Origin of the sequence: Nonomuraea sp. NPDC050547, from assembly GCF_044457345.1 — a bacterium.
In the GTDB taxonomy this organism is placed as follows: Bacteria; Actinomycetota; Actinomycetes; order Streptosporangiales; family Streptosporangiaceae; genus Nonomuraea.
In genome coordinates, this window is sequence record NZ_JBITGW010000002.1 from 296,402 (window position 1) to 527,087 (window position 230,686).

At 71.6% G+C, this 230,686-nt stretch carries 191 protein-coding genes, 6 pseudogenes and 1 riboswitch (1 of these 198 only partly in view); of the genes and pseudogenes, 109 read left to right on the forward strand and 88 right to left on the reverse strand.

The genetic code is table 11. The features are described 5' to 3' along the window. Window positions 1-142: 142 nt before the first annotated feature. The 10 genes from ACIBHY_RS05815 to ACIBHY_RS05860 are packed head-to-tail and all read left to right on the forward strand — an operon-like array spanning window position 143 to window position 8,941. Window positions 143-661 carry a MaoC family dehydratase gene (locus ACIBHY_RS05815; RefSeq protein ID WP_397256298.1) on the forward strand — a complete coding sequence of 173 codons (519 nt, stop codon included), beginning with the start codon at window positions 143-145 and terminating at the stop codon, window positions 659-661. After that, window positions 658-1,872: an LLM class flavin-dependent oxidoreductase gene (locus ACIBHY_RS05820; protein ID WP_397306063.1), complete on the forward strand. Its 1,215-nt coding sequence runs from the start codon at window positions 658-660 to the stop codon at window positions 1,870-1,872. Before ACIBHY_RS05815 ends, ACIBHY_RS05820 begins: the two co-directional genes overlap by 4 nt. Beyond that, complete coding sequence (locus ACIBHY_RS05825) at window positions 1,869-3,068, forward strand: CaiB/BaiF CoA transferase family protein (protein WP_397306064.1); 1,200 nt, start codon at window positions 1,869-1,871, stop codon at window positions 3,066-3,068. Before ACIBHY_RS05820 ends, ACIBHY_RS05825 begins: the two co-directional genes overlap by 4 nt. After that, window positions 3,065-4,477 (forward strand): MmgE/PrpD family protein, encoded by a 1,413-nt coding sequence (locus tag ACIBHY_RS05830; RefSeq protein WP_397306065.1) that lies wholly within the window; start codon window positions 3,065-3,067, stop codon window positions 4,475-4,477. Before ACIBHY_RS05825 ends, ACIBHY_RS05830 begins: the two co-directional genes overlap by 4 nt. After that, window positions 4,474-5,478: a RidA family protein gene (locus tag ACIBHY_RS05835; protein ID WP_397306066.1), complete on the forward strand. Its 1,005-nt coding sequence runs from the start codon at window positions 4,474-4,476 to the stop codon at window positions 5,476-5,478. Before ACIBHY_RS05830 ends, ACIBHY_RS05835 begins: the two co-directional genes overlap by 4 nt. Continuing rightward, the gene (locus ACIBHY_RS05840) at window positions 5,475-5,921 is read left to right on the forward strand and encodes a MaoC family dehydratase N-terminal domain-containing protein (protein ID WP_397306067.1); all 447 of its coding nucleotides are present in this window, start codon (window positions 5,475-5,477) and stop codon (window positions 5,919-5,921) included. Before ACIBHY_RS05835 ends, ACIBHY_RS05840 begins: the two co-directional genes overlap by 4 nt. Next, complete coding sequence (locus ACIBHY_RS05845; protein WP_397256309.1) at window positions 5,918-6,325, forward strand: MaoC/PaaZ C-terminal domain-containing protein; 408 nt, start codon at window positions 5,918-5,920, stop codon at window positions 6,323-6,325. The genes ACIBHY_RS05840 and ACIBHY_RS05845 overlap by 4 nt, the downstream gene beginning before the upstream one ends. Continuing rightward, a complete protein-coding gene (locus ACIBHY_RS05850) occupies window positions 6,322-7,464 on the forward strand; it encodes an acetyl-CoA acetyltransferase (protein WP_397256310.1) in 1,143 nt (380 codons plus the stop codon). Before ACIBHY_RS05845 ends, ACIBHY_RS05850 begins: the two co-directional genes overlap by 4 nt. Beyond that, window positions 7,457-7,771 carry a Zn-ribbon domain-containing OB-fold protein gene (locus ACIBHY_RS05855; RefSeq protein ID WP_397256312.1) on the forward strand — a complete coding sequence of 105 codons (315 nt, stop codon included), beginning with the start codon at window positions 7,457-7,459 and terminating at the stop codon, window positions 7,769-7,771. The genes ACIBHY_RS05850 and ACIBHY_RS05855 overlap by 8 nt, the downstream gene beginning before the upstream one ends. A 6-nt stretch (window positions 7,772-7,777) precedes the next feature. Beyond that, entirely contained in the window at window positions 7,778-8,941 is a 1,164-nt protein-coding gene (locus tag ACIBHY_RS05860; RefSeq protein WP_397306068.1) for an acyl-CoA dehydrogenase family protein, read from the forward strand. Window positions 8,942-8,950: 9 nt separating this feature from the next. Here the strand turns inward: ACIBHY_RS05860 and ACIBHY_RS05865 are convergent, their stop codons facing one another. Beyond that, window positions 8,951-9,976 carry an FAD-dependent oxidoreductase gene (locus tag ACIBHY_RS05865; protein ID WP_397306069.1) on the reverse strand — a complete coding sequence of 342 codons (1,026 nt, stop codon included), beginning with the start codon at window positions 9,974-9,976 and terminating at the stop codon, window positions 8,951-8,953. 82 nt (window positions 9,977-10,058) lie between these two features. Here ACIBHY_RS05865 and ACIBHY_RS05870 point away from each other — a divergent pair, with 82 nt between their 5' ends. Further along, on the forward strand, window positions 10,059-10,637 hold the full coding sequence (locus tag ACIBHY_RS05870; RefSeq protein ID WP_397306070.1) for a TetR/AcrR family transcriptional regulator: 579 nt from the start codon (window positions 10,059-10,061) through the stop codon (window positions 10,635-10,637). A gap of 24 nt (window positions 10,638-10,661) precedes the next feature. After that, on the forward strand, window positions 10,662-11,135 hold the full coding sequence (locus ACIBHY_RS05875; RefSeq protein ID WP_397306071.1) for an NUDIX hydrolase: 474 nt from the start codon (window positions 10,662-10,664) through the stop codon (window positions 11,133-11,135). Window positions 11,136-11,146: 11 nt separating this feature from the next. On the opposite strand, the gene ACIBHY_RS05880 is transcribed toward ACIBHY_RS05875, so the two are convergent. Beyond that, window positions 11,147-12,544 carry an MmgE/PrpD family protein gene (locus ACIBHY_RS05880; RefSeq protein WP_397256321.1) on the reverse strand — a complete coding sequence of 466 codons (1,398 nt, stop codon included), beginning with the start codon at window positions 12,542-12,544 and terminating at the stop codon, window positions 11,147-11,149. Continuing rightward, window positions 12,541-13,335, reverse strand: coding sequence for a cyclase family protein (locus ACIBHY_RS05885; RefSeq protein WP_397256323.1), 795 nt, complete (start codon window positions 13,333-13,335; stop codon window positions 12,541-12,543). The genes ACIBHY_RS05880 and ACIBHY_RS05885 overlap by 4 nt, the downstream gene beginning before the upstream one ends. A gap of 51 nt (window positions 13,336-13,386) precedes the next feature. On the opposite strand from ACIBHY_RS05885, the gene ACIBHY_RS05890 reads away from it, so the two are divergent. From ACIBHY_RS05890 to ACIBHY_RS05900, 3 genes are all read left to right on the forward strand, one after another. Beyond that, the gene (locus ACIBHY_RS05890; protein ID WP_379626548.1) at window positions 13,387-13,731 is read left to right on the forward strand and encodes a hypothetical protein; all 345 of its coding nucleotides are present in this window, start codon (window positions 13,387-13,389) and stop codon (window positions 13,729-13,731) included. 11 nt (window positions 13,732-13,742) lie between these two features. Beyond that, window positions 13,743-14,504, forward strand: coding sequence for an IclR family transcriptional regulator (locus ACIBHY_RS05895; protein WP_379626546.1), 762 nt, complete (start codon window positions 13,743-13,745; stop codon window positions 14,502-14,504). Window positions 14,505-14,756: 252 nt separating this feature from the next. Beyond that, window positions 14,757-15,464: a FadR/GntR family transcriptional regulator gene (locus tag ACIBHY_RS05900; protein ID WP_397256327.1), complete on the forward strand. Its 708-nt coding sequence runs from the start codon at window positions 14,757-14,759 to the stop codon at window positions 15,462-15,464. 12 nt (window positions 15,465-15,476) lie between these two features. Here ACIBHY_RS05900 and ACIBHY_RS05905 read toward each other — a convergent pair whose 3' ends face one another. Then, on the reverse strand, window positions 15,477-16,760 hold the full coding sequence (locus tag ACIBHY_RS05905) for an ABC transporter ATP-binding protein (RefSeq protein ID WP_397256329.1): 1,284 nt from the start codon (window positions 16,758-16,760) through the stop codon (window positions 15,477-15,479). Between the two features lie 299 nt (window positions 16,761-17,059). Here ACIBHY_RS05905 and ACIBHY_RS05910 point away from each other — a divergent pair, with 299 nt between their 5' ends. The 3 genes from ACIBHY_RS05910 to ACIBHY_RS05920 are packed head-to-tail and all read left to right on the forward strand — an operon-like array spanning window position 17,060 to window position 20,417. Beyond that, entirely contained in the window at window positions 17,060-18,523 is a 1,464-nt protein-coding gene (locus tag ACIBHY_RS05910) for an alpha-amylase family glycosyl hydrolase (protein ID WP_397306072.1), read from the forward strand. 5 nt (window positions 18,524-18,528) lie between these two features. Next, window positions 18,529-19,554 carry a LacI family DNA-binding transcriptional regulator gene (locus ACIBHY_RS05915; RefSeq protein WP_397256333.1) on the forward strand — a complete coding sequence of 342 codons (1,026 nt, stop codon included), beginning with the start codon at window positions 18,529-18,531 and terminating at the stop codon, window positions 19,552-19,554. Continuing rightward, the gene (locus ACIBHY_RS05920) at window positions 19,551-20,417 is read left to right on the forward strand and encodes a carbohydrate kinase family protein (RefSeq protein WP_397306073.1); all 867 of its coding nucleotides are present in this window, start codon (window positions 19,551-19,553) and stop codon (window positions 20,415-20,417) included. The genes ACIBHY_RS05915 and ACIBHY_RS05920 overlap by 4 nt, the downstream gene beginning before the upstream one ends. Window positions 20,418-20,431: 14 nt before the next feature. On the opposite strand, the gene ACIBHY_RS05925 is transcribed toward ACIBHY_RS05920, so the two are convergent. Beyond that, the gene (locus ACIBHY_RS05925; RefSeq protein ID WP_397306074.1) at window positions 20,432-21,517 is read right to left on the reverse strand and encodes a hypothetical protein; all 1,086 of its coding nucleotides are present in this window, start codon (window positions 21,515-21,517) and stop codon (window positions 20,432-20,434) included. Window positions 21,518-21,646: 129 nt separating this feature from the next. Between ACIBHY_RS05925 and ACIBHY_RS05930 the strand changes: the two genes are divergently transcribed. Continuing rightward, window positions 21,647-22,678, forward strand: coding sequence for a sensor histidine kinase (locus ACIBHY_RS05930; protein WP_397256336.1), 1,032 nt, complete (start codon window positions 21,647-21,649; stop codon window positions 22,676-22,678). Between the two features lie 37 nt (window positions 22,679-22,715). Beyond that, window positions 22,716-23,345 carry a response regulator gene (locus ACIBHY_RS05935; RefSeq protein ID WP_397306075.1) on the forward strand — a complete coding sequence of 210 codons (630 nt, stop codon included), beginning with the start codon at window positions 22,716-22,718 and terminating at the stop codon, window positions 23,343-23,345. A gap of 248 nt (window positions 23,346-23,593) precedes the next feature. Here the strand turns inward: ACIBHY_RS05935 and ACIBHY_RS05940 are convergent, their stop codons facing one another. The 7 genes from ACIBHY_RS05940 to ACIBHY_RS05970 all read right to left on the reverse strand — a co-directional run bounded on the left by ACIBHY_RS05940 (window position 23,594) and on the right by ACIBHY_RS05970 (window position 32,827). Continuing rightward, complete coding sequence (locus ACIBHY_RS05940) at window positions 23,594-25,462, reverse strand: protein kinase (protein ID WP_397306076.1); 1,869 nt, start codon at window positions 25,460-25,462, stop codon at window positions 23,594-23,596. A 444-nt stretch (window positions 25,463-25,906) separates the two neighbouring features. Then, on the reverse strand, window positions 25,907-27,352 hold the full coding sequence (locus ACIBHY_RS05945; RefSeq protein ID WP_397306077.1) for a thiamine pyrophosphate-dependent enzyme: 1,446 nt from the start codon (window positions 27,350-27,352) through the stop codon (window positions 25,907-25,909). Window positions 27,353-27,458: 106 nt separating this feature from the next. Beyond that, window positions 27,459-28,571 (reverse strand): rod shape-determining protein RodA, encoded by a 1,113-nt coding sequence (gene rodA / locus ACIBHY_RS05950; RefSeq protein ID WP_397256343.1) that lies wholly within the window; start codon window positions 28,569-28,571, stop codon window positions 27,459-27,461. Continuing rightward, window positions 28,568-30,439 carry a penicillin-binding protein 2 gene (gene mrdA, locus ACIBHY_RS05955; protein WP_397306246.1) on the reverse strand — a complete coding sequence of 624 codons (1,872 nt, stop codon included), beginning with the start codon at window positions 30,437-30,439 and terminating at the stop codon, window positions 28,568-28,570. Before mrdA ends, rodA begins: the two co-directional genes overlap by 4 nt. Continuing rightward, window positions 30,321-30,950 carry a rod shape-determining protein MreD gene (gene mreD, locus ACIBHY_RS05960; RefSeq protein WP_397306247.1) on the reverse strand — a complete coding sequence of 210 codons (630 nt, stop codon included), beginning with the start codon at window positions 30,948-30,950 and terminating at the stop codon, window positions 30,321-30,323. The genes mrdA and mreD overlap by 119 nt, the downstream gene beginning before the upstream one ends. Beyond that, the gene (gene mreC / locus ACIBHY_RS05965) at window positions 30,950-31,741 is read right to left on the reverse strand and encodes a rod shape-determining protein MreC (RefSeq protein ID WP_397256345.1); all 792 of its coding nucleotides are present in this window, start codon (window positions 31,739-31,741) and stop codon (window positions 30,950-30,952) included. The genes mreD and mreC overlap by 1 nt, the downstream gene beginning before the upstream one ends. 54 nt (window positions 31,742-31,795) lie before the next feature. Next, window positions 31,796-32,827 (reverse strand): rod shape-determining protein, encoded by a 1,032-nt coding sequence (locus ACIBHY_RS05970; protein ID WP_397256347.1) that lies wholly within the window; start codon window positions 32,825-32,827, stop codon window positions 31,796-31,798. A gap of 196 nt (window positions 32,828-33,023) precedes the next feature. On the opposite strand from ACIBHY_RS05970, the gene ACIBHY_RS05975 reads away from it, so the two are divergent. After that, entirely contained in the window at window positions 33,024-33,806 is a 783-nt protein-coding gene (locus ACIBHY_RS05975) for an IclR family transcriptional regulator (protein WP_397306078.1), read from the forward strand. Between the two features lie 4 nt (window positions 33,807-33,810). Here the strand turns inward: ACIBHY_RS05975 and eda are convergent, their stop codons facing one another. From eda to zwf, 4 genes are read right to left on the reverse strand one after another with little or no spacing between them, the layout of a single operon-like run. After that, entirely contained in the window at window positions 33,811-34,425 is a 615-nt protein-coding gene (gene eda, locus ACIBHY_RS05980) for a bifunctional 4-hydroxy-2-oxoglutarate aldolase/2-dehydro-3-deoxy-phosphogluconate aldolase (RefSeq protein ID WP_397256351.1), read from the reverse strand. After that, the gene (gene glk / locus ACIBHY_RS05985) at window positions 34,412-35,383 is read right to left on the reverse strand and encodes a glucokinase (RefSeq protein ID WP_397256353.1); all 972 of its coding nucleotides are present in this window, start codon (window positions 35,381-35,383) and stop codon (window positions 34,412-34,414) included. Before glk ends, eda begins: the two co-directional genes overlap by 14 nt. Then, window positions 35,376-37,337: a phosphogluconate dehydratase gene (gene edd / locus ACIBHY_RS05990; protein WP_397306079.1), complete on the reverse strand. Its 1,962-nt coding sequence runs from the start codon at window positions 37,335-37,337 to the stop codon at window positions 35,376-35,378. Before edd ends, glk begins: the two co-directional genes overlap by 8 nt. Continuing rightward, window positions 37,337-38,824, reverse strand: coding sequence for a glucose-6-phosphate dehydrogenase (zwf, locus tag ACIBHY_RS05995; protein WP_397306080.1), 1,488 nt, complete (start codon window positions 38,822-38,824; stop codon window positions 37,337-37,339). The genes edd and zwf overlap by 1 nt, the downstream gene beginning before the upstream one ends. A gap of 141 nt (window positions 38,825-38,965) precedes the next feature. Here zwf and ACIBHY_RS06000 point away from each other — a divergent pair, with 141 nt between their 5' ends. After that, window positions 38,966-40,135 (forward strand): ROK family transcriptional regulator, encoded by a 1,170-nt coding sequence (locus ACIBHY_RS06000; protein WP_184963984.1) that lies wholly within the window; start codon window positions 38,966-38,968, stop codon window positions 40,133-40,135. Between the two features lie 38 nt (window positions 40,136-40,173). Next, a complete protein-coding gene (locus ACIBHY_RS06005; RefSeq protein WP_397256359.1) occupies window positions 40,174-41,730 on the forward strand; it encodes an OmpA family protein in 1,557 nt (518 codons plus the stop codon). 14 nt (window positions 41,731-41,744) lie between these two features. Here the strand turns inward: ACIBHY_RS06005 and ACIBHY_RS06010 are convergent, their stop codons facing one another. The 8 genes from ACIBHY_RS06010 to ACIBHY_RS06045 all read right to left on the reverse strand — a co-directional run bounded on the left by ACIBHY_RS06010 (window position 41,745) and on the right by ACIBHY_RS06045 (window position 49,323). Beyond that, the gene (locus ACIBHY_RS06010; protein WP_397306081.1) at window positions 41,745-42,128 is read right to left on the reverse strand and encodes an ArsC/Spx/MgsR family protein; all 384 of its coding nucleotides are present in this window, start codon (window positions 42,126-42,128) and stop codon (window positions 41,745-41,747) included. Window positions 42,129-42,189: 61 nt separating this feature from the next. Then, window positions 42,190-43,440, reverse strand: coding sequence for a Dyp-type peroxidase (locus ACIBHY_RS06015; RefSeq protein WP_397306082.1), 1,251 nt, complete (start codon window positions 43,438-43,440; stop codon window positions 42,190-42,192). Next, window positions 43,433-44,002, reverse strand: a complete 570-nt coding sequence (locus ACIBHY_RS06020; RefSeq protein ID WP_397256364.1) for a copper chaperone PCu(A)C — start codon at window positions 44,000-44,002, stop codon at window positions 43,433-43,435. The genes ACIBHY_RS06015 and ACIBHY_RS06020 overlap by 8 nt, the downstream gene beginning before the upstream one ends. Window positions 44,003-44,314: 312 nt before the next feature. After that, a complete protein-coding gene (locus tag ACIBHY_RS06025; protein ID WP_397306083.1) occupies window positions 44,315-44,860 on the reverse strand; it encodes an MFS transporter in 546 nt (181 codons plus the stop codon). Between the two features lie 254 nt (window positions 44,861-45,114). Beyond that, window positions 45,115-45,669, reverse strand: coding sequence for a hypothetical protein (locus ACIBHY_RS06030; RefSeq protein ID WP_397256368.1), 555 nt, complete (start codon window positions 45,667-45,669; stop codon window positions 45,115-45,117). Between the two features lie 354 nt (window positions 45,670-46,023). Beyond that, window positions 46,024-47,433 carry a xylulokinase gene (locus tag ACIBHY_RS06035; protein WP_397306084.1) on the reverse strand — a complete coding sequence of 470 codons (1,410 nt, stop codon included), beginning with the start codon at window positions 47,431-47,433 and terminating at the stop codon, window positions 46,024-46,026. After that, the gene (gene xylA / locus ACIBHY_RS06040) at window positions 47,433-48,581 is read right to left on the reverse strand and encodes a xylose isomerase (RefSeq protein WP_397256372.1); all 1,149 of its coding nucleotides are present in this window, start codon (window positions 48,579-48,581) and stop codon (window positions 47,433-47,435) included. Before xylA ends, ACIBHY_RS06035 begins: the two co-directional genes overlap by 1 nt. Before the next feature lie 40 nt (window positions 48,582-48,621). After that, a complete protein-coding gene (locus tag ACIBHY_RS06045) occupies window positions 48,622-49,323 on the reverse strand; it encodes a DUF2470 domain-containing protein (protein WP_397306085.1) in 702 nt (233 codons plus the stop codon). A gap of 78 nt (window positions 49,324-49,401) precedes the next feature. Between ACIBHY_RS06045 and rpsD the strand changes: the two genes are divergently transcribed. Next, window positions 49,402-50,016: a 30S ribosomal protein S4 gene (gene rpsD, locus ACIBHY_RS06050; protein WP_397256443.1), complete on the forward strand. Its 615-nt coding sequence runs from the start codon at window positions 49,402-49,404 to the stop codon at window positions 50,014-50,016. Window positions 50,017-50,018: 2 nt separating this feature from the next. Then, on the forward strand, window positions 50,019-51,239 hold the full coding sequence (locus ACIBHY_RS06055) for a low temperature requirement protein A (RefSeq protein ID WP_397306086.1): 1,221 nt from the start codon (window positions 50,019-50,021) through the stop codon (window positions 51,237-51,239). 31 nt (window positions 51,240-51,270) lie between these two features. Here ACIBHY_RS06055 and ACIBHY_RS06060 read toward each other — a convergent pair whose 3' ends face one another. After that, window positions 51,271-53,307, reverse strand: coding sequence for a spermidine synthase (locus ACIBHY_RS06060; protein ID WP_397306087.1), 2,037 nt, complete (start codon window positions 53,305-53,307; stop codon window positions 51,271-51,273). Between the two features lie 184 nt (window positions 53,308-53,491). On the opposite strand from ACIBHY_RS06060, the gene ACIBHY_RS06065 reads away from it, so the two are divergent. Together ACIBHY_RS06065 and ACIBHY_RS06070 are read left to right on the forward strand one after the other, a co-directional pair. Then, window positions 53,492-54,850 carry a S8 family serine peptidase gene (locus tag ACIBHY_RS06065; RefSeq protein ID WP_397306088.1) on the forward strand — a complete coding sequence of 453 codons (1,359 nt, stop codon included), beginning with the start codon at window positions 53,492-53,494 and terminating at the stop codon, window positions 54,848-54,850. A 5-nt stretch (window positions 54,851-54,855) separates the two neighbouring features. Then, on the forward strand, window positions 54,856-55,122 hold the full coding sequence (locus tag ACIBHY_RS06070) for a hypothetical protein (RefSeq protein WP_397256380.1): 267 nt from the start codon (window positions 54,856-54,858) through the stop codon (window positions 55,120-55,122). Here the strand turns inward: ACIBHY_RS06070 and ACIBHY_RS06075 are convergent. Next, window positions 55,067-55,804: an ABC transporter permease gene (locus ACIBHY_RS06075; RefSeq protein ID WP_397256382.1), complete on the reverse strand. Its 738-nt coding sequence runs from the start codon at window positions 55,802-55,804 to the stop codon at window positions 55,067-55,069. The genes ACIBHY_RS06070 and ACIBHY_RS06075 overlap by 56 nt on opposite strands. Continuing rightward, window positions 55,801-56,538 carry an ABC transporter ATP-binding protein gene (locus ACIBHY_RS06080; protein WP_397256384.1) on the reverse strand — a complete coding sequence of 246 codons (738 nt, stop codon included), beginning with the start codon at window positions 56,536-56,538 and terminating at the stop codon, window positions 55,801-55,803. Before ACIBHY_RS06080 ends, ACIBHY_RS06075 begins: the two co-directional genes overlap by 4 nt. A 55-nt stretch (window positions 56,539-56,593) precedes the next feature. On the opposite strand from ACIBHY_RS06080, the gene ACIBHY_RS06085 reads away from it, so the two are divergent. Next, window positions 56,594-57,229 (forward strand): TetR/AcrR family transcriptional regulator, encoded by a 636-nt coding sequence (locus tag ACIBHY_RS06085; RefSeq protein WP_397256385.1) that lies wholly within the window; start codon window positions 56,594-56,596, stop codon window positions 57,227-57,229. On the opposite strand, the gene ACIBHY_RS06090 is transcribed toward ACIBHY_RS06085, so the two are convergent. Beyond that, on the reverse strand, window positions 57,219-57,524 hold the full coding sequence (locus ACIBHY_RS06090) for a DUF4190 domain-containing protein (RefSeq protein WP_397256387.1): 306 nt from the start codon (window positions 57,522-57,524) through the stop codon (window positions 57,219-57,221). The genes ACIBHY_RS06085 and ACIBHY_RS06090 overlap by 11 nt on opposite strands. Before the next feature lie 64 nt (window positions 57,525-57,588). On the opposite strand from ACIBHY_RS06090, the gene ACIBHY_RS06095 reads away from it, so the two are divergent. Both ACIBHY_RS06095 and ACIBHY_RS06100 read left to right on the forward strand, forming a co-directional pair. Then, entirely contained in the window at window positions 57,589-58,050 is a 462-nt protein-coding gene (locus tag ACIBHY_RS06095) for a nitroreductase family deazaflavin-dependent oxidoreductase (protein WP_397256389.1), read from the forward strand. 75 nt (window positions 58,051-58,125) lie between these two features. Beyond that, window positions 58,126-58,947, forward strand: coding sequence for an ion transporter (locus ACIBHY_RS06100; protein WP_397256391.1), 822 nt, complete (start codon window positions 58,126-58,128; stop codon window positions 58,945-58,947). A 19-nt stretch (window positions 58,948-58,966) separates the two neighbouring features. Here ACIBHY_RS06100 and ACIBHY_RS06105 read toward each other — a convergent pair whose 3' ends face one another. After that, entirely contained in the window at window positions 58,967-60,520 is a 1,554-nt protein-coding gene (locus ACIBHY_RS06105; protein WP_397256393.1) for an LCP family protein, read from the reverse strand. Window positions 60,521-60,651: 131 nt separating this feature from the next. Then, window positions 60,652-61,644: a neutral zinc metallopeptidase gene (locus ACIBHY_RS06110; protein WP_397306089.1), complete on the reverse strand. Its 993-nt coding sequence runs from the start codon at window positions 61,642-61,644 to the stop codon at window positions 60,652-60,654. A 650-nt stretch (window positions 61,645-62,294) separates the two neighbouring features. Between ACIBHY_RS06110 and ACIBHY_RS06115 the strand changes: the two genes are divergently transcribed. The 3 genes from ACIBHY_RS06115 to ACIBHY_RS06125 all read left to right on the forward strand — a co-directional run bounded on the left by ACIBHY_RS06115 (window position 62,295) and on the right by ACIBHY_RS06125 (window position 67,232). Next, window positions 62,295-63,164, forward strand: coding sequence for a LysR substrate-binding domain-containing protein (locus tag ACIBHY_RS06115; RefSeq protein ID WP_379616385.1), 870 nt, complete (start codon window positions 62,295-62,297; stop codon window positions 63,162-63,164). Between the two features lie 294 nt (window positions 63,165-63,458). Then, window positions 63,459-64,292: a dihydropteroate synthase gene (gene folP / locus ACIBHY_RS06120; protein WP_397306090.1), complete on the forward strand. Its 834-nt coding sequence runs from the start codon at window positions 63,459-63,461 to the stop codon at window positions 64,290-64,292. An 84-nt stretch (window positions 64,293-64,376) separates the two neighbouring features. Continuing rightward, complete coding sequence (locus ACIBHY_RS06125; protein WP_397306091.1) at window positions 64,377-67,232, forward strand: BTAD domain-containing putative transcriptional regulator; 2,856 nt, start codon at window positions 64,377-64,379, stop codon at window positions 67,230-67,232. A gap of 4 nt (window positions 67,233-67,236) precedes the next feature. Here the strand turns inward: ACIBHY_RS06125 and ACIBHY_RS06130 are convergent, their stop codons facing one another. The 3 genes from ACIBHY_RS06130 to ACIBHY_RS06140 form a co-directional block, all read right to left on the reverse strand. Next, window positions 67,237-67,413, reverse strand: coding sequence for a hypothetical protein (locus ACIBHY_RS06130; RefSeq protein WP_397306092.1), 177 nt, complete (start codon window positions 67,411-67,413; stop codon window positions 67,237-67,239). 120 nt (window positions 67,414-67,533) lie between these two features. Further along, window positions 67,534-68,886, reverse strand: coding sequence for a sensor histidine kinase (locus ACIBHY_RS06135; RefSeq protein WP_397256403.1), 1,353 nt, complete (start codon window positions 68,884-68,886; stop codon window positions 67,534-67,536). Beyond that, complete coding sequence (locus ACIBHY_RS06140; RefSeq protein WP_379616375.1) at window positions 68,879-69,553, reverse strand: response regulator transcription factor; 675 nt, start codon at window positions 69,551-69,553, stop codon at window positions 68,879-68,881. Before ACIBHY_RS06140 ends, ACIBHY_RS06135 begins: the two co-directional genes overlap by 8 nt. A gap of 380 nt (window positions 69,554-69,933) precedes the next feature. Between ACIBHY_RS06140 and ACIBHY_RS06145 the strand changes: the two genes are divergently transcribed. From ACIBHY_RS06145 to ACIBHY_RS06155, 3 genes are read left to right on the forward strand one after another with little or no spacing between them, the layout of a single operon-like run. After that, complete coding sequence (locus ACIBHY_RS06145; protein ID WP_397256405.1) at window positions 69,934-71,025, forward strand: outer membrane lipoprotein carrier protein LolA; 1,092 nt, start codon at window positions 69,934-69,936, stop codon at window positions 71,023-71,025. Continuing rightward, entirely contained in the window at window positions 71,022-71,969 is a 948-nt protein-coding gene (locus ACIBHY_RS06150; RefSeq protein ID WP_397306093.1) for an ABC transporter ATP-binding protein, read from the forward strand. The genes ACIBHY_RS06145 and ACIBHY_RS06150 overlap by 4 nt, the downstream gene beginning before the upstream one ends. Further along, window positions 71,956-72,909 (forward strand): ABC transporter permease, encoded by a 954-nt coding sequence (locus ACIBHY_RS06155; RefSeq protein WP_397256409.1) that lies wholly within the window; start codon window positions 71,956-71,958, stop codon window positions 72,907-72,909. The genes ACIBHY_RS06150 and ACIBHY_RS06155 overlap by 14 nt, the downstream gene beginning before the upstream one ends. 375 nt (window positions 72,910-73,284) lie before the next feature. Here ACIBHY_RS06155 and ACIBHY_RS06160 read toward each other — a convergent pair whose 3' ends face one another. Next, window positions 73,285-74,004 carry a YcnI family protein gene (locus tag ACIBHY_RS06160; protein WP_397256410.1) on the reverse strand — a complete coding sequence of 240 codons (720 nt, stop codon included), beginning with the start codon at window positions 74,002-74,004 and terminating at the stop codon, window positions 73,285-73,287. Window positions 74,005-74,058: 54 nt separating this feature from the next. Further along, on the reverse strand, window positions 74,059-74,598 hold the full coding sequence (locus tag ACIBHY_RS06165) for an MFS transporter (RefSeq protein WP_397256412.1): 540 nt from the start codon (window positions 74,596-74,598) through the stop codon (window positions 74,059-74,061). Window positions 74,599-74,713: 115 nt separating this feature from the next. On the opposite strand from ACIBHY_RS06165, the gene ACIBHY_RS06170 reads away from it, so the two are divergent. Then, a complete protein-coding gene (locus tag ACIBHY_RS06170; protein WP_379641208.1) occupies window positions 74,714-75,193 on the forward strand; it encodes a hypothetical protein in 480 nt (159 codons plus the stop codon). Between the two features lie 50 nt (window positions 75,194-75,243). Here ACIBHY_RS06170 and ACIBHY_RS06175 read toward each other — a convergent pair. The 4 genes and pseudogenes from ACIBHY_RS06175 to ACIBHY_RS06190 form a co-directional block, all read right to left on the reverse strand. Continuing rightward, a pseudogene (locus tag ACIBHY_RS06175) lies at window positions 75,244-75,924 on the reverse strand (ATP-binding cassette domain-containing protein); the annotation flags it as partial. A gap of 2 nt (window positions 75,925-75,926) precedes the next feature. Then, entirely contained in the window at window positions 75,927-76,715 is a 789-nt protein-coding gene (locus ACIBHY_RS06180; RefSeq protein WP_397256414.1) for an ABC transporter permease, read from the reverse strand. Continuing rightward, window positions 76,708-77,493 carry an ABC transporter permease gene (locus ACIBHY_RS06185; RefSeq protein ID WP_397256416.1) on the reverse strand — a complete coding sequence of 262 codons (786 nt, stop codon included), beginning with the start codon at window positions 77,491-77,493 and terminating at the stop codon, window positions 76,708-76,710. Before ACIBHY_RS06185 ends, ACIBHY_RS06180 begins: the two co-directional genes overlap by 8 nt. Window positions 77,494-77,564: 71 nt before the next feature. After that, window positions 77,565-77,987 carry a DUF3052 family protein gene (locus ACIBHY_RS06190; RefSeq protein WP_397306094.1) on the reverse strand — a complete coding sequence of 141 codons (423 nt, stop codon included), beginning with the start codon at window positions 77,985-77,987 and terminating at the stop codon, window positions 77,565-77,567. A gap of 108 nt (window positions 77,988-78,095) precedes the next feature. Between ACIBHY_RS06190 and ACIBHY_RS06195 the strand changes: the two genes are divergently transcribed. The 7 genes from ACIBHY_RS06195 (at window position 78,096) to ACIBHY_RS06225 (ending at window position 87,526) form a co-directional block, all read left to right on the forward strand. Beyond that, window positions 78,096-79,064: an alpha/beta hydrolase gene (locus ACIBHY_RS06195; RefSeq protein WP_397306095.1), complete on the forward strand. Its 969-nt coding sequence runs from the start codon at window positions 78,096-78,098 to the stop codon at window positions 79,062-79,064. Between the two features lie 72 nt (window positions 79,065-79,136). Then, window positions 79,137-79,952 carry a siderophore-interacting protein gene (locus tag ACIBHY_RS06200; protein ID WP_397306096.1) on the forward strand — a complete coding sequence of 272 codons (816 nt, stop codon included), beginning with the start codon at window positions 79,137-79,139 and terminating at the stop codon, window positions 79,950-79,952. A gap of 188 nt (window positions 79,953-80,140) precedes the next feature. Beyond that, window positions 80,141-81,613: a protein kinase gene (locus ACIBHY_RS06205; RefSeq protein WP_397306097.1), complete on the forward strand. Its 1,473-nt coding sequence runs from the start codon at window positions 80,141-80,143 to the stop codon at window positions 81,611-81,613. A 221-nt stretch (window positions 81,614-81,834) separates the two neighbouring features. Next, entirely contained in the window at window positions 81,835-82,455 is a 621-nt protein-coding gene (locus ACIBHY_RS06210) for a TetR/AcrR family transcriptional regulator (protein WP_397256426.1), read from the forward strand. A gap of 29 nt (window positions 82,456-82,484) precedes the next feature. Further along, on the forward strand, window positions 82,485-83,675 hold the full coding sequence (locus ACIBHY_RS06215; RefSeq protein WP_397306098.1) for a cytochrome P450: 1,191 nt from the start codon (window positions 82,485-82,487) through the stop codon (window positions 83,673-83,675). Between the two features lie 666 nt (window positions 83,676-84,341). Then, window positions 84,342-86,828 (forward strand): glycoside hydrolase domain-containing protein, encoded by a 2,487-nt coding sequence (locus ACIBHY_RS06220; RefSeq protein ID WP_397256430.1) that lies wholly within the window; start codon window positions 84,342-84,344, stop codon window positions 86,826-86,828. Beyond that, entirely contained in the window at window positions 86,825-87,526 is a 702-nt protein-coding gene (locus ACIBHY_RS06225) for a hypothetical protein (protein WP_397256432.1), read from the forward strand. Before ACIBHY_RS06220 ends, ACIBHY_RS06225 begins: the two co-directional genes overlap by 4 nt. A gap of 691 nt (window positions 87,527-88,217) precedes the next feature. Here the strand turns inward: ACIBHY_RS06225 and ACIBHY_RS06230 are convergent. Continuing rightward, window positions 88,218-89,099, reverse strand: a complete 882-nt coding sequence (locus ACIBHY_RS06230) for an alpha/beta fold hydrolase (RefSeq protein WP_397306099.1) — start codon at window positions 89,097-89,099, stop codon at window positions 88,218-88,220. A gap of 56 nt (window positions 89,100-89,155) precedes the next feature. Here ACIBHY_RS06230 and ACIBHY_RS06235 point away from each other — a divergent pair, with 56 nt between their 5' ends. Beyond that, window positions 89,156-89,743 (forward strand): TetR/AcrR family transcriptional regulator, encoded by a 588-nt coding sequence (locus ACIBHY_RS06235; protein ID WP_397306100.1) that lies wholly within the window; start codon window positions 89,156-89,158, stop codon window positions 89,741-89,743. 183 nt (window positions 89,744-89,926) lie between these two features. Here ACIBHY_RS06235 and ACIBHY_RS06240 read toward each other — a convergent pair whose 3' ends face one another. Further along, entirely contained in the window at window positions 89,927-90,508 is a 582-nt protein-coding gene (locus ACIBHY_RS06240) for an NUDIX hydrolase (RefSeq protein ID WP_397306101.1), read from the reverse strand. 151 nt (window positions 90,509-90,659) lie between these two features. Next, complete coding sequence (locus ACIBHY_RS06245) at window positions 90,660-92,213, reverse strand: tannase/feruloyl esterase family alpha/beta hydrolase (RefSeq protein WP_397306102.1); 1,554 nt, start codon at window positions 92,211-92,213, stop codon at window positions 90,660-90,662. Window positions 92,214-92,300: 87 nt separating this feature from the next. Here ACIBHY_RS06245 and ACIBHY_RS06250 point away from each other — a divergent pair, with 87 nt between their 5' ends. Both ACIBHY_RS06250 and ACIBHY_RS06255 read left to right on the forward strand, forming a co-directional pair. Next, window positions 92,301-92,912 (forward strand): TetR/AcrR family transcriptional regulator, encoded by a 612-nt coding sequence (locus tag ACIBHY_RS06250; protein ID WP_397306103.1) that lies wholly within the window; start codon window positions 92,301-92,303, stop codon window positions 92,910-92,912. A 132-nt stretch (window positions 92,913-93,044) separates the two neighbouring features. Beyond that, window positions 93,045-93,187, forward strand: a riboswitch (cyclic di-AMP (ydaO/yuaA leader). Window positions 93,188-93,199: 12 nt separating this feature from the next. Further along, window positions 93,200-94,114 (forward strand): D-alanyl-D-alanine carboxypeptidase family protein, encoded by a 915-nt coding sequence (locus tag ACIBHY_RS06255; protein ID WP_397306104.1) that lies wholly within the window; start codon window positions 93,200-93,202, stop codon window positions 94,112-94,114. Window positions 94,115-94,484: 370 nt separating this feature from the next. On the opposite strand, the gene ACIBHY_RS06260 is transcribed toward ACIBHY_RS06255, so the two are convergent. The 10 genes from ACIBHY_RS06260 to ACIBHY_RS06305 all read right to left on the reverse strand — a co-directional run bounded on the left by ACIBHY_RS06260 (window position 94,485) and on the right by ACIBHY_RS06305 (window position 102,372). Then, window positions 94,485-96,155 (reverse strand): multicopper oxidase family protein, encoded by a 1,671-nt coding sequence (locus tag ACIBHY_RS06260; RefSeq protein WP_397306105.1) that lies wholly within the window; start codon window positions 96,153-96,155, stop codon window positions 94,485-94,487. 173 nt (window positions 96,156-96,328) lie between these two features. Continuing rightward, window positions 96,329-96,670, reverse strand: a complete 342-nt coding sequence (locus ACIBHY_RS06265) for a hypothetical protein (RefSeq protein ID WP_397306106.1) — start codon at window positions 96,668-96,670, stop codon at window positions 96,329-96,331. Window positions 96,671-96,803: 133 nt separating this feature from the next. Then, entirely contained in the window at window positions 96,804-96,956 is a 153-nt protein-coding gene (locus ACIBHY_RS06270) for a VOC family protein (protein ID WP_397306107.1), read from the reverse strand. Between the two features lie 66 nt (window positions 96,957-97,022). Next, complete coding sequence (locus ACIBHY_RS06275; protein WP_397306108.1) at window positions 97,023-98,594, reverse strand: FAD-dependent monooxygenase; 1,572 nt, start codon at window positions 98,592-98,594, stop codon at window positions 97,023-97,025. Then, window positions 98,591-99,181, reverse strand: coding sequence for a PadR family transcriptional regulator (locus ACIBHY_RS06280; RefSeq protein WP_397306109.1), 591 nt, complete (start codon window positions 99,179-99,181; stop codon window positions 98,591-98,593). The genes ACIBHY_RS06275 and ACIBHY_RS06280 overlap by 4 nt, the downstream gene beginning before the upstream one ends. A gap of 203 nt (window positions 99,182-99,384) precedes the next feature. Then, window positions 99,385-99,537 (reverse strand): hypothetical protein, encoded by a 153-nt coding sequence (locus ACIBHY_RS06285; RefSeq protein ID WP_397306110.1) that lies wholly within the window; start codon window positions 99,535-99,537, stop codon window positions 99,385-99,387. 14 nt (window positions 99,538-99,551) lie between these two features. Next, window positions 99,552-100,340: a M56 family metallopeptidase gene (locus ACIBHY_RS06290; RefSeq protein WP_397306111.1), complete on the reverse strand. Its 789-nt coding sequence runs from the start codon at window positions 100,338-100,340 to the stop codon at window positions 99,552-99,554. Further along, the gene (locus tag ACIBHY_RS06295; RefSeq protein WP_397306112.1) at window positions 100,337-100,711 is read right to left on the reverse strand and encodes a BlaI/MecI/CopY family transcriptional regulator; all 375 of its coding nucleotides are present in this window, start codon (window positions 100,709-100,711) and stop codon (window positions 100,337-100,339) included. The genes ACIBHY_RS06290 and ACIBHY_RS06295 overlap by 4 nt, the downstream gene beginning before the upstream one ends. 105 nt (window positions 100,712-100,816) lie before the next feature. Next, a complete protein-coding gene (locus tag ACIBHY_RS06300) occupies window positions 100,817-101,758 on the reverse strand; it encodes a hypothetical protein (protein ID WP_397306113.1) in 942 nt (313 codons plus the stop codon). A gap of 11 nt (window positions 101,759-101,769) precedes the next feature. Beyond that, window positions 101,770-102,372 carry a GNAT family N-acetyltransferase gene (locus ACIBHY_RS06305; RefSeq protein WP_397306114.1) on the reverse strand — a complete coding sequence of 201 codons (603 nt, stop codon included), beginning with the start codon at window positions 102,370-102,372 and terminating at the stop codon, window positions 101,770-101,772. Window positions 102,373-102,470: 98 nt separating this feature from the next. Here ACIBHY_RS06305 and ACIBHY_RS06310 point away from each other — a divergent pair, with 98 nt between their 5' ends. The 4 genes from ACIBHY_RS06310 (at window position 102,471) to ACIBHY_RS06325 (ending at window position 104,848) form a co-directional block, all read left to right on the forward strand. Further along, window positions 102,471-103,484, forward strand: a complete 1,014-nt coding sequence (locus ACIBHY_RS06310; RefSeq protein ID WP_397306115.1) for an RNA polymerase subunit sigma-70 — start codon at window positions 102,471-102,473, stop codon at window positions 103,482-103,484. Window positions 103,485-103,540: 56 nt separating this feature from the next. Further along, window positions 103,541-104,146, forward strand: coding sequence for a dihydrofolate reductase family protein (locus tag ACIBHY_RS06315; protein WP_397306116.1), 606 nt, complete (start codon window positions 103,541-103,543; stop codon window positions 104,144-104,146). Between the two features lie 240 nt (window positions 104,147-104,386). Continuing rightward, complete coding sequence (locus tag ACIBHY_RS06320; RefSeq protein WP_397306117.1) at window positions 104,387-104,581, forward strand: hypothetical protein; 195 nt, start codon at window positions 104,387-104,389, stop codon at window positions 104,579-104,581. A gap of 45 nt (window positions 104,582-104,626) precedes the next feature. Next, complete coding sequence (locus tag ACIBHY_RS06325) at window positions 104,627-104,848, forward strand: hypothetical protein (RefSeq protein ID WP_397257021.1); 222 nt, start codon at window positions 104,627-104,629, stop codon at window positions 104,846-104,848. Window positions 104,849-104,864: 16 nt separating this feature from the next. Here ACIBHY_RS06325 and ACIBHY_RS06330 read toward each other — a convergent pair whose 3' ends face one another. Next, window positions 104,865-105,473, reverse strand: a complete 609-nt coding sequence (locus ACIBHY_RS06330; RefSeq protein ID WP_397306118.1) for a TetR/AcrR family transcriptional regulator — start codon at window positions 105,471-105,473, stop codon at window positions 104,865-104,867. A gap of 227 nt (window positions 105,474-105,700) precedes the next feature. On the opposite strand from ACIBHY_RS06330, the gene ACIBHY_RS06335 reads away from it, so the two are divergent. Next, a complete protein-coding gene (locus ACIBHY_RS06335; protein WP_397306119.1) occupies window positions 105,701-106,261 on the forward strand; it encodes a hypothetical protein in 561 nt (186 codons plus the stop codon). 330 nt (window positions 106,262-106,591) lie between these two features. Here ACIBHY_RS06335 and ACIBHY_RS06340 read toward each other — a convergent pair whose 3' ends face one another. After that, a complete protein-coding gene (locus ACIBHY_RS06340) occupies window positions 106,592-107,095 on the reverse strand; it encodes an RICIN domain-containing protein (RefSeq protein WP_397306120.1) in 504 nt (167 codons plus the stop codon). Between the two features lie 253 nt (window positions 107,096-107,348). Here ACIBHY_RS06340 and ACIBHY_RS06345 point away from each other — a divergent pair, with 253 nt between their 5' ends. Further along, on the forward strand, window positions 107,349-108,353 hold the full coding sequence (locus tag ACIBHY_RS06345) for a response regulator transcription factor (protein WP_397306121.1): 1,005 nt from the start codon (window positions 107,349-107,351) through the stop codon (window positions 108,351-108,353). Window positions 108,354-108,469: 116 nt separating this feature from the next. Here ACIBHY_RS06345 and ACIBHY_RS06350 read toward each other — a convergent pair whose 3' ends face one another. Continuing rightward, a complete protein-coding gene (locus ACIBHY_RS06350) occupies window positions 108,470-109,111 on the reverse strand; it encodes a histidine phosphatase family protein (protein WP_397257009.1) in 642 nt (213 codons plus the stop codon). A gap of 836 nt (window positions 109,112-109,947) precedes the next feature. Continuing rightward, window positions 109,948-110,744 (reverse strand): IS5 family transposase gene (locus tag ACIBHY_RS06355; protein ID WP_397306248.1). Its coding sequence is split into 2 segments (ribosomal slippage): window positions 109,948-110,402 and window positions 110,402-110,744, totalling 798 coding nucleotides; the frame shifts between segments, so codons are not numbered across the junction. Between the two features lie 412 nt (window positions 110,745-111,156). On the opposite strand from ACIBHY_RS06355, the pseudogene ACIBHY_RS06360 reads away from it, so the two are divergent. Further along, window positions 111,157-111,738: pseudogene (locus tag ACIBHY_RS06360) on the forward strand (ISL3 family transposase); the annotation flags it as partial. Between the two features lie 611 nt (window positions 111,739-112,349). On the opposite strand, the gene ACIBHY_RS06365 reads toward ACIBHY_RS06360, so the two are convergent. Beyond that, the gene (locus ACIBHY_RS06365) at window positions 112,350-112,994 is read right to left on the reverse strand and encodes a TetR/AcrR family transcriptional regulator C-terminal domain-containing protein (protein ID WP_397257003.1); all 645 of its coding nucleotides are present in this window, start codon (window positions 112,992-112,994) and stop codon (window positions 112,350-112,352) included. 70 nt (window positions 112,995-113,064) lie between these two features. Between ACIBHY_RS06365 and ACIBHY_RS06370 the strand changes: the two genes are divergently transcribed. From ACIBHY_RS06370 to ACIBHY_RS06390, 5 genes and pseudogenes are all read left to right on the forward strand, one after another. Next, the gene (locus ACIBHY_RS06370) at window positions 113,065-113,421 is read left to right on the forward strand and encodes a hypothetical protein (RefSeq protein WP_397257001.1); all 357 of its coding nucleotides are present in this window, start codon (window positions 113,065-113,067) and stop codon (window positions 113,419-113,421) included. Then, entirely contained in the window at window positions 113,421-113,570 is a 150-nt protein-coding gene (locus ACIBHY_RS06375; RefSeq protein ID WP_397256999.1) for a hypothetical protein, read from the forward strand. The genes ACIBHY_RS06370 and ACIBHY_RS06375 overlap by 1 nt, the downstream gene beginning before the upstream one ends. A 45-nt stretch (window positions 113,571-113,615) precedes the next feature. Next, window positions 113,616-115,019, forward strand: coding sequence for a hypothetical protein (locus ACIBHY_RS06380; protein WP_397306122.1), 1,404 nt, complete (start codon window positions 113,616-113,618; stop codon window positions 115,017-115,019). 53 nt (window positions 115,020-115,072) lie between these two features. Next, the gene (locus tag ACIBHY_RS06385; RefSeq protein WP_397256995.1) at window positions 115,073-115,495 is read left to right on the forward strand and encodes a spore-associated protein A; all 423 of its coding nucleotides are present in this window, start codon (window positions 115,073-115,075) and stop codon (window positions 115,493-115,495) included. Window positions 115,496-115,560: 65 nt separating this feature from the next. Continuing rightward, a pseudogene (locus tag ACIBHY_RS06390) lies at window positions 115,561-117,006 on the forward strand (ISL3 family transposase). Between the two features lie 340 nt (window positions 117,007-117,346). On the opposite strand, the gene ACIBHY_RS06395 reads toward ACIBHY_RS06390, so the two are convergent. Beyond that, window positions 117,347-118,162, reverse strand: coding sequence for an FHA domain-containing protein (locus ACIBHY_RS06395; protein WP_397256993.1), 816 nt, complete (start codon window positions 118,160-118,162; stop codon window positions 117,347-117,349). A gap of 107 nt (window positions 118,163-118,269) precedes the next feature. Between ACIBHY_RS06395 and ACIBHY_RS06400 the strand changes: the two genes are divergently transcribed. The 6 genes from ACIBHY_RS06400 to ACIBHY_RS06425 all read left to right on the forward strand — a co-directional run bounded on the left by ACIBHY_RS06400 (window position 118,270) and on the right by ACIBHY_RS06425 (window position 129,445). Beyond that, complete coding sequence (locus tag ACIBHY_RS06400; RefSeq protein ID WP_397306123.1) at window positions 118,270-120,222, forward strand: serine/threonine protein kinase; 1,953 nt, start codon at window positions 118,270-118,272, stop codon at window positions 120,220-120,222. A gap of 250 nt (window positions 120,223-120,472) precedes the next feature. Continuing rightward, complete coding sequence (locus ACIBHY_RS06405) at window positions 120,473-120,961, forward strand: hypothetical protein (RefSeq protein ID WP_397256989.1); 489 nt, start codon at window positions 120,473-120,475, stop codon at window positions 120,959-120,961. Further along, a complete protein-coding gene (locus ACIBHY_RS06410) occupies window positions 120,958-123,441 on the forward strand; it encodes an Hsp70 family protein (protein WP_397306124.1) in 2,484 nt (827 codons plus the stop codon). The genes ACIBHY_RS06405 and ACIBHY_RS06410 overlap by 4 nt, the downstream gene beginning before the upstream one ends. An 11-nt stretch (window positions 123,442-123,452) precedes the next feature. After that, on the forward strand, window positions 123,453-124,301 hold the full coding sequence (locus ACIBHY_RS06415; protein WP_397306125.1) for an OmpA family protein: 849 nt from the start codon (window positions 123,453-123,455) through the stop codon (window positions 124,299-124,301). After that, the gene (locus tag ACIBHY_RS06420) at window positions 124,298-125,764 is read left to right on the forward strand and encodes a hypothetical protein (RefSeq protein ID WP_397306126.1); all 1,467 of its coding nucleotides are present in this window, start codon (window positions 124,298-124,300) and stop codon (window positions 125,762-125,764) included. Before ACIBHY_RS06415 ends, ACIBHY_RS06420 begins: the two co-directional genes overlap by 4 nt. 471 nt (window positions 125,765-126,235) lie before the next feature. Next, on the forward strand, window positions 126,236-129,445 hold the full coding sequence (locus ACIBHY_RS06425) for a protein kinase (RefSeq protein ID WP_397306127.1): 3,210 nt from the start codon (window positions 126,236-126,238) through the stop codon (window positions 129,443-129,445). 297 nt (window positions 129,446-129,742) lie between these two features. On the opposite strand, the gene ACIBHY_RS06430 is transcribed toward ACIBHY_RS06425, so the two are convergent. The 3 genes from ACIBHY_RS06430 to ACIBHY_RS06440 form a co-directional block, all read right to left on the reverse strand. After that, window positions 129,743-130,573: a S1 family peptidase gene (locus ACIBHY_RS06430; RefSeq protein WP_397306128.1), complete on the reverse strand. Its 831-nt coding sequence runs from the start codon at window positions 130,571-130,573 to the stop codon at window positions 129,743-129,745. Between the two features lie 325 nt (window positions 130,574-130,898). Continuing rightward, the gene (locus tag ACIBHY_RS06435) at window positions 130,899-131,078 is read right to left on the reverse strand and encodes a hypothetical protein (RefSeq protein WP_397306129.1); all 180 of its coding nucleotides are present in this window, start codon (window positions 131,076-131,078) and stop codon (window positions 130,899-130,901) included. A gap of 14 nt (window positions 131,079-131,092) precedes the next feature. After that, window positions 131,093-131,221, reverse strand: a complete 129-nt coding sequence (locus ACIBHY_RS06440; RefSeq protein ID WP_397306130.1) for a hypothetical protein — start codon at window positions 131,219-131,221, stop codon at window positions 131,093-131,095. A 71-nt stretch (window positions 131,222-131,292) separates the two neighbouring features. On the opposite strand from ACIBHY_RS06440, the gene ACIBHY_RS06445 reads away from it, so the two are divergent. The 3 genes and pseudogenes from ACIBHY_RS06445 to ACIBHY_RS06455 all read left to right on the forward strand — a co-directional run. After that, window positions 131,293-131,913 carry a PASTA domain-containing protein gene (locus tag ACIBHY_RS06445; RefSeq protein ID WP_397256974.1) on the forward strand — a complete coding sequence of 207 codons (621 nt, stop codon included), beginning with the start codon at window positions 131,293-131,295 and terminating at the stop codon, window positions 131,911-131,913. Further along, window positions 131,910-132,260 carry a hypothetical protein gene (locus ACIBHY_RS06450; RefSeq protein ID WP_397256972.1) on the forward strand — a complete coding sequence of 117 codons (351 nt, stop codon included), beginning with the start codon at window positions 131,910-131,912 and terminating at the stop codon, window positions 132,258-132,260. Before ACIBHY_RS06445 ends, ACIBHY_RS06450 begins: the two co-directional genes overlap by 4 nt. Before the next feature lie 392 nt (window positions 132,261-132,652). Further along, window positions 132,653-133,270, forward strand: a pseudogene (locus ACIBHY_RS06455) (IS5 family transposase); the annotation flags it as partial. A 75-nt stretch (window positions 133,271-133,345) separates the two neighbouring features. Here the strand turns inward: ACIBHY_RS06455 and ACIBHY_RS06460 are convergent. The 3 genes from ACIBHY_RS06460 to ACIBHY_RS06470 form a co-directional block, all read right to left on the reverse strand. Then, window positions 133,346-135,055 carry a chondroitinase-B domain-containing protein gene (locus ACIBHY_RS06460; RefSeq protein ID WP_397306131.1) on the reverse strand — a complete coding sequence of 570 codons (1,710 nt, stop codon included), beginning with the start codon at window positions 135,053-135,055 and terminating at the stop codon, window positions 133,346-133,348. Between the two features lie 90 nt (window positions 135,056-135,145). After that, complete coding sequence (locus tag ACIBHY_RS06465) at window positions 135,146-135,385, reverse strand: hypothetical protein (RefSeq protein WP_397306132.1); 240 nt, start codon at window positions 135,383-135,385, stop codon at window positions 135,146-135,148. A 374-nt stretch (window positions 135,386-135,759) separates the two neighbouring features. Beyond that, a complete protein-coding gene (locus ACIBHY_RS06470; RefSeq protein WP_397306133.1) occupies window positions 135,760-136,029 on the reverse strand; it encodes a hypothetical protein in 270 nt (89 codons plus the stop codon). Between the two features lie 806 nt (window positions 136,030-136,835). On the opposite strand from ACIBHY_RS06470, the gene ACIBHY_RS06475 reads away from it, so the two are divergent. The 3 genes and pseudogenes from ACIBHY_RS06475 to ACIBHY_RS06485 all read left to right on the forward strand — a co-directional run bounded on the left by ACIBHY_RS06475 (window position 136,836) and on the right by ACIBHY_RS06485 (window position 141,165). Further along, complete coding sequence (locus tag ACIBHY_RS06475) at window positions 136,836-137,927, forward strand: hypothetical protein (protein WP_397306134.1); 1,092 nt, start codon at window positions 136,836-136,838, stop codon at window positions 137,925-137,927. A 286-nt stretch (window positions 137,928-138,213) separates the two neighbouring features. Next, window positions 138,214-139,257 (forward strand): annotated as a pseudogene (locus tag ACIBHY_RS06480) (IS5 family transposase). A 114-nt stretch (window positions 139,258-139,371) separates the two neighbouring features. Next, entirely contained in the window at window positions 139,372-141,165 is a 1,794-nt protein-coding gene (locus tag ACIBHY_RS06485) for an alpha/beta fold hydrolase (protein ID WP_397306135.1), read from the forward strand. Between the two features lie 599 nt (window positions 141,166-141,764). Here ACIBHY_RS06485 and ACIBHY_RS06490 read toward each other — a convergent pair. After that, complete coding sequence (locus ACIBHY_RS06490; protein ID WP_397256957.1) at window positions 141,765-142,142, reverse strand: response regulator transcription factor; 378 nt, start codon at window positions 142,140-142,142, stop codon at window positions 141,765-141,767. Between the two features lie 481 nt (window positions 142,143-142,623). After that, entirely contained in the window at window positions 142,624-143,913 is a 1,290-nt protein-coding gene (gene aceA, locus ACIBHY_RS06495) for an isocitrate lyase (RefSeq protein ID WP_397306136.1), read from the reverse strand. A 238-nt stretch (window positions 143,914-144,151) separates the two neighbouring features. Between aceA and ACIBHY_RS06500 the strand changes: the two genes are divergently transcribed. The 3 genes from ACIBHY_RS06500 to ACIBHY_RS06510 all read left to right on the forward strand — a co-directional run bounded on the left by ACIBHY_RS06500 (window position 144,152) and on the right by ACIBHY_RS06510 (window position 147,113). Then, window positions 144,152-145,621, forward strand: coding sequence for a helix-turn-helix domain-containing protein (locus ACIBHY_RS06500; protein WP_397256953.1), 1,470 nt, complete (start codon window positions 144,152-144,154; stop codon window positions 145,619-145,621). Window positions 145,622-145,685: 64 nt separating this feature from the next. After that, complete coding sequence (locus ACIBHY_RS06505) at window positions 145,686-146,096, forward strand: hypothetical protein (RefSeq protein WP_397256951.1); 411 nt, start codon at window positions 145,686-145,688, stop codon at window positions 146,094-146,096. 81 nt (window positions 146,097-146,177) lie between these two features. Next, complete coding sequence (locus tag ACIBHY_RS06510) at window positions 146,178-147,113, forward strand: glucosyl-3-phosphoglycerate synthase (RefSeq protein WP_397306137.1); 936 nt, start codon at window positions 146,178-146,180, stop codon at window positions 147,111-147,113. Here the strand turns inward: ACIBHY_RS06510 and ACIBHY_RS06515 are convergent. Beyond that, window positions 147,101-147,694 (reverse strand): TetR/AcrR family transcriptional regulator, encoded by a 594-nt coding sequence (locus tag ACIBHY_RS06515; protein WP_397256947.1) that lies wholly within the window; start codon window positions 147,692-147,694, stop codon window positions 147,101-147,103. The genes ACIBHY_RS06510 and ACIBHY_RS06515 overlap by 13 nt on opposite strands. A gap of 69 nt (window positions 147,695-147,763) precedes the next feature. Between ACIBHY_RS06515 and ACIBHY_RS06520 the strand changes: the two genes are divergently transcribed. Continuing rightward, the gene (locus tag ACIBHY_RS06520; RefSeq protein WP_397306138.1) at window positions 147,764-148,969 is read left to right on the forward strand and encodes an MFS transporter; all 1,206 of its coding nucleotides are present in this window, start codon (window positions 147,764-147,766) and stop codon (window positions 148,967-148,969) included. 155 nt (window positions 148,970-149,124) lie between these two features. Beyond that, complete coding sequence (locus tag ACIBHY_RS06525; RefSeq protein ID WP_397256943.1) at window positions 149,125-149,565, forward strand: DoxX family protein; 441 nt, start codon at window positions 149,125-149,127, stop codon at window positions 149,563-149,565. Here ACIBHY_RS06525 and ACIBHY_RS06530 read toward each other — a convergent pair. After that, complete coding sequence (locus ACIBHY_RS06530) at window positions 149,562-150,692, reverse strand: MCE family protein (protein ID WP_397306139.1); 1,131 nt, start codon at window positions 150,690-150,692, stop codon at window positions 149,562-149,564. The genes ACIBHY_RS06525 and ACIBHY_RS06530 overlap by 4 nt on opposite strands. 229 nt (window positions 150,693-150,921) lie before the next feature. Here ACIBHY_RS06530 and ACIBHY_RS06535 point away from each other — a divergent pair, with 229 nt between their 5' ends. The 6 genes from ACIBHY_RS06535 to ACIBHY_RS06560 all read left to right on the forward strand — a co-directional run bounded on the left by ACIBHY_RS06535 (window position 150,922) and on the right by ACIBHY_RS06560 (window position 154,788). After that, window positions 150,922-152,133, forward strand: a complete 1,212-nt coding sequence (locus tag ACIBHY_RS06535; protein ID WP_397256939.1) for an acyl-CoA dehydrogenase family protein — start codon at window positions 150,922-150,924, stop codon at window positions 152,131-152,133. Between the two features lie 22 nt (window positions 152,134-152,155). Beyond that, entirely contained in the window at window positions 152,156-152,626 is a 471-nt protein-coding gene (locus ACIBHY_RS06540) for a MarR family winged helix-turn-helix transcriptional regulator (protein ID WP_397306140.1), read from the forward strand. Between the two features lie 135 nt (window positions 152,627-152,761). Beyond that, window positions 152,762-153,208: a hypothetical protein gene (locus ACIBHY_RS06545; RefSeq protein WP_397257053.1), complete on the forward strand. Its 447-nt coding sequence runs from the start codon at window positions 152,762-152,764 to the stop codon at window positions 153,206-153,208. A 5-nt stretch (window positions 153,209-153,213) separates the two neighbouring features. Continuing rightward, a complete protein-coding gene (locus tag ACIBHY_RS06550) occupies window positions 153,214-153,480 on the forward strand; it encodes a hypothetical protein (RefSeq protein WP_397306249.1) in 267 nt (88 codons plus the stop codon). Beyond that, a complete protein-coding gene (locus ACIBHY_RS06555; RefSeq protein ID WP_397306141.1) occupies window positions 153,467-154,114 on the forward strand; it encodes an HD domain-containing protein in 648 nt (215 codons plus the stop codon). The genes ACIBHY_RS06550 and ACIBHY_RS06555 overlap by 14 nt, the downstream gene beginning before the upstream one ends. Before the next feature lie 20 nt (window positions 154,115-154,134). Continuing rightward, window positions 154,135-154,788 carry a hypothetical protein gene (locus ACIBHY_RS06560; RefSeq protein ID WP_397306142.1) on the forward strand — a complete coding sequence of 218 codons (654 nt, stop codon included), beginning with the start codon at window positions 154,135-154,137 and terminating at the stop codon, window positions 154,786-154,788. On the opposite strand, the gene ACIBHY_RS06565 is transcribed toward ACIBHY_RS06560, so the two are convergent. Next, the gene (locus ACIBHY_RS06565) at window positions 154,767-155,456 is read right to left on the reverse strand and encodes a TioE family transcriptional regulator (RefSeq protein ID WP_397306143.1); all 690 of its coding nucleotides are present in this window, start codon (window positions 155,454-155,456) and stop codon (window positions 154,767-154,769) included. The two genes, ACIBHY_RS06560 and ACIBHY_RS06565, sit on opposite strands and share 22 nt — an antisense overlap. 78 nt (window positions 155,457-155,534) lie before the next feature. Here ACIBHY_RS06565 and ACIBHY_RS06570 point away from each other — a divergent pair, with 78 nt between their 5' ends. The 4 genes from ACIBHY_RS06570 to ACIBHY_RS06585 all read left to right on the forward strand — a co-directional run bounded on the left by ACIBHY_RS06570 (window position 155,535) and on the right by ACIBHY_RS06585 (window position 160,478). Beyond that, window positions 155,535-156,710, forward strand: a complete 1,176-nt coding sequence (locus ACIBHY_RS06570; protein ID WP_397256929.1) for an erythromycin esterase family protein — start codon at window positions 155,535-155,537, stop codon at window positions 156,708-156,710. Window positions 156,711-156,748: 38 nt separating this feature from the next. Then, the gene (locus tag ACIBHY_RS06575; RefSeq protein WP_397256927.1) at window positions 156,749-157,444 is read left to right on the forward strand and encodes an IclR family transcriptional regulator; all 696 of its coding nucleotides are present in this window, start codon (window positions 156,749-156,751) and stop codon (window positions 157,442-157,444) included. Between the two features lie 74 nt (window positions 157,445-157,518). Beyond that, window positions 157,519-158,955 (forward strand): glycerol kinase GlpK, encoded by a 1,437-nt coding sequence (gene glpK, locus ACIBHY_RS06580; protein ID WP_397256925.1) that lies wholly within the window; start codon window positions 157,519-157,521, stop codon window positions 158,953-158,955. Further along, window positions 158,952-160,478, forward strand: coding sequence for a glycerol-3-phosphate dehydrogenase/oxidase (locus ACIBHY_RS06585; RefSeq protein WP_397306144.1), 1,527 nt, complete (start codon window positions 158,952-158,954; stop codon window positions 160,476-160,478). Before glpK ends, ACIBHY_RS06585 begins: the two co-directional genes overlap by 4 nt. On the opposite strand, the gene ACIBHY_RS06590 is transcribed toward ACIBHY_RS06585, so the two are convergent. Then, a complete protein-coding gene (locus ACIBHY_RS06590; RefSeq protein ID WP_397256921.1) occupies window positions 160,458-162,584 on the reverse strand; it encodes a carbon starvation CstA family protein in 2,127 nt (708 codons plus the stop codon). The two genes, ACIBHY_RS06585 and ACIBHY_RS06590, sit on opposite strands and share 21 nt — an antisense overlap. Further along, entirely contained in the window at window positions 162,581-162,880 is a 300-nt protein-coding gene (locus ACIBHY_RS06595; RefSeq protein ID WP_397256919.1) for a hypothetical protein, read from the reverse strand. The genes ACIBHY_RS06590 and ACIBHY_RS06595 overlap by 4 nt, the downstream gene beginning before the upstream one ends. Window positions 162,881-163,188: 308 nt before the next feature. Between ACIBHY_RS06595 and ACIBHY_RS06600 the strand changes: the two genes are divergently transcribed. Next, window positions 163,189-163,848, forward strand: coding sequence for a phosphotransferase (locus ACIBHY_RS06600; RefSeq protein ID WP_397256917.1), 660 nt, complete (start codon window positions 163,189-163,191; stop codon window positions 163,846-163,848). Window positions 163,849-164,124: 276 nt separating this feature from the next. Next, a complete protein-coding gene (locus ACIBHY_RS06605) occupies window positions 164,125-165,195 on the forward strand; it encodes a polysaccharide deacetylase family protein (RefSeq protein WP_397306145.1) in 1,071 nt (356 codons plus the stop codon). A 433-nt stretch (window positions 165,196-165,628) separates the two neighbouring features. On the opposite strand, the gene ACIBHY_RS06610 is transcribed toward ACIBHY_RS06605, so the two are convergent. Continuing rightward, the gene (locus ACIBHY_RS06610; RefSeq protein ID WP_397306146.1) at window positions 165,629-166,549 is read right to left on the reverse strand and encodes a helix-turn-helix domain-containing protein; all 921 of its coding nucleotides are present in this window, start codon (window positions 166,547-166,549) and stop codon (window positions 165,629-165,631) included. A gap of 669 nt (window positions 166,550-167,218) precedes the next feature. Here ACIBHY_RS06610 and ACIBHY_RS06615 point away from each other — a divergent pair. From ACIBHY_RS06615 to ACIBHY_RS06625, 3 genes are all read left to right on the forward strand, one after another. Further along, a complete protein-coding gene (locus tag ACIBHY_RS06615; RefSeq protein ID WP_397306147.1) occupies window positions 167,219-168,598 on the forward strand; it encodes a MarR family transcriptional regulator in 1,380 nt (459 codons plus the stop codon). A 263-nt stretch (window positions 168,599-168,861) separates the two neighbouring features. Then, a complete protein-coding gene (locus tag ACIBHY_RS06620) occupies window positions 168,862-169,011 on the forward strand; it encodes a hypothetical protein (RefSeq protein WP_397306148.1) in 150 nt (49 codons plus the stop codon). Window positions 169,012-169,353: 342 nt separating this feature from the next. After that, window positions 169,354-169,494, forward strand: coding sequence for a hypothetical protein (locus ACIBHY_RS06625; RefSeq protein WP_397256909.1), 141 nt, complete (start codon window positions 169,354-169,356; stop codon window positions 169,492-169,494). A 494-nt stretch (window positions 169,495-169,988) separates the two neighbouring features. Here ACIBHY_RS06625 and ACIBHY_RS06630 read toward each other — a convergent pair whose 3' ends face one another. Next, entirely contained in the window at window positions 169,989-172,916 is a 2,928-nt protein-coding gene (locus ACIBHY_RS06630) for a type I polyketide synthase (RefSeq protein ID WP_397306149.1), read from the reverse strand. An 85-nt stretch (window positions 172,917-173,001) separates the two neighbouring features. Here ACIBHY_RS06630 and ACIBHY_RS06635 point away from each other — a divergent pair, with 85 nt between their 5' ends. Next, complete coding sequence (locus ACIBHY_RS06635) at window positions 173,002-176,067, forward strand: amino acid adenylation domain-containing protein (protein WP_397306150.1); 3,066 nt, start codon at window positions 173,002-173,004, stop codon at window positions 176,065-176,067. Window positions 176,068-176,118: 51 nt separating this feature from the next. Here ACIBHY_RS06635 and ACIBHY_RS06640 read toward each other — a convergent pair whose 3' ends face one another. Then, the gene (locus tag ACIBHY_RS06640; RefSeq protein WP_397256903.1) at window positions 176,119-177,330 is read right to left on the reverse strand and encodes a helix-turn-helix domain-containing protein; all 1,212 of its coding nucleotides are present in this window, start codon (window positions 177,328-177,330) and stop codon (window positions 176,119-176,121) included. A 395-nt stretch (window positions 177,331-177,725) separates the two neighbouring features. Here ACIBHY_RS06640 and ACIBHY_RS06645 point away from each other — a divergent pair. Both ACIBHY_RS06645 and ACIBHY_RS06650 read left to right on the forward strand, forming a co-directional pair. Then, window positions 177,726-178,061, forward strand: a pseudogene (locus ACIBHY_RS06645) (HAD-IA family hydrolase); the annotation flags it as partial. Window positions 178,062-178,155: 94 nt separating this feature from the next. Continuing rightward, complete coding sequence (locus ACIBHY_RS06650; RefSeq protein ID WP_397306151.1) at window positions 178,156-178,647, forward strand: hypothetical protein; 492 nt, start codon at window positions 178,156-178,158, stop codon at window positions 178,645-178,647. On the opposite strand, the gene ACIBHY_RS06655 is transcribed toward ACIBHY_RS06650, so the two are convergent. The 5 genes from ACIBHY_RS06655 to ACIBHY_RS06675 are packed head-to-tail and all read right to left on the reverse strand — an operon-like array spanning window position 178,613 to window position 185,679. Further along, window positions 178,613-179,287 carry a TetR/AcrR family transcriptional regulator gene (locus ACIBHY_RS06655; RefSeq protein WP_397306152.1) on the reverse strand — a complete coding sequence of 225 codons (675 nt, stop codon included), beginning with the start codon at window positions 179,285-179,287 and terminating at the stop codon, window positions 178,613-178,615. The two genes, ACIBHY_RS06650 and ACIBHY_RS06655, sit on opposite strands and share 35 nt — an antisense overlap. A 14-nt stretch (window positions 179,288-179,301) precedes the next feature. Next, window positions 179,302-181,014, reverse strand: a complete 1,713-nt coding sequence (locus ACIBHY_RS06660) for an ABC transporter ATP-binding protein (RefSeq protein WP_397256895.1) — start codon at window positions 181,012-181,014, stop codon at window positions 179,302-179,304. Continuing rightward, window positions 181,011-182,771, reverse strand: a complete 1,761-nt coding sequence (locus tag ACIBHY_RS06665; RefSeq protein ID WP_397256893.1) for an ABC transporter ATP-binding protein — start codon at window positions 182,769-182,771, stop codon at window positions 181,011-181,013. Before ACIBHY_RS06665 ends, ACIBHY_RS06660 begins: the two co-directional genes overlap by 4 nt. Then, a complete protein-coding gene (locus ACIBHY_RS06670) occupies window positions 182,768-184,129 on the reverse strand; it encodes an isochorismate synthase MenF (protein ID WP_397256891.1) in 1,362 nt (453 codons plus the stop codon). Before ACIBHY_RS06670 ends, ACIBHY_RS06665 begins: the two co-directional genes overlap by 4 nt. Then, window positions 184,129-185,679 carry a (2,3-dihydroxybenzoyl)adenylate synthase gene (locus ACIBHY_RS06675; protein ID WP_397256889.1) on the reverse strand — a complete coding sequence of 517 codons (1,551 nt, stop codon included), beginning with the start codon at window positions 185,677-185,679 and terminating at the stop codon, window positions 184,129-184,131. Before ACIBHY_RS06675 ends, ACIBHY_RS06670 begins: the two co-directional genes overlap by 1 nt. Before the next feature lie 141 nt (window positions 185,680-185,820). Here ACIBHY_RS06675 and ACIBHY_RS06680 point away from each other — a divergent pair, with 141 nt between their 5' ends. The 12 genes from ACIBHY_RS06680 (at window position 185,821) to ACIBHY_RS06735 (ending at window position 218,030) form a co-directional block, all read left to right on the forward strand. Continuing rightward, window positions 185,821-190,674 carry an amino acid adenylation domain-containing protein gene (locus ACIBHY_RS06680; protein WP_397306153.1) on the forward strand — a complete coding sequence of 1,618 codons (4,854 nt, stop codon included), beginning with the start codon at window positions 185,821-185,823 and terminating at the stop codon, window positions 190,672-190,674. Window positions 190,675-190,724: 50 nt separating this feature from the next. Next, window positions 190,725-196,043: an amino acid adenylation domain-containing protein gene (locus ACIBHY_RS06685; RefSeq protein ID WP_397306154.1), complete on the forward strand. Its 5,319-nt coding sequence runs from the start codon at window positions 190,725-190,727 to the stop codon at window positions 196,041-196,043. After that, entirely contained in the window at window positions 196,040-197,035 is a 996-nt protein-coding gene (locus ACIBHY_RS06690; RefSeq protein WP_397306155.1) for a saccharopine dehydrogenase, read from the forward strand. Before ACIBHY_RS06685 ends, ACIBHY_RS06690 begins: the two co-directional genes overlap by 4 nt. Continuing rightward, window positions 197,032-198,066, forward strand: a complete 1,035-nt coding sequence (locus ACIBHY_RS06695) for a Gfo/Idh/MocA family oxidoreductase (RefSeq protein WP_397306156.1) — start codon at window positions 197,032-197,034, stop codon at window positions 198,064-198,066. Before ACIBHY_RS06690 ends, ACIBHY_RS06695 begins: the two co-directional genes overlap by 4 nt. After that, window positions 198,063-198,794, forward strand: a complete 732-nt coding sequence (locus ACIBHY_RS06700) for a thioesterase II family protein (RefSeq protein ID WP_397306157.1) — start codon at window positions 198,063-198,065, stop codon at window positions 198,792-198,794. Before ACIBHY_RS06695 ends, ACIBHY_RS06700 begins: the two co-directional genes overlap by 4 nt. 11 nt (window positions 198,795-198,805) lie before the next feature. Further along, window positions 198,806-199,783, forward strand: a complete 978-nt coding sequence (locus tag ACIBHY_RS06705) for a methyltransferase (RefSeq protein ID WP_397256877.1) — start codon at window positions 198,806-198,808, stop codon at window positions 199,781-199,783. Continuing rightward, entirely contained in the window at window positions 199,780-201,006 is a 1,227-nt protein-coding gene (locus ACIBHY_RS06710; RefSeq protein ID WP_397306158.1) for a hypothetical protein, read from the forward strand. The genes ACIBHY_RS06705 and ACIBHY_RS06710 overlap by 4 nt, the downstream gene beginning before the upstream one ends. 43 nt (window positions 201,007-201,049) lie before the next feature. After that, the gene (locus tag ACIBHY_RS06715; RefSeq protein ID WP_397306159.1) at window positions 201,050-202,282 is read left to right on the forward strand and encodes an MFS transporter; all 1,233 of its coding nucleotides are present in this window, start codon (window positions 201,050-201,052) and stop codon (window positions 202,280-202,282) included. Window positions 202,283-202,367: 85 nt separating this feature from the next. After that, entirely contained in the window at window positions 202,368-203,732 is a 1,365-nt protein-coding gene (locus ACIBHY_RS06720) for a TrkH family potassium uptake protein (protein WP_397256871.1), read from the forward strand. Continuing rightward, window positions 203,725-204,387, forward strand: a complete 663-nt coding sequence (locus ACIBHY_RS06725) for a potassium channel family protein (protein ID WP_397096177.1) — start codon at window positions 203,725-203,727, stop codon at window positions 204,385-204,387. Before ACIBHY_RS06720 ends, ACIBHY_RS06725 begins: the two co-directional genes overlap by 8 nt. A 76-nt stretch (window positions 204,388-204,463) precedes the next feature. After that, entirely contained in the window at window positions 204,464-217,000 is a 12,537-nt protein-coding gene (locus tag ACIBHY_RS06730; protein ID WP_397306160.1) for a hemopexin repeat-containing protein, read from the forward strand. 31 nt (window positions 217,001-217,031) lie between these two features. Further along, window positions 217,032-218,030: a T3SS effector HopA1 family protein gene (locus tag ACIBHY_RS06735; RefSeq protein ID WP_397256867.1), complete on the forward strand. Its 999-nt coding sequence runs from the start codon at window positions 217,032-217,034 to the stop codon at window positions 218,028-218,030. Here ACIBHY_RS06735 and ACIBHY_RS06740 read toward each other — a convergent pair. The 3 genes from ACIBHY_RS06740 to ACIBHY_RS06750 are packed head-to-tail and all read right to left on the reverse strand — an operon-like array spanning window position 218,027 to window position 220,748. Next, complete coding sequence (locus ACIBHY_RS06740; RefSeq protein ID WP_397256865.1) at window positions 218,027-218,452, reverse strand: hypothetical protein; 426 nt, start codon at window positions 218,450-218,452, stop codon at window positions 218,027-218,029. The two genes, ACIBHY_RS06735 and ACIBHY_RS06740, sit on opposite strands and share 4 nt — an antisense overlap. 5 nt (window positions 218,453-218,457) lie before the next feature. Continuing rightward, on the reverse strand, window positions 218,458-219,309 hold the full coding sequence (locus tag ACIBHY_RS06745) for a PmoA family protein (RefSeq protein WP_397256863.1): 852 nt from the start codon (window positions 219,307-219,309) through the stop codon (window positions 218,458-218,460). Window positions 219,310-219,350: 41 nt separating this feature from the next. Beyond that, window positions 219,351-220,748, reverse strand: a complete 1,398-nt coding sequence (locus ACIBHY_RS06750; RefSeq protein ID WP_397256861.1) for a dihydrolipoyl dehydrogenase family protein — start codon at window positions 220,746-220,748, stop codon at window positions 219,351-219,353. Between the two features lie 47 nt (window positions 220,749-220,795). Between ACIBHY_RS06750 and ACIBHY_RS06755 the strand changes: the two genes are divergently transcribed. After that, window positions 220,796-221,926, forward strand: a complete 1,131-nt coding sequence (locus ACIBHY_RS06755; protein WP_397306161.1) for a methyltransferase — start codon at window positions 220,796-220,798, stop codon at window positions 221,924-221,926. A 112-nt stretch (window positions 221,927-222,038) separates the two neighbouring features. Here ACIBHY_RS06755 and ACIBHY_RS06760 read toward each other — a convergent pair whose 3' ends face one another. The 5 genes from ACIBHY_RS06760 to ACIBHY_RS06780 form a co-directional block, all read right to left on the reverse strand. After that, window positions 222,039-223,760, reverse strand: coding sequence for a cation acetate symporter (locus ACIBHY_RS06760; RefSeq protein ID WP_397257047.1), 1,722 nt, complete (start codon window positions 223,758-223,760; stop codon window positions 222,039-222,041). Then, window positions 223,760-224,212: a DUF485 domain-containing protein gene (locus tag ACIBHY_RS06765; RefSeq protein ID WP_379617889.1), complete on the reverse strand. Its 453-nt coding sequence runs from the start codon at window positions 224,210-224,212 to the stop codon at window positions 223,760-223,762. Before ACIBHY_RS06765 ends, ACIBHY_RS06760 begins: the two co-directional genes overlap by 1 nt. Before the next feature lie 622 nt (window positions 224,213-224,834). Further along, on the reverse strand, window positions 224,835-225,488 hold the full coding sequence (locus tag ACIBHY_RS06770) for a hypothetical protein (protein ID WP_397306162.1): 654 nt from the start codon (window positions 225,486-225,488) through the stop codon (window positions 224,835-224,837). Window positions 225,489-225,680: 192 nt separating this feature from the next. Next, window positions 225,681-226,439 carry an SDR family oxidoreductase gene (locus ACIBHY_RS06775; protein ID WP_397256853.1) on the reverse strand — a complete coding sequence of 253 codons (759 nt, stop codon included), beginning with the start codon at window positions 226,437-226,439 and terminating at the stop codon, window positions 225,681-225,683. Between the two features lie 99 nt (window positions 226,440-226,538). Further along, a complete protein-coding gene (locus ACIBHY_RS06780) occupies window positions 226,539-228,269 on the reverse strand; it encodes an L-aspartate oxidase (RefSeq protein ID WP_397306163.1) in 1,731 nt (576 codons plus the stop codon). Window positions 228,270-228,411: 142 nt separating this feature from the next. On the opposite strand from ACIBHY_RS06780, the gene ACIBHY_RS06785 reads away from it, so the two are divergent. Beyond that, the gene (locus tag ACIBHY_RS06785; protein WP_397256849.1) at window positions 228,412-229,284 is read left to right on the forward strand and encodes an RNA polymerase sigma-70 factor; all 873 of its coding nucleotides are present in this window, start codon (window positions 228,412-228,414) and stop codon (window positions 229,282-229,284) included. Window positions 229,285-229,377: 93 nt separating this feature from the next. After that, on the forward strand, window positions 229,378-230,193 hold the full coding sequence (locus tag ACIBHY_RS06790) for a sugar nucleotide-binding protein (RefSeq protein WP_397256847.1): 816 nt from the start codon (window positions 229,378-229,380) through the stop codon (window positions 230,191-230,193). Window positions 230,194-230,343: 150 nt separating this feature from the next. Here ACIBHY_RS06790 and ACIBHY_RS06795 read toward each other — a convergent pair whose 3' ends face one another. Next, window positions 230,344-230,686: the 3' portion of an RNA 2'-phosphotransferase gene (locus ACIBHY_RS06795; RefSeq protein WP_397256845.1), read on the reverse strand. 200 nt of this gene lie beyond the right edge of the window; 343 of the gene's 543 nt are visible here — the last part of the coding sequence; its start codon lies off the right edge, out of view — the gene reads right to left on this strand; its stop codon occupies window positions 230,344-230,346.

Sequence of the window (230,686 nt, forward strand, 5' to 3'; positions counted from 1 at the left end):
CGGTGCCCAGTGCCCTGTGGTGCCCGTGCCCGTGCGGGTGCGGCTGGGGTTGGGCTCGGGGGTGGTGGGTTCGGGGGGTGGTGGGGAGGGGGTGGGTGTGGGGCGTTGACCGGGAAAACGTCTGACGATTAACGTGGCGAAGGTGACCGTGCATGAGGCGGCCATCGGCCGCTACTACGAGGACTTCGTGGTCGGCGACGTCTACCAGCACCCGTTGGGGCGCACGATCAGCGAGGCCGACAACACGTGGTTCACGCTGCTCACGATGAACACGAACCAGAACCACTTCAACGCCCACTTCGCCGCCAAAGCCCCGGTCGGGAAGGTCATCGTGAACTCGGGCCTGACGGTGGCGATCGTGCTGGGGCTGTCCGTGATGGACGTCAGCCAGACGGCGATCATGAACCTGGGCTGGGAGGACATCAAGCTCACCCACCCCGTTTTCCTCGGCGACACCGTCTACGCGGAATCGCTGGTCACCGCGAAGCGGGAGTCGCGGTCGCGGCCGTACGCGGGGATCGTCACGGCACGGACGCGCGGACTCAACCAGGACGGCGACGAGATCATGTCCTGGACCAGGACGGTCATGGTGTACAAGCGCGACGCCCCGCATGACAAGGACTATTTCCCCCAGGCCAAGAACGGTCCCATGACCACATGAGGATCACCTACGGCCCGTGGGGCGAGACCCTCGCCGAACTGACCGGGGCGGCGCGGGCCGCCGAGGAGGCCGGGGCCGAGGTGGTGTGGCTGCCCGAGCTGCACCGCAGCGCCACCGTGACCGCGGCCGCCGTCGCGCCGGTGCTGAGCCGGGCGGGCGTCGGCACCGCGGTCGCGCTGGCCTTCACCCGCAGCCCGCTGACCCTGGCTCTGGAGGCGCTCGACCTGGACGAGCTGACCGGCGGGCGGTTCGTGCTCGGCCTCGGCGTGGGGGCACGCCGCCTGAACGAGCGCTGGCACCAGGTCACCGCCGACCGCCCCGTCACCCGATTACGCGAGACCGTCGAGATCATCAGGGCCGTGGTCGCGGGTACGCCGCCGGTCGTCGAGGGTGAGACGCGGCGCGCCGACCTGCGCGGGTTCCGGCGGCCGCACCGGCAGGTCCGTGCCGCCATCCCCATCTACCTCGCCGCCGTGGGTCCCCAGCTCACCCGCCTGGCCGGCCGGATCGCCGACGGGTGGATCTCGCACGAGCTGTGCTCGCCCGCCTACGTCCGCGAGCGCGTCCTGCCCAACCTGCGCCAGGCGAAGGCCCCGGACCACGGCGAAAGCGCAGACTCGGGCGAGGAGCCAGGCGTGCGGGCACGGGCGGGGGCGGGGGCGGACGTGCCGCCCGATGTGCGGGTGGGGGCGGGGGTGTCGCCTGATGTGCGGGCGGATCCAGGAGTGGGTTTCCACACGGGGCCGCCCGATGTGCGGGTGGGGGCGGGGGTGTCGCCCGATGTGCGGGCGGACCCGGGAGTGGGCTTCCACGCCGAACCGGGGGTGGATGTGGTGGTTTCGGGGTGTTGTGCCATCGATGCCGATCCGGCCGAGGCGCGCCGGCAGGCCAAGGGCGTCCTCGGCTTCTACGCCAGCGTCGCCACCTACCGTGACTTCTTCGCCTTCCACGGTCTGGCCGAAGAGCAGGAAGCGGTCATCGAGGCCTTTCGCTCGGGGACGCCGGCCGACGGGCTGGCGGCAGCCGTACCGGATCGGATGGTGGAGCGGCTGGCTCTGGCCGGTACGCCCGCGCAGGTCGCCGCGGGGATCGACGCCTACCGCGGGCTCGCCACCACGATCAAGCTCACCCCGCCCGTGTACGGCCGGCCGCCCGAGGCCGTGCGCGAGTCGCAGGCCCGCATCATCGCGCTCATCAAGGAGCTGACATGAGGCCGCTGGAGGACGTCAGGGTCATCAGCCTGGAGCAGTACGGCGCCGGGCCGTTCGGGAGCGTGCACCTCGCCGATCTCGGCGCGGAGATCATCAAGGTCGAGGACCCCCGGGCCGGAGGCGATGTGGGGCGGTATGTTCCGCCCTACGCGGAGGGCGGGGACTCGCTGTTCTTCGAGACGTTCAACCGCAACAAGAAGTCGATCGCGCTGGATCTGGGGTGCGCGGCGGGGCGGGAGGTTCTCGAGGATCTGGTACGGCACGGCGACGCCGTCTACTCCAACCTGCGCGGCGACGTCCCGGCCAAGATGCGGCTCACCTACGCCGATCTCCGGCATCTCAACCCTCGCGTGGTCTGCTGTTCGCTGACCGGGTTCGGGATGACCGGGCCGCGCACGGCCGAGCCCGGCTACGACTACATCCTCCAGGGCCTGGCCGGGTGGATGACGCTGACCGGCGAACCCGGCGGTCCGCCGGCCAAGTCCGGGCTCTCGCTGGTGGACTACTCCGGCGGGCTGGTGGCGGCGCTCGCGCTGGTGGCCGGGGTGCACGCGGCACGCCGGGACGGGGTGGGCTTGGACTGCGACCTGTCCCTGTACGACACGGCGATCACCATGCTCACCTATGTCGGGGCCTGGGCGTTGAACACGGACTTCGAGCCCGCCCGGACGGCGCGGTCGGCGCATCCGTCGCTGGTGCCGTTCCAGAACTTCGCGGCCGCCGACGGGTGGCTGGTCGTGGGATGCGCCAAGGAGAAGTTCTGGCGGCGGCTGGCCGCGATCCTCGGTGCGCCGTTCGACACCGATCCCGGGTACGCCGACTTCGCCGGCCGGCGGCGCAACGCCGACCGGCTGCTGCCCGCCCTCGCCGGCGTCTTCCTGACCAGGACCGTGGACGAGTGGCTGGCGGTGCTGCGGCCGGCCGGGATCCCGTGCGGGCCGGTCAACTCCGTGCACAAGGCGCTGGCCGAGGAGCACACCACGGCCCGTGGGCTGGTGGTGGAGACCTCCCACCCCCGCTACGGACGGGTGCGACAGCTCCGGTCGCCGGTGCGGGTGGGCGGGGAGCCGGTCGGGCATCGCCGGGCGCCCCGGCTGGGCGAACACGCGGAGGAGGTGCTCCGGGGCCTGCTCGGATACACGGAGGCGCGCGTCAAAGCCCTGGCCGGGGCGGGCGCCTTCGGGGAGCCGGGATGACAGCCGCCGAGACGCTGGTCGAGTGGGGCCTGGGGCTCCGGCTGGACGACGTCCCCGACGAGGCGCGCGCCGCCGCCCTGCGTCACCTGCTCGACGGCCTCGGCTGCGCCGCCGCCGGAAACGGCGCCGGCGCGGCCTCAGGAAAAGGCGCCGCGGCCTCACGAAAGGGCGCCGCGGCCTCAGGGAAGGGGGTACGGCCGGAGGAGGGCGCGTGGGCCGCCGTTCTGGTCGCGGGGGAGATGGGCGGGCCGCCGGAGGCGACGGTGTTCGGGACCGGGCGCCGGGTCGGGGCGGTGGCGGCGGCGCTGGCCAACGGGGCGCTGGTGCACGCACTCGACTTCGACGACACCCACGCCCGGGGGCTGGTTCATGCCACGGCCCCGGTGCTGCCGGTGGCGTTCGCGGTGGGGGAGGAGACCGGGGCGAGCGGGGCCGAGGTGCTCACCGCCGCGCTCGCCGGGTACGAGGCGATCTGCCGGCTCGGCGGCGCCGTACCGCATGGATTTCATGCTCGTGGCCTGCACGCCACGTCGGCCTGCGGCCCTCTGGCCGCCGCGCTCGTCGCCTCCCGGCTGTACGGGCTCGCGCATCGCGAGGCGGTCGCCGCGCTGGGCATCGCGGGCAGCATGTCCGGTGGCCTGCTGGAGTTCCTGAACACCGGGGCCTCCACCAAGCAGCTCCACCCGGGCTTCGCCGCCCAGGCGGGGGTGCTGGCCGCGCGGCTGGCGCGGGCGGGGGCGAGCGGGCCGGCGACGGTGGTGGAGGGCGAGCACGGCCTGTACGGCGCGCTGCTCGGCCGCCCAGGTGTCGACCCGTTCGGCGACCTGGGGCGCGGCTGGGAGGTCGGCCGGATCACGATCAAGCCGTATCCCGCCTGCCAGCTGCTGCACGCCGCCGTCGATGCCGCGAAGGTCCTGCGGGGGCTGGCCGCCGCGGAGGAGGTGGCCGAGATCGAGGCGGAGGTCCACGACGACGCCGCGGCGCTGGTGTGCGGGGCGGGGAAGGAGCGGCCGCGCACGCCGTACGCGGCGAAGTTCAGCCTGGCCTGGTGCGTGGCGGCGATGCTGGCCGACGGCGAGCTGACCGCGCGCACGTTCGCCCGGCCCGGGCGCGCCGACGTGTGTGATCTCGCCGCGAGGGTACGGCACGTGCCATCCGGGCACCGGGGCCCCGCGGCCGACCAGCACGGGCGGCTGCGGGCGCTGCTGACCGACGGACGCAGGGTGGTCGCGGAGGTGGCGCGCAGTTCGGGCGGTCCGGGCGATCCCCGCATCGACCGCCTGGTCACGGACAAGGCTCGGGGAAACGGGCTGAGCGAGCGCGCCGTGGATCTCGCGCTGCGCCTGCACGAACTGCCCGCCCTTGACGACCTGCTGAAGGAGCTGAGCGTGATGGAGGGGCCGATGTGAGGGACAGGACCGTGCGGCTGCCCGCGCTGACCGGCACCGACGCCCGCGACGCCTACGAACGGGCCCGCGTTGCGCTGGGCGCGCTCGGGCTGACGTGGGCGGACGCGGTGCATGTGCGGGAGTACGCGAGCGCCCGGCCGGATCCGGCGGCCAGGCCGGAAGGGGTCACGCTGTCGGCGATCGCGGTCGAGGGCGTGCTGGAGGACGGGCACGAGGTGGCCGTCGAGGTGACGGCCTGCAGGGGCGGCGGCGAACGGTTCGCCACCGGCCGCGGCGTGGTGACCGTGGCGGGGGAGATCGTGTATCTGCCCGCCGTCGTCCCGGCGGACCTGACGGCGGGGTTCGGCGAGCAGTACCGCTCCTGCCTGGAGGTGGCGGCGGAGCTGCTCAAGGTGGCCGGGATCGGGCCGGAGCGGCTCGTGCAGACCACCGACTACACCGCGACCGCCACGCGGGCCGACTACCCGCGCTGCGGCCGTCCCCGCAAGGAACTGCTGGGCGGCGAGGGCAGCGACGGGCGGCCCGTGCATCCGGGCGCGGCCGGGATCCTGGTGGACCGCGCCGCCGTGAAGGGCGCGATGGTCACGCTGGACGCGGTGGGCTCGCGGCTGCCGCTGCGCGCCGTCAACCCCGGCTGGACGCGCTACGACACGCTCACGTACAAGCCGGGGGTGGCGGCGGGCGGCACGCTGTTCATGTCGGGCTTCGGCGCGCTGGAGCCGGCGACCCAGCGGTCGCTGTTCGAGGGGGACCTGGTGGCGCAGGCCGAGTACACCTACACGGCGATCGCCGCCGTGCTGCGTGAGGAGAACCTGACAGGCTCGGACGTGGTCAGACTGGTCGAGTACATCACTCCACCCGCCATCACGAGATATCCGGAACTGGTGGCGGTCAGGGAGCGCCACTTCCCCGGCCGCCCCGCCCTCACCTCGGTCGTCTGCACGGCCCTGCTACGCCCCGAGTTCCTCATCGAGGTCGTCCCCACGGCGGTACTCCGGTGAACGAGGTCACCTACACCGCTCCCGAAGAGCTCGGCCGCGCCGCGATCCGCTACTTCGCCCAGGCCGTGGGCGACGCCAACCCGCTCTACACCGACGACGCCTACGCCCGCGAACACGGCTACGACGGCGTCATCGCCCCGCCCACCCTGATCTTCGAGACGAACCAGTTCACCGGCCTGCCCCGCGACGCCGACGGCTACTGCGGCCACACCTGGGACCTCGGCTTCCCCGGCACCCGCCTCGTGCGCGGCGGCAACACCTACGAGCTCCACCAGCCGGTACGGCCCGCCGACGTCATCACCGTCACCTGGCGCCTGGGCGACGTCGTCCGCAAAGCGGGCAAGATCTTCGTGACGTCCACGGCCATCTACACCAACCAGCACGCCGACCTGCTGGCCGTCAACGAGGAGACGCTGATCTACGTACCGCTGGAGGACCCGTGATCCCCCCTCTGGAGCGCCGGATCGACCGGGCCGCAATGATCGCGTACGCCGGGGCCACCTGGGACTGGCACCGCCTCCACCACGACTCCGCCTACGCGGCGGACAGGGGCCTGCCCGCGCCGGTCGTGGACGGCCAGCTCTTCGGCGCGCTCCTGGCCGAGCAGCTACAGGACTGGCTCGGCCCGAGCGCGCGGATCACCCGCATGAGCTTCCGGTTGCGCTCGACGGTGTTCGCGGGCGAGACCGTGCGCTGCACCGGGCGGGTGGTGGCCGAGCAGGACGGGCTGCTCACGGTGGAACAGCAGGTCGAGGTCGTCGGCGACGACCCCAGAGTCGCCGTGGCCCCCGCGACGTCCGTGGTGAGGGCGACGGCGGCGACCGGTGGCGGCCGGCGGCGGACATGAGCGGCGTGGCCATCGCAGGCGCCGCCGAGTCCGATCTCGGGGTCACCGGCAGGAGCGCACTCGAACTCCAGGCCCAGGCGGCCGGCCGCGCCCTGGCCGACGCCGGTCTCACCCTGCGCGACGTCGACGGCCTGGCCACCGCGGGCGTGGGCAGGTTCGCCGCCACCCAGGTCGCCGAGTACCTGGGCCTGCGCCCGGCCTGGAGCGACTCCACGTTCGCCGGCGGGTCCGCCTTCGAGATGTACGTGGCGCGGGCCGTACAGGCGATCGGGGCCGGGCAGTGCACCACGGTGCTGATCTCCTACGGCTCGAACCAGCGCAGTGCCCGCGCCCGCTCCCTGTCCGGCGTCCACGAGGGCGACGTCCCCCAGACCACGCACGAGGCCCCGTACGGCCCGCTCTACCCGATCTCGTACTACGCGATGGCCGCCCAGCGCTACCTCCACCAGTACGGCAGAAGCCGGGCCGACCTGGCCCAGGTCGCCGTGGCCGCCCGCGAGTGGGCACTGCTGAACCCGCGCGCGTACCGCCACGCCGCCGGTCCGCTGACGGTCGAGCAGGTCCTGGCCACGCCCATGATCTCCACGCCGCTCACCGCCGCGGACTGCTGCCTGGTCACCGACGGCGGCGCCGCGATCGTGCTCACCGCCCTCGACCGCGCCCGCCACCTGCCGAAGCTCCCCGTCACGGTTCTCGGGTACGGCGAGGCCACCACGACGGCGAGTATGTCCCAGGCCCCCGACATCCTGGACACCGGCGCCGCCGAAGCGGGCCGGAGAGCCTTCGCCACGGCCGGGCTCTCGCCGGGCGACGTGGACGTGGCCCAGGTGTACGACTCGTTCACGATCACGGTCCTGCTCACCCTGGAGGCCCTGGGCTTCTGCGAGCCGGGCCGCGCCGGTGACCTCGTGAAGGAGGCTGGACCGGGCGGCGCGTTCCCGCTCAACACCACCGGCGGCGGCCTGTCCCACTGCCATCCGGGCATGTTCGGCCTGTTCCTGCTGGTCGAGGCGGTCCGCCAGCTGCGCGGCGAGTGCGGTCCGCGCCAGGCGCCGGGCGCCGAGGTGGCGCTGGCCCACGGCACCGGCGGCATCCTGTCCACCCACGCGACCGTGCTGCTGGGAGCCGACCGTGGCTGAACGCCTGGAACTGCAGGAGTGCCGGGCCTGCGGCCGCCGCCAGCACTACCCGAGGCCGCTGTGCCTCGGCTGCGGCTCGGCCGACCTGGGCTCGCGCGAGGCGGAGGGAGGCGGCTCGGTGGACACCTTCACCGAGGTCCGCCGGGCCCCGTCAGAGGATTTCCGGTCCCCGTACGTGATCGCCCGAGTCCGCCTGGACGAGGGCCCCGTCCTGCTCACCCGCCTGGTCGGCCCCGGCCCGTGGGCCTGCGACGAGCGGGTACGGCTCACCTGGTGGCAAGGGCTGCCCGTCTTCGAGAAGGAGTAACGCGCCATGGACTTCGAGCTGACCGACGACCAGAGGGCCTTCAGGGAGACGTTGCGCGCCTTCGTCGAGAAGGAGATCGTCCCCGTGGCCACCGAGTGGGAGCACTCCGGAAGGTATCCCACCGAGATCGTGGCGAAGATGAAGGAGATGGGCCTGTTCGGGCTGACCGTCCCCGAGGAGTACGGCGGGCTCGACGCCGACATGGTGACCTTCGCCCTGGTCTTCGAGGAGATCGCCAGAGGCTGGATGGGCGTGGCGGGCACCGTCGGCTCCCACTCGCTGTCGGCCTGGATGATCGCCCGCCACGGCACCGAGGAGCAGAAACGCCACTACCTGCCGGATCTGGCGAGCGGCGCCCGCCGTACCGGACTGGCGCTGACCGAGCCGGGAGCGGGCACGGACCTGCAGGGCATCCAGACGCGCGCGGTGCGCGACGGCGAGCACTACGTCGTCAACGGCGTCAAGACCTGGATCACCAACGCCCGCCACGCCGACCCGCTTCCCGTGCTGGTGAAGACCGCGATCACCGAGCCCGCGCACAAGGGCATGTCGGTGCTGCTCGTCGACGCGGGAACGCCCGGCTTCACGGTCAGCCGCGACCTGCCCAAGCTCGGCTACAAGGGCACGGAGACCTGCGAGGTCGCGCTGCAGGACGTCCGGGTCCCCGTCTCGGCCCTGCTCGGCGGCGAGGAGGGCAGGGGCATGCAGCAGGTGCTGTCCGGCCTGGAGATCGGCCGGGTCAACATCGCCGCCAGGGCCGTCGGGGTGGCCCAGGCCGCCTACGACGCCGCCCTTTCCTACTCCCGCGGGCGCGAGGCGTTCGGGCAGCCGATCGCCGAGTTCCAGGCGGTCCAGCTGAAGCTCGCCGACCTGGCCACGGAGATCCAGGCCGCGCGGCTGCTGACCTACTGGGCCGCCTCGCGGGCCGACGGCGGCAAGCGGGTGGACATGGAGGCCGGGATGGCCAAGTACTTCGCCTCCGAGGTGGCGCTGAAGGCGTCGCTGGAGTCGATGCGCATCCACGGCGGCTACGGCTACAGCCAGGAGTACGTCGTGGAGCGCCTCTACCGCGACGCCCCGCTGATGGCCATCGGCGAGGGCACCAACGACGTGCAGCGCCTGGTGATCGCCAAGGCCCTGATCAGCGGCAAGGGCAAGGTCGGCTGGTGAGCGCCCGCCTCAGGCCGGCAGCAGGCGCAGGAGCGAGTCGCGCAGCCCCGTGCGCCGTACCGTCATGAACCGGTGCAGGCTGCGCGAGCCGAACGCCACCCGCTGCGCGCTGCGCCGCCGCTCGGCGTCGTAGGCCCGCAGCGCCTCCGGCAGCGTGGTGTGCGTGGCGATCGCCCTGGTCAGCGCCTCGGCGTCGAGGATCGCCGTGCACGCCCCCTGCCCCAGGTTGGGCGTCATCGCGTGCGCCGCGTCACCGACGAGCGCCACGTTCGCGCCGCTGGTGAAGGAGGGCAGGGCGGGGTGCAGGTGGCGCATCTCGTAGCGGATCCACTCCGCGGGATCCGTCTCGTGCAGGATGCGGGGGATCGGGTCGTGCCAGCCGCGGAACAGCTCACGCAGTTCCCCGGCGGTGGTGGCCTCCGGCACCGTCGCGTACCAGTTGGTCCTGCCCCGCTCGACCGGTGTCATCCCGAAGAACCGCCCCGCGCCCCACGTCTCGCCATGGACGCCGCTGTCGAATCCGGCGATGCCGATCCACGCCACCGTCCCCACGTGGCGCGGGCCGCTGCGCCCGCCGAAGCGCCCCTCCCGCACCGCGCTGCGGATGCCGTCGGCGCCGACCACCAGGTGGTGACCGGCCGCGAGCTCCTCCACGTCGCGCACCGCGGTGCCGAACTCGATCGGCACGTCCAGCGCCCCGGTCAGCACATCCAGCAGGTACGGCCGCGCGATCAGCAGCTCCGGCCGCCCGGCCCTGCGCTCGATGCGCTCCAGCGGCAGGTTCGCGATCACCGTGCCGTCCGGGGTCCGGACCCGCCCGTCCCGGTACGGCACCGCCCGCTCCCGGAACCCCTGCCCGACGCCCAGCCGCTCCAGCGCGCCCTGGGCGGTCGGGTGGATGCCGAAGGCGGTGCCGTACCTCTCGATCCCGGCCCGCCGCTCCAGCACCCGCACCGACCAGCCCGCGCGCCGCAACCCGATCGCGGTGGCCAGCCCGCCCACGCCCGCCCCGACCACCACGGCCTTTCCGGCCATGTCACACCTCCATTAATCGATTACCACATCTGTGGTACCACGTTTGGGGTAGTATCGGCAAAACGCGAGCGAGAGGCGGAGCATGGCGAACCAGGACCGGCGCGACCTTCTGCGCGACGCGGCCATCCACGTGCTGGCGCGCGAGGGCGGGCGCGGCCTGACGCACCGCGCGGTCGACGCCGAGGCGGGCGTGCCCGGCGGCACGGCGAAGAACTACTTCCCGGCCCGCGAGGCCCTGCTGCGCGCGGTCGCCGAGCGCTGCCTGGAGCTCTACCAGGGCGCCGTCCCGCCCGCGCCGCCCGGCGACGCGACCGGGCTGGCGGCCCTGTTCGAGGCGCTGCTGCGCGACGCGGCGGGGCCCGGCCGCGCCCGCCTGCTCGCCTACCTGGAGCTGCAGGCCGAGTCGGCGCGCCGGCCGTGGCTGGCGGAGATCCTCGACCCGATCGCGGCCGGGGACTTCGCCCGGTTCGAGCGGGCCCAGCGGGCGGCCGGGCTGCCCGTCACCCGCGAGAGCGCCGCGCTGGTCACGCTGACCCTGCACGGGGCGCTGCCGCACCTGCTGTCGGGCGGCGCGGACACCCTGGCGGCGGCGGGGCTGGACGACCCGGCCGCCTTCGTCCGCGGCGTGCTAAGGGCGGCCTACCCGGACGCGGAACTCTAGGACTCCGGGAAGGACAATGCGGGGGTGAAACCACTTCTGGCCGTGAGCGCGGTCGTGCTCGGGGACGGCGAGGTCCTCATGGTCCACCAGCGCAACGCCGGTGACCCGCACCCGATCTGGGGCCTGCCGGGCGGCATGGCCGAGGACGGCGAGCTGTCGGACCGGGCGGCGGCCCGCGAGGTCGCGGAGGAGACCGGGCTGAAGGTGGGCCCGCCCACGCGCCTGCTGGCGGTCGTGCAGTTCCCGGTTCCCGCGACACTGACCGCCCTGTACTTCGCCTTCGAGCGGCCGCGCGGCCAGGACCTCGCGCCCGCCGACCCCGACGGGGACGTGCTGGAGGCGGCCTGGGTACCGGTCGGGCAGGCGCCGGCGCGGATGGCCGGCTTCCCGCTCGCCGTGATGCGCGAGCCGGCGACCGCCTGCCTGCGCGAGCCCGCCGGCCCGGTCCGCTACTGGACCTGGCCGGACGGGCCCGACGGCCGCGCCGTGGTGATCTAGGCCGTGGTGACTTAGGCCACGGTCAGGGGGAGCAGGGCCGAGGCGGGCGCCTCGGAACGGGCCGCCGCCACGAGGGCCTCCATGCGCTCCTCCGGCAGAGCGCGGCGGGCGTTGTCGCGGAACTTGCGGGCCAGTTCCTCCCCGGTCAGCGGGTGCTCGGGACCGCCCCGGGAGGAGTCGACGCGGTGCTCCAGCTCGGTGCCGTCGGCCAGCCGTATCCGCAGGACGGCCGCGAAGGCGCGCGGGAAGATCTCCGTCGCCCGCGCGTCGGCCACGCACCGCACCCGCGCGGCCAGCGCCAGCCGCGCCGGGTGCAGCTCGGCGAAGTCGTCCAGGCAGACGCCGAGCCCGCCGCCCGAGCCGAGCAGCGCCGTGGCGACCGTGTAGGGGCCGGAGAACTTCGCGTGGTAGGGGGAGCGGGGCGCCGCCTTCTCCTCGGCCGGTTCCGCGATCGTGCGCAGGACCGGCGCGGGCACCCCCAGCTCGATCTCCGCCTCCGCCAGCGCCTCAGGGCCGAGGCGCCCGCGCAGGGCGAGCGCGCAGTCGATCGCGGGATGGGTGAAGTGGTTGGTCGGGTACGGCTTGTAGACGGTGCGCAGCAGCTCCCACCGCCCGCCCAGCCCGTCGAGCAGCGCCCCGGCGTCGAAGCGGCCGTCCAGCCAGGCCTGGAAGAAGCCGAACCGCCCCTCCAGCACCGTCGGCGGCCCGGTCACGCCTTCGAGCGCCAGCACCGCGGCCGACACCCCGGCGTGCGCGGCCCAGCCGCAGTGCACCCGCTTGACGGTGCCGCCGGTCCTGTTGGCCTCGATGACCCCGGCGCCCATGCTGGCGGCGATGCCCATGGCGTCGGCCAGCCCTTCGGCGGAGAGCCCGTACAGCATCCCGGCCGCCACCGCGGCGCCGAGCGTGCCGCAGATGGACGTGGCGTGCTGGCCCTTGTCGAAGAAGAGCGAGTTGCCCGCCTCGGGCAGGTAGGAGGCCATGCCAAGGCGGTTGCACACCTCGATCCCGGCGGCGACCGCCGCCGCGAGACCCGCCCCGCCTGCCCCCGTGGCTTCGGCGGCGGCCAGCGCGGCGGGCACCACGGGCGCGCTCGGGTGCAGCACCGAGGGCAGGTGGGTGTCGTCGTAGTCGAGGGAGTGCGCGAGCGTGCCGTTGACCAGGGCGGCCGACGGGGCGGGCAGACGATGGCCGCTGCCGATCGTCGTCGCCTCCCCGGTGCCGTTCCACCGCAGGGCCGCGCGCAGGACCGCGGGCGCGGCGTCGGCGTCCGGCTCGGCGTAGGCGGCCAGGCAGTTGCCGAGCACGTCCAGGATCCGGCCGGCGACGTCCGCGCGGACCTCGCCGGGCAGGCCGTCATCGCGGCAGCCCGCGGCGAAGGCGGCCAGCAGTTGCACGTGTGTGGTCATGCGCGCTCCCCGGGCAGAACGGCCAGCGGCCGGACCGGCGCGCCGGTGGCGCCCACGATCGGCAGCGGATTGAGTACCAGGAGGAACTCGCGCACCCCCGCGTCGAGCAGTTCGTGCAGCCGCATCGTCTCCACGATGTTGATCCCCGACTCCACGAGCATGATCCGGTGCACTGGCAATGCGGCGTGGCCGCGTTCCGGCGCGATGTGCTCGAAGGCGATCGTCTCGCCGCCGACCACGCGCGGGCGCCGTTCGGCGAGCCAGCGCCCGGCCTCGACCCCCGGCCCCGGTACGCCCGCCGTCTGCCCGGTGAACCGCCCGGGATCGTGCCAAACGCGCGACCAGCCGGTGCCGATCAGCACGGCGTCGCCCGCGCGGATCTCCACCCCCTCGGCCGCCGCCTCCAGGTCGGCGACGCTCACCTCGTAGCCCGGGGGCAGGAAGTCGGCGCCGTGGACGCGGGCCACGTCGAGCAGGACGCACCGGCCCACGTACGGGTCGAAGGAGTCGATGCCCAGGGAGCTGAAGCCGTCGTTGGTGGTGAGGTCGGCCGGGTCGGCTCCGCCGTACAGGAGGCCGTCGTGCGAGACGTGGGCCAGCGCGTCCACGTGGGTGCCGACGTGGCCGCCGGTGACGATCAGCTCGTTGGCGGCGGAACCGCCGTCGGCGCGGACCACGTCTCCGTGCCGGCGCTCCAGGAGCATGCGGAAAGGGGGATGATTGGGCGATTGGGGCATACCCCTACGCATCGGCTGCGCCAAGTCGTACACACGCAACCCGTCCTGCCACATGGCTCACTCCCGGTTGTTCCAATTATTGGAATTAGGTTTCAGACTGTACCCATGATCTACCTGGTCTACCGGATGCGGCTCGCCGAACGCGCCCGCAGGGACATGGCGGCCTTCTGGGAGTGGCTGGAGGAGCGCGAGCGCTGGTTCTACCGTGATTTGCCGATGGTGAAGGAGGTGCGCTGGTTCTACAGCGTCGTCGGTGACGTATACATGCTGGAGAACTGGGCGGCCTTCGACGACGAGGCGGCATGGGGCGCCTACAGAAAGGCCCTGGCCACCCTCAAGAGCGACTCTTCCTGGGAGTCGCAGCGCGTGTCACAGGAAGAATGGTGGGACTTCGTGGACACGAGGATCATGACTGACCCACCCGTACCGGTGGGGTTGCATCGCAGGTGAAAGGCTCCAGCATGTCCAGCCAGACCGTCGCGACCGTCGAGCGGGCGGCCGACGTACTCGTCCGCTTCGCCGAGGCGGGCACCAGCACGCTCGGGGTGACCGAGCTCGCCGACAGCCTCGGCATGTCCAAGGCGGCGGTCCACCGGGTGCTGGCCTCCCTGCGCAGCCGCGGCCTGGTCGAACTCGACGAGGACAGCCGCCGCTACTCGCTCGGGCTGACCGCGATGCGGCTGGGGCTGGCCTACCTGGACCGCATCGACATCCGCCGCCTGGCCGCGCCCGAGCTGGCCGGGCTGAGCGCCCGCACGACCGAGACCGCGACGCTGTCGATCAGGACCGGCCTCAGCCGCGTCTACATCGACCAGGTCAAACCGCCGCGCGAGGTCATCATGGCGGTCTCGCTCGGCGTGCCGTACCCGCTGCACGCGGGGGGTTCGTCCAAGGCGTTCCTCGCCTTCCTGCCCGAGGTGGAGATCGACTCCTACCTGTCGGCGCCGCTCGACCCGCTGACCCCGGCCACCGTCACCGACCCGGAGCGGCTGCGCACCGAGCTGGCGCTGATCCGCCGCCGCGGCTACGCCATGTCGATCTCCGAACGGCAGCGCGGCGCCGCCTCGGTGGCCGCGCCCATCCTCGACCACCACAGCCTGCCGGCCGCGGTGATCAGCGTCTGCGGGCCCGCCGAACGCTTCGTCGGCGAGGCCGACGCGTGCGCGGCGGCCCTCCTGGAGGCCACCGACCGACTTTCCGCACGACTCGGTCACCGCGCCTGAACTCTGGTTTTCTCCGGTACGGCGAGGCCGCTCCGGTTCTTGCCATTGACACAGCCGCCTCAGATTGGAACGCTGTTCCCAGAAGTGGAACGGGGCCCCTCGTACGGCGGGGTTCGGAACGGCAGGATCGGCCTCACCGTGGGGGAGGCCGAACCCACCACCCCGGCACCTCGCCGGCCCCGTCCGGCAGGGCCGGGCGGGGCCGAATCCCCGAGCGCCACGGCCCGGACCCGCCGAGTAGGGTCTGACGGTGTGACCAAGAAGCCGCCCGCCTACCAGGCGCTCGCCGCCGAACTGCGGGAGCTCATCGTGGCCGGCCGTTTCCGCCCCGGTGACCGGCTGCCGGTCGAGCCCGAGCTGTCGGCCGCCTACGGCGTGAGCCGGAGCACCGTGCGCGAGGCGCTGCGCCTGCTGGCCAGCCAGAACCTCATCGCCACCGTCAGAGGCGTGGCCGGGGGCAGCTTCGTGGTGACGCCGCGGCCCGAGCAGATCAGCGACTACCTCGCCACCAGCCTCAACCTGCTGGCCGGCGACACCCAGCTCACCGTCGATCAGTTCCTGGAGATCCGGGACCTGCTGGAGGTGCCCGCGGCCGGGTTCGCGGCGCTGCGCCGTACCCCCGAGGACCTGGCGGCGCTGCGGGCCACGCTCTTCGACCCCGGGGCGGCCTCGCCGGAGGAGATGTACGAGCCGAACAAGCGCTTCCACGCGCTGCTGCTCGGCGCCTGCGGCAACCCGCTGCTCGCGGTGGTGGCCAGGCCCGTCTTCCAGGTCCTGGACGAGCGCTTCCTGCGCTCACGCGCCCCCGGCCGCTTCTGGCACGACGTCGACCGCGACCACCGCGAGATCCTCGCCCGGGTGGAGGCGGGCGACGAGCCCGGCGCCCGCGAGGCCCAGCACGCCCACCTGGCCCGCCTGCGCGGCACCTACCTCGCCATCGACCGCAACGCCACGCCGTAGAACGCGCGGACCTCAGGTGGCGCGGCGGGGGGCGTCGATGCGGGCGCCCTCCTGCGTGAAGACCATCAGGCGGGAGACGTCCACGGCCACCTTGGCGGCGTCGTTGACCCGCCAGGCCGGGCGCACGCCCAGCCGGACGATCAGGTCGGTCCTGCGGTGGTGGCCGCTCTCCTCCGCCTGCTCCTGCTCCTGTTCCTCCATCACCGCGCGCGAGGCGAACAGCCGCCGCAGCAGCGTGCCCAGCCCCGCCGACTCCTGGGCGTGGCCGTTGACGCGACGGCGGGGATCCGGCGGCTCGGGTACGGCCACGCCGGGCGCGCCGCACTCCACGTAGGCCAGCCACTCGTGCCCGTGGTACTCCAGCGCCCTGACCCGGCCGAAGAACGCCGGTCCGTCATAGGTCTCCGGCACCGGCGCCAGCCCGTCGGGCCGCATGCCGACCAGCACCTGGCTGCCCGTGTACTGCGAGATCGCGTACGCCCGGGGGTCGCTCCACGGGATCGTCAGCCGGTGCGGGCCGAAGTCCAGCATCACGTACTGGTTCTGCGGGGTGCGCACCGTCGCGGCCAGCAGGTTGAGCTGCTGGGAGTTGAGGAAGGCCGCGACGAACGCGGTCGCCGGGTCGTTGTAGATCTGCGCCGGGGTCCCGACGTCCTGCAGGACGCCGCGGTTCATGATGGCGATCCGGTCGGCCAGCGTGAGCGCTTCGACCTGGTCGTGGGTGACGTAGATCGTGGTGACGCCGAGCGACCTGACCAGGGCGGAGATCTCCATGCGCAGTTCGGTGCGCATGCCGGCGTCGAGGTTCGACAGCGGCTCGTCCATCAGGAAGATCTTGGGCTGGCGGACGATGGCGCGGCCCATGGCCACGCGCTGGCGCTGGCCGCCGGACAGGGTGCCGGGGCGGCGGTCGAGCGTCTCGTCGATGTGCAGCGCCTTGGACAGCTCCAGCACGCGTTCCTTGACCAGCGCGGGGTCGGCCTTGGCGATCTCCAGCGGGAAGGCGATGTTGCCGCGCACCGAGCGGTGGGGGTACAGGGCGCCGCTCTGGAAGACCATGGCCACGTCGCGGTCGCGGGGGGCGAGGTGGTTGGCGAGCTTGCCGTCGAGCCACAGGTCGCCCTCGGTGATCTCCTCCAGCCCGGCGATCATGCGCAGCAGGGTGGACTTCCCGCAGCCGGAGGGGCCCAGCAGGACCAGGAACTCGCCGTCCTCCGCCTTCAAGCTCATGCGATCGACCGCCAGGTGGTCACCCGGGTAAACCTTGGTCACTTTGTCGAGAACGACCGAGCTCATGGGCAGCACCTTGCAGCCAGGTTCCGCTGTGATTGATGAGGTAGTACATCGCGGTTACAGCCTGATGTCCACCCTTGCCATAAAAAATCTCTATGGATCGGGCGCGCAGGGGTTGACACCCGGCCTGACTTCTGTCTTGGGCCCACGCAAAGCTTTCGCGCCGTGAGTCACGTCACATAGGGGGTTTTATCCCACTCTAGGGGTAAGTGTGGCGAAAAATCAGGGGTTGGTGGTGCATGGAAAGCCTTGCGTAAACTTGCGGCAAGAGATTTCATGTACGGGACTATTGGGGGGCTTTGATGACCGACTGGTGGCGCGACGCCGTCATTTATCAGGTGTACGTCCGCAGCTTCGCCGACGGGAACGGCGACGGCGTCGGCGACCTGATCGGTGTGCGCGACCGCCTGCCGTACCTGAAGAGCCTGGGTGTCGACGCCGTCTGGCTCACCCCCTTCTTCACCTCGCCCATGGCCGACTTCGGCTACGACGTGGCCGACTACCGCGACGTGGACCCGCTGTTCGGCACGCTGGCCGACGCCAAGGCGCTCATCGACGAGGCGCACGGTTTCGGCCTGCGGGTCATCGTGGACATCGTGCCGAACCACACCTCCTCGGCCCATCCGTGGTTCCAGGAGGCGCTGCGCGGGCGGCATCGCGAGCGCTACATCTTCCGCGACCGGCCCAACGACTGGGAGTCGATCTTCGGCGGCCCGGCCTGGACGCAGGTCGAGGACGGGCAGTGGTACCTGCACCTGTTCGACAAGGAGCAGCCCGACCTCAACTGGGACAACCCCGAGGTGCGCGCCGAGTTCGACTCGATCCTGCGCTTCTGGCTCGACCTCGGCGTGGACGGCTTCCGCGTCGACGTCGCCCACGGCATGGTCAAACCGCACGACCTCCCCGACATCGGGCACAGCGACCAGATCCGGATGATCGGCTCCGACGTCGTGCCGTACTTCGACAACGAGGGCGTCCACGACATCCACCGCCACTTCCGGCACATCCTCGACTCCTACCCCGGCGAGCGCATCGGCGTCGCCGAGGCCTGGGCGCCCACGCCCGAGCGGCTGGCCCGCTACGTCCGCCCCGACGAGCTCCACCAGGCCTTCAACTTCCACTACCTGAGCACCCCCTGGGACGCGCCCCGCCTGCGCGAGGCCATCGACGCCTCCCTGGCCAGCGCCGCCTCCGTGGGCGCGCCGTCCACCTGGGTGCTGTCCAACCACGACGTCAGGCGGCACGTCACCCGCTACGGCAGCCTCGACCGCGCCCGCGCCGCGATGCTGCTGACGCTCGCGCTGCCCGGCTCCGCCTACGTCTACCAGGGCGAGGAGCTGGGCCTGCCCGAGGTGCTCGACCTGCCGGAGGAGGTCCAGCAGGACCCGCAGCGGCTGCGCGACCCCGAAAGCGGGCGCGACGGCTGCCGCGTGCCGCTGCCCTGGACCCGCGAACTCGGCTGGGAACTGCCCTGGCTGCCGATCCCGGCGAGCTGGTCCGAGCTCAGCGTCGAGGCCCAGGAAGGCGTGCCGGGCTCCACCCTGGAGCTCTACCGCGGCGCGCTGCGGCTGCGCCGCGAGATCACCGGTGAGCTGCGCTGGCTCGACTCGCCGGAAGGCACGCTGATGTTCGCCCGCGGCGACCTCGTCTGCGCCGTCAACCTCACCGCGGAACCCGTCGCCTTCGCCCTGGAGGGCGAGCCCGTGCTGTCGTCGGCCGCCACGCCCGGCGCTCCCGATTCCGCGGTGTGGTGGAAAGTAAAGTAGCGCCCATGAACGGACACGCCCGCCTCGCCGACATCGCAGCCCAGGCGGGGGTGAGCGAGGCCACCGTGAGCAGGGTGCTCAACGGCAAGCCCGGCGTCTCCGCGGCCACCCGCCAGGCCGTCATGACCGCGCTCGACCTCATGGGGTACGAGCGCCCGCCCCGCCTGCGCCAGCGCAGCAACGGCCTGGTCGGGCTGGTCACCCCCGAGCTCGACAACCCGATCTTCCCCGCGTTCGCGCAGGCCATCGAGAAGGCGCTCACTCAGCACGGCTACACGCCCGTGCTGTGCACCCAGATGCCGGGCGGCGCCCCCGAGGACGAGTTCACCGAGCTGCTCGTCGACCGCGGCGTCAACGGGATCGTGTTCGTCTCCGGCCTGCACGCCGACACCACCGCGCGCATGGACCGCTACACCCGCCTGACCGACCGCGGGCTGCCGATCGTGCTGGTCGACGGCTACAGCGAGCACATCGACGCGCCGTTCATCTCCCCGGACGACCGGCTGGCGGCGCGGCTGGCCGTCCAGCATCTCGTGGACCTCGGGCACGAGCGCATCGGCCTCGCGCTCGGCCCGCGCCGCTTCGTGCCGGTCATCCGCAAGATCGACGGCTACCGGCAGGCGATGGCGCAGCTGCTCGGCGCCACCGAGGTGGACGGCCTCATCGCCCACTCGCTGTTCTCCGTCGAAGGCGGTCAGGCCGCCGCCGCCCAACTGCTCGAACGCGGCTGCACCGGCATCGTGTGCGCCAGCGACCTCATGGCGCTCGGCGCGATCCGCGCCTGCCGTGAACGCGGCCTGTCGGTGCCCGGCGAGGTGTCCGTGGTGGGCTTCGACGACTCGCCGCTGATCGCCTTCACCGACCCGCCGCTCACCACCGTCCGCAAGCCCATCGGCGCGATGGCCTCGGCCGCGGTGCAGACGCTCCTGGAGGAGGTGAACGGCGCGCCCGCCCGGCACGTCGAGCTGATCTTCCAGCCGGAGCTCGTCGTGCGCGGCTCCACCGGCTCCGGCCCGCTGGTGAACCGGTGACCCACGACGTCCTCGTGGTCGGCGGGGCCGGCGTCGACACCACCGTCTACGTGCCCGGACTGCCCCTGCCGTACGCCGACACCCACACCGTCCCGCCCGTGATCGACCGGATCGGCAACACCGGCGCCGGTGTGGCGCTCGGCTGCGCGGCGCTCGGCCTGCGCACCAGGTTCGTCGACCTGATCGGCGACGACCCCCAGGGCGAGTTGGTCCGCCGCGCGCTGGGCGGCATCGACTGCGCGTACGGCGCCGCCGTGGCCGGTACCCGCCGCAGCGTCCTGCTCGTCGGCCCCGACGGCCGCCGCACCGCGCTGTTCGACCCCCGTGCCACGCCCGGCGAGACGCTGCCCCCGTCCCTGTACTCCGGCCCGCGTCCCCGCCACGCCCACCTGTCGATCACCGACTTCAGCCGGAAGGTCTTCGCGGACCTGCCCGGCGTCCCCACCTCGACCGACCTGCACGACTGGGACGGCGTCAACCCCTACCACGAGGACTTCGCCTACCAGGCCGACCTCGTCTTCCTCTCGGCCGCCGCCCTGCCCGACCCGCAGGCCGTGATGCGCCGCATCCTCGACAAGGGCCGCGCCCACACGGTCGTGTGCACCCGCGGCGCCGACGGCTGCCTCGTTCTGGAGCGCGGCGCCGGCTCGCGCGCCTTCCCCGCCGCCCCTCTGCCCGGTCCCGCGGTCGACACCAACGGCGCGGGAGACGCCTTCGTCTCCGGCTTCCTGTACGGCCGGCTGCGCGGCCACGACCTGGAGACGGCGGTCCGGCTGGGCTCGCTCACAGGCGCCCACGCCTGCACGGTGGAGGGCACCCACGAGTCCCCTCTCACCGAGACCGCCCTCCTCGCGCGGGCGTAGCCGCCGGGAGGGCGTCATCGGGCGCCGAGGCCGCAGCGAAGGCAGGCCGGGCGGGTGCGGTAGTAGTAGGCCAGGGTGGCCAGGCCGAGCGCCGCGGCCCAGATGGGCCAGTACGCCATCGGGCTCACCAGCCACGACGCCGGGTCCGTCCAGTCGGTGACCCGGATCGCCACCGCCCCGGCCGAGGCCAGGATCGCCGTCACCGCCGCGGCCGCGCCCAGCGGCAGCTTGCGCGGCACCGGCCGGCCGGCGAGCACCGGCACCCAGCGCGGCCAGATCTCCCCCCACGGGCGGACCAGGCCGAGCGTCAGCACGCCGCCCACCGCGCCGAACGCGGCCAGTCCCGCGCCCGCCCACGCCATCCCGGTCTCGTGCAGCCACCTGATCCCCTCCTCCGAGAACAGCAGCGGGATCTTCATCGCCCACGCCCAGCGCACGACCGAGTAGAACAACGGGACGGCGAAGGCCGTGTAGGCGGCCCACCTGCCCCAGCGCGCCGCGCTCGCGGGCGTGCTCCAGTGGGTGGCGTGGACGTCCGCGCGGCCGCAGCTCTGACACGCTCCCGCGCCGCGCCGGGTGGCCGCCAGCGCCGCCCCCGCCCACAGCAGGCCGCCGGCCAGGCAGATCAGCATGTTCACCACCGGCCAGGGGAAGGCCAGCTCGAAGTAGTCGGCGTCGGGCCAGCCGAACGGCAGACCCACCAGGAAGATCGGCGCGTAGCCGACCGCCGTCATGATCCGGGCGTCCGGCACCAGCACCACCAGCAGGAACGCCATCGCCCACGCGGGAGCCAGCATCGCGATCCTGGCCGCCCCGCTCCAGCGCCGTGCCGGGCCGCTCCAGCCGCGGGTCAGGGCCACCGCCAGGAAGGCGCCCGCGAGGCCGAGTCCGGCGATGACCGGGGCGGTCCCCGCGGCGGTGGCCGCGCCCAGGAAGGACTCGGCGCGGGCGTCGGGGACATCGCCTTCGCCGAACGGGAAGCCGGCCCCGCCGTAAGCCCAGAAAAGCCCCAGACCGCCGTACGCCAGCGACCACGCGGCCGCTCCCCACGTCACCCGTCGGGGCCAGCGGGCGGTCTTCGCAACCTGCGTCGTGTTCATGGCTCAAGCCTCACGGCGGGGGCGGCCGCCGCACATCTGCCGTTCGCCGGATCCGATGGCCTTCGCACCGGCCCCGCCTCCGCCGTTCGGCGGATGCCGCCCCTCCGCCGCCCCTCTACCCTCGAACCCATGGACGTGTTCGCGGCCGTCGCCGCCGTCCTGGCGGCGGCGACGGCCCTCCTCCCGCGCCGGGCGCCGAGTTTCGCGTCCCTGACACCCGAGGTCGTGGCCCTGGTGGCCGGCGGCGTCTCGCTGCTGGTCACCGCCGTCACCGTGCTGGCGAGGGCCGGAGCGCAGGCCGGGACCTGGTGGCTGTTCGCCGAGGTGCCCGCGCTGCTGGTGCTCACGCTCCTGGCCGCGCGCCGCCGCCCGGCCGCCGCCCTCGTGCCCGGACCGGCGGTCGCGCTGGTGCTGCTCAGACAGGTGTGGAACGCTCCGCCTCCGCTCGTCCTGGGCGCGTGCGCGGCCTGGGCGCTGCCCGCGGTCGCGGCGGCCGGGGCCGGGCTCTACCTGCGCTGGCTGGACCAGGCCAGGGGGCGGGCGGTGGCGGCGGCCGTACAGGATCAGCGGCTGGCCCTCGCGCGCGACCTGCACGACTTCGTCGCCCACGACGTCAGCGGCATGCTGGTGCAGGCGCAGGCGGCCGGGTTCACGCCCGGACTGCCCGAGCAGGTCGCCGACGCCCTGCGGCGCATCGAGGACGGCGGCCGGCGCGCGCTCGCCTCCCTCGACCGCACCGTCCACATGCTCAACGACCCGGACCGGGCGCCGACCCCCGGGCTCGAACGGGTGGAGGAGCTGGCCGACGGGTTCCCGCCGTCGGTGCGGGTGAGCTTCGACGTCGCGGCCGAGGGGGTCTCGCGTGAGGCGTCGGCGACCGCGTACCGGGTGGTGAGCGAGGCGCTGACCAACGTCCGGCGCCACGCGCCGAGGGCGAGCGCCGTGGAGGTGAGCGTGCGGGCCGGGCGTCTCCGGCTGGAGGTCCGGGTTCAGGACGACGGGGCGGCGGGCCGTACCGACGGCAGAAGGAGCATCGGCCTTTCCAGGAAGGGCGGCTTCGGCCTCGCGGGCCTGTCGGAACTGCTCGCCGCCGCCGGCGGCTCGCTGGAAGCGGGCCCGCACGCCGACGGCTGGCGGCTCACGGCGATGATCCCGGCATGACACGGTACGGCGCCGCCGTCCCACGAAAGCGGAGAAGATGACCACACGGATCGTGATAGCCGACGACCAGGACGACATCAGGATCGGCTTCCGGCTCATCCTCGACTCCCAGCCCGACATGACCGTCGTGGGCGAGGCGGCCGACGGCGCCAAAGCGGTCGAACTGGCCAGGCACCTGCGACCCGACGTCGTGCTGGCCGACATCCGCATGCCCGGCCTCGACGGCCTGGAGGTCACCCGTCAGCTCGCGCAGGAGACGCGGGTGATCGTGGTGACCACGTTCGACCTCGACGACTACGTCCACACCGCCCTGCGCAACGGCGCGGCCGGGTTCCTGCTCAAGCGGTCGGGGCCGGCGCTGCTCATCGAGGCCGTCCGGGCGGCGATGGCGGGCGACACGCTGATCAGCCCGCAGGTCACCGTGCGGCTGCTGCGCCACCTGCGCGCCGAAGCCGGCCAGGCGCCGCCGCCCGACCCGCTCACCGACCGCGAACGCGAGATCGCCGTCCTGGTGGCGCATGGCAGGACCAACGCCGACATCGCCACCCAGCTGTTCATCAGCGCGGGCACCGTCAAGACCCACCTGTCCAACATCCAGCGCAAGGTGGGCGCGGCCAACCGGGTCGGGATCGCCGCCTGGGCCTGGAGCTCCGGAGCCGCCCGCTGAGACCGCGGAACCTTGCCCACGCCATCGAAGGACCGGCATGGGCAACGGCGACCTCACCTCCGCCATGGCCCGGATCGCCCCCGGCGGCTACTCCGTCCCCGGCACCGGCGGGACCACTCCTGCGGCAGCCGGCCGGTCTGTGATGCGCCCGGTGGGGCGCCGCCTGCTGCCGATCCCGCACCTGCGCGGCCACGAGGCGGCGGTCGCCGCCGAGCCCGCCGCGTACCCCACCTCCGTGGTCGGCACAGCTAGCCGAGTTCGACGCGTATGCCGCGGCTCAGGCCGGAGTCGTGCAGTTCGACGCTCTCCGCGCTGGCGGTCTTGGGCAGGTCGAACTCCAGGGCTCCGGTGAACGACTGGCCGGGGTCGATGCGGATCGGGGTGATCTCCTTGCCCGCCTTGTCCAGGAGCCTGGCGGCGCCGTGGAGGACGTCGTCCTGGTCGATCAGCTTCTGCTGGCCGGGGTAGAGGACCCTGGCCTCCTGGCCGATGTTGGACACCCGTACGGACAGGCGGCACTGACGGCGTTCAGCGGTCTTGGCGGGTTTGGGGCACTTGGTGGCGGTCACGGTGAACTTCAGCTTGCCGTCCTGGACCGGCGCGCCCTCACCCGCCGCCGACGGGCCGCGGAACATCCACGCCATCAGCGAGATGAACAGCACGATCACCAGCAGCACGATCACCGCGGCGATCAGGCATCCCGACATCCCCCGGCGCGCCGATCGCTGGGGTACGCCGAAACCACGCGGCGGCAGCGGCCCCTGACCGGTGGCGGAAGGCCGGGGCAGCGGCCCCTGCCCGGTCGTGGAGTGCTGGGCGAGCGGCACCGGCCCGGTCACCCCGGGCCCGGAGCGCCGCGGATCACGCAAGGGCGGCCCGGTACGCGGATCGTGCCCGGGACCCGCCGACCCCGGCAGCGGTCCCTGACCCGTGGTCGAGTGCCCCTGCCTGCCCGGCCCACCAGGGGCGGCGCGGCCGGGGGCCGCGGGGCTGGGGGCGCCGGGGGGACCTGGCTGCGCAGGAGGACCGGGGTGCGGGAGCTTGCCCGGGGCGCCGGGGCGTGAGGGCCGGCCCGAGGGGCCCGGGTGCGGCGGCTGGCCTGAGGTGCCCGGGTGCGGCGGCTGGCCCGGGGCGCCGGGGTGCGGCGGCTGGCCTGTGGCGCCGGGGTGCGGGGGCTGGGCCGGGGTGCCCGGGTGCGGGGGTGGGGTGAAGGGGGCCGGGCGTACCGGCGGGTTCTGGGCCACCGCCGGGTCCCACATGCTGGTCAGGTGGCGGGTGGCGGCCAGCTGGGCGGCGGGCTCGTCGGCCGCGCCCACGAGCTCCAGGAGCAGCTGCCGCGACGCCGGCCGCCGCGCCGGGTCGGGGTGGATGGCCGCCGCCACCAGCCGGTCCAGCGGCGCGGGCAGCCCCCGCAGGTCGGGCGGGGCGGTCCTGGCGCGGGCGGCCATGACGTAGGCGTCGCCCTCGCCGAAGGGGTGCCCGCCCAGCCCCGCGTACGCGATCAGCGAGCCCCACGCGAACACGTCGCCCGCCGGGCTGGTGCGCCCCTCGAAGACCTGCTCGGGCGCGATCCACCCGGGTGTGCCCATGACCATGCCGGCGTTGGTGTGGCGGGAGTTGACGTGCGTGGAACGGGCCAATCCGAAGTCGATCACGCGCGGCCCGGCGAGGGTGAGCATGACGTTGGCCGGCTTCAGGTCGCGGTGGACCAGGCCGACGGCGTGGATGGCGGTCAGCGCGGCCGCCACGCCCACGGCGGCCGCGTGCAGCACCGACGGCTCCAGCGCGCCGTGCTCGATGAGGTGGTCCTCCAGGGAGACGCCGTCGATGTACTCGGTGACGAGGTAGAGCAGGCCGTCGTGCTCGCCGTGGTCGAGTACGCGCGCGGTGCAGAACGAGGCGACCTTGCGCGCGTTGGACACCTCTTCGTGAAAGCGCGCCCGGTAGACCGGGTCGGCGGCGAAGTCGCGGCGGATCGCCTTCAGCGCCACCTTGGACCCGTCGGCGCCCTTGGCCAGGTACACGGTGCCCATGCCGCCCGAGCCGAGGCGCTTGACCAGCTCATACGGGCCGATCTCGGACGGGTCGTCGGGGGTCAGCGGACCGCGCTTTCCCACCCTCGCCGCCCTCTCACCGTCGTCATCCCGCCGTCTCAAACCGACCGATCCTCCGCCCGGCATGCCTTTTCTCCCAAGACTCTAACGGTTGAGAGACGATCAGGCGTCGCACTGGGTTTCATCGCAGGCCGGGGCTCTGAGGCTCCGGAGGGTCCGGCCGCGGCGGGAAGGGTACGGCTCCCGCCCCGGGGATCGGCGCCACCACGGTACGGGGGCCCTCCGGAGGGTGCGTGGACTAGCGGATCCAGCTGACGCCGGAGCCCGTCTTCATGCGATCACCCCCTTTCCCGAAGGCGGGGAGCGGGGCGCCGGCGGCGCCCCGGCTCGGGCATGGAAGCGCGCCTCGGACACGAACCACGTCGACCGGGACGCCGCCGGGCCTCCCGTCGTGCCCGCCGCTCAATAGGGTGCGCGGCGGTGCACACGGGCCTGGATGCGCCCACGCTAAGGCCCGTTCACGGGGACCTCGACGAGCATGGGCAGGTCGGAGGCGGTCGCGACGCGCAGCGCGGCGGTGAGCGCCTCGCCGGACTCCACGTGGCCGGCGGCGACGCCGTACCCCTTGGCGATGGCGCAGAGGTCGGCGCCGGGGCCCGCGCCGTCGAGGCGCGACAGCCAGCGCAGCATCGCCTGCGCGCCGTCGGTGAGGACCACGACGGTCAGCGGCACCCGGTAGGCGGCGGCGCTCCACAGGGCGGCGACGGCGTGCTGCAGCGACCCGTCGCCGACGACGGCCACGACGGGGCGGGACGGTTCGCCGAGCTGGGCGCCGATGGCGGCGGGCAGGCCGTGTCCGGGCTCGCCGCCCGCCGCGCACAGGAACGAGCCGGGCCGGTCGATCCTGATCTGGTCGTGGAAGACGGGGCGGCTGGGCGGGGACTCGCTGACCCAGATCGTCTCGGGGGGCGCGCCCTCGGCCAGCGCGGCCAACGCGGTGGCGAGGCTCATCGGACGGCTGCCGCGGGGCGCGGGGGAGGGCGCCGGCCAGGTGCCGGGCAGGGGCTCCTGCCTGAGCTTGGTGAGTTCGGCGAGGGCGGTCAGCGCCTGCCGTACGTCGCCCACGATGACGTCGCCGAAGGCGGCGCAGGACGGGTCGGAGGTGAGCAGGACGGCGGCGACGCCCTCCGGCGGGGGCACGCCGGCGGCGAGGACCAGGTCGTGGGCGGCGAGCTGGCGGGCGGCGGATCCGGCGTCCGGGAGCAGGGCGCCGCGGTAGTGCGGATGGGACTGCGGGAAGGACACGCGGCCGGACTGCGAGGCCTCCCAGACGGGCAGGGCGCAGCGCTCGGCGAGTTCGACCGCGGCCGCCCAGCCGCCCGAAGCGTCCACGTCGGCGCCGACGACGAGCACGGGCGAGCGTGCGCGGTCGAGCCGCTCGGCCAGGACGGCCAGCGCGATCGGGTCGGGGGCGGCCGCGGCGGCCAGGGGGCGGACCGGGGGCGCCGGGTCCGCCTCGGTCGCGGCCAGGCCGGTGGGCAGCGACAGGAACACGGGGCCACGCGGCGGGGTGAGGGCGACGTGGTAGGCCCACTCCAGGGCGGCGGGCACGTCGCGCGGCGCGGGCGCGCAGGACCACTTGACGGCGGGCCGGACGGGTTCGCGGCCCTCACCGGCCTGCCCCGGCCCGGTCGTGACGATGAGCGGGGTGCGGTTGGCGGCGGCCCCGAGCACGGCGCCCGCCCCGTGGGCCGCGCATCCGAGGTCGACGAGGACGGGCCGGCCGGTGACGGAGGCGTACCCGTCGGCCATCGCGACCACGACGGCCTCCTGGAGGCCGCGGATGCGGCGGACGTCGCCGGGGAAGACGCCGTCGGCTCCCGGGCCGCCGAAGACGGTGGTGAGGTCCCGCAGCCGCATCCAGTCGGCGATGGCCCGGCTTGTGGCGCTCATGATATTGATGGGAATCCCTCGGCATCAATGAGGCAATCATCCGTTTCGGTCGACGGAACGCCGAGTGCGAATTCCGTGGCTCTGTTCCGGCAGGGAAGACCGCAGGTCAGTGGCCTTTGGGCGGATGGCCCCGGTGGATCGACTGCAGGACGCCGACCGCGGCCAAGGCGGCCACCGTGGCCGACCCGCCGTACGAGACGAGGGGGAGCGGGACGCCGATCACGGGGGCCAGCCCGAGCGCCATGCCGATGTTCACGAACGTCTGGAGCGCCAGCCAGCACACGACCGCCGCCGCGGCGACGCAGCCGAACGAGCCCGTGCGGCCCGCGATCCGCAGCCCGCGCCACAGCACCACCGCCAGCAGGGCCACGATCAGCGCCGAGCCCAGGAAGCCGAGTTCCTCGCCGGCCACGGTGAAGACGAAGTCGGTGTGCTGCTCGGGCACGAACCGCCCGGCCGTCTGATCGCCGTTGAACAACCCGCGCCCGTACGCGCCGCCCGAGCCGACCGTGACCAGCGCCTCCTTGGCGGTGTAGCCGGCGCCGAGCGGGTCGGCCCCCGGCTCGGCGAAGGCGATGAGGCGGCTCACCTGGTGCGGCTGGAGCAGTCCCAGGAACCAGGCGGCGGCCCCCGCCGCGACGGCCGACCCGCTCAGCGCGAGCAGCCACCGCAGCGCCACCCCGGCGGCGAACAGCGCGCCCAGCACCACCGCGGCCAGGATCAGGAACGTGCCCATGTCGGGCTGCAGCAGGATGAGCGCGGCGGGCGGCGCGGCCAGGGCCAGCGCCAGCCCGACCTGGGTCCAGCGCGGCCGCCGCTCGCCGTCGTCCCGCTCGGCGAGCACGGCGGCCAGCGCCAGCACGAGCGCCAGCTTCGCCGGCTCCGACGGCTGCACCTGCAGGGGCCCGAGGCCGAGCCATGCCTGCGCCCCGTTCACGGTACGGCCCAGCGGCGTCAGCACCGCCGCCAGGCTGAGCACGGCGCCCAGATAGGCCCACGGCGTGTACGCCCGCAGCACCCGGTGACTCGTGGCGGAGAGCGCGACCATGACCGCGACCCCGACGGCGATGTTGACGAGCTGCCGCTTGAGGTAGGTGAGCGGATCCTGCCCGGCGTCCAGCAGCCGGGGCTCGGTGGCCGACCACACCAGCACCGCGCCCAGCCCGCACAGCGCCACCGCCGCCACGGCCAGCACCCAGTCGGGCCGCCGCGCCCTCACCGCAGGGCCGCCTTCCTGCCCTCAAGCCCGTACATGCCCGACCAGATCTCCCGTACGGCCGGCGCCGCCGTCGACGCGCCCGTCCCGCCCTGCGAGACCACGACCACCACGGCGTAACGCGGCTTGCCGGCCGGCGCGAAGGAGGCGAACCAGGAGGTGTCCTTCTTGCCGTACGCCTCCGCCGTACCCGTCTTGCCGGCCACCGCCAGCCGGTCCAGCGGGAACCCGGCGAACGCCCCGGCCGCCGTCCCGCTCCTGGGCACCTCGGCCAGCGCCTTACGGATGTAGGCGAGCACCTTTCCCGGCACCGGCAGCCGCCCGGCCACCTTCGGCTTGATCCGCCGCACCACGCCGCCGTCGGCCCGCACGACCGCCTTGCCCACGCGCGGGGTGAACAGCCTGCCGCCGTTGGCCAGCGCCGCGTACGCCCTGGCCAGCTGCAACGGCGTCACCAGCACGTCGCCCTGGCCGATGGAGAAGTTGGCCGCGTCGCCCGCCCAGAACCGGTGCCCGTCCACGCAGCTCTCCTTCGCGATCGCCCGGACGTAGGCGGACCTGGCCCGCTTGGCCTCCTTGCACGACTGCTTCCTGGTCTGCGCCCAGAACGCGCGCTTCCACGCCCGCGTCGGCAGCCGCCCGGCCGCCTCGCCGGGCAGGTCGATCCCGGTGCGCTTGCCGAACCCGAAGGCCGCCGCCATCTTCTGCATCGGATCCTTGGGCCGCTTGACCGGCTTCGTACCGCCGTCCCTGAGCCACATCTCGTAGGCGAACCGGTAGAAGATCGTGTCGCACGAGGCGGTCAGCGCCCGGCTCAGCGGCATGCTGCCGAGCGGGATCCCGCGATAGTTCCTGAACGATCTGGCGCCCACCCGGAACGACCCCGGGCAGCCGTAGATCCCGTCGAGCGCGTAGCCCGCCTTCACCGCCGCGGCGGCCGAGGTGATCTTCCAGGTGGAGCCGGGCGCCCACTGGCCCTGGATCGCCTTGGGCTGCAGCCTGCCGCGCAGCTCACGGTAGGCGGGGCCGGAGATGCCGCCCGACCACACGTCGGGGTCGTAGCCCGGGTGGGCGGCCAGCGCCACCACCCGTCCCGTCCGCACGTCCATGACCACCGCCGCGCCGGCGTCCGCGGGCAGCCGCCGCCCGCGCGCCCCCTCCACCGCCCGGCGCAGCGCCCGCTCGGCCACCTCCTGCACCTCGGCGTCGATGCTGGTCACCAGGTCGTGCCCGGCCACCGGCGGCGTCTCGCCGAGCGTCCTGACGACCTGGCCGGTGGTGTCCACGACCACCTCGCGCCGGCCCGGCCGCCCGCTCAGGTCGGCGTCGTAGCGGGCCTCGAGCCCCTCCTGGCCGGACAGGCCGATGCCGCTGGCCGGGTCGCCGCCGCCCGACGGCGCGACGTAGCCGAGCGTGTGCGCCGCAAGCTCGCCGCGCGGGTGCTCGCGCACCGGCACGGGATCGGCGCTCACGCCGGGGAACAGCTCGGGCCGCTCGGCGATCTGCAGCGCCGCCCGCGTGCTCACCTCCCCCGCCACGGGGATCGGCTGGTACGGCGAGCCGGGCCAGCACGGGGGGCGGACGCCGGCCGTACACAGGCGGACCTGCTCGGCCAGGCGCGCGGCCGGGACGCCGAGCACGGCGGCCAGCCGGTCGAGCACCGCGCGCCCGCCGTCGCGGCGGCGGGTCAGCGCCACGTGGTCGACCGTGACCGCCAGCCGGGTGCGGTTGCGCACCAGCGGGCGGCCGCGGTCATCGAGGATCCCGCCCCTGACCTGCGGCACGACCACCTGCCTGACGTGATCTTCCGCCGCGGCCCTGGCGTAGTCGTCGCCGTGGCGCACCTGCACGTCCCACAGCCGGATGAGCAGGATGAGCAGCAAGGAGGCGATCAGCACGTGCAAGACCAGCAGCCGGGAACGCATCGGGCGCCTTCCACCGCATCGGGAACCAGACCAGGGGGCTCGCGGCCACCGTGTACGCGGCGGCCAGGGGGAGGACGTGGACGAGCGCCGGGCCCCCGGCGCGCGGGTCGCCGAGCGCCGCGTGCACGCCCGCGGTGAACAGCAGCCCGGCCAGCACGCCCAGCGGGAACGCGGCGACGGCCGGCAGCCTGAGCAGGTGGCCGGCGACGTACCCGGCCAGGCACAGGGCCAGCGCGTCGCGCCCCACCGGGTGCACGGCCGGCGGGATCAGGTCCAGGACGGCGCCCGCGGCGAACCCGGCCACCGCGCCCGCGACCGGCCCCCGCAGGCGGGCGACGGCCAGGACCGCCAGCAGGGTCAGGTCGGGGGTGACGCCGCCGGGCAGCGACAGCCGGTTGACCAGCACCACCTGGATCAGCGGCGCGAGCGCGACCGCCGCCCAGGCCCGCGCGGGCATCACGGCGCGCTCCCCGGCGGGATCACGACGGCGACCGCGTCGAGGGCGGTGAGGCGGGCCGCCGGACGGACCAGAGCGGTACGGGTGAGGGGATCGGTGGCGGGCGAGACGCTGACGATGGTGCCGATCGGGACTCCCGGGGCGAAGGGCACCATCCGCCGCGAGCCGAACGTCACCACCTTCTGGCCCGCCGAGACCGGGGCCTCGGCGTCGAGCAGGTTCAGGCGCAGCAGGCCGCCGGGCTTGCCGCCGCCGGTGACGGTGCCGACCTCGCCCGGCTTCTCGCCCTGGAGGCGGGCGCCGACGACCGAGGTGGCGTCACTGGCCAGCAGGACGGTGGCGGTGCCGGGACCGGCGGCGACGACCCTGCCCACCAGGCCGTCGCCGTTGAGCACGGTCAGATCGGGACGGACGCCGGAGGTGGTGCCGGCGTCGATGGTGACGGTGGCGGACAGGCCCTGCCGCCCGCCGTAGGCGATGACCTGGGCCGCGACGAAGCGCGGTCCTGGCGTGGCGGGGTCGGGCCGGTGGGGGCGGGTCCAGAGTTCGGCCCGCAGGCGGGCGTTCTCCTGCTCCAGCGCCCGGATCCGGCGGCTGTCTGAGCCGCCGGCTGCCAGGCCGGAGACCGCCCTCTCGACCGGTCCTGCCACCGCGGCGCCCGCGGTGAGCAGCGGTTGCAGCGCGGCCTCCCGGTCGGCGGCGATGAGCAGCGCAGCGGCCAGCACGAGGACGCCCACCACCAGCCTGCCCCGGCCCGGTTTCCCGCCGAGCGCGCCCCGGCCCCGTCTCATGCGTCTTCCTTCTCGGCGGCCCCCGAGCGCATCCGCAGGTCGCCTCCTTCCAGATCAGCGACGGGTCTCCGGTACGAAGACGTCCTTCAGGCGGCCGAACTGCTCCACGCACCGGCCGGAGCCGAGCACCACCGACTGCAGCGGGTTCTCCACCAGCTTGATCGGCATGCCGGTGGCCTCCGACAGCCGCCGGTCGAGTCCGAGCAGCTTCGCTCCGCCGCCGGTGAGGGCGATGCCGCTGTCCATCAGGTCGCCCGACAGCTCGGGCGGGCACTCGTCCAGGGTGGCCTGGACCGCTTCGACGATGGCGTTGACCGGCTCGGCCAGCGCCGCGCGGATCTCCGCCGCGCTCACCGGGACGGTCTTGGGCAGGCCGCTGACCAGGTCGCGGCCGCGGATCTCGGCCATCGGGTCCTCCCCGTCGGGGTAGGCGGAGCCGATGTTCATCTTGAGCTGCTCGGCGGTGCGCTCGCCGAGCATGAGGCCGTGTTCCTTCTTGGTGTGGGCGATGATCGCCTGGTCGAGTTCGTCGCCGCCGACCCGGATGGAGGTGGAGCTGACGATGCCGCCGAGCGAGATGACGGCCACCTCGGTGGTGCCGCCGCCCACGTCGACGACCATGCTGCCGGCCGGCTCGTGCACGGGCAGGCCGGCGCCTATCGCGGCGGCCATCGGCTCCTCGATGAGGTAGACCTGGCGGGCGCCGGCCTCGTAACAGGCTTCTTTGACGGCGCGCTGCTCGACGCCGGTGGTGCCGCTGGGCACGGCGACCACGACGCGGGGGCGGACGATGTAGCGGCGGCGGTGGACCTTCTGGATGAAGGAGCGCAGCATGCGCTCGGCGATCTCCAGGTCGGTGATCACACCGTCCCTGAGCGGGCGGATGGCGACGATGTAGCCGGGGGTGCGGCCGATCATCTGCTTGGCGTCGCCTCCGACGGCGACGATCTTGTCGGTGCGGGTGTTGATCGCCACGACGGACGGCTCGTCGAGCACGATGCCGCGGTCTCGGACGTAGACGAGGGTGTTGGCGGTGCCGAGATCCACCGCCAGGTCACGGCCAAGGAAGGGAAACGGGATGGGCATGGGCGACACCAGCCCTCTGGTGGGGGATAAATCACGCCCTTCCCCACCTATTCCCCGTCAAACGGCCAGGTCAGAAGGTTTCACAATCGTTAGCAAGGACGGTGTGCTTGATCCCTGGTTCGGGTAAACCCGAAACCATGGATCGCACCCCGGGGGAAGCCCTTCCTTCTCCTTGGCGAGGATGAGGATGGTGGACATGCCGGGGAAGTCGATCGTGCAGCACCGGCGCGCACCGGAGGCCGCCCAGCCGGGCAGCCTCGAGAAGGGGATCGACATCCTCTTCTCGCTCAGCGCCGCGGCGCAGCCGATCAGCCTGTCGCAACTGTGCAGGAACACCGGCCTGCCCAAGTCGACCGCCCACCGGATCCTCGCGGTCCTGTGCTCGCGGTCCCTGGCCAAACGGGCCGGCACCGACTACCTCGTCGGCGACCTGCTCGCCCGGCTCGGCCACGCCCGGGGCCGCATACCGGGGACCAGGCGGGCCGTCCTGCCGTACCTGCTGTATCTGTACGAGACCACCCGACAGACGGTCAACCTGGCCGTCCTGTCGGGCCTGGAAGCCGAGTACGTCGAGCGGGTCTACGGCCACAACCGGGTTCCCTCGCCCTCCGACGGCGTGGACCGGGCGCCGCTGCACTGCACGGCCATCGGCAAGACGCTGCTCGCCTACGACTCAGGGCTGCGCCAGTCGTTCGCCGACCAGGGCAGCCCGCCGCGCCTGACCCGCCGCACCATCACCAGCCTGACCGGCCTGGACCGCGAACTCGCCCGCGTGCGCCACTACGGCGTCGCGTACGCCCAGGAGGAGTTCGCCGACGGGGTGGCCTGCGTGGCGGCGCCGGTGTTCGACGCGGCGGGCAAGGTGGCCATGTCGATCTCGGTGGCGGGACCGGCGGTCGCCCTGCCCCTGGCCCGCCTCGGCATCTCCGTCAGAGGCGCCGCCCAGGCCATCTCCGCCGCCCTCGCCCGCCTCGGCTGATCTTTCAGGGACGCAGCGCGGCCGCCTCCGCGGCGAGCTTCTCCACCCGCGCCCAGTCCCCGGCGGCCAGGGCGTCGGCGGGCGTGAGCCACGTGCCGCCCACGCAGCCCACGTTCGGGAGCGCCAGGTAGTCGGGAGCGGTGGCCGGCCTGATCCCGCCGGTCGGGCAGAACCGCACGTCCGGCAGCGGTCCCGCCAGGCTCTTCAGGTACGGCAGGCCGCCCGCCGCCTCGGCCGGGAAGAACTTGAGCTCCTTGACGCCCCGCTCCGCCAGCGCCATGACCTCCGAAGCGGTCGCCGCCCCCGGCAGGAACGGCACGCCGGACCCCAGCAGCGCCTCGGCCAGCGCCGGGGTCGTGCCGGGGGAGACCAGGAACTTCGACCCGGCCCCGGCGGCCGCCGCGATGTCGGCCGCCGACCGGATGGTCCCGGCGCCGATCACCGCGTCCGGAACCTCCGCCGCGATGCGCGCGATCGACTCCAGGGCGGCAGCCGTACGCAGGGTCACCTCGATGACCGGAAGCCCGCCCGCGACGAGCGCCCGCGCGAGCGGGACCGCCGTCTCCACGTCGTCGATCACCACGACGGGCACGACAGGGGCGAGATCAAGCAGGCTCATAGACACTTCTCCTCGAAAGCTGCTGGGTCAGCCAGGCCGCCGCCCCCGTCAGCGCCGGCTGCGGCGCGACGATCAGCGTGGTGGCGATCGACGACAGGTACCCGGACATGCTGGGGCTGGCGGCGAACCGCCGGCGGAAGGCGCTGGCTCGCACGCGCTCCACGATACGGGGGAGCACGCCGCCGCCGATGTAGACGCCTCCCCGGGCGCCCAGGGTGAGCGCGACGTTCCCGGCGAAGGTGCCGAGCATGGCGCAGAAGACGTCCACGGTCTCGGCGCACAGCGGGTCACCGTCGCGGGCCACGATCTCCGAGGCGCTCAGCCCGTCGACGGGGGCGGCGCCGTTGACCAGCGCCAGCGCCCGGTACAGGCGCGCCAGCCCGGGTCCGGACAGCACGTGCTCGGCCTCGACGTGCCGCAACCCCTGCGCACGCAGCGCGGCGACGATCTCCTGCTCGCGCTCGTCGTGCACCGGGACGCTGACGTGGCCGCCCTCGCCCGGCACCGGGATCCAGCCATGGTCGCCCGGCACCAGCCCGGCCACCCCGAGCCCGGTCCCCGGCCCGAGCACCGCCTTGATCCCGTCGCCCGGCGCCGGCCCGCCGAGCCCGGCCAGGTCGCCGTCGCCCAGGTGGGGCAGGGACACGGCCAGCGCCTCGAAGTCGTTGAGCAGCACCGCGTTCGGCACACCCAGGTCCCTGACCGACCCCGACCACGGCAGGTTCGTCAGCCGGTAGGAGTCACCGCCGATCGGCCCCGCGACCGCCACGCACGCCGCCCCCGGCCGCACTCCGCCCGCGTGATCCGCGAGATAGGCGGCTACGGCATCCGGAAGGCTCGCGTGATCGGCCCCGGCCAGCACCGCGACGTGCGAGGGAGCCTCGCCCGGCGCGGTGACGAGCCCGAACCTGGCATTGGTGCCGCCGACGTCGGCGACCAGCCACGGAAGCTCACCCACCGGCGTGCTCCGCGGCGTGGCGGGCGTGCTCTTCCATGACCTTCAGCCGGGACGGCGTGGCCTCCGCGTGCGCGGCCCCGGCCGGCGCGGCGAAGCCCAGGCCCGGCCCGTGCTCGGGCTGCTCGGCCCCGCTCACCCCGAAGACGCCGGCCCCGTACTCGGCCGGCCCGGCCATCCGCCGGAAGGCGGCGAACAGCTCACGTCCCGTCCCCACCCACTCGGCGTCGCTCAGCGCCCGCCCCTGCGGCTCGCGTCCCGACAGGTCCGCCAGCACCTCCAGGGTCCCGGCGGCGGAGTCGAGCCGGATGACGTCGCCCTCGCGCACGAGCGCGATGGCCCCGCCGTCGGCGGCCTCCGGCGACAGGTGGATGGCCGCGGGAACCTTCCCCGACGCGCCGGACATCCGGCCGTCGGTGACGATCGCCACGTTCTGTCCCCGGTCGAGCAGTACGGCCAGCGGCGGCGTCAGCTTGTGCAGCTCGGGCATGCCGTTGGCCGAGGGCCCCTGGTAGCGGATGACCGCCACGAAGTCCTGCCCGTCCAGCGCGCCGGCCTCGAAGGCGGCCAGCAGGTCGAGCTGGTCGTCGAAGACCTTGGCCGGAGCCTCGATGACCAGGTGCTCGGGCTTGACCGCCGACACCTTGCTGACGGCGCAGCCGAGGTTGCCCTCGACCATGTGGATCCCGCCGTCGGCCGCGAACGGCGCCGCGACCGGCGCCAGCACGCCGAGGTCGGAGCTGCCCTTGGTGCGTTCCTCCCAGACCAGCGCGCCGTCCTTCAGCGACGGGGCCGAGCGGTAGTGGTCGAGCCCGCGCCCGGCCACGGTCAGCACGTCGCCGTGCAGCAGCCCGTGGTCGAGCAGGTCGCCGATGAGCACCTGCATGCCGCCGGCGTCGCGGAAGTGGTTCACGTCCGCCTGGCCGTTGGGGTAGATCTTGGTCAGCGACGGCACGACCTTTGACAGGCAGGCCAGGTCGTCCCAGGTCAGCACGATGCCCGCGGCGGCGGCCATGGCCACCAGGTGCAGCGTGTGGTTGGTGGAGCCGCCGGTGGCCAGCAGCGCCACGCAGGCGTTGACGATCGACTTCTCGTCGACGAGCTCGCCGATCGGGGTGTACTCGGAGCCGTGCGCGGTGATCTCCACGGCCCGCCGCCCGGCCGCCTCGGTCAGGGCGTGGCGCAGCTCGGTGTGCGGGTTGACGAACGTGGAGCCGGGCAGGTGCAGGCCCATGACCTCCATGAGCGCCTGGTTGGAGTTGGCGGTGCCGTAGAAGGTGCAGGTGCCGGGGGAGTGGTAGGAGGCGGCCTCGGCCTCCAGCAGCTCCGTGCGGCCGACCTTGCCCTCGGCGAACAGCTGCCGGGTGCGCGCCTTGACCTTGTTCGGCAGCCCGGAGCCCATCGGCCCGGCCGGGACGAAGATCGCCGGCAGGTGCCCGAAGTGCAGCGCGCCGATGAACAGGCCCGGCACGATCTTGTCGCAGACGCCCAGCAGCAGCGACGCGTCGAACATGTCGTGCGACAGCGCGATGGCCGTGGACATGGCGATCACGTCGCGGCTGTAGAGCGACAGCTCCATGCCGGCGCGCCCCTGGGTGATGCCGTCGCACATGGCCGGCACGCCGCCCGCGACCTGCGCCACGCCTCCGGCCGCGCGCACCGCCCTCTTCAGCTCCGGCGGGTAGGTCTCGTACGGCTGGTGGGCGCTGAGCATGTCGTTGTAGCTGGTGACGATGGCGACGCCGGGCTTGGCCGTACCGCGGAGGAGGGGCTTGTCCTCGGCGGAGGCGGCCGCGAATCCGTGCGCGAGGTTCGCGCAGCCGAGGTGCGCGCGGGCGGGGCCCTTGGCGCGGGCGGCCTCGCCGTCGCGGCGGATGCGCGCCAGATAGGCGGTACGGCTGGCGGCGCTGCGCTCGGCGATCCGGTCAGTGATCTCCTGGATCTCCCGGTGGGTCATCACGCCTCCTCGTGCCAGGCCCGGCCGCTGCGGCCGAGCAGTTCGTGGGCGCCCGCGGGGCCGGCGGTGCCCGCGGGGTAGGGCTCGGGCGGTTCGGGAGAGGATTCCCAGGCCGCCAGGATCGGGTCGATCCAGCGCCAGGCGGCCTCGACCTCGTCGCGGCGCATGAACAGCGTCGGGTTGCCGGCCAGCACGTCGGTCAGGAGGCGCTCGTAGGCCTCGGGGACGCGGGCGGTGAAGGTCTGGCCGAAGCTGAGCGACAGCGGCACCGGCTTGAGCGTGGTCTCGCCCGCGCCCGGCTCCTTGGCCATGATGTGCAGCTCGATGCCCTCTTCCGGCTGCAGGCGCAGCACCAGGCGGTTGGGCGAGCCGCCGGGGTAGATGGAGTGCGGCACGTCCTTGAACTGCACCACGATCTCCGAGACGCGGCGCGGCATGCGCTTGCCGGTGCGCAGGTAGAACGGCACGCCCGCCCAGCGCCAGTTCTTGATCTCGGCGCGGATGGCGGTGAACGTCTCGACCCGCTTGGAGTCCTCGGTGGGCGGGGTGGAGGCGGGCTCGTCGAGGTAGCCCACCATCGCGCTCTCAGCGGTGTACTGGCCGCGGACGGTGAAGCGGTCGACCTCGCTGCTCTCCTGGATGGGGCGCAGCGCCTGCAGCACCTTCACCTTCTCGTCGCGGATGGACTCGCGGTCGTTGCGCGCCGGGGGCTCCATCGCGGTGAGCGTGAGCAGTTGCAGCAGGTGGTTCTGGACCATGTCGCGCAGCGCGCCCGCCTGGTCGTAGTAGCCGCGGCGGCCGGGCGTGCCGACGGTCTCGGCGACGGTGATCTGCACGTGGTCGATCCAGAGGGAGTTCCAGATCGGCTCCAGGAAGGCGTTGGCGAAGCGGAGCACGAGCAGGTTCTGCACGGTCTCCTTGCCGAGGTAGTGGTCGATGCGGAAGATCTGGTGCTCGTCGAAGATCGCGCCGACCTCGTCGTTGATGCGCTGGGCGCTGGGCAGGTCGCGGCCGAGCGGCTTCTCCAGCACCACCCGCGACTGCGGGGTGACCAGGCCGGCCTCGTGCAGTTCGCGGCAGAACGGGCCGAACGTCATGGGCGGGCTGGCCAGATAGAAGACGCGGTCGCGCTGCTCGTGCCCGGCGAGCTGCTTCGACAGCTCGGCCCAGCCGGACTTGTCCGGGTTGCCGGAGGGGCCGCCGACGTCCACCGACACGTGGTGCAGGCGGCCCAGGAAGCGCTGCCAGACGGCCGGGTCGTCGACGGGGACCTGGTCGCGTACCTCGGCGTCGACCTTGCCGCGGAAGTCGGCGTCGGTGAGCCCGCCCCGGGACATGGCGATGACGCGGGTCTCTGGCGCCAGGCGGCCGTCCCTGTCGCTGTGGTACAGCGCCGGGATCAGCTTGCGCATGGACAGGTCGCCGGTCCCGCCGAAGACGACGAGATCGGCGGCGTGGACGGCGGCGGGAGACGAGAGGGGGGACACGACACGAGCTCCGATGATCAGCCAAGCAAGGACAGAACGGACATTAGCCAGAGTTTGGGTCGTGCACAACCCGAGTTTTGCTATTTGAGATAAGAAAGTCGGGACTGTTCATGACTTAAGCAGGTGTGATTCACTAAGTCGATGCCTCGACGTACCGCCGCGCCCCTCGCCACCAGTGGCGAATTCCTGCGGCTCATCCGCACCGGAGAGGCCGTGACGCGAGCGGACCTCGGCCGGGTCACGGGACTGTCCCGGCCTGCCGTGCAGCTGCGGGTGGGCGAGCTGATCGAGCGCGGCCTCGTGGTGGAGCGCACCGACGCGCCCTCCACCGGCGGGCGGCCGCCGGTCAGGCTGGAGTTCAACGCCGGGGGCGGCGTGGTGCTGGTGGCCGCGCTCGGCGCCAGCCGTACCCGGGTGGCGGTGTGTGACCTGTCCGGCGCGGAACTGGCCGCGCGGCGCTTCCACATCGACGTCGAGCAGGGGCCCGACGTCGTGCTGCCGCTTCTCATGGACACCTGGGACGAACTCCTCGGCGACACCCCGCGCTCACGGGTCCGCGGCGTGGGCATGGGCGTGCCGGCGACCGTCGAGTTCGCCCAGGGGCGCACCGAGAGCGCCCGGGTGATGGCCTCCTGGACGGGCGTGGTCATCCCGCCGCTGATCAGGGCCCGCTTCGACGTGCCCGTGCTGGTCGACAACGACGTGAACGTCCTGGCCATCGGCGAGCACCGCGGCGCCCACGCGAACGTCACCGACCTCATGTTCGTGAAGATCTCCACCCGGATCGGCGCCGGGATCATCTCCGGCGGCGAGATCCTGCGCGGCGCACTCGGCGCGGCGGGGGAGATCGGCCACATCCCCGTACGCGACGGCGGCGGCGTGCTGTGCCGGTGCGGCAACATCGACTGCGTCGACTCGGTGGCCAGCGGCACCGCGCTGCTGCGCGACCTGCGCGCCGCCGGCAAGGACGTCAAGACCATCGAGGACGTCACCGCGCTCGTGCGGGCCGGCGACGCCCAGACGATGGCGACGGTACGCGAGGCGGGCCGGCGCATCGGCGAGGTGCTGGCCTCCGCGGTCAACATCCTCAACCCGTCGGTGGTCGTGCTGGGCGGCGACGTGGCCGAGACGTTCGGCCCCCTGGTGTCCAGCATCCGCGAGGTCGTCTACCGGCGCTCCACCGCCCTCGCCACCCGCACGCTGCGGATCGAGGCGAGCAGGATGGGCGCGGGGGCGGGCATCACCGGCTGCGCGGTGATGGTCCTGGACCACGTCCTGTCGCCGGACGCCGTGGACGACGCCCTGAGTTGAATGTGGTCGGGCGTTTCGGTCATGGCACAATCTCCGCCATGTCTAACCGGATCCTGGCCCTGGCCGCCGTCCTGACGCTGGCCGCCACCGGCTGCGGGATGCTGCCCCAACCGCAGCAGGCCGCGCCCCCCACGAAGGCCCAAGAGTCGGCCCCCGCCACCACCCCGGCGACGACGACGCCCGCGGCCACCCCCTCCGCCACGAGCGACGACCGCCCCGCCCTCGCCGAGACCCGCAGCACCATGACCCCCGACCTCAAGGTCGAGGTGGTCGGCCTCAACCGGCTCAAGGCCAAGCATCTGGTGGTCCAGATCCGCCTCACGAACACCGGCGCGGACAAGGACCTCACCTGGACCGGCGAGATGGGCGACGAGACCCGCAAGCTCGGCGCGATCAGGTGGGCCTCCGGCATCGGCGTGCTCGACGAGCGGGCCAGGACCTGGATCCTGCCGTACAAGCCCGAGGGCAGCCCCTGCCTCTGCACCGACGAGAAGCGCGACGACATCGGCTACTTCATCAAGCCGGGCGCCTCGATCTCCCTCTACGCCGTCATGCCCGCCCCCAGCGGCGACCAGCAGACCGCGACCGTCGTCACCCCGCTGGCCCCGCCCATGCTCAACGTCCCCGTCGGCGACGACCCGCCGCAGGGCGACTTCCCCGACCCCGACGCCGAGCCCGTCACCCCGCTCGTCCACCGCGTCGTCCTGCCGTCGGAGTCGAACGACAGGACCGAGGAGACCGCGGACGACGGCAAGGACCTCCGGGTGAACCTGTCCTCCGACGTGCTGTTCGCCGTGGACAAGGCCGTGCTCACCTCGCGGGCCAAGGCGGTGCTCGCGCGTACCGCCAAGCTCATCGAGTCCTCGCCCGCCACCGAGGTCACGGTCGAGGGCCACGCCGACTCCTCCGGCAACGACGCCATCAACGACCCGCTGTCCGCGCGTCGCGCCCAGGCCGTGAAGGCCGCGCTCGCGCCGCTGCTGACGCGCGACGGCGTCGCCTTCCAGACCAAGGGGTACGGCTCGCGCCGCCCCCTGTACAGCAACGACACCGATGAGGGCAAGCGGCGCAACCGGCGGGTCACGGTGACCTTCGCCAAGCCGCGGGCCGCCGCGCGGCCGTCCCCCTCCCAGGACGTCGTCTCCACCGTGGGCCCCGGCGACGACCTGACGGGCAGCACCAAGGCCGACGGCCAGCCCATCGCCATGGAGGTCACCGGGCTGCGCCGGCTGCAGGGCGGCCTCGGCCTGCTCACCTACACGATCGCCAACGAGGGCACGGCGGAGGCGTGGTACAACGACCTGCACGACGGCCAGGACTGGCAGTCGTACAAGTACCAGTCCGCCAGCGCCGTCGTCCTCACCGACCAGGAGAACCGCCGCCGGTACCTGCCCGGCCGCATCGAGGTCCAGGCCGGTGACGACCCGGGGTCGTACTGCGCGTGCAGCGGCGTCTCCGGGGTCCGGCTGGGCACCGAGAAGTTCGCGCCGGGGCAGAAGCGGGAGTTCTGGGGGCTGTTCGCGCTGCCGGACGGGGCCTCGGGGCTGAGCGTCAAGATCGCCGGGTTCCGGGAACTGCAGGTCCCGATCCAATAGCGCTCAGGCGGTGATCACCGCGGCGGCTCGCGCGGCGGTGACCATTGTGGCGGGAGGGTGGAGCGGACGGCCTCCTCCGTGCGGCCGATCACCGCGTGGCCGTTGTCAGCGGTGATGATGGGGCGCTGGATGAGGATCGGGTGCTCGGCCAGCGCCCGGATCCACCGGTCGCGGCTGCCCGGATCGCGGGGCCAGGAGGCCATGTCCCCGGCGGCGTCCTCGCCGGTGCGGGTGATGTCCCAGGGTTCCAGGCCGAGGCGGGAGAGCACCTCGCGGATCTCCGCCTGGGTGGGCGGGTCGTCCAGGTAGCGGCGGACGGTGTACTCGGCCTGCTCGGCGTCCAGCAGGGAGATCGCCGAGCGGCACTTCGAGCAGGCGGGGTTGATCCAGATCTCCATGCCGGAAGAATAGGGCTCCTCGCGGTGAGGCGCCCTACTCTTCCGGCCCCTGCGCCCTGCGTCAGCTCAGCAGGCTTTGGCCCACCCAGCCGGACTCCTCGCAGCCCGGCGGGACGTAGAAGACCGCCGACCCGATCGGCGTCGTCCACTCGTTGAGCAGATCGGCCTTGGCCAGGCGGCGCTGCACCGGTGTGAACTGCCGCGCCACGTCCGCCTGGTAGGCGGCGAACAGCAGCCCGGTGTCCCCGTCGTCGTAGTTGTACACGCGGCGGAACATCCGCAGCCCGGGGTCCTGGGTGTGCGCCCGCCGGATGTGCGCGTACTCCGAGATCACCGGGAAGCCGATCGCGTTGAGCTTGGCGAAGTCGGCCTCGTCATGCTCGGCCCGCCCGCTCAGCGGGGCGCCGTTGTCCAGCCGCCGACCCACCGTGAACTCCTTGGCCACCCGGTCCGCGGCGTCCCAGGAGTCCATGAGCATCCGGATCCGCCGCAGAACCAGCATGGTGCCACCGGCCAGCGGCCCGTCCGCGATCCACACGGCCCGCTCGAACTCCGGCGTCCCGGGCTTGGGATTGACCGTCCCGTCGAGCTGGCCCATGAGATTGCGCTGGGTCAGCCCCGGCCGCTGCACCGCCTGCCGGAACCCGCGCTGCACCCACCTGACCTTCGTGAACGACGCGGTGTCCTTCACGATCATGCGCAGCGCGTGGGCCAGCGTGACCGGATCGTCGCAGCAGATCTGCAGCAGCAGATCGCCCTCCGACCACCGGTCCTCCAGCCGATCCACGGAGAACCCCGGCACCTGCTCGGGCCCGCCCTTGACGCCCGCCGCCCGGAACAGCCCCGGCCCGAACCCGAACGTGACCGTCAGCCGCGCGGGCAGCGCCGCCAGCTCGGGTTCGGTGTCGGCCAGCGCCCCGCGGCCCTGGGTGAGCCGCCGGGCGTCGTCGGTGAGCAGCCGCATCAGCCGGCCGAGCGCCTCCCTGCCGACGCCCTTACGCAGATCGAGCCCGACGAAGGCCGCGTGAGCCTGGGGCGTGGTGGCGACACCCGCCTGCCGGACCCCGTGAAACGGCTCCACGGCCGTGCCGCCGACCGCCTGCCCGGCGGGCGGAGCGGGCTGCCCCGTGGCCGCGCCGGCTCCGATCGGCTCCGCGGTTTCACGCCCTGCCACCGCCGCGCCGTCGGCGGTCTGGGCGCCGGCCGGGAGACCCGCGGCGAGCGAACCCGTCGCGACCAGGCCGCCCGCCGCCGCGCCACCGGCGAGCAGGCGGCGGCGGGAGATCCCGGCCGGGCGCTCGCCGTCACTCATGGCCGGGCTGGTACTTCTCGTTGGCACCGGCGAAGTCCTTGCCCACGGCCTTGAACTCCATCGTGCCGCCGTCCTTGAACGTCAGCGTGAAACCCACCTCGGAGCCCGGCTTCACCGGCGTGCTGACGTCCATCAGCATGATGTGGTCACCGCCGGGCTTGAGCTCCAGCTTCCCGCCCGCCGGGATCGTGAAGCCGCCCTCCTTGGGCCGCATGGTCATCTGCGTACCCTCGCCGACCGTCTCGTGAAGCTCCACCGTGGGCGCGCCGGTGGAGGTGGCGGAGACGATCGTGATCGCGGCGGCGGAGGGGTTGGCGATGGTGCCGAAGGCGGCGGTCATGCCGCTCTTCGTGGTCTTGATCCAGGGATCGGCGATGGTCAGCGGGCCCGCGGTGCCGGGTGTGGCCTTTCCGGCCGTACCGGTGGGCGTGTCAGAGGCGGGGGAGGAGGCGGCGCCGGTGGGCGCGGCGCCGGCGGGGGCGGCGGAGGTGGCCTGCTGCCCACCGCAGGCGGCGACCGCGGCGGTGGCCACGACGGCCAGGAGGGCATGACGAATACGCATAATGAGGTCTCTCTTCCAGAGGTCCAGAAATTTCGGGCAATCAACACCCACGCCAGGCCACAGCGGGCCCGGCCCGAACACACCCTCCGCCCGGCGACCAGGGCCACTCAGGGCACGCCGCCACAGCAGCCACACACAGGCGGCGCCCAAGGCTCAGCCCATCTGGTGAGCCGGCGGTCGCCGATGCCGGCACGGTCCCGTTGGCCGGGGCCGCCACGGCCGTGGCACGGACCGGCGTCAGCCCGGCAACGGCGGGCGGGCCCGGCGGCGGGATGCGGGGGAAGGGGTTCTCGGACCAGAGGCCCGGGAGGGTCAGGCGGGGAGGAAGAGAGGCGGGCCCCGGCCTGAGAGGGTGTGTTCCAGAAGGGCGGAGCGGGGAGCGGGGGGCTCCGCGTGCCGTACAGGAGCGGAAGGTCCTTCCATCACCGGTACGGCCGGCAACAGGCCGAGCCGCACCAGCACCCGGCGGAACAGTCCCCACAGCGCGGCCTCGCCCCGCGACAGCCACAGCGCCGTCAGAACGATCGCCCACCCGTGCATCACGAGCATGCCCAGCCCCGGCACCAGCCCGGAGTGCGCGTGCCCGCCCTGGACGGCCACCGGCGCCGTGTCGTGCAGCATCGAGAACATCACGTGCAGAACGGCCTGCACCACGACCAGCAGCGCCAGAATCCCACCGGCCGAACGTTCCCGCCCGGTCAGCGGCAACGCCGCCAGCAGCGACAACGCGATGGCCGCCACAGCGCCGGGCAGCGCCACGGCGGCACCGGCCACGACATGCGCGCCCATGCCCAGCCCCGCGCACACCGCGGCGAACGCCACGGCACGCACCAGACGGAACGGCAGGGAGGCAGGCATAGTGCCCGCCATCATCCCAGAGCCACCCCCCACCCGCGACCCCACCCCCAACCCTCCGCTCCCAGCACCGCCCACCCCGATGCCACGAACCACCCCCAGCGCCCGGGTTGGGCCACGCCGCTCCTCCCGGGCCGCGTTGTGCCGGGTCGTGCCCATGCGGCGCCGCCTCCCCCGGGGCGCTCCGGGTCGGGCTGGGCCGGGTCGCGCGGCGAGTTGCTGTCCTGGGCTGTTGTTGGCTGCGGCTGTAGGGGTGGTCAGCGGTTGCGGGGTTGGTTGCCCGGTTTCTTGCCTGGGGTGCGGGTCTTGGTGGGCCGGGGCTTGGTGGGTTTGGTCTTGGTGGGGGCCGGGGTGGCGGAGGGGTGGGGTTCCGCGGGAGGCAGGGTGACCGGGGGCGGGGCGGCGGTGGTTTGGGCGCTGGGGCCGATGGGGGTGAGGTCGGAAGGGGAGTTCGCGCTGGTGTCGGCCGGGCTCGGGGCCACCAGGGTGGGGCGGCGGGACTCGCGGGCGGCCATGGGCGTGCGGGTCGGGGGATGGCCGACCACCGGGGTCGGGGGGTGGGTGTGGGTCTGGGAGGGGGTGGGGTGCGTGCGGGACGGGCGGGGTGTGGACGAGGGGGTGGCCTCGGCGTGGGCGGTCTTCTGGCCGGGGTCGCCCGGATGGCCGGAGGAGCCGGGCCAGCCCACGGCGTTCAGGGAGGCTCCGCCGAGCGCGCCCCTGGAGAGGATGGCCGCCGTCGCCAGCAGGAGCACCCCAAGGAGTACTCCGGCGATCATCAGGGCCCGGCTCGCGCGAGGACGCGTCTCGTTCACAGCCGCCGATGGTAGTCACTCGCGGAGCGAATGCCCACACAAGGCTCACAGCGGGCCGTGATCGGGGGCTGGCATTCTGATAGATCCGCGCGGGCCGGGCGTGGTGCGGACAGGTCCGGCCCGCGCGCCCACCAGCCCATACCGCTCCGGTCCCCGCCGTTCCCTTCACTCGCGCCGTACGTGGCCGCCCGCGCGGGATCGGGGCCCCAGGGGTGCGGGGGGCGGGTGGGGCGTGAGAAGCTCCACGGGGTACGGCGGGCGGTCAGCCGTGACGCCTGCCGTACCCCCGCACTCCCCGAAGCCCGGTCGCCAAGCCGCCCATGAGCGCCAGGCACAGGGGACCCGGCAGGGCTCCTAGAGGCCGAGGGCGTGCCGGTAGCGGTCGCGGATCGCCGGTTGCGGGGCCGCCTCGTGCGAGGTGGTTCCCGGGGCGGGCCAGTCCGGGGGGCCGGGGGCGCCGGACAGCGCCCAGGCGGCTTGGCGGGCAGCGCCCCTGGCCACGTACTCCTGAGGCGCGGGCACCGCCACCGGCCGGCCGAACACGGCCGGAGCGATCTCCCGCACCGCCCGGGAGCCGGCCCCGCCGCCGATCAGCAGGACGCGTTCGCCCTGAACCGGCAGCGCCTCCAGCGCGTCGGCCAGATGGCAGAGCAGACCCTCGACCGCGGCCCTGGCCAGATGCCCGGGTGTGGCGGTGCGCAGGGTGAGGCCGTGCAGGGAGCCGGTGGCGCCGGGCAGGTTCGGGGTGCGCTCACCCTCCAGGTACGGCACGAGCACCAGCCCATCGGCCCCGCCCGGAGCCGCGAGGGCCAGTGAGTCCAGGCGCGAGAGGCCGGTGCCGAGCATGGCGGCCGCGGCCTCCAGGACGCGGGCGGCGTTGAGCGTGCACACCAGCGGCAGGAAGCGCCCCGTGGCGTCGGCGAACCCGGCCACGACCCCGCTCGGGTCCGCGCCGGGCCGGTCGGCGACGGCGAACGCGGTCCCCGAGGTGCCGATCGACACGACCACGTCACCGGGGCGCAGCCCGAGGCCGAGGGCCGCGGCCATGTTGTCACCGGTCCCCGCCGCGACCAGCAGGCCGCCGGCCTCCCCGGCCGCCTCGGCCGGTCCCAGCACCCGGGGCAACGCCGGCCGGCTCCCCATGGCCAGCTCCAGCAGGTCATACCGGTAGGACCCGGTGAACGGCGACCAGTACCCGGTCCCCGACGCGTCCCCCCGATCGGTGGTCAGCCGCTCCAACGGGAGCGCGTGGGGGCGCTCCGGCGAAAAGCCGGTCCGGGGCGGCTCACCCAGCAACCGCCAGGTCAGCCAGTCGTGCGGCAGGCACACCGCGGCCGTCCGCCGGGCATGGTCCGGTTCGTGCTCGGCCAGCCACCTCACCTTGGACACGGTGAACGAGGCCAGCGGCACGACCCCCACCGCGGATGCCCAGGCCGCGCCCCCGCCCAGCGCGTCGACCAGGTCGCGGGCGGCGTCGGCCGAGCGGGTGTCGTTCCACAACAAGGCGTCCCGCACGACATTTCCGGACTCGTCCAGGCAGACCATCCCATGCTGCTGCCCGGCCACCCCGACGGCGGCCACATCGTCAAGCCCGCCCGCCTCGGCGACGGCCAGAGCCAGCGCCTCCCACCAGGCCGCCGGATCCACCGAAGTCCCCTCCGGATGAGCGGCGCGCCCCTGCCGTACCAGCTGCCCGGAGGCGGCGTCGAGCACCACCACCTTGCAGCTCTGCGTGGAGGAGTCCACGCCCGCCACCAGCGGCATCAGCGCACCCCGAGCAGATGCTCCAGCGCGAGCTGACCAAGGCGCGAGGCGTGCAGCCCGCGCGCCGCGGCGCCGTCGAGGTCGAAGCCCGGATCCTCCAGCGTGGCCAGCGTCTCGCCGGGCGCCAGCGTCGGCTCGGCCAGCCGCCCGACCCGGGAGTCGCGCAGCGCCTCCAGCACCTCGGGGTCGGCGCGGTAACGGCGCGCCTTCTCGCGCAGGATCAGGTACGTGCGCATGTTGGCCGCGGCCGAGACCCACACGTCCTCGGCGTCCTCGGTGCGCGCGGGCTTGTAGTCGAAGTGCCGGGGCCCGGTGTAGCCGCCGTGCTCCAGCAGGTCCACGAGGAAGAAGGCGTTCTTGACGTCGCCGTGGCCGAAGACCAGGTCCTGGTCGTACCGGGGGCCGTGCTGGCCGTTGAGGTCGATGTGGAAGAGCTTGCCGTGCCAGAGGGCCTGCGCGATGCCGTGGGTGAAGCTGAGCCCGGCCATCTGCTCGTGGCCGACCTCGGGGTTGAGGCCGACCATCTCCGGGCGCTCCAGCTCGCCGATGAACGCCAGCGCGTGCCCGATCGTCGGCAGCAGGATGTCGCCACGCGGCTCGTTCGGCTTGGGCTCGATGGCGAAGCGCAGGTCGTAGCCCTGCTCGACGACGTAGGCGCAGAGCAGGTCGAGCGCCTCCTTGTAGCGTGCCAGCGCCGAGCGCACGTCCTTGGCCGCGTCGGACTCCGCGCCCTCGCGCCCGCCCCAGCAGACGTACACGCTCGCGCCGAGCGAGGCGGCCAGGTCGAGGTTGCGCCGGACCTTGCGCAGCGCGTACCGGCGGATGTCGCGGTCGTTGCTGGTGAACGCGCCGTCCTTGAAGACCGGGTGCGTGAACAGGTTCGTCGTGGCCATGGGCACCTTGAGCCCGGTCTCGGCCAGCGCCTTGGTGAACGCGGCCACGGCCCGGTCGCGGTCGGGTTCGACGGCGAGCAGGTCGTCGTCGTGGAAGGTCACGCCATAGGCGCCGAGCTCGGCCAGGCGGTGCAGGCTCTCCACCGGGTCGAGCGGCGCCCGCGTGGCGTCGCCGAACGGGTCGCGGGCCGGCCAGCCCACGGTCCACAGGCCGAAGGTGAAGCGGTCGTCGGGGGTGGGGGTGTAGGCGTCCAAAGCGGCCTCCCGATCATGTGCGCTTCAGCACTTCATATCATCAGCAGGCGCAGATCAGCCCTCTCAGGGCGGTCTCGAGGCAGGTGCCGGTCTGGGCGGGCACGGGCCACGGGAAGCGCACCAGCGTGTCGTCGACGCGCACGGTCGCGCCGTAGCGGTCCAGCTCCCACAGCCACGCCTCGCCGACCGGCGTGCCCAGGTGCGCGGCCACGGCGCCCTGGAGCTGCGCGCGGTGCGACTCGTTCAGGTGGGCGAGCACCCGCTCGGCGGTCTCGGCCAGCGGGTCGGGCTCGGCCTCAAGGTACTCGTCGGCGTCGAGCACGCCGGAGTCCTGGCCGGTCAGGTAGACGACCTGGGCGACGTCCATTCTCATGAGCCGCGGAGCGCCGGGCTCGCCGTACCGCTCGATGGCCTCGAACAGGTCCTCGTCGGCGCACGCGGCGGCGACCGCGACGGCGGCGGCGCGCGTGTCCTCCTCCGGTACGGCCAGCACCCACCCCTGCACCTCGACCAGCCCGCGGGGATGCTCGACGGCGCCCAGCAGCCGGGTGGCGGTGAGGTTGACCGCGATCACCGCGTCGCACTCCAGGCCGTGCAGGCGCTCGCCCGGCTTGACCAGCAGCACGGGACGGCCCTGTTCGTCCACGCCGCCGCGGGCGGGGAAGGGGACGCCGTCGAGGGTGAGCCTGGCGACGCCGGCTCCGGAGGCGAGGGTGCGGATGCGTTCCGCGATCGGCGGCATGCAGGTCTCCTTGAGTTCACACGCTGTAGTAGGTTAGCCTTGCCTAAGTAAGTATTACCTAACCACATTGAGGTGAACATGCGCTACACCGGGCCGAAGGTGCGGCTGTCCCGACGGGCAGGCGTCCCTCTGACCAGGAAAGCCGTGCGGTACTTCGAGGCGCGGCCGTACCCGCCCGGAGAGCACGGCAGGAAGACCAGCCGCCGCAACACCGGCGACTACGGCATGCGGCTCATGGAGAAGCAGAAGCTGCGCTGGTACTACGACGTCTCCGAGCGTCAGCTGCGCCGCTACTGGGACCTCGCGGTCCGCAAGGAAGGCGCTTCGGGCGCCGAGCTGGTGACCCTGCTGGAGACCCGCCTGGCCTCCCTCGTGCTGCGAGCCGGGCTCGCTCCGTCGATCTACGCCGCCCGCCAGTACGTCAACCACGGCCACATCACCGTGGACGGCCGCAAGGTCGACATCCCGAGCTACCTCGTCAAGCCCGGCCAGGTCATCGCCGTGCGCCAGAAGTCGCGCACGATGCAGCCGTTCGTGGCCGCGGCCGAGGGCATCTACGCCGACGACCGTCCCGCCGGATACCTCTCCGTCGAGCTGTCCGACCTGCGCTTCACGCTGGTGAGCAAGCCGCAGCGCGAGCAGATCGCCATCCCCGTCGAGGAGCAGCTCGTGGTGGAGTTCTATTCTCGGTAGGCGTGACTGAAGTAGGCGCGGCTGAAACGGCGGACCGCCACGCGAGCTGGCTGGAGCTCTTCTTCGACCTGGTCGTCGTCGTGGCGGTGGCCCAGCTGGCCCACCGCCTGCTCCATCCGTCCTGGCCGGACGTCGCGCTGTTCGTGATGCTCTACTACGCGATCTGGAGCATCTGGACCTCCTTCACGATCTACGCCAACGTCCGCGCGGACAAGACCCGCACCCGCGCGATGCTGATCGGCATGTCCGGCATCGCGGTGATGGCCGCCGCCGCGCCCGACGTGGCGCACGCCGTGCCCGGCGGCGGCAACCACGACAACTGGTTCGCCGCCGCCTACGTCGTCTGCCGGCTCAGCGGCTCCCGCTCCATCCAGAGCTCGGGCGCGGTCGTGACCTCGTGGCCCGCCGCCCAGCTCGGCGCCGGCCTGGCCCCCTGGATCGTCTCCTTCTGGGCCCCCGCCCCCGTCACCTACTGGCTGTGGGCGCTCGGCATCCTGCTCGACCTGGCCTTCACCCTCCAGAACGCCCGCCACCCCGAACGGCTCCTCCAGGCCCTGAAGACGCAGTCCGACCGGGTCAAGGAGCGCGCCCGGCGGCACGACGGCGACGGCCGCCGCCCCCCGCGCGAGATACCCGCCCCCTTCGAGGCCGTCCTGCACACCGCGCATCTCGGCGAACGGCTCGGCCTGTTCGTGATCATCGTGCTCGGCGAGGCGGTCATGCAGATCGTCGTCGAGGCCGGCGGCCAGGACTGGAGCACCGAGCTCAAGCTAGCGGCCGCGGGCTCGTTCGCGCTGGTCGTGTGCCTGTGGTGGGTGACGCTGCAGCACGGCGTGACCGCCGTGCCCGAGGCGGGCGAGCGGGGACTGCCGCCGTCCGTCGCGCTGCCCGCCCACTTCGTCATGACCGCCGGGCTCGTCGCGGCGGCGGCCGGGCTCGGCGCCGCCGTGGCCCAGCCCGCCGAGCACCCGCACCCCGGGATCCGGTGGGTGCTGTGCGCCGGCCTGGCCGTGTACTTCGCCGCCTCCGCCGTGATCGGCGTCGCCACCGGGGCGCGGCGGCTGTGGATCTGGGCGTGGGCGCTGCCGGCCACCGCGGTCCCGGTGCTCCTGGGGCTGCTGGGCGGACCACTGCCCGCCTGGGCGGTCGTGGCGATCCTGCTCGTGGCCGCGCTGTGGCGGGTCGCCTACCGTCCGCCCGCCACAGCCCCGTCCCCGGCCTGAGCCCCCGCCCGCGCGCGAGGGCGCGCCGCCCTCACACGAGGGCGGCGTTCTTACGCGGCAACAGGGCGAAGGCGCCCAGGTAGATCAGCCCGGCCACGATGAGCAGGCTCTGGTAGCCGATCACCAGCGCCACGTACTCCATGCAGCCGCCGACCATCGCGCCCAGCAGGTTGGCGCCGAAGGACGTCGTGGCGTCGGCGGAGTCGGCGAAGCGCTTGGCGAACACCACGTTCGCCGCGAAGATCGGCAGGAAGGCCACCGTCACCGCCGCCACCGCGCGCAACGGCGTCGGCAACGACAGCAGCCACGCGTTCGGCACCAGCCAGGCCAGGACGAGGCCGGCCAGCAGCACGCCGTACATCACCCTCAGGGGAGGGGTGCGGAAACGGCGGGTCACCTCGACCGCGGCGAGCACGGCGACCAGCACCCCGGCGAAGACGACCGCGTTGACCACCCACGTCGTGCCGAACAGCAGCGCGAAGCCCGTCACGCTCTTGGTCTCCAGGAGCAGGAACCCCACGCCGAGCAGGAAAAGGTCCGCGTAAGGGCGCATTCTCCGGTACGGCCCCGCCACCACCCGCACCGCCAGCAGGCTGACGAGCAGGATGAGGCCCAGCGTGATCAGGTAGATCGCCGGGATCGTCCGGTCCTTCAGATACAGGAACGGCCGGTCGTCGGGCGCCGGGGCGGGTGTCCCGGCGGCCGCGCCCGCCCGTTCGGCGGCGCAGCGCTGGGCCTGCGGCGTGACGCCCGAGGTGATGACGGCCTGGTGCCCGGCGGTGCTGACCACGTCCACGCAGGGTTTGTGGCCGAAGGCGCTCTGCACGGTGGAGGCCAGCCGGTCCACCAGCCAGCTCTCGCGGTAGTAGTTGTACATGGAGAACGCCCCGCCCGGCTTGAGTCGTTCACGGGCGGCCTTGATCGCCTCCTCGGTGAACAGGTAGCTCTCCAGCCGCAGCGAGCTGGCCCCGGGCACCAGCGTGAGCGAGTCGGGCAGCGCGAACAGGATCAGGTCGAACCTGCGGTCGGTCTGCTCCAGGAAGGCCCGCCCGTCGGTGATGTGCGTGGTCACGCGCGGATCGGAGTAGGGCTTGTCCGGATGCAGCTCGCCGCCGAGCTGGCGCAGCTTGGGGTCGATCTCGACCGCGTCGACCGACGTGGCCCCCTTCGACAGCGCGATGGCCACGTCGGTGCCGCTGCCCGCGCCCACGATGAGGACCTCGCGCGGCGGCGCGGCGGCCCGCTCGTACGGCAGCGCGTACTGCCGCTCGATCTGCAGCCGGGTCTCGGCGGGCATGGCCTGCTGATGCGGGATCCCGTTGACCGAGATGTCGTAGACGGGCATCTGGTACGGCATCCGCTTGTAGGTCACCTTGTAGTACGGCGACCACAGGGCTCCCGCCGTGACGCTCTCGGCGGCCAGCAGCCCGGCCACGAGCATGGCGGGCAGCGCCACCAGCCCCCAGTACGGCACCCACGGCTTCGGCGTCAGCAGCAGCAGGAAGCAGACGGCCGCGATCGTCCCCCAGACCACGGGCGGCGCCGACAGGAACGACAGGCCGGTGAAGACGCCGATGCCGGTGAGGCTGCCGATCAGGTCGTAGCGGTAGGCCTCCAGCCGGGGCAGCTCGGGGAAGCAGCGCCCGACCAGCTCGGCCGGCCCCATGAGCGCCAGCGCGGCGGCCACGAACACGATGGGCAGCGTGACCCAGGCCGGCGGCCCCTCCATGGACAGGCTCGTCCAGTACAGGACGCCCTCGGTGTCGCGGTTCACGGTCACGGGGAAGGCCAGCACCACGCTGACCAGCACCGCGAGCACGACCGGCGAATAGTACGGCTGCCGCTTGGTCCGCCCGACCCGCAGGAATCCCAGCCCGATGCCGAGAAAAGAACCGAGCAGGACAAAGTTCGTGAAATAACTCAAATGGACGATATTCGAGCCTGTCCACCGGATCAGCGCGAGTTCGAGGAAAAGCATGAACGCGCTGGCGAGTATGAGGCGCGGTCGCACGGCCAGCCAATGCCCGGAAGCGGACTCCTGAGGGGCGGCCAGCACCTGGGTGGTCATGACGACTCACCGTAGTTGACGGACCGAAACCGGGGAAGGCTGACGCCCCAGAACAAATGTCGTCCTGTTAGCGAGTTATGGGGGTATTTCAGCAGGTCAAACCTGTGACGATGCGCTGGACGCGCCGCGATGGATGAAGGAATGTTGGGAGGTTCGTTCCCTCCAAACGTTCGGTGGTGTCCCCATGCGGGTTCTGATTCAGCTCCGCCCTTCCCCCGATCTGGTCGCGGCGGTAGCCGACCCCGGCCAGACGGCCACCACGGCAGACGTCGCAGACGGACTGCCCGGAGTCGAGCTCGACTCCGCCTTCGTTCCCATCGCCGTGCCACGGCCCGTCCCCCTGCCCGGCGGCGACCCCCTCTCGCTCAACCAGCCGCTCGACTTCTCCCTGGCCGCCGAGGACGCTTCGGTGCTCGTGCGCGGCACGATCTCCGACGACGAACTGGCCACCCGCGTCACCATGCTGCCCACGATCCGCCCCGACGTGGTCGGCGTCTTCGCCGACCCGGTGATCGAGTCCAGCCTGACCTGCGGCGGCGATCCTCCGGTCGGCGACTGGCACGACGTCGAGCGGCTGATCAACGCCGCCGGGCTGGCCGCCGAGGGCCTCGACGGCTCCGGAGTGGCGCTGGCCGTGCTCGACACCGGCATCAACGCCGCGCACGTGGCCAGGCACCTCGGGCGCGGCGTCACCCTCGACGCCGAGCGCAGCTGGAACCCCGCCGGGGTCACCGGGCGGCCGGGCGAGTTCGAGGTCGACCACGGCACGATGTGCGCCTTCGACACGCTCATCGGCGCGCCGCAGGCCAGCCTCATCGACATCCCGGTGCTGCTGTCGACCCGGCCGGGCGGCTCGGCGCTCGACGGGCTGCTGTCGGACGCGGTGGCCGCCTTCGCGCACCTGCGCACCGTCCTGGACGCCCAGCCCGCCGACTCCAGGTCGCTGGTGATCAGCAACTCCTGGGGGTCGTTCTCGCCCTCCTGGGACTTCCCCGTCGGCCATCCCGGCAACTACTCCGACAACGCCGCCCACCCGTTCAACCTGATCGTGGCCAGTCTCGACCGGGCGGGCGCGGACGTGCTGTTCGCCGCGGGCAACTGCGGGCGCGAGTGCAAGGACGGCCGTTGCGCCTACCCCGACCGGCCCATCGTCGGCGCCAACTCCCACCCGAGGGCGCTGTCGATCGGCGGCGTCGACGTCGGCGGCGAGCGGGTCGGCTACTCCTCGCAGGGACCCGGCCGGCTGACCGCCCGCAAGCCGGACGTCTGCGCCTACACCCACTTCTCCGGTTCCAAGGCCTTCGGCGACGCCGAGCCCGACTCCGGCACCTCGGCCGCCTGCCCGGTGGCCGCGGGCCTGGTCGCCGCCGTCCGCACCCGCTGGCCGTCCTCGCGGCTGTCGCCCGCGCAGCTGCGGGCCCTGCTGCGCCGTACGGCCGAGGACCGCAGCGAGGTCGGTTTCGACTACGACTACGGTTACGGCATCGTCGACACCGCGGGCGTCATCGCCGCACTGCAGCGCAGGGCCAAGAGCGTAGCCTGAGGTCTATGGTCCTCATCACCGTACGGCTCCCGCCGGGCGCGACGCTGGAGGACGCGATCAGCAGGCTCGGCCTGGCCGAGGAGGACGTCGACATCGCCTACGGGCTGGTGCTCATCGACCCCGACCTCGGCCTGTACGGCCTGCGGGTGACAGAGGAGGCGGGCCGCAGGGCTGGCCCGCCCTTCTCCGACCCCACGATCGAGCCCTACGGCCCGTCTAGGCGTTCTCGCGATGGAAGACCCGGCCCCCGACCACCAGGCTCACCGCCGTGAACACCACGACGACGACCAGGCCGGTGGCGACCGTCGCGTTCCAGTAGTGCCCGGCGAACAACTCCCGCATGGCCTCCAGCACGTGCCGGAACGGGCTGACGCGCGAGAGCGCCTCCAGCCAGCCCGGCGCCATGGACATGGGCAGGAACGTCCCCGACAGCAGCATCAGCGGCACCACCGCGGTCATCATCACCGGGGCGAACAGGTGCTCGTCGAGCGTGAGCGCGGCCGCGTACGACAGCGCCGCCAGGCTCACCCCGAGCACCACGACCAGCACCATCGCCGCCAGCACCCCGCCGATCGGCGCCCGCAGGCCGAGCGCGTAGGCCGCGGCCACCAGCAGCACGGTCTGGATCACCAGCGTGAAGGCGTTGTTGAGCACCCGGCCCAGCAGCAGGGCCAGCCGCGAGGCCGGGGTGACGCGCTGGCGCTCCAGCACGCCGGAGCGCCAGTCGAAGACGATGCCGAACCCGGCCAGGCCCGCGCTGAGCAGGCCGAGCTGGACGATCAGGCCGGGCACCAGCGTCTCCCAGTCGCCGAACGTGGCGAAGATCGGCCCGAACAGCACCAGGAAGAACAACGGCTGGATGGCGGCGACCAGCAGGCCGACCTTGTGGCGCAGGCTGATGCGCGTCGTGTGGTGGAACAGCAGCCAGGTCTCGCGGATCGCGGCGGCGCTCACGCGGGCACCTCCTCTCGCAGCGAGCGGCCGGTGATGTCGAGGAAGGCCTGGTCGAGGGTACGCCCGCCGCTCTTGAGCTGCGACGGGGTGCCTTCGGCGGCCACCACGCCGTGGTCGATGATGACGATGCGGTCGCACAGGGCGTCGGCCTCGTCGAGGTAGTGGGTCGTCAGGAAGACGGTCGCGCCGCCCTCGCGCAGGGCGCGGACGTGGCTCCACAGGTTGGCCCGGCTCTGCGGGTCCAGGCCGGTGGTGGGCTCGTCGAGGAAGAGCAGGACCGGGTCGTGGACGAGGCCGAAGGCGATGTCGAAGCGGCGTTGCTGGCCGCCGGACAGGGCGGCTCCGGGCATCGACTCCAGGCCGGTCAGCTCCAGGCGGGCCAGCACCTCGGCGGCCCGGGCGCGGGCGGCGGGGCGGGACAGGCCGTACAGCATGGCGTGGAGTTCGAGCTCCTCGCCGGCGGGGCTCGCGGGGCTGAGCCCGCCGTGCTGGGAGACGTAGCCGACGCGGCGGCGTACGGCGCGCGGGTCGGCCAGCAGGTCGTGCCCGGCGACGGTGGCGCTGCCGGCGGTGGGGGTGAGCAGCGTGGTGAGCATGCGCATGGTGGTGGTCTTTCCCGCGCCGTTGGGACCGAGGAAGCCGACGATCTCGCCCTCGTCCACGTGGAGGTCGACGCCGCGCACGGCTTCCACCCCGCTCTTGAACGTCTTGCTGAGGCCCTTTGTGGTCAACATATTTTTAGGGTAACTGAAATTTTGGTGTCACTGCAAACTTGGTAGCATTGGAGGCATGGAAGAGGGGCTGCGCGAGCGCAAGAAGCGGGAGACGAGGCAGCGCATCGCGGACATGGCGATGGGGCTGTTCATGATGCGGGGGTTCGAGGACGTGACGGTGGCGGAGGTCGCGCGGGCCGCCGACGTCTCGGTCAACACGGTCTTCAACTACTTCCGCACGAAGGAAGACCTGTTCATGGACCGCTGGGACGAGGTCGAGGACCTGCCGAGCAAGGTCGTGCGCGAGCGACGGCCCGGCGAGAGCGTGCTGGCCGCCTTCCGGCGCGACTTCCTCGACGCCCTCGACACGGGCGACTGGCGCTATGGGCTCAACGAGGGCGCCGAGGAGTTCGGCAAACTGGTCGGCGACAGCCCGTCGCTGATGGCCAGGATGCGGGAGCTGGAGCACTCCACGGACGTACGGCTGGCGCGCACGGTGGCCGAGGACGTCGAGGCCGACCCCGACGACCTGTCACCCCGGCTCGTGGCCGCGCAGATCCTGTCGGTCACCCGGCTGCTGTCCAGGCTCGCGGTGCGCCGCAAGTGGGCGGGCGAGAGCTGGCGGGAGATCCTGCCCGACGTCAGAAGGCAGGCCGAAGCCGCCTTCGACCTGCTGGAGAACGGGATCGGCCGCTACGGGGTCAGGAGCTGAACGCGCCGGCGAGCAGGGCGAAGCCGAACAGCAGGGCGTACCCGCCGACGATCAGGCCCATGAGGCAGGTGCCGATGATGCCGCAGATGCGGCCGGCGTTCACGTTGCCGCGGTTCTCGTAGTAATAGCCGCTGGAGTCGATCTCGCGCAGCGCCCTGTTGCCCATCGTCCAGGCGACCGGCCCGAGGAACAGGCAGATCACGAGGCTGAGGATGCCCAGGACGAGGATCGTGGTCCCGTTCGGGTGGGTCATCGGCGGCGGGCCGTAGGGGGAGGGGCCGTGGGGATAAGCCATAGGAGCGTTTTCTACCACATGAGCTCCTTGACCGAGCGCTTGCTTGTGTTCTAGCGTGAGCCGGGTGAAGGCGTTCTTCCAGTGGCTGTCGGCGACGTCGTGGTTCCCCAAGGTCGCGCCCGTGGTCGTGCCGCGCATGGACCGCCTCGTGCACCGGCTCACCCGCGGTCGGCTCGCCAGCGACGTGGTCACCCCCGTGCTGCTGCTGGTCACCACCGGCGCCAAGAGCGGCGAGAAGCGCTCGTCGCCGCTGGCCTGCCTTCCCGAGCGGGACGGAGGCATGCTCGTCGTGGGCAGCAATTACGGCCGCCCGCAACACCCCTCCTGGACCGGCAATCTGCTCAAGACCCCCGAGGCCGCCGTGAGCTTCCGCGGCGCCACCTTCCCCGTCATCGCGACCCTGCTGGAGGGCGAGGCGCGGGCCGCCGCCTGGCCGGACCTGCTGGCGATGTGGCCCGTCTACGACCACTACACGCGGGTATCGGGACGGGAGTTACGGGTGTTCCGTCTGACTCCGACGCGTTGATCAACTGTTTATCTACCGTCCATAAGTGTTACGTCATCATGGACGGGTCTTGATCAACCTTTGGGGAGCCTGCACGTGCGTGACCGCATTCGCGCCTGTATCGAACATAAGCGCTTCCAGCGCATCATCATCACCGTCATCCTCGTCAACGCGGCCACGCTCGGCCTCGAGACCTTCCCCTCGGTCGTCGCCGAGTACGGCACGGCCCTGCGCCTCATCGACCACGCCGCCCTCTACGTCTTCGTCGCCGAACTGCTGGCCAAGCTCTATGTGGAGCGTTCCCGGTTCTTCCGCGACCCGTGGAACATCTTCGACGCCCTCATCGTCGGCGTCGCCCTGGCCCCCGCCAGCGGCAACCTGTCCGTGCTGCGGGCCCTGCGGGTCCTGCGGGCGCTGCGCCTCATCTCCGCCGTCCCGAGCCTGCGGCGGGTCGTGTCCGCCTTACTCCGCGCCATGCCGGGGATGAGCTCCATCGTCGTGCTCCTGGCGCTGGTCCTGTACGTGGCCGCGGTCATGAGCACCAAGCTGTACGGCGCCACCGCCCCCGGCTACTTCGGCGACCTGCAGACGTCCCTGTTCACGCTGTTCCAGACCATGACCGGCGAGGCGTGGCCCGACATCGCCCGCGAGGTCATGGCCGTCCACCCGGGCGCTTGGGTGTTCTTCGTGGTCTTCATCCTGCTGTGCTCGTTCGTGGTGCTGAACCTGTTCATGGCGGTGGTCGTCAGCGCCATGGAGGAGGAGTCGGCCGAGGAGCGGGCCGAGCTGGAGAGCCACGCCGAGATGTCCGCCCGGCTGATCCTGGACGAGCTCGCCGCGCTGCGCAGGGAGGTGGCCGAACTGCGCGACTCCAACGGCCTGTGGCCCGACGAGGCCGGCTCACCGGCCGGCCGCTGACCGCCGGCCCTCCGGCCCGCTAGCTCAGGCCGCAGAGCTCCGACAGGCTCTTGGCGGACTTGTTGGTGTTGCGGGTCGGGGTCTCGGTCGGGGCGGCGGCGCCGTTCCGTGTGGGGGTGCCGGAGGCCGAGGGGGCGGCCGAGGCGTTGGCGACCTGCGTCTTGCGGGCCGGCTTGAGCGAGTCGGTGAGCGCCTTGGCCGACGCCTTGCGGATCTTGATCCAGTCGGGGCGGCCCGAGTAGAACTCCGGCGGCACGAACTGCAGGCTGGTGATCCTGGCCCCCTTCACCTTCACGGCCAGGTTGACCAGGTGCTCCAGCAGCTCGTGCGGAATGTTCGTGGAGGCCATGCGCTTGGCGGCGCGGGCGACCTTCTCGAAGTTGGTCAGCACCTTCATGGGCGTGGCCTGCTGGGCGAACGCGCCGATGACGCAGCGCTGGCGGGCCATGCGGGAGAAGTCGTCGCTGCCCACGCGGGAGCGGCCGTACCACAGGGCCTCCTCGCCGGACAGGACGCGGGTGCCGGCCTTGATGGTGCCGGCGGTGCCGTACAGGCCGCCCCAGGGGATGTCCCGCTCGACGCGGATCTTGAGGCCGCCGATGGCGTCGACCAGGTACGCGAAGCCGTACATGTTGACCAGGGCGTAGTAGTCGATCTTGAGGCCGAGGGTCTGGCCGATGGCGTCCATGAGGACGCGGGGGCCCTTGTTCTTGCCGCCGGCGACCTGCGGGTTGTCGTTGGCGAACTTCCAGACCTCGTTGAGCAGGCCGCCGTTGGGCAGTTCCGCCTGGAAGCCGTTGGGGAAGTGCTTGGCCATCGGGGTGCCGGAGGGGAAGCGTACGTGCTGGAGGTTGCGCGGGAGGCTGAACAGCACCGTGTTGCCGGTCTGCACGTGCACGCTGGCCACGGTCATGCTGTCGGTGCGCACCCCGTCGCGGTTGCCCGCGCCGTCGCCGCCGACCAGCAGGAAGTTGACGCGGTCACGGCCGTTCCAGGGGTCCTCCTGCTTGACCGGCGCGATGTCGGGGTCCTTCTGGCCGCTGGGAAAGATCTGCTGGAGCGCGTCCTGGCCGCTCATCACGAGCTGGGCGGTCAGGGCGAAGGGCGACATGACGGCGACGCCGAGGATGCCGACGGCGATGCCGGAGACGATCTGCCCCTGCTGCCCGAGCCTGCTCGGGCCCAGCGCGACGTAGGAGGCGAGCATGAGCGCGAACCACGCCAGCGCGCCCACCGCCGCGATGACCGTGATCGCGGTCGTCCAGCCGAGGAAGATGCCGGGCTGGGTCACGTTGATCAGGACGATGACGAGCGCGGTCAGCAGGATGACGGCGTAGACGCCGATGAGCGTCAGCCCGATACGACGGCGCCCGGCGCGCAGGTGTGCGGCGCCGGGCACGAGGACGGAGAGCATCGTCCAGCCGAGGACGGAGGCGAGCGTGAGTGGCTTGGCGAAGCGGGGGGCGGCGGGCTTGGCCGCGCCCTCCCCGGCCGGCCGGGCGCCGCGGGTGCGGCGTGTTGCCCGCCGTTTCCTGTCCGCGGGCACGGTGCCGACCTCTTCGTCCTTCGTCACACCGGCTCCTTCAAGCATTTACCAGGCAAAACCCATGACTTTGCCCCCGGTTGCACAAGATTGCCAGATTCTAGCCCCCATAAAGGGACATCACAGACAACTGGCCAATCTGAGATGAACGAAGGATGACCTCAGGAGGTCGAGGACGAAGAGGCCATCCAGGTGTTGCACTGGAGAGCCTGGTTGCGATCCCAGCCCTGGCGGAACCAGCGATGGTTGTTGGCCGGAGAGCCGTGGTCGCGGGGGTATCCGGGATGGTCGCCGACCCGGGAGTAGAACCAGAAGAGCTTGGCGCGGTTGCCCGTGCTGATCGGGTAACTGGGCGCCACGGCCTTCATGAACATGCCACCGAAACAGGTGGCCTGGAGCTCCAGCCTCCTGCTCAATGCCAGCTTCCCGCTGCGGCTGGTGGAGTCCAGGGTCCTGGACCACCAGGAGTTCATGACGCCGGTGATGTTCTGCACGTGGTGGCCGTACTCGTGGGCCATCATGCTGATGATCGCCCCGTTCCACGGCACGATCTGGCCGTAGCCGAGGGCGTTGCCGTTCCCCTTGGCCATGGCCGAGGTGGAGGCGTAGATGGTGTTGTTGCGCGGGCAGTAGTAGGGCACGATGCTGCCCGGCGACGGGTAGTCCCCGCAGGCGCCCCGGCCGCGCTTGGCGGCGATCGCGTAGCCCGGCGGGCTCCAGCCGATGCCCTGGCGCTTCAGGATCGGCCCCCACGCCTGGTCCATGCACCGGCCCGTCTTCAGGATCAGCGCCTTGAGCTGGCTGTGGCTGAAGATGCTGGCGTTGCCGGCCCGGCACGTCGTGCGCGGCAGCGCGCCCGCCCGGTACATGGAGTTGGTCTTCAGGCTCGTGTCGAGCTTCACCTGGGCGGGCGGGTTGACCGTCTCGGCGTCGTCGGGCCGCGTCTCGGTGTCCTCCGATCGCGTCTCGGTGGGCGTCGGGCGCCGGGTGGGCCGGATCGGCTCCCTGGTGTGGCTGCGCGTCGGGGGCGTGTAGGTCGGCACCGCGATCGGCGTCGAGGTCTCGGTACGCGACCCGCCGCCCATCAGCAGCGCGGAACCGACCACGAGCAGCACCCCGATCACCGCCACCACGCCGAAGACCGCGCCGAGCACGGCGGCCGTGCTGCCGGACTTCTTGCGCTGCGGCTGCGGCCACTGCCGGAACTGCCCCGGCGGCGGGGGCGGCGGCCACCCGCCCTGCGGGGGCCGGGGCGGCTGCGGGTACGGCTGCTGCCGGTGCGGCGGCTGCTGATAGGGGGGCTGCCCTTGCGGCTGTCCGTAAGGAGGCTGCGGGTAGGGCGGTTGTGCTTGCGGCTGTCCGTAAGGAGGACGGCCCTGGGACGGCGCGGGCGGGCCCTGGGGCGGCGGGCCCTGAGGCGGTGCGGGCCGGCCGTACGGCGGCCGGCCCTGCGGCGGGTACGGCGGGCGCCCCTGCGGCGGAGGCGGCGGGTAGGACGGCCCCTGGGGCGGCGGCGGCTGTTCCTGCGGCTTTCCGTAGCCGGGAGGCGGCCACGGACGCGACGGCGGAATCTGGGGCTGCCCCTGCCCATGGGGTGGCGGTGGGTGTTGCCCGTTCCCCGTCACCGTGAACCCCCTTCACCCCGTTGTCGGCAAGACCGGACCTTTGCCGAATTTGGGGCAGAAGCATACTGATTTATCACCCGTCACGGATGTGGGCGTACTCGGTTACGGTCCGAAATCATTCGAGGTGATCTCCGCTATGTACCGGACCGGGCGGGGGCTGTTGTCCTAGCTTCAGTGGCATGAATCTGCAGCAGCTCCGCTATGTGGTCGCAACTGCGGAGCACCGCACAATGACCGACGCGGCCAGATCGCTCTACATCGCGCAACCTGCGCTTTCGCGGGCGATTCGGGACCTTGAACGCGAGCTGGGCATGACGCTTTTCGCGCGTTCGGGTCGGGGCGTCGTGGTCACGGCGCAGGGCAGGAGAGTCATCAAGCTGGCAAGGGAGGCACTCGATGCCGTAAGCGAGATCGAAGCGCTCGCGAGCCACGGCGGATCCCCTGAGGTGGAGCTGCGGATCGCCGCCACTCCCAGCCTGGAAGCCGGGCTGGCGGGCCGGTTGGTGCCCGCCTACACCGCCGAGCATCCAGGGGTTCGCGTGCAGATCGTGCGATGTGACGGCCGCGACGGAGTCGTCACGGCCATCAGGGAGGCCAGGGCCGACCTCGGCCTGACGGACCTCCCGGTCCCCACGGACCTGATCACCCACCCGCTGGAACGGCAGGAGATCGTGCTGATCTCCCCGCCGGGCCTCGACCTGCCGGATCCGGTCCCCATGGGCCGACTCCACGGCATGCGCCTGGCACTGCCCGCACGAGGATCGCTGCGGCGCAGGGAGCTGGACGCCATGTTCGGCAAGTTCGCGGTCACCCCGGTGGTGGTGCTCGAGACCGACGAGCGCAACGGCTGGCTGAACGCGGTCAGAACGGGACAGGCCTCCCTGCTGTGGTATCGGGGCCTGGCCGAGATGGCCGTCCGCGCGGGCCTGGTCGTGCGCTCCTTGGAACCCGCGGTGCGGCGCGTCATCGCCGTCGTGCACGCCCGCAAGAGACTGCCGTTGAGCGCCCAGGACTTCCTGGCGACAGCGGAGAAGGGAAGTGCCGCCTAACATCCTGTGCATGACCCGACTACCGACTGCCTTCCCGGACGCATGCGCGACCCACGTCCGTGAGGCGGGCCCGCCACCCGGCCAGGGCGGAGGGGATCCGGTATCCGCGACGGGACGGGGCTTCAGGCCCCAGATAGCAAGGTTCCAGTTCGAAACAGCCGGTCTGCGCACCGGACTGGACGACCCGGACGCGGCCCCGCAAGGCCTGCCGGCGCACGTTGCCGGTGAAGGGCTAGGCCTCGCGGGCCGACGCGCCCGTCCCGGTCGCCACTTCGGCGGACGGCGGAACCTCTGATGGCCGGGACGCTGCGCCTGGGAGAGCGCACCTTCGCCCCCGGCGAGTACGCCATCATGGCGGTGGTCAACCGCACGCCGGACTCCTTCTACGACAAAGGCCGCACGTACGGCTTCGCCGCCGCGCTCGACGCCGTGGACCAGGCCGTGGCCGGAGGCGCCGACATCGTCGACATCGGCGGCGTCAAGGCGGGCCCCGGCGACGACGTCGACGCCGCCGAGGAGATCCGCCGCGTGGCCGACCTGGTCGAGGCGGTGCGCGAACGCCACCCCGGCCTCCTGATCAGCGTCGACACCTGGCGCGCCGAAGTGGGCGAGGTGGTCGCCCGCGCCGGAGCCCATCTGCTCAACGACACCTGGGGCGGCGTCGACCCCGGCCTCGCGGAGGTGGCCGCCCGCCACGGCACCGGCCTGGTGTGCGCGCACGCCGGTCGCGTGGAGCCACGCACCCGCCCGCACCGCATCGCCTACGCCGACGTGGTGGACGACGTCATCGGCTACACCGTCGGCCTGGCCGAGCGCGCCGTGGCCGCGGGTGTGGCCCGCGACGCGATCCTCATCGATCCGGCCCACGACTTCGGCAAGAACACCTTCCACTCGCTGGAGGTCAGCAGGCGCCTGGACGAAATGGTGGCCACGCGCTTGCCCGTCCTCGTGGCGGTGTCCAACAAGGACTTCGTCGGCGAGACGCTCGGCGGGCTGCCGGTGGATCGGCGGCACGCGGGGACCATCGCGACACTCGCCGTTTCCGCGCTCCAGGGAGCCCGGGTCTTCCGGGTGCACGACGCCGCCTCCGCCCGGTCCGCACTCGCCGAGATAGCTCGCCTCGCGTAGTATCCCCGTGCCGAGCTGGGTTGCGATCGGAGTGCAGATCTTGTGCAACACCCGCTTGGAAGCATCACCGGCGGAGGAGAGCGGATGCGATTCAAGATTCTCGGACCGCTGCTGGTCGAACACGAGGGACAGGAGCTCCATCTCGGGGGCAGCCTCCAGCGGGTCGTCATGGCCATGTTGCTGCTCGAGGCGAACCGGGTCGTTCCCCTGGAGCGGATGATCGAGGCGGCCTGGGGGGAGAACCCGCCGGGCACGGCGCGCAACCAGGTGCAGATCCGGATCTCGCAGCTGCGCCGCGTGCTTCACGACACGGCGCAGCCGTACCACACACTGATCACGCGCTCGCCCGGCTACGTCGTGAAGGTGGATCCGGCGCGGCTGGACCTGACCGAGTTCGACGACCTGATCACGCGGGCGCGCGGTGAGGAGCCCGAGCGGGCAGCGCGCACGCTGCGCGCGGCGCTGGCGCTGTGGCGCGGGCCCGCGCTGTCCGACGTGGACAGCGACCTGATCCGGCCGATGGTCCATGACCTCGAGGAACGCCGGCTGCTGGCCCACGAGCAGTGCGTCGAGCTGGAACTGGGGCTCGGGCGGCACCTGGAGCTGGTCGGCGAGCTGCGGCGGCTGGTCGAGGCCCACCCGCTGCGCGAGCGGCCGCACAACCACCTGATGCTGGCCCTGTACCGCTCGGGGCGGCAGGCCGAGGCGCTGGACGCCTTCCGCGCCTACCGCGAGATGCTTCTCGACACGCTCGGCCTTGAGCCCAGCGACGAGCTGCGCCGTCTGGAGCTGGCCATCCTCAACCAGGAGGACGAGCTCGACCGGCCCGCGCCGCCCGTCAGGCTCACGCCGGTGCCGCGCCAGCTCCCGCCGATGATCTCCACGCTGTCCGGCCGTTCCGGCGAGCTGGCCAGGCTCACCGGCATGCTGGCCGGTTCGGGCGCGGACGGGCCGCTGCCCATGGCCGCCGTCGTGGGCCGCGCCGGCGTGGGCAAGACCGAACTGGCCGTGCACGCCGCCCACGAGCTGTCCTCCCACTACCCCGACGGCCAGCTCTACGTGGACCTGCGCGACGGGCAGATCGAGGCCACGGACGTGCTCAGCATGTTCCTGCGCGCGCTCGGCGTCAGCGCCATCCCGCGCTCGGCCGAGGAACGCGGCGCGCTGTTCCGCTCCACGGTCGCCGGACGCAGGCTGCTCGTCCTGCTCGACAACGCCGGATCCTTCGAGCAGATCTGGCCCCTGCTGCCCGGCGGCGGGCCCTGCGGCGTGCTGGTGACCGGACGCGAGCGCCCCATCGGGATGGCCGAGCACTGGGTGGTCAGGCTGGAGGTCCTGGACGACGCCGGTTCCGTCCGGCTGCTCATGGGCGACGTCGGCGAACGGCGCGCCGCCGCGGAACCCGACGCGCTCAGAAGGCTCGCGGCCCAGTGCGGCGGCCTGCCGCTGGCACTGCGCATCGCCGGGGCGCGGCTGGCCGTGCGGCCCCAGTGGACGATCGAGACCCTGGTCGGCCTGCTCAGCGACTCGCGGACCATGCTCGACGTGCTCAGCCACGGCGACCTGGAGGTCCGGGCCAGCCTGGAGGTGTCCTACCGGGGCCTGTCGGCGCGGGCGCGTACCCTCTTCCGGCGGATCGGACTGGTCGACAGCCCGCAGACGACCGCCTGGATGGCCGGCGCGCTGCTCGACGGCGACGCCGAGCAGGCGCTCGACGAGCTCGTCGGCGCGTCCCTGCTGACCGTCCGTGGCGGCCACTACGCCATCCACGATCTCGTACGCGCCTTCGCCGGCGAGCGCGCGCAGACCGAGGAACGCCGCGAGCAGCGGCTGGCCACCCTGGAACGCGCCTGCTCCGCCTTCGTCCGCCTCAGCGAGCGCGCCCACGAGCGCTACTACGGCGGCCACTTCACGCTCCTGCGCGGCAAGGCGGGACACGGTCCCTTCGCGCCTACCCTGGCCGACGCGCTCATCGGCGACGACCCGCTGACCTGGCTCGACGGCGAACGCGCCACGCTGCTGGCGCTCGTTCGCCAGGCCGCGGGGCACGGCCTGGACGAGCTGTGCTGGAGCATCGCGATGACCGCGATCACCCTGTTCGAGACCCACGGCTACTTCGACGAGTGGCGCGCGGTCAGCGAACTCGCGCTCAAGGCGTGCCGCGAGGCGGGCAACATCCGCGGCGAGGGCGCGATGGTCTACTCACTGAGCTCACTCGCCGTCTTCCAGCAGAGGTACGGCGAGGCCCACCCCATGCTGACCGAGGCACTCGACCTGTTCGACGAGATCGGCGAGACCCACGGCCGCGCCCTGGCCCTGCGGAACATGGCGATGGTCGAGCGGATGCGCGGCGACGTCGCCGCCGCCAGGGAGCGCTACGAGCAGGCCCTGCCCCTGCTGCGCGCCGTCGGCGACCGGGCCGCCGAGGCCCACGCGCTGGTCAACCTGGCCGTCATCCACCTGGAACGGGGCACACTCGACGAAGGCGGCCCCCTGCTGGAGCAGGCACTGGAGATCTTCCGGGAGGAGGGCGTGCCACGCGGGGAGGCCCAGGCGCTCAACTCCATCGGCCGCCTCGCGCTGCTCAGGGGCGAGGGCCGGCGGGCCCTGGAGGCGTTCGAGGCGGCGGCCGTGATCGTGCGCGACGTACGCGACCGGATCGGCGAGGCCTACGTCATGCAGGGCATCGCCGAGGCCAGGATCGCGCTCGGCCAGCCCGACCAGGCCAAGGGGACGCTGGCGGCGGCGCTGGACCTCGCCGAGCGGCTGGGGGAGCGGCTCATCTCCGGCCGGATCCGGCTGAACCTCGGGCTGCTCATGATGGAGGGCGGCGAACGGGCCGCCGAGTCGCACCTTCAGGAGGCGTACGCGTTGTTCGAGGAGATCGGTGCCGAACCATGGCGGGCGAAGGCCGCCGAGGCCCTCGCCCGCGCGCGCTGACCGGTCAGGTGCCGGGGGTGGTGGGCGAGCCGATCGGGTTGGGCCAGTGCATGTCGTCGTCGTCGCACAGCGGCTTGCCCTCGCAGCCGGTGACCGGCCTGGCGGCCGCTGCCGAGGCGATCGCCGCGGTGCCGCCCGCGAGGGCCACGGCCAGGCCCAGGGCGATAAGGATGTTGCGCATGGTGTTTCCTTCACGTTCGTTGATCGCGGACGGCGCGCGTCCGTCCGGGGGAGCGTAGGGGAAGGCGCTATCGATCCGCTTTATGCGCGTTTGAAGGCTTCTACGTGCTTCGATGTGCTTCTACGTGCTTTTGCGGGCGGCCGGGAGCTCCACCACGACGCGCAGGCCGGGGAACGCGTCCTCCAGGTACACCCGGCCGTCGTGCGCGCGCACCGTCTCCCGCACGATGGCCAGGCCCAGCCCCGCGCCGCCCTCGTCGCGGCCCCGGCCCGAGTCCAGCCGGGTGAAGCGGTCGAAGACGCGCTCGCGGTCCTCCCGCGGGATGCCCGGGCCGTCGTCGGTCACGGTCAGCACGCCGTCGGCCGTCAGCGCCACCTCCACCTTCGAGGCGGCGTGGCGCACGGCGTTGTCCAGCAGGTTCGTCAGCACCCTGGTCAGGTCGAGGGCGTCGCCGGTCACCAGGACCGGGTCGCAGGCCACCAGGTGGGCCTCGCCGTAGCGCTCGACGCAGCGCCGTACCACGTCGTCGAGGTCGACCGGCTCGCGGCGGGCGGGACGGCCGCCGCGCTCGTCGAGACGGGCCAGCGCGAGCAGGTCCTCGGCCAGGCGCGACAGGCGCAACGTGTCCTCCAGCACGCCCTCGGCCGTCTCCTGCCAGTCGGCGCCCTCCGGATGTCCCAGCGCCACCTCCAGCTGCAGGCGGATGCTGGCCAGCGGGCTGCGCAGCTCGTGGGAGGCGTCGGAGACCAGCGAGCGCTGGCGCTTCTCCGCCTCCTCCAGGCGGGCCAGCATGTCGTTGAGCGTGAGCGCCAGCGCGTGCACCTCGTCACGGGCCTGCGGCACCGGCAGGCGGCGCGAGCGGGCGGTGTGGGTGATGTCGGCGGCGCCCCTGCGCAGCGCGGCGATCGGCCGCAGCGTCCTGCCGATGATCAGCCAGCTGGCCGCGGCCAGCAGCACCACCAGCGCGGGCGTGCCCACGAACAGCACCTTCCCGGCCACGCCCAGGCTCCGCACGATCTCGCCGATCGGGCGCGCCGCCAGCACCGTGCGGCCCTGGTCCGCGCTGACCGCCACGACGTGCAGCGGCCCGGGGATCGCGTACGGCCGGCCGTCCAGATAGAGCGCCTCACCCTTGAGCGCCCGCTGCCTGGCCGGGGCGTCCAGCAGCGGGACCAGCCGGTCGGCGCCGTAGGTGACGTTCGAGATCCGGCCGTCGCGCTCCAGAACCTGCACGATCGTCCCGTCATGGGTGACGATCGGGCTGGTCAGCATCTCGTTGTCGGCCTTGACCCGCACCGTCTGCGCCTGCTGGCGCAGCGAGTCGTCCACCGTGCCGAGCAGCGCCCGTTGCAGCACGCTGAGCAGCACCGACGCCGAGATCGCCAGCGCCAGCGCCAGCACCGCGGCGGCCACCATGGTCAGCCGGAACCGCAGCCCCTGCCGCCGCCACCAGGCCAGCGGCGAATCAGCCACCGTCGCCGGCCAGGCGGTAGCCCGCGCCGCGCACGGTCTGCAGCGCGTTCCTGCCGAACGGGGCGTCGATCTTGCGGCGGAGATAGCCGACGTAGACCTCGACGACGTTCGGGTCGGTGTCGAAGGTGTCCCAGACGTGCTCCAGGATCTCCGACTTCGAGACGACCTCGTCCCGCCGCCGCAGCAGGTACTCCAGCAGCGCGAACTCCCGAGGCGTCAGCTCGACCTGCGCCTCCCCGCGCTCCACCCGCCGCCGCGCCGGGTCCAGCGACAGATCCCCGGCGGTCAGCACGGCCGGACGCCGGCCCGCGTCGCGCCTGAGCAGCGCCCTGAGCCGCGCGACCAGCACCACGTAGGAGAACGGCTTGGTCAGATAGTCATCGGCCCCGAGATCGAGACCGTCGGCCATGTCGTACTCGCCGTCCTTGGCCGACAACATCAGGATCGGCACCCAGTTCTCCTCGGCGCGCAGGTGCTTGCAGACGTTGTAGCCGGACAGGCGGGGCAGCATGATGTCCAGGACGACCACGTCGTACTCGCCGTTGCGGGCCAGGTGCAGCCCTTCCTCGCCGTCGTGGGCCAGATCCACGGCGAACCCCTCCGCCTGCAGACCACGCTGCAGCGCCGCCGCCATGCGCCGCTCATCCTCGACGACCAGAACCCTCATGCCCTGGAGTGTAGGCACCCCCGCCTGAGAACCCTCTCAGCCCCCGGACCCCGACACCACGGGCACCCCAACGCTTGCGGAGCGCCGGTGCGGCGAGACGGGGCGCGGTGGAGCCCGGCGCAACGTGCGCGGGGCCCGGCCGGGGCCGGGGTGGGTGGGGAGGGGGGCCGTTGCGGCGGGGAGTGGTCCGACGTGAGAAGCGATCCCGCCGGCCTGCGCCGACGCACGCCGGCGGGTGGCGTGGGCGGCGGCTTCGCCGTAACGGATGGCTGCAAGAGCTGAGAGGGCTCTCAGACGCTCTCAGGATCACCTAAGGACCGATGCACCACGGTGGGAACATCCGCATACCGTGAAGGAGTGAGATGCGTAGAGGAACGATCGTGAGGTGGGGGGTCCCGATCGCGGCCGCCGCCGTGATCGGGGCGGCGGTCGGCGCCGGTCCCGTGATCGCCGCCGTCAGCGGCGAGCCCGTCCTGCCCGAACGTACGGCCGAGCAGTTGCTGGCCGACGCCGCCGCGGCGGTCAAGAAGGCGGGTGGGCCGCCGGCGATGTCGGGCACGGTCCAGCAGACGGCTTCGCTCGGCCTGCCCGCGCTGCCCGGCCAGGGCGGTGGGGCCTCGCCGCTGGCGTTGTTGTCCGGTTCGCACGAGGTCAAGGTCTGGTACGGCGGGCGGGACCGGCTGAGGATCGCCCTGCCCGGCCAGATGAGTGAGACCAACCTGATCGTCAACGGCGACCAGACCTGGTACTGGAACAGCGGCACGAACACCGCGACCAAGGTGAAACTGCCCGCCAAGTCCGAGCGGGAGAAGCCGCCGGCGACGCCGAGCCCGACGGACCTGACGCCGCAGCAGGTCGCCGAGACGTTCCTGGACCGGGTCAACGAGGACACGGGCGTCTCGGTGACGAACACCGCCGAGGTCGCCGGCCGCTCCGTGTACCAGCTGGTGCTGACGCCGAAGGCGCAGAGCTCGCTGGTGAAGGAGGTGCGTCTGGCCCTGGACGGCGAGAACTACCAGCCGCTGCAGGTGCAGGTGTTCGCCAAGGGCTCGGCGGAACCGGCTTTCCAGGTCGGGTTCACGCAGGTGACGTTCAGCCCGCCGGCCGAGGAGAACTTCGCCTTCACCCCGCCCGCGGGCGCCAAGGTGGAGGAGAAGGACTTCGGCCAGCTGGGTGAGCCGGCCGCCGACCACAACCAGGAGGCCGAGAAGGCCGCCGAGCAGCTCAAGGTGATCGGCAAGGGCTGGACGAGCGTGGCGGTGCTGCCGTTCAAGCAGGACGGGCAGGCCGCGAACTCGCGCGAGGCCGAGACCGCGAAGCTCATCCTCGACCAGGCGACCCCGGTGAGCGGCGCATGGGGCTCCGGCAAGATGATCAAGACCAAGCTGGTCACCGCCCTGCTGACCGACGACGGCCGCCTGCTGGCCGGCGCGGTCACCCCTGACGAGCTCGTCAAGGTCGCAGGCCAGTGACATCCGAGGTCATGTTGGAAGCGGGGGCGCCCTCCGGGGCGGCCCCGCCCGCCGCCATCACCACCCGTGGCCTGACCAAGCGCTTTCGCGGCGGCCAGGTCGCGGTGGACGCGCTCGACCTGGACGTGCCGAGCGGGTCCGTCTACGGCTTCCTCGGGCCGAACGGCTCGGGCAAGACGACCACGATCCGCATGCTGCTCGGGCTGATCGCGCCCACGGAGGGCACCTTCACGATGCCGCCCCTGACCACGGTGGGGGCGCTGGTGGAGGGGCCGGCCTTCTATCCGTACCTGTCGGGCGAGGCGAATCTGCTGCGCTTCGACGCCGCCGACCCGAGCGCGCCGCGCAGGACCGCCAGGACGCGGGCCGCGGAGGCCCTGGAGCGGGTCGGTCTCGCCGCGGCCGCGGGCAAGCGCTACCGGGCGTACTCACTGGGCATGCGCCAGCGCCTGGCCATCGCCGCCGCGCTGCTGCGGCCCCGGCGGCTGCTGGTGCTCGACGAGCCCACGAACGGACTCGACCCGCAGGGCACCCGCGAGGTACGCGCCCTGGTCAAGGACGTCGCCGCCGAGGGCACGACCGTGTTCGTCTCCTCGCACCTGCTGGCCGAGGTCGAGCAGATGTGCACCCACGCCGGGATCATGAGCGCCGGGCGGCTCGTCGCCCAGGGCACCATCGCCTCGCTCAGCGGCGGGCGCGCCGCCAGGATCAGGATCGACACGCCGGACCTGGAAACGGCCGCGCAGGTGCTGACCGCGCTCGAACTGCCCGACGTGCGCGTGGGCTCCGACGTGACCGCCGAACTCGGCGGGCAGGCGCCGGAGCGGATCAACGCGGAACTGGTCGTGGCGGGCGTGGCCGTACGCGGGCTGTCGGTGGTGCGCACGAGCCTGGAGGACGTGTTCGTGGGACTGACGGGGGAGGGTTTCGATGTCGACGGCTGACACCCGGACCGGCGCTCGCCGGATGCCGGGACTGGTGCCGGTGAGCGAGACACGGCGCAGCGCGGAACGCGCCGCCGCGCCGCAGGAGCCGTCCGTGCTGTCCGAGCCCGAGCCGTCCGGCGGGGTGGTGGCGTTCTGGCGGTTGCTGCGTTCCGAGCTCGGGCTGACGTTCCGGCGTCCGCGCAACCTCATCATGCTGGGCGTGCTCGCGCTGGTGCCGGTGATCATCGGCGTCGTGCTGAAGAGCATCGGCACCGAGGACGCCGACGGCGGCATGGGCGCGCTGCTGGCGGCCACGGCCGGGAACAGCCTCATGCTGACGTTCGTGGCGCTGTCGGCGCTGGTGCCGTTGCTGATGCCGATCGCGGTCGCGGTCGTGGCCGGTGACTCGATCGCGGGCGAGGCCGGGGCCGGGACCCTGCGCTACCTGCTGGCCGCGCCGGCCGGGCGGGGGCGGCTGCTGGCGGTCAAATACCTCAACGCCGTCATCTTCGCCGTCGCCGTGACCGCCGCTGTGGCGGTGTCGGCGCTGGTGGTGGGGGTGGCGTTGTTCCCCGTCGGGCCGGTGACGCTGCTGTCGGGGACGACCGTGAGCTTCGCGGACGGGCTGCTGCGCATCCTCGTCACCGTCGGGTACGTGAGCGCGGGGATGGCGGCGCTGGCCGCCGTCGCGCTGGCGCTGTCGACGCTGACGGAGGTGTCGATCGGGGCCATCGCGGCCACGCTGGTGCTGATCATCGTCACGCAGGTGCTGCGGGCGTTTCCGCAGCTGGACTGGCTGGCGCCGTATCTGCTGCCGACGCATTGGTCGGGGTTCGACGGGGCGTTGCGCGATCCCGTCGGCGACATGTCGGGCGGGTTGCTGGCGTTCACCGCGTACATCGCCCTGTTCCTGTCCATCGCCTGGGCGAGGTTTTCTGGCAAGGACATCTCTTCCTAGTCTTTTCCGGCTTTTCCTTTACGGCGGGCCTGGTGGGCGCCACCCGCCGACGTGGGCTCGCGCGGGTCGGGGGGATCGCTTCTCACGTCGGACGTGGCACCCCGCCGTCACGGCCCTTCGCTGACCGGGGACCGTGGCGTGGCTGCCCGCCGCACCCACCCTGCGAGTCCGCGCGGGGTGGGCCGGGCTGGGCGCCGTTCGTGTTGCGCCGGGCTCGACCGTGACGCGTCTCGCCGTTGCGGCGCTGACAAGCGTGGGTGGGTGCCCCCGAGCACGGCGAGCGTGGGTGGGGCGGTGGTGCCCTGGTTTTGGTGGGCGGGGTTGGGTTTTCGGTCCTGGGCCCGAGCCTCGGGGGTCGGGCCCAGGGGTGTTGGGTCAGGAGGGGCGGCGGCGGAGGGCCAGGGCGGCTACCACCACGCCGATGACGCCGACTGCCAGGCCGGCGCCGCCCAGCAGGCGGGCGGTGTTGTCGGAGGGGGATGACGAGGCCGCTACCGGGGTCAGGGACGGCTTGGCGGCCGGGGCGGTGGTCGCCGGGGTCGCGGGGGCGCCGTGGGCGTCGGCTGTCGCGGGGGTCAGCTTCAGGACGGGGGCCGGGTGTTCGGCCTCTGTGCCGTCGGACTTGGGGGCGTCGGCCCACTTGACGACCTCGCCGCCCGAGTACGTCTGCGTGGTCGGGAAGACCAACTGGTCCACGTCCTTCGGGAGCTGGCCCATCGAGACCTCGAACTCCTGGAACTCGCCCGGGTTGATCTTGCCGCCGGACCACTCGACCTTGGTGACGGCCTCTTCCAGGTCGCCGAACTCCGTCTTGACCGGCTGGGGCAGCTTGCCCTCCGTGACCTTGACGGTCCAGCCGGGCACGGGCTTGACCTTGACGAAGGCGAGCGGGTGGTCGGTCGGGAAGGCGACCTCGATCTTGGTGGTGCCGGCGTCGTCGCGCTCGTTCGGCACGCGGAAGGCGACCTTGGTGAACCCGCCCTGCTCGGCGGTGCCCGGGTTGATGGTGACGTGGGCCAGGGCCGGGGCGGCCAGGCCGAGGGTGAGGGCTGAGGCGGCGGCGAGCACGGTCGCGGCACGTCGGAGGAAGGACACGCGGAAGTCTCCACTTCGCTGTCGGGTAAGGGGGATGAAAGGGGTGTCAGATGGTCAGGCGGGAAGTGGAGGACCGCGCCTGCTGACGGTGAGCGCGACGGCCGGGCAGACCGGTACGCGGCGGGAGGTGAAGAAGGCGGCCTGCCGTACCCGGGCAGGAACGACGCACCTGAGCAGCAGCACCAGACGGCGGCCCAGGCGGCGCAGCAGCGACCACAGCGCGCCCTCGCCGCGCGCCAGCCACCACCCGGTGAGCAGGGTGGCGATGAGGTGCGTGAGGAGCATGCCGGTGTTCTGGCCGAGGCCGTGCTCGGGGTCGGTCAGCGGTGAGAGGACCGCGGGCCCCGACTCGTAGCCGAAGGCGGTGTGCAGGGCCAGCTGGGTGGCGATCAGCACGGTGTTGATGGTGGCCGGGGTGCGTTCGCGGCCGGACAGGACCGTGCCCAGCGCCATGACCGCCGCGAGGCTCAGGCAGAAGAAACCCGGTGTGGGGGCGGCGCCGCCGGCCATGGTGTGGGCGAGCGCGGCGAGTCCCACGCCGACCGCGGCGAAGGCGGCCGAGCGGGTGAGCCGGAGCGGGAGTTGGGCGCGCATGGGTTGCCTCATGCTCTCATGGGGCAGTGGTTGTGGTAGTCCCAAGGTGACCAATGCCTGGCTGATTTGTGGCTTTTGTCGCTAGGGTCTGTGCCGATCGCGTTGACATGAGGTGATGACGTTGCGGCACTTTGCTGGCTTACTTCTCGGCCTGGTGGTGACAGCCGCCGTGCTCGTAGGCGGAGGATGGGCAGTCCAGCAGGCGTTCGTCGCCGGTATGGGCACGCCCGTGAGCGGGCAGCGGTTGTGGATCGCGCTCGGGGCCATGGCGGCCGTCGGGCTGGTGGTCGGGCTGGTGGTGGCGGGGCGGGTCTCGCCCCTGGCCACGTTCGTCCCGTCGCTGGTGCTTCTGGCGTGGACGGTGGTCTACGCCCTCGACGCGGTACGCGCGCTGTCGCTCATCCCCGACCAGCCGACCATGCACTGGCTGCTCACCGAGGCGGGCGCGGGCAACAAGGCGATGCTGACCTCGGGCTTCTACGCCCTGCTCGGCGTCGCGATGTTCATCCCCGTACTGATCCCCTCCCGCTGGGCCCGCCGCTACGACGACATGGACGAGGAGTACGAGCAGACGCAGGAGAGCTCCTACTACTGAGCGCCCGCGGTGTAGAGGCGGGTGACGACCTCCTCCAGAGAGCTCTCGCCCGCCATCAGCTCATCCAGCGTGCCGTCGAACTGCATCCTGCCGTGGTCGATCACCATGACCCGCCTGCACAGGCGTTCGATGTCGCCGAGGTCGTGGGTGGTGAGCAGCACGGTGGTGCCGCGCTCGGCGTTCACCCGCTGGAGGAAGGCGCGGATGCTGTTCTTGCTGACGACGTCCAGGCCGATCGTGGGCTCGTCGAGCACCAGCACCTCGGGCGCGTGCAGGAGCGCGGCGGTCAGGTCGCCGCGCATGCGCTGGCCCAGGCTGAGCTGGCGCACCGGCGTCTTCATGAACCCGCTGAGGTCGAGGGTCTCGACGAGCTCGTCCAGCCGGACCCGGAAGTCCTTGCGATCTACTTTGTAAAGGAGCCGGATCAGTTCGAAACTGTCCTTGAGCGGCAGGTCCCACCACAGCGTCGTGCGCTGGCCGAAGACCACGCCGATGCGCCGGGCCACGACCGTGCGCCGGCGTGAGGGGTCGAGCCCGGCCACGCGTACCGTGCCCGAGGTGGGGGTGAGGATGCCGCAGAGCATCTTGATGGTGGTGGACTTGCCCGCGCCGTTGGGGCCGAGGTAGCCGACGAACTCTCCCGGCGCCACGGTGAAGGACAGATCGTGTACGGCGTGCACGACGTTCCTCTTCACCTTGAAGGAACGCCCGGCCCGGTCCAGCTCGATCATGGTCAACTCCCGGTGGATCGGTAGCGTCGGATGCCCTGGCGCCAGGCCAGCCCGGCCAGCAGGGCGAGGACGAGGGCCGCGACGGGCCCCAGGAAGCGCATGAACTCCGGCGTGCCGAAGGGATCGGGCAGGCCGAGGACGTACAGGCCGGGCTGCCAGTTGACGAAGGCCAGCGGCAGCACGTACGTCACCCCGCGCACCAGTTCCCTGCCGTAGATCGCGAACGGGTACTGGGTGAGCTGGCCGCTGCCGTAGGTGAACGCGCTGGACACCTCCGGCGCGTCGGTCAGCACGAACTGCAACGCCCCGGCGAGGGTCCAGAGCGCGGAGAAGATGACGAACCCGCAGCCGATCATGATCGGCACCATCCACAGCCGCGACCAGGGCAGGCCGAGCGCGGTCACGGCGTAGCCGAGCACGAGCAGGGCCTGGAGCACCCGGCCGATCCGGGTGATCAGGAAGCGGTCGGTCGCCGTCTGGATCCAGGTGCTGACCGGGCGGATCAGCATGGTGTCGAACGTGCCCGCCTTCACGTGCATGCTGATGCGGTCGAGGTTGCTGACCAGCATGTCGCAGAGCGCGAAGGCCACGTTGGAGGTGCCGTACAGGAAGAGCACCTGGTCGCGGGTGAAGCCGGCCAGCGTGGTGGTGTTGGAGAAGATCACCAGGATGGCGGCCACGTCGAGCCCGGCGACCGCGAAGCCGAGCACCGTCATGATCGTGAACGAGACCGGGTACGCGGCCGCGGCGCGCGTCCAGGTCCAGGCCAGCAGCACGTAGGTTCTAACCACCCTGGATCACCACCCGGTGGCGGATCAGGCGGGTGCCCAGCGCGCCCAGCCCGAGCGTCACCGCCACCCAGAGCAGCTGGACGCCGAGCGCCTGCCAGACGTCGGCCTTGCCCAGGTAGACGTCCATGGGGATCTGGACCATGGCCGCCCACGGCAGCGCCGCGGCCAGGTCGCCGAGGAAGCCGGGGAAGATGCCCAGCGGCAGCATCATGCCGCTGAAGAACGTGGTCAGCACCAGGGAGACCGCCAGGGTGCCGCGGTCGTCGAGCAGCCAGCACACCGACAGCGCCACCAGGTAGCGCCAGCCGAAGCTGACCACCACGCCGAGCGTGAAGCTGACCAGGAAGGCGCCCGCGTTGTCCGGCGCGGTGATGCCGAACAACAGGGCGCCGAGGATCGTCGGCGGCAGGCCCCGCACGATGAACAGGTAGCCCGCCCGCCCGAGGTCCTCCGCCAGCGCGCACAGCTGCAGGGAGGCGGGCCGGACCAGGTCGAGGGCGATGTCGCCGCTGCGGATGCGTTCGGGGATGGTCAGGCCGCCGCCGAACAGCTGCATCGGGCCGATGAAGGCCTGGGTGATGAAGCAGAACGTGACGGCGTCGAGCACGTCGTAGCCGGCCAGGCCGGGCCTGGCCTGCCACAGGGCGATGAGGACGTAGGCGCGCAGGATGCCGAAGACGCTGTTGGTGAAGGCGCCGGCCAGCGCTGCCGCTCCATAGGTGGCGTGTTTGCGGAAGCCGTACCGGACGAGCCGGGCGTAGAGGAGAATGGTGTGCACCTCCGGAGAGTGAGGGCACGACAACAGCCCGTGCGCGGGAGTGCGCACGGGTATGCCGGGCAAGCCACGTATTATGCGCCGCCGGTCCGGGGGTGGCAACGGGTTTTCCAGCGGTCGGCCAGCCGGTGGACGAAGCGCAGGCCGGACCAGGTGGCGTCCACGGCGGCGACCTTGTTGTCGACGAGTCCGCCGGCCAGGCCGTACTCGCGGACGAGGTTCTCGCCGAGGTCGCTCTGGCGGCCACTGGCGCGTTTGGGCCAGCAGACCCACAGCCCGCCGTCGCCGGCCAGCCGTCCCTTCGCGGTCGCGAAGCGCCGCCGCAGGTCGGCGAAGTCGCCGCAGAAGATCAGGATCACGTCGTACGGCTCCCGCCCCGCCCGCGTGTGCACCGGCGCCCCCAGGTCGAGGTCGCCGGGCAGGGCGGTGGCCAGGACGCGGTGGCCCGGCTTGATGCCGAGCTTCTGTGGCAGGGGCGTCCCTGAATATCCGGCCATACCCCCTACCGTCGCATGCCGCCCCGAAATATCCGCGTAAGCGAGTAGATACTTACTGGTGGGTAGAACGATGTTCCAGAAGGGAACGGGATATAGCGGAGGCCTTGTATGCGCATCGACAGGGACGTCTATCCCGACTACCCCATGAGCTGGCAGGCCCGTACGCTCAACGGCCTGCTGCGCGGCACGCTGAAGCCCGCGTCCAGCCTGCTGCTGCGCCATCCGCTCGCGCTCGACGCCGCCGCCCGGCTCGGCACGCTGTCGCGACTGCTGCCGATGACCCCGCCGAGTCACGTCGGCATCGTCCCCGCCCGCTTCAGCGACTGCGGCGGCGAGTGGATCCGCGCCGGTGAGGGCCTGGACGAGCGCAAGGCGCTGCTCTACTTCCACGGCGGCGGCTACTTCTCCTGCTCGCCGCGTACCCACCGGCCCGTCACCTGGCGGCTGTCGGTCGTGGCCCGCCGCCCCGTGCTCGCCCTCGACTACCGCCAGGGGCCGGTGCACCGGCTGGCGGAGTCGCTGGCCGACGCCCTGGACGCGTACTCCTGCCTGCTGGCCCGGGGCCACGCGCCTTCGGACATCCTGCTGGCCGGCGACTCCGCCGGCGGCCACCTCTGCCTGGCCACCCTGCTGGCTCTGCGCGACCGCGGGCTGCCCCTGCCCGAGGCGGCCCTGTGCCTGTCGCCGTGGGCCGACCTGACCGACGCGCCGCGCCGCGCCAACCGCTGGCAGGACCCGATGCTGCCCGCCGGGCGGGTGCGCTGGCTGGCCCGGCACTGGACCTCCGGGCTCGACCCGCGCGACCCGCTCGTCTCGCCGGTGAACGGCGACTACACCGGCCTGCCGCCGCTGATGATCGTCACCGGCTCGACCGAAGTGCTGCGCGACGAGGCCCGCCGGGTCGCGGTCAAGGCCCGCCGGGCCGGCGTTCCGGTGCGCTACGAGGAGTGGCCCCGGATGCCGCACGTCTTCCCCATCCTGGCCGACGTGCTGCCGGAGGCCCGGTTGGCGTTCCGCCACATGGCGGCGTTCCTGGCCGACGTGCGGGGGCGTACTTTCCTCGAAGATGCCGCCTGACGGCCCATCGCTCCTGACGCGGGGTGTAGGTTAGGTATACCTAACTACGCTCCCGAGGGGGATGGGGCCCGGATGTCGAAGAGCGAGCACAAGGCGACCGTGCTGCGGACCGAGCAGCTGACGCCGCACATGATCCGCGTGGTGGTGGGCGGGGAGAGCCTGCGCGGCTTCGCCACCTCCGGGCTGACCGACCACTACGTGAAGCTCGTCTTCCGTCACGAGGGCGTGGAGTATCCGGAGCCGTTCAGCGTGCAGACCTGCCGTGAGGAGATGCCCCGCGAGCACTGGCCGAGGCTGCGCACCTACACCGTGCGCGCCTGGGACCCCGACACGCTGGAGCTGACGATCGACTTCGTGCACCACGGCGACGAGGGCCTGGCCGGTCCCTGGGCGGCCGCCGCCCAGCCCGGCGACACCCTCTACATGCTCGGCCCCGGCGGCGGCTATACCCCCGACCCGGCCGCCGGCTGGCACCTGCTCGCCGGCGACGAGAGCGCGCTGCCCGCGATCGCCGCCGCCCTGGAGGCGCTGCCGGAGGGCGCCGTGGCGCACGTGTTCGTCGAGATCGACGGGCCGGTCGAGGAGCAGAAGCTGGAGCACCCGGTCACCTGGCTCTACCGCGGCGAGCGGCCGGTCGGGCAGCTGCTGGTCGAGGCGGTGCGAGGGCTGGAGTTCCCCGAGGGCGAGGTGCACGCGTTCGTCCACGGGGAGGCCGGTTTCGTCAAGGAGCTCCGGCGCCACCTGCGCGTCGAGCGCGGCGTACCCCTGGAGCGGCTGTCGATCTCCGGCTACTGGCGGCTCGGCGTCGACGACGAGGGCTGGCGGGCGGTCAAGCGAGACTGGAACCAGACGGTCGAGGCCGAGGAGGCCAAGGAGCTGTCGTCGTAAAACGCCACTTCAGGCCGTCCAGTCACACCTCTTACTAACCGAAAGGTAACACCCGCCTTACGCGCGATACCCCTTGGGAAAACCATGCGGAAACCCTCCGCCCGATGGGGCCACAGTGTGCTTGCCAGGTCCCAGACAGGAGAGGCGAGATCCGGATGGCGCGTGGTGCGAGCGACATGCCTCCAGGCGTGCGACCGCTGACGGTGGGCGACCCGGTCATCATCGGCCGATACCTTCTCCTGGGCCGGCTCGGCACGGGCGGCATGGGCGTCGTCTACCTCGCCGAACACCCCCGCGGCGGTCTCGTCGCGCTCAAGACCCCGCACGCGACGCACCTGGGCGACCAGACGCTGCGGGCGCGGTTCGCCGAGGAGGTCGCGTTCTCGCGGCGGGTGGTGCCGTTCTGCACCGCCGCCGTCATCGAGGACGGCACCGACCGCGACCGGCCCTACCTCGTCACCGAGTACATCCCCGGGCCCGCGCTCTCGCAGGTCGTCGTGGCCCGCGGTCCGCTCACCCCCGATCTGGCGTACGGCGTCGCCCTCGGCGTGGCCGCGGCGCTCGTCGCGGTGCACGACGCCGGGCTCGTCCACCGGGACCTGAAGCCGGGCAACGTGCTGCTGTCCACCAAAGGGCCGCGCGTCATCGACTTCGGCATCGCCCGCGACGTCGACACGCTCGCCGCCCACACGCAGGCCGGGCAGGTCATGGGCAGTCCCGGGTGGGTGGCGCCCGAACGGCTGACGGGGGGCGCGGCCGTACCGGCGTCGGACGTCTTCTCGTGGGGCTGCCTGGTCGCCTTCGCCGCGACCGCCCACCACCCGTTCGGACGCGGCGAGACCGACGTGCTCACCCGCCGCATCCTGCTGGAACCACCCCGCCTGGACGCCGTCCCCGCCATGCTGCGGCCCGCGGTCGAGGCGGCCCTGGCCAAGGAACCCGCCGACCGCCCCCGCGCCGCCGACCTGCTGCGCGCGCTGCTCGCCGCGGGCGGCGTCGGCGACCCCTGGGACCTGCGCACCGCCGTCGGCGACGTCCTGGACGAGCTCTGGACGCCCGTGCCCTACCCCCCTGGAGCCGGCCGGGTACGGCTCGCGCCGCCCCCCACCGGCGAGACCCCCAAACGCCGCCGGGCCCGCGCCGGTGCCCATTTATCCCACGCCAGCTTCGCCGCCCTGGCCACGGTCTCCATCGCGGCGATCACGGTCGTGGCCGCCGGGAACCAGGGCGGCCTCGGCTTCTCCGGCAGCTCCGTCATCCCCGACATCCCGATCGTGCAGCCGCACGGGTCGGCGGGCTCGACCGTCCGCCCCACCACCGGTCCGGCCAGCGGAGTCCCGGCCCCGGCCACGACACCCCCGTCCAGCCCGGCCGTCACGCTGACCCGCACCCTCAGCCCCAGCGCCGTCCCGACCCCCTCGTCCCACCGCCACTCCTCGGGCAGCCCGCCTCCGGGAACGTTCCTTCCCGAGCCGCCTGAGGACGACGACTGCGTGAACCCGGCAGGCCGCAAGCGGGGGAACGCGGCCAAGCGGGACTGCCCGGTGCCCTCGACCGGCATCACCACGATCCCCCAGGAGGGGCCGGGCGAGGAATCCCCCAGCCCCACCACCTCCTCAACCCTCACCCCGGCCCCCACGTCCACCCCTACCGCCACCTGATCCCCGGCCCTCTGCTTCGCGTCGATCCCGGCGCCCGGCGCCCGGCGGGCTGCGCGGTCGTCGCGGCGGTGAGCCGGTGAGGTGGACGACCGTGTCCCTGGAATGTCCCCAGCCCCGTACGGCGGATGGGGGTGGGGCGGCTTGCCGTGACGAACAGAAACGAGAAGCCGTGACCAGGTCAGATGTTGCCGGGGGCTGAACGTTTGTTTAACATGCTGTGCATGCGTTCAGAGTCCGATCTCACGGCGCGCGCCCGGATCCGGGACGCCGCACTCGACCTGTTCGGGCGCGAAGGCGTCAACCGGGTCAGCGTGCGCGCCATCGCCGCCCAGGCCGGAGTCTCGCCCGCGCTCGTCCTGCACCACTTCGGATCCAAGGACGGGCTGCGCAAGGCCTGCGACGCGTATCTGGTCGAGATGCTGCGCGGCGACGGCACCACCCCCGACCTGGACGACACCAGCCGGATCGGCTCGATGATCGAGGAGGCCACGCCGATCCGGCGCTACCTCGCCCGCGCCTTCCTCGACGAGTCGCCCGACGCCGCGGCGCTCTTCGACTCGATGGTCGCCGGTTCCGAACGCTGGCTGGAGCAGGGCGTCGCCGAAGGCTGGGTCAGGCCCGCCGCCGACCCGCACGCCCGCGCGGCCATCTACGTCAGCTGGCTGCTGACGCCCGTCGTGCTCCACGCCCACCTGGCGCGCGCACTCGGCGAGGACGATCTCGCCGAGACCGGCGCCACCCTGCGCTTCTCCGGTACGGCGATCGAGATGCTCACCCAGGGCGTGTTCGCCGACGAGCGGCTGCGGAGCGCCTACGACAAGGTCCGAAACGAACGGCCCTGAGCGGGCCTCGCGATCCTGAAAGGACTCGTATGAGCATCGACCTCACCGGCCTGTTCACCACCTCCGACCGCGACGCGTACTTCGCCGGCCTCGCCATGACGGGGCCCGTCGTCCAGGGGCGCTACGTCGACGGCACGCCCATCTGGCTCGTCACCGGCTACGAGGAGAGCCTGACGGTGCTGACCGACCCCCGGTTCAGCAGCGACCTGGCCCGGCAGGGCAAGCTCGACGTGGCCGCCGCGGCCGGACTGCCCGAAGACGTCCTGCCCTACCTGATGCGGACGCTCGGCGCCTACGACCCTCCGGATCACACCCGGCTGCGCGGGCTGGTCTCCCGCGAGTTCACCGCACGGCGCGTCCACGCGCTGCGGCCGCGCATCCAGGAGATCACCGACGAGCTCGTCGACGCCCTCGCCGGCCGGGAGGAGGCCGACCTGATCGAGGCCCTGGCATACCCGTTGCCGATCAGGGTCATCTGCGAGCTGCTCGGGGTACCGCAGGCCGACCAGGACACCTGGCGCGCGTGGTCGGCCGCGCTCCAGGCCGCCGACCTCGACGGGATCGCCGCCGGCGCGCGCGGCCTGGTCGCGTACATGGGCAGGCTGATCGAGGCCAAGCGCGCCGAGCCCGGCGACGACCTGCTGTCGGCGCTGGTCCACGCCAGGGACCGGCTCTCCGACGAGGAGCTCACCTCGGTGGCGATCAGCATTCTGATGGCCGGGCACGAGACCACCGTCAGCCTGATCGGCTCCGGTGCCCTCATCCTGCTCACCGACCCTGCCAGGGCCGACCTTCTGCGCGGTGACGCCGGGGCGATGGCGGTGGCCGTCGAGGAGATGTTGCGCGTCAGCGGCCCCGCGGAGATCTCGCCGATGCGCTTCACCCTCGAAGACGTCGAGATCGGCGGCGTCGCCATCCCCGAGGGCGAGGTGGTGCAGATCGTCAACGCCGCCGCCAACCGCGATCCGCGCCGGTTCGCCGATCCGGACCAGCTGATGCTCGACCGCTCCGACAACGCGCATCTGGGGTTCGGGCACGGCATCCACTACTGTCTCGGCGCCGCTCTGGCCAGGGCCGAGGCCGAGATCGCCCTGCACACTCTGCTGGCACGCCTGCCGGGGCTGCGGCTGGCCGTACCGGCGGAAGAGATCACCTGGAGGCCGGGGCTGGTGCGCGCGCTCACCGCGCTGCCGGTGCGGACCGCGCCGGGCGCGCCGTAACGGTGGGTACAGAGCGTCACCTGACGCCCGCCTGAGCCGCCCGGCAGCCGCCCAGCCGTCGCCGGTGAGTCGAGCTAGGTGCCCGATGTGAGGAGGCGACCACGGCCTGCCGGACGCCTGTCCTCGTAGCTGGCAGCAACTCCGTGTCGGGCCGCTCAGTCATTGACGGCCCATTGGCGCTACCCGTGAGCGACAGCCTGCTGGCCTGCGGTGTCACGCCCTGCTTCAGGCCAGGGTTTCGGCGTCTGTCTACCCATGTGAACCTCGGACCGGAACCACAGGAACCGGAGGCGCATGGCGCCAACCTGCATGGATGCGTGGCGAGAGACGGCACAGAACTTGGGATCTGTCCCGTCTTAGCTTGTCACCGGCCGGTACCGCCCATGGCTGTTCCCGGGTGCCTCGAACCCGTACACGCCATCGGCGACGGCAGCCGCCTGCCATAAAGCGGATCCAAAGCGCGCGTCGGTACCATCCCCGTCATGATCAAGAAGGCCGCAGCAGCCCGCCCCGGGCCCGGTGGCCAGGAGTTGGCCGGCGGACAGCGCGATGAGTCCTGCACGGTGCCGCGGTCGCCGACCTGGTTCGAGGGAGCGTGCTCGTAGGCCTTCGCCCATGGGTCACGCACCCACAACCCTCGGCACTGACGCAGGCGGAAAGGTGGAGATGGCGGACCCCAACGTCCTCGAAGCGCAACGGTGGGTGAACGCCACCTACCTCGGCAAGGCCCCCGGCTACCTCCGATGTATGGAGGACGGCCGCACCGGCTGGGGCGTCGTGTTATCCCTCACTCAGGCACTTCAGCATGAACTGGGCATCTCCCCGACGGTGCAGAACTTCGGGCCCGGCACCTTCGCCAAGGTGGCGAGCACCATCAAGCCGGATCTGACCCAGCAGACGAACACGAACATCCTGCGCATCTACAACTATGCGTTGTGGTGCAAGGGGTACTACGGTTCTTCGAACGCGGGAACCTGGGACCACCGTGCCAAGCTCTCCATCGGCGAACTCCTCGGGGACATGGGCCTGCCCGACACCCAGAACCCGATCGAGCCCCGTATGTGGGCGCACGTCACCAAAGCGCTTCTGCGGATGGACCAGTTCCGGCTCATACCCGGCGGCGACGGCGTCATCCGGGGGTTCCAGCAAACCCTCAACCGTGACTATGTACGGCTGGGCGTGGTACCGGCGATGGGCCTGTCGCCCTGCGACGGCAACTATGACCGCGTCACCCAGCAGTGCCTGATGATGGCCATCCAATACCGCCTCGGCCTCAATCCCGCCGACATCACCGGCTACTTCGGCGACGGCACCACGCGGGAGCTGAAGAAGCACACCCTCACCACCGACAGTGCCGCCTCCGAGCTCACCTACCTGCTGCACGCGGCCTGCTACTTCAACTCTCCCGCCTACAAGGGCGCACCGTACGGGTCCGGCGGCGAGACGTTCGATTTTCCCTGGGACACGATCCGCCTTGTCGACAACGGCCGCAAGTTCACCGCCGACACCGCGGCATGGCTCCGGCACTACCAGGAGTTCATGCTGCTGGCCACCAGCGGCAATGCCACCTTCGACACCTGGGCGCAGCTGCTGATCTCCCGGGGGGACCAGCATCGGGCCGCCACCGGCTCCGACACCTCCGTCACCATCACCCCCGAACGAGCCAAAGCCCTGGTCGCCAAGGGCTACAAGGTCGTCGGCCGATACCTCGATGAGCATCTGCCGCCCGACGACCCCGGCTACATCGGCAAGGCCCTGGTCCCCGGCGAACCCAAAACCATCATCGACGCCGGGCTGCGACTCATGCCGATCTTCCAGTACAACGGCACGGTGCCCGAGAACTTCACCTTCCAGAAGGGCTACGACCAGGCCGGGAAAGCGCACGACAAGATGGTTGAGCACCACATGCTCCAGGGCGCGTGCATCTACTTCGCCGTCGACTACGACGCCCAGGACCATGAGATCAGCCAGTTCGTCATCCCCTACTTCAACGGCGTCCGCAAGGCCCTCGCCGACAAGGGCGGCTGGTATTGGTTCGGGGTGTACGGCACGCGCAACGTGTGCACGCGGGTGTCGGAGGCGACCGGGGCCAGGTGGTCGTTCGTGTCCGGCATGTCGTTCGAATTTTCCGGCAACCTGGGATTCCCGATGCCGCAGAACTGGTCGTTCAGCCAGATCTACGAGTTCAACCCCGCCAACGGGACCGGGTTCACCGACGGGAACATCACACCGATAGGGCTCGACAAGAACGTGTGGCGTGGCGACGGCTACGACCCGGCCGTCAAGTCCCTGCACCTCAAGGATGACCAGTACGCGGAGATCACCGCCTTCATGGGGTATGTCAAAGCCTTGGAGAACGCGTTCGCCCGCTACCGCCGCGACAACGGCGAATCATTGGCGATCGCCGACCAGCGCCAGGACCTGTGCCTGTTCTTCCGGCAGTACAAGTACATCGATCTTCACTGGAACCAACTGCTCGGCGCCCCGGACGCCAAACGCAACAGCTATGCCGCCGGCCAGGCCGGGGCCCTCACCGAGAACAACGCCTGGCCGAGGGATCCGATCCAGGGCATCACCCTGGACATGCAGCATTGCATCTCCAATGCGCAGGGCTACTTGAAGTCCACCAGCGGCGGCGACGAGGTCCGGATGGGGGATGCCACCGGCTGGTTCGGTGACGCGGTCACCCTGTACGTCGAATGGCGCAACACCTACCAGCACCTGTCCGGGGCGGAGATGGTGAACCGCTACCTCGCCAGCACCACCCACTCCAGTTCGTGGGCACTGGACGACTACCTCTCCGACGCCGACGCCCTCAGCCTGAGTCAGTTACTCCTCGGCAACCCGGACGTGCTGTTCTCCGACGTTCTCACCCACTACTACTCGCCCACCAATCCGAGCGTCCACGCCCGCCACCGCTACCGCAACTTCCTCAAGGGCCGGTTCCAAAGCGACCAGGGCACGGCACGCTCCCGCATCACCCGTCAGATGCTGGGGGAGGACATGCTCGGCAACGCCATCGTCTACGCCCTGGCCAGGGAACTGATCTTCAAGGGCGAGATGCCCGACGACCTGCCCCTCGCCGAACTCGAAAGCTTCACCCACGCCATCGCCGACCGGATGTACCGCGACGCCACCGAGGAGCCCACGTGACCACCCCCACCCGCCGGAGCGTCCTCATCGGCGGCACCATCGGCGCCGTGGCGGCACTGATCGGGTCAGTACCCACGGCGCTGGCCGCAGCGGCGCCCGCGAGCGGTGGCGGCCCGGTCGCCCGTACCTGGAACCGCGACACCAGCCGCAACGGATGGCGCATCGACCCGCGCATCGTCCAGCCCTTCTACGTGTCCGGGGCGGCGCGGACGGTCACCCTGCATCCGGCCGCCGCGCAGGTGCTGCTGCACGTGGTGCGCCGCTGGCACTACGAGATCCAGCGGTTCACCGACGGCACCGGAACCACGCTGCACGGGCACACCACCGACCGGACCGTGTACGCCGACTATGAATCCAATCACCTGTCGGGGTCGGCGGTGGCGCTGCATCCGGGGGCGTTCCCGGCAGGCGGCGGGGACGGCCTCTATCCGCATCAGCAGCGCATCGTCGGCGACATTCTCGCCGACTGCGATGGCCTGGTCACCTGGGGCGGGGACCTGAAGCCCGCCAAGTACGGCCACTTCCACATCAACGTGCCCGCGGACAGCCCCCGGCTGAAGGAACTGGCCAGGCGTCTGGGAGACCCTGCCGGTGAACGCCCCTATGACCCCGCCGGAGCGCCCGCCGACCCTGCCGACCCGGCACGCCGCCGGCGGGCCGGACGAGCCCGCAGCCTCGCCCGCCGCAACGAGCGCTAGACGCCCCTCCAGCGAGCAAGCAACTGAGACAGGAATCGACCATGGGCATGAAAACGGCTTTGGCCGTCGGTGCCGCACTGGCGGCGGGTGCCGTGCTCACCGCAGCACCCGCTCAGGCCGCCGGTCCCGCGCTACGGCCGGGAGGAAGGAAGTCCGGGCCGCGAGGGCTTTCGTCGCACTGATATCCCCGGCCGATGGCAGGCCGGCGCGTACGCCTTCGTACCGGGGTGGCGGGCTGAGGGTGCCGAGTGGCTGAGCCGCTCGGCCGCGCAGCGTCACCAGCGCCGGATTCCGTGCGAGGCGCCGGCGCCTGCCCGAAACCTCCGCCGGGCGCTCAACCGCGCACCTTCCCGGCGGCACCACCGTGACCTGCCTACCCCTCGCCTTGTCTCGACAGCTCGTCACCGCGTACTCCCGACGTGAGTCCAAAGGGACGGCGAATGGCAAGAGCCGCCGCGCGAAGATGATCACCGGCCTCGGCAGGAGGGGGTTCGGCTGAGGGCCGGAGTGGGAGATCTTGGCCCGAATCCGGGTTCGGAAGTCTCCGGTAAACCGGGGAGCTCACACTCTTGGACCTGTTCGACCGCGCCGCCGTACCCGACCCGTGATGGTAGGACGATCACCGAGAGCGCCCGGCATGTCCGAGCCCGTGTTATCGGATCGGGCCGGATGGCCCGCCCTGAACCGGTGATCAGTGTTCCTCGACGAAACGCAGGAGCCGGGCGTTCACCTCGTCGGCGCACTGGCCGGTGATGCCGTGGGTGGCCTGCGGCCAGAGTTCGGCCTGGACGTCCGGGATGAGTGCGCGGGCGCGTTCGTAGGCCTTGCGGGGGTCGTGGACGATGCTCCGGCCGGCGATGAGGACGAGCGTGGGGATGGAGACAGCGCGGAGCTGGTCGTCGGTGAATCGGGTGGGTGCGGGGAGGGCGAAGCGATAGTGCAGCAGATTGGAGGTGATCAGCTGGACCTCGGGGTCGTTTTCGTCGTACGGCTCGCCGCGACTCGACCAGCGCATGAACGCGGGCACCGCACGCTTGGCCGTGATCGGGATCGTGGTGGGGATCACGCGGAGAAGCAGGGAAAGCGGCATGTACGCCAACGTGAGAGCGGGGTCGATGAGGGTGAGTGAGACCAGGCGCGCCGGGGCGCGTACGGCATGATTGCAGGCCAGCCAGCCACCGATCGAATGGCCCACGAGATGGGCGGCGTCGACGCCGAGCTCCTCCAGGGTCTCCTCCAGCCATGCGGCCTGGTCGGCGGCATCGCGGATGGGGTGGGTCTGCACGCTGCGCCCTCCCTCGCCGAGCAGGTCCAGGGCATACACTCGGCGCCGCTCGGCCAGGGCCGCGAGGTTGGGCAGCCACATGACGCTGCTGGCGCCCCTGCCGTGCAGCAAGACGATCGGCGGCCGCGTGTCCTGCCCGAAGCCGTAGACACGAACCGGTCCGAAACCGGTCTCCACGTCATGGGTCTGCACGGGGGCCGGGAAGGACTTGACCGCCTCGTCATAGATCGTGTCGTAGGCCCGTTGGGCGGCCGGTGTGACGAACCGGCCGACTTTCGTCGTGGCCATGAACCCACCTCCTTTGCAATATGATCGTATGGCAAAGATGGGGGAGGCGCGCGGAAATGCCCAAGCAGGTCGATCACGAACAACGGCGCCAGCAGATCAGCCAGGCGTTGTGGCGGGTCGCCGCCGAGCGAGGGCTGGAGGCGGTCAGCATGCGAGAGGTGGCGACCTCGGCGGGCATGTCGATCGGGTTGGTGCAGCACTATTTCGCGAGTAAAGAGGACATGCTGCTGCACGCCACCCTGCTGCTGCGCGACCGGCTCGAGGAACGGCTCCGGCGCGCGGTGGCCGCGCTTCCAGAGCCGGTCACGCCCCAAGCCACGCTGCGCGCGATGTTCGCGGCGCTGTTGCCGGACGATCCAGCCAGCCGGTCTGAGACGTTGGTGGCCAACGCGGTGTTCATCAGGGCGCTCAACGACCCGGTCATGGCCGACCGCTACCGTCTGGGCCGAGCCCAGCTCACCGCGAGCGTGGCCGATCTGATCCGGGCGGCGCGCGCGGATGCCGACGATCTCGCCGAACAGGCCGCGGACACCCTCCTCGCCCTGGCGAACGGGCTTTCCTCCGATCTCCTGCTCGGCCACCTGAGCGTTGAAGGAGCCGTGCGCATCCTCAACACGCAACTCGACACCCTCATCGACGACTGAGCCGGCCCCCGTCGTGATGATCAGCGGCCGCAGGGTGTGGGCGCAGTCCGTGTGACCCCATCCGCCCCACCTGCGGGGCGTCCCGCCCAGCCAGACCCCACTCCTTCAAACGGGGAAGATCACAGCTCTCCTCTGAACACTTCGGCGAACCCTGAAACGCCGTCAGACAGGGATCGGCACATGTCACGTCTCTCCGGGTGCTGGGCGTGCATCAGTCGCTGATGGGGTCGATCGCGCGCAGGACCTGGGCGCGCCGGGCGCGCTCCTGGTGCCGGCGAGCCGGCGGGTCGGCAGCCAGGCCAGTGCCTGCGGTCGCGATGGGAGCTCACCGGCCAGCAGCGGTGGCAGCAGCCCGGCCAATCCCTGTGGCGCGATGAGCTCCTCGGTGGAGGCCAAGTCATCCGGCGTCCACCAGCGCTCGCCCCGCAGCAGGCGCGTCTCGTGTTCCTCGGGCTGGGGCTCGACCTTCGCAAGACCTTCGATCCGGACGAAGAAGTAGCTGCTGTGCGACTGTCCCGGTGCTCCGGAGAGCCGAGGGCCCGTCGCGGTGGCGATCACCGGGCCGAGCAGGCCCGGCGGCACCACGAATCCCGTCTCCTCGCGAGCCTCGCGGATCGCGGCTTCCTCAGCAGTCTCGCCCGGTTCGATGCCCCCGCCAGGGGGAATCCAGATGCCGGGCCAGTTCGCCGAGTTCAGCTGCTGCAGGAGCACGCGGCCGTGCGCGTCGAGCATCAGCAGACGCGCGGTCGCGCGGATCTCGCTCATGCCGGGAGTGTACGGAGTGCGGGCTGACGCCGGCCTCACCTGCTCCGACCGCTTCCAGCGCGCCCGAGCTCATGCGGTTGGCCCACAGGCCGTGAGCACGAACGCGGCCAGGCCGACCACGAGGAAACTGCCTCGCGCGCTCGCCTTCTCGCTAGTGCGCGTCATGAGGGGATCCGCAGGTGAAGTTCGCGGCGTCCTCGATGCTGCCCGAGCCCTTGTAGAGCGCGACGGCAGGATACGGGCACAGGGGCCGGCTGCGGCCGCTCGCCGGGTGGGTCGCGAGGATGGAGGCGGGCGCCGTGCCCCGGTTGATCCACTGTTCCATCGCCGTGAGCGCGTCGAACGTGTTCGGCCCTGGCCCGCCCGCGCAATGGCCCATCCCGGGTGCCATGAACAGGCGGAAGAAGCCGGCGGTCCGCGCCGCGCCCATCTCGGCGACGACCTTCCTGTGGTACGCGACCGGGGCCGTACCGCTCAAGGCGGGGTCGGACCAGCCGTGCACCATGAGCAGCTTGCCGCCTCGGGCCCTGTAGGCCGTGAGGTCGGGGTCGGTCGCGTCAAGCAGCGCGCGTATCCGCTCGACGGCCGGCCGATCTTTGGCGAGGTCGAACCTGGTGAGGTCATAGCTCGGATCGCTGAACAGGAAGTACCGCAGGAACTCGTTGGCGAACGTGTACGACAACGGTGCGGCCAGGCTGAAGGGGAAGACGAGCTTGCCGTCGGGTCCCATCTGCGGGGGCGCCGAGCCGGTGATGTAGGACCGCCACAGCTCCTCGTGTCCGGCGGGATGTCCCCGGAGCGGCCCGGGTCCACGATAGATGGTCCGTGCGGCGGCGGCCTGGGCCCGGGTCAGCTTGCCGGGGCCGATGAGCCGGCCGGGGTTGACGGCCGCCTTGCGCGGATCGGCGACCAGGCCGTCGGTCAGCCCGTCCCGGGCGTCGCCCCGCTTCAGCGATTCCGCCGAGAGGATCGGCAGCGTGCTGGGCGACAGCCAGGACCCGGAGGTGGCCAGTTGTGCCTGTGCCTGCGAGATCCAGCGCAGGAACGTGTCGCCTGCGGCGAACGCGGGGCCCTCGGCGATCACTCCGTCATAGTCCGCGGGGTAGCGCTGGACCTCCATGAGGCCCTGCCGTCCCCCGTTGGAGCACCCGTTGAAGATGGCCTTGCGCGTGTCGCGCCCGTAGTGGATCGCGGTGATCGCCTTCGCCGCGACCGTGCTGACGTGGACGCCTCGGTAGGCGTAGTCGATCTGCTTGGGCCGGTTGCCGAGCGCCCACCTGCCGTCGAGTTCGGGGTGGCCTAACGGGCTCGCGCCTTGGTGTCCGGTGTCGGTGGCGGCCGAGGCGTAGCCGCGTCTCAGCCCCTCGTCGAACGGAACGATGTGCCCGGCGAGCCCGCCCACGCCCTGGAAGTAGAAGTCCGAGTTCCACGCGGCCGGCAGGCCCAAGCGGAAGTTCACCCGATTGCTGGGGACGGTCGCGTCGCCCGGCGTGGTGACATAGGCGTCGACCAGGCAGTGCTCCGGTACCGAGGTCGTCGCGGTCACCGTCGTGGCTCGGGTGATCGTCGTGTCGGTCACGGTCGCGTTCATCAGGGCCGCGCATCGGCCGGCGTCCGCCCGTACGGGATCGCCGACCGCGACGAGGGCGGCGGCCAGCGGCAGGCACGAGATGATGCCCACCTTGGTTCGGCTGGGTCGGCGCATTCCGCCTCCAAACACAGGGGGTACTATTTTTGAGTACCTGGTACCCTTCACGGTACCCCGAGAGTCGGCATCCCCGAAAGTGCAGGCATGACCGGATATCCTCGACCGCCCGTCGCCCTCTCGCTCGGGCGTTCCTTCACGAGCCGGCAGGAAAGCGTGCTCGCCGAGCTGGAGGAGATCTTCCTTCGGGAGGGATTTCGCCGGCTGACGATTCAGGAACTCGCCGCCCGGCTGCACTGCTCGCGGCGTACCCTCTATGACCTGGCGCCCAGCAAGGACGAGCTCGTCGCGCTCGTCGTCGACCGGTTCCTGCAGCGCGTCGGCCGGCAGGCGATGGCTCAGGCGAGGGCGCTGGAGGAGCCGCTCGGGCGAGTCCACGCCTACATGTCCGCGGCCAGCGGGGCGCTGACCCGCGCGGCTCGGGCGTTCTCGGTCGATGTCGCCGGGCAGCCGGGAATCCGCCGGCTGTTCCAGGAGCATTACCGGTTCGCCACGTCCGTCGCCGCCGCACTCATCCAGGAGGGCATAGACGGCGGCGCATTCCGCGAAACGGACGCGCGCCTCGTGGCGGAGGTGATCTACGCCGCCCTGGACCGGCTGCAGGATCCGGAGGTGCTCGAGCATCTCGGCCGGACGAACGCGGAGGCGTTCCAGGAGCTGTTCGACCTGATCGTGCTTGGTCTGGCCCGCCCGTCGTAAGAAGGGGGAAAATGTACTGTTTGCACGATATGTACTTTTTGGTAGTGTCTCGGGCATTGCGTGGCGGACCCTAGACGGGTTCGTTGCCTTTTCATTGCCCGGACCGTGCGTCTCCTGGGGAACCCGCAGGACGACGTCCGGCCGCCGAATCCATTTTCACGGAGCCGGGGACCCACTCTTCTTGGGGTGAATCGGACGCTCGCTCGACGGCGACCGTAGGGCACTTCCCAGCCCGAACCCGTCAGCTAACCCGGTAGGCGGCATGGAAGCAAGGAGCAAAGTCCTTCATGCCCACCGATCCCAAGAACCGGCTGAACCGCGCGCTGCTCGGCCTTGCCGTCACCGCGCTCGCCATGACCGCCTGCGCCACCGCTGCGCAGGCCACCCCTCCGGTCGGGCCCGACGACCCGCCGACGTCCCGCTCCCACGTTCAGGAAGCCGCGGCGCACGCCCCCACGGTGCTCGGCCGTGCGGCTCATGTGATCGACACCAAGACCGGCAAGGTCTACTTCAGCAAGAAGGCCGATCTTCGTTTGCCCGTGGCCAGCATCACCAAGGTGATGACCGCCTACACCGTGCTGAAGGAGGCCAGGCCGAGTGACGTCGTCAAGGTCACCTCTGGGGATGTTCGCTACGCCTCGAAGGACGGTGCCTCGGTGGCCGGCCTGCGCGCGGGCGACCGGCTGACCGTAGAGAATCTGCTGTACGCCCTGCTGTTGCCCTCCGGCGCGGATGCCGCCCACGCGCTCGCCCGCGTGTACGGCCCGGGCGTCGACGCGTTCACCGCGAAGATGAACGCCGCCGCTCGCGAGCTCGGCATGCGGGACACGCTCTACGTCAACGCCGACGGGATGCCCGCCAAGGGGGGCGGCTACTCCACCGCACGCGACCAGACGCGGCTGGCCCAGGCCGCCCTGGGCAGCCAGACGCTCAAGAAGGTCGCCTCCAGCCGGTCTCGCTCGGTGTCCGCCACGGCGGAGCACCGCGCCTACTCCTGGCGGAACACGAATCGGCTCCTTGGCAAGCCGGGCGCCGTCGGCCTGAAGACCGGCTACACCCGGGCCGCCGGCTACACGCTCTCCTTCGCCGCCGATCGTGAGGGCCGGCAGCTGGCCGGTGTGATTCTTGGAGAGACCAGCTCCACCCGCCGCTTCCAGACCGCTCAGAGGCTGCTCGACTGGGCGGCCGGCGGGCAACGCTGACCCATGGGGGCGTAGACGCCGACGCTGACCTCCCAGGTGGCGGTCAGGGGACCGGTATCGCGGCTTCCTCGGTGAGTTCGCCGTCGGTCATGGTCAAGGCAAGGTCAAGACCCACCTGGTGCGCATCTACGCCAAACTCGGCGTCGACTCCCGAACCGCCGCCGTCGCCTCCAAGCGAGGCCTCATCCGCCCTCCACAATCACGTTCCCATGATGCCCCCGCCCCCATGAATGGATGTCACTGCCGGCGCTCCCGCGGGACGGCGCCTCTGACGGTGAAGCCGTCCGGGGTGACATTGATCGAGACGGTCCCCGGCGTGGCGGCAAGGGCGGCGCGCAAGCCGGCATCCTTCGCGTCGAAGCCCATGCCGTCAGCGCTCACCGTGAAGAGCAGGCCGTTCGTGCTGGTGGTGACGGCGACGGACACCATCGCGGCCCTGGCTCGCTCCTCGACGACGGCCAAAACCTGGGTGACACACGCGAGCACCGCTTCGGCCACCCGATCGGGTACCTCCTCGGCCGGCAGTGCCCATGTCTCCACCTGGATGCCGGAGCGATTGGACCAGTCGGCCAGTCGCTCCTTGAGCGCCTGGGTCAGGGTCGTGTCCTGCTGTGCGTGTATGCGCATCCATCTCACCTTCATCTACTATGAACAATAGTAGATTCAGGCGACCTTCGAGGGCGTGCTGAGCCGTTTCACACGGGGCGATTCCAGCACCTCCGCACGGTGGCGCTGCTGGTCGGTGGCAGGCTTGATTCTGCGGGCACTCGCCAGGCGGCACGATGACGGTGTCCTTGCGGATGCCGGACGGCAGGGCGAAGGTGTGCCCGTGGAGATGCATGGGGTGCCACATCGTCGTCCGGTTGACGAAGGAATGGCGCACCCTCTCTCCCGAGCGCACCGGCGCGACGGTCTCGGGGTCGTACTTCTTGCCATTGATCGCCCAGTCGTAGGCCGCCATGGCGCCGGTGAGCTCCAGCCTGACGGTGCGGTCGGGCCGCCGTTGCGGCAGCCGTACCTGCTCATGAGGTTGGAGCTTCGCGTAGCGGACGACCTCGCCATCGAGCTCACGCGGACGATGGCCGGGCTTGGGCGCCGCGGCTCGGGTGCTGGTGCGGACCAGCGCGCGAGCCGCGGCGGCCTTGCCTTCGGCGAGCGCGACCAGCGGGAAGACGCCGTCCTTGAGGGTGACCAGCACGTCGTAGCGCTCGCCCATGCCGACGAGCAGCGCGTCGACGTCCTTCGGCTGTACGGCGAAGCCGTCGGTGTGGGTGATGGTCATCCGGTGACCGGCCAGAGCCACGCGGAACGCGGTGTCGCCACCGGCGTTGATCAGCCGGATGCGCAGCCGGGTGCCCGGCTTGGCGCGGTAGGTCTGCGGTTCGGCGGGTACGCGGCCGTTGACCAGGAAGTGCGGGTAGCGGACGTCCCCCGCGTCGCCGCCGAGCAACGGGCTCGTCGCGCCCATCAGCATGTGCTCGCCCATTCCGGTGGATGAGGGGCCTGGCGTCATGTCTCCATGGTCCATGCCCGGCATGCTCATGCCGCGCGACAGTTCGGCGAGGACGTCTTCCGGTGAGCCGGTGACGCCGTCCAGCCAGTCATCCAGGACGACCACCCATTCGTCGTCGTAGCCGAGTGGCTCGTTCGGATCCTCGACGATGAGCGGCGCGTACAGGCCGCGATCCAGCTGGGTGCCGGAATGAGGATGGAACCAGTACGTGCCGGGATGGGCGGCGGTGAACGCGTAGGTGTACTCGGTGGCGGCTTTGACGGGAGCCTGGGTCACCCCTGGCACGCCATCCGCGTCGTTGCGCAGGGCCAGGCCGTGCCAGTGGATGGTCGTGTCGGCCGCCAGCCGGTTGGCCAGGCGCGCGCGGACCACCTCGCCCGCCGTGACGCGCATCGGGTGGCCGGGTACACGTCCGTCGTAAGCCCAGGTGCGGACAACCGTCCCGCCGAGGTCCACCTGGCTTTCGGCGGCGGTCAGCCGGAAGTCACGGATCCTGCCGGGCCGGCGGGCCTGTTCCGCGGCGCGCACCCGCGCGTCCGCCGGTCCGACGAAGGCCGGGGCGGGGGGCGCGCAGGCCGTGAGAGCGGCCCCGCCCAGCAGTCCGATGCCGGTTTTGAGCAGGGTACGTCGATCGATGTTCATGGGGTGTCGCCTCACCTGCGAGATCGTGCTTGAAGGGAATCGTCGGAAGTCCGGACGATCTAGATCAGGAGCACGGCTGTTCGCCGAGGTGAGACGAGAGGCGGCCCACGGAGCCGTCTCGGCCGGATGGTCGTCCATGGGCGCCGCGGGACGAGCGCGCCGGGGGCGGTCCCCAGGGCGGACAGGGTCAGTATCGGGCTTCCGGCCGCGCCGAGAAGCGCCAGGCAGATCCAGCCGTCGTCCGGGGCCGGGTCGGCGGGTGGGGTCTGCGCGGAGGCGTGACTCATGGCCGGTGCCATGTCGTGTCCCCGCGGGTGACCCAGCGAGTGCATCGCCAGGATGCCGAGGGCCAGGACGACGAGCATCATCAGGCGCAGGACCACCGGACGAACTCGCTCCATGACCTCAGGCTACCTGATCAACTACGCATCATAGTAGTTAAGCCGCGAGGCCTTGATCGCTTGGAAGGTAGGGGCGGCGATGCCTGGCGCCGAGATGGCCCGTTTCGAGTCTCTCGACCCCACACGTCTGGAACTATCGCGCCGACTCTTGGGTCAGGTTGACCGTGTTTCGGCCGGGGTCGTGGATGTGGGCCACGCGCCGCCCCCACGGCATGTCGGTCGGCGGGCCGAGTACGCGTCCACCGGCCGCCTCGACTCGCTCCAGCAGGCCATCGACATCCTCCACGGCCACGCTCAATCGAGCCCGCCGAAGACTCGACCGGCGGATACGTCCCGGCTGAGTTCGTGCTCGCTATGACTGGCCGAGGATCGTGGCGAGGGCATCGCGGAGGGCGCCGGCTGGGTCGGTGGTGCCGGGCTCGGCGCGCCAGGCCACGTAGCCGTCCGGCCGAACCAGCACCGCGCCGTCGGTTCCCAGGCCGTACCGGTGGGCGAACTCCGACTCGACGTCCACCAGCTCCACGTTCCCGCCCGCCGCACCGATGCGGTACACCTCGACGTTGTCCGCGGCCTCCAGCCAGGCCTTGCCGCCTGCGCCGGTGAGCAGCACGAACGAGTGGGCGAACAGGTCGTGCACCGCGATGCGCTCGCCGTCCCGCTCCAGCCACAGGTGCGGTGCCCGCGTACCGGGCTGGCCGCGCAGGTCGAGGACGTCGCCGAACACGGCGTCGTACCGCGCGCCGAGCACCGCCGGCGAGGTGTAGCGCTGGCCGAGCGCCCAGTGGAGGTCGTCGATCTCGTCATGCTCCGGGTTATGGCCGGAGCGCCTGGCCTGCCGCAGCTCGGTGAGTTCGGCAAGGGTCTGGGCGATCGGCCGGCGTTCGGGCTCGTAGCTGTCCAGCAGGGCGGGCGCGGCGGAGCCGTTCAGTACCGCGGCGAGCTTCCAGGCGAGGTTGTGGCCATCCTGGACGCCGGTGTTGGCGCCGATGCCGCCGGCAGGCGACCAGGTGTGCGCGGCGTCGCCGGCGAGGAAGACGCGCCCCTGCCGGAACGTCTCGGCGACCGACACTTCCTGCGTCCACGGGGTCACGTCCTCCACGACGACGGGGATGTCATCGCGGCCGAGGGCACCGTGGATGATCTCGGCGCAGCGCTCCGCGGTGAAGTCGTCAGGCGTCTGCGTGGCCGGGTCGTAGCCGATGCTGAGCCCCCAGCGGCCGTGCTGGGCGGTCGTGGCGAGAAGGGTGACGCCGATCTTCTCGTTCACGATGAGCCACAGGATCGCGCGCCGCTCGATGATCTGGTCGAGGTCGGCCTCGAAGATGGCGCTGACGAAGTTCAGCGTCTGCCCTTGGAGAGGTTTGGCGATATCGAGCTGTTCCCGGATCGGGCTCCGCCGCCCGTCGGCTGCCACCATGTAGTCGGCGCGGAGTTTCCTTGTTTCGCTGGCCTTCCGGTCCCGGATCGTGGCGGTGACGCCGTCGTCGTCCTGCTCGAAGGCGGTCAGCTCGGTCTCGAAGCGCTGCTCGGCGCCGTTGTGCTGCGCAGCCTCGATGAGGACCGGCTCGACGGCGTTCTGGTCGGCCAGGTTGAACGTTCCGGCCGTGTGCTGGGGCCATGCGCGCGGCAGCTCCGGCGGGAACAGCCAGTGCCACTCACCGGCCACGGTCTCACAGCGCACGCCGCCGGCATCGTTCGCGAACGGCGTGCCCGCCTCGTTCACGGCGTCGGCGACTCCGAAGGCGCGGTAGATCTCCATCGTGCGTGGGTTGATGCCCCGCGCTCGGCCCTGCAATGTGACCTCGGGGTGCTTGTCGACGAGCAGATGGCGCACGCCGTGCCGGGACAGGAACATCGAGGTGGCCAGGCCGACGAGGCCGCCCCCGACGATGAGAACGGGTACGTGCTCGTGGGTGGTGGTCATGTCTCGGGCCCCTCCCGATCGTCGATCTGGTAGTTGTACTTGGCCGCGATTTCCCTCAGCCACTGGTCGTTCCAGCTGATGCGCCGGGTACGCAGATCGTCGAGCACGGACCCGAGCCAGCCGAGTTCGGTCCTGACGCTCGCGCGGCGGAGCTCCTCCTCGAGCATGAAGACGCGGGGAACGTCGCCGGCCTGCTGGAACGCCGCGTCGAGCGCGTCGAGTTCTGTTCGCAGGCGTTCGGCGCGTCTGGTCAGCTCCAGTTGGACTTCTTCGGGAGTGAGCACGGTGAGGAAGGAGACGCCGACGAGGAATTGCGGGAACTCGTTGCCGGTCTCGGCGAGCATCTCCTTCAGCCAGTGGCCGGCGGTCTCGCGGCCCTGCTCGGTGATCTCGTAGACCCTGCGTTCGGGCCGCTTGTCGACGCTGCCGCTCTCGCGAACGGCGATGAGCCCGAGTCGTTGCAGCCGATCGATGGCCTGGTAGATGCTCGCCCGGCCGCGAACGTTGACGAGCCGATCCTTGCCGCGGGCCTTGATGAGCGCGTGGATGCGGTAGGCGTGCATCGGCTCCTCGAGGAGTGCCGCCAAGACGACCAACCCGAGCGCTGAGCGTCGTTCCGTCGCTTTCATAGTCATGACATTATTAGTTAGATTATGACTAATCAACTCGTCGCGCTCAGCACGCCCGGCCACGAAGGCGAGGCTTACGAGCTGTCCGGCGATGCCGCCTGGTCGTTCGAGGAGTTCATCGCCACCCCCGCTGCCGACGACTTGTCGTTCAAGATCATGGATCAGAGGAGCGAGAGCGTGTGGCAGTGGTGCGCCACGAAGGAACTCAGGCCGGGGACGGCGGCCAGGGCGGTGGGGCCGGCCAGTAAAGCGGCGACGGCGGCCATCCCCGCCAGCTTCTCCCGGCGGTGCAGAGGGACGGCCGGGTGGAGCATGCGGCGTACCCGAGTCAGCGCGGTCTCGCCTCCCGCGCCGAGCGCGAACGCGGGAATGCGGCCGGTGCCAGGCCGACCAGGGCGGCGGCGATGTGAGCGCGGGGGTGGTGGCGCGCCGCCACGTCGTCGGCGAGCAACTCGATCAGCCGGACGACCTCGCTCCTGGCCCTGGCGAACAGCGGCACCCGAGGGCAGGCGCGGGCGAAGGCCTGCGCGACGGTGAGTACCAGGTGGTGCCGCCCTCGCAGGTGGGCCCGCTCGTGGGCGAGGACGGCGGCGACGTGCGCGGGGGCCAGGGATCGGAGCGCGCCGGTCGTGATGACGGTCTTGCCCTGGCGGCCGGGCAGGCAGTAGACCAGCCGTTCGCCGTGGTCGAGGACGATCGCGCCGAGGTCTCCGTCGTGCCGGCCGACGAGGCTCAGCATCGCGGCGTGCCGCGCGCGTTCGCGGCGAGCGGTGAAGAGTACGGCGGACAGGCAGTATGTGGTCCCGGCCACGATCAGCGCGCTGAGGAGAAGGGCCGCGCGGGCTCCCCACGAGGAAGGGGCCGTGTCGAACCCTGTCGCGAGGAGCGCGGCGCACGCTTCGAACAGGCCGGCCAGGCCATGGCCGATGGCGTCGGCGGGTATGGCCGCGGCCAGGCCGCCCATGACGGCGGAGGCGACGACGGAACTGCACGCGGCCAGCCACATGGCGATCGCCAGGCGCGGGGCGCGTTCCGACCAGCGCGCCCGGGTCAGCAGCCGGGGGAGCAGTACGGCGGCGGCGAGGGCGTACACCGCCAGGATGGCGACGACGATCACGAGCGGGGGCTCCCCGGGAGGAACACCTGGAGCGCCGACTCCAGGGCCGTGGCCTCCTGTGGGCTCAGCTGTTCCAGGAAGTGCACCAGGGTGGCGGCGTGGTTGCCGCTGCCCGCCAGCGTCTCGCGCATGAGACCGGCGATGTACGCCTCCTTGGTGGCCACCACGTCGTACAGGTAGGCCTTGCCGGCCGGTTTGCGTTTGAGCAGGCCCTTGGTGTGGAGCTTGTCCATCACCGTCATCACGGTCGTGTAGGCGATCGCCCGCTCGGCGCGGAGGACCTCGAGCACGTCCCGGACCGAGGTGGGCCGGCGAGACGACCACAGGAGATCCATGATCGTGGACTCCAGGTCTCCCAGAGAACGCACCATGCGACCGCCCTTCCTGCTCGCGAACCTTAATACTATCTATAGTCGTAGTTAGGAGGGGAAGACGGTACGGACGGGCGGTCACGCAAGGTGCGTGAGGTGGTCAGGTCATGGGCGCTTGAAGCCGATGTGCAGGTGATCCTGGTGCACCGTGTTGGTGAAGGCTCCGCGGAACGCCCAGGGGCCGCCCACCTCGTCCGCGCCGTATCTGATGGCCGTCTCCATGAGCGTGCGAGCGGGGTTGGGGCCCTTGCCGCGCGCGTGGGCGGCCACGCGCCGGCCGTCGATCGCCCAGATGTCCACGGCCCGGCCGCGGGTGTGGTTGCTCGTCGACATGCTGCCGAACACCTTCGCCGGATGCCCGCTGGCCAGCACCGCCACGGAGATCCGATGCTCACGTGACAGGCGCAGCAACATCCGCAGGACCCGATCGTCGATGCGCCCGGCCTGAACGTCCCAGCGGGCGCTGTCGGGGAGCACGATCCTGCCGCTCGCCAGCACCCTCCTGGCCGGCGTGCCGCTCGTGGCGTCTCTGGGCGCCGTGCCGCCGAGAGACGCCAGGCCGGTGACGGTCCAGCCCTCGGCTCGCTTCGCCAGCCGGACGTCGACGGTCCGCGTCCTGGTGACCAGCTCGGCACCGCGTTGCCGCGACAGCCGTACGACGGCCATGATCGAGGCGCGATCGGCCGTGAGGCCGCCCAGCTGCGGATAGACCACCTGGATCGCGCCCGCCGCGTCGTCGTCGAGCAGGCCGGCGGCACGGGTGACGGGACCGGCGGGCAGCTTCAGCGCGGCCATGCGCTCGCGGCCGGCCGCGAGCGACCCTTCGCCGGCGCCAAAGGTGAACAGCGCCTCAAGGTAGGCGACGGCGGCGCGTTTGACCGGCCGGGCGGGCTCGTCCGCGTTCACCGTGAACGGCATCGAGCGCGGAAGGACGGGAGCCCGCGTCGCCGTCGCGGGGGCGAGCGGGGGAGCCGGCGTCGCGCCCGCCCCTTGCGTGGGTACGGCCGGCCCGCAGCCCGCCAGCGCCATCATGAGGAGCGAGCTCACCAGAACCCTGCTCACAGGTCCAGGGCGAAGGGAGTCCACGCCTTACCTTCCGTGTCCCGCACCGGCGCTCCTCGTTTCCAGCCGAGGTCGGCATAGAGGCGATGGGCGGCCTCGTTGCCCTGCTCCGCCTGCAGAACGAGCTGCTCGACGCCGTGGACCTTGGCGATGTCCACGAAACCGGACACCAGTGCGCTGCCCACGCGGCAGCGGCGCAGCGCCCGGTGGACGGCGATGTGGTTGAGCACGCCCGTGCGGCGGGCCGTCCCCTCGGTGGTGTCTGCCGCACGGATGCCGCGGGCGTAGCGCTGTGCCCGGGTACGCACGAACCTGGCCGTCAGATCCGGTCGCAGCAGCAAGGACGCGGCGCCCGCGCGCGCGAGCCGCCAGCGCTCCAGCTTGACGACATGTCGCCGATGGACGCGGACGTCGGTACAGCCCACCAGGAACCCGGCGAGCTCGTCACCGAGTTCGGCGATCAACGCCACCGCGGCGGGGCTCGTCAGGAAGGTGCGGTAGTAGCGGGTGAGGAACCGCTCGCCCAGCTCCACGAAGAATCCCTGGGACAGGTCGGCTCGGTGCAGGCGCACGATGTCGGGTACGTCACGCAGTTCCATAACGCGCAGCACGGGTGGAGGCATGGCCACAAACTACCTCAACTACGATGATCCATAGTAGTTATGGAACTTGGAAGTCGTGGTTCTAGCCTTTGCGCATGGATGAGGACGTGTTGCTGGAACGGGCCCGTGCGGGTGACGAGAGCGCGTTCGAGCGTCTGGTGCTGGTCTATCGGGGTGAACTGGCCGCGCACTGCTATCGGATGCTCGGCTCGCCGCACGACGCGGAGGACGCGGTGCAGGAGTCGCTGCTCAACGCCTGGCGTGGGCTGGCGGGGTTCGAGGGGCGGAGCTCGTTGCGTACCTGGCTCTATCGGATCAGCACCAACACCTGCCTGCGGTTGAGCGGCAAGCGCGGGCCGCGGGTCACGTCGGCGGATCGGGAGGCGGCGCGCGGCCGTACCGACGATCTCGGGACGTTCGTGGGCGGGCCGGTGTGGATGGAGCCGTGGCCGGACGATCTGGCGTCGGATGAGGCGGGACCGGCCGGCAGCTATCTGCGGCGGGAGGGTGTCGAGCTGGCGTTCGTGGCGGCGTTGCAGCGGTTGCCCGGTACACAGCGGGCGGTGCTCATTCTGCGGGAAGTGCTGGGGTTCTCCGCGGCGGAGGTGGCCGGGCTGCTGGACACGTCGGTGGCCTCGGTCAACAGCGCGCTGCAGCGGGCGGGGCGAACCATGCGCAAGCGGGTGCCCGTGGTCAGCCAGCGTGAGGAACTGGACGCGCTCGGCGCGGGCGGGCGGCGGGAGCTGGTGGCCTCGTTCATGTCCGCGTGGGAGCGAGCGGACGTGGACGGGCTCGTGGCCCTGCTGGCGGAGGACGCGCGGTTCACCATGCCGCCGCTGCCCGCCTGGTTCGACGGGCGGGAGAACGTCCGCCGCTTCCTGGCGGAGCGCGTGTTCGCGTTCGACTGGAGGCTGCGCCCGATCGGGGCCAACGGTCAGCTCGGTTTCGCCTGCTACCAGCGGACCCCTGGCGGTCCCGTGTTCCCGCTGGCCGTGATCATGGTGCTGAGCCTGCGGGAGGGGAGGATCGTCGAGATCGCCGGGTTCCTCGACCCGCTGCTGCACCGCCATTTCAGACTTCCGCCAGAAATTTCGCCCGAGGAGCGATGAGTTAGCGGCGGCTTTCGTCTCTGTACTCCTGACAACCGACACCACGGGAGAGCACCATGCGCAAAGTCATCGTGACCAACATCGTCACCCCGGACGGCTACTTCGAAGGGCCCGGCAAGGACTTCCTGGCGATGCCGGAGGAGGACGCCTTCGACGAGTACAACGCCGAACGGCTGCGGGCCGCCGACACCCTTGTGCTGGGACGCCTCACGTATGAAGGGGCGAACGCCTACTGGCCGGGAGTCGCCGACGATTCCACGGCCCCTGCCGGCCTGCGGGAGATGTCGCGGCTGATCAACGCCATGGACAAGGTCGTCGTCTCCGACAGCCTGACGCCGGAGCGGACCGCGCCCTGGCACGACACGCGCATCGTCAGGCGCGGCGCCGCCCATGAGGCGGTGGCCGGGCTCAGGCGGTCGCCAGGTCGGGACATCCTGATCTTCGGCAGCCACGTGCTCTGGAACGACCTGCTCGCGCACGGCCTCGTCGACGAGCTGCACCTGATGATCGGCCCCAAGGTCCTCGGCGGCGGCACTCCGGCCTTCGAACTGCCCGCGCCGGTGTCCCTGCGCCTCCTGGACGCAAGGCCTCTGCCGTACTCCCAGCTCGTCCTGATCCGGTACGGCGTCGCCAGCAGTGCCCGGCCGATGGGGGCGGGGTGAGGCATGCTCCTCGCGACGTCCTGGGGCTGGCGTTTCATCGGCCGCGTATGGCGCGGATCAGGTCGGCGACGGCGGCGATGATGCGGGCGCGGTGGGTGGCGGGGGTGCGGGTGAGGGCGGTGCGGGTGATGAAGATCGCCGTGATGCCGATGATCGTGGTGACGGCGGTGATCGTGGTGATGGCGGTGAGGGTCGCGGCGGCGGCCGAAGGGCCCGGACCCTGCGCAGCTGGATCCGGCGGTGTTCGACTGGGCCGTGCAGCTGTGGGCCGACACCATCGAGGAGGGCGCCGACGTCCTCGGCGCCCACAGCCCGGCCAGCATCCGGCTCCGGACCGCGAGCCGGTTCTTCCAGCTCCTCAGCTCGGACATGGCCCAGGCGGCCGAACACTACCGGCGAGCCTTCTCCTCCGGCACCGGAGACGCCACGCGCTGACCGCGCCTCGTTCGTGCACGCCCCGCCGAGCCCCTGGCCGCCCGCATGACGGCGCTCGCCGCCGACATCACCGCCGCCACCCAGCCCAAAGACCAGCCCGCCCCGGTCACCCTCGCGCACGCCTGCCGCGGCGTCGTCAGCGGCCTGCTCGACCAATATGCGATCCCCGCCGCGCCGCCTTCGCCGTCACGGTTCGTTAGATGGATCTGCCGGGCGGCGGCCAGCGCGGCGAGTCCTGCCACCTGGCCGGACTCGCTTCATTCCTGAGCGGATGCCCGCGGCTTCAGGCGCCCGCCGATCCGCTGTAATCGGTGGCGGCATACACCTGCAGGAGCCGTTCGACTCCATGCAGGAAGGTCTCGCAGATCAGCGCCGGGTCGAACAGGCAGCCGGCGGCCATGGCGCCGTCGCGCATCATCACGAAGTGGCGGGCGGCCGGCTCGGCGCCGGTCTCCTGGATCTTGGTCAGCAGTTCCGTGACGGTTTCCAGGAACCATTGGCGGTGGGCGAGCACGGCCTGGCGTACCGGGGACTCGGAGTCGGGATACTCGGCGGCCGCGTTGAGGAAGGCGCATCCCCGAAAGCCGGGGGACTGGATGCTGTGGGCGATGGACGTGCTGAGGGCCCGGATGGTGCCGGCGGCCGGTAGCCCGGCGGCCACGGCGTTGTCCGCCTGGCCACGCATGGCCCGGTCGACCTCGTTCAGGTAGGCGAGGACAAGGTCTTCCTTTCCCGGGAAGTGCCGGTAGAGGGTGGCCCGCGTCACCTGCGCTTCGGCGACGATGCGATCGATGCCGACGGCGTGGATGCCCTCCGCGTAGAAGAGCCGGGTGGCCGTGCCGAGCAGCCGGGACCGCGCTTCGGACGGCCGGCCTTCGGATTGGCTGCGCATGGGACCACCCTAGTAGGTAGAACGTTCCGTCTTGACAGTTGCCACAGAAGATTGCAGGCTGTGCGAGATAGAACGTTCTGTCTTGTTTGTTCTGGTGGCTCATCTGGCTCGTCGTCGTCGTTACCTACCCACCGGCCGCGGGTGGTCTCGGACTTTCCGTACTTCGTGAAGTCGGCCCGGATCGAGCGAGGCGATCTCCTCGTCACTCGAACTCTGAAAGGATCGTCATGAGCTCCATCGCTGCTTCGCCCGGCATTTCCGGGACCGCGTCCGTGCTGCGGCGGCTGTACTTCGTCCGGTTCGCGTTCGCCATCGTCTGGGCCCTCGCGATGTTCACGACCGCCGCGAACCTGGGTCCGCTCGCCGTCACTCTGCTCGTGCTCTACCCGCTGTTCGACGTGGCCGCCGCCGTCATCGACGCCCGCGCGTCGCGCACCACCGGATCACCCGCCCTGCTGTACGTGAACGTCGCGGTCAGCCTGATCGCCGCCATCGGCGTGGCCCTCGCCTGCACGTCCGGTATCCCGGCGGTGCTGCGCGTGTGGGGCGCCTGGGCGGTCGTGGCCGGGCTGGTCCAGCTGATCGTGGGGGTCACCCGCCGCAAGATGGGCGGCCAGTGGCCGATGATCATCAGCGGCGGCATCTCCGTCCTCGCCGGCGGATCTTTCATCCTCGGTGCTTCCGCGGCCAACCCGACGCTGATCAACGCGGCCGGCTACGCCATCCCCGGCGGCATCTTCTTTCTCATCTCGGCCTTCCGCCTCGGCCGCGCCGCGAAGGGAAACTGACATGGACGGCAGCACCGACGACGTCGTGATCGGGGGCCGGCCCGATCGGGTGGTGCGGAGTGGGCTGTGCGGCAAGTGGGTCCTGGATGGTTGCGCGCCCGGATCGTCCCGCCCGGCCTGTACGCCGGCTGCCCGAGGGTATCCGATCGCTGGGTCAGCAGGCTCCGCCGGCACCGCGCCGCGGCTACTCGCTACGACCAGCGCGAGCGCATCTACCAGGGCGCCATCGATGTCGCCTGGATCCGCAGCTGGCTGTGCGGCCCAGTCACATGATCACGTGACATGGTCTACGTCCGCCGGGAACGGCGGCTGATAGTCGCGAACGACCCATCACGCGGCGCGCCATTGCTGGTGGGGTGGGAGAGTGTTGTCGCAGTCGCGGATGATGAGTGCGGCTCCCTTGTGGGGGTTGGACTCGACGATGGTCAGGCATCTGCTGGACCTGGGGTTGCGCAGTTGCTTTCCGTTCCATGACCACTGCTGTGGGGCTCCGCCGTGACAGGTCCACATGTTGATGCCGGCGCCGTTGTAGATGTTGCCGTCTTGGACGTCCAGGCATTTGCCGTTGAGGTCGCTCACGAGGGCTTGGCCGACGAACCGCCAGCGTTGGTTGTTGGTGCCAATGCAGTCGGACATGTGTACGGCGGCGCCGTCACCGGTATTGGCGGCACGGATCTCCAGGCAGTAGGTGTTGAGGTTCTCCGTGGTGAGGACGAAGCCGACCGCCCGGCCGGTCTGCTGGTGTCGTGAGTCGGCCGCCGCCCCCGAGGCGGCCAGCGCGCCGGCAGCAGTCAGGGCTGCGGCCAGAATGGTGATGCTTCGTGTTCCGCTCACGGGATTCCTCCGATGTGGGTCGTCGGTGCTTGATACCGGTGCGCCGATCGAGGCTGTCCAGGACTGACCGAGCGAACCGAACGTTCCTGTTCGCTGTGCGCTATGACCATCACCCATGCGCCGGGAGCCGGCTATCCCCGGATCCGGGGATGGCTGGAAAACGCATGGCCGGGCGGAGCGTCAAGGCTCATGCTGAACGCAGTGGCGTCCTCGGGGGTTTGCGATGGCCAAGAGCCGTTCTCCGGCAGGAGAGTTGTTCGCACACGCACGCCGGCACGCCACCGCCGGGGAACTGGGCGAGGCGGTCTCACAGGTGGTGGCGCCCGTCGTCGCCCATGACGCGCTGCGGATGGTGGGCACCAGCCCGACCTCCGACGTGGGTTCGTTCAGCTTCTGGCACGGCGTCGAGCCCGGCCTCGGCCGCCCGTGGCTGCTCGACTATTTCGCCGGCGCGGAGCCCTTCCCGATCGAGGATCTGGCCCGATGGCCGATCCCGGCAGGGGCGATGGGCGGCAGCGATCGGCGCTTCGAGCCGGCCCGGCACCCGTTGGCCGCCCACGGCGTGGGCAGCCAGCTGCGGTTGCTGCTGCGAGACGCGCGTGGCATCTGGGGCACGCTGGACCTCCTGCGCGGCCAGGATCGCCCGCCCTTCGACGACCGGGACGTACAGCGGGCCGCATGCCTGGCCCCAGCCCTGCTGATGGCCATCCGCGGCTATGTCAAGGCAGGGCCGTTGGCCCCGCAGTCCGCGGCGCCGGCACCCGGTGTCTTCATCGTCGGCGGCGACCACACGATCCGTACGGCCACGCCCCCGGCACGCGCCTGGCTGGACATGATCCGGGAACGTCAGCCCAATCCGAGCTGGACCAGCGAGCCGTTCATGGCTGGTATGGCGATCAGAGCGCGCGAACACGCTCGCGACCCTCACAACCCCCGCCCGCTGTGTGTGGGCCCCTCCGCCGGGTACGGCCATTGGATGGTGTGCCAGGCCGCACCGTTGGACGACGGCAGCCAGGACGTGGCGATCATCATTCAAGCGGCTGCGGGCGAGCACCTGCTCACGTGCTTCGGCGACTGGTACGAGCTCACCCGGCGCGAACGCCAGGTGCTGGCGCATCTGCGCGACGGGCTGTCGCGCAAGCAGATCGCACGTCGTCTGGAGTTGTCGACGCACACCGTGAGCGACTTCCTCAAAGCGATTCACCGCAAGACCGGAGCCACCGGCCGCGACGAACTTCTCGCCGCCCTCATCCCCTGACCGACCGCCTCCCACGACAAGGTGACGGTGCTGCTGGAGCGGCGGCGGACGGTCTTGGTGAGGCCCTGTGCCCAGCGGGAGCACCTCACCGGCCGTCGAGGCGGGCCGGGCAGAGGTCAGCCGGCTTTGCCGGAGTCGAGGTGGCGCGTGTCACCGAGGCTGACGACCTGGCGGTTGTGGAAGAAGTCGTCTTCGCGCAGCGTGGTGATGCTGCCGGAAGGCGCACGGAAACTGGCATGGCCGACCGCCCCGATCGGCATCTTGATCCACGACGCCACCACGAACGTCAGGGAGCCACCGTGCGTCACGATGATCTGATGCTCGCAGGGGCGCTGCAAGACCTCGTCCATGGCCGTGTAGATGCGCTGCGCCAACGCCGCCTTGGTCTCGGCGCCCTCCACACCCTCGTCATGTTCCAGCCGCTCGCCGACGGCCGGCGGCGGGACGAATCGCTGATCCAGCCACTCCTGCGGCCTGCCCCCCGCCACTCCGTAGGACTTCTCCCGCAGTCGGTGATCCAGGATGGGTTTCACGCCGAACAGCTCGGCGATCTTCTCGGCCGTTTGCCGGGTGCGCAGCAGGTCCGAGGAGAACAGCTCCACCTCGACGCCGTCCGGAATCTCGGCCCGCAGTGCCTGGGCGATGGAGGCCGCCGCGCGGAGGCCGGCCGGCGTCAGCTGCGAATCGTGCCAGCCGCCGACGACCCTCTCGACGTGGTGCGTCGCCTCCGGATGAGTGACGACGTGAATGGTGCGCATACGAGTGATCTTAAGAGCGATTCACAGGAGCGACGCACATGCCTCATCGGGCTGGGGGTGTCAGCGGCCCTTGGTGGTCAGGTTCAGGAGCCGTTGGCCGCCAAGAGACAAAGGGCCGTGCCCGGTGGCGGCCCGGCACGGCCCTTTGTTCGCCGGTGTACGCGTGTTGCCACGGCGTCCGGCGGGCTGTGCGGTCGTCGCGGCGGTGAGCCGGTGAGGTGGACGACCGTGTCCCTGGAATGTCCCCAGCCCCGTACGGCGGATGGGGGTGGGGCGGCTTGCCGTAACGAAGAGAAACGACAAGCCGTGCGAGGGATCAGTGGGCGGCGGCGAACTCGGCCTCCTGCAGTTCGACGTACGCCGCCATGCCGTCGGCCGCGTAGCCCTGGGCCAGGTTGTACATCGAGTAGAAGTTCCACCAATTCGCTATTTTGCCTGATAAACGCAGAATCGGTTAGATTATCCCCATGAAAAACCCATGATCACGAGCCCGATTTGTAGGGAGAAACCCATGGCCCAAGGAGGCCGAGGCACCATTCGAAAAGTGCAAGCCGACGGCTCGGCATGCCCGCATGGCACCAGCAGCTGTAAATGTTAGTGGCGCCTACAGTACCAGGATGAGCACGGCACACAACGGGAGAGGCGCTTCAAGACCAAGCGAGAGGCGCTTGATCACCAGACCGCCGTTGACGACGCCAAGCGGCGACGCGACGCTGTCCCTGGCTACTTGAAGAAGGGCGGCGTCAGCGTAGCGGAATACGCGCTGGCGTGGCTGGAGAAGCGCATCGAAAATGGCGAGCTCGCGGACAGTACGATAAGAGGTCCTAACACAAAGATCAGCGGACGAGGCGTCGCCAGCAGATGATGGCAGCGGCGAGGGTCATGAACGCCTCGTGGATGTCGTCGCGGATCTCCCAGCGGATGCGCAGACGGCGAAACCAGTGCAGGAGCGCGATCGTCCGTTCGACCACCCACCGGTGAATGCCCAGGCCGGAGCCGTGTGGGGTGCCGCGCCGGGCGATGATGGGCTTGATACCGGTGCGCCAGACCAGGCGGCGGTACTTGTCGTGGTCGTAGCCGCGGTCGGCATACAGGCAGTCGGGTCGCTTGCGGGGTCGGCCGACGCGGCCGCGTATCGCTGGGATGGCCTTGATCAGCGGCAGAAGCTGGGTGACGTCGTTGCGGTTGCCGCCGGTCAAAGAGACGGCGAGGGGGATCCCGTTGCCGTCGGTGATGACGTGGTGTTTCGAGCCCGGCTTGGCGCGGTCGACCGGGCTCGGGCCGATTTTGGGCCGCCCTTGAGCGCCCGGACGTGCGAGCTGTCGATCACCGCCTTGGACCAGTCGAGCTGGCCGGCGGCGTGCAACTCGGCGAGCAAAAGCTGGTGGAGCCGGTCCCAGACACCGGCTGCGTGCCAGTCGCGCAGCCGCCGCCAGCAGGTCATCCCGGAGCCGAAGCCCAGTTCCTGAGGCAGGAACTCCCATGGGATCGCGGTGTAGAGCACGAACAAGATGCCCTGCAACGCCAGTCGGTCATCCAGCCGTTTGCGGCCCGGATGACGCCGGCGCCGTTCCACTTTCGGCAGTAGCGACTCGATCCGCTCCCACAGGCTGTCCGGCACGATCCACGGCAACTGCTCGCCCTTCTTCACACGAAGATCAACGAACAGCAGCCGCACAAGACACGGCCCTAGATCATTTTGTTAGTAGCTCTAAGCGGGTATCGCGGAAAGATAAACAACTGCATCATTCCGCGCTGGGGCAAGCAGCTCGTCAAGATCGTCAACGAATCCGACATGCGCCTGTGGAAACGTGAACTGGAGGACGCCGAGGTCAACACCGGCGATATCGAACAGATCCGCGCTTCAGGCTGGCCGTCTTCCTGATGGCCGGCGTCGGCGCGCGGGAAGGCGAAGCGCTTGCTGGTAGCGGTAGGTGTGCGAGACAAGCACTTCCGGCCGGATCGTCAATGGACACCCCGCTCCAAGTTCGCGCCACTCAAGTACAAGAAGGAGGGAGACTTCCGCGATCTCCCGCTGCCCGATCGTCGCCGATGTCTCGGTGGACGCTCGACCCGTCGTGCTCGTGATGCGGGTGCGTCGGCTGGTGTGCCCGACCCCGGGCTGTCGGCGGACCTTCCGCGAGCAGATTCCCGGGCTGCTGCGGCACTGTCAGCGCCGGACCGTCCGCTTGGCCGCGCAGATCGCAGCGGTGATCAAGGAGTTGGCCGGGCGGGCCGCCGCGCGTACCTTGCAGGTCATGGCCGTCGCGGTCACGCGGTGCACGGCGCTGCGCATGCTACTGGCGCTGCCGTTCCCACTCGCGGGCGTGCCGCGGGTCCTGGGCGTGGATGATTTCTCTCTGCGCAAGGGTGCCTCCTATGCCACGATCTTGATCGACATCGAAACGAATCAGCGTATCGACGTGCTGCCCGGCCGCAAGGCCGAGACCCTGGCCGCCTGGCTGCGTGCTCATCCCGGGGTGGAGCTCGTGTGCCGGGACGGCTCAACCACATACGCCCATGCCATCCGTGATGCCCTGCCGGATGCAGTGCAGGTCAGTGATCGCTGGCATCTGTGGAACGGCCTGGGCGAGGCGGTGCGCAAGGAGGTCGGCGCGCACGATTCATCCCAGGTAGCTGCGTAGGCTACGCCCACAACCTGGCTGTCCGGAAAGAGCTGGGCCCCTCACGGGTCAACTCGTCAAAGCCATCCTCGTTCTTCAGGCCCGCGAAGTCGGATGAAAAACGCTCACTGCCTGCGGCGAGACCGTATGAGCAGATGAAGTGGTACAGAAGGAGCTATCAAGGCGCAGGACGGCGAGGGGCTGAGATGGAGATGGGCACGGGGATGCCCAGCTTCTCAGCTCTGTCCGGACTGATCGTCCGCACCGGCCGCCTCCATATGAACGCCGACCGCTGACCCTCGATTCGCTGCTCTGAACCACCAAGCCAGTCTGGAACGAGTCTCCGGCCCGAGCGGTTGACGGCGCTTCGGGCACCTAGGTCAATCGCCGACAACTGGGAAGTGCCGGTCCAGGATGTCGGCCCACTTCGGCAGGGTGACGAATTCGCCAAGGCCATAGAACCGGCCGCCACCGCACACCAGTGCGGGTTCCGATGGTCTTTGGCTGATCGCGGGTCGCGCATGCGCCGCCGCTGCCCAGCATCGGGCAGTGATCCGCCTGCCGAAAGGCTTGCGGCCCCCGGTGGGGAACGTTGCGCGTGGCGTCGGAGTTCGTCACTTCGGGTGAGCGGCCTCGCGGATCGCGCCGATGATCATGTCCAGTTCCGCGTCGAAGATCTGATCGGGTGTCAGCGAGCGCAGGCTGGGCAGCAGGGCCTTCAGCCGGTTCGCCTCCGGGCTCGCCTCCGCGGCCGCGAACAGCTCGGCGTTGCGTTCGGGCGCGGTCGGGTCGCCGTGGAACTCGCGCCGCACCCGTCCGAACACGAAGTCCACGAAGATCAGGTAGTGGCGGGCTGCGGCCTGGACGTCGAGGCCCGCCGCAAGGAGAACGTCCGCGATCGTGTCGGCGATCCGCAGCCCGCCCGGTCCGGCGTTCGCGCGGCTCATCACGCGGTCGACGAGGCCGGGATGCTCGCTCAGCACGGTACGCATGCTGTGAGCGAGCCGACGCAGCCGCTCCTGCCACGGGCCGCGCAACGCCTCCTCCCGGATCACCTGGGTGGCGACCTCGTCGGCGACCAGGTCGAGCAGCGCGTCCTTGTCCGCCACATGCCGGTAGAGCGCCATCCGGGACGCGCCCACCTCGGCGGCCAGGCGGCGGATGGTGAGCGCCTCCACACCCTCCTCGCGCACGAGCCCGATCGCGGCCTCGACGATCTGTGCCCTCTCCAGGCTGCCCCATGGCCGACGGTCCGTCACATTGCCCATGCTACTTGCGGACAGTGTCCGCAAGTGTTTAAGTAAGGCTAACCTAAATGGAGGTCGCTGCATGGAGAACTGGGATCAATGGCCGCTCCTCGAAGTACGTACCGAGGACCCGGCCTCGCTCACCGCGACACTGCGGTCGGCCACACAGCGGCAGACACCCTTCACCGCCGTGGTGAACATGACCATGGCCGGGCCCGCCCCGCGCGGGCAGGAGGCGCTGACGCGGGTCCGCATGCTCATGCGGATACGGCCGGGTCTACGTCAATGGTGCCGTGGCCTGGCCTTCGTCCTTGACGGCGAATCTCCCGAGAAGGCGCTGCGGTCGGCCGACAGATTGTGGGGCTGCCCGACGTTCGCGACCCGTGACCCGGCCAAGGCGCGGAACTGGGCCCGCCACATGCTCACCGAGGGGGAGTGATGTGGCTGCTCGCCGGGCTCTTCGCGCTGACCCTGTTCCTCCGCCGCAAGTTCATGAAAGGCGATCGCGGGGCAGCGCGGGTCACGCGCCGCCCGCGTCATGAGGCCGCCCGGCAGGGCACTGAGGACACGCCTGCCGGACGAGCGTGACCGCCGCACCAAACGGCCATCAGAGCACGTGAACCGGAGGCTCTCTTGCGTCCATCCCTCCCCCTGCGCTCCGCACTCCTCAGCGCCGCGCTGACCCCTGCGCTCCTGCTCGGCACGCCAGCGGCGGCAGGTGGGCCCGCCCCCGTGGACGTGCTGCCCACGGACCCGTTCGCCGACGATCCCGACCTCACCTTCCAGCAGACCTACGCACTGCGTGAGGCCGAGGCCAGAGCGTTGGGCAACCCCGCCGTCTACGCCCAGCCGTACGTGGACCGAACCGGCGCGCTGTACATCCCCGTCGTCACCGCGCAGGCTCAAGGCGAGGCCGTACAGCCGATCGCGGTGCCACCCGCGAGCCAGGCCCCGGAGGAAGGCACCGACGATCCGTCTGCCGTCCCCCCTCCTCACGCCGAACATCCCAAGGACGGCGCACAGCCGCTCGGCACGACCGTGGACGAGCCGCCGAAGGACCCCGCCCAGCCACGCGCGCTCGTGGCCGAAGGCGCTCTGGAATGGATCCCCAAGACCACGGTGGTCTCCCACACCTGGGCGCGTCTGCAGGACATCTCCGACGAGATCGTCGAGCTCGCACCAGCCGAGTTACCCGACGCCGACAAGATCCACTCCGCCGGACTCGACCCCGAGTCCGGCCGGGTGATCGTGGAGACCACCGCGGCCACCGGCGCCTTACGCACCGCACTCGCCGCCCGCTACGGCAGCGACGTCGTCGCCCTCCTGGTCATCGACGACCCCGGTCCCACCGAGCCCATGGCCCGGCACAACGACACCAGCCCCTTCTTCGGCGGTGCCTCCTTCACCACCCGCGTCGGCGCCTGCACCACGGGTTTCGCCTGGCGCGACGGCAACACCCACGGCATGCTCACCGCCGGGCACTGCACCGTCTGGGATGTACCGGCATTCAGCGGCGGCGGCCAGCGGATCGGCCAGGTGACCTATGACAATTACGACAACGCGAAGGGAAGCATCAAGGTCCGCGGCCGATACCGCGGTGACCTCGCCCTGATCGACGTGATGCGCGGCCTCAGCTCTCTGGCGAGAATCTACGTCGGCAACAGCAACTCCGGGAACTGGCGGGTCGTCGAGTCCATGGTGACTCGGCGGACGAAGAAGAACGACAAGTTCTGCGTCGGCGGCGCATTCGGCGGCGAACTGTGCGGATGGACAGTGAATCGCCTCCGCATGAACGTCAAATACTCCGGCGGCGCGGTCGCCCGGAACGTGCTCCGCGCCGCCAAAACCGGCAAATGCGTCAGAGCCGGCGACTCGGGAGCACCCGTGTACGTCCACAACTCCCGCGGCAACATCATCGCCAAGGGCATCCTGACCGGCGGCGGGGGGAACGGCAACGTCTTCACCCCCTGCAGGGCCTACGTCACCGACATCTGGGACGCCCATGAAGGGATCGCCGGGACCGTGGCCAAAGGGTAGAGCGCACCACCAAGCCATCCCGATCACGACAACGACCTTCGAAAGGACTCCTCGTGAACACACGTAAGCTGGCGGCCCTCCTGGCCGGCACCGCCCTGGCAGCCGCCACCTCACTGGTCGTGAGTACCGCCCCGGCCGGCGCCGCCGGCCCCTGCGGCAGCGGCTACACCAGGGTCGGCGTCTACGGCATCTCCCACGAGGACGGGACCCGTACGGGCACCCTGGAGGTGCACTACAGCTCCAGCGCCGGAAGGAACTGCGCACTGACCTACGGCTACGGTCAGTACGCCAACACCATGAGCTGGAAGCGAGTCTCGATCTCCAGAGGCGACGGCAGCGGGGACCACACCGATGCCGGTTACTACACGCACTACGCCGGCCCGGTGTACGTCTCCGCGCCCGGCCAATGCATCGACGTCGCCGGAACCGTACCGGGCTACACGACCCGCACACTCAACAATGTGCACTGCGGCTGACCACCACGGGGACGGCTCTGTCGCAGAAACGGTGGTGACTGATCGTCTGCACGTGTCACCGTGCGATGATCGATGCCACAGTGCCCGTGAGCACGGTGTTTGCAGGGTTGTCGCCGCTGATCGTCCAGGACGTGGTCGACGAGGGCGACCGGATACGGCGACGGGTACGGACCCCGGATGACCCGAGCTCCTGCCCGGACTGTGGCACTGCAACGAGGAGCGTGCACGGCTACCACCAGCGGATCGTCACCGACGTCTCGGTCGACGCCCGACCTGTCGTGCTCGTGGTGCGCGTGCGCCGGCTGGTGGGCCCAACGCCAGGCTGCCGGCGAACCTTTCGCGAACAGATTCCCGGCCTGCTGCGTCGCTATCAGCGCCGGACCGTCCGCTTGGCCACGCAGATCACAGCTGTGATCAAGGAGTTGGCCGGACGGGCCGCCGCGCGGACCTTGCAGGTCATGGCCATCCCGGTCACGCGGTTCACGGCGCTGCGCATGCTGCCGGCGCTGCCATGTCGAGACGAATCAGCGCATCGACGTGCTGTCGGGTCGCAAGGCCGAGACCCTGGCCGCCTGGCTGCGTGCCCATCGCGGGGTGGAGATCGTGTGCCGGGACGGCTCGACGACCTACGCTCAGGCCATCCGTGACGCGCTTCCGGACGCGGTGCAGGTCAGTGATCGCTGGCACCTGTGGAATGGCCTGGGCGAGGCGGTACGCAAGGAGGTCGGCGCCCACAGCTCGTGCTGGGCCAAGCACGGGCCACCGCTGCAGGCGGGCAGTCGCGCGGCTACCACATTAGAACGGTGGAGGCGGGTCCATGACCTGGTCGATGCCGGGGTCGGCCTGCTGGAGACCGCCCGCCGCCTGCAATGGTCGCTGAACACGGTTAAGCGCTACGCGCGGGCCGGCGAGCCCGAGCGCATGCGGCGCGCCCCGCAGTACCGCCCCACCGTGGTCGGCCCCTACCGCGACCACCTTCGCGCCCGGCGCGAACAGGACCCGGCCGTCCCGGTACAGACGCTCCTGGCCGAGATCAAGGAACTGGGCTGTACCGGCAGCCAGAACCTGCTCCACCGCTACATCAACCAGGGCCGGGCCGAGGCTGATCGGCCCGCGATTTCCGCCCGCCGCGTCACCCGGCTGCTGCTCAGCAACCCCGACCAGCTCCAGAACGCCGACCGTGAGCCGGCTGTGCAACTCAGCGCCGGCTGCACGCAGATGACCACCCTGGCTACTGCCGTGCGAGACTTCGCCGCCCTGCTCAAGCCCGACCCGGAGAACACCGAACTCCTCGACTCACGGATCACCGTGGTCCGCGAGGCGGACCTGCCCCACCTGCACAGCTTCTGCACCGGCCTCGACCAAGACCGCGCCGCCGTTTACGCCGGGCTCACCCTCCCGTATCACCATGGCGGAACGAGGGCGTCAACACGAAAACGAAACTGATCAAGCGCCAGATGTACGGCAGGGCAGGGTTCACTCTGCTCCGTCATCGCATCCTTCTTGGGTGATCACCTTCTGTCACCACCGTTTCTGCGACAGAGCCAAGATCTAGACAGACCCCCACATAGCGACGCTCACAGACCGTCGCGGCCCTCCGCACCGCAGGCTCCGCAGACGGCGCCGAAGTGCTCCGCTGGTCGGCCCGTACGGCTCGCGCCGCGACAACGTCACCGTCTGGTGCTGTGACCGGAAACGATCACCGGGTTGGGCGAGGGGGCGGCCGCCCTTCTCGCTGCGGATCTGGGCGCCTTCGCGGCGTTGGGCGGTCAGCACCAGGTCGAGCGGTGGTTCCTGACCGGGGTTACCCGAACGACGATCGAGGACCATGGACCCTCGGGTTATTGCAGCTCAAGCATCTTCTGACGCGGCACAGGATTCGTCGAGGAGCAGGAGGTCGGATGGGCCGATCGTGCCGGAGACCAGCAGCGTGGTGATCAGGTTGTGGTTGAGGGTGTTGCCCAGAGGCGGAGGGATCTCCTCTTCCAGGAGTCCGGGCACGTTGGCGCTGAGCCGCTGGCGCGTTTGGGAGACGATGTGGGCGGCTCGTTTGGTGGTCCACTGTTCCGCGGGGCGGAGGTGGCTGAGCTCGTCGGCGACCTGGGCCCAGGTCAGTGGCTGCGGCCAGGGCTCAGGCCGGAGGTATCGCTGACCCAGGCAGACCAGGACCAGGCGCTCGACGGGACTCAGGGGCCATCCGCTCGGGCTGCGGGTGTCGGTCTCCTGGCGGACCTGCGGCGCCGGGCTCGATGCCGTCATGACGATGCGCACTTCAAGTAAGTGGTCTTGCCGGGGGGCAACGATGAACAGCGGTGTGTACGCCAGCGGCAGCGGCACGCGGTGCCCGGTGAGCACCAGACGCTCACCTGGAAGGCGGATGGGCAGGTTGCCGACGTTGCACAGGACCCATCGCGCGTTCTCGTAGGTGATGATGCCGTGCTGTCGGCTGACGTAGGGGTCGTCGGGGCCCACGCACACGTGCACGTCCGGCTCACAACGCCCGAACACCACATCGATGCCGGCGTCCGGCGCGACGCGGATCCCGCCTTTGGTTCCCTGGACGTACAGGGTGCCCGGTACGGCGGGAGGCAGCTGGCCGATGAGGTCGCCGGGCTCCGCCGGCAGAAGTTCCACCTTGCTGAGGGGGCCGCGTTTCATCGACGCCATGCCCCGATCTTTCCACGAGCCCGGCATCGCTGACAGAGGGAAGTTCGAGGGCAGTCGCCGCTCAGTAAGGTTGCGGTAGATCCGCTCCTTGGCAACACAATGACCGCATGGCTAATTTCACGCCGTTGGCACCCGGCGACCCTGAGAAATTGGGTGGCCTGAAACTCCTCGGCAGGTTAGGCCAAGGCGGGCAGGGCGTCGTCTTTCTTGCCAGGACGCCCATGGGCGCGCACGTGGCCATCAAATGGCTGCACCGGTTGGACGAGGAGAGCGTGGCCCGCTTCATGCAGGAGGCGGCGCTCTCCCAGCGGGTGGCGACGTTCTGTACCGCGGCCGTGCTCAGCACGGGTGTCGAGGACGGCCGGCCGTACATCACCAGCGAGTATGTCGAGGGCCGGTCGCTGGAACAGACCGTCAGGGAGGACGGCCCGCTCACCAGCGGCGACCTGGAGCGGCTGGCCATCGGCACCGCCACCGCGCTCGCCGCGATCCACGAAGCCGGCGTGGTGCACCGGGACTTCAAACCCGGCAACGTCATCATGGGCGCCGGCGGCCCGCGCGTGATCGACTTCGGCATCGCGCGCACGCTCGGCCCGGCCACCATGACAAGCAGTACGCAGATCGGGACACCCGCGTATATGGCGCCCGAGCAGATCATGGGGCTCGGGCTCGGATCGTCGGCCGACCTGTTCTCCTGGGCCGGCACGATGGTCTTCGCCTCCTGCGGGCAGGCGCCGTTCGGCAATGACGGAACACCTGCCGTGATGCACCGGATCCTCAGCGATCGGCCCGAGCTGGGCTCGCTCGACGGACGGCTGGCCGAACTGGTGCAGCAGTGCCTGGCCAGGGAGCCGGGAAGCCGGCCAACGGCCATGGACGTCATAACGCACCTGCTCCGGAATCCGGAGCCCGGCACCGACCCGCTCGTGGCGGGAACCAGGCAGGCCGCGCGGGACCCCGCCCCGCCCGCCGGCCGTGGCAGGACCGCACGCGGGCCGCTCCTCGCCGCCGCGGCCCTGATCGCCACGGCCGCTGTGGTGACCGCGATAGCGCTGCCCGGCCGGCCGCGGACGAGTACGCCCGCAGCCTCGCCGACCGCCGCAAGGTCCGCGACCGCGTCGCAGCAGGCGACACCCTCGCCGACCACGTTGCCCGGCGGGCCGATCACGCTCCAGGAGAGCCCATCCGACCCCATCGCACTGACCGCATACGACGTCTACGACAAGAAGCTCGACAAGGACGTCAACTATGCCAGGCAGTCGCTGCGGGGGAAGTTCGACAGGTACGCGGGCAACATGGAGTCGCTGGTGTCCCCCAACGGCCGCTATCTCGCGGGAAGGCCGGACGACTACACCGCGGACGGCTACGACTCGATCCTTCTCACCGACCGGCGGACAGACTCGAGTTTCCGGATCAAAACCCTGCCCAAACCGCAGGACACCAGCATCCGCGCCTGGTCGAAGGACGGCTCGAAGATCCTCCTGAACCTCAACAAGAAGATCACCGACAAGCGGGACAAGGAGCGCTGGGTCACCTTGGGGTTCGCCATCGTCGACGTGGACAGGAACGACGTGTTCCAGAGCAAGGTCCGGGTGGTCAGGGTGGCGGACGCCTCGCTCGGCGACAACAACTTCGGCTGGGACGGCGCCGAACAGGGCGTCGTCATCGTCGATGGCAAGAACAAGGGGCTGCGCTTCTTCGACGCCGCCGGCAAACACACACGTGACCTGCCTGGAGTGGGGCCGCTGGCGTCCGGCACCGTCGACCTCTTCTCACCCTCGGGCAAGACCTTCGTGACCGCCTGCCCGGGTGACGACGACAGCGATCACTGTCTCTGGGACGCCAGCACCGGCAAGCAGGTACGCAGGTTCTCCTCCGACTGCGACAAGGTGCTCGGCTGGTTCGACGAGTCGCATCTGTACTGCTGGGAGAACGACAACGGCGCCCACGACGAAGTTCGCGTGGTGGCGTTCGACGGCAGGCTGATGCGAAGGCTGCTGGAATCTCCGGACGAGCTCGACCTCGCGCCGTACTTCACCGCTACCCCCACCAGGTCGTGAAGCGGCAACTCGATCACTCCTGAAGGTCCTGGCGCAGCCCGCGGACGACCAGCAGCCGATTCGTTGAGCCGGGCCACAGGGCTCCGTCACCCTGTGAAGCGGATTGTTGCCGCACGATGGGTGATCGAGATCACGCGGAATCGGTTCGCTACGCGTCCGTTGTGGGGGAGGGCAGGCCGGGACCCCTCCCGAGCGAGTGGCGCTACTTTGTGCCGATCGGTGGCGATCCAACGGGAAGGAACGCGCGGACGTGGCACTGCTGAGTTCCATAGCGGCGCAAGTACGGCAGTTACGTCATCCGAGGGAATTCCGCATCCATGCCGCGGCCTGGCCCGACGACGCCCTGGTGGCGTTCGAGCGTCTGGGGACGGATCGGACCACGGAGACTCCTGACGACGCCCTTTCCGGGCACTCGGTGGCCGAGGTGGTGACGAGTATCTGGCGGCTCGATCGCCGGGTACGGCGGCTTCCGGGGGAGACGCGGGCCGTGACCCGCTACCTGGAGATGGCCTGGGATTCCTTCACCCAGGCCGGCATCAAGGTCCAGGAGCACGTGAACGACCCATTCGACCCGGGGCTCGCGATCGAGGTGCTGTCCTACCAGCCCGCGCCCGGCCTCGACCGTGACCGGGTGGTGGAGACCATCCGGCCGAGCGTTTACCTGAACGATCATGTGATCCAGAGAGGAGAGGTGATCGTGGGTACCCCCGACGCCGTCGCGAAGGAGGTCACCCCGTGACCAGGACCACGATCGGCTACGGGATCGACCTCGGCACCACCAACAGCTCGATCGCCGTGCTGAACGGCGTGGGCGTCGAGGTGGTCAAGAACAACCGCCAATCAGAGATCACCCCTTCGGCCATCTGGATCGACCGCGCGGAACGGCTCCACGTCGGCGACGTCGCCAGGAAGCGCAGCGAGCTGGATCACGAGAACACCTGCATCGAGTTCAAGGCCAGGATGGGCATGACCGACCAGCCCAAGGTCTTCGCCGACGGCGGCCGGTCGATGACGCCGGAGGAGATGTCCGCTGAAGTACTGAAGTCGCTCAAGGGCGACGTAGCGCAGCGGACCGGCGAGGATCTGCGGGCGGCGGTCATCACGGTGCCGGCGGCCTTCCAGCTCAGTGCTTGCGAGGCGACCAAGCAGGCCGCCAGGCTCGCCGGGCTGGAGCACGCGCCGTTGCTGCAGGAGCCCACCGCGGCCGCGCTGGCGTACGGGTTCCAGAGTACGGCTGACAATGCCTTCTGGCTGGTGTACGACCTGGGAGGCGGCACGTTCGACGCGGCCGTGGTCAACCTCAGGGACGGCGAGTTGACCGTCGTCAACCACCGGGGCGACAACACCCTCGGCGGGAAGCTGATCGACTGGAAGATCGTCGAGGAGCTGTTCATCCCGGCCCTGACGAGGGAGTACCGGTTCGCCGATCTCAGCCGGGGCAACCCGAGGTCGCTCGCGACCATCAGTCAGCTCAAGCGGGCCGCGGAAGAGGCCAAGATCGAGGTGTCGCGCAGCGAGTCCGCGTCGATCTCCCTCTTGCTGAAGGACGACCGTGGCGATGACGTCGACTTCTTCTACGACCTGGAGCGGGCGGAACTGGTGCGGCTCACCGAGCCGCTCATCGTGCGCTCGGTGAATCTGTGCAAGAAGGCCCTGGAGGAGCGCGGGCTCGGCACGGCTGACATCGAGAAGGTCCTGCTGGTGGGTGGTCCCACACTGTCGCCGTATCTCAGGGAACGGCTTGCCGACCCCCGGCAGGGGCTTGGGATCCCGCTCGACCACAGCAGGGATCCCATCACGGCCGTGGCCACGGGCGCCGCCATCTTCGCCGGAACCCAACGCCTGGACGCCGTGGCGGCACTGGCCGTCCCGCCCGCCGGGGAGTACGTGGTGGCTCTGGCCTACGAGCCGGTGGGGGCGGACACCGAGCCGCTCATCGGAGGCCGGGTGTCAGGGGCGGACACGGCGGGGTTCGCGATCGAACTGGTCAACGCGGAGGCCCGGCCGGAGTGGCGGAGCGGCAAGATCGCGCTGGACGCCGACGGGACCTTCACCGCCACGCTGTGGGCAGAGCGCGGGCGGGCCAACACGTTCCGCGTCGAGCTCACCGACGGCTCGGGAACCCGGCGCGAGGTGAGCCCCGACGAGCTGACGTACACGGTCGGAGCCGTCGACTCCCAGCCCACGCTCACCAACGCGATCGGCGTATGGCTGGAGGACCACGATGTGGCCTGGCTGCTCCCGAGGGGGACGCCGCTCCCGGCGCGGCGCAGGCACACGCTGCGTACCACGATCGCACTCAGCAACAGCCGGCTCGAAGGCTACATCCGCATCCCGATCGTGGAGGGCGAGTATTCGCGCGCCGACCGCAACCGGCGGGTCGGCCGGTTGGAGATCGATCCTGGGCAGGTCACCCGTGACGTGCCGGCGGGCAGCGAGGTGGAGTTCTCCGTGGTGGTCGACGAGTCCCGGCTGGTCGTCGCGCGTGCGTACATTCCGCTCCTTGATGAGGAGTTCGAGCACGTCGTCAACCTGCGAACCGAGACGACTCCCACGCACGACGAGCTGAACAAGAAAGTGCGTGCGGAAAGGCACCGGCTGCACGAACTGCGCACGGAAGCCAGGGACCTCGGCGACGTCAGGGCCGGGACACTGGTCGCCAGGATCGACGCGGAGGGGACCGCCAAGGACCTCGACCGGCTGGTCGATGCGGCCCGCGCCGATCCGGACGCCGCCACGGAGTGCGGCAGGCGTCTGCTCGATCTCCAGGTGGCCATCGACGAGGTAGAGGAGATGGTGGAGTGGCCCAAGCTGGTCCAGGAGGCGAAGGAGACGATGGCCGGCGTCCGGGACATCGTGCTGGGCATGGGCGACATGAGCGACCAGCGGACCCTGACCACGCTCGAGTCCGCGACGCGGGAGGCGATCAACGCCCATGACGCCGACCTGGTCAGGAGATGTGTCGCCGACGCCTACGGGCTGGCGGCGGAAGTGCTGGAGAGGACGGACGAGCTCCCCCGCATCCGGTTCGAGCATCTCAGGGGCCTGCTGCCGGACATGCGGGACAAGCAGGAGGCCACTCAGCTCATCGACACCGGTAGGAAGGCGATGGAGCGAGGCGACATGAGGACGGTGCGCGACGTGAACCGCGAACTGGAGAACATGCTGCCGGCGCCGCCACCGCTCGATCTGTCCAGCACCGTCGTACGTGGGTCATGAAGCAGGTGACCATGGCCCTATCCGTCACCCGCGAGCTGGTCCTGGCCCAGGCCAGGGCCCTGGCGCGGAGCGGCCGCCGCGCAGAGGCCGCGGAACTGCTGGAAGATCTCCAGGGGGAGCCCAGCGTGACCGTGCTGGACCTGCTGGCTCGCATCTACGCTCAGCAGGGCGACCTCGACCGGGCGGACCAGTGCTGGGCAGAGGCGGAGCGGCTGGCTCCTGGCGGGGCGGAGATCGCCGCCGGACGCCGGCGGATCGCGGCCATGCGTCCCGCCGCGCGGCGGCGCAGGCTCGGCAAGGGCCTGCTCGCCACATGCGCGGTGCTGGTCACAGGCGCGGTGCTCGTCCTGCTCGTCGATATCCGCCGGGAAACCGCCGCGCCTGCGATGCCCCGGCAGCTCACGGCCCCGCTGACGGTCGTGACGACCTCGCCGCCGGAGAAGCCCGACGTGCTGGCCCGCATGAGACTCGACGTTCCGGGGATCCGGGTGAGGCGGTCACCGGGGGAGATCTCCATCGTCTTCAAAGGCGCCCTGTTCAGCCAGGGCACCGAGCTGACTCGCCGCGGCCAGGCCGTGCTCGGCGACCTGGGCAGGCGTCTGCGCCCGTACGCCACCGAGATAGAGGTGGCCGTCGTCGGCCACACGGACCGCGACGCGCTCCTGCCGGGCGGCGAGCACGTCAGCAACGCCGACCTCGGCCTGGCCAGGGCTACCTACGTGCGCGAGATCCTCCGCGCCACGTCGCGGATCCCCACGACAAGGTTCGCGCTGTCGTCCCTGGGCGGGGTCATGCCGCCGTACCGCGACGGCGCGCGAAACCGTACAGTCACCCTGCGCATCTCCGGAGCCGCCGGATGACGCTGCTGGGACTGCGGCCGGACCTGTACCGGGAGAACGCCTTCCGGATCACCGGGCTGCCGGTGCGCGCGACGACACGCGACATCCGGAGGCAGACAGAGAAGATGCGCCTCATGGAGCGTCTCGGCAGGTCAGGCGCGAGCGAGGGGATACTGCCGCCCGCCCGGCCCCCTGACGAGGACACGCGGCAACGAGCCGCACAGCGGCTGAAGGATCCGGTGTCCCGGCTGGTGGACGAGCTCTTCTGGCTGTGGCCGATGCCCGATGGCGAGGTCGACGACGCCATGACCGCCCTGCTCAAGGGCGAGCCGCACGACGCGCTCCGCGTGTGGGAGCGCACGACGAAGCAGCCGGCCAGGACCGTCGCGGTGCACAACATCGCGGTGTTGTCACACGTCTGGGCACTCGACACGGACAGTCTGGACACCGACGCCATCCGGCTGTGGACGCGAGCGTACAAGTGCTGGGGCGAGGTGATCGCCGACGACTCCTTCTGGGAGCTGATGCGGGTACGCGCCAACGAGCTCGACGATCCACGACTGACGGCGGGCGTCGTCCGCCGGATGCGCGAGGACCTTCCTGCTGCCCTGCTGGCCATCAACGCCCAACTGGCGGTCGCGGCCGCACAGGACGGGCGGCTCAAGGACTCACGCGGGCACATCACCGGCATGAGAGCGTCCGGATTCTCGACCGGGCTGGTCGACGAGGCCTTGCACGGCGCGGTGGGGCACGAGACGTCCAGGATCAAGACGCTGTGCAAGAACTTGGGGCAGGCGGTCAGAGCGACCCCTGAACGTGGGGACGAGCTGGCCGAGCAGTTCCTCGACGAGGCCAAGTCCCTTCTCAGAGTGGTGGCAAGCGTACTGCCCGACGATCACCGGGGGGTGCGGGAGGCCGGTGACGACATGGCCCTGACGGTTCTCGGCTGCGTCGTCGCCTACGTGAACACGGCCAAGGACTACCGGCGATCTTTGGACCTCCTCCAGCACGCCCTCACCTTGGCGGACTCGGAGTCGGTCCGTGATCGCGTGCAGGAGAACGTCGACATCATCGCGGACAACCTCTCCTACGCCTCCTGCTTCTTCTGCGGACAGGACGCCGACGAGCCATGCGCGCTGCACCTGCCCATGCACGGTGACGTCAACCGCGCGACCGACTATTACCAGACCCGGATAACCTGGCGGACGATCACTGTCCAGGTGCCGCGCTGCCGTCGGTGCAGGAGGAAGCGCGGCTGGAGAATCGCCTGCGGCGCGCTGATCGGCCCCTTGGCCGCGGTAGCGGTTGCCGCGTTCTTGATGGACGCCGTCGGCCTGGGCGCCGTCCTGACCGTGATCGGATTCTTCGTGGCGAGCCGGCTGATCGCGGGTCCGCGCCGCGACCCCACCGAGTTCGGACCCGTCACGGAGTTGTACGCCCTGGGTTGGCGGCCCGGTAACCGCCCGCCGGAGGCCGGACGCTAGACCCTGATGGTTGACCCGGGGCCAGAGTCCGTCGCTGGTGCGGGCGGTGTGGCGTTCGAGGCCGAGCTGGTTCTTCGGGGTTCAGACCAGATAGCTGCGCTCGGCGTCGGGTTGAACGCCATAACCTGGTGGAATTCGCTCTATATCGGCGCGGCATCAAGGCGGGCTTTGTCGCCAGACTTCCCAAGGCCGGCTCGACCTGGAACGACACGGTGGCCGAACCATCGCCGGACTCACCGTCCGTGTTCTGACCCGGATCCTCGCCTTGACCGCTGCGATCTGGCAGAACGACAAGACCGGACAGCCGATCCTGCGCTCCCTGATCGCCTACGACCATTGAACGATGCCCCGCGACCACCAGGAATCAATCATCTAGCGGGACGACCCGTTGATTTGCTTCAGGACGGCGGTGGCGGTGCGCGATGATGTCAGGAGGCCGCAGTCTGCGCGGAGTGGCGGAAAGGAGCATGCGTGCCGGAGCCCCGTCCGTTACGACCAGGGGAGCCTGCCCAACTGGGCGATTACCAGCTGATCGGCTGTATCGGTGAAGGTGGGCAGGGCATCGTCTATCTGGCCCGGGCTCCCACGGGCGTACGCGTCGCCATCAAGGTCTTACAGGGCCAGCACGCCGATGACGAGGAAGCCCGCCGCCGCTTTCTGCGGGAGATCGAAGCGGCGAGTACGGTCGCCCCTTTCTGCACCGCTCGCGTCCTGCACTACACCATGGCCGACGGCCGTCCCTACGTGGTCAGCGAGTTCATCGACGGGCCGTCGCTCCAGCAGCGGGTCGCGTCCGCGGGCCCGCTCGAACCTGGAGAACTGGAACGCCTGGCCATCGGTACGGCGGCGGCCCTCGTGGCGATTCACCGGGCCGGAATCATCCACCGCGATTTCAAGCCCGCCAACGTCCTGCTGGGGCCGGACGGACCGCGCGTCGTCGACTTCGGCATCGCACGGATACTGGACACGACCACCACCTCCGTGGCGGGCATCGTCGGCACGCCGTCCTATATGTCGCCCGAGCAGGCCTCCGACGCGCGCGTCGGGACGGCGTCGGACCTGTTCGCCTGGGCAGGCACAATGATCTTTGCGGCGACGGGGAATCCACCGTTCGGACGGTCCAACCTCGCCGCGACGGTGCATCGGATCCTGAACCACCCTGGCGACGTCTCCGGCCTGCCGAAGCAGATGCAGGCACTGGTCGGACGGTGTCTCGACAAGACGCCTGAGCAACGGCCGAGCGCCCGCGAAGTGTTGCTGGCGTTGGTCGGGGAGCCGAGCGGTTCGGCCGGCGCATCCATGTCCCTCAACGGAGAGGACCCCGAAGAGCTCGTCGCCGCCGCTGCTCGGATGCTCGCCTCACCGCCTTCGCCACAGGCCCTTGCGAGCCGGACTCCGGGTCCTGCGTCAGCCCTGGCCGGAGCACGTCCCGCCGCACGGCGGATCGTTTCGGTCGTGATGTCACTTGTCGTCCTGGGTGCGATCCTGGTCGGGGTGCGGCTGTTCGGCTCTGATGCGGATCCGTCTTTGCCCGCCGGTACGGCCGTCCTGGCGGACCGGATGTTCGCCGCCCCGCCGGACAGGAGCGGGAAGCAGGTTCTGAACGCCGTGGCCGCTTCGGGAGATGTGGTCGTGGCGGCCGGCAGCGACACGACCGGCGCGGTTCCTCGGCCGCTGTTCCTGTCCTCCCGCGACGACGGCAGGACGTGGCAGCTGGGCGACGTCGCCGGGCAAGGGGGACCTGAACGGGGACCGGCCACGGTAAACAGCGTGGTCAGGGGCGACGGCCGCTGGCTGGCGGTGGGGGACGACGACGGCCCGGCCGGCAAAGGCATGTGGACCAGCGCCGACGGCCATACCTGGACGGCCGTGGCGGCCGGCGGGCTGACCGTGTTCCGGGACGAAGACCGGATCATGGCCATCTCCAGGACCTCGTCCGGTTTCGTGGCTGTCGGTTCCACCGTCCTGGACGACGATACGGAGCGACCCGCCGCCTGGACGTCCGCCGACGGTGTGAGCTGGGCCAGAACGGAGAGCACGAGCATCGGCAAGCTGGATGCCGTGCGCAGGCTCACCGGTGTGATCGCCAAGGGGAGCACCGTCCTGGCCGTGGGCGAGCCCCCACTGGGGGCCCTCGGCGCGGTCGCTTTACGCTCGCGTGACGCCGGGCGTACCTGGCTTCCCAGCACACCGCCCTTCGCCAACGATTACTTGCTGTCCGTGGCGTCCGACGCCTTTGTCCTGGTCCCGGCCAGTGAGACCACACCCAAGGGAGTGGAGGTCTCCTGCTCGTCGGAGGGAGTCGAGTGGTCCCCGTGCGGCTGGATCGGGACGGACGACGCCGACCTCGGCGTGGCGCGGCTGCTGAGTTTCTCGTCGAAGGGCGTCGCCGCCCTCATGGGTGATATGAACGGTCCGGACCAGTACGCCGTTTACACCAGTGCGGACGGACGTGTCTGGAACAAGAGCGTCACCACGGGTGCCACCTCTGGTGACATGCGGGCATTGGCTGTGACGGATTCCGGCACGTTCGTGCTCAGCGGTGACCGGCCGTCCACAAGCACAGGCGGCGAGCCGGTGCTGATGACGGCGCGACCAGGCGAGGCCGCCGCGCGGGTGGCGCTGCAGAAGGTGGCGGGCTGGACCAGACTCCCGGCCGAGGTCACCCGGCTGGCTGCCGCCGGCGGCCGGTATCTCGCTGTGGGCGCCGCCGCCGCGGATGCTGGGATCTGGACCAGCGCCGACGGCAGAACCTGGTCGCGTGTCGAAGGCCCCGAGATCGACGGGGCGCACCTGCAGCGGTTGAGCGATGTGGCATACGGTGGCGCGGGCTGGCTGACCGCGGGCCTCACCATGGACAAGCGGCTCTCCACGCGACCGCTTCTGCTGGCCTCGGCCGACGGTCGCTCCTGGCGCCGGATCGAGATCACCGATTCGGCTTCAGCCGGTTCCGAGCATCCCGTCCAGGCTCTTCACGCGCTCGCCGCAGGCAGGTCGGGCTATGTGATCGCCGGCAGCACCGCAGCCGGGCCAGTTCTGTTGTTCACCACCGACCTGCGTAAGCTCACCCGTTCGGTCGAACTTCCGGCAAGCGAATCCAGCGTACGGATCCACGACGTGGCGCCGACCGTGAGCGGCTACGCGGCCGTCGGCGGATCCGGAAGCGCGGGTCACGAGAACGCCGTGGTGTGGGTGTCGATGGACGGCCGCGCGTGGACGGCCCGCCCCTGGTCCCGGCCACCAGGCCTCGAATCAGCGGAACTGGAGCATGTCGTGGCCGTCGGCGACCAGATCACAGCCGTCGGATCCGGCCGGGCGAAGGCCGGTGAGCAGCGGCCCTTCGCCGTCGTCTCCGCCGACGACGGGAGAACCTGGAAGTTCACCTGGCTCCCCGCGGAGCGGGAGGCAGTGGTACAGGATGTCGTGGCGACGGCGAAAGGGCTCGTCGCGGTTGGCCTGCAGGGAACGAACGGCGAGAGCGACAGCATCGTCTGGACATCGCAGGACGGTCTGGACTGGCGGGACCAACCGCTCAGCCAACCCGATCTGAGCGGGGCCGGCGCGCAATGGCTGAACACGATCGCGATCTCCGGCGCCGACGTCGTGGCCATCGGCCGATCCAGCAGCTACCGCACCGACCACCTGACTCTCTGGCGCACGGTGCTCGGCAAGGAAGGATGAAGATCTCCATCGCACCTCTGGCGGGGGACCCGCGCGGCGCCAGCATGGATCTCAGCACTGCGCCTGTCGAAACCCGTACCTCTTCGAACTCGCCCACGCGGCCGGAACTGGTCTTTCATCGAGCCGGACGCGTCCGCGTATGTTTGAGCTCGGCGGTTCGGGTCCGGGACGGCACGCACCGAAGCCGCTTGGGGAAGGGCTTGATGAGCCGCGATGCTGGTTGTAAGGCGCCAAGAACTACTGCGTCAGTCGCACCTTCCAGCACGCCTGCACCACGCTGGGCCGCCCGGCAGATGATCAGGAGGCGCTGTGTGCCCTGATGGTGTCGGTGATCCAGGAACGGTAGTGGGTCACGTCGGTCCAGATGCCGACTCCTGGCCCGCCCCTGGGGTTGGTGGAGCAGCCGGCGTCGCCGTTCGCGGCGTCCGTCATGTCGTCGCCGTCGCGCGAGGTGGCTCCGACCAGCTCCCACCGGCCGCCGGCCCCGCGGATCTGTGGACCACCCGAGTCGCCGTTGCAGGCGCTGGCAGCACGCCCGTTGAGCTCACCGGTGCACAGCTCCTCGCCGCGGTTGAGGGAAGAGCACCGGGTGTCGGGTACGCGTACGGTGTCGAGTTCCTGCAGTTGCCGTGAACCGTTCGAGCAGGCCGGATCGTCGAGGTCGTCACAGGTCATGCCCCAGCCGATGACGCGGCTCGGCTCGCCTACCCGGCCTGGGCCGTCCGCGATGCGGATGGGTTCGAGGTCCACCGGCCGATCCAGCTGGACCAGCAGGATGTCGTCCTTGGGTTCCCCGCGCATACCGGGCTTGTCCTGGTTGGGATGGGTGACGACGCGCTTGACGCCGGTGAGAGCTCCGCCCGTGTCACGCTCAAGTGAGCCGACCCGCACCTGCGTCTTGCCGGGCTTCATGAGTCCCTTGCAGTGGGCGGCGGTGACGACCCAGTCCGGGGCGATGAGGGAGCCGCCGCAGTGGTGCTCGGGCAGTTTCCGCAGCTGGAAGGAGACCATGAACGAGTAGGTCTCGGTCGCGGCCTTTCCACCGATGATCGCGGGACGGCCGGTGCCCGCCGCGGCCGTGGTCGCGGTGGTCAGTGCGAGCCCGGTGGCCATGAGGGTGGCGAGCACCACTGATCGTCTGCCGGTTGCCTTGAACACAGGTCTCCAGTCGGTCGGAAGGTGCGGGGAGGGGGAGCCTGACGCCTCGCGCGGCGTTCTGCCAGGTCAACATGCCCGCCACGCCAGGCTACCTGCGATTTCCGTTGGAACCGACGCAAGCGATCATGCTTGCGAGGATGAGTGGCGCACGTCCCTCATCGAGACTCGTGACCAGCTCGTACGGCCCCAGCGGCAGTGCCAGTTCACCTTCTCGGTGGCGATGAGCGCGCACGCGAAGACCTGTCACCGCCGGCCATGCGGCTACCACCATGAAGAACCGGTGCGGACGGCTCCGCTATGAGCCGGGCCTTGTGGTGCTTCGGGGGCGGCGCAGCGAGATGGGCAGGTGGAGGCGCCGGGCGATCCAGATGATGGCCAGGTCGCACACGGCGAGTCCGGCCGCGGCCGGGAGCAGGACCGCCCAGCCGCTGTCGCCTCCCTCGCTGATGCTCCAGACGACCTTGAGGAGGGCCATGAGGTTAATGATGATCAAGCCCCGGCCCGGGGAATGGCGCCAGAACGCCAGGCAGAGGGGCTGCCGGCGACGGCCAGCACGCTCAGCACGTACGGCGGGGACAGCCCACCGATGCCGAGGATGAGCTCGTTACGTTCCGCCACTTGGAACGGAACGGAACGTGAACTGGAACGAAATGTCCCGCCTTAGGAGTAACCGACCAAAGGAGAAGTGGATGTCTCGTTCATGGTGGACGACCCTGCTCGGGATCGTCGCGATCATGCTGACCCTCGGCCTGGCCGGGCCAGCCGGCGCCCTCCCACCGGACAAGGATCCGGACAACCCCGGCCCCGACCCCATCAGCTGCATCGACTCGATCGTTCTCAACTCCTTCTCCGTCTCGCCGACAACCGTCGCCGCCGGCCAGAGCGTCACGGTCAGCTGGAACGTCTCGGTGACCACGGAGAATCCGCTGTGCACCCTGAGCAACTACAAGGTGACGCTTGACGGATCCCCGGTGGGCAAGGTCGGCAGCAAGACCGTCCAGGTCTTCGCCACCAGGGCCTTCTTCCTGCGCGGCGCCTACGGCACGGCCACGAAGTTCAACGTGTTCCGTGAGGTGACCGTCCCGCCGCAACAGGTCACTGTGCCGAACGTGGTGGGGCTCGACACGGCCGCCGCGCGGCAGGCCATCACCTCCAGGGGACTGACCCTGACCGCCTCCATCAAGATCGACCCGTTCTGCAACGCGACTCCGGGCACGGTACTCAGCCAGACCCCCGTCGGCGGGACGCAGGTTTCGCCGGGGTCCCTCGTGCGGATCTTCATCGCGGATTGGCCGGACACATGCCCATGACCTGGCTGCTCGCCCTAAGCCTGATGGCCCCGGCAGGGCCGGCGACGATCCCGTCCGACGTCTTCTGCGTGCTGCGCACCACCGGCTCGGTCACCGCGGCGCCAACCCCCGCGCTGAACCAGTGGCGGATCACCTGGAAGGTGGTCGTGCCGGCCGACTGCGAAGGCCGTGTGAGCCAGCAGCTGGACGACGTGGTGGTCTTCCGGTCGGGCTCGGCGTTGTTCAACGTCCTGACGCCGAGCCGTACCTGGACGCTTGAAGCCTTCAACTCCGCACGGGTGAAGTTCCTCGACTCGGTGACCGTCCTCGGGACACCGCCCTCCTCCAGGCCCGACTCGTCCGGCTGAGGCTGCTTCTTGGCGGCATTGACGGGTCTCGGGTTCGGCCTGGTGAAGCTTGCCGAAGGGCGATAAGCCGCTCGAGATTGCTCGTAGCCATCTGGCAGGGCTGTCCGGCACGGGTATCCGTGCCGGACAGCCCTGACCACGCTGCGCCAGGTGGACGCTGCAACTGGTGATCCGTGACCCTTTCGCGCGCGAAGTAGCTGAGTTGTCCGTGCGGGCCACTCATCGATCAGCGTCTACCTGATGAGGAGATCAGATGCGACCACGACTAAGGCGTGTTTCAAAGGGGTTTGGGGTTTGCGGCGTGGCGGTGATCGCTAAACGACGAGGTCTTCGGTAGTTGGTTCTACGACCAAGAAGAAGCAAGTACCGGAGACCTCGTGGCCAGCGTAGCGGTGACGAGGCGGCACGACCTGACCGATGGGCAGTGGGCAGCGCTGCAGCTGCTGTTACCCACCAGCTCAGGTCGGGGTCGTCCGCCGAAATGGAGCAGACGGCAACTGATCGATGGGATTCGATGGCGGATCCGGACCGGGGCTCCGTGGCGGGACGTGCCCGAGGCCTACGCTCCCTGGGCAACGGTCTATGGCAGATTCCGCCGCTGGCAGCGTGACGGGACCTGGGCACACATCCTTTCCGCGCTGCAAGCGCAGGCGGACGCTGCGGGAAGGGTCGGCTGGTCGGTGAGTGTGGACTCCACCACCAGCCGTGCTCACCAGCACGCCGTCGGCGCTCGCCGAGACGGGCCGACGCAGAAGCAATCGCCCGGTGGCGTGCAGGTCGAACCGGCCGATCACGCCCTGGGCCGCTCCCGCGACGGGCTGACCACCAAGACCCATCTGGCCTGTGAGCAGGGCCGTAAGGTACTGGCTCTGGTGGTGACCGCTGGGCATCGCGGCGACAGCCCGCAGTTCATCCCGGTGCTGGGCAGAATCCGTACCGCCCGGCTCGGCGGCGGGCGACCCCGCACGCGCCCCGATCGTGTCCTGGCCGACCGGGCCTACACCAGCGAGGCCAACCGCGACCACGAGGTTGTCATACCGGACCTTGCCGGTGGGCACCTCGCCGACCAGGCTGAGGGCGGCTTGCTAGCCCGCCGTGGGGCCCACCTGGGCGGCGGTCAGCGGGCCGGGGCCGATCTCCGGCGCGTACTCGTCGGAACCCACGTCGGCGACGCCCTGGCGGGTCTGGCCGTCCAGGTCGTGCGAGACGGCCGGGTAGCCGCCCTTGGCCGCGTTGACGGCCGGGCTGCCGGAGCTGAGACGAAGGATCCCGTTGGCGTCCTGGACCAGCTTGGGGTTGGTGCCCGAGACGGTGTCCCACGACAGGTTGCCGCGCACGGTGGGGGTGACGGCGTTGCCGAGCGAGATCAGCGTGCCCTGAGAGGCGCGGGCGAACAGGTTGTCGGCGACCAGCGGGGAGGTAGCGGGGTTGGAGCCGCCCTGCGCGGAGATGGCCGCGCCACCGGCGTTCACGACGGTGTTGAGCAGCACCTTGACTCTGACGGCCGCGTCGTGGATGGCGTCGTAACCGGCTCCGAGGTAGACACCGTCCCGCCGTACGCCCTGGATGTGGTTGTTGACGATGGTGTGCTCGGCGCCGTAGACGCGCATCCCCCTGTCGCCGCCGATGATGTGGTTGCCCTCGACGGTGTTGCGCGAGCCGAAGCGCAGCGTCAGCACACCCTTGACACCACCTCGGATGGTGTTGTGCCGTACGACGGAGTCCGAAGCCTTCACCGAGATCACCTCGTCGTCGCCCACGACGTTCTCGAACAGGTTGTGCTCCACCACCGCGCGCGCCGAGACCTGCCCGAGGGCGCTGAGGCCGAGCCTGATGCCCTCGCTGCCGTTGACGGTGGAGGTGTTGTCGCGGAAGTGGTTGCGCCTGATCGCCACGTGCAGCGGCATCGTCGCGCCGCCGACCTGCAGGAAAACGCCGTGCTCTGTCTTGCCCGCGAAGAGATTGTTGGCCACCTCCGCGTCGTCTCCCTGGACGTCCAGGAAGTGAGTCTCGGCGCCGTCGACCTCGGCGAGCTGGAACGTGTTCCTGGCGATGCGGATGCCGGTGGAGTTCGACGGGACGATGATGCCGGTCCGCTGTTTGAAGACGAAGCCCTCGATGGCCACGTTCGCGGAGCTGTCGAAGGTGAAGGTTCTGGACCCGGTGAGGGTGACGCCGCCGACGGACTGGGCGGCGATGGTGACGCCGCTCCTGCCGGCGATCGGGATGGCGGCGTTGACGGCGTAGGTTCCGTTGGCCAGCACGATGCGCTGTCCGGGCTGCGCGATCCTGATGGCCTCGGTGAGGGCGGCGATCGAGGTGACCACGGTTCCGCCCGGCTCCTCGCCCACCGGGCGCACTGTCACCTTGTCGAGGTTGGGCCCGTTCGCGATGGTGGTGGTCAGGCGTACGGTGTTGGCGCCGGCCTTCAGGGTGGCGCGCACGGTCGTGGAGCGCCAGGTGGCCCAGTCGGTGGAGGGCGAGAAGGGCCGGGTGGCGATCTTGACGCCGTTCACCGCGACGTCCAGCGGGCGATCGACGGTGCTGCCGTTGGAAAACCTGAAGATCAGGTCGACCTCGGCAGGCGCGTCGGCGGGGACGACGAACTCGACGTAGGCGCCCGTCGCGGAGTCGTAGTCGGCGAAGCCCGAGCCGCTGTAGCCGGGCGACCTGTTGGAGACGACCGCCTTGACCAGCGTCGCGTCCTCTGCCTCGTACAGCGTCTGCGCCTCCGCGTGGGCCGGGGCCGCCACGATCATGGTGGACAGGACGCACAAAGCCAGCAAACGTCGCACACGCACTCCCTAGACATAGGAGGATTACGCAATCCGCCCGACGATCACGGAGGTTAGAGGTAAACGCCTGTGAGGGCAAGGGCTCATGCGCTAGGAAATGTTCTGGAGAAGTGCCAGGAAAATGGCGTCGGCGTTGTGCCGGTGGGGCCAGAACTGCACCTTAGGACCGATGCCCAGTCCTCCGACCTCTGGCACGTACGCGCGGGCGCCGAGGGGCTCGAAGTCGTCCCGGCCTTTGAGCACGTCGGCGACTACGACGCTGGTCTCGGTCAGGTGCGGCGAGTAGGTCGGCAGGCGACGACACCGCCTGGCCGGAAGACGTCGAGCCACGGGACGGCATCACCATGACAACCGCCTCATCAGTCATGATCACCCGCGCTTGGGGCTTGGTGACACGTTCGTTAACGGCACGTCCGCAGTGAGTTCAGCCGGACTGAAGGACTCTCATCGGGAACACACGCGAGTTCGGTTGGTGAGATCTGAAACGCGGAGAGTTCGTCGGGGTCATGGCGTCATGGCCCAGGGGATCACGATTGGGACTCTGATCGAGTTCGTCGGCGAGCAGGTGCTCGGCGACGGCGGAGCATCTGGCGGCGGAAGATATTTGTGGGTACCGTCAACGGCTGTCCGCAGGTTTCCTCAACCCCCGGGAAGTCCCAGAGTTCGCGCGAACTGAAGGGTCCTCAGGATGAACCCAAGGGCCTTCACGCTTCATGGACCGTACTGACCCTTGGGTTCGCGGGAACTGGCGGGATCTTGCTTCTCAGCAGCGGTCGCCAGAAGCACTCGGCGTTTTCGGCGTAATGGATCGCGGTCTCGGGGTCGAGGCCGAACACCGATGCCAGGTGCAGCGGGGCGGCTCCGTGGGCCAGGGCCTCTTCGAGTTGCCGGTCCACGCGAAGCCGTTCCAGGGTCGCGGCCCGGCCGCGGAGTTCCTTGTCGCCCCACAGGGTGCTGACGAAATGAGCGCCCATCGCACTCTTCTGATTGATGGTCAGATGCGGTTCGCCGTGTCTGACCAGCGGCTATGCCCACGGGGGAGCCAGTCGAGCGGGACCTGGTGCATGAGCGCATCGATCGGGCGGGCCTTCCAGCGATGGGAAGCCGCCGGTTCCCGGTCGACGCCGTCCAGTCGCAGCTCGCGGATCGCTCTGGTGGGGGCGTAGACGACGGCCAGGACGACAACGAGGCGAGCGGCCGGGGTGGTGGCGCTTTCGACCGCTTTGCCCCTACTGGCCGCGGCATTGGATCTTGGGCGTGCGTGGGGCTGCGTACGCTGTCGAGGAGCCGCGCAGGATATGGAAGGGTCGTGAAGATGCCCGAGCTGAAGATCGTCGCCGATGCTGCCGCGATCGTCTCACGGAAAGTCCGTGAACGAGGCCTTCGCCCGTCTCGCGCATCTCGTGTCATGAGTGCCAAGGGCCTGGCCATGTTATGCGCGGCTGCCGTCCTGGCCGCGGGGTGCGCGGCCGTGCCCCCGCGGCCAGGTGCGTCCGCGCCGACCCCCACCTCTACCAGCGTCGCCGCGGCGAGCCCAAAACCCGCTCCAGTCCGTGCGGCCCGGGGCCGCGGGTGGCGGCTTGAGCACGTCGGCGACCAGCGCGGAACCCGGCTGAAAGCGGTCGCGGCCAGCGGTGCGCGCGACGTGTGGGTGCTCGGCAGCCCGAACGAAGGCACTGGTCGGCTGCTGCTCCTGCACTTCGACGGTCAGCGGTGGCGTGAGCGCCGCGCACCTGAGGTGACGTGGGACTCCAAAGACGACGAGAGGTTTCCTGCGCTGGTGGCGACCGGACCGCGCGACGTCTGGATCTTCGCCGCCACCGCCGCTCTGGCCGCGCACCACTGGGACGGCGAGCGCTGGAGCCGGGTTCCGCTACCGGACATGGACTACAACCCGGGCGAGCGGGCCGGTGCCACCGCCCTCGCGCCCGACGACGTGTGGCTGGTGGTTGGGGATCACGCCGCGCACTGGGACGGGCGGGCCTGGACGGTCATGCGCCTGCCCGGCTGGGCGGCGTCGGTGTCGGCCGCGGCGCCCGACCAGGTGTGGGCGGTCGGTGGCACCGGCCGGCCGCTCGCGCAGGGGAGTTCCAGTTCCCAGGCGGCGACCATGCGTTGGGACGGCCAGTCATGGCAGTTGGTCCCCGCGCCCGAGGACCGCACCCCAAGTAGCGAGATCAACAGCCGGGGCCGGCCAGACGGCAGCATCCCGTCGATCACGCTCACCCAGGTCGTCGCCCATGGTCTGGGCAACGTGTGGGCGGTCGGCACCCGCAGCGTGTTCGACTACGAGGACGGCAGCAGGAGTAGCACGATCATCCTGCACTGGGACGGCATGGCCTGGTCTCGGGTGCCGGGCCCGGCCGACGTCAGCGCGTCCGGCTCCGACGGCAGGGACGGAATCGTTCTGGTCGACTGGGACGCCGACGAGGGCGGCTTGAGCGGAACCATTCAGGCCGCGCCCGATGGCAGCCGGACCGAGCTACCGCCGATGGCGGGGACGAATCGTAGACGCGAGGTCGACGTCTCCGCGGTGAGCGCGGTGCCCGGAACGAGCACGGTCTACGCAGTCGGCCGCGCAGGTCGACGGCGGCGCCGCGAGAGCTGTCCTGTACGGCGTCGCGGGCGCGGACGGTGTGCTCGTACGCGGAGCGGGCCGGCTGCAGGGGATGGGAGGCGAGCACGGCGCGGTGGACACGGTAGCCCGGTGGCAATCGCCTTCAGCAGCCAGCTGATCGCCTTGTCCGGCCATCCGTCGGCGCCGGGCGCGGGCACCTCCGGTGGCCACGCATTGGGCAGCCGGCGGCCGCCATCGTCCACGGCCACCGGCGGCGTGGTGGTGGCCGGTTCGTCCCAGGGCGGGCGGGTGTAGTCGACGCCGTCGATCGGGGCCAGGCCCAGCAGCGGCATCCGCTCCTGCCGTTCCTTCAGCCCGCCGGTGAACCCCTCGCGGACGTCCTCGATCCAGCTGACCAGACCCTCGCGCTCGCCGTCGTCGTCCAGGCGTAGCCGATGCAGGCGACCGGCTCCATCCGGCGGGATCTTGACCGGTTGCGGCTCAGGGTCTTGCTCAGGCGTAGCCTGATCCTAGGAGCTGTTCGGGGTTCGGATCTTGGAGAGTTCGGCGGCGGACTGGCCGTGGCTGATAGAACTCGGCAGTGGCGCGTTTCGATGTGACCGATGCTGAATGGGCGTTGATCGAGCAGTATCTGCCGGTGGCGGCTACCGGGCCGCTGCCACGGCGGGTGCGTGACGAGTTCAACGGGATCTTGTGGCGGTTTCGTACGGGATCGGGCTGGCGTGATGTCCCGGAACGCTATGGGCTCTGGTCCACGCTCTATTCCCGGTTTCGCGGGTGGGCCGGGGCGGGGGTGTTTCAGGCGCTGATGGACGCGCTGATCGCCGAGGCGGCAGCGCGCGGGCAGGTCGGGCTGGAGTTGGTCAGTGTGGACTCCACGATCGTGCGGGCGCATCAGGAATCGGCTGGGCTGGCGGTCGCTGGGGAGACCTTGGATGCGCTGGAGCAGGCGTTGACCGAGGAAAAGGGGGCTCCGCTTGCGGAGCAGCCGCCGGTGTTGCGGGTGATGCGCCGCAGGCCACACCCGGCGCGCACCTCGCGGACGCATCGCCGGGCCAAGATCGTGCAAGCACCCGGCGGCGCCGCAAGGCCCGGGCGAAGGCGGCCGGGCTTGGTCGATCCCGAGGCGGGTTGAGCAGCAAAGTCCATGTGGCGGTCGATGCGGCCGGGTTGCCACTGGCCTTCGTGCTCACGCCGGGACAGGCGGCCGGCTGCCGGGAGTTCATCACCGTGCTGGACAAGATCCGCGTGTGCGGTCCGGTCGGTCGCCCGCGTACTCGCCCCCGCGCGGTGGCTGCAGACAAGGCTTACTCCTGCAAGGCCAACCGGGGTTATCCGCGCCGCCGCCGGATCGTCGCGGTGATCCCGGAGAAGGCCGATCAGCAGGCCAATCGCAAGAGGAAGGGGACGGCCGGTCGGCTTCGATCCGGAGCGCTATCGGCAGCGCAACACCGTTGAACGCTGCTTTCAGAAGATCAAGACCTGGCGCGGCCTGGCTACTCGCTATGACAAGACACCTGAAAGCTACGAAGCCGGGCTCCACCTTCGAGGATCGGTCATGTGGTTGAAGCTCCTCTTCTCAACCACATGTTCCGAACTCCGAACAGCTCCTAGAACGACCTGACCATTCTGGCGGTCTTTCCATGCGATCTCTGCATGATCCTTCTGGCGTTCGGTGCCCGCGGTACCCAGGAATGACCGGGTTCCTCCCGGTCACCGACACGCCGGAGGCTAATGCATGATCACCAATGTCGTGGCACTCACGCTGCTGACCACCTTGCTCCCCGGCGCGCCCGCGCCTGCGTCCGCCCAACCGGGCACGCACGAGTGCGCGGGCGCGACCACACGCTGCGACGGCAGCGTGCAGGTACCTCTCGACTGGGACGATCCCGCGTCCCAACGCATCTCGGTCGCCTTCGCCTTCATTCCGGCCAAGAACACCGCCGACGGCACCATCGTGGCCAACCCGGGTGGTCCGGGACCGGTCATCTCGACGCTCGACGGAATCCAGGACTCGCTCGGACCGGTGCTGAAGAGCAAGAACCTGCTGCTCATGGACCCGAGAGGGATCGGCGAATCCTCGCGGCTGGTGTGCGAGGGCGCCGCCCTCGACAAGCCGGAGACGATCGCGCCCTGCGCGAAGAAGATCGGGCCGAAGGCCGCGTACTACACCGCTGACCAGGCGTCTCACGACCTTGAGGCGGTCCGGCGGGCGCTCGGTCTGGGCCGGGTGAGCTACTACGGCAACTCCTACGGCACGGTGTTCGCCCAAGCCTACGCGGCCCACCACCCGCGTAGCCTCGACGCGATCTTCCTGGACAGCACCGTCGTCGTCGAGCCGACCGGATACGCGAGCTGGGAGTACTTCACCCACTCGCAGATGACGCACCTCGACACCGTGTGCGACCGCTCCAAGGAGTGCGCCGCCCTTCCCGGGAAGGCGTCCGGCATCTGGACCCGGCTGGTGGAACGGCTGCGCCGCCATCCGGATCCCGCCGTGTCGGTGTTCCAGACGTACATCCTGCGGAATGTGGAGCGTCCGCTGTACGGCAGGGAGGCGACCGCGGCGGCGGACGCCTATCTACGTGGCGACACCGCCCCGCTGTATCGCCTGGCGCGGGACCTGCCGACCGGGCTGCCGACCAGGCCCGATCCGGACTTCGCCGGATACCTGGCCTTCCGCTGCGGCGACGGCGCCTTCCCGTTCGACCGGCACACGCCAGGCCCCGGGCGTCGTGCCCAAGCCGAGCGCTACTACCAGCGGGAACGCCCCCTGGCGCCGTACGAGGTCACCGACATCTACCCCGGGTTCGACACCGTGGAGCCGTGCATCGACTGGCCGACGCCACGGCACAGCCCTGTCCGCCCGCCCGGACATACGCTGCCGTCCATCCCCGTCCTGGCGATGGCGGGAGAACTCGACTTCAACGGCGGACCCGGCGCTGTGGCCCGATCACTGCGCGCCTTCCCGAACGTGAGCGTCCTGACGGTGCCGTTCGGCGACCACGCGCTGACGATCCCCCCAAGCGGGCCCGGAGCCGCCAGCCACTGCGCCCGCGAGACGTTGCGCACCTTCCTGGCCACCAAGCGCGTGACCGACCAGGGTTGTAGCGCCGAGAACTACCGGGCCGTGGGCCGCTTCCCGCGGCGCCTGGCCGACGTGGCGCCCCACCGCGCGCCCACGCTCACCACCACGCAACAGCGGGTCCTCGCCGCCGTCCTCGCCACCGCCGCCGACGCCACCGCCCGCCGCAACCCCAACATCTTCCCGCCCTCCACGCCGAACCACCCGGGCCTGCGCGGCGGACAGCTCACGTTGGGTGCGGACATCACGCTCACCCAGCTCAGGTACGTCGAGGACGTCCAGGTCACCGGTACCATAGCCCTCACATCGCACAGCAGCGCCACCGCCACCCTGCGGGCCGAGACCGGCGGACGCACCCATGAGGTGACCTTGGCCTGGAACCCGTTCACAACCGACCCCAAGGTGGCCGGGACGTTCGACGGCGCCTCCTTCGGATATTTCAGTTGATTCGCCGAACTGCGCGGCTCGCCTACCGGCTGTGCCTGATGGACCCGAGGAGTACCAGCCCTGCCTCGACAAGGACGCCTACGGTTCGCCTCCTGGGCGCTGCTGGCGCCGCGCGCGCCCGAAGTTCGCGAACGCGTCAGGCGAGCCCGGCGCCGCCGCCCGAGCTGGGAGCATCCGCAGTTGGCGCCTGCCAAGCTGACGACGCGAGGGTGGCCGAGCACCATGGGCCGCCTGCGTCGGCGCTGTATCAGGTGGAGCCGCGTGTCGATGAGCGCGTCGCTGCCCTTCCACGTGAGTGTGAACTGTCACGCCCATCCGCGCTCGTGGGGCAGATACGCCGCCGTGGTAGCTGAGGAAGCCTGGTGCGGGGTGCGGGGTGCGGGGGGCACGGTCCGCGCAGCGGCTGGCGCCGGGCCGCTACCAGGTGCAACTGGTGCCGGAACGCATCGATGGCTGCCGCCGCCGTGGCGGGCATCCCAGCCGGAGCGGCGGCCGTCGGCGGACAGGTGCGGCTCCACGGTACCGAAAAGGTGCCCGGCGACGATCACGAAGTGGGAACGGTCGCCGCGGCCGGTCGCCACCACCTGGACGTCGGGCGGTCAGGGCTCGACCAGGCCGGCCCGGATGGCGTAATGGGTCAGGTCGAGGCGGTCGTTGAGGCCGAGCTTGGCCAGGATGTTCGTGCGGTGGCGATCCACGGTCTTGGGACTGATGACCAGGGTGTCGGCGATGGCCTTGGTGGAGTGACCCTCGGCGATGAGCTTGACGATCTCCTTCTCGCGGGCGGTCAGCAGGCTGTCGGGCAGGGGATCGCCGTGCTCGTGGCGGTGCAGATTGTCGCGGATCAGGGCGGTGACCGCGCCCGGATAGAGGAAGGGCTCGCCGCGCGTCGCCGCCCGGCGGGCCTCGATGAGGTCGCGGTCGGCGACCGACTTCAGGACGTAGCCGCTGGCCCTGACCCGAGTCGCCGATCTCACCGTGCACCCCAACTCGACCAGCTCGCGCGATGGCTACGCACCCAGCGCCACCGGGCGCGCCTGACCTACGCCATGCTCGCGGCCCGCGCCGGTTGGGTTGCGGTGGTGCGCTGCTCTGCCATCCTGCCGGGTGTTGTCGTTCGCAGGGGCGCCCCGCGTCGATGTGACACATGGTTCCCGAACAGAGGCGAGTTAGACGAAGGCCCGGCCCTCGACGTGGAAGAGGGCCGGGCCTTCGTGTTCAGGGAGAGGACTTCTCTTGGGCTTCGAAGGGTCGGTCCCCGCGCACAACCCATCAAGAAGCCGCTGCCATGGGCCACCCATGATCCAGACCTCGTGTGGCGACATGGAACCCCATGAAGAACCCATGAGAAGCCCTACTGAGCGCTACATTCGGATACCAATGGATACTTGAGTCGTGACCAAGGGTAGGTGATCATCTCGCCGATTCTGTGTCCGAATTGGTGGACGATGTCCGACTCTAGTGGGCGGCGGCGAACTGCTCCTCTTCGGTGGAGCCCTTCAGGGCGGTCGTGGAGGAGTCGGGCGCGATCGCGGTGCTGACCAGGTCGAAGTAGCCGGTGCCGACCTCGCGCTGGTGGCGGGTGGCGGTGTAGCCGCGGGTCTCGGCGGCGAACTCGGCCTCCTGCAGTTCGACGTACGCCGTCATGCCGTCGGCCGCGTAACCCTGGGCCAGGTTGTACATCGAGTAGTTCAGCGAGTGGAAGCCGGCCAGCGTGATGAACTGGAACTTGTACCCCATGTGCCCGAGTTCGCGCTGGAACTTGGCGATCGTGGAGTCGTCGAGGTGCTTCTTCCAGTTGAAGGACGGCGAGCAGTTGTAGGCGAGCATCTGGTCCGGGTACTCGGCCTTGACCGCCTCGGCGAACTCGCGGGCGACGTCGAGGTCGGGCGTGCCGGTCTCCATCCAGAGCAGGTCGGAGTGGGGCGCGTAGGCCAGGCCGCGGGCGATGCAGGCCTGCACGCCGTTGCGCACCCGGTAGAAGCCCTCCGCGGTACGGTCCCCGGTGGTGAACCGCTGGTCGCGGGGGTCCACGTCGCTGGTCAGGAGCGTCGCGGCCTGTGCGTCGGTCCGCGCGATGATCAGGGACGGGACGCCGGCCACGTCGGCGGCCAGGCGCGCGGCGTTGAGCGTCTTGATGTGCTGGCCGGTGGGGATGAGCACCTTGCCGCCCAGGTGGCCGCACTTCTTCTCGGAGGCGAGCTGGTCCTCCCAGTGCACGCCCGCGGCGCCGGCGGCGATCATGCCCTTCATCAGCTCGAAGGCGTTGAGCACGCCGCCGAAGCCGGCCTCGGCGTCGGCCACGATCGGCGCCAGCCAGTGGGGGGCCTCGATGCCCTCCGACCAGGTGATCTGGTCGGCGCGCAGCAGCGCGTTGTTGATGCGGCGCACGACGGCGGGCACGGAGTTGGCCGGGTACAACGACTGGTCGGGGTAGGTCTGTCCGCCCAGGTTGGCGTCGGCGGCGATCTGCCAGCCGGACAGGTAGATCGCCTGCAGCCCGGCCTTCACCTGCTGGACGGCCTGGTTGCCGGTCAGCGCGCCGAGGGCGTGGACGTAGTCCTCGGAGTGCAGCAGGTTCCACAGCCGCTCGGCGCCGAGCCGCGCCAGCGTGTGCTCCTCCTGGACCGACCCGCGCAGCCGGACCACGTCGTCGGCGCTGTAGGTGCGCTCGACGCCCGCCCAGCGGGGGTTGTTCTCCCAGTCCTGCCGCAGCTCCTCAGCCGCTCCCTTGAGGCGATCGTTCATGTTCGCTCCTTATGTCGTCCCCTGGGTGCTTGCTGCTGAGTCTGTGCCCCGCCGTACCGCTTCCATAGAGGTTTTTCTCAGCGAAGAAGGCTCAGATTTCTGCTAGAGAAAATACTGAGGCGTATTCGATGCAGAAAAGTTCGCGAAGTTTTCCTTTGGCCTAGACCAATCGCGAGGCGCTGGGATCTGCTGCCGCAACCCCTAGAAGAACCGGCGTTTTTCTGTCTAAGCTCAGCCCATGGCCTCGCTGGTGCGCGAAGAACCGCTGTCTTTGACTCAGGAGCTCGATCTCCTCGCTTTCGGGCAGCGGCTCCGTCACCTGCGCAAACAACGCGGCCTCACGCTCTCCGACCTCGGCGAGCGCGTCAGCCGGGCCCCCAGCCAGCTCTCCCTGCTGGAGAACGGCAAGCGCGAGCCCAAGCTGTCGCTGCTCAAATCCCTGGCCACCGCGCTCGGCGTACCCGTCGAGGAGCTGCTGCGCCGCCAGGCCCCCAACCGGCGCGCCCAGCTGGAGATCCAGCTGGAGGAGGCGCAGCGCGACCCCATCTACGCCGGTCTCGGCCTGCCGCGGCTGAAGGTCTCCGCGCGCGTACCCAACGACGTGCTCGAACACCTCCTCGGCCTGTACGGCGAGCTGCGCGCCCGCCAGGCGAGGGGCACCGCGACACCGGAGGAGGCCAGGGCCGCCAACGCCGAGCTCCGGCGCCGCCAGCGGGAGCTGGGCAACTACTTCCCGGAGATCGAGAAGTCGGCGGCCGAGGCGCTGTCGGCCGTCGGGTACCGCACCGGCGCCCTGTCACAGTCGCTCATCCAAGCCCTCGTCACCCATCTCGGCTACACGGTTCACACCGCCCAGGACCTGCCCCGATCGGTACGCTCCATCACCGACCTCCGCAACCGCCGCATCTACGTCAAGCACGAGCAGCTCGGCATGCACAGCCCGCGCACGATCCTGCTGCAGACCCTGGGCCACCTCGCGCTGGGCCACGACAAGCCGCGCGACTTCGCCGACTTCCTGCGCCAGCGCACCGAGGCCAACTACTTCGCCGCCGCCGTCCTGGTTCCCGAGCGCGCGGCGGCGCCGTTCCTGCTCGAGGCCAAACAGGACCGGGCCCTGTCGGTGGAGGACCTGCGCGACGTGTTCGCCGTCTCCTACGAGATGGCCGCCCACCGCTTCACCAACCTGGCCACCCACCACCTCGACCTGGTCTGCCACTTCGTCCGCAACGACGCCGGCGGCATCATCTACAAGGCCTACGAGAACGACGGCATCGTCTTCCCCGCCGACGAGCAGGGCGCCATCGAGGGGCAGCGCATGTGCCAGCAGTGGTCGGGACGGCAGGTGTTCCTGTCGCCGGACCGCTTCTCGGTCTTCTACCAGTACTCCGACTCGCCGACCGGGACCTTCTTCTGCGTCGCGCACGTGGACCCCTCGCGGGAGCGGGACTTCGCCATCACGCTCGGCGTGCCGTACCGGGAGTCGCGCTGGTTCCGCGGCCGGGAGACGACCAGCCGCACCAAGTCCAACTGCCCGAACGGCGACTGCTGCCGCCGCCCACCCGCCGAGCTGGCCGAACGCTGGGAGGGCTACGCCTGGCCGTCGGCGCGGGCCAACTCCCACGTGCTGGCCGCGCTGCCGCCCGGTTCGTTCCCGGGCGTGGACGAGGCCGACGTCTTCACCTTCCTGGAACGGCACGCCGCGCCGTAAAGCCGATCGATAACGCTCCCCGATACCGTCACGCCGTTCTCTTTCGCCGTGAATGGAGTGTTTCGTGAAGCGTGTCGCTCTTGCCGGGCTCATGGTCGCCGCCGGCCTCCTGTCCTCCTCGCCCGCCGCCGCCGACGCCGGAGGGCCCAAGTACGGCTGCGCCGTCGGCGACATCTGCTTCTACGAGGACTCGGGGCTGACCAGGAAGATCTCGACGGGACAGACGGGGAACTGGGAGGGCTCCGGCACCTACAGCGCGACCCGGGCGGTCTTCAACAACGGGACCATGGGCGGCTTCGACCACGTGAACCTGACGATCCGGTACACCTGGAACGGTGAACCGCGCGAGCAGACGATCTGTATCCATGTCGCCGAGCCCGGCAACGTGTCGGCCGGAATCACCCGGTTCGATTTCCCCCTCGATCCGATCAAGGTCCAGTGGGTGCCGGCCAACACCGTGGGGTGCGACGTCTAGCGACCCTGCCGCCCTGGGGGGCTACGCCGGAAATCGTGCGCCTTAAGCTGGTAGGCGTGTGGTCGACGGGGGAGGGGTCGCGTGCTGCCTGAGGTGGAGTCCTGGTGGCGTCGCCGTACCTTCTCCGCGTCCGACTGGCCCCTGGGGCGCCTGATCGAGGCGAAGGGCGGCACGTCCATCAGCGTCGTCCTGCCGGCCCGCGACGAGCGTGAGACCGTCGGGGAGATCGTCGGCGTGCTGCTGCGGGAACTGCCCGATCTGGTGGACGAGGTGGTGGTGATCGACTCGCGATCCACCGACGACACCGCCGTGGTGGCCGCGCGGGCGGGCGCCGCCGTACACGCGCAGGATGAGATTCTGCCCGCGCTCAAGCCGCTGGACGGCAAGGGCGAGGCGCTGTGGAAGTCGCTGGCGGTGACCTCCGGCGACCTCGTCGCGTTCGTGGACTCCGACATCCGCAACTTCCAGTCGTCCCTGGTCACCGGGCTGCTCGGGCCGCTGCTCGCCGACCCCGGCCTCGCGTACGTGAAGGGCTGCTACGACCGCCCCCTGCGCGGCGCGCCGACCGGCGGCGGGCGCGTCACCGAGCTCGTCGCCCGCCCCCTGCTGAACCTGCATTGGCCGGAGTTGGCCGGGTTCATGCAGCCGCTGGCCGGGGAGTACGCGGGGCGCCGCAGCGCGCTGGAGCGCGTGCCCTTCATCACCGGGTACGGCGTGGAGCTGGGCCTGCTGATCGACCTGCTGTCGCTGGCCGGTCTGGACGCGCTCGCCCAGGTCGACCTCGGCGCCCGCGAGCACTCCCACCAGTCGACGGAGGCGCTGGGCGCGATGGCCTCCCAGATCATGCTCGCCGCCTGGTCTCGGCTGGAGCGCGAGGCCAAGATCCAGGCGGCGCACGAGCCGTCGACCCGCCTGACCCAGTTCCGCCGCACCCGCACCGGCCATCACACCGCCGACCGCGACGTCACCATCTCCGAACGCCCGCCCATCCTCACCGTGGACGGCTACCGCCCCTGAGTCCCGGCTCCGGGGAGGGCGGCGGCGACGAACGCGGCCACGTGCTCGCGCATGTCCTTGTGCGCGGAGGCCTCCTCGCCCAGCATGATCCGGGCCAGCTGCGGCAGCATGGACGGCAGCAGCGCCAGCCCCGTGAGCAGGAACATCGTCCTGGCCGTGCCGGTGGAGGGCGCCTGGCCGAGGCCCTCGGCCAGGGAGGCGTTCTTGCGCGCGCACCGCTCGACCCTGACCTCCTGGCCGGCCAGCAGCTCCTGGCCCCGGTAGTTGAGCGCCTCCCACATCAGCAGCCGTACCAGCTGGGGGTGTTCGGCATAGTAGGCCGACAACCGGTCGACGTACGCGGCCGGGTCGGCGCCGGGCAGGGCGATCTGGGTGGTCAGCTCGTCCAGCGCCTCGGTGATGACGGCGTCGAAGAGCTTCTCCTTGTTCCCGAAATGCCCGTAGATCCGCTCTTTGTTGACCCCGGCCCGCTCGGCGATGCGATCGACGCGCGCCCCTGCGATGCCGTACGCGGCGAACTCCTCCCGCGCCGCGTCCATCAGGGCGGCCCGGGTGGCGGCGGTCGAGACGTTGGGTGCCATGCCCGGCATCCTACAGCATCCAACTGGTTGGTTGACATCCAACTAGTTGGTTGGCTACGGTCCGATCCCATGACTCTCCTCGGCATCCCACCGGAGGCGGCGGCCGAGCCCGCACCCCGGCGTTACGCCCCCTTCGCCCCCACCGTGACCGCCTTCACCCTCGCCGCCATCCTGGTCAGTGGCCAGCTCTACATCGTCATCCCCCTGCTCCACGACATGGCCACCGCCTGGACGACCACCACCGCGTCCCTGGCCTGGCTGGTGACCGCCTTCGCCATCGGCTACGGCATCGGGTTCCTGCTGTTCGGCCCGCTGTCCGACCGCCTCGGCCGCCGCAGGCTCCTCCTGTACGGCCTGCCGATCGCCGCCCTGGCCACCGCCGCCGTCACCCTGAGCCCCACCCCGGAGGCGGCCATGGTCCTGCGCCTCGTCCAGGGCATAGCCGTGGCCACCTTCCCTCCGGCGGCCCTGGCCTACCTGGCCGAACGCGTGGACCCGAGGCGCCGGGCCATCGCGATCTCCGCGGTGACCGCCGCCTTCCTGGTCTCCGCCGTACTCCTGCAGGTCGGCGCCCAGCTCCTCGTCCCCCTGACCGGCTGGCGCGCCCCGTTCCTCGTCTCCGCCGCCGGACTGGCTCTGTCCATGCCGGTCATCCGCGCCATCATGCTCCCCGACGCCCCGCGCCCCGCCGCGGCCTCCATCCTGGGCGCCTACCGGGCGCTGCCCGGCCTCCTGCTCCACCGCACCCTGCTCCCGCGCTACCTGACCACCCTCGTCCTCATGATCGGCTTCGTCGCCGTCTACACCGCCCTCCAGCTCTACGGCGTCACCACCTCCCCCTCCGAACTCCTCGCCCTGCGCGCCGCCGGCCTGCCCGCGATCATCTTGATCCCGATCCTCATGCCATGGCTGAGCCGCATGCCCGCTCCGGCCCGAGCCGCCGCCTTCCTGGTGATAGCCGCCCTATCGGTTACCGCGGTGGCCGCCACAAGCCCCTCCTCCACCTGGCTCGCCCTCCTCCTGGCCCTGTACGTGGCCGCCATAGCCGGCGCCCTCCCCGGCCTGAACGAGGCCATCTCCGCCGCCGCCGGCCCCGCCCGCGGCAGCGCCCTGGCCCTGTTCTCCTTCTCGCTGGCGGCCGGCAGCGCCATCGGCCCCCAGATGGCCGCCGCCTTCCCTTCCTTCACCCCGCTCCTGTACGGCGTGGCCGCCACCATGACCCTCGCCGCCCTGGCCGTGCTGGCCTCGACCCGCCGCACCACCCACTCCCCCTGACCCCTCCCCCACGCCCCCGCCCCGGCGCTCCTCTGTGGCCGGTGGGCAAGGCGATCCCCGTGACCCGGCTCCCGGGAAGGTCCACGTCCGAGGGCCCCAACATTGTGCGCTTGTGATTGGACAACTACTGTCAAGAGAGGAGGGAAGGAGGAGTCATGGTCGACCAGGTCCGTCCCATCGTTCTCTTGCTCGCCCGCATAGCCATAGGTGCGATCTTCCTCGTCCACGGGTTGGTCAAGTTCACCGGCGGCATAGGCGGCACCATCGCCTTCTTCGAACAGATACGCATACCTCTGCCAGGACTGGCCGCGCCCGTGGTCGCCGTCGTGGAGGTCCTGGGCGGCGCCGCGCTGATCCTCGGCGCCGGACTGCCGATAGTGAGCGTTCTCCTCGCGCTGGACATGCTCGGCGCGGCGGTGTTCGTGCACTTCGCCAATGGTTTCTTCATCGACAAGGGCGGCTTCGAGTTCGTCCTGGCCCTGGCCGCCGGCGCCCTGGCCGTCGGCTTCACCGGTGGCGGCGCGCTCGCCCTCGACAGCCTGTGGCAGCGGGGCCGTACCGCCACGAACGCCGGACCGAGCGCCCCCGCGGCCTAATGCCGGCGGGGGAGCAGCCCGCCCACGGTGACGTCCGGGCGCTCGACGCGGGCGTCCGGTAACAGGGCGGAGGCGTCCAGGCCGGCGTGGCCGAGGGCTTTGCCGAGGGGGTTCAGGGGCTTCAGGAGGGGTTCGCACTGGGCCGGAGGCGTGCCCATCGAGTACGCCAGTGAGCACAACCACATCGCCAGGTCGTCGCTCTGGCCGTTGAGGTCGATGCGGGCGCGGAACGTCCCCGAGCGCGGGTCGTAGGCGTTACCGGCATTGTTCACGGCCAGCGGGGCGGTCTGGAGGAACGTCTCGATCGAGGCGCGCTGCCGTACCAGAAGCTTGGTGAGGTGGGCGAGGTCGCGGGTGTTCGCGGTGATCTCGGCGCGGTTGTCGTCGACGAAGGCGGCGACCTGGATGAGCGTGCGGGACAGGCCTTTGAAGACGGCGCGTAGTTCGTCACGTTCGGCGTTGAGCTGGCCCGAGGCCGTGGCCAGGTCGCGCATGAACGCGCGGATTCGCGCGTCGTCCTCGGCCATCGTGCCGGTGATCAGGGCGAGGTTGCGGATGGTCCGGGAGAACTCATCGCGATTGCCCGCCAGCGCCGCGGCGGCGTCGGACAGGCTGCGCACGCTCGCCCCGACCGTCGCGCCCTGGCCGCCGAAGGTGTCGGCGGAGACCTTCAGCAGCCGCGACAGCGAGCCGTCGGCGTTCGCGCCGTCGGGGCCGAGGGCCCTGGTCAGCGTGTTGAAGCTGCGCAGCGCCTCGTCGATCTCGACGGGCGTCCGTCCCGCGGCGAGGGTCGCGCCGTCCCGCAGAACCGCACCTCCCGTGTACGGCGGAGCCAACTGGACATACCGATCGGCCACCACCGACCTGGACACGATGACGGCCTGCGCGTCCGCGGGCACCTTGCGGCCGGCGTCGTAGGCCAGATCCACCCGCACCCGGTCGCCGACCGGCGTCACGGCCGTCACCTCGCCCACCTTCACGCCCAGGACCCGCACGTCGGAACCGGGATACAGGCCCACGACCCGCTCGAAGTGCACGCTCGCCCGCACGGTGGACGCGGGCTGGAGCAGCAGGAAGGCGGCCGCGCCCAGGAGGGCGGCCAGGAGGGCGGCGAGCCAGCGGTTCATGGGGGGCTTTCGACGGGGGTGGGATGGTGAGCGAAAGGCTACCGAGGGTGACTGACATTCGCGGGGGCTTTCCGGCCTGGCGGCGCTGACTACCGGCCGGTAGGGTGTTACCGGCGGTAACTTTTCAGCCTGGGGGATCCGCGGGCGGGTGCGCATGCCTGTTCCGGACATGCGGGCTTTCGGCATCCATGCGGCTACGCCGTACCAGGAAATCTCAGGGAGCAGCAAGATGAGCGGCTTTTGTCCGGAGCTCAGTGGTGATGTGCGCGAAGTGCGTGAATGGGTGCGGACCTTCGCCCGCGACGTCATCCGCCCCGCCGGCGCCGAATGGGACGAACGCGAGGAAACCCCCTGGCCCGTCATCCAGGAAGCCGCCAAGATCGGGCTGTACTCGCTGGACTTCTTCGCCACCCAATGGTTCGAGGAGAGCGGGCTGGCGCTGCCGGTCGCGTTCGAGGAGATCTTCTGGGGTGACGCCGGGATCGGCCTGTCGATCGTCGGGACCGGGCTGGCCGCCGCCGCGCTCTCCTCGAACGGCACGCCCGAGCAGATGGGGGAGTGGCTGCCCCAGATGTTCGGCACCGAGAACGACGTCAAGCTGGGCGCCTTCTGCGCCTCGGAGCCCGACGCCGGCTCCGACGTCGGCGCCATCCGCACCCGCGCCGAACGCGACCCTTCCGGCGACTGGATCCTGAACGGCGTCAAAACCTGGGCCACCAACGGCGGCATCGCCCACGTCCACGTCGTCGTCGCCTCCGTGGACCCGGCGCTCGGGACCCGCGGCCAGGCCTCGTTCGTCATCCCGCCGGGAACGCCCGGCCTGTCCATGGGCCAGAAGTTCAGGAAACACGGCATCCGCGCCTCGCACACCGCCGAGGTGGTCCTCGACCGGGTACGCGTCCCCGCCGCCTGCCTGCTCGGCGGGCAGGAGAGGCTGGAGTCCCGCCTGGCCCGCGTCCGCAACGGTGAACGCTCGGGCGAACAGGCCGCGATGCGCACCTTCGAGACCACCCGCCCGTCCGTGGCCGCGATGGCGGTGGGCATCGCCCGCGCCGGTTACGAGTACGCCCGCGACTACGCCACGGAACGCGAGCAGTTCGGCCGCAAGATCGGCGAGAACCAGGCGATCGCCTTCCTCCTCGCCGATATGGCGACCCGGGTGGACATGGCCAGGTTGCTCACCTGGCGGGCGGCGTGGATGGCGCGCAACGGGCGGCAGTTCGAGCAGGCGGAGGGGTCGATGTCGAAGCTGGTGGCGGGCGAGACGGCGGTGTGGGTGACCGAGCAGGCCATCCAGATCCTGGGCGGGGCGGGGTACACCCGCGACCACCCGGTGGAGCGCTTCCACCGCGACGCCAAGATCTACACCATCTTCGAGGGCACGTCCGAGATCCAGCGCCTGATCATCGGCCGCGCCGTCACGGGGTTGCCGGTGCGGTGAGAGCCGGTGGGAAACTGGCGGGGTGAGTGACGACGACCGCCTTGGCCCGCCCGTGACCAGCGCCTCCATCATCGTGCTGACCCTGGCGCGGCGGGTTGAGAATGAGCTGACGGCCGCTCTGGCGCCGCTCGATCTGACGGTCAGGAGGCTGGGGTTGCTCGGGCACATCGTGGGTGTGCCCGGGGCGTCGTTCAGTGATCTGGCGCGTATGCAGGGGGTCACCGTGCAGAGTGTGCACGCGGCGGTGAAGTCGCTGGAGGCGGCGGGGCTGGTGCGGGACCACACGGCGCGCGCGGGCTCGGCCTCCGCGATCGAGGTGACGCCGGACGGTGTGAACCTGCTGCGGGCGGCCAGGAAGGCGGTGGCCGAGGCGGACGAGCGCCTGTTCGGGTCGGACGCCGACCCGGTCCAGCGCGGCGTCGGCCAGGCCGTCCTCGCCGCCTTCCTGGCCGCGGCGCCCGGCTTCCCCGCTCAAGCCCCCGACCCGCGCTGAGCCGCCCGACGTTCCGCGCCGGGGTGTCCGGCCTGCGTTGATGGCGAGCGTCTTCCGGTGGAGCACCCCAACCTTCAGGGCGACTGAAGTGTGCCCTAAGCTTCAGCCACCCTGAAGGTTGGAGAAGAAGACATGCTGGAACATGTCCTGCTGTCGGTGCATGTGCTGGCCGCCATCGTGTTCGTCGGCGGCTCGGCCGTGGCGACGAGCCTGTTCCCCCGCTACGCGCCCGCCCCGGCAGGGGAGGGCCGCAGCCGGTCGGTGGCCGTGGCGCTGCACCGCGTCACCCGCGGGTACGCCGCCTTCGGCCTCGTGGTCCCGCTCGCCGGGATGATCCTGGCCGGGATCCAGGGCAGGATGGGCGAGATCTGGATCATCGTGTCGATGCTCCTGACCGCCGCCGCGGCCCTGCTGCTCATCACCCAGATCTACCCCCGCCAGCGCGACGCCCTCGCAGACCAGGGCGAAGGCGACCCGGCGCGGCTGCGGCAGCTGTCGATGTTCGCCGGCGTCTACAACCTGACCTGGGCGATCGTGGTGGTCCTGATGATCGTACGGCCCGGCTCCGGACAGGCGGCGTGAGCCGGATGCGCCTCCTGCGGATCGCCTCGGCCGCCGAACTGCTCTCGCTGGCGGCCCTGCTCACGAACCTGTTCACGGTGCACGCCAAGGTCATCACGACGTTCGGCGGCCCGCTGCACGGCATCTCCTACGTGGCCGTCATCGCCGCCGCCTCCCTCGCCCCGTCCACGGGCCTGCGAGGGACCATGTGGCGCGCCTTCGTCCCCGGCATCGGCGGCCTGCTCGCCCTGCGCAACCTGCGTGCGGAAGGGATCCGGCATGGAAACGTATGACGGCCTGCCGTTCCCCAGGACCGCCCTCGCGATCGAGGCCGTGCGCCACGCCCGCGCCATCGAGAGCCCGCCGATCTTCAACCACAGCATGCGCACCTATCTGTACGGCCGCTTCACCGGCGAGACGCAGGGCGTGCTGCCGGGCCGCGACTACGACGACGAGCTGTTCTTCCTGGCCTGCGTGCTGCACGACGTGGGGCTCAGCGAGCCGGGCAACGGGCGGCGGAGCTTCGAGATCGACGGCGCTGACCTGGCCGCGAACTGGCTCGTCGAGCGCGGCCTGCCGCGCGACCGGGCCGAGGTCGTCTGGGACGCCGTCGCCCTGCACCTCAGCCCCGCGATCGCCCTGCGCAAGCGCCCCGAGATCGCGCTGGTGACCGCCGGCGCCGGGTACGACATCGGCGGGGACGGGCCCCCGCTGCCCGCCGGTTACGCCGAGCGCGTCCACGCGGTGCTGCCGCGGCTGCGCGCCGCCGCCGCGCTGCACGACGAGATCCTCGCCCAGGCGCTCGCCGACCCGCGCAAGGCGCCGCCGTTCAGCCTTCCCGGTGAGCTGGTACGGCGGGCCACCGGCCAGACCTGGCCCACGTGGCGCGAGATGGCCGGGTGGGGTGACTACGACGGGGTTTCATAAGAAAAGCGGAGAAACCGGCGATGTGGTGGATCATGGCCTTCGTGGACTTCGCGGGGGTATTCGACATCCATCTGACCGTTGCGCCAGGTGACGACGTGGAACGGCTGGACGCCTGGGCGGCGGGCAACCAGGCCACCCTGACCCACGTCGTGCTGGCGCGCGGCGCCGTCACCTGCCAGCCGACGCTGACGCTCGCCGGCCGCGGCACCCTGCCCGAGCAGCGGGCCGCCGCGGCGACGTGCGCGGCGGGGCTGCGGGAGGCGGGGTTCCGCGTGGTCAGGGTGAAGATCGAGGCGGCGCCGTGGAACCGGGACGTGCCCTGGACCGCCGCCGCGGCCGCGAAACTCGACGGCTGCTACTTCGAGCACCACGTCACGGTGATCGACCCCGCGCGCACGGAGCAGCTGGCCGAGATCGCGCAGCGGCACTCCGCGCACCTGTCGCGCAACGCCCGGCGGGTACGCCCGGACGGCTCCGCCGAGCGGTACGTGACCCAGCGGTGCCGGGGCGTCGGCCTGTCCGTGGCGGGACACCGGCTCGACGCGCTGGTACGGGCGCTGGGCGCCGACGGCTTCGCCGTACTGGAGTCCGAGCGTGAGTTCGTCGTGCACGACGACAACCCCGGCATCGACCGCGGCTGGATCGAGGAGTCTCAGCCGCGGGCGGACAGGTAGGCGTCCAGGGCGGCGGCGCCGCTGAGCATGGCCAGGCCCCGGGCCGACAGCCGCTCGCGCCAGCCCGACAGCGCGGCCTCCAGCGGCGCGATGCCGCCCGCCGCGCGGACCTGGGTGAGCAGGGGGGCGATCTGCTCCAGCAGGTAGCCGCCGCGTCTGAGCTGGTGGGCGAACTGCGCGTCGCGCACGTCGGCGGAGGCGTAGACGCGGTAGCCGGTGCGGGGGTCGCGGCCGGGACGCAGGATGCCGGCTTGTTCCCATTTGCGGAGCGTGGCGGGGCGCACGCCCAGCCTGCGGGCCAGCGGGCCGATGGGGGTCACGCCGTGCTCGGCCGGGGTGGGGGCCAGGTCGCGCAGCGCGTTCTCGACGGCGGTCAGCGTGCGGCGGTCCTCCAGGAGCTGGGCGTGGCTCTCGTCGATGAGCCGCAGGGCCTCCTCCAGCGCGTCCTCGTTGATCGCGCGAAGGACCGCGGTGGCCGTGTGGTGCCCGTGCGCGGGGGTCAGGGCGACGAAGGCGCGCAGTGCCTGCGCGTGCAGCGGGGTATAGGCCCGGTACCCGCTCGGCGTGCGCGCGGCCCGCGGCAGGATTCCCGCCTCTTCATAATTGCGTACGGCCTGCGAGGAAATGCCGTGCTCGCGGGCCAGGTCGATCGGGCGGAGCTGCCTCATGAGTTGAAGGTTACGGCCTCGCCGTACCGGATGAAATCTCCGGAGTTTCACCAGAAAGTTCAACGATACCGTTGAAGCATGGATGACGTCACATGGGCGGACGCGCGGGACCTGGGCGCGGCGGTGCTGAAGCTGGCCGGGGCGCGCACGCGGCTGCTGGGCCTGGGGGAGCCCACGCACGGCGTCGAGGTCTTCCCCCGGCTGCGCAACGAGCTCTTCCGGTATCTGGTCGAGCACGCCGGGTACCGCTCGATCACGGTCGAGAGCGACTGCCTGAAGGGGCTGGTCGTCGACGACTACGTGGCGGGCGGCGACGGCGACCTCGACGAGGTCATGCGCGAGGGGTTCAGCCACGGGCTGGGCGGGTCGGCCGCTGGGCGGGAGCTCGTGGCCTGGATGCGGGAGTACAACCGCGGCCGCGGCGAGGACGATCGGCTGCGCTTCCACGGGTTCGACGCGCCGATGGAGCTGAGCGGCGCGGCCAGTCCCCGCGACGCGCTCCTGCGGCTGCACGCGGCGCTGGCCGCCCACCTGCGGCTGCCGTGGGACATCGCGGATTTCGCCGGGCTGTTCGGCGCGGACGAGCGCTGGGACAACCTGGACGCGACGATGGATCCCGCGCGCTCGATCGGGCGCTCCGACGACGCGGTACGGCTGCGCCTGCTCGCCGGCGACCTGACCGGCTACCTCGACGCCGAGGCTCCCCGGCTGGCCCGGGCGTCCGGGCGGGACTGGTGGCGGGCCCGCCTGTACGGCAGGACGGCGACCGGCCTGCTGCGCTACCACGCGGCGGTGGCCGACGACACCCCCGACCGGCTGCCGCGGCTGACGGGGCTGCGCGACGCCATGATGGCCGACAACCTGCTGGCGATCGCCGAGTACGAGGCCCGCCGAGGCCCGACGCTCGTCTACGCCCACAACCGGCACCTGCAACGCGAGATGAGCACCATGCGGCTGGGTGAGACGCCGGTGGAGTGGTGGAGCGCGGGGGCCATGACGCAGGCGCGGCTGGGCGACGGCTACGCCTTCCTCGCCACCGGAGCCGGTCACTGGCCGGGTATGGAGCCGCCGGGGCCGGACACGCTCGAAGGCATCCTGTCCGCGGTGCCCGGGGACCGCCTGGTCGTGGACGCCAGGGCGCTGGCGGCGACGGGCGTGAAGCCGGTGCCCCGGATCAGCACCGACTACCGCTACATTCCGCTGGAGCCGTACCACGATGCCGAGGGGATCGTCTTCATCAAGAATGCGGGCTAGCTGTTCGACAATCCCGAACAGGCGCTATCGTCGGCACCGTGGGAGAGACGATCCAGTCGGTCGAGCGGGCCGCGGCCATCCTCAGGCTCCTGGCCGCGGGGCCGCGTCAGCTGGGCGTGGCCGAACTGGCCAGGGCCACGGCCCTGCCCAAGGGCACGCTCCACGGCATCCTGCGCACCCTCGTGCACGTCGGCTTCGTCGAGCAGGACGCCGCCACCGGCAAGTACCGGCTCGGCGCCACCCTGCTCCACCTGGGCAGCAGCTACCTCGACGTCAACGAGCTGCGCGGCCGCTCGCTCAACTGGGCCGACGGCCTGGCCGGGCGCAGCAGGGAGAGCGTGTGGATCGGCACCCTGCACGAGGGCCAGGTCCTGGTGATCCACCACGTCTTCCGGCCGGACGACAGCATGCAGGTCCTGCAGGTGGGCGCGTACCTGCCGGCCCGCACCACCGCGCTCGGCAAGGTCCTGCTGGCCCACGACCCCTACGAGGAGTCCGACGAGAACGGGCTCGACCTGGTCAGATCCCAGGGCTGGGCCGCCGACCTGGAGGAGCTGGAGGAGGGCGAGGTCTCCGTCGCCGCGCCCATCAAGGATCCCAGCGGCGTCGTCGTGGGCGCCATCGGCATCCGCGGCGCCGTTGAGCGTCTGACCAGGGACGGCGCGCTGGACATGCGCTACGTCTCCTACGTGCGCGACGCCGCCCGCGCCATCACCCGCGATCTGGCCCGTTGAAACATCGGCCCCCGACCCCATACGATTCTCCCGAGCGTTCGGCATTGTCGAACATCGTGGAAAGAGGCTTCCCCGTGTACGCAGCCGCCATCGACCAGGGCACCACCTCCAGCCGGTGCATCGTGTTCGACCACGACGGCAACATCATCTCCGTCGCCCAGCGCGAGCACCGCCAGATCTTCCCCCGCCCCGGCTGGGTGGAGCACGACGCCGCCGAGATCTGGGCGGCGGTCCAGGGCGTGCTGGCCGAGGCGGTCGACGGGCTGGAGATCGCCGCGCTCGGCATCACCAACCAGCGCGAGACCGCCGTGCTGTGGGACCGGCGGACGGGCGAGCCGGTCTGCCCGGCGATCGTCTGGCAGGACACCCGCACCGACGAGCTCATCGCCGGGATGGACGGCGAGATCTTCCGTGAGCGGGCGGGGCTGCCGCTGACCACGTACTTCTCCGGGCCCAAGGTGCGCTGGATGCTCGACCGGGGGCTGCGCGAGCGGGCCGAGCGGGGCGAGATCCTGTTCGGGACGGTGGACAGCTGGCTCATCTGGAAGCTGACCGGCCGGCACGTCACCGACGTGACGAACGCCAGCCGTACGCTGATGATGAACATCCACACGCTGGCCTGGGACGACGAACTGCTCGCCGCGCTCGGCGTGCCGCGGGCGATCCTGCCCGAGATCCGGCCGTCGTCCGAGGTCTACGGGCACTTCCGCGGCATCCCGGTCGCCGCCGCGCTCGGCGACCAGCAGGCCGCCCTGTTCGGGCAGACCTGCTTCGAGCCGGGCGAGACCAAGTCCACCTACGGCTCGGGCAGCTTCCTGCTGATGAACACCGGCGCCAAACCCGTCGTCTCCCGGCACGGCCTGCTCACCACCGTCGGCTACCAGCTCGGCGACGGCCCCGCCACCTACGCGCTCGAAGGCGCCATCGCCGTCACCGGCTCCCTCGTGCAGTGGCTGCGCGACAACCTCGGCCTGATCTCCAGCGCCGCCGAGATCGAGACGCTCGCCAAGACGGTCGACGACAACGGCGGCTGCTACTTCGTGCCCGCCTTCTCCGGCCTGTTCGCGCCCCACTGGCGCGGCGACGCGCGCGGGGTCATCGCCGGGCTGACGGCCTTCGTCAACAAGGGGCACCTGGCGCGGGCCGTACTGGAGGCGACGGCCTTCCAGACCCGTGAGGTCGTCGAGGCGATGAACGCCGACGCCGGGCTCGCGCTGACCGGCCTGCGCGTGGACGGCGGCATGACCGCCGACAACCTGCTCATGCAGACCCTCGCCGACGTGCTGGACGTCCCGGTCATCAGGCCGGTGGTCGCCGAGACCACCGCGCTGGGCGCCGCCTACGCCGCGGGCCTGGCCACCGGCTACTGGGACGGCCTCGCGACCCTGCGCGCCAACTGGCACAAGGCGGCCGAGTGGCGGCCGGGGATCGATCCCGGCCGGCGTGAGCGCGAGTACCGAGACTGGAACAAAGCCGTCGCCCGCACGCTCGACTGGGTGGAGAAGTCATGATGATCGTCACGGGAGCCGGCCGCGAGCAGACGCGGGAGGAGCTCTCCAGGGCCGTGTTCGACCTGCTGGTCATCGGCGGCGGCATCCTGGGCACCTCCGTCACCTGGATGGCCGCCCAGGCGGGACTGCGCGTGGCCATGGTGGACGCGGGCGACTTCGCCGGCGCCACCTCCAGCGCGTCGTCGAAGCTGGTCCACGGCGGCCTGCGCTACCTGCAGACCGGGAATCTCAAGCTCGTCGCCGAGAACCATCGCGAACGCCGCGCCCTGGCCGCCGACATCGCCCCGCACCTGGTCAAGCCGCTCGACTTCGTCGTACCCGTGTACAAGGGCGGGCCGCACGGCGCGGCCAAGCTGGGCGCGGGCGTGTTCCTGTACTCGGCGCTGTCGGCCTCGCTCGGCCGGATCGTCGGCCCGCGCAAGGCCCAGGAACTGGTGCCCGAACTGCGCATGGACGGCCTGCGCGCCGCCGCCGTCTACGGCGACCACCAGATGAACGACAGCCGCGTCGCGGTCATGACCGTGCGCGCGGCGGTGGAGGCGGGCGCGGTCGTGCTCAACCACGCCGAGGTGGCCGGGCTGCGTTTCAGCCGGGGCAGCGTGTGCGGGGCGGAGCTGCGCGACCGGCTCGACGGCACGGAGTTCGGCGTCCAGGCCCACCTGGTGCTCAACGCCACCGGCCCCTGGGTGGACGAGCTGCGCCGGATGGAGGACGAAGCCGCCGAGCCGAGCATCCGGCTGTCCAAGGGCGCCCACGTGGTCATGCGCCGGCGCGAGCCGTGGAAGGCGGCGCTGACCACGCCGATCGACAAGTACCGCGTGTCCTTCGCCATCCCGTGGGAGGACCACCTGCTGCTGGGCACCACCGACGAGGAGTACACCGGCGACCCCGGCCAGGTACGCGCCACCGACGCCGACGTGGACCAGATCCTCGACGAGGCCGGCCACGCGGTCACCGGGCTGTCCAGGCAGGACATCACCTACACCTTCGCCGGGCTGCGCGTGCTGCCCGGCGGGCCGGGCGGGGTCACGGCGGCCAAGCGGGAGACCGTCCTGACCTACGGCAGGGGCGGCATGCTGTCGGTGGCCGGCGGCAAGTGGACGACCTACCGGCACATCGGCAGGCACGTGTTCGAGACCCTGTCCAAGGTGCTGGGCGGCGACCACGCCAAGGTGCTGCCGGCCGTACCGCTGCCGGGGATGGCCAGTCCCGACGCGGTCGCGATGCGGCTGTTCACCGACCGCGAGCCGGACGCGCGGATGGACCCGCTGATCGCCCGCCACCTCGCCACGCACTACGGCTCGCTCGCCTTCGACCTGGCCCGGCTGATCCAGCAGAACCCGGTGCTGGGCGAGCGCATCCATCCGGACGGGCCGGACATCTGGGCGCAGGTCGTCTACGCGCGCGAGCGCGAGTGGGCGGCGACCGTCGACGACGTCGTACGGCGCCGCACCACCCTCACGATCCGCGGCCTGGACACCCCCGGGATCCGCGACCGGGTCTCAACCCTTCTCCGCGGCTGAGGCGGCCATCAGCTCCTTCTCCTCGCGGGTGGCGATCAGCCCGGCCGGTTCGACGAGCTTGGACTCCACGAACGGCTCCTCGGTGCTCGGCAGCGGCTCGGGCGATCTGATCGCCCGCACCCAGACGCGGATCGCGTCCAGCAGCACGATGATGATGAGCACCGCGAACAACGCCGCCAGGATCCCGTCGACGGTCGAGTTGACGACGATCTGCCGCATGGCCTCGGGCGTCTTGGCCGGGGCCAGGACCTGACCCTGGTCGATCGCCGTCTGGAAGCGGTTGCGCTGGGCGAAGAAGCCGAGCCCGGGATCGGCGGAAAAGACCTTCTGGTAGCTGGCCGTCAGCGTCACCGCCACGTCCCAGGCGAGGGGCACACCGGTCACCCACGCCCATTTCAGCCGCCCGCTCTTGATGAGCAGCGTGGTGGCCACGGTCAGCGCCACCGCCGCCAGCAACTGGTTGGCGATGCCGAACAGCGGGAAGAGCTGGTTGATGCCGCCGAGCGGATCGTTGACGCCCTGGTAGAGGAAGTAGCCCCAGGCCGCCACGACCACCGCGCTGGTCCCGACGAGTCCGGGCCACCAGCTGACGCGGCCGATCGGCTTCCACACGTTGCCGAGCGTGTCCTGCAGCATGAAGCGCCCGACGCGGGTGCCGGCGTCGACGGTGGTGAGGATGAACAGCGCCTCGAACATGATCGCGAAGTGGTACCAGAACGCCTGCAGCCCCGGCCCGCCGATGAAGTCGGAGAAGATCTGCGACAAACCGACCGCCAGCGTCGGCGCACCCCCCGTCCGGGCGATGAGCGTCTCTTCCTGTACGGCCTGCGCCGCCGCCTGGAGCTGTTCGGGGGTGATGACGAAGCCCATGTTCGACACCGCCTCGGCGGCCGTCTGGACCGTGGCGCCGACCACCCCCGCGGGCGAGTTCATGGCGAAGTACAGCCCGGGGCTCAGGATGCAGGCCGCCGTGATGGCCATGACCGCCACGAACGACTCCATCAGCATGGAGCCGTAGCCGATCATCCGGACCTGGGTCTCCTTCTGGATCATCTTGGGCGTGGTGCCCGAGGAGATCAGGGAGTGGAAGCCCGACAGCGCCCCGCAGGCGATGATGATGAAGACGAACGGGAACAGCGACCCGGCGAAGACCGGGCCCTTGCCGTTGAAGGCGAAGTCGGTGAACGCGGTCGTCCGCATCACCGGCATGGTGATCGCGACGCCGATCGCGAGCAGCACGATCGTGCCGATCTTCATGAACGTCGACAGGTAGTCGCGGGGCGCGAGCAGCATCCAGACCGGCAGCACGGCGGCGACGAAGCCGTAGGCGATCAGCCACAGCGACAGCGCCGACGGGCTGAGCGTGAACGTCTCCGCCCAGCTCGACTCCTGCACCCAGCCGCCGGCGACGATCGCCAGCAGCAACAGGCCGACGCCGATGACCGTCGTCTCGACGACCCGGCCCGGCCGTAGCTTGCGCAGGTAGAAGCCCATGAAGAAGGCGATCGGGATGGTCATCGCGATCGAGAAGGTGCCCCAGGGCGAGCGTGCCAGCGCGCCCACGACGACCAGCGCGAGCACCGCCAGAAGGATGATCATGATGGCGAAGACCGCGATCAGCGCGGCGGCGCCGCCGATCGGGCCGATCTCGTCGCGGGCCATCTGCCCGAGGCTCTTGCCGTTGCGGCGCATGGAGAAGAACAGGATCACCATGTCCTGGACGGCGCCGGCGAAGATGACGCCGGCGACGATCCAGATCGTGCCGGGCAGGTAGCCCATCTGCGCGGCCAGCACCGGCCCGACCAGCGGTCCCGCCCCGGCGATCGCCGCGAAGTGGTGGCCGAACAGGATGCGCCGGTCGGTCGGGTGGTAGTCGATGCCGTTGTTGAGCCGCTCGGCCGGCGTGGCGCGCCGGGCGTCGGCGCCGAGCACACGGCGCAGGATGAAGCGGGCGTAGAAGCGGTAGGCGATGGCGTAGGAGCCCAGCGCCGCGGCCAGCAGCCAGATCGCGTTGACGTTCTCGCCCCGCGACAGGGCGAGGACGGCCCAGCCGACGGCGCCGACGACGGCGACGGCTGTCCAGATGAGTATGGATCGCAGTTTCACCGGACGGTCCCTCCTAGGCAGGGGAGGTCGGTCGTGAAGCGCCGCCAGCGCCCCCACGTGCGGCAGTCGATCGTGACCGCGTGCCCGGCGAGGTGCATCCAGGCGACGGGAAGAGCGAAGGCGGGAGCGTCGCCGAGTTGCCGTGCGCGGCGGGGGAGCCTGGCCCGGCGTACCGGCCGGGCCGAGAACTCTCCGTCGTGCGCGCAGCACACGCCGATGCCGTGCCACTCGAAGAAGATCACCTCATCCGGGCGCAGCGCGTCTCGCGCCGCGGCGGTGAGTGCGATCGAGAACATCCCTCACTCCTGTTGCAGGATCATTTTCGACGCTAGCCCCCTGGCACTCTCACGTAAAGCACCGGCCGGATCTTCGCGCGCCGGACGCCGCAGGTCCGCCACCTGAAGGCCGCCCGCGATCACCTGGGCGATCACCCGCGCGAACGCGCGCCGCGTTGCTCTTGTCGCGCGTGGTGACGGAACGGACAATCGTCTGGGTGTTCCTGAGGGGAGGTCTGTTGGAGGGCGGCAATGACGGTGGTGCTGTTCGTGTGGGGGGCACGGTTCGCAGGACGGTCAGGCGTTGGACCCGGACGGTTCACGCGCTGTTGAGACATCTGGAAGGCAAGGGATTCGAGGGGGCGCCGCGCGTCCTGGGAATCGACTCCGAGGGCCGCGAAGTCCTCACGTATCTGGAAGGCGAGACGATGGGCGTGCGCCGGGTCTGGCCCGAGTGGACGCGCACCGAGGACACGCTGCGCCAGGTCGCCTGGTGGCTGCGTGACTACCACGAGGCCGTCGCCGACTTCGTGCCGCCCCCTGACGCCGAATGGCGTACGGGCGTGCGCTGGTCGCCCGGCATGATCATCGCGCACAACGACGCGAGCTCGTTCAACGCCGCCTGGTCGGCGGGACGGCTGGTCGGGTTCTTCGACTGGGACTTCGCCGGTCCGACCACCGCCCAGTCGGACCTGGCGTGGACGGCGCTGGGGTGGGTGCCGCTGCACGCCCGCCGCGTGGCCGCCTCGGAGGGTTTCACCGACTTCGCCGCGCGGCCGCACCGGTTGCGGATGTTCCTGGAGTCGTACGGCTGGGCCGGGGAGGCGGGCCCGATCGTCGAGGAGATCCGGGCCAGGATGAGCGCCCGTGCCAGGGAGATCCGCCGCTTCGGCGTCGGTGGCGAGGCCCTGTACAAGCGGCTGCTCAGCCAGGGCGTCGCCGACGACATGGACCAGGCGGTCAGGGAGCTGGAGGAGCTTCGGCTGTGACGCGCCACCGGGGCGCCGGTCCCCGCTCGTCGTAGAAGCCGCTCGCGCGGTGGCGGTGGTGCCGGGGGTCGTGGAGCCGATCTTGATGTGGGCCGGCTTCTGATCCCCGGTGAGGCCGGCGCGCGTCATGCGCGCGGTGGCGCTCAGCGCCGGCGAAGGGCCAGGAGTTCCTCGATCGTCGATTCCTCCCAGAACGTGACGGCAATATTGCCTGTCTTGGCAAATTATGACAACCTTTTGGCAAAGGCAGGAAAGCTAGAGGACGGAAGAAAAGTGATGCTCTACGCCGGAGTCTCCTGGAATTCCGCAGGCTACGAAGTCGAGGTCGTCGACCAGACGGGGCGCGTGGCGCGATCCGCGGCCAGGTTCGCCGCGGACGAGCGCGACGGCATCGTCGCCTACCTGCGCCGCCTGTCCCAAGCGCCGGAGCAGCCCCTCGTGGCCGTGGTGGACAGCACCAACGGAGTCCTCGACGGCAGCCTCATGGCAGCCGGGCTCGAGGTGTACCGCGCCGACCCCTGGATGCTCGCGCGGCGGCCGGTCCTCGCCTCGGTGCCCGCGCGCGCCCTGGCCGACACCGCCAGGCGCGACCTGACACAGCTGACCAGGCTCGGCATCTCCGACGGCACGCTCACCGGCCGCCTGGAGGAGCTGCGAGCCGGCATCGCGCGCAGCGTCGCCGCCGAACAACCGCTCAAGCGGGCCGGCCGCTGGTTCGGCAACGGCTCGCGCGAGCACACCGACATCGCCCTGACCTTCGACGACGGGCCGCACCCGCCGTACACCGGAGGCGTACTCGACGTCCTGGACAGGTACGGCGTGCCCGCCACCTTCTTCTGCGTCGGCCTGCTCGCCGGGGCGCACCCCGAGGAGATCGCCCGGACGGCCGGGGCCGGTCACCTGATCGGCAACCACACCTGGTCGCACGCCTTCCTGCCCGACCTCACCCGCTCGCAGCTCGAAGAGCAGATCGAGCGCACCGACGAGGCGATCGACGGCGCGGGCGGCACCCCGACCCGCTACTTCCGCCCGCCGTACGGCGCGCGCAGCCCCGAGGTCGTCGGCTGGCTCGGCGACCACGGCGTCACCACCGTGCTGTGGGACGCCGGCGCGGCCGACTGGGCGATGCCGGAACCGGAGAAGATCGCCACCGACGTGCTGGAGCGCACCCGGCCCGGCTCGGTCATCGTGCTGCACGACGGCGGCGGCGACCGCTCGAACACCGTGGCCGCGCTTCCGGCGCTGATCGAGGGCCTGCTGGAGCGCGGGCACCGCTTCGTGCCGGTCGACGAACTGCCCCAGCCCGTGACCCGGCCCCTGGCCGAGACGGTGGAGGAGCCGGCCTGAGCATCGAGGCGAGCGGCACATGGGCCACCCAGCGGACCTGCTGACGATCGGCCGGCATCCGGGCCTCGCGGGCGCGCCGTACGAGCAGAGGCTTCTGGTGAACACGCCGGCCCGCCACGACCGATGGATACCCGCGTTGGCCGGCCAGTGTGCCGCGAGGCTGTCACCCCAGGGGGCTTCGGGCATGGCGGTGGGGCCCGTTGTGGGGGCGCGGGGCGGCGGCGAGGGCATCCCTGTGGGCGTGCGGCAGCCCGGGGCGGGGCGGATGGGCTGGGGTGGTCGCGGTGTGCGGCGAGGACCCGGTGTGCGGCGAGGACCCGGCGAAAAGGGGATCCGCCGCCGACCCGGTGAGGCGAAGACCGGGAGAGCGGGGTTCCGGGTGGGGTGCGAGACGCGGTCTGGCGTGAGGCGCAGGGCCGGGCCTCGGGTGGGGTCAGGGGTCGGAGCGGAGGACGCCGCGTTCTGTGGCGCGGACGCCGGCCTGGAAGCGGCTGCGGGCCCCCAGGAGTGTCATGAGCTCGGCGGTGATCCGGCGCGTGGTCCGGATGGACACGCCGAGGCGGCGGGCGATGGTCTCGTCGGTGTGGCCGTCGGCCAGCAGGCGCAGCACGGCCAGCTGCTGCGCGGTCAGCTCCTCTCCTTGGCGGCGCGGCTGCCCGGCCCCGAGTTCGGCGGAGTGCTCCCACACCGACTCGAAGTGCTCGCACAGCGCGTTGACGATCCCCGTCCCTCTGATCAGGACGGCTCCCATGGTCTCCTCCTCCGGGTTGACCGGAACCAGCGCGCTCTCCCTGTCGTAGATGAGCAGCCGCTGGGAGAGCGCCCCGTAGGTGCGCACCAGCGCGCCGGCCTCGGTCAGCCAGTGGGCGTACTCGAGGGTCAAGCTGTCGTTGTAGATGCTCTGCACGTAGATCGTCCGCATGAGGACGCCGCGGTCAAGGACGGCCTGATCGAGCGGGCGGCTGGCTTCCATGGCCTCCCTGGTCTGCGCGCCGCGGGGCGCGAAGGCCATCAGCTCGGTCTGGCAGGTGTTGGCGAGCTCTTCGATGCGGGTGCGGATCTCGTCGAGGCCGGTCAAATGGTCGACCTCGGGGTGCTGGGCCGCACGCTGTCTCGAATGTTGCTCGATGAGCTCCATCACCGCCCGCCGGTTGGCGGCCAGTTCCTGCTGGCGCTGGAGAAGCTCCTGCTCCTGGCGGGCCAGGAGAGTGGAGAACCCCACCGCGGGGGTCACCGCCAGCAGGGTCTCCGGATGTTCCCACGACGGGCGTACCAGCGATAACTCGGCCAGCTCGTCGAGGATGTGGCGCACTCGTCTCGGCGGCCAGCCGAGGAGGTCCGCCAGGTCGTTCACTCCGTACTGGGGGTTGTCAAGGATTGCGCTGTACAACGTAGCTGCGTCTGGGCCCAAACCTATGGACTCGAACACGCCGCCTCCCGAAGCTGCCAACGGGCATCGTTGGACGTTGAGTCTCCCGTGGGGATTCTACTTTGGCAATCTTGACATGGCCCTTTCCTTTGGCCACTTTTTCTCAGTTTGGCGAGCCCGGCTCGTGCTTTACCGCGGTGAGAAATAGGAGGTCCAGATAAGCCGGTGGCCGCGGGCTCCGTTTGCGCTGGTAAGCCGTTGATCCACCGCCCTGCCGACGCGCCACGCGCCGGACCCGTCAGGCCCGCCGTGGGGCTGATGTCGTCCTCTACCCGCTCATCGTCACAGAGTGTGTTCGTACGAGTACGGCAGGGCGGTCAGGGGCCGGGGAGGCTGGCAGCACCCTGCCACCGCAGCTTCATGACACGACAGCATGCTGCCCTTCGAATATTCGCCCCATATACTTATGGAGATCGATTGGGAGAAAGCGCTGCGGTTTTGATCAGGGATTGATGAATAGTGTATATCGTCACGGCCCGATTGAGCGGGCGGTCACCTGGAGCGAACGCAGAACGGTTCGAACTCTCCCTGCGGAGCTTCGTCGGCCGCGCGAGCGGCTTGGAGCATTTCCACGTCAGAGCAGAGCCTGACGGCATGAACGTGGTCTTTTTTCTCCTGCAGGCGACGCTTCTGGAAGCGGAGGCCAAGGCCGTCGAGATCTGCCAGCAGGCGCTGGACTCGGCCGGCCGCGGCGATTGGGTCATAACGCAGTGCATGGCCACGATCGTCGACCAGGCGGAGGACATCATCATTTCCGACTGGGCGGCCGTGCCGGTCCCGCAGTTCCCTGAAAAGGGCGCCACGGAGCGTCCGTCGACCAGGGTGCGCGGCGTCGGCCCCAGTGTGATCGGCCAGGTGAACGAGCGCTACGTCCTCGACCTGATCCGCCACTTCGGCCGGGTCTCACGGGCCGAACTGGCCAGGGTGTCCGGGCTGTCGAAGCCGACGGTCTCCTCCGCGGTCATGAACCTGGAGAACAACGGCCTGGTCGAGCGCTATGGCAAGCAGGATGGCGGTCCCGGACGGGCCGCCACCCTCTTCCGCGTGCGGCGCGAGGCCGGCTGGGTCATGGGCGTCGACGTCCGCGACGGTGTCGCGAAGTGGGCGGTCTCCCGGCTCGACGGTGACACGCGGATCACCCGCGTCTCCGCGCTGCGCGGCGAGAACGAGGCCGAGTGCTTCGACGACCTCATGCGCACCGTCGACCTGGTCTGCAAGCAGGCCGGGATCGCCCGCGAGGACCTCACGTGGGTGGTGGCGGGCTTCTCCGCGCCACCGTGCGAGGTGACGCCCAGCCCGCAGGGGACCAGTTGCCACGCCGCCGTGGACCGCGCGCTCAGCCGCCTGTTCGGGCCGAACTACCTGGCCAGGCAGGCGGTGGAGATGGAGATGCTCTACAAGTACCGCAACAGCGACCGGCGTGCGGCCAGGGACATGGCCTACGTCGCGGTCGGCCGTTCCATCGAGATCGGCCTGATCGTGGACGGCCGGCTCCAGGCGTCGCCCGTGCCCGTCTGCGTCCCCGAGGCGCTGACGCTCGCCGGCCGCATGTCGGGCGCCGCCGAACGGCGGGTGTGCGAACGGCCGGCCGACGGCCCCGTCCAGACCGATCTCGAACGCATCCTGACCACCCGTGGCCTGGGCGAACTGTCGCTGGACGGCCTGGTGGAAGGCGCCGAGCGGGGACACGAGGGCGCACTGCGGATCGTGGCGGAGATGGCGGTGCTGACCGCCAGGCTCCTCGTCGCGCTCTCCGCTATCAGCCGGCCGGAACTGGTGGTGTTCATCGGCAGGCTGGCCGGCCTGCCGGGCTTTCCCGACCGGGTGAGCGCCGAGCTGGCGGCCATGGCCGCCTGGATGTCGCCCGAGATGGAGGTCGGCACGGGGCGGGGCGAGGCCGTCCTGGACGGATGCCTGGCCGAGGGCTTCGACCTCGCGTGGAATTCCATACTCGACGACCTCGGTCGTGGATAGCGGTTTCCGAACCCCGTTCGGTTCGCCGGGTGTCCGTCCTGCCGGGACGGCAGGACGTTCCCGGGCCATTGGGCGCGCTTTCGCCTTGCGTTAAGTGCGCGTTCAATTGACCCGGGATATTCGCATGCCCTTTTATCGGGCTCATTGACACGGTCCTGCCATTGCAGGGTGCTGACACCTGAAGTCCTCGATTTCGGCATTGCGGCGGTCGAGAATCGAAAGCGAAGCAAGGGCTTCAGGAAATGCAAGAAGGAGGAAGAACAATGATCAGCACGATGGCCAAGCGGATCGCCCTTCCCATCATCATCAGCGCCGCCGCTTTCTCTTCTGTCGCCGCGGTGTCCTCCGCCGCGTACGCCGCGGCGCCGCCCAACACGAGCACCGCCGACAAGGACACCAATGGCTGGGGCTGACCTTTCGGAATCGCCGGCAGAACGCCGTCGCATTCGTGAAAGGGCCCGGGACGATGCGCATCGCTGATCGGATCCCGGGCTCGCGCGCCGGGGGCGCGAGAAAACTGAACTTTTCCTGTGAAATTCGGGTGCAGTTGCCATTCGGGGGTTCCGATGGAAGGTCCGCACAAGCCGCATTCCGCGACCGGGATCCGTGTCCAGGACCCCTGCGCCTTCCCCGCCGCCACGGCAGGTAGCCGTACCCGGGAGCATCGCGTGTCCTCAGGGGGATACTCCGGTATCGCGATGGCCACCGCCCTCATGGCGCTCCTCACAGGAGTCTTCGCCCGAGGGAGCAGAAACATGAAGACGAGGATCGCTCCGGCCGACACGCACGCCGACCCGTCGCGGGACCCGGGCGCCTCCAGGGTGCCCGCCGTACAACCCGACCTCTCGCGGGTCGCCGCCACGCTGCCAGAAGGCGTGGAGATCGACTGGCCGTAGGCCCGGCCCGGCCGTGTTCCTCCCCGGCCGGCCGCACATCACCGCCACACCAGGACCACCGCCGCACCTGGATGACCGCCGCACCTGGATCGTCGCCACACCTGGATCGCTTTCGCAGGCCGACGCCGCACGCCCGCGTCGACCCGCCCACGCGCTCGCGCAGGCAGTCCTGCGGAGCCATCCACCCAGCGCCCGCGCCGCCACCCCCAGGCCGCGCGGGCGCTGTCCTGCCCAAGACCACCGGAACCGCGCCCCGCCAGGGTCCGAAGCGCGCCCACACGGCAAGGCCAAGCCCAGCCGGAGGCGACCCGCGTGGCAAGGTCATGGGCACACGCATGGCAAGACCGCCGCACGACAGGACCGCGGTGTGGGGCGCCGGGGCGGGCGCGGTGAGAGCTCCCGAGCCCGCGGTGGCATAGAAGGCCCGCAGCGGCATCGAACCGGCGCCTGGTCCCAGGGGAGAACCAGGCGCCGCCGCGATGCCGGAGCACCCGTCATGGGCCCGCCGCGGCCACGGGCTCCGCCAGCAGGTCGAGCACGATGGTGGTCTGCCGCCCGAGCGTACGGCCGGCCAGCATCGACCGGATCGGCACCCGGATCCCGAGCTCCTGGTTGACCTTCCTGGCCAGGCTCGTGATGAGCAGCGAGTCGCCGCCGAGCTGGAAGAAGTCGGACTCGGCCGTCAGATCCGATTGGCCCAGCAACTCCGCCCAGAGCCCGGCCAGCACCGCGGGCGCCTCCGAGGCCCGATCCACCGGGACGCCGTCCCAGGAGGGGCTCTCGACAACGGGCAGGGCGAGGTCGAGCTCCTTGGCGGCGGCCTCCGGAGCCACCCATCGAGGCCCGGCGAACGGATAGGCGGGCAGATGGACGCGCCGCCCGGTCCCGCACAGAGCACGCGGATCGACGGGCTGGCCGAGGGTCCACAGCCGGCCCAGTGCGTTCAGCACCTCGTCGGCCGGGCGGGAAGCGGGGCGGCCGGGGGAGAGCGGGACCGTGACCAGGTTCGCGGCCAGGTCCGACAGCGTGGTGCCAGGGCCGATCTCGACCGCGACCGCGCCGGGCAGCGAGAGGGCGGTGGAGGCCATGGCCTCGGCGTAGCGTACGGGGTGGCGGGCCTGTTCGATGAACGACTCCGGGCTCACCACCACCCCGGCGGGAATCACCCGCCCGGTGCTGTTGGCCGCGTACGGCAGCACGGGCCGGCGCAGCCGGATGTCGGTCAGCTCCATCGCCAGCTCCGGCACCGCGGGCTGGACCAGGCGCGTGTGGAAGGCATGACTCGTACACAGCCGGCGATGGACGACCTTGTCGCCCAGGGCCAGCTCGAAGCGTTCGACCGCGGCGACGGTGCCGCCCAGCACGCAGGAGCCGGCCGAGTTGACCGCGGACAGTTCCAGGTCCACCCCGGCTTCGGCGGCCAGTTTCGTGGCCTCCGCCTCCGGGCGGCCGAGCGCGATCATGGCCCCGGGCGGGCAGCCCTGCATCGCGCTGCCCCGCACGGCCACGAACCGGGCCGCGTCGGGCAGGGTGAACACCCCGGCCAGGCAGGCGGCGGTGATCTCGCCGAGGCTGTGGCCGAGCAGGGACGCCGGCCGTACCCCCAAGGCCATGAGGGCGGTGGCGGCGGCGTGCTCCAGCGCGAACAGCGACGGCTGCGCCAGCTCGGTCTCCCGCAGGCCGGCGGCGGGGAAGGCGGGATCGAGCAGCGCCCGCTCGACCCGCTCGGCGAGTTCCGGTGCGAAGCAGTCCAGGCACGCGGCCAGCGCGGCGGGGAATCCCGGCAGCGACCGCGCGAACGGCACCGCCATCCCCGGACGCTGACTGCCCTGGCCGGGGAAGAGGAAGACGACCGGAGCGGGCCCGTCCGCCGGCCGGCGCCCCCGGGCCGCGCCGTCCGACAGGGCCGAGGCCACCTCGGCCGTCGTGTGCCCCGACACCGCCAGCCGCTCCGGCAGCTCCGCCCGGCCCGCGGCCAGCGTGTAGGACACGTCGGCCAGATCGGGCTCACACGTGGCGAGGTGGCTCGCGAGCCGGCGCGCCGCCCGGTCCAGCGCCTCGGGGTCGGCCGCCGACACCAGCACGAGGTGCGCGCTCGCACCGTCGGAGCCGTCGAGGGGGGAGAGGGCGGGGGGTTGTTCGATGATGACGTGGGCGTTGGTGCCGCCGATGCCGAAGGCGCTGACCCCCGCGCGGCGCGGCAGCGGCCCGGTCCAGGCGGAGAGCTCCTCCGGGACCCGAAGGGGCGAGTCGCCGTTCTCCAGCAGCGGGTTGAGCCTGGTGAACCCGGCCACCGGCGGCACGACGCCCTCGCGCACCACCAGCAACGCCTTGACCAGGGCGGCGAGCCCGGCGGCGGCGTCGAGGTGACCGATGTTGGCCTTGAGCGCCCCCACCGCCACCTGCCCCGGCGCCGCGCCCATGCCCTTGAGCGCCGCCGAGGCCGCCGACCACTCGATGGGGTCGCCGACCCGGGTGCCGGTCGCGTGCGCCTCCAGATAGCCGACGGACTCGGCGCCGACGCCGGCCGCGCGCAGCGCGGAACTGATCACGGCCTCCTGCCCGGCCACGGAGGGGGCGTGGTAGCCGGCCTTGGCCGCGCCGTCGTTGTTGATCGCCGTGCCGAGGATGATCCCGTACGGCGAAGGCCCGTCCGCCAAGGCGTCGGCCAGCCGCCGCAGCACCACGCAGACCACCCCGGACCCGGCGACCACGCCGTCGGCCCGCGCGTCGAACGGCCGGCAGGAACCGGCGGCCGACTGGATCCCGCCCGGCATGCACAGATATCCGGCCTGCGGGAAGCCGAGCCCGGCCGCCACGACGACGGCCTGGTCGCAGTCGCCGGAGACCAGCGCCTGCACGGCCAGGTGGACGCCGACCAGCGAGGACGAGCAGGCGGTCTGCACGGCCATGGCGGGCCCGGTCAGGCCGAGCTTGTAGGCGACGCGGCCGGCCATGAAGTCGGGCTCGGTGCCGTGGATGACCTGGTCGAGCGTGGCCGGGTCGAGCGTACGGCCGGTGACCAGGCTGCGCAGGTAGCCGCTGCCGCTGCTGGAGGCGTACACGCCGGTGCGTGGGCCCTCGCCCGGCCGTCCGGCCCCGGCGTCCTCCAGCGCCGCCCATGCCGCTTCCAGCATGAGGCGGTGCTGCGGGTCCATGAGCTGCGCCTCGCGGGCGCTGACCCGGAAGAGCGTGTTGTCGAAGCGGTCGGCGCCGTCGAGGTGGCCGCGCACGGGCACGTAGTCGGGGTCGTCGGCCAGCGCGGCGGGCACTCCGGCGGCCAGCAGCGCGGCCCTGTCGTAGCGCGTGGTGAGCACCTTCCCCGACGTCAGCGCGGCCCACCACGCGTCGAGGTCCTTCGAGCCGGGGAACCTGCCGGAGATTCCCGTCACGGCGATGTCGAGCGATCGGTCGCGGGCCATGAGCGCACCTCCCGGGAACTGTCGGGCAACAGCTTGCCTGATTTGCCAACCATATGGCAATCTTTTGACAAGAATGGTGAGGGGAGTGGAAACCGTGCAGCCAGATCCGAGCTGGACGACGGGGCGCCCGTGCGCCTCGCTCAGCGAAGGCCTGCACGAGGTGCTCGCGCGGACGGCACTGTCACGACCGGACGCGCCCGCCTTGGTGTCGGGACACACCACCGTTACGTACGGCGAGCTCAACCGGACCGCCGACGCGTGGGCGGCCCGGCTGGCGGAGGCCGGAGTGACCCGGGGCGCCCGCGTGCCCATCCTGCTGCCGAGAAGCGTCGAACTGGTGATCGCGCTCCTGGCCGTACTGAAGACGGGGGCCGCCTACGCGCTGCTCGACCCCGCCTGGCCCGCGCGCCGCATCACCGAGGCGGCCGAGGACCTGGCCGCCGGGCTGGTGGTGTGCTGGCCGGACGCCGGCTGCCCCGACCTCGGGCTGCCGGTGTGGTCGCCGCCGGAGGGGCCGGTCACCGTACCGGACGGGTACCGGCCCGCCGCCGTCGGCGGCGGCGACCCCGCGTGCGTCTTCTTCACCTCGGGCACGACGGGACGGCCCAAGGGCGTGCTCACCCCGCACTGGGCCACGGCCCGGCTCTTCCAGCACGACGGGTTCGCCCGCTTCGGCGCCCACACGGTGATGCCGCTGGCCGCGCCGGCCCCCTGGGACGCCTTCTCGCTGGAGCTGTGGTCGGTGCTGCTGAACGGCGGCACCTCGCTCGTCGTCGAGGAGCCCTACCTGTCGGCGGGCTGCCTGCGCGCGGCCGTCGAGACCCACGGCACCGACACGGTCTGGCTCACCGGCAGCCTGTTCAACATGATCGTCGACGAGGACGTCGACGCCTTCCAGGGCCTGCGCCAGGTCATGATCGGCGGCGAACGGCTGTCGGCCGGGCACGTGGCCAGGTTCGTCGCCAGGCACCCGGTGATCGTGCTGCTCAACGGCTACGGCCCCGTCGAGAGCACCGTCTTCGCCACCACCCACCGCGTCACCGCCGCCGACTGCGAACGCCCCGGCGGCATCCCGCTCGGCCGCCCGGTCCCCGGCACCCAGGTGCACGTCCTGGACGGCGTCCGCCCCTGCGCGGTGGGGGAGACCGGCGAGATCTGCATCGCCGGAGAGGGCCTGGCCCTCGGCTACCTCGGCGACGAGGAGCTCACCCGCGCCAGGTTCACCCACGTACGGGTCGGCGGCCGCCGCACCCGCGTCTACCGCACCGGCGACCTCGGCGTCTGGAGCCCCGACGGCCTGCTGCACTTCCGCGGACGCGCCGACCGCCAGGTCAAGATCCGCGGCCACCGCATCGAGCCCGCCGAGATCGAGCGCCAGGTCGAACGCCTCCTGCCCGCGGTACGGCACTGCCGCGTGCTGCCCCGGCCCGGCGACGGCGCCGCCGCCCGCGACCTGGTGGCGTTCTGCGTGCCGGAAACCTCCGGTGACCCGCTCGATGCGGCGCTCGGCGCCCTGAACCTCGTCCTGGCCCCCTACCACCGCCCCGCGGCGGTGGTGAGCGTGCCCGCCTTCCCGGTGACCGAACGCGGCAAGCTCGACGAAGGCGCCCTCCTGTCGATGGCGCCGAGCGCCGCCGATCAGGCCGGAGCCGACATCGAGGCGGCATCCGACGATCCCGTCGACCGGCTCGTGGCCGCCGTCTTCCGCGAGGTCCTCGGCGGGCGGGACGTCCCCCGCGACGTCCCCCTCGTCGAGCTCGGCGGTGACTCGCTGGCCGCCGGGCGGGTCTGCGCCCGGCTGTCGGCCCGCCTGGACCGGCCCGTCCCCGTCTCGCGCGTCTACCGCCACCCCACCGTCGCCGCCCTGGCCACCTGGCTGCGCACCACCGAGGACCAGGACGGCCGGGACGGCGCCCCGGCCGCCTGCGACGTCGCCCCCCTGACCCCCATGCAGGTCGTCTACCTGACCAAGCACCTGGCCTCACCCGGCGACCGCACCGCCCACTGCCTGCTCACCTGGACCGTCGAGGGCGAGCTCGACCGCGCCGCGCTGGAGGCGGCCGTGGTCGCCGTGCACCGCAGGCACGAGCCGCTGCGCGCCGTCTACCTGGCCGACCCCAGGCCCGCCGCCTGGACCTCGCCCGACATCCCGCCCCCACCCCTGGAGGTGCTCCCGGCGCGGCCGGACGTCGAGGCCGCCGCCGGCGCGTTACGCGCCGCCCTGGCCGGCCCGCTGGAGCTGACCGGCGGCGAGGTGTGGCGCACCGCGCTGGTTCCCGTGGCGCCGGACCTGGCCGTCTTCGGCGCCGCCGTCCACCACATCGCCTTCGACGGCTGGTCGGAGTCCGTCCTGGCCGCCGACCTGGCCGACGCCTACAACCACGGCCACTGCGGCCCCGCGCCCCGCCCGCCCCGCCCGCGCCGCCACCCGGTCGCCGCCGACCTCGCCGACCACCGCGACTACCTGCTCGACGAGCTCACCGCGGTCCCCGAGCTGCGCTGGCCCGCCGACGAGGTGGACCCGCTGGCCCGCGGCCCCCGCCACCTGGAGAGCCCGCTGGCCCCGGCTGTCGTGGCCGGGGTCGACGAACTGGCCGCCCGGCTCGGCGTCACGCGCTTCGCCGCGCTGCTCGCGCTGTGCGCGAGCAGCCTGGCCGAGGTGACCGGCCAGCGCGACTTCGCCGTCGGCGTCCCCATCGCCCAGAGGTACGGCCCCGCCCTCGACCGGGTCGTCGGCTGCCACATCAACATGCTCGGCGTCCGCCTGCGCGGCGGCGCGCTGGACGGCGGCCCGGCCGCGGTGAGGGAGACCGGGAACGTCGTCGCCAGAGCGTTCGCCGCCCAGGACGTGCCCTTCCCCGAGGTGCTGCGGCTGGTGAACCCGCCGCGCACCGGCCGCCCGCCGATCTACCAGACGCTCTTCGCCCTGCAGGACAACGCGCCCGCCGGGCTCGCGCTGAGCGGGCTCAGGACGGCCTTCGTGCGGCAGCCGTACCTGGAACTGCCGCTTGAGCTGCACACGGAGCTGTGGCCGCGCGCGGACGGCGGCCTGCGGATGGTCGTCTCCTACCGGCCGCAAATGGTCGCGGAGAGCACCGCCGAGGAGTTCGCCAAGCGCTTCGCCGACCGTCTGCACACCATTCCGTCATGAGCCCGGCCATGACGGCGCCCACGATCGAGCCCGCCGCCCCGGCGTCAGCGGTCAGGCCTTGCTGTAGAGCGTGGTGGCCAGGATCTTCCAGATCTCGGCCGCCAGCTCGACGTTGAGGGCCTCCTGCGCCTGCGTGGCGAGGGTGCGCAGCGCGGTGTTGCCCTCCTCGACCTGGCCGTCGAGGATGAGCAGCTGGCTGCTTAGCGCCTGGAACCTGATGCGGTCGCGGAAGGACAGCAGCAGCTCGCCCGCCTCGCCGATCCGCTCGACCAGCTCGCGGGCCTGCTCGATCCGGCCCTCCTCGAAGGCCAGGTGGGCGCGGAGCGTGAGCAACTGCTGCTGGTGCAGGTCGGTGCCGACCAGGGCGAGCACCGGCCCGACCTCGTCCAGCCTGGCCGCGGCCCGGTCGGTCAGCGGCGGGGTGATCTGCAGGTACAGCGAGGCGGCGGCCAGCCGCAGCCGCGTCCACAGCTGCAGGTCGACCCGGCTGTCGAGGCCCCGCAGCGCGCGTTCCAGAGCCTCCAGGGCGCCTGAGTAGTCGCCCTGCCGGATGCGGACGGTGGCCGAGGCCCACAGCGCCTTGATGAACAGCGTGCCGCCGGCCTGCTCCGTCACCTCGCACAACTCGTCGGCGTGGGCCCTGGCCTCGGCCAGCCGGCCGGCCTCGGCCTCGGCCGAGACCAGCGCCTGGAGCGCGCCGGCCCGGTCGGCGGCGGACAGGTCGGGGGAGAGCGTGTAGGCCTCGTGGGCGTGGTCGCGAGCCGTTGTACTGTCGCCGAGGGCCTGCACACACCGCGACAGCTCGGTACGCGAGCGGGCGCGCAGCTCGGGCGAGCCCAGGCTGTCGCTCAGCGCGACCAGCTCACCCAGGAGCTCCAGCTCCTCGTCGTGGCGGGCCTGGCCGCCGCGGATGCGGGCGAGCAGCCACATCGCCTGCCAGGTCAGGGCCGGGTTGACGCGGTCGTCGGCGCGCAGGGCGTCGGCCAGGGCCTCGCCCGGGTCGCCGGTCTCCTCCGCTGAGGTCACCGAGGCCAGCACCTGCGCCAGCGACTGCGGTTCGTGCGCGGCGTCGAAGGACGACACCGGCACGCCGAGGCGCTCCGCCAGGTGCTCGACGACGCGGGCGGTGGGCGGGCGGGCGCCGGACTCCAGCCGGGAGAGATAGCCGGTGGACAGCCCGCCGGCGGCGAGCGCGGCCTGAGACAGCCCGCGTTCGAGACGGAGCGCCCTGAGGCGGTGGCCGAAGGCCGGTTGAGCGAGCATTCCTTCTCTCAGCAGACATTATGAGGCGTGTGCATTGTGTCAGAAACTAATCACATTGTGCCAGAAATGGCAACGTGATGTCGGTCATCGATGACGGGATGTGACCTTGGCAACACGCTGCAATGGGCACATGCTGCCGCACACAGATGCTGCAGGGGTGGTGGTATGCCGGTAAATGTGTAAGTCATGACACTCACGGGGATAGCGGGGGCGTCGCCGGCGATTGCCGGTCTTTGTGGAGTACGCGCGGTCGCCTTCGACTTAACGGCACCATCACCCGCGACGACGAACTGCGATATCTCCTGTACGCCGAAACCGCCGCCGAGCTCGGCGTGGAGCTCGACCGCCCTTTCTTCCGCGCCAGGCTCGGCGGCCCGAGCGACCGGGACCTGTCCATGAGATCCACCGTGCCTTCCGCCTGCCGCCACCGGCGCCCGAACAGCTCGAACGGCTGGGCCGGGCCCGCCTGGCGCCACCTGGCTCGCCTGCGCGCGGTGTCGCCGGTCCGGCCCGACGCGGCCGTCCTGATCCGGCGCCTCGCCGTCCGCCTGCCGCCGGTCCTCGCGGGACTCGCCCACCTGTTCGCGGCCGTTCTCGGAAAACCACACCCGGAGGGATATATCACGGCGATGGAGCGCCGCGCCGAAATAGTCCCGAGGTTGCGCCCCGAAGACATCGTTGTCTTCGAGGATTCGGCGCCGGGAATTTCGGCCGCCGGTGCCGCCGGAATGCGCACCGTGTCCGTTCACCCGGCCGCCGGAAAGCACGCCGACCTGATGCGCACCGCCATGGGCGAAATGGAGTTGGCACGAGAGGGACCGACAATTGGCTGGCCTGAAGCTGAGCGTCGCGCTCATGTATCACCCGAGCCGGGAAACGGCCGCCAAGGCGCTCGCCGCGCAGCGCGCGGAGCTTTCACCCCGGCTCGTCGCCGGCCCGCCCGGCCACGGCATCGCCCTCCCCGTCAGCAGCGGCGGCCCGCGCAACTCCTACCTGTTCCGCCGGGCGGCGCCGCTCTCGCGCCACGAGCGCACCCCGACACGGGGCTTCCTGCTGCCCGCCGGCCACGCCCGCGCGCCGACCAGGCGCCTGGCCGAGGTGCCGGACGAGGTCCGCGCCTGCGTGGCCTCGTGGCCGGCGGATGGGCTGAGCAGGGAGGACGAGGCTCGCCTGGACGTCTACGGCCGGGCGGAACTCGCCGACATGCGCGGCCGGCCGCCGCCGGGCCGGGGGGCGCGGCGGACGCTTCCGAGGAACTGCCGCGGCCGCAGTGGAGTGAGGATCAGGTGGGGGTGCCGGGGGCGAGGGAGGCGGTGATGCCGTCCAGGACGAGGGTGAGTTTGCGGTCGAACCAGGTCGCCGCCGGCTCGTTGAGCGCGGCGCGCATCAGGGCCTCGATCTCGGGTCCCACCCCGTCCGCCCACGCGTCCGCCGTCGCCACCCGCACCGGCCCGTCCGCCGCGGGCCGGTCCATCTGCTGCCCCCGCCCGAACACGTCCACCGTCAGGTCGAAGACCGTGTCCACCGCGAGGAAGGCCCGCTCCGGCGTGAACCCGCACGAGACCAGCAGCCGCACCGCCGCCCCGAACCGCACCATGATCTGCGAGGGGAAGCGCGTCAGCCGCAGGAACTCCTGGATGAGCCCCGGATGCGCGTCGAGCAGCCGCCAGATCGCCCACGCCTGCGCGCGCAGGTCGGCCCGCCAGTCGCCGGTGGGCCGCGGCCACTCGGCCCGCTGCATGGCCCGGTCGATGGCCAGGATGACGAGCTCCTGCCGGTCGGTCACGTGCCGGTAGAGGGCGGAGTGGCTGACGTGCAGGCGCTCGCCCACGGTGGCCAGCGTCAGGTTGTCGAAGCCGACGGCGAGGGCGGCGTCGGCGATGGCCGGGCGCGTGATGCGGGGCGGCCGCCCGCGGGGGCGGCCGAGTACTCGCCACTGGGGTCGTTCCTCGGCCATGGCCCCATTGTCCCCTACGCCCGCCCGGCCAGCCTCCACCCCCGCGCGCGCGACCGTTCCCGCCAGAACGCCGCGTAGCGCCCGTCGCGCGCGAGCAGTTCGTCGTGGGTGCCGAGCTCTGCCACCCGCCCGGCCTCCAGGACCACGATCTGGTCGGCGCGCGCGATCGTCTGCAGCCGGTGCGCGATGACCAGCAGCGTGCGCTCGCGGGCCAGCGCCGACAGGGCGTCCACGAGCGCCGCCTCGTTCTCGGGGTCGAGCGCGGCCGTGGCCTCGTCGAGCAGCACGATCGGGGCGTCCTTGAGCAGGGCGCGGGCGATGGAGACGCGCTGGCGTTCGCCTCCGGACAAGGTGGCGCCGCCCTCGCCGACCCGGGCCTGCCAGCCGCCGGGCAGCCGCTCGACGATCTCGTCCACGCGCGCCGCCCGCCCGGCCGCGCGTACCTCCTCGTCGGTGGCGGCGGGACGGCCGAGGCGGATGTTTTCCTCGACGCTGCCCTCGAAGAGGTAGACGTCCTGGAACACCATGGAGACCATGCCCATGAGCCGCTCGGTGGACAGCTCGCGCACGTCCTGGCCGCCGACGCGCACGGTTCCCGAGCCGGTGTCCCAGAAGCGGGCGATGAGGCGGGTGAGCGTCGTCTTGCCCGAGCCGGACGGGCCGACGAGCGCGGTCATGGTGCCGGGGGCGACGGTGAAGGAGACCTCGCGCAGGACGGGCGCGTCGCCGTAGGAGAAGCCGACGTCCTCCAGCTCGACCGACGGTACGGCGGGCTCCTTCGGCGAGCCGGGCTCGGGCAGCGCGGGCGTGTCCAGGAGCTCGTTGACGCGCGCGAGGCTGCCCCGCGCCAGCCGCAGCTCGGCGCCCACGTCCGCGGCGGCCAGCAGCGGCTCGGTGAAGCGCACGGCGAGGACGAGCACGCCCGCCAGCTCCGGCACGTCCACCGAGCCGCCGAGCGCGAGCGCGCACCCGGCGATCAGCGTGACGGTGAAGGCGAGCTGCACCGACAGCGCCACCGCGCCGAGGCCGGGCAGCGCGGTGCCGAGCAGCCTGCGCAGCGCGGTGCGCTGCCGCGACAGCGCCGTGTCCAGCAGCTCGAAGCCCTCGCTGGTACGGCCGAAGGCGCGCAGCACCGCCTGCTGCTGGGCGAACTCCACGACCCGGTCGCCGGCCTCGGCGGCGGCGTCGTGCATGGCGGCGTCGTTGCGCTGCACGAGCGCGGCGGTCCAGCGGAAGGCCAGCCAGATCAGCGGCGCCGTGGCCAGCGCGGCCAGGGCCAGCCGCCAGTCGAAGAAGAGCATGCAGACCAGGACGGTCGCCGGTGTCACGACCGCGGTCACCAGCACCTGCATGAGGTGGGCGGGCACGCTCATGACGTCCATGACGCCCTTTCCCGCCAGCTGCCCGAGCCGGCCCACGCGGTCGCCGCCGAACCAGCCGACCGGCAGCGTGGCCACGTGGTCGCCGATGCGGTGGAACAGGCCGCGCATGGCCGACAGGCCGACGGCGTAGCCGTACCGGGACTGGATGTAGTGCGCGACGGCGGTGGCGGCGACGACGGCGGCGAAGACGGCCAGCCAGCCCGTCGCGGACTGGCCGTCGAGCAGCGCCCGCAGGACCGGCACGAGCAGCGCGAACGTCAGCCCTTGCAGGACGGCGTAGACGGCGGTGATGGCGAGCTGCCGCTGGAAGCTCGCACCCAGGAGGGCGGTGAGGCTGCGGATCATCGGACGACCTCCTCGTCGTGGGTCCAGTCGCGTTCGCTCGCGCGGGCGTAGGCGGCCCACTGGCGGGCGTAGGGCCCGTCCTGGGCCAGCAGGTCCGCGTGCACCCCGCGCTCGCCCACGGCGCCGCCGTCGAGCACGAGGATCTGGTCGGCCCCGGTGATCGTGGACAGCCGGTGCGCGATGACCAGGAGCGTGCGCCCGGCGACCAGGGTCGACAGGGCGTCCTGGATGGCCGACTCCGACTCGGGGTCGGCGAACGCGGTGGCCTCGTCGAGCACCAGGATGGGCGCGTCGGCCAGCAGCGCGCGGGCGATCGAGACCCGCTGGGCCTCGCCGCCGGACAGGTGGGCGTCCTCGCCGATCACCGAGTCGTAGCCGCGCGGCAGGGCCAGGACACGATCGTGGATCTGCGCCGCCCGCGCCGCCCGCTCGATCTCCTCCGCGCTCGCGCCGGGACGGCCGAGCGCGATGTTGGCGGCGACGGGGGCGCGCAGCAGCTGCACCTCCTGGAAGACGAAGCCCACGTGCCGGTAGAGCCGGTCGGAGCCGATCGCACGCACGTCCCGCCCGCCGATGAGGACGGCGCCCTCGGTGACGTCGTGGAAGCGGGGCAGCAGCTTGGCCAGCGTCGACTTGCCCGACCCCGACGGGCCGACCAGCGCGGTGACCGTGCCCGGCTCCATGACCAGGTCGATATCGCGCAGCACCTGGGCCTCGCCGTCGTAGGAGAAGCCCACGCCGCGGAACTCCACCCGGTGGCCCTCCGGCGCGACCGGCTCCTCCGGCTCGGGCAGGACCGGGCTGTCCAGCAGCGCGGCGACCTTCCCCGCCGACTCCGCCGCCCTGCGCAGCCGCATCGAGCCCATGTCGAGCGTCAGGAACGGCGCGGTCAGTCCCACGCCGACCAGCGCGAACGGCAGCACGTCCGGCGCGGCCAGCCAGCCCCGCGAGACGAACAGCGCGCCGCCGGCCAGCACGACGAGCAGCATCGTCGGCGGCGAGATCAGCGCCATGCTGAGCCCGCTGAGCCGCAGCATCGGCCGTACCCAGGCGCCGAAGAAGTCGGCGAAGTCGTCCACCGCCTCGGCGAAGCGCCGGTAGGAGCGCTGGGTCTGGCCGAACGTCTTGATCACCGCGATGCCGCGCACGAACTCGACGACCGCCGCGTTGATCCGCTCGTTGGCCTCCGCCCAGCGGCTCATCTGCTCGCCGAACCCGCGCATCATCACCGCGAAGGCCACCGCGAACAGCGGCACCGGCAGCAGCGTGACCAGCGTGAGCCGCCAGTCCACGGTCAGCAGGTACGCCAGCGCCGCCAGCGGCGTCACCACCGCCGCCAGCAGGTCGAGCAGCGCGTGCGCGACCAGGTGGTGCATCTCCCTGACATCGTCCTGCACGGCCTTCTTGACCTGGCCGGAGTTGCGGTCGGTGAACCAGCCGAGCGGCACCCTGGCCAGATGCGCTGCCATCCGCCTGCGCAGGTGCAGCTGCAGGTCGGCGTCGGCGAAGTGCATGATCGCGCCGGCCGCGCCGAAGGCGAGGAAGCGCACCAGCAGGCCGCCGATCGCCACCGCCGCGATGGCCCAGACCCGTCCTCCGTCGGGCGGGCCCGGAGCCAGCAGTTCCCTGGCCAGTTCCGCCACGCACACGAACGGCACCAGCGCCGACACCGCGTACACCACCTGCAGCGCCGACGCCGCCACCACCCGGCCGCGGATCGGCGCCATGAGCTCCATCAGCGCCGCGCGATCGCTCATCGGGGGCCTCCCTGGTCGTTGAGGAGAGCGGACAGCATGGGGCGGAACTTCAGCCACGTCTCGGCCAGCTCCCGCTCCGGGTCGGAACCGGCGACGATGCCGCAGCCGGCGAAGAGGGTCGCGACGGCGCCGTCGAGCAGCGCCGAGCGGAGCGCGACCGCGAAGTCGCCCTCGTGGTCGGCGTTCACCCAGCCGATCGGGCCGGCGTACCAGCCCCGGTCGAACCCCTCGGCCGCGCGCAGCCAGCCGAGCGCCTCCGCGCGCGGGTGGCCGCCGACGGCGGGCGTCGGATGCAGCCGCTCCACGAGATCGAGCACACCGGTCGTCTCCGGGTCGGCGATCCGGCCGCGCACCCGGCTGTGCAGGTGCCGTACGTGCGGCAGGTCGAGCACCTCCGGCTCGTCCGGCGCCTCCACCTCATGGCACACCTCGGCCAGCGCGCCGCGCAACATGTCGGTGACGATGGCCTGCTCGCGCCGGCACTTGGCGTCACCGAGCAGTTCCGCGCGCAGCCGGGCGTCATCGCCGCCGGTGCTCCCGCGCGGCAGCGTGGCGGCCAGGCTCATCGTCTCGGCCCGCCCGCCGCGCACCGCCACCAGCCGCTCGGGAGTGGCGCCGGCGAAGGTCCGCGTGCCGGTCCCGGCCGCGAAGACGGTGGCGCCGGGCTGGGCGCCGACGAGCGTGTGCAGCAGCCCGCCCAGGTCCGGCGGGTACGGCAGGCGCACCCGCAGCCGGCGGGCGAGCACGACCTTGCTGAACCGGCCCGCCTCGATGCGGCCGACGGCCCGCGCCACCATCGCCTTCCACTCCCCGGCCGTGGGCAGTTCCTCGATCGCGGCGCCGGTGACCGGAAGCGGCGGGCAGGGCCGTACGACGGTGCCGGCCAGCCAGCTGACGGCGCGCCAGGCCGTACGGGCGGCATCGTCCTCGACGCCGTGGACCGGATCGGCGCGGGCGGCCAGGCACAGCGTGGCCGGGCCGCGGGCGCGCTGCGCGACCAGCACGCGCGGCACCCACATGAGCGAGCCGGGGCCCTCGCCGAAGGAGAACGCGCCCACCAGCGCGGGCGTGGCGCGCTCGCCGGGGCCGCCGCAGACCATCGTGCGCGCGGTCCGCTCCCACGCCTGGCGCACCTCGGCGAAGCGGTTCGGTCCCTCGGCGGGGAAGGCGATCGCGCGGTCCATGGCCAGGATCGTGAGGTCCCCCGAGGACCAGAAGAACGTGCTGCGCGACGGCGCGGACGGCAGCAGCGGCTCCACCCGCTCGATCTCCTCGCGCCACAACGCCAGGACGGGGTGCCCGGCGTTCCTGGCCTCGGCCGCGGCCTTGGCGCAGATCTCCTCGAACTCGGCGTGCATCAGCCGACCATGGCGGTCAGGGCCTTTTTGCTGACCTTGCCGAGAGGGGTGAGGGGGAACTCCGCCATGATCCACAGCCGGTCGGGCACCTTGAAGGCGGCCAGCCCGCGCTCGTGCAGGAACGCGGCCAGCTCGGCCAGCGTCGGCGGCTCGCCGCGCGGCACCACGCAGGCGCAGCCGCGCTCGCCGAGCACCTCGTCGGGCACGCCGACCAGCGCGACCTGGCGGACCTTCGGGTGGGCGAGCAGGTGGTTCTCGACCTCCTCGGCCGCGATCTTGTCGCCGCCGCGGTTGATCTGGTCCTTCACCCGTCCCTCGAAGACGATGTGGCCGGTCGGCAGCAGCCGGACCAGGTCGCCGGTGCGGTAGAAGCCGTCGGAGGTGAAGGACTGCGCGTTGTGCTCGGGGGAGCGGTAGTAGCCGCGGATCGTGTACGGCCCGCGGGCCAGCAGCTGCCCGATCTCGCCCGGCGGCACGTCCCTGTCCTCCTCGTCGACCACGCGCGTCTCGTCGGCCGGCGAGACCGGCAGCCCCTGGCTGACCAGCACTACCTCGGGCGGATCGGCGGGCCGGTGGAAGCCGCACAACCCCTCGGCCATGCCGAACGCCTGCTGCAGTCGGCAGCCGAGCGCGGGCTCGACCCGGGTGGCGAGCTCGTCGCTCAGCTTGGAGCCGCCGATCGTGACCCGCCGCAGGCTCGACAGGTCGTGCTCGCCCCACTCGGCGGCCTCCATCCAGAGCAGCGCGACGCCGGGCACGAGCCCGGTCTCGGTGACGCCCTCCCGCTCGACCAGCGGGAACGTCTCGTCGGGGCTCGGCCCGGATGCCAGCACGAGCGTGCCGCCGGCGTGGACGGTGGCCAGCAGGCCGTGGGTCAGCGGCCAGTTGTGGCCCAGCGGCAGGCTCACCAGGTGAACCGTGCTCGCGTCGTAGTCACAGGCCTCGGCCACGGCCCGCCCGCTGTAGGCCCACTCCTGGTGGGTGCGGGGGACCAGCTTGGGCACGCCCGTGGTGCCGCCCGACAGCAGGAACAGCGCCACGTCCGCCGGGTCGGGCCGGGGCAGCTCGACCGGGCCGGCCTCCGGGATCGTCGTCAGCACGTGTTTGAGCGCGGGCAGGTCCGCGCGGACCTCCTCGGCGAGCTGCCGGTACTCGGGCTCGTCGGGGATGGCGTAGGCGACCGCGCCGGTGAACGCGCAGAAGTACCCGATCTCGCTGGAGCGATGGGCGGGCAGCGCGAACACCGGCAGCGCGCCGAGCCGGAACAGCCCGAAGATCAGCGCGACGAAGCCGGCGGTGTTGGGCAGCTGGACCACGACCCGGTCGCCCGGTCCGATGCCCAGCGCGAGCAGGCCGGCCGCGACCCGGTCGGCCCAGGCGTCCAGTTCCGCGTAGGTGTATCTCTCCTGTCCCACGACCAGGGCGGGCCGCTCGCCGCGTTCGCGCGCCCGGGCGCGCAACATCTCGCCCAGCGTCTCGTCTTTCCAGTACCCGGCGGCGCGGTATCGCTCCGCGAACTCCTCCGGCCAGGGCACGCACCCGTCCAGCACAGAACCGTCCTCTCGCCCGATGTCTACGGGGTTCCCGATTTTGTTACAGGGAGTCTTGATTAGGCAAGGGTTACCTAACTATTGTCGCGGTGGCCCCGGCAAGCTGACCGATAAGGGAAATCTGTGCTGTCTTTGGAGTCCATGCGTGCCGACATCGCGGCGCAGCTCGACATCTCCCCCTCCGTCATCTCCGACGACGCCGACCTGATCGGGCTCGGCCTGGACTCGTTGCGCGCCATGCGGCTGGCCGGCCGGTGGCGGCGGGCCGGCGCCCGCATCGCCTTCGCCGACCTGGCCGGGGAGACCACGCTGGCCGCCTGGTGGGCCCTGGTCTCCACCCGCCTGAGCGCGCCGCCGGCCGCCGCCGCCCCGCCCGTGGACGAGGGCGCGCCGTTCCCGCTGACACCCGTCCAGCTCGCGTACGCCATCGGGCGGGCCGACGGGCAGGTGCTCGGCGGCGTGGGCTGCCACGCCTACCTCGAGTTCGACGGCCGCGACGTCGAGCCGGAACGGCTGGAGGCGGCCGTGCGCGCGCTCGTGCGCCGCCACGGGATGCTGCGCGCGGTCTTCCACGACGACGGCACCCAGCAGATCACCGAGACCGGCGCCTGGCCGGGACTGACCGTCTACTCCTCCGGGGCCGAGAGCGTGCGCGCCGAGCTGTCGCACCGCCGCTTCGACGCCGCGCGCGGCGAGCTGTTCGACGTACGGCTGTCGCTGCTGCCCGGCGGAGCCACGCGGGTCCACGTCGAGGTCGACTTCCTGGCCGCCGACGTGCTCGGCCTGCAGATCTTCCTGCGCGACCTGGCCAGGCTCTACCTCGGCCGCGACCTGCCCGGCCTGGACTGCTCCTTCCCCCGCTACCTGGCCGCCAGGCCGGCGCCGCCGGAGCCCGACCGCCTCTACTGGGAGGGCCGCCTGGCCGAGCTGCCCGGCCCGCCCCAGCTCCCGCTCGCCGCCGACCCGGCCGCGATCATCGCGCCGCGCTTCGTACGCCGCAAGCGCTGGCTCGACATCGACACCTGGAAACTGCTCAAGAAGCAGGCACGCGAGCACGGCCTGACCCCGGCCATGGTCCTGGCCACCGCCTACAGCGAGGTGCTTGCCGCCTGGAGCGCCGAGCCGCGCTTCCTGCTGAACGTGCCGCTGTTCGACCGCGACGAAACCGTGCACCCGTCCGTGCCGCACCTGGTGGCCGACTTCACCAACCTCATCCTGCTGGAGGCCGACCTCACCGAGGGGGAGTCGTTCGCCGGCCGCGCGCGGGCCCTGCAACGGCGCTTCCGCACCGACGCCCGCCACACCGGGCACTCCGGCGTGGACGTGCTGCGGGAGCTGGCCAAGCGGGGCAGCCCGGCGGCGGCGCCCGTCGTCTTCGCCTGCAACCTGGGCACCGAGCTGATCGCCCCCGAGGTGCGCGAGGCGTTCGGCGAACCCGGCTGGATGATCACCCAGACGCCGCAGGTATGGCTGGACCACCAGATCAACGAGTACGACCACGGGCTCCACCTGGCCTGGGACGCCGTCGAGGAGCTGTTCGCGCCCGGCGTGCTCGACGCCATGTTCGGCACCTATGGGGCGTTCCTGGAGCATCTGGCGCGGGCCGACTGGTCGATTCCCTCGCCCCTGCCGCTGCCGGAGGACCAGCGGAGGGTGCGGCGGGCGGTCAACGACACGGCGGCAGCCGTACCGGAGGGGCTGCTGCACGACGCGTTCTTCGAGCGGGCCGCCCGCGAGCCCGCCCGCCCGGCCCTCGCCGGCGACTTCGGCACCGCCACCTACGGCGAGCTGGCCGCCGACGCCCTGCGGGTGGCCGGACGGCTGCGCGCCCAGGGGGTACGGCCGGGCGACGCGGTGGCCGTGACCCTGCCCAAGGGGCCGGGACAGGTGACGGCGGTGCTCGGCGTCCTGGCCGCGGGCGGCGTGTACGTGCCGGTCGGCGTCGAGCAGCCGCCCGCCCGCCGCGAGCGCATCCTCACCCGGTCGGCCGCCGCGCACGTCATCGACGCCGCCTGGCCGCACACGCCCGCCGACCCCCTGCCCGCGCCCGTCCGGGTGGATCCGGGTTCGTCCGCGTACGTCATCTTCACCTCCGGCTCCACCGGCGAGCCCAAAGGCGTGGAGGTCGCCCACCGGGCGGCCCTGAACACCGTCGCCGACATCGGCGAGCGCTACGGCGTCGGCCCCGACGACCGGGTGCTCGCCCTGTCAGCCCTCGACTTCGACCTGTCGGTCTACGACCTGTTCGGCGTCCTCGGCGCGGGCGGCACGCTCGTGCTCGTCGAGGAGGACCAGCGCCGCGACGCCCAGGCCTGGGCCCGCCTGTGCGCCGAACACGGCGTCACCCTCTGGAACACCGTGCCGACCCTCCTGGACATGCTGCTCGTCACCGCCCCCCAGCTGCCGCCGTCCCTGCGCCTGGCGCTGGTCTCCGGCGACTGGGTCGGCCTCGACCTGCCCGGCCGCCTCGCCGCCCAGAGCGGCGGACGCTGCCGCCTGGTCGCCCTCGGCGGCGCCACCGAAGCCGCCATCTGGTCGAACGCGCACGACGTCACCGGCGTGCCGCCGCACTGGACCTCCATCCCGTACGGCCGGCCGCTGCGCAACCAGCGCTACCGCGTCGCCGGCCCCACCGGCGCCGACCGCCCCGACTGGGTGCCCGGCGAGCTGTGGATCGGCGGCGCGGGCCTGGCCACCGCCTACCGGGGCGACCCCGGGACCACGGCGGCGCGCTTCGTCGAACACGACGGCGAGCGCTGGTACCGCACCGGCGACCTCGGCCGCTACTGGCCCGACGGCACCCTGGAGTTCCTGGGCCGGACCGACCAGCAGGTCAAGATCCGCGGCCACCGCATCGAGCTGGGCGAGGTCGAGGCGGCCCTGGAGTCACACCCGGGGGTCGCCCGCGCCGTGGCGGTCGCCACCGGCCCCCGCACCCACCGCCACCTCCACGCCTTCGCCCTGGCGGCCGGCCCCACGCCGGCGGAGGAGGACCTGCGCGCCCACGCGGCGCGACTGCTGCCCGGCCACTCCGTCCCGTCGGCCGTCACCCTGGTGGAGAGCCTCCCGCTGACCGCCAACGGCAAGGTCGACAGAGGAGCCCTGGCGGCCCTCGCGCGCCGGCCCGTACCGGAGGAGATGGCAGGCGGGCGGGCTCCGGAGGGTCAGGTGGAGGAGACGGTCGCCGCGATCTGGGCCGACCTCCTGGAGGTGCCCGAGGTGAGCAGGGACTCCGGGTTCTTCGCCCTGGGCGGCGACTCCCTGCTGGCCACCCGCCTGATCGCCCGCCTGCGCGCGGCCGGGATCGCCGACGCCAAGCTCAGCGTCCTGTTCCAGCGCCCCACCCTGAGCGCCTTCGCGGCCACCCTCACCCTCGGCGACGCGGCAGGGCTCGCCCCCGAGATCCGCGCGGACGAGGAGCACCGCCACACCCCGTTCCCGCCCACCGAGGTCCAGCGCGCCTACTGGCTGGGCCGGGCCGGGCACTTCACCCTGGGCGGCGTCGGCTGCCACTTCTACACCGAGTACGACGGCGACATCGACCTCGACCGCCTGGAAGAGGCCTGGAACCGCCTGATCGCCCGCCACCCGATGCTGCGCGTCGTCTTCGGCGCCGACGGCCTGCAGCGCGTCCTGCCCGAGGTGCCGCGCTTCACCATCCGGCGCGAGGACTCCGTGGACGAGCTGCGCGAACGCATGTCCCACCAGGTCCTGGACCCCGCCGTCTGGCCGCTGTTCGACGCCCGCGCCGTACCCCACGAGCAGGGTGTACGGCTCGGCGTCAGCTTCGACAACATCGCCATGGACGCCCTCAGCACCATGGTCTTCCTCAGCGAGCTCGACCGCCTCTACCACGACCCCGGCGCCCAGCTGCCCCCGGTCGAGGTCACCTTCCGCGACTACCTCCTCGCCCAGCAGCCCGACCCCGCGGTCTTCGAACGGGCCAAGGACTACTGGTCGGCCCGCCTGCCCGGCCTGCCGCCCGCGCCGCGCCTGCCGCTGGCGAGGCGGCCCGAGGAGGTGGAGCGGCCGAGGTTCGCGCGCCGCGAGGCCAGGCTGCCCGCCCGGCTGTGGCGGCTGGTCGGCGGGCTGGCGCGGGGACACGACCTGACGCCGTCCACGGTGCTGGCGGCGGCGTTCGGTGAGGTGCTGGGGGCGTGGAGCGGGCAGCGCGAGCTGACGCTGAACCTGACCCTGTTCGACCGGCGCGAAGCGCACCCGCACATCCACCGCGTCCTCGGCGACTTCACCTCGCTCATGCTGGTCGCCCACCGCGCGGGCGGCGGCTGGCTGGAGGGGGCGCGCGGGCTGCAGGAGGAGGTGTGGCGCGGGCTTGAGCACGGCGAGGTGTCGGCCGTGTGGGTCATGCGCGAACTGGCCCGCCGGGCCGCCGCCGCGGCCATGACCATGCCCGTGGTGTTCACCAGCACGCTCGGCGTCGCCGACCCGTCGCTGACCGCGGGACCGTCCTTCGCCCGCCCGGTGTGGGGCGTCTCGCAGACGCCGCAGGTGTGGCTCGACTGCCAGGTGGGCGAGGTGGACGGCGAGCTCCTGGTCCGCTGGGACGCCGTCGAGTCCCTCTTCCCGCCCGGCGCCCTGGACACCGCCTTCACCACGTACCTGCGGGTCCTGGAGTGGCTGGCCACCGCCGACTGGGCCACCCCGCCCGACCCGCTCGCCCACTACGCCACCGGCGCGGCGGAAGTCCGTCCGGCCCCGTCGGAGGCTTTGGCGGCCGGGCACGAGGCGGGGGTGCCGCGGGGCGGGCTGGAGACGGAACTGGCCGCCGTCTGGGCGGAACTGCTGGGCACGCCCGTCTTGGACCGGGTGGACAACTTCTTCGCGCTGGGCGGCGACTCGCTGCTGGCCACGCGGATGGCGGCGATCGCCGCCGAACGGCTGGGCGTGGAGGTGCCGCTGCGGCGCTTCTTCGCCGACCCGACGCTCGCCGGGTGCGCGCGGGCCATGGACGACATCGAGGAGGGGACGCTGTGAGAGGTGGGGACGTCGTGAGTGGAGGTGCCGCTGTGAGAGGCGGGGGCGCCGTGAGCGGGCCGCCTGCCGTGCACGAGCTGATCGCCGAGCTGGAGACGGCGGGGATCAGGCTGTGGGAGGACGATGGACGGCTGCGGTTCCGCGCGCCGAAGGGCGCGCTGACGCCCGAGCGGCGCGCGGCGGTCCAGGCCGTCAAGGGGGAACTCCTGGAAATTCTGCGGCGCGAGGCGGCGGCGGAGGTGCTGACGGCCGATCCGGCGGGGCGCTTCGAGCCGTTCCCGCTGACGGACGTGCAGCAGGCCTATCTGCTGGGGCGCAACGACGCGTTCGGGTACGGCGGGGTCGCCTGTCACGGGTACGTGGAGGTGACCTTCGCCGAACTGGACCCGGTGCGGGCGCAGGCGGCGTGGCGGGCGCTGATCGAGCGGCACGACATGCTGCGGGCCGTGGTGCACGCCGACGGCTACCAGCAGGTGCTGCCGGAGGTGCCCGACTACGAGATCCGGGTGACGGACCTGCGCGGGGTGGATCCCGGGGCGGCGATCGCGGCGATCCGCGAGGACATGGGGCACACCGTCTACCCGGCGGGGGCGTGGCCGCTGTTCGAGCTGCGGATCACGCTGACGGACGAGGGCGCGGTCCTGCACGCCTCCATTGATCTTCTTATTTCTGACTATGTCAGCATTCAGGTGCTTTTGAGGGAGTTTCAGGGGTTGCATGATGATCCGGAGGCGGGGCTGCCCGCCGTACCGGTGAGTTTCCGTGACTGTGTGCTGGCGCTGCGGGCGCGGCGGGAGAGCACCCGCTACGAGCGTGATCGCGCCTACTGGCAGGCCCGGCTGGACGACCTGCCCGCCGCGCCCGAACTGCCCGAGTTGCCCGCGCTGAGCGGTGGGCCTGGGCGGTTCCGGCGGTGGGAGAGCGTGGTCGGGGCCGAGGTCTGGGCCGCGGTGCGGGAGCTGGCCTCCGGGCAGGGGGTTACGGCGTCGCAGGCCGTACTGGCCGCCTACGCCGAGGTCGTCGGCCGGTGGAGCCGCCGTCCGCGCTTCACGCTCAACCTCACCCTCCTCGACCGGCCCGAGCTGCACCCCGGCATCGGCGGGGTGGTCGGCGACTTCACCTCGCTCAACCTCCTGGCCGTCGACACCACGCCCGGCGCCCCGTTCGGCGAGCGTGCCAGGGCCGTCGGCCAGCAGCTCTTCGACGACCTGGAGCATCGGCGGCACACCGGCATCGAGGTCATCAGGGAACTGGCCAGGCGGCGGGGAAGGGCCGCCAGCCTGATGCCGGTCGTGTTCACCAGCGCCATCGGGCTCGGCCAGGACGAGGCGGAGCGCGGGCGGCCCGGCTACGGCATCAGCCAGACACCTCAGGTATGGATCGACTGCCAGGTCAAGGAACACCGGGGCGAACTGCTGGTCAACTGGGACGTCCGCGAGGGGATCCTGCCGGACGGGGTGGTGGACGACATGTTCGCCGCGTTCATCGGCCTGCTGCCGCGCCTGGCCGCGCCCGAGACCTGGGCGGCGTACTCGCCCGTGGACCTCCCCCCGGCCCAGCGCCGGCGGCGGGACGAGGCGAACGCCACCGCGGCCCCGCTGCCCGACGGCCTGCTCCACGAGCCGTTCCTGCGCCAGGCCGCCCAGGCGCCCGGCCGGACCGCCGTGATCACTCCGGCGGAGCGGGTGACCTACGGCGAACTGCTGCGCAGGGCCGCCGAGGTGGCCGGGGCGCTGAGGGAACGCGGCCTGACACCGGGCGAGACCGTGGCGGTGGCCATGGACAAGGGCGTCGAGCAGGTGGCCGCCGTCATCGGCACGCTCCTGGCGGGCGGCGTCTACCTGCCCCTCGACACCACCCAGCCCCAGGCCCGCCGCGACCGGATCCTCGCCGACGCCGGAGCCCGCCTGGTCCTGCTCCCCACCGAAACCACCGAAACCACCGCTGTCACAGGAAACACCAGCATCACTGGGGACACCGGCGTTGTCGTGAACGCCCCGGGTGATCCCGATGACGCCGCCTACGTGATCTACACCTCCGGCTCCACCGGCACGCCCAAGGGCGTCGTGGTCAGCCACCGGGCCGCCCGCAACACCCTCGACGACATCACCGCCCGCTTCGGCGTCCACGAGGAAGACCGCGTCCTGGGCCTGGCCGCGCTCGGCTTCGACCTGTCCGTCTACGACGTCTTCGGCACGCTGGCCACCGGCGCCGCCCTCGTGCTGCCCGACCCGGCCCGCAGGGGCGACCCCGCGCACTGGGCCGCGTGTATCGCCGAGCACGGCGTGACCGTGTGGAACTCGGTGCCCGCCCAGCTCCAGATGCTCCAGCACTACCTGGACGCCGAGCCCGCGCTCGACCTGCCGTCCCTGAGGCTCGGGCTGCTGTCCGGCGACTGGATCCCGCTCACCCTCCCCGGCCTGGTACGCGGCCGGCTGCCCGGATTCCGCCTCATCAGCCTGGGCGGCGCCACCGAGGCGGCCGTCTGGTCGATCTTCCACCCGATCGACGGCGAACCGCCGGGCTGGCCCAGCGTCCCGTACGGCAGGCCGCTGGCCAACCAGAGCTTCCACGTCCTCGACCCAGCGATGCGGCCGTGCCCCGACTGGGTGCCGGGCGAGCTGTACATCGGCGGCGCCGGACTCGCGCTCGGCTACCGGGCCGACGAGGCGAGAACGGCCGAGCGGTTCGTCCACCACGGCGGGGAGCGCCTCTACCGGACCGGCGACCTGGGCCGCTACCGGCCCGACGGGAACATCGAGTTCCTGGGCCGCGAGGACCTCCAGGTCAAGGTCCGCGGCCACCGCATCGAGCTGGCCGAGGTGGAGGCGGCGCTGCTGGCCCACCCGTCGCTGGCCGCCGCGGCCGTCATCGCCGACGGCGACGGGCCGATGGAGCGCCGCCTGCTGGGATTCGCGCAGGCCGTACGGAAGCAGGACGACGAGCAGGCGCCGCTGCCCGCCCCGCCCGCAGCCGAGCGGGTGGACACCGGCGCGGTGGTCGAGGTGGCCGCCACGCTGGAGGAGATCGCCATGACCGCGATGGCCGCCGCGCTGCGCGCGGCCGGCCTGTTCGACGACCAGGACACAGGCGACCAGGGTGCGGGCCATGATGTGAGGGAGGTGCTGGAGCGGGCCGGGGTCGTTCCCCGGCACCACGGGCTGATCCGGCGCTGGCTGGCCGCGCTGCACGAGCGCGGCCGCCTGGACCTGGACCCGGTGACCGGCCGCTACCACCGCCTGCGCGAAGGCCCAGCCCTGGACGCGGCCTGGCGGCGGGTCGAGGAGCTCACCGAGGACCTCGACTACGGCGACGAGCTGATCGCCTTCCTCAAGCAGGGCACCGCCCGCCTGCCCGAGCTGATGCGGGGCGAACTGGAGGCCAGGGACCTGCTCTTCCCCGAGGCCGCCACCCGCACCGCCGAGGGCGCCTACCGCGACAACGTCCTGAGCCGCTACGTCAACGGCGTGGCCAGGCACGTCCTCGGCCACCTCGCCGGCGAGCACGCGCAGCGCGGGAGGGGAGCGCTGCGCGTGCTCGAGGTGGGCGCGGGAGTGGGCGGCACCAGTGCCGAGCTCATCCCCGAGCTGGCGGGACACGAGGTGGACTACCTGTTCACCGACCTGTCCCGCTTCTTCCTGGACGAGGCGGCCGAGCGTTTCGCCGAGCACCCGTGGGTCCGTTACGGGATCTTCGACCTGAACGCCGACCACCGCGCCCAGGGGCTGGCGCCGAACGCGTTCGAGGTCGTGGTGGCGGCGAACGTCCTGCACAACGCGCACGACCGGGCCGCGGTCCTGGCCCGCTTCCGCGAACTGCTCACACCGGGCGGCTGGCTGGTGTTCATCGAGACCACGCGCGACCACGCGCAGATCATGGCCTCGATGGAGTTCCTCATGGACCCGCACGACCGGCCCAGGACGTTCACCACCCGCGAGGAGTGGCTGGCACTGCTCGAAGAGGCCGGCGCCACCGCCTACGCCTGCCTGCCCGGCCGGGACGAGCCGCTGGCGGCACTCGGGCAGTGCGTGTTCGCCGCCCGCTTCCCGGCCGACCGCGCCGTGGTCGATCTGGCGGAGTTGCGCGGGTTCCTGGCCGAGCGGCTGCCCGAGTACATGATCCCGGCCACCGTCCAGGTCGTCGACACGCTGCCGCTGACCGGCAACGGCAAGCTCGACCGGGCCGCGCTGGCCGCCCTCGTGCCCGGCCGTGCCGGGCCGTCGGCCGCCGCGGGCGAGGCGCCGCGCGACGAGCTGGAGCGCGGCCTCGCCGCCCTGTGGGCGGAGGTGCTCGGCCTGCCCGAGGTCGGCCGCGACCAGGACTTCTTCCTGCTCGGCGGCGACTCGCTGCTGGTCACCAAGCTGGCCGGGCGGATCAGGGAGACGCTCGCGCCCGGCCTCTACTGGGACAGCCTGGTCAGGCGGCTCATCAACCAGCCGACCGTGGCGGCGCTGGCCGTACACCTGAGGGAGGAACAGGAGGATCGGGAGCGCGGCACGACGGCGGCCTCGCCGCTGGTCAGGCTGGCGGAGGGGAGCGGTGCGACCCGCGTGCTGGTCCACGACGGCTCCGGCACGCTGGCCCCCTACCGCGCGCTGATCCGCGAACTCGGCGACGGCGCGCCCCTCGTCGGGGTTGCCGTCGCCGACCTCGCCGGATACCTGGAACTGGACCCGGCCACCGCCGTCGGGACGCTCGCCGCCGCCTACGCCCGCCACCTGCTCAAGGACGGCGCCACCCGCTTCGAGGTGATCGGCTACTGCATGGGCGGCCTGATCGCCACCGAGCTGGCCCGCCACCTCACCGAGAGCGGCGCGCGCGTCGAGCGCCTCACCGTGATCAGCAGCTCCCGCTTCCCCTACCGGGTCGAGGACGATCTCATGATCGAGTACGGCTTCGCGCAGGCCAGTGGCATCGACCCGGCCCGGCTGGGCTACCCGCCACTCGACCTGGCCGGGGCCCTGCGCGAGGTGCTGGCCGGCTCGCCCGGCCTGGTCGGGCAGGGCGCGCTGGCCGGGCTGGGCGGGGAGACCGGCCGCTCCTTCGCCGCCCTGGCCGCCACGCCCCGCGAGGAGCGCGTGGCCGCCCTGTCCCGCGAGGCGGGCACGGACGTGGACGGCGCGCTGCGCGTCTTCCGCCAGAGCTTCGCCGCCGTCACCCGTTACGACCCCGAGCCGTACGCGGGCGACCTGACCTTCCTGCGCCAGCGCGGCGTCACGAACCTGGTGCCCACTCTGCAGGACGACATGACCGCCTTCTGGCGCGAGCTGTGCCTGGGCCGCCTGACCGTCGAGGACGTCGACGGCGACCACTTCACCTGCCTCGACCCCGCCCACGCCGCCGCCGTCGCCCGCAGGATCGCCCGGTGATCGGCGTGCTGGGCGCATCGGGCGCCGTCGGCCGTACCGTCGCCGCCCTGCTGGACGACCACGAGGTCCGCCGGGGCAGCAGGTCGGGCGGCACCGACGCCTACGACCCGGACGCGCTGGCCGCCTTCTGCGCGGGCTGCCGCGTCGTGGTCAACTGCGCGGGCCCCTCGCACCGGCTGGGCGACCGCGTCGCGCGGGCCGCCTTCGCGGCGGGCGCGGACTACGTCGACGCCGCCGGCGACGACCCGTTGCACGACCTGCTCACCCGATCCGGTACGGCCGGCCGCACCGCGATCGTGTCCGCCGGAATGCTGCCCGGCCTGTCCGGCCTGCTCCCGCGCCTGCTGGCCGAGCCGGGCACGGCCGCCCGCCTGGACGTCTTCACCGGCGGCCGCGACCGCCTCACCCCGGCCGCGGCCGAGGACGTCCTGCTGTCCGGCGGGTACGGGGAGGCACTGGCCGCCTGGCGCGGAGGCGTACGGGTCTCGCGGGCGCTGAGCCCGGCCGAGGAGGTGGAGCTGCCGTACTTCCCCGAGCGGGTGACCCTGCACCCCTACCTGACCACCGAGGCGGAACGGGTGGCCCGCCGGCTCGGGGTGGGGGAGTCGCGCTGGTACACGGTGACCTCGCGGGAGCGGGTGCTGGCCCTCGCGCAGGGATCGGCCGCCGACCTGGAGCGGGCCGCGGCTCTCGAACTTGCGGGACGTACACCGTACTATGTCATGCTTTTTCAAGGGAGTGATGCTCAGGGGGGCATCCGCACTCTCGCCCTGCGCACCACGGACACCTCCGCGCTCACCGCGGCCGTCGCGGCACACGCGGCGCGCACGGTCCTGGCCGGCGGGCCGGGACCGGGCACGCACTACGCGGCGGACGTGCTCGATCCCGCGGCCGTGCTGAGCGCGATCGCGCCCGTGGCCCAGGCCGAGCTGAGCACGACGGTCGCGCCCCTGGACCCGCACGCTCCGCCGATCGAGGAGGGCGAGCTGTGAAGCGGATCGTGGTCTGCGGCACCACGTTCGGCCAGGTCTACCTGGACGCGCTGCGCGAAGGGCCGTTCGAGCTGACCGGCATCCTGGCCAAGGGCAGCGCCAGGTCGGCCGCCCGCGCCCGCGAGCACGGCGTCCCGCTGCTGACCCACCCCGGCCAGGTTCCCGAGGTGGCCGACGCCGCCTGCGTCGTCGTGCGCTCGGGCGTCGTCGGCGGCGACGGCACGGAACTGACCGCGGCGCTGCTCGAACAGGGCGTGCACGTGCTCCAGGAGCACCCCGTGCACCCCGACGAGCTGGCCCGCGTCCTGCGCGCCGCCAGGTCGGCCGGGGTCGTGCACCACCTCAACACCCTCTACCCGCACCTGGAGCCGGTCCGCCGCTTCGTCGAGGCCGCCCGCAGGCTGCGCGCCCTCCAGCAGCCGCTGTACGTGGACGCGGCCTGCAGCGTCCACGTCGCCTACGCCCTGCTCGACATCCTCGGGCAGGCGCTCGGCTCGCCGCGCCCCTGGTCGTTCGCCGCGGCCACGCCAGGCGCGCCGTTCACCAGCGTGAGCGGCAGCTTCGGCGGCGTGCCGCTCACACTGCGCGTGCAGAACCAGATCGCCCCCAACGACCCCGACGCCCACCTGCACCTGCTGCACCGGATCACGCTCGGCGCCGAGGGCGGCAGCCTCACGCTGGTCAACACCCACGGCCCGCTGGTGTGGAGCCCCCGCATGTACGTCGGCCGCGAGGACGACGGCCGCTTCGCCACCGGCGGCCCCGGCCTGGAACTGCCCAGCGCCACCGTGCTCGGGCCCGCCGAGGCGCCCGCCTTCCGCGACGTCGTCACCCGCCTGTGGCCGGAGGGGGTACGGCGGGCGCTGACCGGCCTGCACGACGCCGTCACCGGCGACGGCGACCCCCTGAGCCAGGGCCAGTACCACCTGACGCTGGGCCGCGTCTGGCTCGACCTGACCAGGACCATCGGCCGCCCCGACCTGCTCACGCAGGAACCGCCCAGGCCGCTGGCCGCCGAGGAGATCGCATGAACCCCTTCCACTGCTACGACGTCCGCCCCGGCGCCGCGCTGCGCGTGTTCTGCTTCCCGCACGCCGGAGGCGGCGCCGCCTTCTTCCGGCTCTGGCATCGCGGCTCGCCCGGGGCCGAGGTGCGCGCCGTGCAGTACCCGGGCAGGGCCGACCGGTCCGGCGAGCCGTTTGCCGAGAGCGTCGCCCTGCTGGCCAAGCAGGTCGCCGAGGCGATGACGCCGCTGCTCGACCGGCCCGCCGTGCTCTTCGGGCACAGCCTCGGCGCGCTCATCGCCTACGAGAGCGCCCGCGAGCTGCGCGCCCGCGGCCGCGGCGTCGCCGCCCTGGTCGTCTCCGGACGGCACGCCGCCCACGAACGGGTGGCCGTCGGCGCCCACCTGGGTTCCGACGACGAGCTGGCCGCCGAGCTGGGCAGGCTGGGCGGCTCCGACCCGGAACTGCTGGAGGATCCGGTGATCAGGGAGCTGGTGTTGCCGGCCGTACGCCATGACTACCGGCTGGAGGAGACCTACCGGCACCGCCACGACGCCCCGCTCGACTGCCCCGTCCTCGCCCTCGTCGGCGCGGACGACCCCGAGGTGAGCGCCGAGCAGGCCGCGCGCTGGGCCGAGCTGACCAGCGGCGGCTTCACCCTGCGCACCCTGCCCGGCGACCACTTCTACCTGCAGGACCGGCGGGAGGACGTCATGCGGGCCGTGCTCGCCGCCGCGCCGCCGTCCACTCCTTGAGGAGCACCACCATGATCGAGAACGAGCTCATGCGCATTCTCACCGGCGGGTGGGTGGCGCAGGCGACCAACGTCGCTGCCAGGCTCGGCATCCCCGACGCGCTGGCCGACGGCCCGCGCACCGCCGCGGACCTGGCCGAGGCCCTGCAGGTGCACCCGGGCGCCCTCACCCGGCTGCTGCGCCTGCTGGCGGCGGCCGGGATCCTGGAGGGGCGCGGCGAGCGCTTCGCGCTGACCGAGATGGGCGCCCTGCTGCGCCGCGACCAGCTCGGCCCGCTGGCCGCCCTGTACGCCTCGGACTACTTCACCGCCTCCTGGGCCGCGCTGGAGAGCAACGTCACCACCGGCGAGCAGGGCTTCCACCACGTGTACGGCCGGCCCGTCTTCGACTACCTGGCGGACGAGCCGGACAAGGCGGCCGAGTTCAACGCCGGCATGGCGGCCGGGACCCTGTACTTCCGCCGCGTCCCGGAGAAGCACGACTTCACCGGCGCCCGCACCGTGGTCGACCTGGCGGGAGGCACCGGCGCCCTGCTGGCCGAGGTGCTGCGCGCCGTACCGGAGGCCCGCGGCGTGCTGTTCGACGTGCCCGAGGTGATCGCCACGGCCGGGCCGCACCTGGAAGGCGTGCTGGAGCGCTGCGAACTGGTGGCCGGCGACCTGTTCGCCGCCGTGCCCGACGGCGGCGACGTCTACATGCTCTCCCGCGTCCTGCACGACTGGGACGACGAGCAGTGCGCCGCCATCCTCGCCAACTGCGCCAAGGCCATGCCGCCCGGCGCCCGGCTGCTCGTCATCGAGCGCGTGGCCGGCGCCGACGCCCTGCTGCCCGCCGCCTTCGACCTCCACATGATGGTCATGACCGACGGCCGCGAACGCACCCTGCCCGAGTACCGCGCCCTGCTCGGCCAGGCCGGGCTGACCATCGAGTACGTCACCGAGCTGCCCCTGGGCATGAGCCTGCTGAACGCCGTCATGGAGACCACGTGAACCGACTGCTGCCCGTCCTGGCCGGCCTCTACTTCGCCCAGGGCGTGCCCGTGGGCTTCTCCCTCGTCGCCCTGCCCGCGATCCTCTACGGCGCCGGCGTCGGGCTCGGCCAGCTGGGCATGCTGGGCGTGCTCATCATGCCGTGGGCGCTGAAGTTCCTGTGGGCGCCGCAGATCGACAACCGCATGCCGCCGGTGCGGTTAGGCGCGGGCCGGCGGGCGGGCTGGGTGCTGACCTGCCAGCTGGCCGCCGTTCCCGCGGCCGCGGTCCTGCTCGCGGTCGACCCGGTGCGCGACTTCACCTGGCTGCTGGCCGTACTGTTCGTGCTCAACATCCTGTTCGCCACCCAGGACATCGCCACCGACGCCCTCGCCGTCACCCGGCTGGCCGGACGCGGATGGCTGAGCGCCAACGCCGTCCAGGGCGGCGCGTTCTCCGTCGGCCTGGTGGCGGGCGGCAGCGGCACCCTGCTGGCCTACGCGCTGCTCGGCTGGCCCGGCACGGTCGCCTGCCTGGTGCTGCTGCTCCTGGCCGGACTCGCGCCGCTGTGGCTGTCGCGCGCCCACTTCGGCGCCGACGCGGGGGAGCCGGCCGCCGAGCGCGCCTCCATCCGCCGCTTCCTGCGCCGCCAGGGCTCCTGGGGGCTGCTGGCCCTGTCGGCGGCCTACAAGCTGCCGCTCATGATGGGCTACGGGCTGGTCAGCAGCCTCTTGGTTCACCAGGGGGCCTCGTACACCACGATCTCGGTGACGGCGGCGACCGCCGTCACGGCCGTCTCGATCGCCGGGGCCGTGGTCGCGCCCAGGCTGACGGTGAAGCTCGGCTTCCACCGGTACCTGTTCACCGCGCTGGCGCTGTCGGCGGTGGTGTGGCTGGGGCTCGGCGCCTGGCTCCTGCTGGCCGGGGACGGCATCGTGGTGCCGATCGTCGCCCAGGCGCTCGGCTACCTGTTCGTGACGTCCGCGGCGGTCACCGTGTACGCCCTGTTCATGGCCGTGTCCGACCAGGGCCAGGCCGGGACCGACTACACGCTGCTCTACTGCGCCGAGGCCTTCGGCAACGCCGCGGCCGGCGGCCTGGCCGGGGCGATCGCGGGAGCGCTCGGCTTCGGGCCCACCTTCATGATCGCCGGGGCCCTGGGGCTGCTGCTCCTGCCGGTCCTCGTCCCCGCCTTCCGGCGCCTGCGCCGGCCCGCCGAGGAGCTCACCACCGCCACCCCCTAAGGCACCTATGCCCCAAGGCGCGCCACACCCCAGCATGGACGACATGACCGACATCAGGCTCGTCCAGCGGCGAACCCTCGTCGTCCTGCTCTTCTCCCAGGTCATCGGCACCATCGTCATGGGTGTCCTCAGCCCCGTCCTGCCTCTGCTCGCCGAGCAGATGACCGGATCGCAGACGCTCGCGGGACTCTCCCAGGCGCTCGTCACCTCCGGGGCGATGGTGTTCACGATCGTGCTGGCCGCCCTCGCGGTACGGCACGGCCGCCGCGCCGGCATCGCCACCGGCTCCCTGCTGAGCGGGGCCGGGGTGCTGCTGATCGTGCCCGGCCACCACCTTGACGCCTTCCCCCTGTTCCTGGCCGGCTGCCTGCTGGCCGGCGGCGGCATCGCGGCCGGGCTGCAGGCCCGCTTCGCCGCCACCGACCTGGCGCAACGGCCGGGCCGGGCGCTCGGCCTGCTGCAGTGGGCCTCGCTGGCCGGAGGCGTGGCCGGGCCGCTGCTCATCCCGCTCGCCGACCGGGTCATCTCGGGACTGCCGCCGATGACCGGGATGTTCGTCGTGACCGCCGTGCTGCTCGTCCTCGGGGCCCTGGTCGTCGCGCTGGGGTTGCGCCCCGACCCGCTCAGCCTGGTCGCCGCGCCGGAACGGATCCCCCTGCGGAGCGCGGTGCGCACCGTCCTCGCCATCCCGGCCGCCCGGCACGGCCTGGTGGGCCTGGTGACCGTGCACGCCGTCATGATCGCGCTCATGAACATGGCCGGCATCCACCTGTACCACCACGGCGCCGGCCTCCAGGTGATCGGCGTCGTCGTGAGCTTCCACGTGGCCGCGATGTTCCTGCCTGGACCGCTGGCCGGCCTGCTGGCCGACCGCATCGGGCCCGGACGGCTCCTGGCGGCGGGACTGCTTCTGCAGGTGGCCGCGGCCGTCGTGCTGCAGTCGGGAGACGGGCCGGTCCTCGTCGGAACCGGGCTCGTGCTGCTGGGCGCGGGCTGGTCGGCCGGGTTCATCGCCGGGTCGATCGTGCTGACCACGGCCATCCCGGTGCCGCGCCGCCCAATGGCCCAGGGCGCCTCCGACTTCCTCATGCAGCTGACCGCCGCCGCCGGGGCGCTGGCCGCCGGGACGATCGTGTCGTGGCTCGGGTACGCCGGGCTGGCCAGAACCGCCGGGGTGATCGTGCTGGCGGTGCTGGCCGGGCCGTACGTGGTCAGGCTGCTGCGACGCGGCGGCGCCGGGGCGGAGGAGCCCGAGGACAGCCTCACCCAGCGCTAGAGGATGGCCGGGGAGTGGCTAGGATCGGCGCCATGGTGGCGACGGGAGGCCGGCCGGGCGTACACGGGGCGAGAAGCCGGCCGTGATGGCGTTCAGCAGGCGTGCCCGCTGGACGGCCGCCGTCCTTTCCCGCTTCCATCACCCGGCCCAGGTCGTGGTGACCTCCTTCGGCCTGCTCGTGCTCGCCGGGACGTTCCTGCTCATGCAGCCGATCTCCACCGTCGGCGCCGACGCCACCGCGGTCGAGGCGCTGTTCACCGCCACCTCCGCGGTCACCGTCACCGGCCTGGCCATCGTGGACACCCAGTCGCACTGGTCGGTCTTCGGCGAGGTGGTCATCGCCGGGCTCGTGCAGGTGGGCGGCCTCGGCATCATGACGTTCGCGACCCTGTTCGCGGTGATCGTCGGCCGCCGCGTGGGCCTGCGCTTCCGGCTGCTCGCCCAGGCCGAGACCAGCATGCTGAGCGTCGCCGACGTGCGCTCGATCGCGCGCCGCGTGGTCGTCTTCAGCCTCACCTGCGAGGCGGTCTTCGCCGCCGTCCTCGCCGGGCGCTGGATGATCGGGTACGGCGAGTCGTTCGGCCAGGCCGCCTACTACGGCGTCTTCCACAGCATCATGGCCTTCAACCACGCCGGATTCGCCCTGTGGCCCGACAGCCTGACCAGGTTCGTGGCCGACCCGTGGATCAGCCTGACCGCCTCGGCCGCCGTCATCGTCGGCGGGCTCGGCTTCCCGGTGGTCTTCGAGCTCATGCGCACCTGGCGGCGTCCCGGCTCGTGGTCCATCATGACGAGGCTGACCGTCTGGATCTCGCTGGCGCTGCTGGCGATCGGCACGCTGTTCCTGCTGGTGGCCGAGTGGGACAACCCGAAGACGTTCGGCCCGCTGGACGACGGCGGCAAGCTGCTGGCCGCCTTCTTCGCCTCCACCATGACCCGCTCCGCCGGGCTCAACTCGGTCGACATCGGCCAGATGGAGACCTCCAGCCTGCTGGTCAGCGACGTCCTCATGTTCATCGGCGGCGCCAGCGCCAGCACCGCGGGCGGCATCAGGGTCACCACCTTCGGCGTGCTCGCGTTCGTCATCTGGGCCGAGCTGCGCGGCGAGCCGAGGGTCAACATCGGCCACCGCCGGGTGCCCGACTCCGTGCAGCGCCAGGCCATCGCCATCAGCCTGCTCAGCGTCGCCGTCGTCGTGGTCGCCACGTACGTGCTGCTGGTGATCAGCCCGTTCGCCCTCGACCAGGTGCTCTTCGAGGTGATCTCGGCCTTCACCACGACGGGCCTGTCCACCGGCATCACCGCGCAGTTCTCGCCCGCCGGACAGATCGTCCTGACCCTGCTCATGTTCATGGGCAGGACGGGCACGCTCACCCTGGGGACCGCCCTGGCCATGCAGGAGCGCACCCGACGCTACGAACTCCCGGAGGAGAGGGTTCTCGTTGGCTGACAAGAACAGCGACCCGGTGGTGGTGATCGGCCTCGGCCGCTTCGGCACCGCCATCGCGCTGGAGCTCACCCGGCGCGGCACCGAGGTGCTGGCCATCGACAACCGGCCCAAGGTCGGGCAGTCGCTGGCCGGGCGCATCACCCACATCGCCACCGCCGACGCCACCGACATGGAGACGCTGAACCAGCTCGGCGTCCCCGACTTCTACCGCGCGGTCGTGGCCATCGGCGGCGACCTGGAGGCCAGCATCCTCACCACCTCGCTGCTGGCCGAGCTGGAGATCGACGACATCTGGGCCAAGGCCGTCAGCGAGCAGCACGGCCAGATCCTGCGCCGCATCGGCGCCCACCACGTGGTCTTCCCCGAGCACGACATGGGCGAGCGCGTCGCCCACCTGGTCAGCGGCCGGATGCTCGACTACATGCAGGTCGACGAGAACTTCGCGCTCATCAAGAGCAGGCCGCCGAAGGAGTACACCGGCGTCCCGCTCGGCCGCTCCAGCCTGCGCAAGAAGTACGGCGTGACCGTCGTCGCGGTCAAGAGCGAGAACGAGGAGTTCACCTACGCCACCGCCGAGACCGAACTCGTCTACAGCGACGTGGTGCTGGTGTCGGGCCGCACCGAGGACGTCGAACGGTTCGCCGAACTACCGTAAACGCCAGTATCCCTCCCCGCTGCCGCGACGGAACATGAGTCGGCCGACCACCGGGCGTCAGACGTAGGGGGATCGCGTGCGCGCAGACGGATCGCTGCCCAGTTATGCCCAGCTCTTCGGACAGCTCGACTTCCGGGAGGGGGAGGAGGCGCGGACCGTCAGCTCGCCCGCGGCCTACCTGGTCGAGCTCTTCCGGCTCATGGAAGGCGCCTTCGGCCGCGTCCCGATCCTGGACCGGCGGCCCGACCTGGGCGAGATCCCGCTGGACGCGGGCAACACCTTCACCCCGGTCCCGTACCTCGACATCGTCAACCGGGTGCTGGAGCGCCTGGTCGAGGGCAAGCCGCCGTACGAGGAACTGCTGGACCGGCGCCACCCCCTGGCGCTGCCGTTCTCGATCGACCACGAGCGGGTGAAGAACCACCTGCGCCACCTCGGGGTGGACCCGGTCGAGTTCGCGCGGCTGTTCACCGGCGCCGCCGGTCACAGTCTCGCCGCCCGGCTCCACCTCGGGCTGTCCGCCGAGGATGTCGAGGTCATCATCACGCCGGTCACCGGCGCGAACGGGGTCAAGGGGCTGTACGGGCTGGGGAACCGGGATCCGGTCGCGAACCTGCACGAGCCCGAGCGCTTCCGGCGCGCGCTCGGGCTCGGCACCGCCGAACTCGGGGAACTGCTGGGGCTGCCCGGGACGCGGGTCTCGGCCGACGCCACCCGGACCCGGCTGCTGTGGGACGGGGCGGAGGGGGCCCTGCCGGTCGAGTGGCTGGATCTGGTGAACCGGTTCGTGCGGCTGGCCCGCCGTACCGGATGGACGTTGACGGACCTCGACCTGGCGCTGCGGACCTGCAACGAGGCGCGGGTGGACGCGGCGGCGGTGCGCGTCGTCGCGGCGCTCGCCCGCCTGCGCGAGGCGTTCGGGCTCGGCGTCGAGGAGCTCTGCGTCCTGGTGTCGCCCGCCGCGATCCGCACGGAACCCCGCGAGGAGTACGCGGCGGGCGCGGCGCTGGCCGGGCTCGGAGCATGGACCGGGGACCTGCTGGGCGCGCACAACAAGCAGTACCGGCACGACCTCGCGCACGCCGCCGGCCTGCCGGAGAGCGATCTCACCGAGATCGTCACCCGCTACCGGGCCCGCCACGGCGAAACCGATCCCAGCCCCTTCGACCGGCCGCAGGAGACCTGGCGGGCGCTGACGCTGCCGCACCGGGCCGGTCTGCTGGCCGGCGCGCTGGGCGTCTCCGTCACCGAGCTCTTCGACCTGCTGGACGCCCTCGAAAGCGACCCCGCCCTCGACCGGCACACCGCCTTCCCCGTGCTGAGCGGCCGCGGTCCCGGCACGCAGAACCTCCACCGCGTCCTGGAGGGCGGCGCGCCCGCCGACACGCTCTGGCTGGTCGAGACGCTCCACGCGCTCGCGACCTGGATGCGGGAGACCGGGTTCGGCGGCCGGGAGCTGAAGGACGTGCTCGACGGGCCGCCAGAAGAGGCGGCCGAACGGGAGGCGCTGCTCGCGGCGCTCGCCCAGCGCTTCGAACGGGTCGCGCTGGAGCCCAAGATCTTCGCCGGAGAGCGCTTCGGCGAGCGGGCCGCGCAGGTCGTGCACGACGTGCTCGCCGCCTACGACGACGGCGTGGTCTCCCGCCACGACCCCCGCCTGCTCAAGCTCGACCCGGCCGCCGTACGCGCCGCCGCCTACGACGCCGTCCACGACCTCGCGGTGATCACCAAGGAGGACTTCACCGGGCTCGGCCTGGGCGAGCGGCTGGCCGGGAAGATCTTCGCGAACCTGGTCCTGACCGGCCGCCTGGCCGACGGCGGCCTGCTGGCCGGGCCCGTCGATGACCGGCCCCTGGCCCGCGACTTCGGCGCGCACGCCGAGGCCGTCGCCGCGCTGGCCGAGGCGGGCGGGGGACGGCTGTACCCGTCGGACCTGGCGGGCCTGCCCGGCCTGTCGGAGGCGGAGCGGGCGGAGCTGTACGACAACCTGCTGTTCAACGGCGTCGTCGACGCCGAGGGGAGCGTGCTGGGGCCGGTCGAGGTCAACGCCGGGCTCGGCGACGTGGAGGCGGCCGTGCTCGGGGTCCTGCGCGAGCGGGCCGAGCGGTTCGCCGCCGAGCCCCTCACCGCCGAACTCGGCCTGTACGGCGGGCACGACCCCCTCCCCAGCCTGCGCTTCAACGGCTACCTGGACGAGGACGGCGTCTACGTGGACAAGGCGGCGCTGGCCCGGCTCCGGCCGGCGGACTTCACGCTGGCGCTGGAGTTCTACCCGCACCGGCGGGCCATCCTCGACGCCGTGCAGGGACAGATCGCGGCGTTCAGGGCGGAGCTGTTCACCTTCACCGCCGATGACTTCGCCCCGGTCGCCGACGAGGCCGTCGCCCGGCGCGTGCTCGGCGCCCTCACCGCCGCGCTGCGAGAGCCTCCGGCGCCCGACGACGGCCTGCCCCTGTGGGTCCTGGACGCCGGGGGCGCGGCTCCGGCGGACGGGCAGCCGGGGTCCACGGCGGCGACCACGGCCGGGTCCACGACGGGGCTCACGGCTGGGTCCACGACAGGGCTCATGGCCGGATTCACGGCTGGGTTCACGGCGGCCGAGGTGGCGACGGCCGGGACGCGGCTGGAGGAGATCCGGGCCGGGCAGCGGCCTTACCGGCTCGATCCGGCCGCGCTGGCGGAGCTGGGGTTCGACGAGGGCGAGCGCGACGGCCTGATCGGGCTGCTCGTCGAGCGGGGCGACCTGGACGACGGGCTGGCCGTACCGCTGGAGCGGCTGGACTTCTTCGGCAACGTGGCCGCGGCGCTCGACTTCACCATCGAGGGCCTGGAGGACTACGCCAAGGACGTGTTCTTCCTGCTGCACACGGCGGCGACGGAAACGGCGGCCGCGATGGCCGAGGTCGGCGCGGCGCTGGCCAGGCAGGCGGGGCGGCAGCGGGCGGCGCTGGCGGATGTGCTCCAGGACGCGCTCGGCGTCCCGGCGGACACCGCGCAGGCGATCTGCGCGGCCGTCGCCGGCGGCATGGACGAGGCGCTCGACATCCTGGTCCCGCCCGCGCTGGAGGGCACGGCCGACACCCGGTTCCGGCTGACGCACCGGCGCGTGCGGCGGTTCGCGCTGCTGGCGGCCAAGCTCGGCCTGGACCCGGCCGAGGTGGCCGTGGCCTTCCACGACCAGGACCTGGTCGGCAAGTTCCCCGAGCCGCTGGTGCTGCCGCCCGGCACCGAGCGCGTCGACGCGCTCCTGGACAGCTCCGACGGCCACGTCTACGTCTTCGTCGGCGACCACTACCTGCTCTACTCCGCCGGCACCCTGGCCAGGACCGACGAGGTGACGCACCCGCTGAGCGAGCTGTCGCCCCGCTTCGCCGGGCTGGACGAGGTGGACGCCGCCTTCGCGCTGCCGGACGGCGAGGAGTGGATCGTCGCCCACGGCCCCGACCGCGTCTCCCGCTCCTTCACCCGCGGGCACGGCAGCACCCGCTGGGTGCCGAGGGAACAGCAGTGGGGCAAGGTCGCGAACGCCTTCGACGACCCGGCCAGGATCGACAGCGCCCACGTGGACGCGGCGGGCCGGGTGCACCTGGTCGCGGGCGGCCAGCGGGTGCGCTACTCGGGCCAGGACTACGGCTTCGCCGACGAGGGCTTCCCGCGTGCCGCCGCGCCCGGGATCGACGCGCAGTTCTACGGCGGCGACGGCCGTACCTACACCTTCACCGGCGGCACCTGGCACGTCACGACCGGGGACGCCGAGCCCGTGAGCCAGGAGGAGCAGGGCGAGGGCACACCGGTAGCCGGGACGTGGGGCCTGGTGCGCAACGCCTTCGACGGCGCCGCCGGCGTCGACGCCGCCTACACCGACCGCGGCAAGGTCTATCTGTTCCGCGGCGACCAGGTGGTGCGCTACACCGACAGCATCGAGAACGACGGCGTCCACGTGGACGACGGCTACCCGCGCCGCGCCGAGGAGCAGTTCGACGCCGCCTTCGCCGACGCCTCCGGCACCCTGCACCGGTTCAGGGACGGCATGGCCGTCTCGGGCGGCGACCGGCCCGTCCCGGCGGCGCAGCGATGGGGCGTGATCGAGCCCGCGCTGCGCGACGGCAGGGTCGACGCGGCCTTCGTCGGCCTGGACGGCAAGACGTACCTGTTCGGCGGCGAGAGGTACATCCGCTACTCCGGCGCCGACTACACCACGATCGACCTCGGCTACCCCCGGCGCGTCGCGGGCGACTGGGGCGGCCTGACGCGGGTCGGCGCGGCGTTCGTCCTGGACGGCAAGACCTACCTGTTCGGCGAAGGCCAGTACGTCCGCTACTCCGGGCGCGACTACACCGTCCCCGACGAGGGCTTCCCCAAGCCGGTGTCGGACAACTGGTGGAACCTGCCCCAGCCGATGGCGGTGGACGCGGTGTTCACCGGCCGCGACAACCTCACCTACCTGTTCTCCGGCGGCCGGTTCGTGGTCCACGACAACAAGCGGCGCTGGTGGTCGGAGCCGCGCGGGCTGCGCGAGCACTGGGACAGCCTGCCGTTCGGCCAGGTCGACGCGGCGTTCGTCGGCATGGACGGCCGCACCTACGTCTTCGGCGAGCGTAGTTACGTGCGCTATTCGAGCGCCGACTACACCCAGGCGGACGACGGCTATCCGGCGCCGGTCGCCTCCTTCTGGGGCAACGTGGACTGCACCCTGGCCAGGACCGGGCGGGTGGACGCGACGCTGGTCACGCAGGTCGTCGAACGGGTCGGCGACGTCGAGACACCGCGCCGCCACACCTACCTGTTCTCCGGCGGGCAGTACGTCCGCTACACCGACGACCGCTTCGACGTCGTGGACGACGGCTACCCGCGCGCCCTGTCGGCGCTGTCCGGCGAGCCGCGTCTGTCCGGCCTGCGGACGCCGCTCGACGGCCTGGACGCCGCCTTCGCCGACCGGCGCAACGTCTACCTCTTCCGCGGCGACCGCTGCCACGTCGTCTCGGACACCCTCTACCGCCGTTACGACGGAGTCCCCGTGACCTGCGCCTTCCTGGAGGACGGCGCGATCATGGCCGAGCGGGACGGCGTGTGGCGCCACCTCCCGTCGATCGAGGCGGGGCCGGCGGGAGACGGTGACCTCGCCCGCCCGAGGACGCTGCGCCCGGTCCCCGACGCCTTCCGCGGCGGCCTCGACGCGGTGCTGAACGGCGCCGACGGCACGACGTACCTGTTCAAGGGGACAGCGTGCCTCAACGTCCGGCTGGGCAGGGAGTACCCGCTGGCGGAGGAGTGGGGCCACCCCCATAACCGCATTTATCATGACAGCACGGTCGATGCGGCTTTCGTCGGCCGGGACGGGAAGACGTACCTCTTCAGCGGCGACCAGTTCGTCTCCTACACCGGCGCCGCCACCGTCACCGACGCCGACCCCCAGCCCATCGCCGCCCACTGGGGCGGCCTGACCGGCGTCGCCCTCGCCTACGTCAGGAACGGCACCACCTACCTGTTCGAGAAGCCCGACCAGGGCGGCAAGACGCGCTACCTCGCCTACTCGGGCACGAGCTACGCAGAACCCGACCTCGGCTACCCGGGCACCGCCGACTCCGGCTTCTGGGACGTCCCCGACCACTACCGCGTCGAAGGCCACCCGATCCCCGACGCCGTCCTGTTCCAGGGCCAGACCATGCTCCTGCTGTACGGCGAGCAGTGCGTCCAGTACGACGAGCGCGCCGGCCACTGGTCCTACCCGCGCCCCGTCGAACGCATCTGGCCCGGCTACGACCGCGACCTCGAACCGGGCGACGCCCTGCGCACCGCCTTCACCGCCGCCGACGGCGCCACGTACTTCTTCTTCAAGGAGCACTACACCCGCTACGGCGGGCCGCCCGCCCCCATCCGCGAGCGGTGGGGCAGGTCCCGCAACCCGTTCGTGGCCGCGGGCGGCACCATCGACGCCGCCGTGGTGACCGGCCGCCACACCTACCTGTTCTCCGGCCCCCGCTACGTCCGCTACACCGGCCCCGAGTACCGCTACGCCGACCCCGGCTACCCCAGGCCGATCGCCGGGAACCTGCGCGCCGAGGAGGCCTTCGCCGCCCTGCCCGAGGCGTTCGACGACATCGAGCGCGTGGACGCGGTGCTGGCCAATCCGCGCAACGTCTACGTCTTCGCCGGCGGCGCCTGCCACGTGGCCGCCAGGACGGCGACGGCCGCCGACGGCCTCGGGCAGCTCGGCCGGGTCCGCAACGTCCTGGCCGAGCGGGGCCGGGTGGACGCGGCGCTGGTCAGCGGCGGGCGCACCTACCTGTTCTCCGGCGACCAGTACGTCCGCTACACCGGCACCGCCTTCGCCCACGTGGACGACGGCTATCCGCGCACGATCGCCGCCGGGCTCCCCGGCGAGCTGCCCGGCCTGCGCGACCTGCCGCCGGACTTCCAGGACGGAATCGACGCCGCCTTCGCCGCGCCGGCCGGCGTCCACCTGTTCAAGGGCAGGAACTACCTGGACAAGGGCCGGGTCCGCCCGGTCGCCGGGACGTGGGGCCGGGTGCGCAACGCCTTCACCGGCGCGATAGACGCCGCCTTCGCCACCCCGGCGGGGGAGATCTACGCCTTCCGCGCCGGACAGTACGTCCGCTATGCCCCCGGCGTGCTCGACCAGGTGGAGACGGGCTACCCGCGCACGGTCCAGGACGACTGGGGCGACCTGCCCGGCGCCTTCGAGCGCGGCCCCGACGCCGCCTTCACCTTCCACGAGCGCACCTACCTGCTCCAGCAGGGCCGCTTCGTCCGCTACTCCGGCCCCGGCTTCGCCGGGATCGACCGCACCTTCCCGCAGGAGGTACGCCACCGCTGGGCCGACGCGGCCGACTACCGGCTGAGCGACCTGCACACGATCGCCGCCTTCGCCCGGCTGGCCGGTTCCCGCCCCGGCCTGGCGGACTTCCTGGAGAAGGGCGGGGCCGACCCGTACACGTTCCTGTCCGGCCTGTTCGGCTGGGACCTCGACGAGGTGCGCTGGGCGCGGCGCAACACCGCGCTCCTGCACGCGGTCACGGCCGAGGAGTCGCGCTTCGAGATCGAGTTCCTGCTGCGCCTCAACACGCTGTTCACCGTCGCCGGGCGCATGGGCACGCCGCCGTCGCGGCTGCACGCCGAGGTCTGGGAGCCGGTGCGCACGGGACGGCTCGGCGCCGCCGGCGACGCGCTGGAACGGCTGCTGGCCCGGCGGCCCGGCTGGGCCACGCTGTCGGCGACCGTGCGCGACGAGCTCAACGTGCTCCGGCGGGACGCGCTCCTGGCCTGCGTCGCGGCGGGCCGTACCCCGAAGGAGCTGTTCGAGCGGTTGCTCATCGACGTCGAGATGGGCGCGGCGGGCAGGACCTCGCCCGTGCGCGAGGCGATCGCGGCCACCCAGCTCTACCTGCATCGCTACCTGCTCGACCTGGAGCGGGTGAGCCTGCCCGCCGGGCGCGAGCCCGAGACCGTCAGGCGGCGGATCAGGACGTGGTGGGCCTGGATGCGCAACTACCGGCTCTGGGAGGCCAACCGCAAGGTCTTCCTGCACCCGGAGAACTACCTGCGGCCCGAGCTGCGCGGCGGCAAGACTCCCGCCTTCCGCGTGCTGGAGGACGAGCTGCTCCAGGGCGAGATCACCGACGACGGGGTACGGCGCGCCTACAAGCGTTACCTGGACGAGTACACCGAGGTCTCGCGGCTGGCCATCGCCGGCGGCTATGTCTACACCGCGGACGGCGCGCTGCCCGGCGAGCGGCGGCTGGTGCTGTTCGGCCGCACGAGGACCGCTCCGATGCGCTACTACTGCCGGACCGCGGAGTTCAGGGACCGCGACCGGCTCTCGGCCACCTGGCAGCCCTGGCAGAAGGCCGGCGTGCAGATCGACGTCGAGAAGGTCTACCCCGTGCACGCCTTCGGCCGGATCTTCGTGTTCTGGCCGGTCGTCGAGACCGTCTCCCCGCCGGTCACCGCGACGACCACCATCGCCGAGGAGACGAAGGACGGCAAGCGGGAGGTGAGCGCGCCGCCGCCCTCCTACCGGATCAGGATCCGCTACTCCTTCTCCAACCTCACCGAGGAGTGGGTCGCGGCGCAGGAGCTGCCGGTCGAGGAGCTGCGGGACGAGCCGGTCACCGGGGTGTCCCTGTCCGTGCAGGCCTCGCGTACGGTGCCGGGGCAGGCGGAGGGCGAGCACGACACGATCGTGATCACCTGCTTCTACCAGGCCGGAGGCCTGGCCACGAGTTCGTCGTTCGTGCTCACGCCCGAGCTGTACGCCAGCCGCGCCACCGTGCCGGTCGCGCCACCCCCGAAGGCGGCGGAACCGGTGAACATCTTCGACGAGCAGGTCGCCGCCGAGGGCGTCGTGCCCTTCAACATGCCCATCGGGTCGCAGGACGGCCCGTGGCTGAGCGTCGACCACAAGGGCGGCAGCTTCCTGTGCCGGCCGATCACCGCCGTGCCGGGCGACGAGCCACAGCTCCGGCCGATCGGCTCCGCCCCCGGCGAGCTGCCCTCCTGGAACCGGATCGACGCGGGCTTCGTGACCTCCTCGGGCGACCGCTACTTCTTCGACAACGGCGCCAAGCGCTACACGGTCCTGTCCGGGAACGGCGAGGCGAGCCCGCAGCCCACCTCCGGCCGGTGGGGCGTCGTCGCCACCAACCTGCTCAGAACCGGCGTCGTCGACGCGGTGCTGGTACGCGGCGAGCAGGTCTTCCTCTTCTCCGGCGACCAGTACTACCGCTACACCGGCCGCACGTTCGGCACCCTCGACCCCCGCTACCCCCTGCCGCTGGCGGGCAACATCGAGAACCTCCCGCAGTGGCGCAAGGTCGAAGCCGCCTTCAGCGGCCCCGGCGACACCGAGCACTTCCTGTCGCAGGACGGGTACGCCCGATCCGGCGCGCTCGGCACGCTCATCCCGCTGCCGGGCCGCCGCGCGGAGGCGCCGGTGAAGCGCTTCCTGCGCGCGGTGAGCGGCCGCGACGACACCGACGACCGCGTCGCCTTCACCTTCGGCGGCCGCACGTACGTCTTCGACAACGCGGCCGGCACCTACACCGACGGCGACCGGACCCGCCCGACCCGCGAGCTCGGCCGCGTCGTGACCGCCGTCGACTCGAGCGGCACGGTCGAGTCCGCCCACGTCGAGGGCGACTTCCTCTACCTCACCTCCCAGCTCGAGGTCGTCCGCTACACGCTGCCCGCGGACGGCGGCGTCCCCGAGTACGTCGACGCCGGCTACCCCAAGCCGATCCCGTCGCGGGTCAACGCCGTCTTCCGCCGCTATGTCTTCTCCGGCCCCCTCTACGGCAGGCTCCGCCCCGGCCAGGACCTCGGCACGCTCCGGCCCCTGCTGCCCGTCAGCGAGAACTGGCGCTCGCTGCCCGCCGGCCCGATCTCCGGCGTGCTCGACACCGAGGACCTGCTCTACGTCTTCACCGGCGAGTCCTACGCCGCCTACCCGAAGGGCGTGCCGATCCCGCGCCCGTACGAGTGGGCGGCGCTGCCACACGAGATCGTCCGCCTGACCTCCAGCACCGCCTACGAGCTCAACCGGCGGCTGCTGGCCGGCGGCGTCCCGGCACTGCTCGACCCCGAGACCCAGGAGATCGACGAGCTGCCCGCCTTCAGCGCCGACCCGGACGACGCCTCCACCGCGACCACGATCAAGGTCAAGGGCGAGGTGTTCCCCTCCGGCGTGCCGGCCAGCACGCACCTGGACTTCCAGAGCGCCAACGGCCTGTACTACTGGGAGATCTTCTTCCACGCGCCCATGCTCATCGCGCAGGCGCTCAACGGCGCCCAGAACTTCGAGGAGGCCCGCCGCTGGTACGAATACGTCTTCGACCCCACCGAGCCCGGCGGGCACTGGCGCTTCGTGCCGTTCCTGGCCGCCGACGTGCGCGCGCTCGTCGACGGCTGCCGCGCCGACCTGCGCGAACTCGGCACGCCCGCGGACGCGGTGGCCGCCGAGCTGGAGCCGCACCTGCTCCGCCTGGAACCGCTGCACGAGGCCTTCCTGCAGCACCGCGAGCTCGACGGCCGCGAGCTCGACTTCCTCGCGACCCTGTCCACGGTACGGCCGGCCGTACCGGAGGGCACCACGCCGCAGACCCGTGAGGCGGCGCGGCGGCTGCGCGAGCGGATCGGCATGCTGGGCCGCCTCGGCCGCCAGTACGCGCTCATGGGCGACCGGGGCGCGCTGATGAAGGCCTACATGGACGACCCGTGCGACCCCCACGCCATCGCCGAGCTGCGGCCCTCCGCCTACCGGCGCTGGGTCGTGATGGCCTACGTCGACAACCTGCTCGACTGGGGCGACCTGCTGTTCGGCCGGCACACGGCGGAGAGCGTCGACGAGGCCAGGATGCTCTACGTCTTCGCCCACGACCTGCTCGGCGAGCGCGACTTCGGCTACGGGCCGAGGGCGCCGTCGCCGGCGCTGCCGTACGCGCGGCTGCCGGTGGCACGGAACGGCACGACGCCGGCCGAGCTCACCGCCGGCGGCAGCCTGCTGAAGGAGGCGGGGGAGGTGCACGCGGGCGTGGCGGAGCCGTACTTCCACGTGCCGGAGAACGCCGAGTTCGGCGCGTACTGGACGCGGGTGGAGGATCGGCTGCGCAACATCAGGCGGTCGCTGAACATCCACGGGATCGCTCAGCCGCTGCCGCTGTTCGAGCCGCCCGCCGACGTCATGGCGCTGGTGCGCGGCGCCGCCGCGAACGGCGCGGCCGCCGGGGCCGGGGCGGCGGCGCTCACGGTTCCGGTGCCGCACCACCGCTTCCCCGTGGTGTTCAGGAAGGCGCAGGAGCTGGCCGACAGGCTGCGCCAGTTCGGCGCCGACCTGCTCGGCGCCTTCGAACGGCGGGACGCCGAGGAGCTGGCGCTGCTGCAGAACCGGCAGCAGGGCACGATCCTCGACCTCACCCGCGCGATCAAGGAGGCGGAGGTCGGCATCGCCGCCGAGACCCTGAACGAGCTGGAGGCGGGCAAGGCCGCCGCCAAGGACCGGGCCACCCACTACGAGCGGCTGCTCGCCACCGGGCTCACGCCGACGCAGCGGGCGCAGCTCGACGTCATGGCCGCGGCGGCGGCCATGCACTTCGCCGGCAGCGGGCTGAAGATCGCCGCCGCGCTGGTCTCCGGGGCGCCGCAGGCGCTCGTGGGCCCGTTCATCATGGGCATGGAGTACGGCGGCGACCAGCTCGGCGGCGCGCTCGAACAGACCGCCGAGATCTCCACGACCCTCGGCGAGGGACTCAGCGTGGTCGGCGAGCTGCTCGGGGTCCGCGCCGAGCACGAGAGCGCGAGCGATGACTGGCGCCTGCAGCTCGGCCTGGCCAAGAGCGACCTGACCCAGCTCGGGCACCAGATCGCCGCGGAGAAGCTCAGGCTCGGCGCCGCGCGCCGCGAACTGGAGATCCTCGAACAGGACCTCGCCCACCAGCGGGCCGTGGCGTCCTTCCTCACCGGGAAGTTCGCCGGGGCGCAGCTGTACCAGTGGATGTCCGGGCAACTGGCCGGCATGTACTTCCAGGCCTACCACCTGGCCCACGAGCTGGGCCGCGCCGCCGAGCGCGCCTACCGGTACGAGCGGGGCGGGGAGGGCGAGCCGTACATCCGGGCGGTCTACTGGGACAGCAGGCGCGGCGGCCTGATGGCGGGCGACAGCCTCGCCTTCGACCTGGACCGCCTCGGCAAGGCCTACCTGGACGGCGCCGGCCGCGACCTGGAGATCACCAGGCAGGTGTCCCTGCTCGACCTCGACCCGCTCGCGCTGCTCAGCCTGCGCGACACCGGCAGGTGCGAGTTCTCGCTCGGCGAGGCGATGTTCGACCGCGACTTCCCCGGCCACTACCGGCGGCGCGTGCGCACGATCGCGCTCACCTTCGACGCCGCGGAGCCGGTCAACGCCACCCTCGCCCAGCTGTCCGGGCGCACCGTGCAGGAGCCCGACCCGAAGGCGGTCGCGTACCTGCTCGACCCCAAGGGCGCGCCGCCCGCCACGCTGCGCGCGGACTGGCGGCCCGGCCAGCAGGTCGCGCTGTCGCACGTGCAGCCGGGGATGGAGAACAACGGCCTGTTCGAGCTGCGCTACGACGACGACCGCTACCTGCCCTTCGAGGGCTGTGGCGCGGTGTCCACCTGGCGGCTGGAGCTGTCCGGCCGGCGTCCGGCCGACCTCGCCGACGTCATGATCACCCTGCGCTACACGGCCCTGCCCGGCGGGGAGGTCTTCGCCAACGCGGTCAGGGGCATGCTGCGCCCCTACCCGGCCGCCCGGTTCTTCGACGTGCCCGCCGACTTCCCCGCCGTGTGGGAGGACTTCCTGGCCGATGAGGAGACGCGCGGGCTGACGCTGCCGCTGACGCCGGAGCTGTTCCCCGGGATGAGCGGCCGCCAGATCACCGGCGTCTACGCCCGCTACGTCCTCGACGGCGGCGCCGCCCGCTTCCTGGTCAACGGCGACCCGCGCTTCGCGCTGGAGCACGGCAAACCGGTGCGCACCCCGGGCCTCGGCCTCGGCGCGCCCTGGGCGCTGGTGCTGGAGGGCGACAAGAACGCGCTCGCCGGCCTCGGCCTCGTCCTGACCTACCGGGCACTGTAGATCCACCGGGCACTGTAGAAGGAGGCACGCCATGCCCGCCCACGGCAACGCCAGGAACCGGCAGAACAACAACTCGCGCGCCCGCGGCCGCGGGACCACGCCCGCCGCCAACCTGCGCCGCCCACGCGGCGGCGGCGTGACCAAGACCAAGCGCCTCACCTCGGTGCCCGCCTGGACCGACGCCGAACGCCAGACGCTCAGCTCCGACGCCGACAAGCGGGCGCTGCGGGCCGTCTACAACCGCTTCTACCAGGGCCAGGACCGCAAACTCTCCCTGCAGGACGGCGTCACCACGACCAAGGTCTACAAGTTCGTCGCGGAGGCCGACAACGGCTACCTGAACCGGAGCGTCGACAAGGACGCGATGCGCAGGTTCAAGGCCGACGGCGGCCGGGTCTATGAAGTCGCCCCCCAGGGCGGCGGCGACTTCGACGCCCAGCTCGATTCCTCCGGCAACTACTTCCGCGTCGAGAACCGCAACGCCGCGCGCGACGACGCCACCCTGGACGGCAAGGCGCGGCGCATCGTCGTCAACGTCAACAACCAGGACGCGGCGCTGCGCATCGCCCGCAACCTCACCCAGCTCTACACCGACCCCGCGGTCTCACGGTACTTCCGCCAGTTCAAGATGTACGTCTCCGGCCAGGACCAGCAGGGCGTCCCCACCAAGCACGACAAGATCGTCATCTACTACGCGATGCGCGGCAACAACGCGCCCACCGACCACGTCGGCGACCGCATCGTCGAGGTGCTGGAGAACTCCGTCGGCCCCGACGACCTCGACGACCGGCTCGCGCCCTTCTACCGCCGCATCGCCCCGGGCATCGGCTGGTCGCACGAACCCTCCCGCTACCTCAAGGGCCTGGGGAGGGGCAATGCCAGCTTCACCGAAGCGCGCTCGGAGGTCATCGCCAACGCCATGCTCGCCCACCCGCAGGTCAAGACCGCGCAGGAGTTCTATGACATGATCAACGCCGCGCTGCTCAACGCCAAGGTCGACCCGAGCCGGCCGCACCGCCAGGGCAGCTAGTCGGGCGCCCAGTACTTCTCCAGGACCTTCTCCAGGTCCCTGACCACCGGGGACCAGGTCTTGGTGAGCCGGTACTTCACGACGCGGTGGCCGCGGTACCTCAGCGTGTACTTCAGGAAGTCGGCCCCCTGCGGGCGGGCCTGCGACGTGCCCAGCTTCAGCCGCTTCAGGTGCGCCTTGAGCGTGCGCCACTCCGCCCTGGTCAGGCACTTGTCGACGGTCGGGCCGGTGCGGCGGCTGAGCCGTACGCAGGAGTTGGTGTAAACCCTCACGCGGTCGCTGAACCCCGCGAAGCCGCCCTCCCTGCGCAGCTCCACGAGCAGCTTCTTCTGCTGTACGGCCACCGCCTGCGCGGGCAGGCCGAGCCCGGCGACCAGGCCCAGCAGCAGCACCGGCAAGAGGATGAGGCGCCAGATCTTCATACCCTTTAGACGCGCGGCGGCGCCGCCCGGCTCACGTGTTCCTCGATCTGTTCGCGTTCCCACGCGCCGTTGCCGACGACCAGGGCGTAGGCGAGGTCGAGGGTGGCCTCGGGCGGCAGCCGTACCTCGTCGTGGAAGGCGATCGACGGGTTGACCGCCGGGAACCACGCGTTCCTGGCGAACCACGTCTGGCCCGGCTCGCTCAGGAACAGCAGCGTCGAGGCGCGGTCCACCTCGTCGTGCCTGCCGGTGTAGGCCAGCCAGGGGGCGTTCTGGCCCATCATGTCCTCGCCCGACCGGCCGTCCGAGGACAGGATCGTGCCGCCGGTGAGGTCGCGCGGGCCGCGCCAGAACAGGCCGCTGTAGCCGGCGAGGGGGCGGCCGTGCGTCGTCGGGCTGCCGAACATCAGGTCCGCGCCGCGCACGTTGCGCAGGGAGGTGGCGAAGTCGAGCCGCCACCACGACTCCTCCACCGTGACCAGGAAGCGGCGGGTCTCCTCCACCCACCGCTCGCCGGCCCGCGTCCACCAGGTCAGCCGTTCGACGCCGGGGGAGAGCCACTCCTCGTGCCGCATGGTGCCGTTGTTGTCCCGCTGGATGTAGCGGGCCTGGTCGTGGACGTACGTGCCGCCGCCCCAGAAGTTCTGCCCCGACAGATGGGAGGCGGTCATCTGCAGGCCCTTGTGCCAGCGGTGGTCGTGCGGGCGGTAGCCCGTGACGACGTCGCCGTCCAGGGTGCGCAGCGGGTGGAAGTACGGCTTGGGGGACTCCTCGACGGGCATGTCGGGACGGTAGACGTAGCGGAGGATCTCAACGCCGCCCGCCTCGTGGATCAGCTCGGAACCGGTGTCCTTCACGGCGGTGATGCTATCTGTTGGGAAAGCGGTTTCCAAGGTTTCTAGAGCCCGTACTCCTCCAGAAGGCGCAGCCACACCTCGCTGACCGCCGGGAAGGACGGGACCGCGTGCCACAGCTTCTCCAGCGGCACCTCGGCCGTCACCGCGATCGTCGCCGCGTGCAGCAGCTCGCCCACGCCGGGACCGACGAACGTCACGCCGACCGGCACCTTGCGCGACTCGTCGACGACCATCCTGGCCCGCCCGACATATCCGTCGCCGAGCAGGTACGCGCCCGAGACCGAGGCCATGTCGTAGTCGACCACCCGCACGTCCATCCCCTGGCGCCGGGCCGCCTGCGCGGTCAGGCCCACCGAGGCGGCCTGCGGATCGGTGAAGACCACCTGCGGCGCCCCGCGCCCGTCCGCGCTGTCACGCAGGGCCGGGCCGTCGTCCGGCTTGCCCGCCGCGCGCGCCGCGATGACGTCGCCGCACACCCGCGCCTGGTACTTGCCCATGTGGGTGAGCAGGTTGCGCCCGTTGACGTCGCCGACCGCGTACAGCCAGTCGAAGCCCGGCACCCGCATGCTGTCGTCCACCTCGACGGGCCCCTCGGCCGCCAGGCCGACGCTCTCCAGCCCCACGTCGCCGACGGCCGCCTCGCGCCCGGTCGCCACCAGCAGCTCGTCGGCCTCCACCGCCGAGCCGTCCGCCAGGTGCACGGTGACCGGCCCGCCGTCCACCGGCCGTTCCACCCGCTCCACCGAGACGCCGGTACGCAGGTCGATGCCCGACTTCCGCAGCGAATCGGCCAGCAGTTCCCCGGCGAACGGCTCCATCCTGCCCAGCAGCCCGCCGCGCACCAGCAGTGTCGTCTCGCGCGCGCCCAGCGCGTGCAGCGCCTGCGCCATCTCGCAGGCCACGACGCCGCCGCCCAGCACGACCAGGCGCTCGGGCACCTGCCGAACCGTGGTCGCCTCCCGGTTGAACCACGGGCGCGCCTGCGCCAGGCCCGGGATCCCGGGCACCACCGGGACGCTCCCGGTCGCCAGCACCACCGCGTGCCGCGCACGCAGGCGGGTCACCGTACCGTCGGAGCCGGTGACCTCCACCTCGCGTGGGCCCGTCAGCCGCCCGCGGCCGCGCACCAGCGCGGCCGGAAGCTTCTCCACCCACTCCACCTGGCCGCTGTCGTCCAGGCCGGAGATCGCCTCGTCACGCCGGGCGAGCACCGCGGCGACGTCCACCGGGCCGGTGCTCAGGCCCGGCACCCGCGACACCTCGGCCGCCAGCTCCATCGGGCGCAGCAGCGCCTTGCTCGGGATGCAGGCGTAGTAGGAGCACTCGCCTCCGGCCAGGTGCTCCTCCACGACCGCGGCGCTCAGCCCGCCGCGCACCGCCCGCCCGGCCACGTTCTCCCCGGCCGGTCCGGCGCCGATGACCACCACGTCCACGTCCACGCGTGTCTCCCCTCTCGTCGGCCACCCACGCTAGCCTGAAACGCACGATGAACCGTTTGACCACGTCACGTGGCGAGCTTGAGCTCACCCGCCACCCAGAGGACCCACGCGACCCGCTGCGCGCGTGGGACGCCGCCGACGCCTACCTGCTGCGCCACCTCGGCGAGCCGGCCGACCCCGGCCAGGTCGTGATCGCCCTCGACCGGTGGGGCGCCCTGGCGACCGCGCTGGCGGCGCACCGCCCGGCGCAGATCTCCGACTCCCACCTCGCCCAGGAAGCCACGCGCGCCAACCTCAAACGCAACGGCGTGGACGCCGACGCGGTCCGGCTGCTGTCCACGCGCGACGACCCGCCGCCGCGCGCCGACACACTGCTCGTGCGGGTGCCCAAGAGCCTGGCCCTGCTGGAGGACCAGCTCCACCGGCTGGCGCCGTCACTGCGTCCGGACACGGTCGTCGTGGGGGCCGGGATGGTCAAGGAGATCCACACCTCGACGCTGCGGCTGTTCGAGACCATCATCGGGCCCACGCGGACGTCGCCGGCCCAGCAGAAGGCCCGGCTGATCTTCAGCACCTTTTCCGCCCCTGCGGGTGGTGCCGCGAATCCGTGGCCGCTGTCCTACGCGCTGCCGGGCGGGATCGGGCCCGCCTCCGGGCGTACCGTGGTCAACCACGCCGGGGTCTTCTGCGCCGACCGGCTCGACGTCGGCACCCGCTTCTTCCTCGCCCACCTGCCCCGCACCACCGGCCCGGTCACCATCGCCGACCTGGGCTGCGGCAACGGCGTCGTCGGCATGTCGGCGGCCCTGGACAACCCCGAGGCCACGATCGTCTACGCCGACGAGTCACACCAGGCCATCGCCTCGGCCCGGGTCAACGCCCCGCCGGGGGCCGCGCGCTTCCTGCTCGCCGACGGCCTGACCGGTGTGGAGCCGGGCACGGTCGACCTCGTACTCAACAATCCGCCCTTCCACACCCACCAGGCCGTCGGCGACGCGACCGCCTGGCGGATGTTCACCGGGGCGCGGCGGGCCCTGCGGCCCGGGGGAGAGCTGTGGGTGATCGGCAACCGGCACCTCGGCTACCACGTCAAACTGCGCCGGATCTTCGGCAACTGCGAGGTGATGGCCAGCGATCCGAAGTTCGTGGTGCTACGCGCGAGAAAGGGCCGGCGTTAGCGCCCCCTCGGCTTGGGCGACGACCGTCTCGACATCGGCCTCGTCGGTTCACCGTGCGGGCGGCTTGGTCGTGTGGACACCGACGTCGTGCACGCGCACGCCCGCGCTGACGTCATGACGAGTCCCCCTGCGGGGTGTCGGTCTGGGTGCCTTCGGGACGGCGGAGCCCCGGTGCCGTCCTCCTTCCGGCGTCCTTCCGCCGCCTGCGACTGCGCCGGGCGGGGGCGCGGTGGGAGCCGGTGCCGGTCAGCGAGCGTACCGACAGCTCCTGGTAGCGCTCCGGATCCACCTTCTCGTCGCTGAGCAGCGTCCCCAGCACCGCGCACAGGAACCCGAACGGGATCGAGACCAGCCCCGGGTTCTCCAGCGGGAACACGTGGAAGTCCACCCCGGCGGGCAGCAGCGACAGCGACCGTCCCGACACCGGGTCCACCTTGCCGGAGACCACCGGCGACAGCACGACCAGGAGCACCGACGCCCCGAGCCCGCCGTAGATCCCGGCCACCACCCCGCTCGAGTTGAACCGCCGCCAGAACAGCGACAACACGATCGCGGGCAGGTTCGCCGAAGCGGCCATCGCGAACGCCAGCGCCACCAGGAACGCCACGTTCTGGTGCCGGGCGATCACCGCCAGCCCGATCGCCAGCAGCCCGATCACACACGAGGAGAACCGGGCCACCGCCACCTCCTGCGACTCCCTCGGCCGGCCGAACATCAGCACGTGCCCGAAGTAGTCGTGCGCCAGCGAGGTCGAGGAGGCCAGCACCAGCCCCGACACCACCGCCAGGATCGTCGCGAAGGCCACCGCGCCGATGAACGCCAGCAGCACGTCACCGCCCAGCGCCCGCGCGAGCTGCAGCGCGGCGGCGTTGCCCGCCGGATCCTGGGCGGCGATGGCGTCCTGCCCCACCAGCGCGGTCGCGCCGAACCCCAGCGCCAGCGTCATCAGGTAGAAGACCCCGACCAGGCCGATGGCCCAGTTCACCGAGGTACGCGCCGCCCGCGCGTCCGGCACCGTGAAGAAGCGGCTGACGATGTGGGGGAGCCCGGCGGTGCCCAGTACCAGCGCGAGCGCCAGGCTGATGAAGTCGAGCTTGTTGACCAGCGTCCGCAGCGGATCGCCCGCGACCTCCTTGCCGAACCGGCCGCCCGGCTGCAGGAACCCGGCGTGGCCGCTGTTGCGGGCGGCGGCGCCGAGCATGTCGCTCAGGTTGAAGCCGAACCGGCTGAGGACCATGACCGTCAGCACGGTGGTGCCGCCCATGAGCAGCACCGCCTTGATGATCTGAACCCAGGTGGTGCCCTTCATGCCGCCGAACATGACGTAGACGATCATCATGGCGCCGACCGCGACGATCGTCACGATCTTGGCGGTGTCGGTGGAAACGCCGAGCAGCAGGGATACGAGCGCGCCCGCGCCGACCATCTGGGCGAGCAGGTAGAAGACGGACACGGTGACGGTCGAGGCCACGGCCGCCGTTCTGACGCGAGGCTGGCGCCGTACCCGATAGGACAGGACGTCGGCCATGGTGAAGCGGCCCGCGTTGCGCATCAGCTCCACCAGCAGGAGCGTGAGCAGCCAGGCGACGAGGAAGCCGATCGAGTACAGGAAGCCGTCGTAGCCCGACAGCGCGATGATGCCCGCGATGCCGAGGAAGGAGGCGGCCGACATGTAGTCGCCGGCCAGCGCGAGGCCGTTCTGGGCGCCGGAGAAGGCTCTGCCCCCGGCGTAGTAGTCGTCGGTGCCGCGGGTGTTGGCCCTGGCCCAGAACGTGATGACCAGCGTGATCGCGATGAACAGCACGAACAGGGTGAACGTCAGCGCCGGGCCCATCATGGGCGGCCTCCCCGGGTCCTGCGATGGGCGGCGGTACGGCGCGGCGGCGCCCAGCTCTCGATCCGCCGGCGCTCGGCCGCCAGTCGTTCGGCGTGCTCGCGCTCCGCTTCCATGGCGGCCGCCTCCTCCCGGAGCTGCTCGGACAGGGGATCGAGCATGCGGCGGGCATAGCGTGAATACCGCCAGGCCAGGGCGAACGTGGACACGAACTGCAACACGCCCAGCAGCAGGGCCACGTTGATGTTGCCGACCACCGGCCGGGCCATGAACTCCCGCGCGAAGGCCGACAGCCAGATGTAGAGGAAGTACCAGCCCAGGAACGAGGCGACGATCCCGATGGCCAGCCGATAGAACCTCGTCCGTAGTAACCGGAACCTCCGGTCTTGCGCCAGGCCCGCGTACCACCCCCGCGGAGCCCCGGCGCTGCGATGCCGCGCCTCCCCCACCATCACTCCTACCTGGTTGTGACATTCTGTGGCGAGTTGACTCCACAGTGATACGAACGATAGGGGCCCCAGGCTGGTTAGTCCGGCGATTGGCGGGATTGCCCAAGAGCACGGTCTTCGCGTAGCGGCGCTTCGCGCTTGCGGGGCTCAGGCTGTGTCCCTTTGGGGCTCCGCCCCAAGCCCCGCCCGAAAGGCATGGGCTTCGCAGAGGGGGCGCTTCGCGCCGTGGAGCTCAGGCTGTGTCTCCTTGGGGCTCCGCCCCAAACCCCGGTCAACCGCTCGCGCCCAGAGGTGTCCAGGACCCTTCCGCATCACTGGTCCGGTGTTCGCGTCCCACCCGAGCCGGCCTGGACGATGATCGAACGCGCCCGCCACGACCTGTTGCCGCGTTTCGGCTGGGTGAGCGGCGATGTATCGCAGCAGGATGATGGTCACCTAAGTGGCCCCGAGCACGTTCACCGCCCGCTCGCCCGTCAGGGGCTCTAGCACGCTGGCGGCCCTTTGCTCAGGCGGCATGATCTACCGAAGGGCCGATCCGGATCAGGTCAAGCAGATGGGAAGCCGCACGAGTGGCGCTTGTCGTCTTTGAGGCGTTCCGCACGGGCGAAGAGGTAATGCCGCGGTTTCAGTTCTGGTGATCAGTGGGGTCGGGTGTCAGGGCGAGCTTGCCTGTCCCTCGCACCACAGTGTCCTCCGTCAGGGTGTGAGGGGTGACGCCGTAAGAGGCGGCGATCTCGGGGGCCAGCCACACGGCTTCGACCGCCCATTCATCGAGGTCCTCGGCACTTGCCGTCGCGAGATCGGCCGGGAGCCCCAGACGGAGCAACCGCGCCCTTTCCCGTGGCAAGGGGTCGCCCAGGGCCGGGAGGTCATCGTCTGTCGCCGCGTATCGGCGGACGAGGCTGCCGTGTTCGGCCACCAGCCACGCCGAACCATCGCCCTGCTCGCCGAAATAGTAGGCCTGGCAGCGGGCATACCGTGCGCTCAGCGCCAGGCACGACCTGAGCACGCCTTCGTGGCGTTCGTCGTCGCACGGGTCACACCATGGCCCGATGACCAAGGTGCAACCGTCCACTTCGGGACTGACGTAGACCTGATGGTCCAGACCGCCGTGCACAGCAGTGTCGATCATCTCCCTGGCCTGGGCGAAGGTCATCGGCCGTGACTCGGTCAGCCCGAGCGTCTCCATGACACCCGCCTGATCACCCGTGGGCACCGCGATCCAGTAGTTCCAGCAGCTCCACACCGGCTCAGGCCGGTCCTCCTGTTCGGTCCGCACAGAGGCGAGTATGCCGGGCCTGGTTGATCACCGGGCCGCCCCGGGCGGCCGTTCGCTCATGGCTCCTCTTGGAAGCGGATATCGCCCGGTGATCGGGAGCGCGTACTCCTCCTCCGGACGGCTGGCCACGGCCTCGGGCCGGTTCGACCTCGACCTCGATCTCACGTTCGCGCAGAAACTCGTCGTCGCCGCTCAGGTCGTCTCCTGAGCCTGGGCCGCGAGCCAGTCGCGGTAGCGGATCCGGCCGAGGACGGCGTCGTCGCCGGGCACCAGCGTGCGCTCGCCGGGCACGCTGCCGAAGTAGCGCGCCCGCGGGTCGGTGACCACCTCGCGCGGGTCGCCCCAGGCCGCCAGGGCCTCGCGGAAGAACTCATCCATCCGGGACTGTTCGGGCCCGGCCACCTCCACGCGCCCGTTCAGCGGCGGCCCGGCCGCCACCCGGCCCACCGCCTGGGCGACCTCGTCACCCGCGATCGGCTGGAACCGCACAGGCGCCACACGCACCGTCCCCTCCACCGTGGCGGCGTCGGCGATGCCGCGGGCGAACTCGAAGAACTGCGTCGCGTGCACCAGCGAGAACGGGATCGGCGACTCCTCGATCAACCGCTCCTGGGCGATCTTCGCGGCGAAGTACCCGTTGTCCGGCATCCGCTCGGTGCCCACCACCGACAGCGCCACGTGGTGGCCGACGCCCGCCTCCGCCTCCGCAGCCAGCAGGTTGCGGGTGGAGGTCTCGAAGAACTCCATCACCGCCGCCCGCTCGAACGACGGCGAGTTCGACACGTCGACCACCACCCGCGCACCGGCCAGCACCTCGGCCAGCCCTTCCCCGGTGAGCGTGTCGACCCCGGTGCCCGGCGACGCGGCCACCGCGTCGTGGCCGTGCTCCGTCAGCCTCGTCACGACCTTGGACCCGATCAGCCCGGTCCCGCCGATCACCACGATCTTCATGGCACGCCTTCCTGTACGCCGGAGGCGCCCGTCGCCCCGGTCACCGGCTAAGACCGGGCAGCCTCCGGCGTTGTGACAGCCGCCGCGAAGAATCTTCTTCTATTCGACGAGCTTCCCCTCGCTGGAGACCTCGCGCATGAGCGCGGCGATCTCGGTGGGAGTCGCGGGGATGGCCTCCCTCTCCACCGATCCGGGGCCGGACCACACGAGGTTGACCTGCAGGGCCGGGTCGAGGTCGGGGTAGTCGGAGCGGTTGTGGCAGCCGCGGGTCTCGCGGCGTTCGAGCGCGGTCTCGATCGTCGCGCGGGCGGACAGGGCGGCGGACTTCAGGTCGAAGGCGTGGGCCAGGTCCTGGAAGCCGGCGATGTCCGGGTGCACGCCGACCTCGCCGATGCGCGCCTCCAGCGCGGCGAGTTCGTCCAGGCCCTTCAGCAGCCCGGCCTCGTCGCGGACCACGCCGGCGTGCTCGGTCATGATGTCGCGCAGGGCGCGCTGCAGGGCCCGCACGTTCTCGGGTCCGTCGGCGGCGAGAAGCGTGTCCACCTCTGTCCGCGCTTCGTCGAGCGCCTCGGCCGAACGGCGCTGCGCGGCCAGGCCGGCGGAGTAGGCGGCCGCCTCCTGGCCGACGATGCGGCCGAAGACGAGCAGTTCGATCAGCGAGTTGCCGCCCAGCCGGTTGGCGCCGTGCAGCCCGCTGGCGGCCTCGCCGATCGCGTACAGGCCGTCGACCCCGGTGCCGTGGTCCTCGGGCCGCACCCAGACGCCGCCCATCGAGTAGTGCGCGGTGGGCGCGATCTCGATCGGGTCCTTGGTGATGTCGAGCATCTGCAGTTCCATGAGCGTCTGGTAGACGCGCGGCAGCCGTTCCATGATCGTCTGTCGGGGGAGGTGCGACACGTCGAGCCAGACGCCGCCGTCCGGGGTGCCGCGTCCTTCCTTGATCTCGGTGTACGCGGCCAGCGCGATCCGGTCACGCGTCGACAACTCCATGCGGTCCGGGTCGTAGCGCGCCATGAAGCGCTCGCCGAGGTGGTTGCGCAGGATGCCGCCTTCGCCGCGGGCGGCTTCGGAGACGAGGGTGCCGGCGGCGTTCTCGGGGGCGATGAGGCCGGAGGGGTGGAACTGCACCAGTTCGGGATCGCGGATACGGCACCCGGCGAGGCTGGCCAGGCGGAAGGAGTCGCCGGTGTTCTCGTCGCGGCGCGAGGAGGTGCGCCGCCAGATGCGGGTGTGGCCGCCGGCCGCCAGGATGACCGCGTCGGCGTGGATGACGTAGCGGCGGCCGTCGTTCAGGTCGAAGCCGTACGCGCCGAAGACCGCGTTGTCCTTGACCAGGATGCGGGTGATGTAGGCGGTGTCGAGGACGGGGATGTCGAGCTGCGCCGCCCGGTTGATCAGGGTGCGCTGGATCTCCAGACCGGTGTAGTCGCCGGCATAGGCGGTGCGCCGGAAGGTGTGGGCGCCGAAGAACCGCTGCGAGATGCGTCCATCCTGCTCACGGGCGAACGGCATGCCGTACCGCTGAAGATCTTCGATGCCCCGCGCGGCCCCTTCCGTGACGATCTGGACGGTGTGCGGGTTGGCGAGAAGGTAACTCTCCTTGAGGGTGTCGGCGGCGTGCTGCTGCCAGCTGTCCTCGGGGTCCATCGTGGCCAGGGCCGCGTTGATGCCGCCGGCCGCGAGCGAGGTGTGCGCGTCCGCCTTCGGCCGTTTGCCCACCGCCACGACGCTGACACCGCGCTCGGCGAGCTCGATCGCGGCCCGCAACCCGGCCCCTCCCGTGCCGATGACCAAGACCGAGGTGGCGATCCGGTTCTCTGGCGAATACATGGCGCTCCCTTAACCGCATCTGCGAAGAACAGTTCCTAACCTAATGACTTGACGCCGGCGTGATGTGTGACGTTGGCGCTGGTGAGAACGGTCACACTCGGCCGTCGCGGGCGAGTGCTAGCCTGCGGCCGGGGGGAGAAAAGTGGAGGATCTCGACGAAGCCGTGGCGGTGTTCGACGGTGTGCGGCCGCGCCTGTTCGGCATCGCCTACCGGATGCTGGCCAGCGTCACCGAAGCCGAGGACCTGGTCCAGGACGTCTGGCTGCGCTGGCAGGCCTACGACCGCTCCACGGTGGAGAGCCCCGCCGGGTTCCTGGCGACGATCACCACGCGGCTGGCGATCAACGCCTCCCAGTCGGCCCGCGTACGCCGCGAGACCTACCTCGGCCCCTGGCTGCCCGAACCCGTCGACACCACCGCCGACCCCTACCTGGGCGCCGAGCGGGGCGAGGCTCTGGAGTTCGCGGTCCTGTTGCTTCTGGAACGGCTCTCGCCGCCCGAACGCGCCGCCTATGTGCTGCGCGAGGCGTTCGACTACCCGTACCGGGAGATCGCCGAGATCGTCGAGCTCAGCGAACCGGCGGTCCGCCAGCACGTCAGCCGCGCCCGCAAACGCCTGCGCGAAGGCCGGCGCGCCGCCGTCACCGCGGCCGAACAGCGCAGACTGCTGGCGGCCTTCGTCACCGCCGCCCGCTCCGGGGAGCTGGAGGCGCTGGAGGAACTGCTCGCGGCCGACGTGACCAGCTACTCCGACGGGGGCGGGGCCGCGCGCGCGTCCCGGTTTCCGGTGGTGGGCGCGGCTCGGGTGGCGAAGTACGTCAAGGCGTTCGCCGGCCACTTCTGGGTGGGGGTGGAGGTGGCATGGGCGAACACGAACGGCCAGACCTCGGCCATGCTGATCCGCGACGGCCAGGTGTTCACGGTCCTCACGATCAACGCCACACCGGACGGTATCGACCAGGTGTTGTGGCTGATGAACCCCGCCAAGCTCCGCGGCGTGGAGCCCAAAGCCTAGCCCGCGCCGCCTTTGACCACGATCATCAAGGATCGGGACCATGAGGCGCAGGTGGGTGTCCGCGGTGGGCCGGTGGTTCTACGGTGGTCGGCCATGAGAATCGTCATCGTCGGCGGCAGTGGCTTGCTCGGCGGTCAGCTCGCGCGGCGGGCCGTGGCCGGCGGGCATCAGGTGGCCGCCACCTATCTGACCCGGCCCGGCCAGGGCGGGGGAGCCGAGTGGTTGCGGCTCGACCTACGTGACCGCGCCGCCGTCGCCGGCCGGATCGCCGCGTTCGGTCCTGACGTGGTGGTCAACGCGGCCTACCGGCCGGCGGACTGGGTGACGACGGCGGTGGGCGCCGCTCATGTGGCCGGCGCGGTGGCCGGGAGTGGCGCGCGTCTGGTCCATGTGTCCAGCGATGCCGTCTTCTCCGGTCGGGCGGTCGTCTACGCGGAGACGTGCGTTCCCGACCCGATCAGCCCGTACGGGGCGGCGAAGGCGGCGGCGGAGGTGGCCGTGCGGGCGATGGTCCCCTCGGCGGCGATCGTGCGGACGTCCCTGATCATCGGGGACGGCGGTTCGTCGCACGAGGCGTTCGTACACGCGCTGGCGGCGGGGCGGGAGGGCGTGTTGTTCACCGACGACGTGCGCTGCCCCGTGCACGTCGGCGATCTCGCCGCGGCGCTGCTGGAGCTCACGGGCCACGACGCGGCGGGGGTTCACCATGTCGCCGGTGCGGACGCCGTGAGCCGCTACGAGCTGGGATGCCTGGTCGCGCGGCGGGACGGGCTCGATCCGGACCGCCTGCCGACCGGCAGCCGTGCCGCCACGGACCTGGGCGGGCCGCTCGACGTGCGGCTGGACTGCCGCGTCACGCAGGCGCGGCTGCGCACCCGGCTGCGCGGTGCCCGCGAGTTCCTGAGCTGACTCCGAAACCGCCGACCCCCTCGATCGGCTTGCCGAGGTCTTTCAGCCGTCCCCCCTTCCGAGGAGCAGGCGTAGCAGGTGAGGCGGACCGTCGCCCGGCCGATCGGCACGGCGACGACGCGCGCGGACGCTGATCCGCCCTTCGCCGGGTCAGTCCGGGAAGCGGATGTAGGCCGGCGGCACGGTCGTGGCGAGCCAGACGCCGTTGGCGGTCAGGTGGAAGTCATGACCGGAGGCGTGCATGGTGGCGGCGTCCACGGCGAGGACGACCGGCCGGCCGCGGCGGGCGCCCACGCGCCGGGCGGTCTCGCGGTCGGGGGAGAGATGCACGTGGTGGCGGTTCATGGGGCGCAGGCCCTCGGCCCTGATGGCCGGCAGCACCCGGGCCACCGTGCCGTGGAACAGGACCTCGGGCGGCGTCGCGACGGGCAGGTCCAGGTCGACGGGGATCGAGTGGCCCTGGTTGGCGCGGATGCGGCCGTCCTCGACGGTG

Excerpts from the sequence above, each read along its gene's own strand:
- ACIBHY_RS05820 (WP_397306063.1), top strand. The coding sequence starts at position 658 with ATGAGGATCACCTACGGCCCGTGGGGCGAGACCCTCGCCGAACTGACC.
- ACIBHY_RS05825 (WP_397306064.1), top strand. The coding sequence starts at position 1,869 with ATGAGGCCGCTGGAGGACGTCAGGGTCATCAGCCTGGAGCAGTACGGC.
- ACIBHY_RS05830 (WP_397306065.1), top strand. The coding sequence starts at position 3,065 with ATGACAGCCGCCGAGACGCTGGTCGAGTGGGGCCTGGGGCTCCGGCTG.
- ACIBHY_RS05850 (WP_397256310.1), top strand. The coding sequence starts at position 6,322 with ATGAGCGGCGTGGCCATCGCAGGCGCCGCCGAGTCCGATCTCGGGGTC.
- ACIBHY_RS05860 (WP_397306068.1), top strand. The coding sequence starts at position 7,778 with ATGGACTTCGAGCTGACCGACGACCAGAGGGCCTTCAGGGAGACGTTG.
- ACIBHY_RS05865 (WP_397306069.1), bottom strand. The coding sequence starts at position 9,976 with ATGGCCGGAAAGGCCGTGGTGGTCGGGGCGGGCGTGGGCGGGCTGGCC.
- ACIBHY_RS05870 (WP_397306070.1), top strand. The coding sequence starts at position 10,059 with ATGGCGAACCAGGACCGGCGCGACCTTCTGCGCGACGCGGCCATCCAC.
- ACIBHY_RS05880 (WP_397256321.1), bottom strand. The coding sequence starts at position 12,544 with ATGACCACACACGTGCAACTGCTGGCCGCCTTCGCCGCGGGCTGCCGC.
- ACIBHY_RS05885 (WP_397256323.1), bottom strand. The coding sequence starts at position 13,335 with ATGTGGCAGGACGGGTTGCGTGTGTACGACTTGGCGCAGCCGATGCGT.
- ACIBHY_RS05890 (WP_379626548.1), top strand. The coding sequence starts at position 13,387 with ATGATCTACCTGGTCTACCGGATGCGGCTCGCCGAACGCGCCCGCAGG.
- ACIBHY_RS05895 (WP_379626546.1), top strand. The coding sequence starts at position 13,743 with ATGTCCAGCCAGACCGTCGCGACCGTCGAGCGGGCGGCCGACGTACTC.
- ACIBHY_RS05905 (WP_397256329.1), bottom strand. The coding sequence starts at position 16,760 with ATGAGCTCGGTCGTTCTCGACAAAGTGACCAAGGTTTACCCGGGTGAC.
- ACIBHY_RS05910 (WP_397306072.1), top strand. The coding sequence starts at position 17,060 with ATGACCGACTGGTGGCGCGACGCCGTCATTTATCAGGTGTACGTCCGC.
- ACIBHY_RS05915 (WP_397256333.1), top strand. The coding sequence starts at position 18,529 with ATGAACGGACACGCCCGCCTCGCCGACATCGCAGCCCAGGCGGGGGTG.
- ACIBHY_RS05925 (WP_397306074.1), bottom strand. The coding sequence starts at position 21,517 with ATGAACACGACGCAGGTTGCGAAGACCGCCCGCTGGCCCCGACGGGTG.
- ACIBHY_RS05930 (WP_397256336.1), top strand. The coding sequence starts at position 21,647 with ATGGACGTGTTCGCGGCCGTCGCCGCCGTCCTGGCGGCGGCGACGGCC.
- ACIBHY_RS05935 (WP_397306075.1), top strand. The coding sequence starts at position 22,716 with ATGACCACACGGATCGTGATAGCCGACGACCAGGACGACATCAGGATC.
- ACIBHY_RS05945 (WP_397306077.1), bottom strand. The coding sequence starts at position 27,352 with ATGAGCGCCACAAGCCGGGCCATCGCCGACTGGATGCGGCTGCGGGAC.
- mreD (WP_397306247.1), bottom strand. The coding sequence starts at position 30,950 with ATGCCCGCGCGGGCCTGGGCGGCGGTCGCGCTCGCGCCGCTGATCCAG.
- mreC (WP_397256345.1), bottom strand. The coding sequence starts at position 31,741 with ATGAGACGGGGCCGGGGCGCGCTCGGCGGGAAACCGGGCCGGGGCAGG.
- ACIBHY_RS05970 (WP_397256347.1), bottom strand. The coding sequence starts at position 32,827 with ATGCCCATCCCGTTTCCCTTCCTTGGCCGTGACCTGGCGGTGGATCTC.
- ACIBHY_RS05975 (WP_397306078.1), top strand. The coding sequence starts at position 33,024 with ATGCCGGGGAAGTCGATCGTGCAGCACCGGCGCGCACCGGAGGCCGCC.
- eda (WP_397256351.1), bottom strand. The coding sequence starts at position 34,425 with ATGAGCCTGCTTGATCTCGCCCCTGTCGTGCCCGTCGTGGTGATCGAC.
- edd (WP_397306079.1), bottom strand. The coding sequence starts at position 37,337 with ATGACCCACCGGGAGATCCAGGAGATCACTGACCGGATCGCCGAGCGC.
- ACIBHY_RS06000 (WP_184963984.1), top strand. The coding sequence starts at position 38,966 with ATGCCTCGACGTACCGCCGCGCCCCTCGCCACCAGTGGCGAATTCCTG.
- ACIBHY_RS06005 (WP_397256359.1), top strand. The coding sequence starts at position 40,174 with ATGTCTAACCGGATCCTGGCCCTGGCCGCCGTCCTGACGCTGGCCGCC.
- ACIBHY_RS06010 (WP_397306081.1), bottom strand. The coding sequence starts at position 42,128 with ATGGAGATCTGGATCAACCCCGCCTGCTCGAAGTGCCGCTCGGCGATC.
- ACIBHY_RS06015 (WP_397306082.1), bottom strand. The coding sequence starts at position 43,440 with ATGAGTGACGGCGAGCGCCCGGCCGGGATCTCCCGCCGCCGCCTGCTC.
- ACIBHY_RS06020 (WP_397256364.1), bottom strand. The coding sequence starts at position 44,002 with ATGCGTATTCGTCATGCCCTCCTGGCCGTCGTGGCCACCGCCGCGGTC.
- ACIBHY_RS06025 (WP_397306083.1), bottom strand. The coding sequence starts at position 44,860 with ATGCCTGCCTCCCTGCCGTTCCGTCTGGTGCGTGCCGTGGCGTTCGCC.
- ACIBHY_RS06035 (WP_397306084.1), bottom strand. The coding sequence starts at position 47,433 with ATGCCGCTGGTGGCGGGCGTGGACTCCTCCACGCAGAGCTGCAAGGTG.
- ACIBHY_RS06045 (WP_397306085.1), bottom strand. The coding sequence starts at position 49,323 with ATGCCGCCGATCGCGGAACGCATCCGCACCCTCGCCTCCGGAGCCGGC.
- rpsD (WP_397256443.1), top strand. The coding sequence starts at position 49,402 with ATGCGCTACACCGGGCCGAAGGTGCGGCTGTCCCGACGGGCAGGCGTC.
- ACIBHY_RS06060 (WP_397306087.1), bottom strand. The coding sequence starts at position 53,307 with ATGACCACCCAGGTGCTGGCCGCCCCTCAGGAGTCCGCTTCCGGGCAT.
- ACIBHY_RS06065 (WP_397306088.1), top strand. The coding sequence starts at position 53,492 with ATGCGGGTTCTGATTCAGCTCCGCCCTTCCCCCGATCTGGTCGCGGCG.
- ACIBHY_RS06070 (WP_397256380.1), top strand. The coding sequence starts at position 54,856 with ATGGTCCTCATCACCGTACGGCTCCCGCCGGGCGCGACGCTGGAGGAC.
- ACIBHY_RS06080 (WP_397256384.1), bottom strand. The coding sequence starts at position 56,538 with ATGTTGACCACAAAGGGCCTCAGCAAGACGTTCAAGAGCGGGGTGGAA.
- ACIBHY_RS06085 (WP_397256385.1), top strand. The coding sequence starts at position 56,594 with ATGGAAGAGGGGCTGCGCGAGCGCAAGAAGCGGGAGACGAGGCAGCGC.
- ACIBHY_RS06090 (WP_397256387.1), bottom strand. The coding sequence starts at position 57,524 with ATGGCTTATCCCCACGGCCCCTCCCCCTACGGCCCGCCGCCGATGACC.
- ACIBHY_RS06115 (WP_379616385.1), top strand. The coding sequence starts at position 62,295 with ATGAATCTGCAGCAGCTCCGCTATGTGGTCGCAACTGCGGAGCACCGC.
- folP (WP_397306090.1), top strand. The coding sequence starts at position 63,459 with ATGGCCGGGACGCTGCGCCTGGGAGAGCGCACCTTCGCCCCCGGCGAG.
- ACIBHY_RS06125 (WP_397306091.1), top strand. The coding sequence starts at position 64,377 with ATGCGATTCAAGATTCTCGGACCGCTGCTGGTCGAACACGAGGGACAG.
- ACIBHY_RS06130 (WP_397306092.1), bottom strand. The coding sequence starts at position 67,413 with ATGCGCAACATCCTTATCGCCCTGGGCCTGGCCGTGGCCCTCGCGGGC.
- ACIBHY_RS06140 (WP_379616375.1), bottom strand. The coding sequence starts at position 69,553 with ATGAGGGTTCTGGTCGTCGAGGATGAGCGGCGCATGGCGGCGGCGCTG.
- ACIBHY_RS06155 (WP_397256409.1), top strand. The coding sequence starts at position 71,956 with ATGTCGACGGCTGACACCCGGACCGGCGCTCGCCGGATGCCGGGACTG.
- ACIBHY_RS06165 (WP_397256412.1), bottom strand. The coding sequence starts at position 74,598 with ATGCGCGCCCAACTCCCGCTCCGGCTCACCCGCTCGGCCGCCTTCGCC.
- ACIBHY_RS06170 (WP_379641208.1), top strand. The coding sequence starts at position 74,714 with ATGACGTTGCGGCACTTTGCTGGCTTACTTCTCGGCCTGGTGGTGACA.
- ACIBHY_RS06190 (WP_397306094.1), bottom strand. The coding sequence starts at position 77,987 with ATGGCCGGATATTCAGGGACGCCCCTGCCACAGAAGCTCGGCATCAAG.
- ACIBHY_RS06195 (WP_397306095.1), top strand. The coding sequence starts at position 78,096 with ATGCGCATCGACAGGGACGTCTATCCCGACTACCCCATGAGCTGGCAG.
- ACIBHY_RS06200 (WP_397306096.1), top strand. The coding sequence starts at position 79,137 with ATGTCGAAGAGCGAGCACAAGGCGACCGTGCTGCGGACCGAGCAGCTG.
- ACIBHY_RS06210 (WP_397256426.1), top strand. The coding sequence starts at position 81,835 with ATGCGTTCAGAGTCCGATCTCACGGCGCGCGCCCGGATCCGGGACGCC.
- ACIBHY_RS06215 (WP_397306098.1), top strand. The coding sequence starts at position 82,485 with ATGAGCATCGACCTCACCGGCCTGTTCACCACCTCCGACCGCGACGCG.
- ACIBHY_RS06220 (WP_397256430.1), top strand. The coding sequence starts at position 84,342 with ATGGCGGACCCCAACGTCCTCGAAGCGCAACGGTGGGTGAACGCCACC.
- ACIBHY_RS06230 (WP_397306099.1), bottom strand. The coding sequence starts at position 89,099 with ATGGCCACGACGAAAGTCGGCCGGTTCGTCACACCGGCCGCCCAACGG.
- ACIBHY_RS06235 (WP_397306100.1), top strand. The coding sequence starts at position 89,156 with ATGCCCAAGCAGGTCGATCACGAACAACGGCGCCAGCAGATCAGCCAG.
- ACIBHY_RS06240 (WP_397306101.1), bottom strand. The coding sequence starts at position 90,508 with ATGAGCGAGATCCGCGCGACCGCGCGTCTGCTGATGCTCGACGCGCAC.
- ACIBHY_RS06245 (WP_397306102.1), bottom strand. The coding sequence starts at position 92,213 with ATGCGCCGACCCAGCCGAACCAAGGTGGGCATCATCTCGTGCCTGCCG.
- ACIBHY_RS06250 (WP_397306103.1), top strand. The coding sequence starts at position 92,301 with ATGACCGGATATCCTCGACCGCCCGTCGCCCTCTCGCTCGGGCGTTCC.
- ACIBHY_RS06255 (WP_397306104.1), top strand. The coding sequence starts at position 93,200 with ATGCCCACCGATCCCAAGAACCGGCTGAACCGCGCGCTGCTCGGCCTT.
- ACIBHY_RS06265 (WP_397306106.1), bottom strand. The coding sequence starts at position 96,670 with ATGGAGCGAGTTCGTCCGGTGGTCCTGCGCCTGATGATGCTCGTCGTC.
- ACIBHY_RS06275 (WP_397306108.1), bottom strand. The coding sequence starts at position 98,594 with ATGACCACCACCCACGAGCACGTACCCGTTCTCATCGTCGGGGGCGGC.
- ACIBHY_RS06285 (WP_397306110.1), bottom strand. The coding sequence starts at position 99,537 with ATGCTCCACCCGGCCGTCCCTCTGCACCGCCGGGAGAAGCTGGCGGGG.
- ACIBHY_RS06295 (WP_397306112.1), bottom strand. The coding sequence starts at position 100,711 with ATGGTGCGTTCTCTGGGAGACCTGGAGTCCACGATCATGGATCTCCTG.
- ACIBHY_RS06305 (WP_397306114.1), bottom strand. The coding sequence starts at position 102,372 with ATGGAACTGCGTGACGTACCCGACATCGTGCGCCTGCACCGAGCCGAC.
- ACIBHY_RS06310 (WP_397306115.1), top strand. The coding sequence starts at position 102,471 with ATGGATGAGGACGTGTTGCTGGAACGGGCCCGTGCGGGTGACGAGAGC.
- ACIBHY_RS06315 (WP_397306116.1), top strand. The coding sequence starts at position 103,541 with ATGCGCAAAGTCATCGTGACCAACATCGTCACCCCGGACGGCTACTTC.
- ACIBHY_RS06325 (WP_397257021.1), top strand. The coding sequence starts at position 104,627 with ATGACGGCGCTCGCCGCCGACATCACCGCCGCCACCCAGCCCAAAGAC.
- ACIBHY_RS06330 (WP_397306118.1), bottom strand. The coding sequence starts at position 105,473 with ATGCGCAGCCAATCCGAAGGCCGGCCGTCCGAAGCGCGGTCCCGGCTG.
- ACIBHY_RS06335 (WP_397306119.1), top strand. The coding sequence starts at position 105,701 with ATGAGCTCCATCGCTGCTTCGCCCGGCATTTCCGGGACCGCGTCCGTG.
- ACIBHY_RS06350 (WP_397257009.1), bottom strand. The coding sequence starts at position 109,111 with ATGCGCACCATTCACGTCGTCACTCATCCGGAGGCGACGCACCACGTC.
- ACIBHY_RS06370 (WP_397257001.1), top strand. The coding sequence starts at position 113,065 with ATGGAGAACTGGGATCAATGGCCGCTCCTCGAAGTACGTACCGAGGAC.
- ACIBHY_RS06375 (WP_397256999.1), top strand. The coding sequence starts at position 113,421 with ATGTGGCTGCTCGCCGGGCTCTTCGCGCTGACCCTGTTCCTCCGCCGC.
- ACIBHY_RS06395 (WP_397256993.1), bottom strand. The coding sequence starts at position 118,162 with ATGGCGTCGATGAAACGCGGCCCCCTCAGCAAGGTGGAACTTCTGCCG.
- ACIBHY_RS06400 (WP_397306123.1), top strand. The coding sequence starts at position 118,270 with ATGGCTAATTTCACGCCGTTGGCACCCGGCGACCCTGAGAAATTGGGT.
- ACIBHY_RS06415 (WP_397306125.1), top strand. The coding sequence starts at position 123,453 with ATGGCCCTATCCGTCACCCGCGAGCTGGTCCTGGCCCAGGCCAGGGCC.
- ACIBHY_RS06420 (WP_397306126.1), top strand. The coding sequence starts at position 124,298 with ATGACGCTGCTGGGACTGCGGCCGGACCTGTACCGGGAGAACGCCTTC.
- ACIBHY_RS06435 (WP_397306129.1), bottom strand. The coding sequence starts at position 131,078 with ATGGCCCTCCTCAAGGTCGTCTGGAGCATCAGCGAGGGAGGCGACAGC.
- ACIBHY_RS06445 (WP_397256974.1), top strand. The coding sequence starts at position 131,293 with ATGTCTCGTTCATGGTGGACGACCCTGCTCGGGATCGTCGCGATCATG.
- ACIBHY_RS06450 (WP_397256972.1), top strand. The coding sequence starts at position 131,910 with ATGACCTGGCTGCTCGCCCTAAGCCTGATGGCCCCGGCAGGGCCGGCG.
- ACIBHY_RS06470 (WP_397306133.1), bottom strand. The coding sequence starts at position 136,029 with ATGGGCGCTCATTTCGTCAGCACCCTGTGGGGCGACAAGGAACTCCGC.
- ACIBHY_RS06485 (WP_397306135.1), top strand. The coding sequence starts at position 139,372 with ATGATCACCAATGTCGTGGCACTCACGCTGCTGACCACCTTGCTCCCC.
- aceA (WP_397306136.1), bottom strand. The coding sequence starts at position 143,913 with ATGAACGATCGCCTCAAGGGAGCGGCTGAGGAGCTGCGGCAGGACTGG.
- ACIBHY_RS06500 (WP_397256953.1), top strand. The coding sequence starts at position 144,152 with ATGGCCTCGCTGGTGCGCGAAGAACCGCTGTCTTTGACTCAGGAGCTC.
- ACIBHY_RS06515 (WP_397256947.1), bottom strand. The coding sequence starts at position 147,694 with ATGGCACCCAACGTCTCGACCGCCGCCACCCGGGCCGCCCTGATGGAC.
- ACIBHY_RS06520 (WP_397306138.1), top strand. The coding sequence starts at position 147,764 with ATGACTCTCCTCGGCATCCCACCGGAGGCGGCGGCCGAGCCCGCACCC.
- ACIBHY_RS06525 (WP_397256943.1), top strand. The coding sequence starts at position 149,125 with ATGGTCGACCAGGTCCGTCCCATCGTTCTCTTGCTCGCCCGCATAGCC.
- ACIBHY_RS06530 (WP_397306139.1), bottom strand. The coding sequence starts at position 150,692 with ATGAACCGCTGGCTCGCCGCCCTCCTGGCCGCCCTCCTGGGCGCGGCC.
- ACIBHY_RS06535 (WP_397256939.1), top strand. The coding sequence starts at position 150,922 with ATGAGCGGCTTTTGTCCGGAGCTCAGTGGTGATGTGCGCGAAGTGCGT.
- ACIBHY_RS06550 (WP_397306249.1), top strand. The coding sequence starts at position 153,214 with ATGCGCCTCCTGCGGATCGCCTCGGCCGCCGAACTGCTCTCGCTGGCG.
- ACIBHY_RS06555 (WP_397306141.1), top strand. The coding sequence starts at position 153,467 with ATGGAAACGTATGACGGCCTGCCGTTCCCCAGGACCGCCCTCGCGATC.
- ACIBHY_RS06560 (WP_397306142.1), top strand. The coding sequence starts at position 154,135 with ATGTGGTGGATCATGGCCTTCGTGGACTTCGCGGGGGTATTCGACATC.
- ACIBHY_RS06565 (WP_397306143.1), bottom strand. The coding sequence starts at position 155,456 with ATGAGGCAGCTCCGCCCGATCGACCTGGCCCGCGAGCACGGCATTTCC.
- ACIBHY_RS06570 (WP_397256929.1), top strand. The coding sequence starts at position 155,535 with ATGGATGACGTCACATGGGCGGACGCGCGGGACCTGGGCGCGGCGGTG.
- ACIBHY_RS06585 (WP_397306144.1), top strand. The coding sequence starts at position 158,952 with ATGATGATCGTCACGGGAGCCGGCCGCGAGCAGACGCGGGAGGAGCTC.
- ACIBHY_RS06595 (WP_397256919.1), bottom strand. The coding sequence starts at position 162,880 with ATGTTCTCGATCGCACTCACCGCCGCGGCGCGAGACGCGCTGCGCCCG.
- ACIBHY_RS06605 (WP_397306145.1), top strand. The coding sequence starts at position 164,125 with ATGCTCTACGCCGGAGTCTCCTGGAATTCCGCAGGCTACGAAGTCGAG.
- ACIBHY_RS06615 (WP_397306147.1), top strand. The coding sequence starts at position 167,219 with ATGAACGTGGTCTTTTTTCTCCTGCAGGCGACGCTTCTGGAAGCGGAG.
- ACIBHY_RS06620 (WP_397306148.1), top strand. The coding sequence starts at position 168,862 with ATGATCAGCACGATGGCCAAGCGGATCGCCCTTCCCATCATCATCAGC.
- ACIBHY_RS06625 (WP_397256909.1), top strand. The coding sequence starts at position 169,354 with ATGAAGACGAGGATCGCTCCGGCCGACACGCACGCCGACCCGTCGCGG.
- ACIBHY_RS06630 (WP_397306149.1), bottom strand. The coding sequence starts at position 172,916 with ATGGCCCGCGACCGATCGCTCGACATCGCCGTGACGGGAATCTCCGGC.
- ACIBHY_RS06640 (WP_397256903.1), bottom strand. The coding sequence starts at position 177,330 with ATGCTCGCTCAACCGGCCTTCGGCCACCGCCTCAGGGCGCTCCGTCTC.
- ACIBHY_RS06655 (WP_397306152.1), bottom strand. The coding sequence starts at position 179,287 with ATGGCCGAGGAACGACCCCAGTGGCGAGTACTCGGCCGCCCCCGCGGG.
- ACIBHY_RS06660 (WP_397256895.1), bottom strand. The coding sequence starts at position 181,014 with ATGATCCGCAGCCTCACCGCCCTCCTGGGTGCGAGCTTCCAGCGGCAG.
- ACIBHY_RS06665 (WP_397256893.1), bottom strand. The coding sequence starts at position 182,771 with ATGAGCGATCGCGCGGCGCTGATGGAGCTCATGGCGCCGATCCGCGGC.
- ACIBHY_RS06670 (WP_397256891.1), bottom strand. The coding sequence starts at position 184,129 with ATGCACGCCGAGTTCGAGGAGATCTGCGCCAAGGCCGCGGCCGAGGCC.
- ACIBHY_RS06680 (WP_397306153.1), top strand. The coding sequence starts at position 185,821 with ATGCGTGCCGACATCGCGGCGCAGCTCGACATCTCCCCCTCCGTCATC.
- ACIBHY_RS06700 (WP_397306157.1), top strand. The coding sequence starts at position 198,063 with ATGAACCCCTTCCACTGCTACGACGTCCGCCCCGGCGCCGCGCTGCGC.
- ACIBHY_RS06705 (WP_397256877.1), top strand. The coding sequence starts at position 198,806 with ATGATCGAGAACGAGCTCATGCGCATTCTCACCGGCGGGTGGGTGGCG.
- ACIBHY_RS06715 (WP_397306159.1), top strand. The coding sequence starts at position 201,050 with ATGACCGACATCAGGCTCGTCCAGCGGCGAACCCTCGTCGTCCTGCTC.
- ACIBHY_RS06720 (WP_397256871.1), top strand. The coding sequence starts at position 202,368 with ATGGCGTTCAGCAGGCGTGCCCGCTGGACGGCCGCCGTCCTTTCCCGC.
- ACIBHY_RS06735 (WP_397256867.1), top strand. The coding sequence starts at position 217,032 with ATGCCCGCCCACGGCAACGCCAGGAACCGGCAGAACAACAACTCGCGC.
- ACIBHY_RS06740 (WP_397256865.1), bottom strand. The coding sequence starts at position 218,452 with ATGAAGATCTGGCGCCTCATCCTCTTGCCGGTGCTGCTGCTGGGCCTG.
- ACIBHY_RS06755 (WP_397306161.1), top strand. The coding sequence starts at position 220,796 with ATGAACCGTTTGACCACGTCACGTGGCGAGCTTGAGCTCACCCGCCAC.
- ACIBHY_RS06760 (WP_397257047.1), bottom strand. The coding sequence starts at position 223,760 with ATGGGCCCGGCGCTGACGTTCACCCTGTTCGTGCTGTTCATCGCGATC.
- ACIBHY_RS06765 (WP_379617889.1), bottom strand. The coding sequence starts at position 224,212 with ATGGTGGGGGAGGCGCGGCATCGCAGCGCCGGGGCTCCGCGGGGGTGG.
- ACIBHY_RS06775 (WP_397256853.1), bottom strand. The coding sequence starts at position 226,439 with ATGAAGATCGTGGTGATCGGCGGGACCGGGCTGATCGGGTCCAAGGTC.
- ACIBHY_RS06780 (WP_397306163.1), bottom strand. The coding sequence starts at position 228,269 with ATGTATTCGCCAGAGAACCGGATCGCCACCTCGGTCTTGGTCATCGGC.
- ACIBHY_RS06790 (WP_397256847.1), top strand. The coding sequence starts at position 229,378 with ATGAGAATCGTCATCGTCGGCGGCAGTGGCTTGCTCGGCGGTCAGCTC.